204 protein-coding genes, 7 tRNA genes, 1 other RNA gene and 1 riboswitch (1 of these 213 cut by a window edge) are annotated in these 230,686 nt (G+C 35.2%); of the genes, 100 read left to right on the forward strand and 112 right to left on the reverse strand.

Annotation, left to right across the window (positions count from 1 at the left end; genetic code table 11):
* Positions 1–410: 410 nt before the first annotated feature.
* From GOQ17_RS01345 to GOQ17_RS01355, 3 genes are all read right to left on the reverse strand, one after another.
* The gene (locus GOQ17_RS01345; RefSeq protein WP_159633699.1) at positions 411–4,961 is read right to left on the reverse strand and encodes an efflux RND transporter permease subunit; all 4,551 of its coding nucleotides are present in this window, start codon (positions 4,959–4,961) and stop codon (positions 411–413) included.
* Complete coding sequence (locus GOQ17_RS01350) at positions 4,962–6,086, reverse strand: efflux RND transporter periplasmic adaptor subunit (RefSeq protein ID WP_159633702.1); 1,125 nt, start codon at positions 6,084–6,086, stop codon at positions 4,962–4,964.
* Between the two features lie 98 nt (positions 6,087–6,184).
* A complete protein-coding gene (locus GOQ17_RS01355) occupies positions 6,185–6,550 on the reverse strand; it encodes a hypothetical protein (protein WP_159633705.1) in 366 nt (121 codons plus the stop codon).
* A gap of 221 nt (positions 6,551–6,771) precedes the next feature.
* Between GOQ17_RS01355 and GOQ17_RS01360 the strand changes: the two genes are divergently transcribed.
* The 11 genes from GOQ17_RS01360 (at position 6,772) to GOQ17_RS01410 (ending at position 21,328) form a co-directional block, all read left to right on the forward strand.
* The gene (locus tag GOQ17_RS01360; RefSeq protein ID WP_159633708.1) at positions 6,772–8,250 is read left to right on the forward strand and encodes an ankyrin repeat domain-containing protein; all 1,479 of its coding nucleotides are present in this window, start codon (positions 6,772–6,774) and stop codon (positions 8,248–8,250) included.
* Positions 8,251–8,254: 4 nt separating this feature from the next.
* Positions 8,255–8,743, forward strand: coding sequence for a DUF2271 domain-containing protein (locus tag GOQ17_RS01365; RefSeq protein WP_159633711.1), 489 nt, complete (start codon positions 8,255–8,257; stop codon positions 8,741–8,743).
* A gap of 18 nt (positions 8,744–8,761) precedes the next feature.
* Positions 8,762–10,960 carry a PepSY domain-containing protein gene (locus tag GOQ17_RS01370; protein ID WP_159633714.1) on the forward strand — a complete coding sequence of 733 codons (2,199 nt, stop codon included), beginning with the start codon at positions 8,762–8,764 and terminating at the stop codon, positions 10,958–10,960.
* 17 nt (positions 10,961–10,977) lie between these two features.
* Positions 10,978–11,949, forward strand: coding sequence for an FAD:protein FMN transferase (locus GOQ17_RS01375; RefSeq protein WP_159633717.1), 972 nt, complete (start codon positions 10,978–10,980; stop codon positions 11,947–11,949).
* An 88-nt stretch (positions 11,950–12,037) separates the two neighbouring features.
* Positions 12,038–13,393 (forward strand): WG repeat-containing protein, encoded by a 1,356-nt coding sequence (locus tag GOQ17_RS01380; protein ID WP_159633720.1) that lies wholly within the window; start codon positions 12,038–12,040, stop codon positions 13,391–13,393.
* A 62-nt stretch (positions 13,394–13,455) separates the two neighbouring features.
* Entirely contained in the window at positions 13,456–15,693 is a 2,238-nt protein-coding gene (locus GOQ17_RS01385; RefSeq protein WP_159633723.1) for a tetratricopeptide repeat-containing sensor histidine kinase, read from the forward strand.
* On the forward strand, positions 15,686–16,315 hold the full coding sequence (locus GOQ17_RS01390) for a response regulator (RefSeq protein ID WP_159633726.1): 630 nt from the start codon (positions 15,686–15,688) through the stop codon (positions 16,313–16,315). The genes GOQ17_RS01385 and GOQ17_RS01390 overlap by 8 nt, the downstream gene beginning before the upstream one ends.
* A 116-nt stretch (positions 16,316–16,431) precedes the next feature.
* Entirely contained in the window at positions 16,432–16,980 is a 549-nt protein-coding gene (locus tag GOQ17_RS01395) for a hypothetical protein (protein WP_159633729.1), read from the forward strand.
* 25 nt (positions 16,981–17,005) lie between these two features.
* Positions 17,006–19,555, forward strand: coding sequence for a tetratricopeptide repeat protein (locus tag GOQ17_RS01400; protein ID WP_159633732.1), 2,550 nt, complete (start codon positions 17,006–17,008; stop codon positions 19,553–19,555).
* Between the two features lie 11 nt (positions 19,556–19,566).
* Positions 19,567–20,826 (forward strand): hypothetical protein, encoded by a 1,260-nt coding sequence (locus GOQ17_RS01405; protein ID WP_159633735.1) that lies wholly within the window; start codon positions 19,567–19,569, stop codon positions 20,824–20,826.
* A gap of 4 nt (positions 20,827–20,830) precedes the next feature.
* Positions 20,831–21,328: a hypothetical protein gene (locus GOQ17_RS01410; protein WP_236537014.1), complete on the forward strand. Its 498-nt coding sequence runs from the start codon at positions 20,831–20,833 to the stop codon at positions 21,326–21,328.
* Between the two features lie 44 nt (positions 21,329–21,372).
* On the opposite strand, the gene GOQ17_RS01415 is transcribed toward GOQ17_RS01410, so the two are convergent.
* The 8 genes from GOQ17_RS01415 to ettA form a co-directional block, all read right to left on the reverse strand.
* On the reverse strand, positions 21,373–21,606 hold the full coding sequence (locus tag GOQ17_RS01415; protein WP_159633740.1) for a hypothetical protein: 234 nt from the start codon (positions 21,604–21,606) through the stop codon (positions 21,373–21,375).
* A gap of 42 nt (positions 21,607–21,648) precedes the next feature.
* Positions 21,649–21,813, reverse strand: coding sequence for a cbb3-type cytochrome oxidase assembly protein CcoS (gene ccoS / locus GOQ17_RS01420; RefSeq protein ID WP_149914993.1), 165 nt, complete (start codon positions 21,811–21,813; stop codon positions 21,649–21,651).
* A gap of 129 nt (positions 21,814–21,942) precedes the next feature.
* Positions 21,943–24,336 carry a heavy metal translocating P-type ATPase gene (locus GOQ17_RS01425; RefSeq protein ID WP_159633743.1) on the reverse strand — a complete coding sequence of 798 codons (2,394 nt, stop codon included), beginning with the start codon at positions 24,334–24,336 and terminating at the stop codon, positions 21,943–21,945.
* 11 nt (positions 24,337–24,347) lie between these two features.
* Positions 24,348–25,703, reverse strand: coding sequence for an oxygen-independent coproporphyrinogen III oxidase (gene hemN, locus GOQ17_RS01430; protein ID WP_159633745.1), 1,356 nt, complete (start codon positions 25,701–25,703; stop codon positions 24,348–24,350).
* Positions 25,693–26,142, reverse strand: a complete 450-nt coding sequence (locus GOQ17_RS01435; protein ID WP_159633748.1) for a Rossmann-fold NAD(P)-binding domain-containing protein — start codon at positions 26,140–26,142, stop codon at positions 25,693–25,695. Before GOQ17_RS01435 ends, hemN begins: the two co-directional genes overlap by 11 nt.
* Before the next feature lie 132 nt (positions 26,143–26,274).
* A complete protein-coding gene (locus tag GOQ17_RS01440) occupies positions 26,275–27,336 on the reverse strand; it encodes a response regulator (protein WP_159633751.1) in 1,062 nt (353 codons plus the stop codon).
* 12 nt (positions 27,337–27,348) lie between these two features.
* Positions 27,349–28,539, reverse strand: coding sequence for a PAS domain-containing sensor histidine kinase (locus GOQ17_RS01445; RefSeq protein WP_159633754.1), 1,191 nt, complete (start codon positions 28,537–28,539; stop codon positions 27,349–27,351).
* Between the two features lie 11 nt (positions 28,540–28,550).
* Entirely contained in the window at positions 28,551–30,233 is a 1,683-nt protein-coding gene (ettA, locus tag GOQ17_RS01450) for an energy-dependent translational throttle protein EttA (protein ID WP_159633757.1), read from the reverse strand.
* Positions 30,234–30,483: 250 nt separating this feature from the next.
* On the opposite strand from ettA, the gene GOQ17_RS01455 reads away from it, so the two are divergent.
* Positions 30,484–33,030 (forward strand): ATP-dependent Clp protease ATP-binding subunit, encoded by a 2,547-nt coding sequence (locus tag GOQ17_RS01455; protein WP_159633760.1) that lies wholly within the window; start codon positions 30,484–30,486, stop codon positions 33,028–33,030.
* 321 nt (positions 33,031–33,351) lie between these two features.
* Here GOQ17_RS01455 and carA read toward each other — a convergent pair whose 3' ends face one another.
* The 4 genes from carA to holA all read right to left on the reverse strand — a co-directional run bounded on the left by carA (position 33,352) and on the right by holA (position 36,501).
* Positions 33,352–34,452: a glutamine-hydrolyzing carbamoyl-phosphate synthase small subunit gene (gene carA / locus GOQ17_RS01460; protein WP_159633763.1), complete on the reverse strand. Its 1,101-nt coding sequence runs from the start codon at positions 34,450–34,452 to the stop codon at positions 33,352–33,354.
* A 245-nt stretch (positions 34,453–34,697) separates the two neighbouring features.
* Positions 34,698–34,904, reverse strand: a complete 207-nt coding sequence (locus tag GOQ17_RS01465) for a YwbE family protein (RefSeq protein ID WP_159633766.1) — start codon at positions 34,902–34,904, stop codon at positions 34,698–34,700.
* Between the two features lie 3 nt (positions 34,905–34,907).
* Positions 34,908–35,477, reverse strand: coding sequence for a hypothetical protein (locus tag GOQ17_RS01470; protein WP_159633769.1), 570 nt, complete (start codon positions 35,475–35,477; stop codon positions 34,908–34,910).
* A gap of 13 nt (positions 35,478–35,490) precedes the next feature.
* A complete protein-coding gene (gene holA, locus GOQ17_RS01475) occupies positions 35,491–36,501 on the reverse strand; it encodes a DNA polymerase III subunit delta (protein WP_159633772.1) in 1,011 nt (336 codons plus the stop codon).
* A 101-nt stretch (positions 36,502–36,602) separates the two neighbouring features.
* Between holA and GOQ17_RS01480 the strand changes: the two genes are divergently transcribed.
* The 11 genes from GOQ17_RS01480 to GOQ17_RS01530 all read left to right on the forward strand — a co-directional run bounded on the left by GOQ17_RS01480 (position 36,603) and on the right by GOQ17_RS01530 (position 51,817).
* Positions 36,603–37,064, forward strand: a complete 462-nt coding sequence (locus GOQ17_RS01480; protein WP_159633775.1) for a type I restriction enzyme HsdR N-terminal domain-containing protein — start codon at positions 36,603–36,605, stop codon at positions 37,062–37,064.
* A gap of 73 nt (positions 37,065–37,137) precedes the next feature.
* Complete coding sequence (locus tag GOQ17_RS01485) at positions 37,138–37,839, forward strand: ATP-dependent Clp protease proteolytic subunit (protein WP_159633778.1); 702 nt, start codon at positions 37,138–37,140, stop codon at positions 37,837–37,839.
* Position 37,840: 1 nt separating this feature from the next.
* Entirely contained in the window at positions 37,841–39,088 is a 1,248-nt protein-coding gene (gene clpX, locus GOQ17_RS01490; RefSeq protein ID WP_159633781.1) for an ATP-dependent Clp protease ATP-binding subunit ClpX, read from the forward strand.
* Between the two features lie 65 nt (positions 39,089–39,153).
* The gene (locus tag GOQ17_RS01495; protein ID WP_159633784.1) at positions 39,154–39,972 is read left to right on the forward strand and encodes an AMP nucleosidase; all 819 of its coding nucleotides are present in this window, start codon (positions 39,154–39,156) and stop codon (positions 39,970–39,972) included.
* 171 nt (positions 39,973–40,143) lie between these two features.
* Positions 40,144–40,257, forward strand: a riboswitch (SAM riboswitch).
* 223 nt (positions 40,258–40,480) lie between these two features.
* A complete protein-coding gene (locus GOQ17_RS01500) occupies positions 40,481–41,788 on the forward strand; it encodes an O-acetylhomoserine aminocarboxypropyltransferase/cysteine synthase family protein (RefSeq protein WP_159633787.1) in 1,308 nt (435 codons plus the stop codon).
* Positions 41,789–41,857: 69 nt separating this feature from the next.
* On the forward strand, positions 41,858–43,039 hold the full coding sequence (locus tag GOQ17_RS01505) for a homoserine dehydrogenase (protein WP_159633791.1): 1,182 nt from the start codon (positions 41,858–41,860) through the stop codon (positions 43,037–43,039).
* 297 nt (positions 43,040–43,336) lie between these two features.
* Positions 43,337–46,459, forward strand: a complete 3,123-nt coding sequence (locus GOQ17_RS01510) for a SusC/RagA family TonB-linked outer membrane protein (RefSeq protein ID WP_159633794.1) — start codon at positions 43,337–43,339, stop codon at positions 46,457–46,459.
* 16 nt (positions 46,460–46,475) lie between these two features.
* Positions 46,476–48,431, forward strand: a complete 1,956-nt coding sequence (locus GOQ17_RS01515; protein WP_159633797.1) for a RagB/SusD family nutrient uptake outer membrane protein — start codon at positions 46,476–46,478, stop codon at positions 48,429–48,431.
* A 29-nt stretch (positions 48,432–48,460) separates the two neighbouring features.
* Positions 48,461–49,735, forward strand: a complete 1,275-nt coding sequence (locus GOQ17_RS01520; protein ID WP_159633800.1) for a DUF4959 domain-containing protein — start codon at positions 48,461–48,463, stop codon at positions 49,733–49,735.
* A 9-nt stretch (positions 49,736–49,744) separates the two neighbouring features.
* Positions 49,745–51,424 carry a DUF4998 domain-containing protein gene (locus GOQ17_RS01525; RefSeq protein ID WP_201288482.1) on the forward strand — a complete coding sequence of 560 codons (1,680 nt, stop codon included), beginning with the start codon at positions 49,745–49,747 and terminating at the stop codon, positions 51,422–51,424.
* Positions 51,425–51,640: 216 nt separating this feature from the next.
* On the forward strand, positions 51,641–51,817 hold the full coding sequence (locus GOQ17_RS01530; protein ID WP_159633803.1) for a hypothetical protein: 177 nt from the start codon (positions 51,641–51,643) through the stop codon (positions 51,815–51,817).
* A 35-nt stretch (positions 51,818–51,852) separates the two neighbouring features.
* On the opposite strand, the gene GOQ17_RS01535 is transcribed toward GOQ17_RS01530, so the two are convergent.
* Together GOQ17_RS01535 and rnpB are read right to left on the reverse strand one after the other, a co-directional pair.
* Complete coding sequence (locus tag GOQ17_RS01535; protein WP_159633806.1) at positions 51,853–53,214, reverse strand: sigma-54-dependent transcriptional regulator; 1,362 nt, start codon at positions 53,212–53,214, stop codon at positions 51,853–51,855.
* A 56-nt stretch (positions 53,215–53,270) separates the two neighbouring features.
* An RNA gene (gene rnpB / locus GOQ17_RS01540) (RNase P RNA component class A) lies at positions 53,271–53,644 on the reverse strand.
* A gap of 170 nt (positions 53,645–53,814) precedes the next feature.
* Between rnpB and GOQ17_RS01545 the strand changes: the two genes are divergently transcribed.
* The 4 genes from GOQ17_RS01545 to GOQ17_RS01560 are packed head-to-tail and all read left to right on the forward strand — an operon-like array spanning position 53,815 to position 55,735.
* Positions 53,815–54,189, forward strand: coding sequence for a DoxX family protein (locus GOQ17_RS01545; RefSeq protein WP_159633809.1), 375 nt, complete (start codon positions 53,815–53,817; stop codon positions 54,187–54,189).
* Positions 54,190–54,213: 24 nt separating this feature from the next.
* Positions 54,214–54,654, forward strand: a complete 441-nt coding sequence (locus GOQ17_RS01550) for a VOC family protein (protein WP_159633812.1) — start codon at positions 54,214–54,216, stop codon at positions 54,652–54,654.
* Positions 54,655–54,665: 11 nt separating this feature from the next.
* A complete protein-coding gene (locus tag GOQ17_RS01555) occupies positions 54,666–55,205 on the forward strand; it encodes a DUF1697 domain-containing protein (protein WP_159633815.1) in 540 nt (179 codons plus the stop codon).
* An 11-nt stretch (positions 55,206–55,216) separates the two neighbouring features.
* Positions 55,217–55,735 (forward strand): SRPBCC family protein, encoded by a 519-nt coding sequence (locus GOQ17_RS01560; RefSeq protein WP_159633818.1) that lies wholly within the window; start codon positions 55,217–55,219, stop codon positions 55,733–55,735.
* A 23-nt stretch (positions 55,736–55,758) separates the two neighbouring features.
* Here the strand turns inward: GOQ17_RS01560 and GOQ17_RS01565 are convergent, their stop codons facing one another.
* Positions 55,759–56,094 (reverse strand): HopJ type III effector protein, encoded by a 336-nt coding sequence (locus GOQ17_RS01565; RefSeq protein ID WP_159633820.1) that lies wholly within the window; start codon positions 56,092–56,094, stop codon positions 55,759–55,761.
* 26 nt (positions 56,095–56,120) lie between these two features.
* Here GOQ17_RS01565 and GOQ17_RS01570 point away from each other — a divergent pair, with 26 nt between their 5' ends.
* Complete coding sequence (locus tag GOQ17_RS01570; protein ID WP_159633823.1) at positions 56,121–56,588, forward strand: copper resistance protein NlpE; 468 nt, start codon at positions 56,121–56,123, stop codon at positions 56,586–56,588.
* 63 nt (positions 56,589–56,651) lie between these two features.
* Here the strand turns inward: GOQ17_RS01570 and GOQ17_RS01575 are convergent, their stop codons facing one another.
* Positions 56,652–56,870 carry a hypothetical protein gene (locus tag GOQ17_RS01575; protein WP_159633826.1) on the reverse strand — a complete coding sequence of 73 codons (219 nt, stop codon included), beginning with the start codon at positions 56,868–56,870 and terminating at the stop codon, positions 56,652–56,654.
* Between the two features lie 97 nt (positions 56,871–56,967).
* Between GOQ17_RS01575 and GOQ17_RS01580 the strand changes: the two genes are divergently transcribed.
* The 4 genes from GOQ17_RS01580 to GOQ17_RS01600 are packed head-to-tail and all read left to right on the forward strand — an operon-like array spanning position 56,968 to position 59,222.
* Complete coding sequence (locus GOQ17_RS01580; protein WP_159633829.1) at positions 56,968–57,420, forward strand: SRPBCC domain-containing protein; 453 nt, start codon at positions 56,968–56,970, stop codon at positions 57,418–57,420.
* A gap of 1 nt (position 57,421) precedes the next feature.
* Positions 57,422–58,357, forward strand: coding sequence for a DUF1801 domain-containing protein (locus GOQ17_RS16175; protein ID WP_201288483.1), 936 nt, complete (start codon positions 57,422–57,424; stop codon positions 58,355–58,357).
* A gap of 1 nt (position 58,358) precedes the next feature.
* Positions 58,359–58,778, forward strand: coding sequence for an SRPBCC domain-containing protein (locus tag GOQ17_RS01595; RefSeq protein WP_159633832.1), 420 nt, complete (start codon positions 58,359–58,361; stop codon positions 58,776–58,778).
* A gap of 18 nt (positions 58,779–58,796) precedes the next feature.
* Positions 58,797–59,222 (forward strand): DUF1801 domain-containing protein, encoded by a 426-nt coding sequence (locus tag GOQ17_RS01600; protein ID WP_159633835.1) that lies wholly within the window; start codon positions 58,797–58,799, stop codon positions 59,220–59,222.
* 58 nt (positions 59,223–59,280) lie between these two features.
* Here GOQ17_RS01600 and GOQ17_RS01605 read toward each other — a convergent pair whose 3' ends face one another.
* Positions 59,281–59,949: a tetratricopeptide repeat protein gene (locus GOQ17_RS01605; protein ID WP_159633838.1), complete on the reverse strand. Its 669-nt coding sequence runs from the start codon at positions 59,947–59,949 to the stop codon at positions 59,281–59,283.
* A gap of 299 nt (positions 59,950–60,248) precedes the next feature.
* Here GOQ17_RS01605 and lon point away from each other — a divergent pair, with 299 nt between their 5' ends.
* Positions 60,249–62,717 (forward strand): endopeptidase La, encoded by a 2,469-nt coding sequence (lon, locus tag GOQ17_RS01610; RefSeq protein WP_159633841.1) that lies wholly within the window; start codon positions 60,249–60,251, stop codon positions 62,715–62,717.
* Between the two features lie 93 nt (positions 62,718–62,810).
* Positions 62,811–64,310 carry a sodium/proline symporter PutP gene (gene putP, locus GOQ17_RS01615; RefSeq protein WP_159633844.1) on the forward strand — a complete coding sequence of 500 codons (1,500 nt, stop codon included), beginning with the start codon at positions 62,811–62,813 and terminating at the stop codon, positions 64,308–64,310.
* Between the two features lie 109 nt (positions 64,311–64,419).
* Here putP and GOQ17_RS01620 read toward each other — a convergent pair whose 3' ends face one another.
* A complete protein-coding gene (locus tag GOQ17_RS01620; protein WP_159633847.1) occupies positions 64,420–64,809 on the reverse strand; it encodes a T9SS type A sorting domain-containing protein in 390 nt (129 codons plus the stop codon).
* 237 nt (positions 64,810–65,046) lie between these two features.
* Here GOQ17_RS01620 and GOQ17_RS01625 point away from each other — a divergent pair, with 237 nt between their 5' ends.
* Positions 65,047–66,990, forward strand: coding sequence for a KUP/HAK/KT family potassium transporter (locus tag GOQ17_RS01625; RefSeq protein ID WP_159633850.1), 1,944 nt, complete (start codon positions 65,047–65,049; stop codon positions 66,988–66,990).
* Positions 66,991–67,039: 49 nt separating this feature from the next.
* Here the strand turns inward: GOQ17_RS01625 and GOQ17_RS01630 are convergent, their stop codons facing one another.
* Positions 67,040–68,725 (reverse strand): amino acid permease, encoded by a 1,686-nt coding sequence (locus GOQ17_RS01630; RefSeq protein ID WP_159633853.1) that lies wholly within the window; start codon positions 68,723–68,725, stop codon positions 67,040–67,042.
* 29 nt (positions 68,726–68,754) lie between these two features.
* A complete protein-coding gene (locus GOQ17_RS01635) occupies positions 68,755–69,429 on the reverse strand; it encodes a hypothetical protein (protein ID WP_159633856.1) in 675 nt (224 codons plus the stop codon).
* Positions 69,430–69,521: 92 nt separating this feature from the next.
* On the opposite strand from GOQ17_RS01635, the gene tyrS reads away from it, so the two are divergent.
* The gene (gene tyrS, locus GOQ17_RS01640) at positions 69,522–70,805 is read left to right on the forward strand and encodes a tyrosine--tRNA ligase (RefSeq protein WP_159633859.1); all 1,284 of its coding nucleotides are present in this window, start codon (positions 69,522–69,524) and stop codon (positions 70,803–70,805) included.
* 778 nt (positions 70,806–71,583) lie between these two features.
* Here the strand turns inward: tyrS and GOQ17_RS01645 are convergent.
* Positions 71,584–72,366 (reverse strand): hypothetical protein, encoded by a 783-nt coding sequence (locus tag GOQ17_RS01645; RefSeq protein WP_159633862.1) that lies wholly within the window; start codon positions 72,364–72,366, stop codon positions 71,584–71,586.
* A gap of 191 nt (positions 72,367–72,557) precedes the next feature.
* Between GOQ17_RS01645 and GOQ17_RS01650 the strand changes: the two genes are divergently transcribed.
* The 3 genes from GOQ17_RS01650 (at position 72,558) to GOQ17_RS01660 (ending at position 76,867) form a co-directional block, all read left to right on the forward strand.
* Positions 72,558–73,745: an aspartate aminotransferase family protein gene (locus GOQ17_RS01650; protein ID WP_159633865.1), complete on the forward strand. Its 1,188-nt coding sequence runs from the start codon at positions 72,558–72,560 to the stop codon at positions 73,743–73,745.
* A 32-nt stretch (positions 73,746–73,777) separates the two neighbouring features.
* Complete coding sequence (locus tag GOQ17_RS01655) at positions 73,778–74,527, forward strand: SGNH/GDSL hydrolase family protein (protein ID WP_159633868.1); 750 nt, start codon at positions 73,778–73,780, stop codon at positions 74,525–74,527.
* 75 nt (positions 74,528–74,602) lie between these two features.
* Positions 74,603–76,867, forward strand: a complete 2,265-nt coding sequence (locus tag GOQ17_RS01660) for an inorganic phosphate transporter (protein ID WP_159633871.1) — start codon at positions 74,603–74,605, stop codon at positions 76,865–76,867.
* A gap of 373 nt (positions 76,868–77,240) precedes the next feature.
* Here the strand turns inward: GOQ17_RS01660 and atpG are convergent, their stop codons facing one another.
* From atpG to GOQ17_RS01705, 9 genes are all read right to left on the reverse strand, one after another.
* Positions 77,241–78,119 carry an ATP synthase F1 subunit gamma gene (atpG, locus tag GOQ17_RS01665; protein WP_159633874.1) on the reverse strand — a complete coding sequence of 293 codons (879 nt, stop codon included), beginning with the start codon at positions 78,117–78,119 and terminating at the stop codon, positions 77,241–77,243.
* 71 nt (positions 78,120–78,190) lie between these two features.
* Complete coding sequence (atpA, locus tag GOQ17_RS01670; RefSeq protein ID WP_159633877.1) at positions 78,191–79,765, reverse strand: F0F1 ATP synthase subunit alpha; 1,575 nt, start codon at positions 79,763–79,765, stop codon at positions 78,191–78,193.
* Positions 79,766–79,819: 54 nt separating this feature from the next.
* Positions 79,820–80,365 carry an ATP synthase F1 subunit delta gene (gene atpH, locus GOQ17_RS01675; protein WP_159633880.1) on the reverse strand — a complete coding sequence of 182 codons (546 nt, stop codon included), beginning with the start codon at positions 80,363–80,365 and terminating at the stop codon, positions 79,820–79,822.
* A 57-nt stretch (positions 80,366–80,422) separates the two neighbouring features.
* On the reverse strand, positions 80,423–80,923 hold the full coding sequence (locus tag GOQ17_RS01680; RefSeq protein ID WP_159633883.1) for a F0F1 ATP synthase subunit B: 501 nt from the start codon (positions 80,921–80,923) through the stop codon (positions 80,423–80,425).
* Positions 80,924–81,032: 109 nt separating this feature from the next.
* A complete protein-coding gene (gene atpE / locus GOQ17_RS01685) occupies positions 81,033–81,221 on the reverse strand; it encodes an ATP synthase F0 subunit C (RefSeq protein ID WP_159633885.1) in 189 nt (62 codons plus the stop codon).
* Positions 81,222–81,256: 35 nt separating this feature from the next.
* Positions 81,257–82,339, reverse strand: a complete 1,083-nt coding sequence (atpB, locus tag GOQ17_RS01690; RefSeq protein ID WP_159633888.1) for a F0F1 ATP synthase subunit A — start codon at positions 82,337–82,339, stop codon at positions 81,257–81,259.
* A gap of 97 nt (positions 82,340–82,436) precedes the next feature.
* Entirely contained in the window at positions 82,437–82,832 is a 396-nt protein-coding gene (locus GOQ17_RS01695; protein WP_159633891.1) for a hypothetical protein, read from the reverse strand.
* The gene (locus tag GOQ17_RS01700; RefSeq protein ID WP_236537015.1) at positions 82,825–83,076 is read right to left on the reverse strand and encodes an AtpZ/AtpI family protein; all 252 of its coding nucleotides are present in this window, start codon (positions 83,074–83,076) and stop codon (positions 82,825–82,827) included. The genes GOQ17_RS01695 and GOQ17_RS01700 overlap by 8 nt, the downstream gene beginning before the upstream one ends.
* Before the next feature lie 66 nt (positions 83,077–83,142).
* On the reverse strand, positions 83,143–85,368 hold the full coding sequence (locus tag GOQ17_RS01705) for a helix-turn-helix domain-containing protein (RefSeq protein ID WP_159633897.1): 2,226 nt from the start codon (positions 85,366–85,368) through the stop codon (positions 83,143–83,145).
* A gap of 123 nt (positions 85,369–85,491) precedes the next feature.
* On the opposite strand from GOQ17_RS01705, the gene GOQ17_RS01710 reads away from it, so the two are divergent.
* Positions 85,492–85,998, forward strand: a complete 507-nt coding sequence (locus tag GOQ17_RS01710; protein ID WP_159633900.1) for a cupin domain-containing protein — start codon at positions 85,492–85,494, stop codon at positions 85,996–85,998.
* Positions 85,999–86,099: 101 nt separating this feature from the next.
* Here the strand turns inward: GOQ17_RS01710 and GOQ17_RS01715 are convergent, their stop codons facing one another.
* The 4 genes from GOQ17_RS01715 to GOQ17_RS01730 form a co-directional block, all read right to left on the reverse strand.
* Positions 86,100–87,323 (reverse strand): transglutaminase-like domain-containing protein, encoded by a 1,224-nt coding sequence (locus GOQ17_RS01715; protein ID WP_159633903.1) that lies wholly within the window; start codon positions 87,321–87,323, stop codon positions 86,100–86,102.
* A gap of 188 nt (positions 87,324–87,511) precedes the next feature.
* On the reverse strand, positions 87,512–87,868 hold the full coding sequence (locus tag GOQ17_RS16290; RefSeq protein WP_394350592.1) for a transposase: 357 nt from the start codon (positions 87,866–87,868) through the stop codon (positions 87,512–87,514).
* 79 nt (positions 87,869–87,947) lie between these two features.
* Positions 87,948–88,082, reverse strand: a complete 135-nt coding sequence (locus GOQ17_RS16525) for a DUF4372 domain-containing protein (protein ID WP_159633909.1) — start codon at positions 88,080–88,082, stop codon at positions 87,948–87,950.
* A 101-nt stretch (positions 88,083–88,183) separates the two neighbouring features.
* A complete protein-coding gene (locus GOQ17_RS01730; RefSeq protein WP_159633912.1) occupies positions 88,184–89,386 on the reverse strand; it encodes an exo-beta-N-acetylmuramidase NamZ family protein in 1,203 nt (400 codons plus the stop codon).
* 142 nt (positions 89,387–89,528) lie between these two features.
* On the opposite strand from GOQ17_RS01730, the gene GOQ17_RS01735 reads away from it, so the two are divergent.
* The gene (locus GOQ17_RS01735) at positions 89,529–91,382 is read left to right on the forward strand and encodes a DNA topoisomerase IV subunit B (RefSeq protein ID WP_159633915.1); all 1,854 of its coding nucleotides are present in this window, start codon (positions 89,529–89,531) and stop codon (positions 91,380–91,382) included.
* 68 nt (positions 91,383–91,450) lie between these two features.
* Positions 91,451–92,296 carry a formyltetrahydrofolate deformylase gene (gene purU / locus GOQ17_RS01740; RefSeq protein ID WP_159633918.1) on the forward strand — a complete coding sequence of 282 codons (846 nt, stop codon included), beginning with the start codon at positions 91,451–91,453 and terminating at the stop codon, positions 92,294–92,296.
* A 102-nt stretch (positions 92,297–92,398) separates the two neighbouring features.
* On the opposite strand, the gene GOQ17_RS01745 is transcribed toward purU, so the two are convergent.
* Genes GOQ17_RS01745 through GOQ17_RS01755 form a run of 3 tightly spaced genes read right to left on the reverse strand, consistent with a single transcriptional unit; the run spans position 92,399 to position 94,843 of the window.
* The gene (locus GOQ17_RS01745; RefSeq protein ID WP_394350593.1) at positions 92,399–93,301 is read right to left on the reverse strand and encodes a class I SAM-dependent methyltransferase; all 903 of its coding nucleotides are present in this window, start codon (positions 93,299–93,301) and stop codon (positions 92,399–92,401) included.
* Between the two features lie 48 nt (positions 93,302–93,349).
* Complete coding sequence (locus GOQ17_RS01750; RefSeq protein ID WP_159633920.1) at positions 93,350–94,105, reverse strand: ABC transporter ATP-binding protein; 756 nt, start codon at positions 94,103–94,105, stop codon at positions 93,350–93,352.
* A gap of 3 nt (positions 94,106–94,108) precedes the next feature.
* On the reverse strand, positions 94,109–94,843 hold the full coding sequence (locus GOQ17_RS01755) for an MlaE family ABC transporter permease (RefSeq protein ID WP_159633922.1): 735 nt from the start codon (positions 94,841–94,843) through the stop codon (positions 94,109–94,111).
* Between the two features lie 195 nt (positions 94,844–95,038).
* Here GOQ17_RS01755 and GOQ17_RS01760 point away from each other — a divergent pair, with 195 nt between their 5' ends.
* The 3 genes from GOQ17_RS01760 to GOQ17_RS01770 all read left to right on the forward strand — a co-directional run bounded on the left by GOQ17_RS01760 (position 95,039) and on the right by GOQ17_RS01770 (position 99,517).
* Positions 95,039–95,935 (forward strand): toast rack family protein, encoded by an 897-nt coding sequence (locus tag GOQ17_RS01760; protein ID WP_159633925.1) that lies wholly within the window; start codon positions 95,039–95,041, stop codon positions 95,933–95,935.
* A gap of 29 nt (positions 95,936–95,964) precedes the next feature.
* Positions 95,965–97,968, forward strand: a complete 2,004-nt coding sequence (gene ispG / locus GOQ17_RS01765; protein WP_159633927.1) for a (E)-4-hydroxy-3-methylbut-2-enyl-diphosphate synthase — start codon at positions 95,965–95,967, stop codon at positions 97,966–97,968.
* A gap of 100 nt (positions 97,969–98,068) precedes the next feature.
* Complete coding sequence (locus GOQ17_RS01770; RefSeq protein WP_159633930.1) at positions 98,069–99,517, forward strand: alpha-L-fucosidase; 1,449 nt, start codon at positions 98,069–98,071, stop codon at positions 99,515–99,517.
* Positions 99,518–99,581: 64 nt separating this feature from the next.
* On the opposite strand, the gene GOQ17_RS01775 is transcribed toward GOQ17_RS01770, so the two are convergent.
* Positions 99,582–100,826, reverse strand: a complete 1,245-nt coding sequence (locus tag GOQ17_RS01775; protein ID WP_159633933.1) for an MFS transporter — start codon at positions 100,824–100,826, stop codon at positions 99,582–99,584.
* 96 nt (positions 100,827–100,922) lie between these two features.
* Between GOQ17_RS01775 and fsa the strand changes: the two genes are divergently transcribed.
* From fsa to rnr, 3 genes are all read left to right on the forward strand, one after another.
* On the forward strand, positions 100,923–101,582 hold the full coding sequence (fsa, locus tag GOQ17_RS01780) for a fructose-6-phosphate aldolase (RefSeq protein WP_159633936.1): 660 nt from the start codon (positions 100,923–100,925) through the stop codon (positions 101,580–101,582).
* Between the two features lie 89 nt (positions 101,583–101,671).
* A complete protein-coding gene (locus GOQ17_RS01785) occupies positions 101,672–102,136 on the forward strand; it encodes a Fur family transcriptional regulator (protein ID WP_159633939.1) in 465 nt (154 codons plus the stop codon).
* Between the two features lie 504 nt (positions 102,137–102,640).
* Positions 102,641–104,770 carry a ribonuclease R gene (gene rnr / locus GOQ17_RS01790; RefSeq protein ID WP_159633942.1) on the forward strand — a complete coding sequence of 710 codons (2,130 nt, stop codon included), beginning with the start codon at positions 102,641–102,643 and terminating at the stop codon, positions 104,768–104,770.
* 42 nt (positions 104,771–104,812) lie between these two features.
* Here rnr and GOQ17_RS01795 read toward each other — a convergent pair whose 3' ends face one another.
* The 7 genes from GOQ17_RS01795 to GOQ17_RS01825 all read right to left on the reverse strand — a co-directional run bounded on the left by GOQ17_RS01795 (position 104,813) and on the right by GOQ17_RS01825 (position 115,728).
* The gene (locus tag GOQ17_RS01795) at positions 104,813–105,802 is read right to left on the reverse strand and encodes a metallophosphoesterase family protein (protein WP_159633945.1); all 990 of its coding nucleotides are present in this window, start codon (positions 105,800–105,802) and stop codon (positions 104,813–104,815) included.
* 83 nt (positions 105,803–105,885) lie between these two features.
* On the reverse strand, positions 105,886–107,325 hold the full coding sequence (locus GOQ17_RS01800; protein ID WP_159633948.1) for a thioredoxin family protein: 1,440 nt from the start codon (positions 107,323–107,325) through the stop codon (positions 105,886–105,888).
* Positions 107,326–107,335: 10 nt separating this feature from the next.
* Positions 107,336–108,895, reverse strand: a complete 1,560-nt coding sequence (locus GOQ17_RS01805) for a PKD-like family lipoprotein (RefSeq protein WP_159633950.1) — start codon at positions 108,893–108,895, stop codon at positions 107,336–107,338.
* 19 nt (positions 108,896–108,914) lie between these two features.
* Complete coding sequence (locus GOQ17_RS01810; protein ID WP_236537017.1) at positions 108,915–109,763, reverse strand: DUF4843 domain-containing protein; 849 nt, start codon at positions 109,761–109,763, stop codon at positions 108,915–108,917.
* Between the two features lie 16 nt (positions 109,764–109,779).
* Positions 109,780–111,258 (reverse strand): RagB/SusD family nutrient uptake outer membrane protein, encoded by a 1,479-nt coding sequence (locus GOQ17_RS01815; RefSeq protein ID WP_159633956.1) that lies wholly within the window; start codon positions 111,256–111,258, stop codon positions 109,780–109,782.
* Between the two features lie 10 nt (positions 111,259–111,268).
* Entirely contained in the window at positions 111,269–114,559 is a 3,291-nt protein-coding gene (locus GOQ17_RS01820; RefSeq protein WP_159633959.1) for a SusC/RagA family TonB-linked outer membrane protein, read from the reverse strand.
* A 59-nt stretch (positions 114,560–114,618) separates the two neighbouring features.
* On the reverse strand, positions 114,619–115,728 hold the full coding sequence (locus GOQ17_RS01825; RefSeq protein ID WP_159633962.1) for a FecR family protein: 1,110 nt from the start codon (positions 115,726–115,728) through the stop codon (positions 114,619–114,621).
* A gap of 90 nt (positions 115,729–115,818) precedes the next feature.
* On the opposite strand from GOQ17_RS01825, the gene GOQ17_RS01830 reads away from it, so the two are divergent.
* The 6 genes from GOQ17_RS01830 (at position 115,819) to rpsJ (ending at position 120,639) form a co-directional block, all read left to right on the forward strand.
* Positions 115,819–116,403 carry an RNA polymerase sigma-70 factor gene (locus GOQ17_RS01830; RefSeq protein WP_159633965.1) on the forward strand — a complete coding sequence of 195 codons (585 nt, stop codon included), beginning with the start codon at positions 115,819–115,821 and terminating at the stop codon, positions 116,401–116,403.
* An 88-nt stretch (positions 116,404–116,491) separates the two neighbouring features.
* Positions 116,492–116,986, forward strand: a complete 495-nt coding sequence (locus GOQ17_RS01835; protein WP_159633968.1) for a hypothetical protein — start codon at positions 116,492–116,494, stop codon at positions 116,984–116,986.
* 112 nt (positions 116,987–117,098) lie between these two features.
* The gene (gene rpsL / locus GOQ17_RS01840; protein WP_002993550.1) at positions 117,099–117,512 is read left to right on the forward strand and encodes a 30S ribosomal protein S12; all 414 of its coding nucleotides are present in this window, start codon (positions 117,099–117,101) and stop codon (positions 117,510–117,512) included.
* Between the two features lie 19 nt (positions 117,513–117,531).
* Positions 117,532–117,999, forward strand: coding sequence for a 30S ribosomal protein S7 (gene rpsG, locus GOQ17_RS01845; RefSeq protein ID WP_159633971.1), 468 nt, complete (start codon positions 117,532–117,534; stop codon positions 117,997–117,999).
* A gap of 128 nt (positions 118,000–118,127) precedes the next feature.
* Complete coding sequence (gene fusA / locus GOQ17_RS01850) at positions 118,128–120,251, forward strand: elongation factor G (RefSeq protein ID WP_159633974.1); 2,124 nt, start codon at positions 118,128–118,130, stop codon at positions 120,249–120,251.
* An 82-nt stretch (positions 120,252–120,333) separates the two neighbouring features.
* Positions 120,334–120,639, forward strand: coding sequence for a 30S ribosomal protein S10 (rpsJ, locus tag GOQ17_RS01855; RefSeq protein ID WP_039053489.1), 306 nt, complete (start codon positions 120,334–120,336; stop codon positions 120,637–120,639).
* 147 nt (positions 120,640–120,786) lie between these two features.
* Here rpsJ and GOQ17_RS01860 read toward each other — a convergent pair whose 3' ends face one another.
* The 8 genes from GOQ17_RS01860 to GOQ17_RS01895 form a co-directional block, all read right to left on the reverse strand.
* Positions 120,787–121,416, reverse strand: coding sequence for an outer membrane beta-barrel protein (locus GOQ17_RS01860; RefSeq protein WP_159633977.1), 630 nt, complete (start codon positions 121,414–121,416; stop codon positions 120,787–120,789).
* Positions 121,417–121,561: 145 nt separating this feature from the next.
* On the reverse strand, positions 121,562–122,278 hold the full coding sequence (locus GOQ17_RS01865; protein WP_236537018.1) for a DsbA family oxidoreductase: 717 nt from the start codon (positions 122,276–122,278) through the stop codon (positions 121,562–121,564).
* A gap of 119 nt (positions 122,279–122,397) precedes the next feature.
* Entirely contained in the window at positions 122,398–123,762 is a 1,365-nt protein-coding gene (locus tag GOQ17_RS01870; RefSeq protein WP_159633983.1) for a TlpA family protein disulfide reductase, read from the reverse strand.
* A gap of 5 nt (positions 123,763–123,767) precedes the next feature.
* Positions 123,768–125,171 (reverse strand): hypothetical protein, encoded by a 1,404-nt coding sequence (locus GOQ17_RS01875; RefSeq protein WP_159633986.1) that lies wholly within the window; start codon positions 125,169–125,171, stop codon positions 123,768–123,770.
* 21 nt (positions 125,172–125,192) lie between these two features.
* Positions 125,193–125,972, reverse strand: coding sequence for a DUF4843 domain-containing protein (locus GOQ17_RS01880; RefSeq protein WP_159633989.1), 780 nt, complete (start codon positions 125,970–125,972; stop codon positions 125,193–125,195).
* A 4-nt stretch (positions 125,973–125,976) separates the two neighbouring features.
* Positions 125,977–127,443, reverse strand: a complete 1,467-nt coding sequence (locus tag GOQ17_RS01885; protein ID WP_159633992.1) for a RagB/SusD family nutrient uptake outer membrane protein — start codon at positions 127,441–127,443, stop codon at positions 125,977–125,979.
* 12 nt (positions 127,444–127,455) lie between these two features.
* Positions 127,456–130,806, reverse strand: a complete 3,351-nt coding sequence (locus tag GOQ17_RS01890; protein ID WP_159633995.1) for a SusC/RagA family TonB-linked outer membrane protein — start codon at positions 130,804–130,806, stop codon at positions 127,456–127,458.
* 103 nt (positions 130,807–130,909) lie between these two features.
* Entirely contained in the window at positions 130,910–132,019 is a 1,110-nt protein-coding gene (locus tag GOQ17_RS01895) for a FecR family protein (protein ID WP_159633998.1), read from the reverse strand.
* A gap of 141 nt (positions 132,020–132,160) precedes the next feature.
* On the opposite strand from GOQ17_RS01895, the gene GOQ17_RS01900 reads away from it, so the two are divergent.
* Positions 132,161–132,748 (forward strand): RNA polymerase sigma-70 factor, encoded by a 588-nt coding sequence (locus GOQ17_RS01900; RefSeq protein ID WP_159634001.1) that lies wholly within the window; start codon positions 132,161–132,163, stop codon positions 132,746–132,748.
* A gap of 48 nt (positions 132,749–132,796) precedes the next feature.
* On the opposite strand, the gene GOQ17_RS01905 is transcribed toward GOQ17_RS01900, so the two are convergent.
* On the reverse strand, positions 132,797–133,417 hold the full coding sequence (locus GOQ17_RS01905) for a porin family protein (RefSeq protein ID WP_159634004.1): 621 nt from the start codon (positions 133,415–133,417) through the stop codon (positions 132,797–132,799).
* Between the two features lie 121 nt (positions 133,418–133,538).
* Between GOQ17_RS01905 and GOQ17_RS01910 the strand changes: the two genes are divergently transcribed.
* Entirely contained in the window at positions 133,539–134,255 is a 717-nt protein-coding gene (locus GOQ17_RS01910; RefSeq protein WP_159634006.1) for a 3-ketoacyl-ACP reductase, read from the forward strand.
* A gap of 50 nt (positions 134,256–134,305) precedes the next feature.
* Here GOQ17_RS01910 and GOQ17_RS01915 read toward each other — a convergent pair whose 3' ends face one another.
* From GOQ17_RS01915 to GOQ17_RS01925, 3 genes are all read right to left on the reverse strand, one after another.
* Entirely contained in the window at positions 134,306–135,919 is a 1,614-nt protein-coding gene (locus GOQ17_RS01915) for a hypothetical protein (protein ID WP_159634008.1), read from the reverse strand.
* A 12-nt stretch (positions 135,920–135,931) separates the two neighbouring features.
* Positions 135,932–136,099: a hypothetical protein gene (locus GOQ17_RS01920; protein ID WP_159634011.1), complete on the reverse strand. Its 168-nt coding sequence runs from the start codon at positions 136,097–136,099 to the stop codon at positions 135,932–135,934.
* A 204-nt stretch (positions 136,100–136,303) separates the two neighbouring features.
* On the reverse strand, positions 136,304–137,200 hold the full coding sequence (locus GOQ17_RS01925) for a helix-turn-helix domain-containing protein (protein WP_236537019.1): 897 nt from the start codon (positions 137,198–137,200) through the stop codon (positions 136,304–136,306).
* A gap of 504 nt (positions 137,201–137,704) precedes the next feature.
* Between GOQ17_RS01925 and GOQ17_RS01930 the strand changes: the two genes are divergently transcribed.
* Complete coding sequence (locus GOQ17_RS01930; RefSeq protein ID WP_317163262.1) at positions 137,705–138,295, forward strand: RNA polymerase sigma factor; 591 nt, start codon at positions 137,705–137,707, stop codon at positions 138,293–138,295.
* A gap of 8 nt (positions 138,296–138,303) precedes the next feature.
* A complete protein-coding gene (locus tag GOQ17_RS01935) occupies positions 138,304–139,398 on the forward strand; it encodes a S1C family serine protease (RefSeq protein ID WP_236537020.1) in 1,095 nt (364 codons plus the stop codon).
* 355 nt (positions 139,399–139,753) lie between these two features.
* On the opposite strand, the gene GOQ17_RS01940 is transcribed toward GOQ17_RS01935, so the two are convergent.
* The 3 genes from GOQ17_RS01940 to GOQ17_RS01950 form a co-directional block, all read right to left on the reverse strand.
* Complete coding sequence (locus GOQ17_RS01940) at positions 139,754–140,389, reverse strand: peroxiredoxin (protein ID WP_159634020.1); 636 nt, start codon at positions 140,387–140,389, stop codon at positions 139,754–139,756.
* 86 nt (positions 140,390–140,475) lie between these two features.
* Complete coding sequence (locus tag GOQ17_RS01945) at positions 140,476–141,993, reverse strand: PH domain-containing protein (RefSeq protein ID WP_159634023.1); 1,518 nt, start codon at positions 141,991–141,993, stop codon at positions 140,476–140,478.
* Between the two features lie 2 nt (positions 141,994–141,995).
* Positions 141,996–142,517, reverse strand: coding sequence for a PH domain-containing protein (locus tag GOQ17_RS01950; protein WP_159634026.1), 522 nt, complete (start codon positions 142,515–142,517; stop codon positions 141,996–141,998).
* 100 nt (positions 142,518–142,617) lie between these two features.
* On the opposite strand from GOQ17_RS01950, the gene GOQ17_RS01955 reads away from it, so the two are divergent.
* On the forward strand, positions 142,618–143,754 hold the full coding sequence (locus GOQ17_RS01955) for an acyl-CoA dehydrogenase (RefSeq protein ID WP_159634029.1): 1,137 nt from the start codon (positions 142,618–142,620) through the stop codon (positions 143,752–143,754).
* 22 nt (positions 143,755–143,776) lie between these two features.
* Here the strand turns inward: GOQ17_RS01955 and GOQ17_RS01960 are convergent, their stop codons facing one another.
* The 5 genes from GOQ17_RS01960 to proB are packed head-to-tail and all read right to left on the reverse strand — an operon-like array spanning position 143,777 to position 147,595.
* Positions 143,777–144,340 carry a DinB family protein gene (locus tag GOQ17_RS01960; RefSeq protein ID WP_159634032.1) on the reverse strand — a complete coding sequence of 188 codons (564 nt, stop codon included), beginning with the start codon at positions 144,338–144,340 and terminating at the stop codon, positions 143,777–143,779.
* Positions 144,341–144,384: 44 nt separating this feature from the next.
* Entirely contained in the window at positions 144,385–144,918 is a 534-nt protein-coding gene (locus GOQ17_RS01965) for a Crp/Fnr family transcriptional regulator (protein WP_159634035.1), read from the reverse strand.
* A complete protein-coding gene (locus GOQ17_RS01970; RefSeq protein ID WP_159634038.1) occupies positions 144,911–145,303 on the reverse strand; it encodes a hypothetical protein in 393 nt (130 codons plus the stop codon). Before GOQ17_RS01970 ends, GOQ17_RS01965 begins: the two co-directional genes overlap by 8 nt.
* Before the next feature lie 3 nt (positions 145,304–145,306).
* Positions 145,307–146,554 (reverse strand): glutamate-5-semialdehyde dehydrogenase, encoded by a 1,248-nt coding sequence (locus tag GOQ17_RS01975; RefSeq protein ID WP_159634041.1) that lies wholly within the window; start codon positions 146,552–146,554, stop codon positions 145,307–145,309.
* 9 nt (positions 146,555–146,563) lie between these two features.
* Complete coding sequence (gene proB / locus GOQ17_RS01980; RefSeq protein WP_159634044.1) at positions 146,564–147,595, reverse strand: glutamate 5-kinase; 1,032 nt, start codon at positions 147,593–147,595, stop codon at positions 146,564–146,566.
* 155 nt (positions 147,596–147,750) lie between these two features.
* On the opposite strand from proB, the gene GOQ17_RS01985 reads away from it, so the two are divergent.
* A complete protein-coding gene (locus tag GOQ17_RS01985; protein ID WP_159634047.1) occupies positions 147,751–148,182 on the forward strand; it encodes a hypothetical protein in 432 nt (143 codons plus the stop codon).
* A gap of 12 nt (positions 148,183–148,194) precedes the next feature.
* Here the strand turns inward: GOQ17_RS01985 and uvrB are convergent, their stop codons facing one another.
* The gene (gene uvrB, locus GOQ17_RS01990) at positions 148,195–150,225 is read right to left on the reverse strand and encodes an excinuclease ABC subunit UvrB (protein ID WP_159634050.1); all 2,031 of its coding nucleotides are present in this window, start codon (positions 150,223–150,225) and stop codon (positions 148,195–148,197) included.
* A 122-nt stretch (positions 150,226–150,347) separates the two neighbouring features.
* On the opposite strand from uvrB, the gene upp reads away from it, so the two are divergent.
* The 3 genes from upp to GOQ17_RS02005 all read left to right on the forward strand — a co-directional run bounded on the left by upp (position 150,348) and on the right by GOQ17_RS02005 (position 152,232).
* Positions 150,348–150,992: a uracil phosphoribosyltransferase gene (upp, locus tag GOQ17_RS01995; protein WP_159634053.1), complete on the forward strand. Its 645-nt coding sequence runs from the start codon at positions 150,348–150,350 to the stop codon at positions 150,990–150,992.
* Positions 150,993–151,067: 75 nt separating this feature from the next.
* Positions 151,068–151,541 carry a ribonuclease H-like YkuK family protein gene (locus GOQ17_RS02000; RefSeq protein ID WP_159634056.1) on the forward strand — a complete coding sequence of 158 codons (474 nt, stop codon included), beginning with the start codon at positions 151,068–151,070 and terminating at the stop codon, positions 151,539–151,541.
* A gap of 142 nt (positions 151,542–151,683) precedes the next feature.
* Positions 151,684–152,232: an AAA family ATPase gene (locus GOQ17_RS02005; RefSeq protein WP_201288484.1), complete on the forward strand. Its 549-nt coding sequence runs from the start codon at positions 151,684–151,686 to the stop codon at positions 152,230–152,232.
* A gap of 65 nt (positions 152,233–152,297) precedes the next feature.
* On the opposite strand, the gene GOQ17_RS02010 is transcribed toward GOQ17_RS02005, so the two are convergent.
* Complete coding sequence (locus GOQ17_RS02010; protein ID WP_159634059.1) at positions 152,298–152,912, reverse strand: S24 family peptidase; 615 nt, start codon at positions 152,910–152,912, stop codon at positions 152,298–152,300.
* A 719-nt stretch (positions 152,913–153,631) separates the two neighbouring features.
* Here GOQ17_RS02010 and GOQ17_RS02015 point away from each other — a divergent pair.
* Positions 153,632–154,042: a BrxA/BrxB family bacilliredoxin gene (locus tag GOQ17_RS02015; protein WP_159634062.1), complete on the forward strand. Its 411-nt coding sequence runs from the start codon at positions 153,632–153,634 to the stop codon at positions 154,040–154,042.
* A 72-nt stretch (positions 154,043–154,114) separates the two neighbouring features.
* Here the strand turns inward: GOQ17_RS02015 and GOQ17_RS02020 are convergent, their stop codons facing one another.
* The 3 genes from GOQ17_RS02020 to GOQ17_RS02030 all read right to left on the reverse strand — a co-directional run bounded on the left by GOQ17_RS02020 (position 154,115) and on the right by GOQ17_RS02030 (position 156,373).
* Positions 154,115–154,336 carry a hypothetical protein gene (locus GOQ17_RS02020; protein WP_159634065.1) on the reverse strand — a complete coding sequence of 74 codons (222 nt, stop codon included), beginning with the start codon at positions 154,334–154,336 and terminating at the stop codon, positions 154,115–154,117.
* Positions 154,337–154,990: 654 nt separating this feature from the next.
* Positions 154,991–155,494 (reverse strand): hypothetical protein, encoded by a 504-nt coding sequence (locus tag GOQ17_RS02025; protein WP_159634068.1) that lies wholly within the window; start codon positions 155,492–155,494, stop codon positions 154,991–154,993.
* Between the two features lie 805 nt (positions 155,495–156,299).
* Positions 156,300–156,373 (reverse strand) — tRNA-Met (locus GOQ17_RS02030).
* Positions 156,374–156,613: 240 nt separating this feature from the next.
* On the opposite strand from GOQ17_RS02030, the gene GOQ17_RS02035 reads away from it, so the two are divergent.
* From GOQ17_RS02035 to GOQ17_RS02050, 4 genes are all read left to right on the forward strand, one after another.
* A complete protein-coding gene (locus tag GOQ17_RS02035) occupies positions 156,614–156,991 on the forward strand; it encodes an START-like domain-containing protein (RefSeq protein ID WP_159634071.1) in 378 nt (125 codons plus the stop codon).
* Between the two features lie 63 nt (positions 156,992–157,054).
* Complete coding sequence (locus GOQ17_RS02040; protein ID WP_159634074.1) at positions 157,055–158,512, forward strand: LptF/LptG family permease; 1,458 nt, start codon at positions 157,055–157,057, stop codon at positions 158,510–158,512.
* Positions 158,513–158,585: 73 nt separating this feature from the next.
* Entirely contained in the window at positions 158,586–159,800 is a 1,215-nt protein-coding gene (locus tag GOQ17_RS02045; protein ID WP_159634077.1) for a bifunctional 3,4-dihydroxy-2-butanone-4-phosphate synthase/GTP cyclohydrolase II, read from the forward strand.
* Positions 159,801–159,871: 71 nt separating this feature from the next.
* Positions 159,872–161,302, forward strand: coding sequence for an NAD-dependent succinate-semialdehyde dehydrogenase (locus GOQ17_RS02050; protein ID WP_159634080.1), 1,431 nt, complete (start codon positions 159,872–159,874; stop codon positions 161,300–161,302).
* 58 nt (positions 161,303–161,360) lie between these two features.
* Here the strand turns inward: GOQ17_RS02050 and GOQ17_RS02055 are convergent, their stop codons facing one another.
* Positions 161,361–161,912, reverse strand: a complete 552-nt coding sequence (locus tag GOQ17_RS02055) for a CopD family protein (RefSeq protein WP_159634083.1) — start codon at positions 161,910–161,912, stop codon at positions 161,361–161,363.
* Between the two features lie 438 nt (positions 161,913–162,350).
* Between GOQ17_RS02055 and GOQ17_RS02060 the strand changes: the two genes are divergently transcribed.
* Both GOQ17_RS02060 and GOQ17_RS02065 read left to right on the forward strand, forming a co-directional pair.
* Complete coding sequence (locus GOQ17_RS02060; protein WP_159634086.1) at positions 162,351–162,512, forward strand: hypothetical protein; 162 nt, start codon at positions 162,351–162,353, stop codon at positions 162,510–162,512.
* Between the two features lie 11 nt (positions 162,513–162,523).
* Positions 162,524–164,110, forward strand: coding sequence for a hypothetical protein (locus GOQ17_RS02065; protein ID WP_159634089.1), 1,587 nt, complete (start codon positions 162,524–162,526; stop codon positions 164,108–164,110).
* Positions 164,111–164,192: 82 nt separating this feature from the next.
* On the opposite strand, the gene hemE is transcribed toward GOQ17_RS02065, so the two are convergent.
* Genes hemE through GOQ17_RS02085 form a run of 4 tightly spaced genes read right to left on the reverse strand, consistent with a single transcriptional unit; the run spans position 164,193 to position 167,347 of the window.
* Complete coding sequence (gene hemE, locus GOQ17_RS02070; RefSeq protein WP_262885562.1) at positions 164,193–165,230, reverse strand: uroporphyrinogen decarboxylase; 1,038 nt, start codon at positions 165,228–165,230, stop codon at positions 164,193–164,195.
* Between the two features lie 7 nt (positions 165,231–165,237).
* Positions 165,238–165,753: a hypothetical protein gene (locus GOQ17_RS02075; protein WP_159634094.1), complete on the reverse strand. Its 516-nt coding sequence runs from the start codon at positions 165,751–165,753 to the stop codon at positions 165,238–165,240.
* 15 nt (positions 165,754–165,768) lie between these two features.
* Positions 165,769–166,482 (reverse strand): response regulator transcription factor, encoded by a 714-nt coding sequence (locus GOQ17_RS02080; protein WP_149914197.1) that lies wholly within the window; start codon positions 166,480–166,482, stop codon positions 165,769–165,771.
* Entirely contained in the window at positions 166,472–167,347 is an 876-nt protein-coding gene (locus GOQ17_RS02085) for a sensor histidine kinase (protein WP_159634097.1), read from the reverse strand. The genes GOQ17_RS02080 and GOQ17_RS02085 overlap by 11 nt, the downstream gene beginning before the upstream one ends.
* A gap of 92 nt (positions 167,348–167,439) precedes the next feature.
* Here GOQ17_RS02085 and GOQ17_RS02090 point away from each other — a divergent pair, with 92 nt between their 5' ends.
* Entirely contained in the window at positions 167,440–168,168 is a 729-nt protein-coding gene (locus GOQ17_RS02090; protein WP_236537021.1) for a YjjG family noncanonical pyrimidine nucleotidase, read from the forward strand.
* Between the two features lie 141 nt (positions 168,169–168,309).
* Here GOQ17_RS02090 and GOQ17_RS02095 read toward each other — a convergent pair whose 3' ends face one another.
* The gene (locus tag GOQ17_RS02095) at positions 168,310–169,638 is read right to left on the reverse strand and encodes an acyl-CoA dehydrogenase family protein (protein ID WP_394350594.1); all 1,329 of its coding nucleotides are present in this window, start codon (positions 169,636–169,638) and stop codon (positions 168,310–168,312) included.
* 257 nt (positions 169,639–169,895) lie between these two features.
* On the opposite strand from GOQ17_RS02095, the gene GOQ17_RS02100 reads away from it, so the two are divergent.
* The 4 genes from GOQ17_RS02100 (at position 169,896) to GOQ17_RS02115 (ending at position 173,949) form a co-directional block, all read left to right on the forward strand.
* Positions 169,896–170,105: a hypothetical protein gene (locus GOQ17_RS02100; protein WP_159634103.1), complete on the forward strand. Its 210-nt coding sequence runs from the start codon at positions 169,896–169,898 to the stop codon at positions 170,103–170,105.
* A 145-nt stretch (positions 170,106–170,250) separates the two neighbouring features.
* Positions 170,251–171,600, forward strand: a complete 1,350-nt coding sequence (purB, locus tag GOQ17_RS02105) for an adenylosuccinate lyase (RefSeq protein ID WP_159634106.1) — start codon at positions 170,251–170,253, stop codon at positions 171,598–171,600.
* Between the two features lie 66 nt (positions 171,601–171,666).
* Positions 171,667–172,221, forward strand: a complete 555-nt coding sequence (locus GOQ17_RS02110) for a NifU family protein (protein ID WP_159634109.1) — start codon at positions 171,667–171,669, stop codon at positions 172,219–172,221.
* 99 nt (positions 172,222–172,320) lie between these two features.
* Positions 172,321–173,949 (forward strand): amidohydrolase, encoded by a 1,629-nt coding sequence (locus GOQ17_RS02115; RefSeq protein ID WP_236537022.1) that lies wholly within the window; start codon positions 172,321–172,323, stop codon positions 173,947–173,949.
* Positions 173,950–173,977: 28 nt separating this feature from the next.
* On the opposite strand, the gene lipA is transcribed toward GOQ17_RS02115, so the two are convergent.
* The 3 genes from lipA to GOQ17_RS02130 form a co-directional block, all read right to left on the reverse strand.
* The gene (lipA, locus tag GOQ17_RS02120) at positions 173,978–174,859 is read right to left on the reverse strand and encodes a lipoyl synthase (RefSeq protein ID WP_159634112.1); all 882 of its coding nucleotides are present in this window, start codon (positions 174,857–174,859) and stop codon (positions 173,978–173,980) included.
* A gap of 154 nt (positions 174,860–175,013) precedes the next feature.
* Positions 175,014–175,613, reverse strand: coding sequence for a porin family protein (locus tag GOQ17_RS02125; RefSeq protein WP_159634115.1), 600 nt, complete (start codon positions 175,611–175,613; stop codon positions 175,014–175,016).
* A 183-nt stretch (positions 175,614–175,796) separates the two neighbouring features.
* Entirely contained in the window at positions 175,797–176,441 is a 645-nt protein-coding gene (locus GOQ17_RS02130; protein WP_159634118.1) for an outer membrane beta-barrel protein, read from the reverse strand.
* Positions 176,442–176,623: 182 nt separating this feature from the next.
* On the opposite strand from GOQ17_RS02130, the gene GOQ17_RS02135 reads away from it, so the two are divergent.
* Both GOQ17_RS02135 and GOQ17_RS02140 read left to right on the forward strand, forming a co-directional pair.
* Positions 176,624–176,694, forward strand: a tRNA-Cys gene (locus tag GOQ17_RS02135).
* 32 nt (positions 176,695–176,726) lie between these two features.
* Complete coding sequence (locus GOQ17_RS02140; RefSeq protein ID WP_159634121.1) at positions 176,727–176,906, forward strand: spore protein; 180 nt, start codon at positions 176,727–176,729, stop codon at positions 176,904–176,906.
* Positions 176,907–177,046: 140 nt separating this feature from the next.
* Here the strand turns inward: GOQ17_RS02140 and GOQ17_RS02145 are convergent, their stop codons facing one another.
* Together GOQ17_RS02145 and sppA are read right to left on the reverse strand one after the other, a co-directional pair.
* The gene (locus tag GOQ17_RS02145) at positions 177,047–178,237 is read right to left on the reverse strand and encodes a phosphoglycerate kinase (protein WP_159634123.1); all 1,191 of its coding nucleotides are present in this window, start codon (positions 178,235–178,237) and stop codon (positions 177,047–177,049) included.
* Positions 178,238–178,375: 138 nt separating this feature from the next.
* On the reverse strand, positions 178,376–180,139 hold the full coding sequence (gene sppA / locus GOQ17_RS02150; RefSeq protein WP_159634126.1) for a signal peptide peptidase SppA: 1,764 nt from the start codon (positions 180,137–180,139) through the stop codon (positions 178,376–178,378).
* A gap of 78 nt (positions 180,140–180,217) precedes the next feature.
* Here sppA and folK point away from each other — a divergent pair, with 78 nt between their 5' ends.
* From folK to lolA1, 4 genes are all read left to right on the forward strand, one after another.
* Positions 180,218–180,703, forward strand: a complete 486-nt coding sequence (gene folK, locus GOQ17_RS02155) for a 2-amino-4-hydroxy-6-hydroxymethyldihydropteridine diphosphokinase (protein ID WP_159634129.1) — start codon at positions 180,218–180,220, stop codon at positions 180,701–180,703.
* Entirely contained in the window at positions 180,703–181,050 is a 348-nt protein-coding gene (locus GOQ17_RS02160; RefSeq protein WP_159634132.1) for a hypothetical protein, read from the forward strand. The genes folK and GOQ17_RS02160 overlap by 1 nt, the downstream gene beginning before the upstream one ends.
* A 152-nt stretch (positions 181,051–181,202) precedes the next feature.
* Positions 181,203–183,887 (forward strand): FtsK/SpoIIIE family DNA translocase, encoded by a 2,685-nt coding sequence (locus GOQ17_RS02165; protein WP_159634134.1) that lies wholly within the window; start codon positions 181,203–181,205, stop codon positions 183,885–183,887.
* Positions 183,888–183,889: 2 nt separating this feature from the next.
* Positions 183,890–184,543 (forward strand): outer membrane lipoprotein periplasmic chaperone LolA1, encoded by a 654-nt coding sequence (lolA1, locus tag GOQ17_RS02170; RefSeq protein ID WP_159634137.1) that lies wholly within the window; start codon positions 183,890–183,892, stop codon positions 184,541–184,543.
* A 55-nt stretch (positions 184,544–184,598) separates the two neighbouring features.
* Here lolA1 and GOQ17_RS02175 read toward each other — a convergent pair whose 3' ends face one another.
* Both GOQ17_RS02175 and uxuA read right to left on the reverse strand, forming a co-directional pair.
* The gene (locus GOQ17_RS02175) at positions 184,599–185,963 is read right to left on the reverse strand and encodes an MFS transporter (protein WP_201288485.1); all 1,365 of its coding nucleotides are present in this window, start codon (positions 185,961–185,963) and stop codon (positions 184,599–184,601) included.
* A gap of 39 nt (positions 185,964–186,002) precedes the next feature.
* Positions 186,003–187,169, reverse strand: coding sequence for a mannonate dehydratase (gene uxuA, locus GOQ17_RS02180; RefSeq protein ID WP_159634140.1), 1,167 nt, complete (start codon positions 187,167–187,169; stop codon positions 186,003–186,005).
* A gap of 233 nt (positions 187,170–187,402) precedes the next feature.
* Here uxuA and GOQ17_RS02185 point away from each other — a divergent pair, with 233 nt between their 5' ends.
* On the forward strand, positions 187,403–188,404 hold the full coding sequence (locus tag GOQ17_RS02185; protein WP_159634143.1) for a sugar kinase: 1,002 nt from the start codon (positions 187,403–187,405) through the stop codon (positions 188,402–188,404).
* A gap of 3 nt (positions 188,405–188,407) precedes the next feature.
* The gene (locus tag GOQ17_RS02190) at positions 188,408–189,043 is read left to right on the forward strand and encodes a bifunctional 4-hydroxy-2-oxoglutarate aldolase/2-dehydro-3-deoxy-phosphogluconate aldolase (protein WP_159634146.1); all 636 of its coding nucleotides are present in this window, start codon (positions 188,408–188,410) and stop codon (positions 189,041–189,043) included.
* A 74-nt stretch (positions 189,044–189,117) separates the two neighbouring features.
* Here GOQ17_RS02190 and rpoC read toward each other — a convergent pair whose 3' ends face one another.
* The 15 genes from rpoC to GOQ17_RS02265 all read right to left on the reverse strand — a co-directional run bounded on the left by rpoC (position 189,118) and on the right by GOQ17_RS02265 (position 203,798).
* Entirely contained in the window at positions 189,118–193,392 is a 4,275-nt protein-coding gene (gene rpoC / locus GOQ17_RS02195; protein ID WP_159634149.1) for a DNA-directed RNA polymerase subunit beta', read from the reverse strand.
* A 72-nt stretch (positions 193,393–193,464) separates the two neighbouring features.
* On the reverse strand, positions 193,465–197,274 hold the full coding sequence (gene rpoB / locus GOQ17_RS02200; protein WP_159634152.1) for a DNA-directed RNA polymerase subunit beta: 3,810 nt from the start codon (positions 197,272–197,274) through the stop codon (positions 193,465–193,467).
* A 158-nt stretch (positions 197,275–197,432) separates the two neighbouring features.
* Entirely contained in the window at positions 197,433–197,810 is a 378-nt protein-coding gene (rplL, locus tag GOQ17_RS02205; RefSeq protein WP_002992785.1) for a 50S ribosomal protein L7/L12, read from the reverse strand.
* Positions 197,811–197,887: 77 nt separating this feature from the next.
* A complete protein-coding gene (rplJ, locus tag GOQ17_RS02210) occupies positions 197,888–198,406 on the reverse strand; it encodes a 50S ribosomal protein L10 (RefSeq protein WP_159634155.1) in 519 nt (172 codons plus the stop codon).
* A gap of 2 nt (positions 198,407–198,408) precedes the next feature.
* Complete coding sequence (gene rplA, locus GOQ17_RS02215) at positions 198,409–199,107, reverse strand: 50S ribosomal protein L1 (RefSeq protein WP_159634158.1); 699 nt, start codon at positions 199,105–199,107, stop codon at positions 198,409–198,411.
* 22 nt (positions 199,108–199,129) lie between these two features.
* Complete coding sequence (rplK, locus tag GOQ17_RS02220) at positions 199,130–199,573, reverse strand: 50S ribosomal protein L11 (RefSeq protein ID WP_159634161.1); 444 nt, start codon at positions 199,571–199,573, stop codon at positions 199,130–199,132.
* A 179-nt stretch (positions 199,574–199,752) separates the two neighbouring features.
* Positions 199,753–200,943 carry a DUF5009 domain-containing protein gene (locus GOQ17_RS02225; protein WP_159634164.1) on the reverse strand — a complete coding sequence of 397 codons (1,191 nt, stop codon included), beginning with the start codon at positions 200,941–200,943 and terminating at the stop codon, positions 199,753–199,755.
* Positions 200,944–201,056: 113 nt separating this feature from the next.
* Positions 201,057–201,602 carry a transcription termination/antitermination protein NusG gene (gene nusG, locus GOQ17_RS02230; RefSeq protein ID WP_159634167.1) on the reverse strand — a complete coding sequence of 182 codons (546 nt, stop codon included), beginning with the start codon at positions 201,600–201,602 and terminating at the stop codon, positions 201,057–201,059.
* 21 nt (positions 201,603–201,623) lie between these two features.
* Positions 201,624–201,815 (reverse strand): preprotein translocase subunit SecE, encoded by a 192-nt coding sequence (secE, locus tag GOQ17_RS02235; protein ID WP_159634170.1) that lies wholly within the window; start codon positions 201,813–201,815, stop codon positions 201,624–201,626.
* 28 nt (positions 201,816–201,843) lie between these two features.
* Positions 201,844–201,914, reverse strand: a tRNA-Trp gene (locus GOQ17_RS02240).
* Between the two features lie 160 nt (positions 201,915–202,074).
* Entirely contained in the window at positions 202,075–203,259 is a 1,185-nt protein-coding gene (gene tuf, locus GOQ17_RS02245; RefSeq protein ID WP_159634172.1) for an elongation factor Tu, read from the reverse strand.
* 73 nt (positions 203,260–203,332) lie between these two features.
* Positions 203,333–203,404 (reverse strand) — tRNA-Thr (locus tag GOQ17_RS02250).
* An 89-nt stretch (positions 203,405–203,493) separates the two neighbouring features.
* Positions 203,494–203,566, reverse strand: a tRNA-Gly gene (locus GOQ17_RS02255).
* Between the two features lie 54 nt (positions 203,567–203,620).
* Positions 203,621–203,701 (reverse strand) — tRNA-Tyr (locus GOQ17_RS02260).
* 24 nt (positions 203,702–203,725) lie between these two features.
* A tRNA-Thr gene (locus GOQ17_RS02265) sits at positions 203,726–203,798 on the reverse strand.
* Between the two features lie 353 nt (positions 203,799–204,151).
* Between GOQ17_RS02265 and GOQ17_RS02270 the strand changes: the two genes are divergently transcribed.
* Positions 204,152–205,294: a BamA/TamA family outer membrane protein gene (locus tag GOQ17_RS02270; protein ID WP_159634175.1), complete on the forward strand. Its 1,143-nt coding sequence runs from the start codon at positions 204,152–204,154 to the stop codon at positions 205,292–205,294.
* Here the strand turns inward: GOQ17_RS02270 and GOQ17_RS02275 are convergent.
* Positions 205,291–205,713, reverse strand: a complete 423-nt coding sequence (locus GOQ17_RS02275; protein ID WP_159634178.1) for a hypothetical protein — start codon at positions 205,711–205,713, stop codon at positions 205,291–205,293. The two genes, GOQ17_RS02270 and GOQ17_RS02275, sit on opposite strands and share 4 nt — an antisense overlap.
* An 84-nt stretch (positions 205,714–205,797) precedes the next feature.
* Between GOQ17_RS02275 and GOQ17_RS02280 the strand changes: the two genes are divergently transcribed.
* On the forward strand, positions 205,798–206,640 hold the full coding sequence (locus tag GOQ17_RS02280) for a transglutaminase-like domain-containing protein (RefSeq protein WP_159634181.1): 843 nt from the start codon (positions 205,798–205,800) through the stop codon (positions 206,638–206,640).
* On the opposite strand, the gene GOQ17_RS02285 is transcribed toward GOQ17_RS02280, so the two are convergent.
* Positions 206,637–207,749: a YncE family protein gene (locus tag GOQ17_RS02285; RefSeq protein WP_159634184.1), complete on the reverse strand. Its 1,113-nt coding sequence runs from the start codon at positions 207,747–207,749 to the stop codon at positions 206,637–206,639. The two genes, GOQ17_RS02280 and GOQ17_RS02285, sit on opposite strands and share 4 nt — an antisense overlap.
* A 165-nt stretch (positions 207,750–207,914) precedes the next feature.
* On the opposite strand from GOQ17_RS02285, the gene GOQ17_RS02290 reads away from it, so the two are divergent.
* The 11 genes from GOQ17_RS02290 (at position 207,915) to GOQ17_RS02340 (ending at position 219,261) form a co-directional block, all read left to right on the forward strand.
* Complete coding sequence (locus tag GOQ17_RS02290; protein ID WP_159634187.1) at positions 207,915–208,577, forward strand: epoxyqueuosine reductase QueH; 663 nt, start codon at positions 207,915–207,917, stop codon at positions 208,575–208,577.
* Between the two features lie 66 nt (positions 208,578–208,643).
* Positions 208,644–209,177, forward strand: a complete 534-nt coding sequence (locus GOQ17_RS02295; RefSeq protein ID WP_159634190.1) for a YceD family protein — start codon at positions 208,644–208,646, stop codon at positions 209,175–209,177.
* Positions 209,178–209,194: 17 nt separating this feature from the next.
* A complete protein-coding gene (rpmF, locus tag GOQ17_RS02300; protein ID WP_159634192.1) occupies positions 209,195–209,386 on the forward strand; it encodes a 50S ribosomal protein L32 in 192 nt (63 codons plus the stop codon).
* Between the two features lie 102 nt (positions 209,387–209,488).
* Positions 209,489–210,427 (forward strand): phosphate acyltransferase PlsX, encoded by a 939-nt coding sequence (gene plsX, locus GOQ17_RS02305; protein ID WP_159634195.1) that lies wholly within the window; start codon positions 209,489–209,491, stop codon positions 210,425–210,427.
* A 9-nt stretch (positions 210,428–210,436) separates the two neighbouring features.
* The gene (locus GOQ17_RS02310; RefSeq protein ID WP_159634198.1) at positions 210,437–211,426 is read left to right on the forward strand and encodes a beta-ketoacyl-ACP synthase III; all 990 of its coding nucleotides are present in this window, start codon (positions 210,437–210,439) and stop codon (positions 211,424–211,426) included.
* 70 nt (positions 211,427–211,496) lie between these two features.
* Positions 211,497–211,979: an acetyl-CoA carboxylase biotin carboxyl carrier protein gene (accB, locus tag GOQ17_RS02315; RefSeq protein WP_159634201.1), complete on the forward strand. Its 483-nt coding sequence runs from the start codon at positions 211,497–211,499 to the stop codon at positions 211,977–211,979.
* An 82-nt stretch (positions 211,980–212,061) separates the two neighbouring features.
* Positions 212,062–213,423, forward strand: a complete 1,362-nt coding sequence (gene accC, locus GOQ17_RS02320; RefSeq protein ID WP_159634204.1) for an acetyl-CoA carboxylase biotin carboxylase subunit — start codon at positions 212,062–212,064, stop codon at positions 213,421–213,423.
* Positions 213,424–213,501: 78 nt separating this feature from the next.
* Positions 213,502–214,368, forward strand: coding sequence for a twin-arginine translocase subunit TatC (gene tatC / locus GOQ17_RS02325; RefSeq protein ID WP_159634207.1), 867 nt, complete (start codon positions 213,502–213,504; stop codon positions 214,366–214,368).
* 11 nt (positions 214,369–214,379) lie between these two features.
* Positions 214,380–214,811, forward strand: coding sequence for a ribose 5-phosphate isomerase B (rpiB, locus tag GOQ17_RS02330; RefSeq protein ID WP_159634210.1), 432 nt, complete (start codon positions 214,380–214,382; stop codon positions 214,809–214,811).
* A 17-nt stretch (positions 214,812–214,828) separates the two neighbouring features.
* The gene (locus GOQ17_RS02335; RefSeq protein ID WP_159634213.1) at positions 214,829–216,415 is read left to right on the forward strand and encodes a M28 family peptidase; all 1,587 of its coding nucleotides are present in this window, start codon (positions 214,829–214,831) and stop codon (positions 216,413–216,415) included.
* Between the two features lie 158 nt (positions 216,416–216,573).
* Complete coding sequence (locus GOQ17_RS02340) at positions 216,574–219,261, forward strand: peptidase associated/transthyretin-like domain-containing protein (protein WP_236537024.1); 2,688 nt, start codon at positions 216,574–216,576, stop codon at positions 219,259–219,261.
* Positions 219,262–219,288: 27 nt separating this feature from the next.
* Here GOQ17_RS02340 and GOQ17_RS02345 read toward each other — a convergent pair whose 3' ends face one another.
* The 4 genes from GOQ17_RS02345 to arfB all read right to left on the reverse strand — a co-directional run bounded on the left by GOQ17_RS02345 (position 219,289) and on the right by arfB (position 223,196).
* A complete protein-coding gene (locus GOQ17_RS02345) occupies positions 219,289–220,143 on the reverse strand; it encodes a hypothetical protein (protein ID WP_159634216.1) in 855 nt (284 codons plus the stop codon).
* A gap of 6 nt (positions 220,144–220,149) precedes the next feature.
* Complete coding sequence (locus GOQ17_RS02350) at positions 220,150–222,132, reverse strand: energy transducer TonB (RefSeq protein ID WP_159634218.1); 1,983 nt, start codon at positions 222,130–222,132, stop codon at positions 220,150–220,152.
* Between the two features lie 118 nt (positions 222,133–222,250).
* A complete protein-coding gene (locus tag GOQ17_RS02355) occupies positions 222,251–222,619 on the reverse strand; it encodes a BlaI/MecI/CopY family transcriptional regulator (protein ID WP_159634221.1) in 369 nt (122 codons plus the stop codon).
* Positions 222,620–222,788: 169 nt separating this feature from the next.
* Positions 222,789–223,196, reverse strand: coding sequence for an alternative ribosome rescue aminoacyl-tRNA hydrolase ArfB (gene arfB, locus GOQ17_RS02360; protein WP_159634223.1), 408 nt, complete (start codon positions 223,194–223,196; stop codon positions 222,789–222,791).
* Positions 223,197–223,280: 84 nt separating this feature from the next.
* Between arfB and bshA the strand changes: the two genes are divergently transcribed.
* The 4 genes from bshA (at position 223,281) to GOQ17_RS02380 (ending at position 226,968) form a co-directional block, all read left to right on the forward strand.
* The gene (gene bshA / locus GOQ17_RS02365) at positions 223,281–224,414 is read left to right on the forward strand and encodes an N-acetyl-alpha-D-glucosaminyl L-malate synthase BshA (protein ID WP_159634226.1); all 1,134 of its coding nucleotides are present in this window, start codon (positions 223,281–223,283) and stop codon (positions 224,412–224,414) included.
* A gap of 80 nt (positions 224,415–224,494) precedes the next feature.
* On the forward strand, positions 224,495–225,199 hold the full coding sequence (gene pyrH / locus GOQ17_RS02370) for a UMP kinase (RefSeq protein WP_159634229.1): 705 nt from the start codon (positions 224,495–224,497) through the stop codon (positions 225,197–225,199).
* Between the two features lie 19 nt (positions 225,200–225,218).
* Positions 225,219–225,782 (forward strand): ribosome recycling factor, encoded by a 564-nt coding sequence (gene frr / locus GOQ17_RS02375; protein WP_159634232.1) that lies wholly within the window; start codon positions 225,219–225,221, stop codon positions 225,780–225,782.
* Positions 225,783–225,981: 199 nt separating this feature from the next.
* Complete coding sequence (locus tag GOQ17_RS02380) at positions 225,982–226,968, forward strand: sugar phosphate isomerase/epimerase family protein (protein WP_159634235.1); 987 nt, start codon at positions 225,982–225,984, stop codon at positions 226,966–226,968.
* A gap of 29 nt (positions 226,969–226,997) precedes the next feature.
* Here the strand turns inward: GOQ17_RS02380 and purE are convergent, their stop codons facing one another.
* The 5 genes from purE to ffh form a co-directional block, all read right to left on the reverse strand.
* Positions 226,998–227,504: a 5-(carboxyamino)imidazole ribonucleotide mutase gene (purE, locus tag GOQ17_RS02385; protein ID WP_159634238.1), complete on the reverse strand. Its 507-nt coding sequence runs from the start codon at positions 227,502–227,504 to the stop codon at positions 226,998–227,000.
* 7 nt (positions 227,505–227,511) lie between these two features.
* Positions 227,512–228,654: a 5-(carboxyamino)imidazole ribonucleotide synthase gene (locus GOQ17_RS02390; protein WP_159634241.1), complete on the reverse strand. Its 1,143-nt coding sequence runs from the start codon at positions 228,652–228,654 to the stop codon at positions 227,512–227,514.
* A gap of 15 nt (positions 228,655–228,669) precedes the next feature.
* Complete coding sequence (locus GOQ17_RS02395; RefSeq protein WP_159634244.1) at positions 228,670–229,176, reverse strand: NADH-quinone oxidoreductase subunit B; 507 nt, start codon at positions 229,174–229,176, stop codon at positions 228,670–228,672.
* Positions 229,173–229,760: an NADH-quinone oxidoreductase subunit A gene (locus GOQ17_RS02400; RefSeq protein WP_159634247.1), complete on the reverse strand. Its 588-nt coding sequence runs from the start codon at positions 229,758–229,760 to the stop codon at positions 229,173–229,175. Before GOQ17_RS02400 ends, GOQ17_RS02395 begins: the two co-directional genes overlap by 4 nt.
* A gap of 120 nt (positions 229,761–229,880) precedes the next feature.
* Positions 229,881–230,686: the 3' portion of a signal recognition particle protein gene (gene ffh / locus GOQ17_RS02405; RefSeq protein WP_159634250.1), read on the reverse strand. It continues 538 nt past the right edge of the window; the window shows 806 of its 1,344 coding nt (coding positions 539–1,344); the start codon falls outside the window, past its right edge; the stop codon is at positions 229,881–229,883.

Genomic DNA, 230,686 nt, shown 5'->3' on the forward strand with positions numbered 1-230,686 from the left:
GTGAAAATTGACCTATGGAAATGGGCTAATGATCCATTCTTTTCAGGGAAACCTCCTGATAAAAGTGGACAGTTTAAACTATTCTAAAAGTTTGAGAGGGTATAATTTGAGTTTAAAACAGAAAACTCACCTATTTAATAGAAGAAGCCAGCTTTTTTATGCACTCAATTTTATTTAGGACAGTTGTGAATATAGATTTATCGCTATTAATCTAGATGCTTATATATATGTAGCCAACAGAAATAATATTTTAAAGCATTTGAAGAAGTACTCGAAATTACTTAAGCCAAGAAAATTTTAAAAACCTCCATAATATTGTGTATAAGAAATATATTTTTATACCCCACCCCTTTAATGAAAATACGTCCTTCGAATAACTGAAGGACGTATAACATAATGAAAAGTAACTTTTAATTCCAACCACCACCCAGCGCTTTATACAATACGATTTGATTTAATAAATCTTCACGCTGAATATCCACTTTTGTAATTTGTGCTTGGACAACTCCTTTTTGTGCGGAGATAATATCCAAATAGCTTACGCGTCCAGCGATGAACAATTCTTCTGCCGCTTCTGTAGATGCTACTAAAGCGTTAACTTGATCATCTACCAATTGTTCTCGATTGGCGAGAAGCTTTTGTGTCTGCACCGCAAGTGACACTTCATTTACAGCATTCAATACTTTTTTCTCATACTCCAAAAAAGCAATCCCGTACTGTGCTTTCATCACTTCATATTGTGATTTCAATTCACGTTGACGCAAAATCGGCATAGTAACACCACCAAAAAGACCATAAGCTACGGATTTATCTAAGTTGAATAATTTATCAAAACTGAACGATTGTAATCCCAAATAAGGACTAATCGCCACGGAAGGCAAGAATGATAATCTCGCTACATCCAGCTCGCGGTATTCACGTTTCAAATCAAATGCAGCTTGACGAATGTCCAAACGATTGGAAATGAGTTGATCGAAAGACCCCAACATCATCTCTGTAAACAAACTATTTTCTAACACAGCATCTTCCGACCTTTTGATGGGTTGATACACCCTACCCAACAATTGATTGATTTGGTGCTCATTCTTAATAATCTCTTGCAATGCTAAAGCTCTATTTGCGCGAGAATCTGCTAAAATTGATTTGAACTGTTGTACAGCCAATTCATCCGAGCGCCCAGCTTCCTTTTGTGCCTCGATGATTTCCAAAGCACGCTCGTGCAAGACAATATTACGGTCGTAAACTTTCACCTTTCTATCCCAAGCAATCAATTCAAAATAAGCGGATGAAATACTGGTTATAAGTTCAGTTTCAACGAGACGTGTAGCTTCATTTTCCGCCAAATAACCCAAATAAGCAGCTTCACGACGTTGACGAAGCTTACCCCAAATATCAATTTCCCATGAAGACCTCACACCAACGAAATAATCTGGAATAAAAGGCTCTGGCAATTTTTCATCAGCCGTCAGGTTTTCAGAAAAGTTAGAATCATAGTTACCTATACCGGACTCCGTATAATGCCCGTACTTGCGAATTCCACCTTCGACCGCCGCATCCAATGTCGGCAATAATGCCGATTTGCGTTGTCTGAAATTCGCTTGTGCGATTTCTATGCGGTGAATAGCTTGTCTTAAATCTTGATTATTTTCTAATCCTGTGTTGATTAAATCAACTAAGTGTTGATCTTTAAAAAAGGAATTCCATTTTATGTCAGCTAAACTAATAGAATCAATCAACATTTGAGTTGCATCAGTTTGAAGCTCTGCTTTCAGCTCTTGTTCATTCATTTTCTTCGGAACAGAACAAGCTGAAAATAATAAGCTGAATATCGCAATCACTGCAGCAGATTTAGTTATTTTAGCTTTCTTTCTTTTAGAAAATAAAACTACCAAACCCGGAATTACGATCACACCGATAATGGTACCGATCACCATTCCTCCTACTGAAGCCGTACCGATTGTTCGGTTTCCTAAAGCTCCAGCACCTGTAGCCAACATCAATGGAATCAAACCCGCAGCGAAAGCAAATGAAGTCATCAAAATTGGACGCAAACGCGCTACCGCACCTTCTATTGAAGCGGTCAATACATCCAATCCTTGCTTACGTTTTAGATTCGCATATTCCACAATCAAAATCGCATTCTTACCCAACAATCCAATTAGCATGACTAATGCCACCTGTGCATAGATGTTGTTTTCTAACCCCAAAACTTTCAAGAACAAGAACGCACCAAACAAACCTGCCGGAAGACACAAAATAACCGGCATCGGCAATAAGAAACTTTCGTATTGTGCAGCTAATAATAAATACACGAAAACAAGACATAATAAGAAAATATACGCAGCTTGATTACCCGAAATTTTCTGCTCGCGCGTCATACCCGACCATTCAATCTCAAAACCTTGCGGTAAAGATTCAGCAATTCTTTCAACGGCTTCAATCGCTTGACCCGAACTAAATCCTGCAGCTGCTTGTCCCGTAATCATCGCAGAGTTGAACATGTTGTACCGTGTGATTTGCTCTGGACCATACACGCGTTTCATCGTTAAGAATGAAGAGTAAGGAACCATTTCGCCATCAGCAGTTTTGACATATAGCGCTAGCACATCTTCTGGTTTTTGACGTGTAAATGCATCAGACTGCACCATTACTTTGTACATCTGTCCATAACGGATAAAGTTGGTTGCATACTGACTTCCCAATAAAGTTTGCAATGTATTCATTGCATTCTCTACCGAAATTCCCTTTTTGGCAGCCAAATCATAATCAATTTCCAACATATATTGCGGGAAACCCACGTCAAAAGTCGTACTTGCAGATTCGATAACTTCATCTTCTTCTAATGCTTTAATGAAATCATTCACCACAACAGCGGTTTGATTTAAATCTTCATTTCCGCTTCGATCCAAAAGACGCATTTCAAAACCTGAAGAGTTACCAAATCCCGGAACTGTTGGCGGAGGGAAAAATTCTATTGTAGCGTCCGCAATATGTGCTGTTTTTTCTCGCAATATCGCCATAACATCATCGACAGTTTCCTTACGATCATCCCAAGCTTTTAAGTTAATCATCCCCATACCATAGGATGCACCAGATACTTCCGTTACGATACTATATCCAGCTAACGTAGATACAGTTTCTACTACATCCATCTCACGTGCAATTCGGTCTACTTCATCCAATACAGCTTCTGTACGATCCACAGTAGCGCCTGGAGGAGTTGTCACCGCAACGTAAACCATACCTTGGTCTTCTGTTGGGATAAATCCAGAAGGAACAATAGACATCGTACCATAAGTCAACACAAACATTCCAACCAATGTGGCCAATGTAATTGTGCGACGTCCTGCGATTTTATTTAATAAACCTTTATATCCTCCAGCAATTTTCTCATAATAGTGATTAAATCCTTTAAAGAATCGAGCCATTAAACCATTGCTTTCTTTCGCGTCATGTGGTGATTTTAAAATCAAGGCACACAATGCTGGTGTCAATGTCAATGCATTAATACCTGAAATAACAATAGATGCAGCCAAAGTCAAGGAGAACTGACGATAGAAAACACCAACAGGTCCTGACAGGAATGCTACAGGAACAAATACCGCTGACATAACTAACGTAATCGCAATTACCGCTGTTCCCACTTCTTTCATTGCCGCTAATGTTGCTTCCATGGGTTGCATATGCTCTTCTTCCATTTTGGCATAAACCGCCTCTACCACGACAATCCCATTATCGACCACAATACCAATAGCCAATACCAGTGCAAATAATGTCAATAAGTTAATAGAGAAACCCATCATTTGCATGAAAAATAGCGCACCAATCAAACACACAGGAACTGCTAGAATTGGAATAACAGTAGCGCGGAAGTTTTGAAGAAACACAAATACCACAATGAATACCAAGATAAATGCTTCAATCAAAGTCCAAATAACTTTTGAAATAGATGCATCCAAGAAACGTGAAACATCATAGCCCATTGTATAGGTCATTCCAGGAGGAAAAGTTGAACCTTTCAATTCTTCCATACGATCTTTCACGCGTTGGATTACCTCCTGCGCATTTGATCCCGGCAATTGTTTCAACATGATAGATGCAGAAGGTTGCCCATCCGTTTTGGAAACCATCTCATAGTCCAAAGAACCAAACTCTACATCGGCAATATCTTTCACACGAATAATAGAACCATCCGCATTCGCACGAATTGGAATATTTTCATACTCTGCTACTTCTGTAAATTTACCTGGGTAACGCAACACATATTGCTGCATGTTACGCGCTTTATCTGACGAAATACCCGTTTGTCCTGGTGCAGCTTCAATATTCTGACGACGCAATGCTTCTACCAATTCTTCTGTAGAAATCGAGTATGACGACAAACGATCTGGTTTTACCCAAATACGCATCGCGTAATCTTTTGCACCCATAATCTGTGCAAAACCAACACCTTCAATACGTTTTAACTCTTTGAGGATATTAATATCCGTGAAATTATAGATGAATCGTTCATCAGCTGTCACATCATCCGTGAAGAGATTGAGGTACATCAACATGGAATTCACCTCTTTCTCGGTAGTCACCCCTGCTTTGATAACCTCTTCTGGAAGTTCATCCAAAACAGTTGTAACCCTATTTTGTACGTTTACCGCAGCAATATCCGGATCGACACCTACTTTAAAGAATACTTGTATTAATGTTGTTCCATTATTCGTCGACACCGTATTCATGGAGGTCATACCAGCCACACCATTGATCGCTCTTTCCAACGGAATAGCCACTGCATTGGTGCTCACCTCAGCATTAGCACCCGTGTAATTTGCTGTCACGACCACAGATGGTGGAACAATATCTGGGAATTGTGTAATAGGCAAAGTAAATAAGGCCAACAATCCCAATAATGTAATAAATATGGAGATAACCAAAGAAAGTATTGGTCTCCTAATATAAGTTTCGAACATCTATTTCATCCCTCCTTGCGAATTGTTAACTTCTTTTGGTTGAATAGACATGCCATCACGCAAAGCATGTACACCTTCAAATACAACTTTACTATTAGGTTCTAATCCGTTCTCAACGATGTAATAGTGACCAACACGTTGACCATTCTGGAATGGAGTCATTTTTATTTTATTATCCGCACCTAAAACATACACATATGCTTTGTCTTGAATTTCCAAGACAGATTTTTGATGTACAAAAGTCAGGTCTCCCGTACTTGTAGGCACAGCAATTCTTCCAGAAGCACCATGTTTCAATAATCCTGCTGGATTATCAAAACGTGCTCGCAAAGAAATAGAACCTGTGCTCGCTTCAAATTCACTCTCCACCAATTCGGCAATTCCTGGATAAGGATATATTTCGCCATTCGCTAGAATCAATTTTACTTCTTGTTTGAATGCATTTTTCTTGAAGCTAGAATCCGTTGCTAAAGCCAAATATTCCGACTCCGAAATATTGTAGTACACATTAACTCTGTCCAAATCAGAAATCGTCGTAATCAGGGCTCCCTCTGTCAATAAAGAACCTTCTTTCAATTGAATACGGTCAATGCGACCATCAAAAGGTGCACGGATGAGGGTATGACTTAATTTTGTACGCGCTTGATTGAGAATTGCTTCCCCCTCTTCTACTTTTGATAAAGCTGCACGTAGCTGCACCTCCAACAAATCAGCTTCTGTAAGGCTTACAATTTTCTTATCAACAAGCTTTTTTGTTCTTTCAATTTCCAGTTCTACTTTCTTCACTTCAGCTTTAGCATTATTCAATGCTGCCTGCGCTTGTGCTAAATCGGCTTTATATTCTTCATCGTTCAAAGAAAAAAGCACTTGCCCCTTACGAACATGAGCACCCTCATCGACGTATATTTTATTTAAAAAACCTGTTAATCTTGAACGCAATTCTACATTACGTTGCGATTGAATATCGGCAATATATTCTTTGTAAATAACAGTATCCATTTGCACTAAGTTTGCAACTGGAACTTCTTTAGCGACCTCTTTTGTGTCTTTTTCTTTTGCATTCGTGCACGCTGTAATAGCGAGTGCACAGCCCAAAATAGGGTACCAATGACGTTTGATTTTCATAGTTAATAAAATGATTTTCAATAAAAAATATATAGGAAAACCCAAACCATTTGATATAAATGGCTCGGTTTAGATGTATTTAAATAAGAATAGTGTAGTTAGAAAGGACGATACCGATATAGAAAGGTATAATATCCGGGAAGAATTAACCTCTTTAAATAATAAATGGTATGTTTTATCTGATCATTTGAAGCAAAAATGCGACGTAATATCCAAGAGAAATATAAAACTATTGGAAGAAGCCCTAATGATAAAGCAAAAATCCGATAATCGTCATACATGATGTCGGGAACTTTCTCCGCTTCTTCATTGTGGTGAAGATTTAGTACATCTTCAAGCACGACTTCAATAAAAGTTTCGCCTACTGCAATTGTCTCCGAATTCTGCGCATAACAATATTTAACCTCAAAACATAAAATGTTGAGGTAGCTCAATAAAGCTATTACATGTAGGAGACGCATCATCAGCGGCAAAGATAAGAACTACTGTATTTTATACGCCGTTCGTATGTAAAAATGCTGTTATTAACAAAATCATAATATCAAAAAGTGACGCAATCCGAAAAACTTTAATTCAAACTTTGATTTAGAAGCTTAAAAGTTTTTAAAGAATATAAAATTTCATACTTTTGTTATTTAGAATTAATTTAAATAAAATTAACACTATAAAACGTTAATATCAAAATATGAAGAAGTCACTTTTATCCATTTTACTATTAGCATCAGCACTGTTTGCTAAAGCACAGGACAACACCTTATTGACTGCAGATTTTTGGCGTGCAAAACCAACTTTAGAAACTTTGAAAGCCGAAATCGCTAAAGGTCACAATCCTGCTGAACAAAATGCGGGTTTTCATGACCCTGTATCTATGGCTATCAATAACCGCATATCCAATGATGTAATTAAATACATGATTGAGCAAGAAGGAAATGGAGTACATAAAAAAACACACCATTCGAGAACATATTTACAATGGGCTGCTGCAGCAGGTAATTTGGAATTAGTAGATTATCTTATAGCTAATGGTGCGGATGTACATTACAAAGACAGCCACGGTGATGCTGTCATTGCGTATGCTGCGGCTTCTGGCAATCAAAATACAGCAGTATATGATGTGCTTTTCAAAGCTGGAGTAGATCCAAAAACGACGTATGAGCACGGTGCTAACCTAATAATGTTTGGTATTGCGAATGACCAAGATTTAAAAATTACAGATTACTTTATTTCAAAAGGACTTTCTCTTGACCATAAAGATGCACATGGTCGTTCGGTAGCAGATTATGCAGCTAAGTTGGGTAATTTAGAAATTGTCGAAAAGTTAGTAGCTAAAGGTGTAAAACCAACGGATCAAGCGTTATTTTTTGCGACTCAAGGTTCTCGCCAAAAAACAAATGGTTTGGATGTATTTCAAACATTAGTAGAAAAATACAATTTAAATCCTAAAGCTATAAACCATGAAGGCGCTACAATATTGCATGCGTTAGCGCGCAGAGCAGACGCCGCAACGATCAACTATTTTTTAGCAAAAGGTGTTGATGTCGCAAAAGCAGATAACGATGGTAATACGGCATTAATGGTTGCAGCTGCAGGTAGAGATGCGCAATTGGTTCAAAACTTATTAGCAAAAGCAAAAAATGTGAATGCAGTAAACGAAGACGGCGAATCGGCATTAACGAAAGCGATAGCATCAAGTTCGGCAGAAATCGTTTCTATATTATTGCAAAACGGCGCTGATGTGAAAGTTTTGGATAAGGACAACAATAACTTAGCTGTTTATTGGTTCAATTCTTTCCGTCCTACGCCAAATAACGCTGCAGATGATTTCACTGAAAAATTGAACCTATTGACGAAAGCAGGAATTGATGTAAAAACACCTCAACAAAATGGTAGCACATTACTTCATCTTGCAGTAGACAAAGGTAACGTTGCATTGATTCAGAAAGCTATTGAATTGGGTGTAGATATTAATGCACAAGATGAGGAAGGAAACACAGCTTTACACAAAGCGGCTTTGACAGCGAAAGACGATAAAGTTTTAAAAACTTTGGTAGATGCAGGTGCTAAGAAAGATTTGAAAACAGAATTTGAAGAGACTGCTTACGAATTGGCTAGTCAAAATGATTTCCTGAAAAACAACAATGTTAACTTTGATTTTTTGAAATAAGATAATGAAGCATTCTTTTAAATATATTTTAGCCGCATTATTTGCCGTATTCTTTAGTTCAAGCGCATTCGCCCAAACAACCAAATACAAATGCATGATTCAAATGCAAAATTATTCGGGTAAAGAGGCTTATGTTATCATCTCATTGATTAATCCAAAAGGAGAATACGAGAAAACCTTGGGTGTATTGGGTCCAGACCAAGAATGGTACAATACCTTGCCAGAATGGGATAAATTCCGTGTGAAGAAAAAAGAAAAATTAAACGCTATCACTGGTGCTTCTATTGCAGGTGGTGCACGTGCTACACGCGTTATCGAATTTGATACCGCAAAATTAGGAAAAGGTTACAAGCTTCATTTTGAATCTTCCGTAGAAATTCAAAAATACTACGTCAAAGATGTAGAAGTACCTTTAACACCTGAAGCTTTGGACAATAAAGCTGGAGCCAAAGGAACAGGATATATCCGTCTCGTGCGATTTATAAAAGTCTAATAGTTATAAATATATAGAATGACGTTATCAATTTGGAGATATGCGCATTTAGCATTAGCGTTAATATCTTCTGTTTTTATGCTGATACTTGCGATCACAGGAGTCATCTTGGCCTTCGATGCTGTTCAAGAGAAAACTCCTCCCTATCGCGTAGACAATTTTGGTGATATTACCCTCGCGCAAAGCCTTCCAGCTTTGCGCGAGGCATATTTTGAAGTCCTGCAAGTCACTGTAGATCACAATGATTTCGTAGTGATCGAAGCTATGGATGAGGATGGGAACCCACTTAAAGCTTATATCAACCCATTAACGGGCGAAAAGCTTGGTGAAGTAATTCCAAAATCACAATTTATCCAATGGACTACGGCACTTCACCGTTCTCTTTTCTTAAAAGAAACTGGACGTACAATCGTTGGCATCGTTTCATTTTTGTTGTTATTGATTACCATTAGTGGTTTAATTTTGATAATCAAACGCCAACAAGGTTTCAGACATTTTTTCGACAAAATCAATAAAGACTTCTTTTCGCAATATTTCCACGTCGTAACAGGAAGATGGTTATTGATTCCAGTGCTGATGATAGCATTGACTGGAACTGTAATTTTTATGGTTCGTTTGGAATTTTTCAAAAAGGAAAATATAGAAATAAATCATAATCCCATTTCAGATGAAGCTATCAGCAAAGAATTAGCCGATATTGATTATTTCAAAAACACGAAATTGGCTGATGTGGAGAAAATTGAGTTTCCATTTATTCCTGACGATGCCGCTGAACCTTTTATCATTACACTAAAAGATAGAACAATTTCTATTAATCAAGTGAATGGCGACATCATGCAGGAAACCAAATTTCCATATACCGTCGCATTAGAAAAACTCAATATTGATTTACATACTGGACGGACCAATATAATTTGGGCAATAATTTTGGGTTTAGCTTCGCTGAATATTGTGTTCTTCATGTATACAGGTTTTGTGATTACCTTTAAGCGTACGCGTACCAAAATCAAGAACAAATATAAAGCGGAAAATGCCGAAATTATTATTCTAGTAGGTTCGGAAAATGGTTCTACCCTATTTTTTGCCAATAAAGTTCACAAACAATTACTTTCGGATGGTAAACGTTCATTCTTAACAGAAATGAACCATTATAAATCTTATCCCGAAGCAAAACATTTGTTGATTTTTACTTCAACATACGGTTTGGGAGATGCGCCGACAAACGCGACGAAATTTGAAGAGCTACTTACTAGGTTTCCGCAAAAACAAGATATACATTTTAGTGTCGTGGGATTTGGCTCTAAAGCTTATGTTGACTTCTGTGCCTATGCACAACACGTGGAACAGTTATTAGAAAAACAACTTTGGGCTAAAAAATTAGTGGATTTAAATACCGTAAACGACCGCTCGTCTGCTGATTTTGTAAATTGGGTTCAACAATGGTCGGAAAAATCCCTACACGCCCTCGCTACTGCTCCAACTGTATACAGCAACAAAGCTCCACGTCTTAAGAAATTTAAAGTTATCGCAAAGACCGCTGTTTCAGAAGACAATTCTACTTTCAAAATCATTCTGAAACCACTAAACAACCTGAAATTTGATTCAGGTGATTTGTTAGCCATTTATCCTGCTAAAGATAACAGAGAGCGTTTCTACTCGATTGGTCGAAATGGAAAAGATGTACAGCTCATTGTTAAGTTATTTCCCGATGGTTTGGGCTCGAGTTTTTTATATAATTTGGCTATAAATGAAATCACCGAAGCTCGACTAATGACAAATCCGAATTTTCACTTGCCAAAATTAGCACCTAAAGTGGCGATGATTTCGAACGGAACGGGTATTGCGCCTTTCTTGGGAATGGTTATCAACAATAAGGGGCTTACAGATATTCATCTCTATTCGGGATTCAGAATGAATAATTCACTTACCGAATCTTATAAAAATTTTGCAAAAGAATATCAATCAAAAGGGCAACTTAATCGTTTTGAACTCGCATTTTCGAGAGAAAACAATAAAATGTACGTTATGGACTTGATTCTTCGCGATTACTTTTTCTTCGCGAATTTGTTGCAAGAAGGGGGAGTTATTATGATTTGTGGCGCTTTGAAAATGCAAAAAGATGTAGAGAAAACATTGAATGAAATTACCACCAATCATCACGGAAAGCCGCTACAATTCTATATTGACAATAATCAAATTTTAACAGATTGTTATTAATACAAACATATTCATTTATGAAAGATGGCTTAGCTTTAGCTATTCTATCTTTTCTGTTTATTCCATTTTCAGCACTTGGACAATCGAAGATTGAAGTCGTTCGTAATGTCATTTTGATGGGATCTCAATTCCAAATTACGATTGTTTCTGCCGACAGTTCTTTCGCAAATACACAAATAGATTTAGCCATTGAAGAAATCGTACGCATCGAAAATCTTATTTCAGAATGGCGACCGCATACGCAAGTTTCGGAAGTCAATCGAAATGCGGGCATAAAGCCTGTTAAAGTCGACAAAGAACTTTTTGATTTGACCAAAAGGGCGTTGGACTATTCCAAAATGTCGAATGGTGCTTTTGATATCAGCACCGCAGCGATGGACAAAGTTTGGCAATTCGATGGCTCGATGATAGAAAAACCTTCGGAAGAGAGCATTAAGAAATCCATTGAGAAAGTCGGTTATCAGCATATAATTTTAGATTCTGTTCAATCCACTATTTACCTCGATAAAGAAGGGATGAAAATTGGATTTGGCTCAATTGGGAAAGGTTATGCAGCTGACAAAGGCCGTGAACTTTTAAAATCTCTTGGCGTCCAAAGCGGAATTGTAAATGCATCTGGCGATATTGCAACTTGGGGTTCTCAAGCCAACGGTAAACCCTGGAAAATAGGTATTAAAAATCCTTTTAAAAGACACGGAATTGCTAAAGTGTTAAAACTTAAAGAATCGGCACTCGCAACATCGGGTAGTTATGAAAAGTATGCCGAAATCGATGGCATTCGCTATGCTCACATTATCAACCCCAAAACAGGCTATCCTTCCACAGGATTAACCAGTGTAACCATATACGGTCCTTCCGCTGAATTTGCGAACGCCTTAAGCACTTCCATTATGGTATTAGGCGAAAGAGAAGGTAAGAAATTAACGAAGAAATATCCCAAGTATAAGTATTTGTTTATTACGGACAAGGGTAAAATTATTAAACAATAAAAGCTTTTTCTATTTCACAATTAGCTGGTATCAGGGATAAAATTACCCGATTATTATCCCAACATTTGTGCTATAAATAAAAACTATTATGAAAAAAATCACACTAGCTATTTTTATATTATTTGGCGTAACTTATAATTTGTTCGCACAGAATCTAAATGTATTTGACGTAAAATATTTAATAAATGTTCAGGAAGAAATTGCGGGAAACGATAAAGCTAATCCGTATATACACGTTTATACGAATAAAGATTATGCTTTAATCAAATCACAATTAATGTTGGATAATTATGATTATCTCATCAACAAAAGTGAAGATTCTCTTTATACTCTTATCAATCATGATAAAAAAAATTACTTGCATGCCACTAATAGCTACGGTATTTTAGACTTCTATGATATCGACCTATCTTCAACCAAAACAAAAACAATACAAGGATACTCATGTCGTCTAGCTACAGTAAAATACACTGAAGAGGAAGGTTTAGGTTTGGATATTTGGTATTGTCCTGAAATCCCATATTTTGATTTAACAAACTTTGCTTTTTTAAAGAAGATACCCGGAATAGCGTTAGAAATGTCTACAGAAAATTTTACAATTGAAGCTTTCGAAGTAAACAAAAATACGCTACCGCTAAGTACCTTCGAAATTCCAGAAGATTATACAGAAATGGAAGTTGATGCTGCTGTTGAAGTTGCGTATAATGATATTGGAGAAGATAGATTTTACTACGAAGACGAGACAGGCACATATTTTGGACTAAAAGATGCAGACGGAAATGTACTAACACAACCTATTTATTTCAGTATGTCACCATTCAATGGCGCAGTAAGTATAGTCACGAATGATGAAGGTAAATACGGTGCTATTGATATTGATGGAAAAGAGATTATGCCACTCCAATATGATTATCTGCTCTACGATGGCGTCAGTAATCAATATCAGTTTTCTATAAATGGAAAATTTGGTTTAATAGAAGATGGTAAAATATTAATACCAGCTGAATATGAATTGGTTAATTTTATGAAAAGTGATTTAGCCATTTTTACCAAAAATTTAAAAGACGGATTAATAAATAGAGAAAACAAAGTATTAATACCCGCTAAATACGATAATATTTTGGATAACTCTGCAGATGTATTTGTTGTGCAAGATTCCGATGCCTTGATGAGCTTATATAGCATTCCATCAGGTAAAAAATTAGCATCCAAATATGATTCGATAAGCCTTGGTACTGATGACGACCCTATATTAGTGGAGAAAAATGGTAAATACGGCTATATCAACAAACAAGGAAAAATTATTATTCCTATTCAATATGCCTACGCTACCACCTTTAATGAGGGGTATGCCGTGGTTGCTGTAAATGATGATTTAGAAGATGTACACTATATAGATTCTACTGCTAGAAAAATTGACCCAAGTGAGTTTGAAGACCAATAACTTTTCATTTTATAAACCTTATTTTAGTGCCTCATACTAATACGATGAGGCCTTTTAATAAAATGTACAAGATTGTTGCTTTCATATTTGTCTATTTGACTTGTATTCTTACGAATAGAATATGGGCACAGGAGAATGTCGTACCTCTCGAGCAACAATATAGAAACGCCAAAATTGGGACTGCCACAAGATTCGAAGCTGCTGCTGATTATATCAAATTCCTATTTTTCAATAATCAAAAAGAAAAGGCTTTTGAAATTTTAAAAGTAGAAACAAATCTGGCGACGAAACTACATGACGGGAAATTTGCTGCAACATTATACACCATTTCATCCATTCTTAATTTACTAGATGATAATCTACATACTTCGCAAGAAGCTTCCAGAACTGCCATTCATTATGCCAACAAAACCACTGACGCTGAAACAAAAGGCTATGTAGCTTATGGTCAAGGTTGGACCAATGCACGTACAGAAAAAGAGAACCAAGCTGTCAAAAGTTTTCTGGAAGCCCTCTCCTACTACGAAAAAGCCAAACCCAGCAAAAACCTATTTCAGAGAAAGTTGAGTGTATTCACTGAACTTTCTTCCATCTACGCCAATTGGCAGGAATACAATCTGCAAGAGAAATACACGTTAGCGGCATTGCAATTGGCCAATAAAGAAAATGACCCTAATTCTATTTTCAATGCGAATATGGCAATGGGATTTTTGCGTGAGCAACAATACAATCTCAGTATTCAGGATAAAAAAATCCTAAAAGAAGCCGAAAAATATTATCTGAAAGCTTTGGAAACCTTCGAAAGTAATCGTTCGAAAATGTCTATACCCTCAGATTTATCCTATGTAGCGAATAATCTGGCACACCTCTATCTAAATTATTTTCCCGAACAAAATGAAGCATTGGTACAGAAATATGCGGATTTGGCTATTCAACAAGGAAAATTAACGGAACAGCATCAGCATGTGGCTTCTGCCAATGGTATTCTCGCGGATTTGTATCTCAAGAAAGGTAATGCTGAAAAAGCCAAAAGTCATTTGCTGGCAGCCATAGCAGAATTGGAGCAAAACAATATAGAGGCGCCGCTGACGAAGATGAATGTATTGGAACGTCTCAGTGAGATACATGAACAAGAAGGAAATTATAGAGAAGCATTACGTTATCACAAAACCTATTTAAACCTTTTTCAATCCTTTTTTGACCAAGAAAAAAGTACACAGGCAAAAAAAATAGAAGCTCAATATCAGCAGGATAAACATAACCAGGAGTTGCTTTCCTTACAATTGGAAGGACAGAAAAAAGAAAAAAGAATTCTAGAAATGAACTTATTGAATCTGCAACAAGTTCAACAATTAGAAAAATTCAAATTATTGCAAGACAATCAGCAGAAAGAAATTGAATTAGCAGCTTTAGAGAAATTAAAGCAAGAACAAGAACTGAAATTATCCAAACTAGAATCGTTCAACAAACAACAGGAAATCGAGCTGTACAAATCCGAGATAAGCCACAAAGAACGTATCAACTTATTCTACATTGGCATCGCCGTGGTGGTAAGTTTACTATTACTAGCCTTTATATATGCTTATATACAACGTTCAAAAAGTTTGCGACAACAGCAAAGCATTTATGCGTTAGAGCTGGAGAAAGAAAGACAAAACTCAAAAATTTCGAACCTGACGACCATGCTTGATGCTCAAGAACGAGAAAGAGGACGGTTAGCGCGTGATTTGCACGATGGATTAGGAGGATTATTGTCTGGTGCCAAAATGAACTTATCCTTGCTCAAGGATTCACAAACAGCACTTTCAAATGATAATATCACACATTCTATCTCTAAACTCGACCTTGCTGTCGATGAATTGAGACGTGTAGCGCACAATCTTATGCCCGATTTATTAGAAAAATACGGTTTACAAGAAGCGTTAACAGATTATGCGAGCAGAATGTCCAACAGCTCATTGGATATTGATGTACAGTTTCTACATTATGAAGATAATCTTCCGAAATCCCAGCAACTACTCGTTTACAGGATTATTCAAGAATTGGTAAATAATGTGATTAAGCATGCCGAAGCATCACAAATCATTATACAACTCATCGAATATGATACGCATTATCAAGTTGTGGTCGAAGATGATGGCAAGGGATTTGACCTGCAAAATAAGCTTAGCAAATCGGCTGGATTGCATAATATTCAGTCCAGAATAGAATTTTTGAAAGGTAAAGTTTCGATTGATTCACAACCCGACCTTGGCACTTCAATAGATATACAGTTCCCAAAAACGAATACACATGATTAGAATAGTTATTACAGATGACCATCCTTTATTAATGGAAGGATTGAAAAATATACTTGCTCAACAAGACGATTTTGAGATTGTGAATTGCTATGCATCGTCATCGGATTTGTTTTTAGGACTGAAAAAAGACCAAGCCGATATCTTGTTGCTGGATATTAATTTATCAGATAGCAATAGCTTAGACATTATTGAGGAGCTTATCCATAAATATCCCGACATGCGCATTATTATGTTGAGTGTTCACAATGAATTCGCGGTAATCAATAGTGCTTTGCAAAAAGGGGCTTACGGCTATATTCAAAAAAATGCGAACATTGAGGAGATAATTTCAGGAATAGAATTTGTTTTGCAGGGCAAAAAATTTCTGTGCAAGCAAACAAAATCGGTTATGGACAAAAAAAGCCAGTCCGATTTGAAAGTCATTCCCAAACTAACGCGTCGAGAAAAAGAAATTTTGGTCGAAGCAGCTTCTGGACTGACGACACCACAGATAGCTGAAAAGCTATTTATAAGCCCACATACTGTAGAAAGTCATCGAAAAAATTTAATCGTCAAGTTCAAAACCAGCAACCTTACAACAGCGATTAAATTAGCCTTAGAATACGGAATTATTAGGGCTTAGCAATTGCAATTAACGGTTTTGAGAAGGATTATTCCGATTTTCTCCGAACCGAAAGTGGTTACAAATTAATCAGTGTTACACTAAGAAATGCCGCTTTAATCCTTTAATTACGATTTATGAAAAAATTTGCTGCTTATTTATTTTTATTCGTTTGGGTTTTGGTTGGATGTAATGAGTTAAAACAATCCAATACATTAACGATTGATGAAAGTTTTACCATAAAAGAATTGACATTAAAACAAACTACGCCTGAAGCATTTTTAAAAACGATAAAAAATTTCAACATTCATTTTAATGAAGAATTTATAGAACGATATGAAAACTATTCGCTTTCTGACACCCTTTATTTGTGTGGTAATGACGAGCGTTTGGATGGAACAAGACGTATTTACAGAAACGACTCTTTAGATGTAGCATTTATTTTTAAACTACACGAAAACAAATTTTTACTTAAAGAATATGCGATTGGCGATTTTTCATTCGTTTCTTTTAAAACCATCAATCCCAATCAGCTTTCAAAAGCATATTACCAAAAACAAGCCAACTATTTCTTTGATGATTCTTTTGAATTTTCTAACGATTCTATTTATCGCACCGTTTATTATCAAACAGTCGACAATCATTCATTAAAAACAAAAGCAATAAAAGTTCAAGCAAATTTTTAGAAAATTTAGAAATCAATAACCCACTATGGCGCATCGTCTTTATATATACAATACCGATTTACACCCAAACAATACCTTTCCTCATTATTTGGGAGAATGGAATTACGTTATTCCTCCACTCCTATTACCGTTGTTTAGTGCAAATCCGTATGCAAAAGGAAAAATTATATATGCCGACAAAATTCAAGGAATTTCAAATCTTAGACGCTTTTATGATTTGCTGGGTGAAGTGTATCAACTAACCTACAAAAAAGTTTTCAACGAACCTGTAGAAAAGATGTTCGCATTTTTGGAGAGTTTGCCTTATGACACGATTGAAATGGATGCAACTGACGTGTTTAATATGAATGAAGAAAAACACAGCCAACAAGCCAAAAATTGGGTTATCGAGATAAAAGAACAAGCGCTGTTGTTTGAAAAAGCGATAGAAACACGGTCTTTGCAACCACTTGATGACTATTTACAATCGTTTGGTTACAACACTTTTTTAGAGGCTTTACAAACCGATTGGGTAAATTATGGATTGGGGTATTGGAATGAAGACGCTTACAAAAATGATTTTGTAGAAATATTTGAAGAAAATGGATTAGCAGGCGTTCGTGATGTTCAAAACAATATCATCGTCCCTCCTATATATCAAGAAATTTTTGCTTTTGAACACAATATCGCCGTTTTAAAAAATCAAAATAAATTCGGGTATATCAACAGTAAAGGTGCAGAAATTGTACCACCAAAATATGATGATGCTTTTAATGCGTTTCAAATTTTTTATGGAGAAATCAAAAACAACGATTTCGAATTTCAAAATGTAGTCGGAATTGTTATTCAGAAAGATAAATTTGGTTTATTGAACGTAGAATCTAATACAGTTCTTATCCCAATTATCTATGAAGAAATCCAACATTTGTATGGAAATTATTTCAATGCTTTACAAGGCGGTTTATATTATCTAATCGACCACGAAAATAATGTGGTAATTCGTGAAGGAAGCGAAAATCCATTCGATTTTTACAATTACAGATTGTATTTCACAAAAGGAAACGGCACTTCTAAAAGAAAATATTACAGCAATAAAGGTAGTTTTTTGGGCGAATTTCTCGAAGATATGGTCGAAGATATTCCTTTTGAGCATTATTATATACGACCGAATAAATTTCAAAAGAGAATTCAAATCATCAAGCCAGATGGAAGTATTTTAGAAACCGATATTGATAAAATAATTCCTTTAGATACATACGAAACCCTAGCTTACAAAAAGAATGGCGAATGGTATATCTATAATCTAAAAGAACAACGTGATGTTTCGGTAGCTGATAAAATTAACAACGTTATTGTAGATTATTTTTCAGATGATTTCCCAAATTCGTACATCTTACAAACGGATAACGGAACTGGATTTTTTGATGCCAAACAACAAATTTGGCTTATTAATCTAGATATCGAAATCCAGAAAATAGCATTAGCATATCCCAAAATTTTCATCATACAACGAACTTCTGGCTATACATTTTGGAATGGAAACACAAATCAATCAAGTGAAAAATACGAATATATTTCGGAAGCAATTGATACAGATGAGCAAAAATTGTTGTTATATAAAAATGATACTATTTATGCACTATCGCTGAATGATGAAGTTGTTGAAATACCAAACAATGCCATCGGGAAATTATATCAAAACAGATACAATTTACGAGGTAAAGACGGTCAATATTTTACGGATTTCTATGAAAAATGGAAGTCGAAATTAGGCGAAGACTATTTTAAATTTTATGATAATGACAGTTTGTATGATTTAGCAAACGAATACATCAAACAAAATAAAATCGACCAAGCTATTCCAGTTTTAAAATTGGGTGTACAGCGAGGCGATGCACGAATGATGTACGATTTGGCGGGAATTTATTCGGATGAAAACAATAGCGAATTTTACAATATAGAGGAAGCCATCGAGCTTTATAAAAAATCGAGCGAATTAGGATATGCTTTAGCTACGAATGATTTGGGTTATCACCTGCAAAATGGTATCGGCTGCGAACAAGACATCAATAAGGCTATTGCATATTACGAAAAAGCTGCTGAATTAGGTAACGGACTTGCATTTGCGAATTTGGGCGATTTATATTTTTATGGTGAATGGGTGGAACAAGATTATGACAAGGCGTTGGATTATTATCTAAAAGCTCAAAAGAAATATTATTTTAACGACCAAAAAATCGCAGAAATATATTATCAAAAAGGTGCATTCAACAAGCTTTTGCCGATTTTGAAAAAAGACGTTAATGAAGAATTTTCGCCTATTTATTACGGAATTATGTATGAAAATGGGTTTGGTTTGAAAGAAAATGTGAACAAATCTATCAAATATTACGAAAAATCGTTAGAAATTGCTCATTACGAACACGCCATACAGCGTTTATTATTTCATTACAGAAAAGATTCGCCTTTGGCAAACGAAGTAAGATTTCAAGAATTGTTAGCGTTAGCTACTGAAAATGAAATCGAAATAAATCGAGAAGAATTAGGCTTAGAACCAGTCAAAAAAAGTTCATTTTTAAAGCGATTTTTTAAATAAATAGTAGTGATATGTTCCAATTTTTCAAAAAAAATAAAGATAGATTTCCAGTCGAAACCGATGATGGTAATGTTTACATCAACGGCGATAAACTTTATTATCAAGACCACGGTTATGAAGAATCGGTTGATTTATCGCAATTGAAATATGCTTATGTCGAAATTTTGGGCGATAGACCATTTCTTTTTCTTTTCGATTGGCATCAACATTATATCTGCTGTTTACAACAGGGTTTTTCGAAGGCTTATAAACAATTATCCAAACGATTTGGCTTTGATGATGCGGCTTTTTTCAAAATTGTGAATAGTAACAAAGAACAAAAGCAACGTATTTGGATTCAATCACAAGGCAAAAACTATCGCATTCTCGATAAAAATTTTGAAGATTATACCGAAGGATTTGAAATATTAAGCACACCTCCTCTATTTATATCTTGGGATACATTGTATATAGATATTAAGAAATTAAATGTGGGCACATTGTATAAATCTAATTTCGATATCGATTATTATAAATTCAATTTTCCCGTACGAATTGGTTCTCTCATCATCGATGAATTAGAATTTGTGGATGACAACGACAGAAAAGAAATTGCTGTACAATCGTTTTTTGCGACTTTGAATGATGGAAAAAATACCGATGCAAGTTATAATGAGCTGCGTAAACTTTGGATGGACGAAATCCCAACTGATGTAGATGACGCTGGCTACGAACGCAAAGACCAAAAGTATTTAAGTTTTGATTTAGACGGTATTGCATTAAGCATTTGTTATACGTATGACGAAGACCAATATGATGATGGTTGTACTTCATTGTCAATATCCAATTATCGAGATTATACGGCGATTATTCTACTAGAACGTTATGATTTAAAACCCGAATTTACTCAAGTAATTTCATTTCATTCGCATTTGCAGTTTGCTCCTGATTATCGCAGCAATTCTAAAGTAACTGCCAAACCCAAACACATAGAAACACTGGCTGGTCACAAACAAACGGTGTATTTTAATAAAGAAACCAATAGATTTGGATTCACTTCCGACCAATATGCCATAGAATTTGATAATAAAGAAGTCGAACAAATAATCATTCAAAACGTATTACCAGCTAAAGGCGGTGGTTATGCCGAATTGAGTGTTAAACTTTTGGGACAAGATTATAGCACAACTATTTTTTATACCAATCAAAATGAATTAGATGAATATGCAAAACCAATCGAAGATTTATTAGCTATACCAGTCATCTTGCCCGAACCTTATTATAACTGTTAATCTTATGTTTAGAATCGTAATTATGTTTTCAATATTGTCCATCTTTGGATGCAAAACAGCTGAAAGGAAATTGAAGATAGAAACTGTTATGGGCGAATATCAAAAAGCTTCTAGATATGCTGAAAATGGTGCTCATGTGCGTTACAATAAACTTTTGCCCAATATCCCATTATTGGAGCCAAAAATTGATAGTATTCAAAAAATCGATAACATATTATCTTACAATCTAAGCGGCCATATCAAGTCTGGTGGACGTACTATTTATCGAATAAAAAACATCCAAAAAGAAGAAATGGTACAAAACGATACACTTTTTATCAAACATTATGTCGAAATAAAAACCATACCTGGAAAAGAAGGAAGTCTTGTTGTAGGCTATAATTATTCACAAAAATGTAATCAAAAAGTACATACAGGAATTAAGAAGGTACATATTGAATTGTATCATAAGTACCAAAATAGAGATACAAATAAAGTGATGTTTGAGGAGATAGGGCTTTGAAAAGCCATAACGAAAAAGAGATTTAGGCAATCCCTAAATCTCTTTTAATCTTCGTTTCTTTTATCAGCAAGTGAAAATTTCACTCCTTTTTGCGGATATTTTTCAGCACTTTTAGCACTTGTATTACTCACGACTTTCTTCACACTGATGTAATCACCCAACTTGAAATAATATTTTGCAAGTTTATAATCCAATATTAACGGACCACAGAAATAATTCCCATCTGCATCCTGCTCAATAATTCCACGGTATAAACCTTCTTTTGTTTCTCTTGGCATTTTTATTATTAATTTGTTGCGAAGTTACGAAGAATTAAACCATTATTTTAAATTATCTACATCCTTGACTTCATCGTCAAAAAGAATACGAACCGAAGGCGTATATGTATCTTCATACTGTTTGGTCTTATTTGCCCAAAAGAAAGCTCCTAAAAATATTAAGGCTATAAAAACACTAAATCCAATTAATAAAAATATGATGTTCATTTTTTCAAAGTCAAAAGTTAAAATTAGACATTTTACATTTGAGATATTAGATTTGAGAAAACTGAGATACAATGCATATTGGACAATAACAAAATCTAACGTCTAATATCTAGCATCTGATATCTAAACCTAAATCAATCCCCTTTTCTTTCCATACCAACGTGTCATCAAACTTGTAAATGAAATAATTGTCACGGTGCTTATAGGCATCAATATTGCTGCAAAAAGTGGAGACATCGTCCCTTGTACCGCAAAGCTAATCCCAATAATATTGTACAAGATCGATATTACAAAGCTCATTTTTATCACTTTCACCGCATCTTTACTAAAGTTAAAGAACGCTGGAATTTTAGCAAATGACTCGCCATCCAAAATCGCATCACAACCGGGTGAAAAATTGTTTATATCGTCTGAAACCGCAATTCCCAAATCCGCTTTGCGTAAAGCGCCAGCATCATTCAAACCATCTCCCAACATACATACTTTGTGAGACGCAGATTGCCACTGCTCTATGCGTTGCAATTTATCCGTAGGATTTTGGTTAAAGAGTAAATTAGATTGTGATGGAAAAATAATTTTTAATGCTTCTGCGCGACGTTCATTGTCACCAGAAATTAAATGTAAGTTGTAATCGCCACTTTTCAAAGCTTGAACAACCTCATTTAGTCCCGAACGCCAAGATTGTTCTAATGTGAAAACTCCCTTGATTTCTTTGTTAATATTCACATACACCGAAGTACCTTCTGCTTTTTTGTTTTCTCCGACAAAAGCTGCACTTCCAAGTGATACAGAATAATCTAAATAATCAGCAGATTGCCCTTGACCAACAATTTCTTTGTAATTCGAGATTGGAAGCAATTGACATTCACCCAAACTTTTCAAAATCTCACGACTCAAAGGATGGTTAGAATTGCGACATATAGAATATAGTATATCTTTTTCATTTGGATTAAGTTCACCTTCAAAAACCATAGCAGAAGCTGTCGGAGATGTTATGGTTCCAGTTTTGTCAAAAACTAGCGTATCAATTGCAGCCATTTGTTCAATTGCCGAAGTATTTTTGATATAAAATTTATTTTTATCTAAAATACTCAACGCCGCAGAAAGTGTAAACGGCGAACTCAAAGCCAAGGCACAGGGACAAGCTATAATCAGCACCGCTGTAAATGCCGCCCAAGCTTTGTCGGCTTGACCATTAACAAACCAAAATCCTAATGCCAATAACGCAATACTCACTAACACAACCGTGAAATATTTACTGATATAACCTACAAAAGTGTCAAATTTCTTTTCGTAAGATTTGAACGATTCATTGTTCCACAAACGTGTCAAATAACTTTGCGAAACCGCTTTCACAACTTCCAATTCTATTGCACCTCCGATTTGTCGACCACCAGCATACACGACTTCGCCTAAGACTTTTTCTACAGGCTTGCTTTCTCCTGTCACAAAACTAAAATCCACTGAAGCATTTCCTTTCAAAAGGATTGCATCTGCCGGAATGATTTCATTGTTGCGAATTAAAATACGATTACCTATTTCCAAATCAGCAATTTGCTTTGGAAGTTCTTTTTCTTCTTCTATAACGGTTACAGCAACTGGAAAATACGAGCGGTAATCCCGTTCAAAAGAAATATGATAATACGTACGCTGTTGAACCCACTTTCCGATCAAAATGAAAAACACCAAACTGCACAACGTATCCATAAATCCTGGACCAGTTTGTGTAATTATTTCAATAGCCGAACGCAAAAACAGCACAAAAATCCCTAAAGCCAATGGCACGTCGAGATTTAGTTGCTTTTGCTTCAAACTATTCCAAGCAGATTTGAAATAATCGGATGCACTATATAACAAAACTGGAATTCCAAACGCCAAATTCATGTAGCCAAAGAAATTTGCGTACTCCTTCTCAAAACCTCCCATTCCAAAATAATCAGGAAAGCTTATCATCATTGAGTTACCAAAACAGAATCCCGCTACAGTAATTTTAGCTATTAACCCATTTTGATTGATTTTCTTCCCTTCTTTCACCACATCTTGTAAGGTGATTTTTGGTTCGTAACCAATATTTTGAAGTAACTCTACCAACCCACGCAAAGACATTTCTGCTTTATGGAATTTGATGCTGGCTTGCCTTTTCATAAAATCTACTTTCGAAGACTTTACAGCAGAAGTTAATTTGTAGAGGTTTTCCAACAGCCAAATACAAGAACTACAATGAATCGCAGGAATATAAAAAGTAATTATGGCCAAATTCTCATCCTGATAGTCAACCAATTTGCTGATGATAGTAGGCTCATCCAAATAACTTAAATCCTGTTTATCGGATTTTTGGGATTTCCCAGGATGCGTATTATATCGGTAGTAACTATCAAGATTATTCTCATTTAAAATTTGATAGACGGTCTGACAGCCGAGACAACAAAATGTATGATCATTTAATAGATAGGGTGTTTCCTCCACTTTATCCCCGCAATGATAACAATTTGTTGCCAATTTCAATTCCGCATTTACCGCCATAACTTTTTACGCTATATTGCTTGACTAAATAAATTCTCTCTTTCTTTTGTACGCTGTAAGCGCTCATCGAAAGCCATACACACATTCCGAAGGAATGATTTCCCCGATTCAGTAATGGAGATATTCAGACCATTTATAAACACCAAGCCATCGTTTTCTAAAGGATTTAATCTTTGTAAGATTCGTTCATTAAATTCACTATTTGGAATCAAATTCACCACACCTCTACACATCATATCGAGGATATATTGACGAATAATAATATCTTCATCGTCCAACAAATGGCCTTTGAAAACTGGTAGTTTACCCTCAATTATGCATTGATGGTATTCTTCAACCGTTTTGACATTTTGTCCAAAAGCAGTCCAAGCATCGGAAATGGACGAAACACCAAGACCTATCATTAGTGGTGTGTATTGATCAGCATACCCCATAAAATTGCGGTGCAAAGTTCCATTTAGGTTTGCGATAAATAAGGCATCTTCTTTTTTAGAAAAATGATCCATACCCACATCTTCATAGCCAGCATCTTGAATCATAGATTTTCCTAAATTATAAAGAGCTAGTTTTTCCTCCCCGACAGGCAAATCGAGTTCAGTAAAACGTCTTTGTCCTGGTTTGAGCCAAGGTACGTGTGCATAACTATAAAACGAAATGCGGTCTGGAGACATCTTTAACGATACATCAATCGTCATTTTTACAGATTCTTGAGTTTGCAAAGGCAAACCATAAATCAAATCAAAATTGATAGATTCATAACCTATCTCACGCGCTTCGGTCATGACACGTGAAACATCTTCTACCGTCTGCTGACGATTTATAACAAATTGAACACGCTCGTCAAAATCTTGAATTCCTAAACTTAAGCGTCTAAACCCAAGATTATACAACGTTTGTAAATGTTCTCTGCTCGTATTTGCTGGATGCGCTTCAAAAGAAAAACTTGCATTCGCAGTTTTCTGATTGCCCTCTAAAATTCCATAAATTAACTTTTCAAGATTTTCAGGCTGAAAAAAAGTGGGTGTACCGCCACCAAGATGTATTTCATGAATTGAAATACTGCCTTCCCCAAGGAGGCGACGATACATATTCCACTCTTTCAACAAAGAATCTATATACGGCTCTTCGACTTTGTGTTTTTTTGTTATTCGTGTATTACAACCACAGTAAGTACACAAGCTTTCGCAATATGGTAGATGAATATAGATACTAATTCCGTGCTCTTTGGATTGATTGTAGCGAGCTACTACATTTGATTTCCACTTCTCTTCTGTAAATAAATCATTTTCCCAAAATGGTACTGTAGGATATGAAGTGTATCGTGGTGCAGCGACATTGTATTTCTTTACTAATTCCTTATCGTTCATATTCTTTACGCTTAGTATGAAGTTTGCGTTTATCAACGCTGCTATCTATTTTACATTGACAAGTGCCTAGAAAACATTGTCCATCTAGCCAATTATTTAAATTATCAATAGTTTGAATAGCTATATTTTTAGGAGAATCATCCTCTGCAGGAGTATTTGCTACATGTAACCCCAGTTTATTTGCAAAAGAAACATCAATATGATTCAGTGAAACTGAACGGGTGATTATTTTCTTAACGCCAATCGCACTTAATGCTTGAAGCATTTCCTTGTCCAATTTGTCGTTAGCTGACACAATAACAACTTCCTTACCAACCGCATATCGTATAGTAGCCAGATTCAAAGGATTTGAGATTAAAGTCAAATCATGAACCTTGGCGTTAGCTTTGGCTAATGTTTGTTTCTCAAATTCTTGAATATTGTAAGCAACTACTCTCATCAACTATTGTACTATTTATTAGTTCAAAAGTACTATCATTCGCAGGGGACACGAATGCAGGTAGTCAACTTAATATATGATTTGTATCACAATATAAAAAAGAAGAGGCTCCTATTTAGAAGCCTCTTCTTTTTATTGCTTTATATTTTTAAGTTTTTCGATAGAATAAATCCGAATCGCATTACCTTCTTTTGTAATTAATTTTTCGTCCTTAAAGTCGGACAACATTCGGCTAATAGTCTCATTTGCAGTACCTGCCAATGCCGCAAGGTCGTCTCTTGATATTCTTATAACCACTTCATCTTGGTCATCATTACTTTTAGTCTTTAGAGCAATATGCACTAAAGTATTTGCCACACGTTTACGCACTGAATCATACGCAAAGCCAAGCATCTGCTCTTCCTTTTCTTTCACATTTCCTGAAAGTAATTTGATAAACTTCGTTGCTATTACAGGTTTATTAAACATTAATTCAAAAAATTTTTCCTTTGGAATTAATGCTACTTCGGTATCTTCCAACGCACTTGCACTCTCCGTATATCCCTCATTCAACAATATAGATTCATATCCAAAAAATTGTCCATCGGTATGAATATTTGTCGACAATTCTCTCCCATCCTGATAATATAAAAATGTACGAACTTTACCTTTCACGATATAGTACACATATACTGGAGAATCCCCCTCTTCATATATAAGTTGTTTCTTTTTATAAACTTTTACACGAGCCTCTTTAACCAGATCATTTAGCAATATATTCTGATCCTCTTCTGTAAGAATAAGAGTACTACTTTTTTCGATTACGGACTGAAGGCTATCGCGTTTGCGCAATCTACTTTCAATAGAATTGAGCAATTCAATGTCGTCAAAAGGCTTTACTAAATAATCATCAGCCCCCATTTCCATTGCTTTACGCATATCCACACGTTCAGACTTTGCCGTCAAGAAAATAAAGGGTATATGCATAGTGGACTCTTGTTTACTTAGCATATACAAAACACCATAACCATCCAATTCTGGCATCATGATATCACAAAGAATCAAATCTGGAACATGTTTCATTGCGAGTTCTACTCCGATTTTACCATTCTCAGCTGTAAGAATGTTATACCCACTTGTCAACTCTAAAATTTCGGCAGTCCCCTCCCTTATCTCAAGATTATCTTCGATAATCAAAATAGTACGTTTATTCATAGTGTAGATTTTTTACTTGCGAAAAGTCATTTTGAATGACGTTCCTTCATGTATAGCTGACCAATATTCCAATTCCCCTCCCATCAGTGCTACATAACGCTTTACAATATTCAGACCTAATCCAGTTCCTGGGATATTTCCTGTATTGTGCGCTCTAAAAAATGGTTCAAAAAGATTTTTTTGGTCTTCTTCAGGAATACCTATGCCATTATCTCTTATGATAATTGTGCAAGCATCCTCGGTAATCTCTGTTGCAAATTCAATAAAAGTATCCTCCCCAGAATATTTAATTGCATTCGAGATCAAATTTATAATACTACTTTTCAAAAGGTGCGCATCCAAATCAAATTCAGCATTAGCACCTGTATGTTGATAGACGATATGTTGATTTTTTTTGCAAATCATCTGCATTTCGCCCGTTATTTCTTCCCCAAGATGTACTACATTAATCGTTTGCTGATTCACAACCACGACACCTGCTTCCAATTTTTCAAGTGAAAGAAAATCATTCAAAATATTATTCAGAAGTTGAACAGCACTTTTGATACGGTTTGTATGCTTTGATATAGCATCTACCTTATCTTGTTCGACGTACTTGTCAATCAATGATGCTGAAAGTTGCACCGAACTCAATGGAGTACGAAATTCATGCGATGCCATTGAAACAAATCGTGATTTCAGCTGATTTAGCTCCTTTTCCTTTTCCAAGGAATTACTTACATCAGCTTTTGCTCTTTCGAGTTCTGACACCAATGCAATCAAATCCTTCGTCCTGTGGCGCACCGTTTCTTCTAGCTCAATGGTATGTTGCATTAGCCTATCTTCAGCGGCCTTTTCTTTTGACAAATCGTGAACAAATCCTGTAAAAATGCTTTTGTCTTTATAGAAAACCTCACTAACTGCTAAGCGAAAAGGAAAGGTCGTGCCATCTTTCCTTTTTCCTAAGACTTCACGACCTATCCCTATAATTTTGCGATTTCCAGTAGTTTTGTAATTATGGATATATGAATCATGCTGACTTTTATAAGGTTCAGGCATTAACATAGATATATTGTTGCCTATGATTTCGTCTGCCGAATAACCAAATAATTCTAACGCTGCTGGATTAATTGATTCTACAATACCTCGATTACTAATCGTAATAATTCCATCTATTGCAGTATCTATGATTGCTTCAAGTAACTTCGCTGATTCTAAACTCATCCGTTATTTAATTACTTAACCAATTTTTTGTATTTAATACGTTTTGGACCAACATCACCTAAACGCTTTTTACGGTTTTCCTCGTATTCCGTATAGTTACCTTCGAAGAAATACACTTGAGAATCGCCCTCAAAAGCTAATATGTGCGTACAAATTCTATCTAAAAACCATCTATCATGGGAAATAATAACCGCACAACCACCGAAATTCTCCAATCCTTCCTCCAATGCACGCAATGTATTCACATCAATATCATTGGTAGGCTCATCCAATAACAATACGTTGGAAGCTTTCTTCAACGTGATAGCTAAATGCACACGATTACGCTCACCTCCTGACAACACGCCTACTTTCTTTTGCTGATCTGCGCCATTAAAATTAAATTTTGACACATAAGCACGTGAATTAAGCGTCTTATTGCCTAACAAAATATTGTCATTACCGTCTGTGATATTCTCCCAAACTGATTTTTCAGGGTCCAAATCATCGTGCATTTGATCCACATATCCTAATACTACAGTTTCTCCTACTTTGAAATCACCAGTATCAGGTTTTTCTTGTCCCGTGATCAAGCGGAACAATGTTGTTTTACCAGCACCGTTTGGCCCAATAATACCCACAATACCCGCTGGTGGCAATGAAAAACTTAAGTTTTCGAAAAGAATTCTATCTCCGTATGCTTTAGAAATATTATTAGCTTCAATTACGACATTACCCAAACGTGGTCCTGGCGGAATGAATAATTCTAATTTTTCTTCACGCTCTTTAGTTTCTTCAGATGCTAATTTCTCGTAATTATGCAAACGTGCTTTTGATTTGGCGTGGCGTGCTTTAGGAGCCATCTTCACCCATTCCAACTCTCGCTCTAAAGTTTTTTGGCGTTTGGTTTCTTGTTTTTCCTCTTGCGCTAGACGTTTTGCTTTTTGGTCAAGCCATGAAGAATAATTTCCTTTCCAAGGAATACCTTCACCTCTATCCAATTCCAAAATCCATCCTGCTACATTATCCAAGAAATATCTATCGTGCGTCACCGCAATAACAGTTCCTTTGTAATGTTGTAAATACTGTTCTAACCAATCAATTGATTCTGCATCCAAGTGGTTGGTCGGCTCATCCAACAATAAGACATCTGGCTCTTGTAATAATAAACGACACATCGCTACTCGACGTCGCTCACCTCCTGACAGATTGGCAATCTTAGCTTCTGGCTCAGGACAACGCAAAGCGTCCATTGCACGCTCCAGCTTAGAATCTAATTCCCAAGCGTTTGTTGCGTCGATTTTATCTTGTAATTCGCCTTGACGTGCCAATAGTTTATCCATTGCATCCGCATCTTCATAAACTTCTGGCAAGCCGAATTTTTCGTTTATTTCTTCATATTCTTTTAAAATTGCTGTAATCTCTGCTACACCTTCCTCTACTATCTCACGAACTGTTTTTTCTGGATCTAAAACTGGCTCCTGAGCAAGATAACCAACTGAATAACCAGGAGAGAAAACGACTTCACCTTGGTAAGATTTATCTAATCCAGCTATAATCTTCAATAAAGAGGATTTACCCGAACCATTCAAACCTATTACACCAATTTTAGCTCCATAAAAAAAGGATAGGTATATATTTTTTAAAACTTGTTTTTGAGGTGGGTAAATCTTGTTTACACCAGCCATCGAAAAGATTATTTTTTCGTCAGACATTATAAATATTTAATACAGAATTTTCCTTATGTTTTTCGTTAGTCAAAGATAGCTAAATTAGCCCCAAATAAAAATACATAGATATCCTTAGAATAGAAAGAGATATCGACTATAAATAAATTACTGCCATTTTGACGAACTAATATTGTGGCTCAATTGTTGATAATTTCTAATAAATATAAGTGCGGTTTTCTTATTTATTTCATACTTTTATACAAACCCTCACTTACAAACAAAGAAAGGTAATTAAATGGAAGCAAAATTTTCACCAAGAGTAAAAGATGTTATATCCTATAGCCGTGAAGAAGCACTACGTCTTCGTCATGATTATATTGGAACTGAGCATCTTTTGCTAGGACTAATCCGAGAAGGTGATGGTATCGCTATCAAAATTCTTAAGAACTTAAATCTTGATACAGCTGCTATAAGACAATCTATTGAGGATGCTGTGAAAGGATCTTCTGTATCAAGAACACCAATAGGATCTGTTCCATTAACTAAACAAGCTGAAAAAGTCCTAAAAATAACATATTTAGAAGCTAAAATCTTCAAGAGCGACATTATTGGCACTGAGCATCTCCTTTTAGCGATTTTGCGTGATGAAGATAATATTGCGTCACAGATTTTACAACAATATGGTATATCATATGACCTATTTAAAAATGAAGTAGAGCAAAGCAAAACAAATATTACGGACGAAGCCACAGGTTCTTCATCACCGGATGATGATTATGAAGAGCAAGAAAACTTCTCAGCACCTAAAAAGGTTTCTGACATTAAATCGAAAACACCTGTTTTGGATAATTTTGGTCGTGATTTGACACGTGCTGCAGAAGAAGGTAAATTGGATCCAATTGTAGGTCGTGAAAAAGAAATTGAGCGTGTTTCCCAAATCTTATCACGTCGCAAGAAAAACAACCCTATCCTAATTGGAGAACCAGGGGTTGGTAAATCTGCTATTGCCGAAGGTTTGGCACTTCGTATAGTACAACGGAAAGTTTCACGCGTATTGTTCAACAAACGTGTCGTAACATTAGACCTAGCGTCTCTGGTTGCAGGTACAAAATACCGAGGTCAATTCGAAGAGCGTATGAAAGCTGTGATGAACGAATTGGAAAAATCACCAGATGTAATTTTATTCATCGATGAGATTCATACCATAGTTGGTGCTGGTGGTGCTTCAGGTTCATTGGACGCTTCGAATATGTTCAAACCAGCTTTGGCACGTGGAGAAATTCAATGTATTGGCGCGACAACGTTAGATGAGTATCGCCAGTTTATCGAAAAAGATGGTGCTTTGGATCGTCGTTTCCAAAAGGTAATGATCGAACCAGCTTCGCATGACGAGACATTGGAAATCTTAAATCGTATAAAAGATAAATACGAAGAACACCACAATGTAAACTATACGCCAGAAGCGTTAGAAGCGTGTGTGACTTTGACTACTCGTTATATCACCGATCGTTTCTTACCAGATAAAGCTATTGATGCTTTGGATGAAGCGGGTTCACGTGTTCACTTGACAAATATTCATGTTCCACAAACGATTATTGATATTGAGGAGAAAATTGAAGAAGTCAAAATAGAGAAAAACAAAGTTGTTCGTTCGCAGAAATATGAGGAAGCAGCTAAGTTACGTGATACGGAGAAAAAACTTTTAGAAGAATTAGAAAAAGAAAAAGCGTCTTGGGAAGCGGAAACGAAAACCAAACGTTATACCGTAACGGAAGATAATGTAGCTGAAGTTGTATCGATGATGACGGGTATTCCTGTTCAACGAGTTAGCCAAACGGATAGCCAAAAGCTATTGAATATGGGTGAATCGATGAAAGGACGTATCATTGGTCAAGACGATGCTGTACAGAAATTGGTTAAAGCTATTCAACGTACACGTGCAGGGCTAAAAGATCCGAAAAAACCAATTGGTTCGTTCATCTTTTTAGGCCCAACGGGTGTTGGTAAAACGGAATTAGCGAAAGAATTGGCTCGTTTCATGTTTGATTCAGAAGATTCGCTGATTCAAGTTGACATGAGTGAATACATGGAAAAATTTGCTGTTTCTCGTTTGGTTGGAGCGCCTCCAGGATATGTAGGTTACGAAGAAGGTGGTCAACTGACGGAGAAAGTTCGTCGTAAACCTTATTCAGTAGTCTTATTGGATGAGATTGAAAAAGCACATCCAGATGTATTCAACTTATTATTACAAGTTTTGGACGAAGGACAATTGACAGATTCTTTGGGTCGTCGTGTGGACTTCAGAAATACAATCATTATAATGACTTCGAATATTGGTGTTCGTCAATTGAAAGAATTTGGTCAAGGTGTTGGTTTTACCACTACTGCTAAAGAAACGCAAGCTGATGCGCATTCACGAGGTGTAATCGAAACAGCGCTTAAACGTGCCTTTGCTCCTGAGTTCTTGAATCGTGTAGATGATGTAATTGTATTTAACTCATTGACTAAAGAGAATATCTTCAAAATCATTGATATTGAATTAAAATCATTATTCGGACGTATAGAAGCATTAGGTCATAGTATTCAATTGACAGATAAGGCAAAAGAATACATAGCAGAAAAAGGTTACGATACCAATTTTGGTGCGCGTCCTTTGAAACGTGCTATTCAGAAATATTTGGAAGATCCTATCGCAGAAGAAATTCTTCGAGGTGAACTAAAATCAAATGCTTTATTGACTGTTGATTTGGATGAGGAGAAAAATGAAATCGTAGTGAAAGGTGAAAATCCGAATAGCGATGATTCAGTCTCAACAGACATCAACGAAGAAAAAGAAAAATAAGCCTTTTTCGAATACACAATATATACTAGAAATCCTCAAGCTAAGCTTGGGGATTTTTTGGTATAGTATACCATTTCGAGTATATAAACAGGTAAAAAATTACTTGTCACTTAGATATAAGAGAAGTCCATTAAAAAGTAAATGTTCGTAGTCTCTAGATATCTCTATACACATCATTCCGTTCGAAAGGCTGTTATAAATAGTAGCTTTTTAGAAATGAAAGCACTCTATTTTTTAACATCAATAACAAACTAAAATAAATCAAAAAAGCTCATCATCTTTCGATGTTGAGCTTCTAAAAATATATACAATAATGCTTTATTATGCTTTTACCATGCTAACGAAATCGTCAAATAAGTAACGAGAATCGTGTGGCCCTGGAGATGATTCTGGGTGGTATTGTACAGAGAAAGCTTTTTTACCTTTCACACGGATACCTTCGATTGAGTTATCATTCAAGTTGATATGTGTTATTTCAATATTATCTGACTTCTCGATATCTTCTCTTACTACACCGAAACCGTGGTTTTGTGAAGTAATCTCACAACGATTAGCAATGATATTTTTCACGGGGTGATTGATACCACGGTGACCATTAAACATTTTTTCAGTACGAATACCATTTGCTAATGCTAAGATTTGGTGACCTAAACAAATACCAAACATTGGCTTATCCGCTGCTAAAATTTCTTTTACAGTTTGAATCGCATAATCTGCAGCAGCTGGATCACCAGGACCATTTGAGATAAAATAACCATCAGCTCCCCAAGCTTCCATTTCCGCAAAAGAAGTTTTCGCTGGGAATACTTTAGCATAAACCTGACGTGCATCAAAGTTTCTCAAGATATTGCGTTTGATACCTAAATCCAATACAGCAATACGAACTGCTGCATCTTCATCACCGTAGAAATATGGTTCTTTAGTACTAACTGTTGAAGACAACTCCAGACCTGCCATTGAAGGAACTTTAGCCAATTCAGCTTTCAACGATTCTGCATCTAAATTCTCAGATGAAATGATAGCATTCATCGCTCCTTTGTCACGAATATGACGTACCAATGAACGTGTATCAATATCCGAAATACCAACCAAATTTTGCTCCTCAAAATAAGTCTGGATAGAACTATCCGCCATTTTACGGCTATAGTTAATGTTATAATTTTTACATACTAAACCAGCTATTTGAATTTTGTTAGATTCAGCATCATCTTCATCTATACCATAGTTACCAATATGAGCATTGGTAGTCACCATGATCTGTCCATAATAAGAAGGATCTGTAAAAATCTCTTGGTAACCTGTTGTACCTGTATTAAAACAAATTTCACCAGTAGTTGTTCCTATTTTTCCGGCTGCTTTACCATGAAAAACAGTACCATCTTCTAAAACTAAAATTGCGGGTAATTTACTGTAGCTGGTCATTTTTTATATTGTAGTAAAAAATAAATTATTCATTTTGTAGCGTTTGATCATTCAATATTTTTGGACACAAAAAAAGCCCTAATGGGCTAAACGTATCAAATATATGATATTTCAATGTTTACATTGATGTTGATTGTATCATTTACCGGGTCAAAAGTATCAAATTTCACGGGAGACAAAGGTAGAAATAAAAAGTAAAAATTCAAAAGCAAAATATAAAAATTAAGAGGGCATATTGAATATTTTTAAAAATCATCATCAATAATTTCTTGCACTCTACCTATTTGACCATCCGTCAATCTTACTTTAATTCCACGATGATGAAATGTTGCAGATGTCAACAAATCTTTAACTATCCCTTCAGTCAACTCGCCTGATCGCTGATCCTTCTTTAGCACGATATTAACCAACATTCCTGGCTTTATATCAGCTCTTGTTTTACCGTCTTTCATCAGTTATTTTATCATTAAACCAACAGAAATATTGAAATGTTGGTGTTGAAAATCTTTCAAATAAATATTTTTAGTTAATTGCTGATATCCATATACTGCAGATACAGTCCAACTTGTTTTTGCAGGGCGTTCATGCAAATAAAAGAACCCTGCTTTGAACAACACTCCTTTGTCATATTGCGCACTCAATTTTGGTGCATAACCAGCATTTGCTAAAATTCCAATCTTAGAACTCGCATTGAATTCTCCAAAAGGCAAGCGACCGTCTATAAATATTGGAAATAAATTTTGGTCATAAGAATACTTTTTGTCACCAAAATCATCATGATGCGGATCATTAGTCTCATAAGTTCCTTTAAATCTTTCATTTCCTAATCCTAAACCCAAATAAGCACGGTCATTATAGTTTTTACCAAAAATAAAGTGTGCAGAATATCCATTGAAAGCACCTTTATAACCTTCATTGGCAAATCCCAAATTTCCACCACCTTGTATAATGGTATAGTACGATGACTGCGCATTTGCTAACATCGTTCCGCTTATCAAAGCTATAGCAAATAAGAATTTTTTCATATGTATTCTATAATTAATTTAAAATTTTGAAAATCATTTCCCGCATCAAATCCCCATCCGTAGTATTCGGACCAGCGTCCAATCCTTTAAATTTCAAATCATAATCTTTCAATATGTTCATGATATGAAATAGCTTTAATTTATTAAAATTGCGAGCTGCATATTCATAGTCTTTCACGAAAAATGGATTTACACCTAGTTCTTTAGCAGCTGCTGATTTATCTGTAAGATAATGGTATTTCAACACCTTAGAAAAATAACTGTATAATGTCCCCATAACCAACACCACGGGATTGGATTTGGGATTAGCCGCAAAATAATCGACTATTTGAATAGCCTTCAAAGCATCGCGCTTACCTAAAGCATTATTCAACTCAAAAACATTGAAATCTTTACTAATGCCAATATTTTGTTCAATATCCTGTACAGTAATCTCTCTCTCTTTGGATACATTTAATATTAGCTTCTGAACTTCATTCGCAACTTTTGATAAATCCGTACCTATATACTCGGCCATTAAAGCTGCTGCTTGCGGATGAATTTTATGTCCTTGACTTTGTATCTCGTCTATAATCCAGGGCGCGACTTTATTGTCATAAAGCTTTTCTGACTCAAAAGCGATTCCAGCCTTTTCGATAGCTTTATATAACTTCGTACGCTTATCGAATTTACCGTGTTTATAGGCGAAGACTAAAATGGTAGTCGGTGTTAGATTTTCGACATATTTGGCCAACATTTCTACGCCATCCTCACCCTTCCACTTCAATCCTTGAGCTTCTTTTATAATGATGACTTGGTAATCACTCATCATCGGATAGCGTTTGGCAGCGCTGATGATAGTTGCAAAATCCACATCTTTACCATACAATATGGTCTGGTCAAAACCTTTTTGAGCGTCATTGAGTACAGAATGTTCTATCGCATCACAAATCACATCAATATAATGCGATTCTTCTCCATGCAACAAATACAATGGTTTGTATTTGCGTTGTTTTATTGCGCTAAGTATTTCTTGTACTTTCATAACATCGCGAAATTAACTATTTCTAATGAAACATTCGTCGAATGTATAAGAATGAAAAATTATCAATTTCTAATTACATATACATTTGCGTATATTTGTATATGTTTAGTCCTGTTCCATTGAACTTACCTCCTACTTCACTTAAACTTTCACGCGCTAACAATAAGATTTACATCTTTGATGTATTGCGTAAAAAGAATTTGGTATTGACACCAGAAGAATGGGTAAGGCAACATTGGGTACATTTCTTGCATAAATATAAGAATTACCCCAAATCGTTGATGAAAATAGAAGGTGGCCTTGTATTGAATGATTTACAAAAACGTTCTGACTTAATTATTTACAATAATAAAGGAGAGAAAATAATATTGGCGGAATTTAAAGCACCTGAGGTGAAGATAAATGCAAAAACATTTGAACAAATCAGCGCTTACAATAGCAAGCACAAAATTCCTTTGTTATTGGTAAGTAATGGATTAGAACATTACTTTTGCAAAATCAATTTTGAAGACAATAGCTATGAGTTTATAGCCGATCTTCCAAATTACATTTTAGAGACATAAATTATTATAGTTTTTAAACAAAAAGCATTTATATTTAGTCTTTAATTTTAGGTTTATTGAAAAATAGAAAAACATGAATATAGATAAAAACGAATTCAGAAAATATGCGATCAAACACCACAGAATTGGAAGTCAACATGTGGATGGTTTTATCTCACGAGTAGAAACTAAAATGCCTACTAACTTGACACCTTACATCGTAGAAGAGCGTCAATTGAATGTAGCACAAATGGATGTATTCTCCCGCTTGATGATGGATCGTATTATCTTCTTAGGTGACGGAATTAACGATCAAGTAGCAAACATTATTCAAGCTCAATTGTTATTCTTGCAGTCTACTGATGCGAAAAGAGATATTCAGATTTATATCAACTCTCCAGGCGGTAGCGTATATGCAGGGCTAGGTATCTATGATACGATGCAATATATTACACCGGATGTAGCAACTATCTGTACAGGTATTGCAGCATCAATGGGTGCTGTTTTATTAGTTGCTGGCGCAAAAGGTAAACGTGCTGCATTAAGACACTCGCGTGTGATGATTCACCAACCATCAGGTGGCGCTCAAGGGGTAGCTGCAGATATGGAAATCAACTTGCGTGAGATGATGAAATTGAAAGAAGAATTATACACTATCATTTCTGAGCATTCAGGTCAGTCATATGAGTGGGTTGAAAAATCTTCTGATCGTGATTATTGGATGAAAGCGGCAGAAGCCAAAGAATTTGGAATGATTGATGAGGTCTTAGCACCAAGAAAAGATATTATTAAATAAGATGAGTAAAAATCAAAAAGATATACAATGCTCTTTTTGTGGCATCAGCAAAAATGAAGCTTTAATGCTTATTGCTGGTGACGGAGCACATATCTGTGATCGTTGTGTGACTCAGGCGGGAGAAATCTTAGCAGAAGAACTAAATCAACGTAAAAACAAATCTTTACAGACGACATTAAAACTAATTCGTCCGCTAGAGATCAAGCAGCATTTAGATCAATATGTCATCGGTCAAGACGATGCAAAAAAGGTTATTTCAGTAGCAGTATACAATCACTACAAAAGATTGAACCAAAAATCTTCTGCTGATGAAACTGAGATTGAAAAATCCAACTTGATTATCGTTGGTGAAACTGGTACAGGTAAAACATTATTAGCAAAAACAGTTGCTAAAATATTGAATGTACCTTTCTCAATTGTAGATGCTACGGTATTGACAGAAGCTGGTTATGTGGGTGAAGACGTAGAAAGTATCTTGACAAGATTGTTGCAAGCAGCGGATTACGATGTAGCTGCTGCCGAACGAGGTATTATCTACATTGATGAGATTGACAAAATTGCTCGTAAGAGTGACAATCCATCTATCACACGTGATGTATCTGGCGAAGGTGTACAACAAGCGTTGTTAAAAATCTTGGAAGGCACAAATGTGAACGTACCACCTCAAGGTGGTCGTAAACACCCTGACCAAAAAATGATTTCTGTCAACACTAGTAACATCCTATTTATCTGTGGTGGTGCATTTGATGGTATTCAAAAGAAAATTGCTAACCGTTTAAGAACGCAGACTGTAGGTTTCAAAATGTTAGAAGAAGAGGAAGATGTTGATTTGAACAATCTGTACAAATATATCACACCTCAAGATTTGAAAAACTTTGGATTAATCCCAGAGTTGATTGGTCGTCTTCCAGTATTGACACATTTGAATCCTTTGGATAAAGAGACGTTGTTAAGCATCTTGACAGAACCTAAAAACGCTTTAATCAAACAATATATTAAGTTGTTTGAATACGAAGGCGTTGATTTAGTTTTTGACAAAGAAGTCTACAAATTCATTGTTGACAAAGCTTGGGAATTCAAATTGGGTGCACGTGGATTACGTAGCATTTGTGAAGCGATAATGCTGGATGCTATGTTTGAGATTCCATCTAGCAAAGAGTCGAGTGAGGACAAGACGCTACATATTACGCTTGATTATGCGAAAAAGAAATTTGCTAAATCAGATATTAAGAAGTTAAAAGTAGCCTAGAGATATGAATCCCTCACCTAAAAAAGTGAGGGATTTTTGTTATATTAAAACATAAAAACTGTATTATGACGAAAAAACAAAAATCAGTTGAAAGCCCTATTACGCCAGGGCTAAAATCAAAAGATGAAATAGTAGAAAATTGGTTACCACGCTACACAGGTAAACCGTTAGAGGAATTTGGGGAATATATTTTATTAACTAATTTCTCCAAATATGTCAAAATGTTTTCAGCCATGCATGATGATGCACCTATCTATGGTGAAGATAAAGCAATGCAGGCTTGTACTGCCAATGGAATTACTTTAATAAACTTCGGAATGGGAAGTCCGATGGCTGCCACAGTAATGGACTTATTAACAGCAATCGACCCAAAAGCTGTACTTTTCTTAGGGAAAACTGGTGGATTAAAAAAGAAAATTGCTGTAGGTGAACTCATTCTTCCTATTGCAGCTATTCGAGGAGAAGGTACATCCAACGATTATTTTCCGCCAGAAGTTCCCTCACTCCCATCCTTTGCTTTGCAAAAAGCCATTTCGACGACAATAAGAGACCATGAACGTGATTATTGGACTGGGACAGTTTATACAACTAACCGTCGCGTATGGGAGCACGATAAAGCATTTAAAAAGTATTTGAAATCCATCCGTGCTATGGCTGTCGATATGGAAACTGCAACTATCTTTAGCGTTGGATTTGCGAATAAAATTCCAACGGGGGCTTTATTATTAGTTTCAGACCAGCCAATGGTACCAGAAGGCGTTAAAACCGCAGCATCTGATTTGTCTGTAACTGAAAAATTTGTCGAAACGCATTTAAACATTGGTATAGATGCATTGAAACAATTAATTAACAATGGTCTTACTGTTAAGCATCTAAAATTTTAGAATGATGAAACAAATAGTCAACCCAACCTAGATAAAGTTCAATCCTACCGATTGAACTTTATTTTTTTGCTGTTACCTGCCAAATAATTTTAAATAATTAAAATTTCTATTATATTTGTCGAGTACTTTTATAGAGTACATCTAATCAATACCTTTCTAGTAATAGGTCTTGATTTATAAAGAAGTGGCGAGAGACTGGCTCAATGACCCACTGGCAACCTTCAATAAAGATTGAAAAGGTGCCAAGTCCTGTCTAAGACAATATTGTTTTGGAGCATATAAATGATAAAAGACTATGACAAATTTTACAAATTCTTCCAATTTTGATATTGCTGTATTGAATCAGCAAGGAAAATTCTTATTATCCAATAATTTATTATCTATCCGAATGCGGTAGTCGTCGGTATTTACCCTGTTTACACATTGGCATTACTAACATGACGACCACAATTCCGCTTTATTGATAGATTTAATATATATTTAATAACCTAAAAAAACAGAAAAGAAAATGGCTGAGAATAAAAATTTAAAATTCGAAACTTTACAAGTTCACGCAGGACAAGATGTAGACCCTACAACTGGCTCAAGAGCAGTTCCTATTTACCAAACATCATCATACGTATTCGAAAATGCAGAACATGGTGCAAATCTATTTGCATTAAAGCAATTTGGAAACATCTATACACGTATCATGAATCCTACGACAGATGTATTCGAAAAGAGAATTGCATCTTTAGAAGGTGGTGTAGCTGCTTTAGCAGTAGCATCAGGACAAGCAGCTCAATTTATTGCATTGAACAATATTTTAGAGAGTGGTGATAATTTTGTAGCTGGCTCAAACTTGTACGGTGGTACATACAATCAATTTAAGGTAGCTTTCAAAAGATTAGGTATTGATGTTCGCTTTGCTGCTGATTCGGATGCAGATAATATCGAAGCATTGATTGATGATAAAACCAAAGCTATTTACGTAGAAACTATTGGTAACCCAAGCTATAATATTCCTGATTTTGAGAAAATTGCTGCAGTTGCACGCAAACATGATTTGCCATTAATCGTAGATAACACGTTTGGTGCTGGTGGTTATTTATTCAAACCACTAGAGCATGGTGCAAATGTAGTGGTGGAATCGGCAACAAAATGGATTGGTGGTCACGGAACAAGTATTGGTGGTGTAATCATTGATGGTGGAAATTACAACTGGGGAAATGGTAAATTCAAGCAATTCTCAGAGCCATCAGAAGGTTACCATGGATTAGTTTTCTCAGATGTTTTTGGTGAAAATGGTCCTTTCGGAAATATTCAATTCGCAATTCGTGCTCGTGTAGAAGGTCTGAGAGATTTTGGTCCTGCCCTATCTCCTTTCAACTCATTCCTATTATTGCAAGGATTAGAAACATTATCTCTTCGCGTACAAAGACACGTCGATAACGCATTAGAAATCGCTCAATGGTTGGAGGCACATCCACAAGTGGAAAAAGTAAGCTATCCAGGATTGAAAAGTCATCCTCATCACCAAAACGCAAAAAAATATTTGAAAAATGGATACGGCGCAGTTCTTTCATTCTCTATCAAAGGTGGGGCAGAAAAAGCTGACCAATTCATCGACGCATTGGAATTAGTAAGCCATTTGGCAAATGTAGGTGACGCAAAATCATTAATCATTCACCCTTCAGCTACTACTCACCAACAGTTGAGTGCTGAGGAACAAGCTAAAGCAGGTGTTTATCCTGGTTCATTGCGTCTTTCAGTAGGTATCGAGCATATTGATGACATCAAAGCGGATTTAGAACAAGCTTTCGAAAAAATTAAGTAGTCAAATAGAATACTTAATTTTTTGAGGAATATATACATTACGAGAGGGAATAGAAATTTTAAAAAATATATGAGTAAGAAACTTACTATCGGAATGTTCGGGTTTGGCGTTGTCGGACAAGGACTTTACGATATTATTAAGACAAAAAACTTAAACTTAGAGATTAAAAAATTCGTGATTAAGAATGCGGACAAAAAGAGAAGTTTGCCTGCTGATTTATTCACAACGGATGCGAATGTAATCTTGGATGACCCTGAAATTAATACAGTAGTTGAATTGATTGATGATGCGGATGCCGCATTTGAAATCACTAAGAAAGCTCTTTCTTCTGGAAAAAATGTGGTATCTGCAAACAAAAAAATGATTGCAACACATTTGGAAGAATTGACTGAGATACAACAACAATATGGCACTTCTTTATTGTACGAAGGAGCAGTATGTGGTAGTATTCCTATCATTCGTAATTTGGAAGAATATTATGATAATGAACTTTTACATTCTGTAAGTGGTATTTTCAATGGTTCTTCAAATTATATTTTATCAAAAATTTTCAACGAAGGTCAAAGTTATGCCGATGCTTTGAAAAAAGCACAAGAATTAGGCTTTGCCGAAACTAATCCTATATTGGATGTAGGCGGATTTGACCCTAAATACAAATTGACTATCGTAGCCTCACATGCGTACGGTTTGTTTGTGAATCCAGAAACGATTTTGAATCTTGGTATTGATAGATTGAACGATAATGATATTCGCTATGCGAAAGAGAAAAACTTTAAAATCAAATTGATTCCTTTCGCCAAAGAAATCAGCAACAGTGAAGTGGTGTTATATGTATTGCCAAGATTTATCACGAAAGACAATATTCTTTATAATGTAGAGAATGAAAATAATGGCGTATTGGTAAAAGCAGCTTTCGCTGACGAGCAATTCTTTTATGGAAAAGGTGCTGGTGGTCACCCAACGGGTTCTGCTGTACTTTCAGACATTGCAGCATTGCGTTACGATTACCGCTATGAATACAAGAAACACTTGGATTCACAAGAACTGCAGTATTCGACCAACTATGATTTGAAAGTATATTTCCGCTACCAAGATGACGATTTGTTAGAAAATATTGAATTTAAATCTATCACAGAACGTTTTTATGGTGAAAATTCAAAATATGTAATCGGATATATCAATTTACAAGAGATAATTGATAAACGTGAACTTATCAATCAAGATGGAAATTTTTTAGCTGAGATTTCTTAAATAAACTTATCTTCAAAACGCAAAAATCCCGATCTATAGAGGTCGGGATTTTTGCGTTTTAACCATTTCCAATTATTAAAAATTATTAAACAATTAGCCTCGTTAGCTATGTATTTACTCTATAAAACACCCTTTATAAATAAAAAGAAAAAATATCTATACTTATTTCAGCTAAACCGATAAAGTTTAAAAATTATTTTAACAAAATTCCTAAACAAAATTATTTGTTTTAAAAGTTTTCTGTTGTATATTTATTTTAATTAACCATTTACTAATTACAGCTATCAATTCTATTTTATGAAAAAAGCTCAGCAAAAATTGTTGATTCTTTTATTCTTCTTGACAGTTCCTATTTACGTATTCTCCCAAAAACAAATCACAGGCGTTGTTAAAAATGGGTCAAACGGAGAGTTAATCGGAGGTGTTAGTGTATTGAAGAATAAAATTACCTCAACCCAAACCAATGCCAATGGTGAATTTCAAGTTACTGCTAATGTAGGTGACAGTTTAACATTCACGTACGTAGGAATGAAAACCCAGAGTATTGCCGTTGACCAACGGAATATACTCGAAATTTTATTGTATGAAGACGGCAGTGCGATTGATGAAGTTACCGTAGTGGCATTCGGTACGCAAAAGAAATCAAGCGTTGTAGGTGCGATAACTACCGTCAAAGCCTCAGATTTAAAAATACCTGCTTCCAATCTTACCGGCTCATTTGCTGGTCGAATTCCTGGGGTCATTTCCTACCAAACATCTGGTGAACCTGGAGCAGATAATGCACAATTTTTTATTCGTGGTGTAACAACATTTGGTTACCAAACATCGCCCTTGATCTTAATCGATGGATTTGAAGCTACTACCGACAATTTAGCGAGACTACAACCGGACGATATCGAGAGTTTCTCAATTCTAAAAGATGCATCGGCTACGGTACTCTACGGAGCAAGGGGTGCAAATGGTATTATCATGGTAACTACAAAATCAGGTCGAGAAGGCCCTGTATCCATGAATGCACGTGTTGATGTCAATACGGCTATGCCTACTAAAATGATCGATATGATTGATGGAGTTAGCTATATGCGTTTGTACAATCAAGCACAATTGACTCGTCAGCCTATACTTGGATCATACTATTCAGAACAAAAAATCCAGTCCACGCTTAATGGTGAAGATGGAATGATTTATCCAAATATTGACTGGTATAATACATTATTTAATAAATCAACCACCAACACCAAGGCAAATGTGAATTTATCAGGTGGTGGACAGGTAGCAACGTATTATGTTTCTACTGGTTTTGATAAAGAAACTGGACTTTTGAAAGTAGATAATAGAAATAACTTTAATAATAACATCGATATAAATCGATTATTCATTCGATCAAATGTTATTTTCAAACTAACAAAAACTACTACGTTAGACACTCGTATACAAGGAAGATTTGAGCGTTATACTGGCCCGTACCAGTCAGCTTCAAATATTTTCCGCATGACAATGAATAGTAATCCAGTGGATTTCCCTGCGGTATATAAGCCTGATGCAGCCAATGAATTTACAGAGCATGTTCTTTTTGGAAATTCATTTGTAACAGGTTCACTTAAATCGAACCCTTACGCCGAAATGGTACGAGGTTTTGAAGATCGTAATGAAAGTAGCATCATCGCACAAGCTACATTATCCCAAGATTTGGGATTCATAACAGAGGGATTAAAAATTCAAGGTAAAGCATCTGTCAGCACATGGAGTAAATATGCTAGTAGACGTACTTATAACCCGTTTTATTATGATTTAGAAAGTTACAATCAGATTACTGGAGAATTTAAGCTTTATCCTCTAAATCCAACAACAGGCCAATCTTACCTGGGAAATGTGATCCCTAATAGAGATGCAAATGGCCATTACTATTTTGAAGCTCGATTGAATTGGAATAGATCTTTTGGTTCACATAATATTGGAGCCATGACTGTAGGTATGATGGAAGAAAAGCTATTGACGGCAGGAAATAGTACATCCATCTACGAAACATTACCTGAAAAAAACATGGGTAATTCAGGCCGTCTGACGTATGATTATGACAATAAATACTTTGCCGAAGCAAGTTATGGTTTTAATGGGTCAGAAAAATTCACTGGAGAAAAGCGTTATGGATTTTTCCCTTCATTTGGTGTAAGTTGGTTAATGTCTAATGAAACATTTTTCGAACCACTAAAACCTGCAATCAGTTCATTAAAAGTCCGCGGTACTTGGGGGCTTGTGGGTAATGACGCTATTTCGGGTCGCGCAGGTCGCTTCTTCTACTTATCAGATATCTCTATGGGCGGTGGAGCCTATCGTTGGGGCACATCATTTATGAATGCTTATGATGGATATTCTGTAAATAGATATGCCAACCCAGATATCACTTGGGAACAATCCGAAAAATGGAATTTAGGAGCTGAAATTAATTTCATGAATGAATCACTTAAATTGACTGCTGATTTTTTCAAAGATGTACGTAGTAAAATTTATATGAACAGAGAAAACTTCCCTGCCTCAGCAGGTCTGGAAGCAAGTGTGAGTGGTAATGTGGGACAAGTTAGTTCTCAAGGTTTTGATGGCTCATTGGATTACATGAAGAATTTAAATGAAAATTTTTGGATTTCTGGACGCGCCAACTTTACATACGCTGTCAATAAGCTAGATGAATTGGATGAAAGAGATTATCCTGACGCTTATCTAAAACGTAGAGGTCAAAATATCAACCAACAATGGGGATTGCTTGCAGAACGTTTATTCGTGGATGAAGAAGAGATCAGAAACTCTCCAAAACAAGATTTTGGTGAATATATGGCTGGTGATATTAAATATAAAGATATTAATGGTGACGGTATTATTAACAGTAATGACCGTATCGCTATGGGTTTCCCTACAGTACCTGAGATACAATATGGTTTTGGCATGTCAATGGGATATAAATCTTTTGATTTCTCCTTTTTCTTACAAGGAAATGCCAATGTAAGCTTCTTTATAAATTCAACAGCTGAATCCAACCTTGCAACAGGTGCTTACGGAATAGCTCCTTTTGCAAATAGAAGAAATGCACTTTCTATAATAGCAGAGGATTACTGGAGCGAAACAAATCCTAATATCCATGCCTTCTGGCCAAGACTATCCACAAACCCTGTCAATAATAATATACAACAATCATCATGGTGGATGCGTGATGGCTCTTTCTTACGACTAAAATCTCTTGAAATAGGGTATAGCCCTAAAAACTTAAAGCGTTTTGGATTGAACAAAGGAAGTCGTATTTACTTCAGTGGAGAGAATTTGTTTGTGACAAGTCCATTCAAACTTTGGGATCCTGAAATGGGCAGAAACGGATTAGGATATCCTCCAAACAAGAGATTCAATGTAGGTATTCAATTAGTCTATTAATTAAAAGAACCGAAAAATGAAATCATTAAAATATTTATTATTAGCAACTGCCATAGGTTTAGGTTCTTGTACGAAGTATCTAGATGTAGTTCCTGATAACACGTTAAAATTAGAAGATATATTTACTTTAAAGGAAGATGCATATAATGCACTTGCCAAAGTCTACAGTTATCTGCCAAATGACGAACGCACCCACGTGACAACATGGACATTGGGGGATGAATATGTAGGAAGATTAGACTTGAATAATACTACAAGTGATTTGAGAGCGATTCGTATTATGCGAGGCTTACAATCTCAGACAGACCCTCAACTAGGTTTCTGGTCTGGCTCACAAGGTGGTAAACCCTTATATATAGCTATACGACAAGCCGATGTTTTTTTGGCAAATATTGACAAGGTAAAAGACATGTCTGAGGTGGAGATTGCCGATTGGAAAGCACAAGTGACGTTCTTAAAAGCATATTTCGCCTTCTTACTTGTACAGCAATATGGGCCTATCGTAATTCCTGAAACGACAGCTTCCCCAGAATCTAAAAAAGAAGAGTTATTCTTGCCAAGAAAAAAGGTAGAAGAATGCTTTACTTACATTCTTGATTTGATGAATCAAGCAATTCCAAATTTGACAGAAAGAGCAACATCAAATAACCTTGGTCAAATTGATCAAGTCGCAGCAAAAGCTATAAAAGCTCGTGTATTATTTTTCAGAGCCAGTCCATTCTTTAATGGAAATCGTGAATATTTTGGTGACTTCATGGATAAAGATGGACAACCATTCTTTCCAATGGAAGTTAAAAATGAAAAGTGGCAAGAAGCACTAGTTGCTATAAATGATGCGATTTCTACTGCAGAAGAAAACGGATTAGGCTTATATAAATTCGAAAAAGAACCATTTATATATGATAGACCAGCTTTTCTTGAGAATAATGAACGAATGAAAAAGCTATATGATTTGCGTATGCTAATTGTAGACCCTTGGAATAAAGAATTAGTATGGGGTAACTCAAATTTAGATTATTATAATCAAGGTGAGCTTGCGCACTCAACAAATATACGCCTACCTGAAGGATACGGTGATGGTGTAGTGAATACTGCAGCATATTCTTGGCAATGGATGGCTGCTACATATGCTATGGCTGAACGTTATTATACCGAGAATGGTTTACCTATAGAAGAAGATTTGACCTACGATTTCAACAATCGACATGAAATAATAAGAACGCCTGGCATGACTGATCCTGCTTATACACACTGGAACGGTTATATGCAACCTGGCGCAGAGACTATCAAATTATATATGAATAGGGAACCGAGATTTTATGCAAATCTTGGTATTACAGCAGGATACTGGAGGGCGCACGCAGTACGTATAAACACGATGATGTACGGTAACTCTCACGGCGGTTACAATTCATCGCAGCATACTACAGATTTCTTGGCGACAGGTATCGGAACGCAAAAAATGGTACATCCAGAATCTCAGTCAAACGCTTGGCAACGTACAATCAAATTTCCATATCCAATAGTACGTATGGCTGATCTCTATTTAATGAAAGCAGAAGCAATGAATGAGTTTTCAGGGCCATCACAAGCAGTTTACGACGAAATAAATAAAGTAAGAGAACGCGCAGGTGTTCCTAACATAGAAGATGTTTGGTCGGATCCAACTTTAGCAAGAACTGTAAATAAACATAGAACCAAAGAAGGACTACGAGATTTAATCTTAAAAGAAAGATCTATAGAATTTGCATTTGAAGGAATTCACTTTTGGGATATGTGGAGACACAAAAAAGCTACTTCAGCATTCTCATCACCAGTATGGGGTTGGACGCATACAGGAACAACAGGTTCAACTTTCTTTGTGTTAGAAGTAAAACAACAAAGAAGATTTACTATAACAGACTGTTTGTGGCCTATTAGCCTCAATGAGATGAATACGAATGGACAATTGATTCAAAACCCAGGATGGTAATTATTTGAAGATTTAAAATTGCAATTATTATGAAAACAATATATTTAGGATTCATTTACTGTCTTGTAAGTTTATGTATTCTATCTGCTTGTAAGGAGAAAGATAGATTCAAGCCTAACAGTGATGATAGCCAAGCCCCTGGCAAGATCACCTTGAAAAAATATGAACCTCTATACGGTGGCGCGAGATTTTTCTATTCATTACCTTCGGACGAAGATTTGATGAGTGTAGAAGCTATTTACACTAATAAAACTGGAAAAAAATTCACATTTGCTGCTTCTTATTTTGTTGACTCTTTAGACGTCTACGGTTTACCAGACACCGAAGAATATACGATACAATTATATGCAGTAGATAGGACAGGTAATAAATCAGAACCAGTAGATGTTAAAGTTAGACCTTTAGAACCTGCATTTAGTAGAGTAGCGAACTCAATGGTAGTAAAACCAGGGTTTAGTTCTTTCTTTATAGATTGGACGAATGAATTGAAGCAAAACATCAATGTTTATGTTGATTTTACATTTAATCAAAATGGAGAAACTAGATCATTAACTTCGGTATTTTCATCGAATCTTGAAAAAGACAGACGATTTATTAATGACTTAGTACTTCCTCCCTCCGAGAAAGTCGATGTAAAAATCAGAGTAGAAGACATCTATGGTAATATCACAGAGCCTATTTCCAAAGGACAAATCTCACTTTATGAAGACATTAAGATTCCAAAACAATCTTGGGTATTACCAAATCCGAACGATTCAGTAGGTGGTGTACCAATGGTATTTGGGAATGGTTTAGAGGGAAGAAATAGATATGTGATAGATGATATTATCGACAGAGGAGATAACTTGAATTTTATGCATACGAGTGGTCGTGGTAAAACCGGCAGAACTTCAGATGGTAATATGCCGTGGAACTTTATTATAGACTTAGGAGATTATTATGAATTGAGTCGAATTGTTACCGTGCAGAGGCACTCTGGTGGATTAGCTAATATATCGCGTGGCCAATACTACAGAAATGAAAATGTAGGTATTTATAATATGTACATTTGGGATGATGCAAGTGGATCTTGGGAATTTGTTTCGCAAAATAAAATAGAAGTTCCATTAGGATTGAGTGAATTGGAGTTTGTTAAAAAGGGTGAAGCAGGTGATATGGCATACATGTATCCAGATGAACCTGCTTACACAAAAAAAACTCGTTGGTTTCGATATGAAGCTGTCAAAAGTTTTAATGGAAACTACACTTTGGAAGATGCCAATTGTCTTTCCGAGATTACTCTTTATGGTAGAAAAAGTAATTAAACTTGAATTATGAAAGTTATTAAAAGAAACAGCAAATACCTATTTTTATTATGGGTGTTAGCAATGATATATTCTTGTAAAGGAATGTATGACAATGTGGAACCCTATTCAGATGAAGTAGTATACCCTGCCAAATATGATACAATTGTAAGTAAAGTAGGATTTGAGCGTGTGGAAATCGATTTGATGAAAGCTGGTCGCATTCCTTCGAGTCAAATATCAATGGGTAAATCACAAAAAACAATTATTGAATACGATAATGAAAAAATTATTATCGATTCTCTAGTGTCATGGGTCAATGTCACCAATCTCAAACAATCCAAACTTTACCGAATTCGCGTATATACAATTGACGAATACGACAACAAATCTGTACCTCAGGTTATAGCAGTTATTCCTTATACACAGAGTGATGTCGACAACTTAGTAGTATCATCACCCCGAGTATTAACCTCTCCTAATGCAGCTGTATTAGATTGGCCAACATCGTTAACCAATATTTTGTTAAATTATAGAAGTTTAGAATATGAGTACACCGATAAAAGTGGTTCAAAAATAACAGGTAAGCAAGTTAATAACCCTAGAATCTTCGCCGCTAATTTAAATGCCGGACAACCATTAAATATACTACTCAAATACAATGTTGTACCAAAAGTGAATGGAGTAGCAATACTAGATTCTGTTCAATTAAATACACCATTGACAATAAATATGCCTACAGGGTCTAGTACTTTTAATCCGGCCGAGCGAGAAATTTTAGAAGCGAATGGGATAACTAGCTTTACAGCTGATGCAGTAGCTAGTTATAAGAAATTGACTTTCCCTGTTCACACCAACACACTTCAAGATTTGTTTTATTTCGCAAACGTCGAAGAGCTTGATTTGACTGGAGGCACAATATTTCCGCTTAAAACATTAGATTATAATAGAAATGGAGTTGTAAAAACCATAGGTGGTGGCAATTACCTTCCATTCATACGTAAAGTGTCACCTATTACTGATGCCAATGCACAAACAATGGTAGATCTTTTGAATTTAGGGTTAATCAAAAAAATTAAGTATGTACCACATTCTTTGGGTATTGATCATTTATTACAACCATTCGAAAGCAAGGGTGTCATTGAATATGTCACTACACCTAATGAATCGCTTATACCAATGAATTTCTTCCTTGATGGCAAAATTCAAGACGCTTCTGCTTGGGCTTTAGATCTGCAAATCCCTGCTACATCTCCTCCTGCACCTCCTGCTGGAACAACCTTAGAAAATGTATTTAGAGTAACCATGAGAGGCAAAAATGGAACATTTGTATTTACTCTACCAAAAGAATATCGCTTTAATATACCTGAATATAGATATCTGAAATTCAAAGTATACATGCCTGCAAAATCCATTGTAAGTGGAACATACGACCCCTATCAACGATTGTGGCCTAGAATAATGAACTATCTTTGGGCATTTTCATCCGAAAGCACTTTTGGTCAAGAGGGTTCATCATTTAATGCTAATGATTTCAGAATTCCAGACAACCAATTAGAAAAGTGGACAGAAGTGACCGTAGATTTACAGTCTACCATTAATCGTCACAATAGAGTTATTGCTCTAAATATTGGTGGTGAACCAAGTTTAACATTTTCCCCACCAACTGATATGGTGTATTACTTTGCTAACTTTAGATTCTCGAAGTAATTCTTCTTATCAACATCAAAAATGAGCGGGTTTGAAATTTTTCAAACCCGCTTTTTCTGATAGGTAATACCATGGGCTTCTGAACCATTTATAAATAGTAGTTGTTTGAAATAAATAGACGCGAATGAACAGCTAAAAACAAAACGTTAAAAAGTCTTAAAACAATTGCTATTCAATCTTTAAATCATTAGATTTAGCTGTAAACATATTAAAATTATGAGGAAGTTAGGAGGCATATTTTTATTATCGATGTGGGCTAATTTGGGATCGGCGCAGACACATCAGCCAGAAGAACAAGGTTCTTCTGCCGGCTTTATTATTATTGGTGCCATACTACTTATTGTTGTTATCATTATACTTTACAATAGACAGAAGCGTAAGTTCAATCATTAACAAAAAAGAAGAGGTTGCAACCTCTTCTTTTTTAGTCAGACCCCAATTTTTTCAAGTTTATTTTTTAATTCTAACTCTGAAATTCCAATTTTTGCGGCAGTTTGACTCACATCCCCTCCATTTTTATTCAACTTGTGAGCTATAAACTTCTCTTGGGCAAAATCTAGGAAATCAGATAAGCTATCCATTCTATCCAAATCAATCATAGAAGTACCCGAACCTTTGGTATTGTGGGTAGAAACCGAAGGATTTGCAAAAATATTAACATCCGAGTCAGTGATTTCTTTTCCACTCAATATTATTAATCGCTCGACCATATTGCGGAGCTCACGAATATTCCCAGTCCACGGAAGTGCTTGCAATGCTTTCATAGCATCGGTAGTAATAGCCTTTGTTGGGATATTATAGTCTTCACAAATTTCTTCACAAAATGAAGAAGCTAAAGTCGGAATATCATCTCGACGCTCTGCCAAGGAAGGCACGTGAATCAAAATTACACTTAATCTGTGGTACAAGTCCATACGGAAATTACCTGCATCAATTTCCTTCAATAAATCCTTGTTGGTCGCTGCAATGACACGTACATCTACCGAGATTTCCTTTTCTCCTCCCACACGCGTGATTTTATTCTCTTGCAATGCACGTAACACCTTTGCTTGTGCGGACAAACTCATATCCCCTATTTCATCCAAAAATAATGTACCTCCACTTGCCTGCTCAAACTTACCAATACGTTGTTTCACCGCTGAAGTAAACGAGCCTTTTTCGTGACCAAATAATTCAGATTCAATTAATTCCGATGGAATTGCAGCACAGTTTACTTCAATCAAAGGTGCAGATGAACGATTAGACTTTTCATGAAGCCATCGTGCTACTAATTCCTTGCCCGAACCATTCGCACCCGTAATCAATACGCGAGCATCGGTTGGAGCTACTTTATCAATACTGTCTTTTATTAATGAAATACCTTGAGAATCCCCTAATATTTCTTTTGTCTTGGAAACTTTACGCTTTAAGACTTTCGTTTCCTTCACTAACGTACCCTTTTCTAAGGCATTACGTACTGTGATCAACAAACGATTCAAGTCTAATGGTTTCTCCAAAAAGTCAAAAGCACCTTTACGTGCTGCCTCTACAGCAGTTTCAATAGTTCCATGTCCAGAAATCATAATAAATGGCACATCCGAAAACTCTTTAGCTACGCTAAGAACCTCCATACCATCCATTTTATTCATTTTGATATCGCATAGCACAAGATCTATCTTATCCTTCTTCAATATCTCCAATCCATCGGCACCATTATCAACATCCAATACCTTATAATCTTCATATTCTAAGATATCTCGAAGAGAACTGCGTATTGGTCGTTCGTCATCTATAATTAAAACTGTCGCCATAGTGTGTCTGTATATTTAATTGCTGAACAAAATAAGAAAATATGCGAGAAAATCAAAAAGAAGCAAACCTTGTAAGCCGGGTTCTGTATCCTTGAGTAAGGACTTCTATCATTTATCTAGGCTTGCACTCACGCACAAGCTCCATCAACCTACCCATTGCGAGTTTTCCGAAGAAAAAAAGACGAGCAGCCTTTAATGCTCGCAACCTATTTGGTTTTTCAACACACGAGGTTTACCGTAATGCATGTCACCATACAATACCGTGAGCTCTTACCTCACATTTTCACCCTTACCAGTTGCCTGGCGGTATCTTTTCTGTGGCACTTTCTGTCTACCCGGAGGCATCCTTCCCGTTAGGAAGCGTGTCGCTCTATGTTGCCCGGACTTTCCTCTTTCCCATTTCTGAGACAGCGATAGAACCAGTTTGCTTCAGCTACAAAGTTACTGCATTATTTGAAATAAGGGTCATTTATTACACATTAATTGATTTGAGCATTAAGAAAACTTTTCCTATGTCAAGTATTTTACATAAATTTTATAATAGATTTGGGGAGTCTAAATTACTAACAATTAATCATCAACAGCTAAATATCCGAATTTATGAAAATAGTAAAGTTCATTATTTGCTTCCTATTTGGAGCAATGTTTATTAATGCTGGATTGAACAAGATATTTAATTATATCCCAACACCTGAATTGAGTGAAGAATTGACAAAAATTAATCAAGCACTTGAAACTGTAAAGTGGCTTTTGCCATTAGTTGGTATAGTACAGATAATTGGTGGAATATTATTTATAATCCCCAAAACCCGAGCATTAGGCGCAATAATGGTCTTTCCAATAATGGTGGGTATTATATGTCAACATATTTGCTATGAACCTATAGGCTTGCCATTTGCTTCAGTTTTTGCACTAATCAATCTTTGGATTATTATTGACAATAGAAATAAATATTTACCTTTAATAGAAAAGTAACCATCTTATAAACAAGAATATCCCATGGCAAAAATTCACGCTTACTTAAATTTCAACGGAAATTGCGAAGAAGCTTTCAATTTCTATAAAAACGTTTTCAATAAAGAATTCAACGGTATATATCGCTTTGGAGATATGCCTGCCGACCCTAATTATCCTCTAGCCGATGCTGACAAAAACAAAATTATGCATATCGGCATGGCTATTACGGAACATACCATGTTGATGGGATCAGACTGTTTAGAGAGTTTTGGTCAAATAGCTAAATCAGGAACTTCTGCCTATATCATGCTGGATGTTGATTCAACTGATGAAGCACAGCACATCTATAACAAACTATCAGTCAATGCACAAAACATGGAAATGGAGTTAGAAGAAACATTCTTTGCAGAACTCTTTTCCTCTTTTATAGACCAATTTGGTATTGCTTGGATGATACATTTCGAAGGCAATAAGAAGTTTTAAGCGATTAATTGATGCCAAAATACGTGATATTGCTTCGTGCGGTAAATGTCTCGGGTAAAAACATTCTCAAGATGAAAGATTTAAAACTTCATCTTGAGAAAGCTAATTTTCATCATGTGCAAACCTACATACAAAGTGGCAATATCATTCTACAATCTAAACTAGATAAATCCCAACTCAAGTCAACAATTCAACAATTGATTCAACAAAATTTTGGCTTATCCATTGATGTTTTTGTACTTAACACAGAAGATTTATTTGAAATCATACTTAAAAATCCGTTTCCTCACGATTTACCAGCAAATAAGGTTTATATAACTCTTTTGGATAATCTTCCAGAACAACAATATGTAGACAAACTTTCACAAATAGATTTTGGAAAGGAACAGTATTTCTTAGCAAATAAAACCTTTTATTTCTACACACCCGAAGGAATGGCGAATGCTAAACTATCAAATCCATTTATAGAAGCTAAACTAAAAGTAAAAGCTACTGGAAGAAATTTAAACACCATGACAAAGCTGAAAAACATGGCAGAAACATTAATCTAATTTAAATTACTATGAAAATATTGAAAGGCGTATTGGTAATATTACTTGTTTTGGTAGGGATTGTTTTGCTAATTGCAGCTATCTTACCTAAGAAATTTCACGCTGGCAGCGATATTATTGTAAATAAAAATGTAAGTGAAGTATTCAATTACCTGAAGCAAATCAAAAAACAGGGAGAATACGACAATTGGTCTCGTCAAGACCCTAATATTCAGAAAGAATATATAGGAGAAGATGGAACGATAGGATTTACGTATGTGTGGAAAAGCAAGAAAGTCGGCAACGGCAAACAAGTTATAACCTCTATTCAAAATGATAAACGCGTAGAAATGGATTTATTTTTTAACGATTCAGATAATGCGAATAAATCCTTTATTGCAGTAGATTCTATTGCGCCCAATCAAACAAAAGTCACATGGGAAATTGATGGAAAAATGCCGTATCCATTCAATATCTTGACGCTTTTTTATGACATGAGCAAAGACTTCGACCAAGGATTGGTAAATATGAAAGCCAATCTAGAAAAATAAATCAAAGAGATTAACTCTTCGATTTATTTTTCAAAAAGTACTGCATTATCAAATGAAACTGTGTCCCAACCATTAGCCATGAATTGACGAATATTTTGATGGTCATTGCCCTCCGGAGAATTTAAGACAGCATCATAATGCTCTGCAAACAAACTTAGTGTATCTTCTTTAGATAGGTTATTAATCTTAGCAAAGAATAGAACGCGAGCACTTCCTTGGTTTTCGGTTGCAGCATTTTGCTGATTACCATTTTTGAAAGCCGATGGCGTATAATTGTAATTCGCCTCGATAAACGCTAAAACATCTAGAAAGAATATTTGTTTAGCTGATAGTTGATGTAACAAATTATTTAATGACATATTACAAATATAAATCAAATATAGACATGAAAAATTTTATTCCCTTACTATTTGCTGGCTTAGCCATATTGACTATAAGTTGTCAAAATTCTCAAACAACTACCTCAAATAGCACTTCACAAGGAACGGACACTATTGCAGTGAATGATAGTACATTATTCCATGATGAGCACAGTTCACAAAATTCTTTGGATTGGGCGGGCACATATCAAGACACTATTCCTTGCGCAGATTGTCCGGGTATTTTGACGACCATCAAATTATACGATGATGGGACTTATTCTTATCGTGCTGAATATGTTGAAAGAAATACAACATTACAAGATACGGGTAGATTTATGTGGCATAACAATGGAAGTGTAGTCCATTTAAAGGGTAAGGATATTGATACAAAATATAAAGTCGGCGAAAATGTTCTATTACAATTAGATACCGAAGGTAAACCTATTGATGGCGAAATAGCAGAAAATTATTTCCTACATAAAGTGTTTTAATAAATTTAGGTTGCTCTCTGGAGCAACCTAATATTTTAATTTTTTGTTATATCTGCCAATTCACTATTTCCTACCTCCACGTAATATAGCAACTAAAAGCAGAATAAATACTGCCGCTCCTACAATCCAAACCCATGGCTTTGCAAATAAATTATCATCGCCTTTATTAATATCGACATCAATATCAAGTCCTTTATCTTGTGCAAAAGAGTGAATTGAAGTAAAAGCAAACATTATAAACATGAATGTACGCTCCCAAGAAACTGTTAAAATCTTTTTCATAGTTAAATAATAGTATGTAAATTATATATAGTATCAGTAAAACACAGAATATGCATTAATTGTTCTATATAAGCAGATAATTTTAAAAAGTACCACCATGAACGAAAAACTTACAGCCAAAGCATCCATACAGATATTAAAACCTATAGAGGTCGTATACGAAGCTATTGTCAATCCTGAGAAAATGAGCAATTACTTTATTGAGCGTGGTACTGCACGACTTGATAGTATAAGCACATTAGACTGGAAATTCCCTGAATTTGATGACATCTTTACTGTCGAAGGAAAATTTGTACAACCTTATGACTATATTTCTTTTGATTGGAGTGGTGGCGCAGAAGACATGTTGGTGGAGATATTTTTGGAAAAAACTTCGCCTATGGCAACCGTCGTAAGAATTAAAGAAAGTAAATTTAATACTGATGAAGAGGGCATTAAACAGGCTATGGGGCAGACAGAAGGATGGGCAAATTTCTTGGCATGCCTAAAAGCTTATTTAGAATATGGAATTAACCTTCGTGAGGGTGCTTTTGATTTTATGAAATCTTAAAATGAATACTAATTTTCAAAACATAGACGAATATATTGCTTTGCAAGATCCCGAACATCAAAAAAAATTGCAGGATCTTAGAAAAATAATTTTGGAGTTCGCACCTGCAGAAACCAAAGAAACCATTTCTTATGGTATGCCGACATTTCGTTATAATGGTAATCTAATTCATTTTGCCCAATTCAAAAATCATCTTGGTCTTTACCCTGGCCCAAATGCTATTGAAGCTTGCCAAAACTATATATCGGGCTTGAAAACATCTAAAGGAACAATACAAATACCAAACAACACACCAATAAATAATGAGCTTGTGAAGAATTTGGTACAATTCAATGTTACACTATTGAAAAACAAAATAAAACCAGATTGGACAAAGTACAGGGAACAATGGTCAGATATTTATGAAAAAATGAGCCAATTGATTTTAAAAACTAATCTTAAAAAAGAAATAAAATGGGGCATGGATATCTATACCCATGAAGGTAAAAATGTAATTGGCTGGGGAGGTTTCAAAAATTTCTTTTCGATATGGTTCTACAACGGCGTATTTCTTAGCGATCCATACAACGTTCTTGTAGCAGCCACTGAAGGTAAAACCAAATCGTTGCGTCAATGGCGACTTAAAAGTTGTGATGAGTTTGATGAAAGAAAAATCCTAGAATATATACAGGAGACAATACAAACTATTAAAGATGGAAAATTTATCCCATCAGAAAAATCGACCACACTACAGTCTGAGGGGATATTAAAAGATGTACTTTTAATAAACAAGGAATTGCAAACCGCTTTCAACAAACTAACACTGGGTAAACAAAAAGATTATATAAACTATATCAACGAGGCAAAGCAAGAAAAGACAAAGCTTTCTCGATTGGATAAAATTACACCCATGATCTTAGCAGGTATAGGATTAAATGATAAATATAAACGTAAATAGCATGGCAAAACAAGTTATTCATATAGAAACAGAAATAAACGCACCTATAAAGAAAGTCTGGGAAGATTACAATTCGCCCGAATCAATAAAGAAATGGAATCAGGCTAGCCCAGATTGGCACTGCCCTTCTTCTATGAATGACTTACGTGTAGGTGGAAGATTTAAAAATAGAATGGAAGCAAAAGATGGAAGTTTCGGTTTTGATTTTGCAGGCGAATATCTCGAGGTACTACCTTTCCAAAACATCATCTACAGAATGGATGATGAGCGAAAAGTATGGATGGAATTTTGTGAAAAAAATGATAAAACTACTATTCGTATAGACTTCGAAGCAGAAGAAATGAACCCGATAAATATGCAAGAAGCTGGATGGCAAGCGATATTAAATAGTTTTAAAAATTACACAGAAAGCACGATTTAAATGTTTTTTTTAAACTTCATGAGCAAAAACATAACAGTCTTTACAGATAATGTTATTGAAAATTTCTTATCTAAAATAGAGAATCATCAAAAAATTAAAGACAGTAAAGCACTCATTAAATTAATGGCAGAAGCTACTGGTGAACAAGCAAAGATGTTTGGTTCTTCGATAATTGGCTTTGGCAAATATCAGTACAGATATGAATCAGGTCATGAAGGGGAAGCTCCTCTTATTAGTTTTTCGCCGCGCAAAGCTGCAATATCCCTATACGTGTATTCTTCAACACCAATCCAAGATAAACTCCTCTCTAATTTAGGTAAATATAAGATGGGAAAATCATGTATTTACATCAACAAATTGAGCGATATCGATTTGAATATATTACAGAAAATAATGGAATCCACCATTGCTTTTTTATCCGAAAAATACAGAAGGATTAATTAATAAAAAAGGCGAAGTGCATTTGCCATTCGCCTGATTAAATTAATTGTTGTTTGTGGTGTTATTTCAAAAGATCTCTGTATACTTTAGCTTTTTTAAGCTCTGTCTGAATGTCTTTTCTATTCGCGTCATACGTCAATACTTTTTCGTAATCTGCGACTGCTTTAGTGTAAGCATCAGTTGCGATTTGCTTATTGTAGCCCGCTGAACCAGCTGTTCCTTTCAAAATGCCTAAATCTCTATAGGCTACTGCACGATTTTGATATAATTTCGCATCATTAACATTGATTGCAATAGCTTTTGAATAGTCAGAAACTACTGACTGTAATAATTGCTCTTTTTGTGCTACAGTCAATTTTGAATCTTTTTCTACTGCAAGTGTATTGTTTGCTTTAGCTTTGTAGTACAATGCATTCGCGTTTTTTGCATCCAATGCCACTACTTTGCCAAATGTTTCTGCCGCCTTTTTAAAATCAGCAGATTGAAATTGAGAATATCCTAGTAAATACAATACATTCGGGTCATTCGCTTCAGTCGGTAAAGCCTTTTCCAAATGCGTCACAGCCGATTTAAAATCACCATCCAACAATGCTTTTTGACCCATGCGTACATTTGGGTTTTTATGCTCCTCTTGTTGAGCTGAAGCAGTCAAAGCCAACATAGCCAAAGCTAAAGTCGACAAGCCTAATTTCACTGATTTAAGTCCGCTACTCAAATTATTAAAGTTCATATCGTGTATTTTAATTGTTTCTATCCTTATTAGAGTAAAAATGCTGTATTAAGTTTAAGCCGTCAACAAATACTTATAAACATTTCCACATTCTGTGGGTTCTAATATTTAACAAGTTATTCTTTTACTGCCAAACCAGTAAATCTTTGCTGACGAAATAGCAGTATTCTATACTATATAACATAAATGATACCAAATTTTGCATTTGGCATTCCACTTGCAATATAACATATCACATCATAAAGTTTAAATATATACACACAAGTCTGACATGTTGTCGGATATGGAACGAAATAAATATGAGTAAATTTAACACTTTCGACTTCAATCAAGCTATTCCTATAATAAGTGAGGACACTGAATTTTTTCCCTTGTTGAGTCAGCAAGATGAAGATGAAATGCGAAACGAAGATATACCAGATATTTTAGCTATTCTCCCTTTACGAAACACCGTTTTATTCCCTGGAGTTGTAATTCCGATCACGGTTGGACGAGACAAGTCCATCAAATTGGTCAAAGAAGCGTACAAAGGCGAAAAAACTATTGGTGTTGTATCACAGAAAGATATGAGCGTCGAAGACCCTGATTTCGACCAATTGAACAAAATAGGTACAGTAGCGAGCATTATCAAGGTATTACAAATGCCAGATGGCAACACAACTGTTATTATCCAAGGAAAGCAACGTTTTAAACTGAATGAACTCGTTCAATCAGAGCCTTATATCAAAGCCAAAGTCGAACGTTTTGCGGAAGAAAAGCCAAAAACAAGCAGCAAAGAATTTAAAGCACTCATTTCTTCTATCAAAGAGTTGGCTCTTCAGATTATTCAACTTTCACCTAATCTTCCATCGGAGGCAGGTATAGCTATCAAAAATATTGAAAGCCCTACCTTCTTGGTGAATTTCATTTCTTCAAATCTTGCTCTGGAACTTCCTGCGAAACAAGAGTTACTGGAAATGAAAGATTTTGTCAAAAGGGCAAAACTTTTGTTAGAGCATTTGACTACAGAAGTTCAAATGCTAGAGCTGAAAAATCAGATTCAGAATAAAGTTCGTATTGATTTAGACAAGCAACAACGTGATTATTACTTAAATCAACAGCTTAAAACTATTCAAGAAGAATTAGGTGGCAATACCCCTGATTTGGAAATTGAAAACTTAAGTGCACGAGGTAAGTCGAAAAAATGGCCTGAGGATGTTAGTAAACATTTCTACAAGGAATTGGAAAAATTAGCGCGCATCAATCCTGCAGCTGCTGATTATTCTGTGCAACTAAATTACCTTGAATTGCTTTTGGATTTACCATGGGGTGAATTTACCAAAGATAAATTTGACTTGAATCGTGCTGTAAAAGTCTTGGATAAAGACCATTACGGCTTAGAGAAAGTAAAACAACGTATCATCGAATATTTAGCTGTATTGAAGCTAAAGAACGATATGAAAGCGCCTATCTTGTGTCTTGTAGGCCCTCCAGGAGTGGGAAAAACCTCCTTAGGAAAGTCTATTGCCAAAGCTTTAGGTCGTAAATATACACGTATGGCTTTGGGTGGTGTACGTGATGAGGCGGAAATCAGAGGTCACCGTAAAACATACATCGGTGCTATGCCCGGTCGCATTATCCAATCGTTGAAAAAAGCTGGTACTTCAAACCCAGTATTTGTATTGGATGAGATTGATAAACTTGGTGCAGATTTCAAAGGAGACCCTTCATCGGCATTACTAGAAGTTTTAGACCCGGAGCAAAATACCAATTTCTACGACCATTATGTAGAAATGGAATATGATTTATCAAAAGTCATGTTTATTGCTACCGCAAACTCATTGAGTTCTATTCAACCAGCATTGTTGGACAGAATGGAAATTATCGAAGTTAATGGCTATACGATTGAAGAAAAAATAGAGATTGCTAAGAAACACTTATTGCCTAAGCAACGTGAAATGCATGGTCTTGGTGCCAAAGATGTTTCGTTAAATGGAAAAATTATCGAAAAGGTAATCGAAGAGTACACACGTGAATCTGGTGTACGTGGCTTAGAGAAAAAAATCGGCTCTATAGTACGAGGTGTCGCTACAAAAATCGTTATGGAAAAACCATATTCACCAAATATCAATGCTGATATGATGGAAGAAGTTTTAGGTGCACCGATTTTTGATAAAGACATCTACGAAAATAACGATGTAGCTGGTGTCGTAACAGGATTGGCATGGACCGCTGTAGGTGGTGATATTTTATTTATCGAATCAAGTTTGAGTCCTGGCAAAGGAAAGTTGAGTTTGACAGGTAACTTAGGTGAAGTAATGAAAGAGTCTGCTGCTATTGCTATGGCATACTTGCGCTCCCATGCTGATGAATTTGGGATTAACTATAAAGTATTCGATACTTGGGATGTGAACATTCACGTACCTGCGGGTGCTACTCCAAAAGATGGTCCTTCAGCTGGTATCACTATGTTAACTGCTTTGACTTCGTTATTTACGCAACGTAAAGTGAAGGAAAAATTAGCGATGACTGGGGAAATTACCTTACGTGGAAAAGTTCTCCCTGTCGGTGGTATTAAAGAAAAAATATTAGCAGCAAAGCGAGCTAATATCAAAGAAATTATTCTTTGTAAGTCAAACCAGAAAGATATTATGGAAATAAAAGAAGATTATGTCAAAGACATGAAATTCCATTATGTGACCGAAATGTCAGAGGTTATTAACATTGCTTTGACTAAAAACAAAGTCAAAAGTCCGAAAGACATCGAGAGATTCTTGGAAACAAAATAATAAGTTAAAACTTAGTTTAATATGCGCTATTTCAAAAGAATAGCGCTTTTTTGTTGCTTTTGATTATCTTCGAGTATAGAAAACCAGAAGTTTATGAATACATACGAATACATTTCCATCGGATTATATATGCTATTGATGATTCTTATAGGAGTCTATTCGTATGCAATGACTAAAAATAGTTCTGATGATTTTTTAATTGGTGGCAGAAAAATGGGACCTGTAGTCACTGCATTATCAGCAGGAGCTGCCGACATGAGTGGTTGGTTATTGATGGGTGTGCCAGGAGCAGTCTATTTGTCTGGTATTTCGGCTACTTGGATAGCTATCGGTTTGACTATAGGAGCCTATTTGAATTATGTACTTATTGCACCTAGACTTCGAGTGTACACCGAAATCTCAAATAATTCCATTACACTCCCCGTATTTTTTGAGAATAGATTTAAAGACAAATCACAATTATTAAAAATTACCGCAAGTATTCTTATTCTCGTCTTTTTCACACTTTATACTTCGGCAGGAATGGTATCAGGTGGAAGATTATTTGAATCCGCTTTCGGGATGGATTATAACACTGGACTTCTTGTAACTAGTTTTGTAGTCGTTCTATACACTTTTTTAGGAGGATTTTTAGCGGTTAGTCTGACAGATTTTGTACAGGGTACAATAATGCTTATTGCCTTGCTTTTAGTACCTGCGGTGATGCTAATTGATTTGGATGGTATCGGAAATACATTTTCAATTATTGATTCCAAGAATTCTTTTTATTTAGATATTCTAAAAGGTAGCTCTTTTGTCAGTATCATATCATTGTTGGCTTGGGGATTAGGCTATTTTGGTCAACCACATATTTTAGTACGTTTTATGGCTATTAGTGATGTAAAAGAATTGACTAAAGCGAGACGTGTTGGAATTGGATGGATGATATTGACCGTAGGAGGAGCGATTCTTGTTGGTTTATTTGGAATTGCTTACATCGCTTCTCAATTGCCTGATAAATTAGCTTTTTTTGATGGTTCGAAAGAAAATGCAGAGACTGTATTTATATTCTTCTCGCGCTATTTATTTCACCCCTTGATTGGAGGATTTTTACTTTCTGCGATATTAGCGGCTGTAATGAGTACGATTTCATCACAATTATTGGTGACTTCTAGTTCAATGACCGAAGATATTTATAAAGCCTTTATCAAGAAAGATGCAAGCTCAAAACATTTATTATTTATCAGTAGACTAGCGGTATTACTAGTTGCTATTGTTGCATTCCTATTATCCTTAACCCAAAAGGACAGCATTCTAAACTTAGTTGGTAACGCTTGGGCAGGATTCGCCGCTGCATTTGGTCCTTTAATAATTCTTTCCCTATTTTGGAAAAACACGACAATGCAAGGTGCATTGACAGGAATGATTTTAGGAGCAATAACTGTATTAGGCTGGGTTTACATTCCTCATGATTATAAAGAATTGTATGAAATAATTCCAGGATTCGCGATTAGTTTTGTGGCTACGATTACTGTGTCATTATTGACAAAAAAACAAAATACCGTAATTGAAAAAGAGTTTAAAGAAATGAAAGAGATACTTTCGAAGAAATAAAAATTCTATTTTGATATGGGAAATATCATTTTGAGGATATACGGAGTAAGAATCTTATAAATTTAGGTTTCTCCTATAGTCTAAATGACGAAATAGGCAAACGAAAAAACTACTTTATGGAAATACGTTTTACGATAGTCTCGGAACCTGAAGCAACACGCACGAAATAAAAACCAGGTGTTACTTTTTCGTTCGTATCAAATAGATGATTTTGATTGCCTTCATCCAAATTTCCATTGAACAACGGTAGAACCTCATTACCAAGCGCATCCATTAATTTAATTGTTACAGAAGATTGTTTTGCTAAATGAAATGAAACTACGATTTGTCCAACAACAGGGTTGTAGGAAGTCTTAACATTCGTAATTAATTTATCCGCAGATTCCTTTTCTCTTTCTATTGTAACAGAGATATTATCTGGTTTAGGACTAGCCAAAACAGAAGAATCGAACAACCCAAAAGACAATATGGTCAGAGCAATTACTCTAACTTTCAACATATTACTAACTTTTAAATTAATCCTATTCATTTTCTCTATTAAACAATTAATGCTGGTTGGGGTTTAAAGATTGATATCTTTTATATATCTAAATCGATATTACAAAGGTAACTCGATTTTGGTTATTTGAAGCTAAAAATAAATATTTTTTTTGAACAATTAACAATTTTTAACAAGATTATTCGTTATGTCGAATAATTGCTATAAATTGGCAGCCATAATTAATCAGAAATATAGATGGGTTCTCACCATAACCAACATTTAAACCGTCTCAGTGGAGCGGGTTTATTAATTGCCTTAGGCATAATTTTCGGAGACATTGGCACCTCTCCTCTTTACGTTTTCAAAGCAATATTTAATAAAACAACGATTGACAAAGCCCTAGTAATTGGTTGTGTATCGTGCGTGCTGTGGACGCTGACATTTCAAACGACTATTAAATATGTATTGATTACACTCAATGCGGATAACAAAGGTGAAGGTGGAATATTGTCTTTGTATTCTCTCGTACGTAGAAAAGCAAAATGGCTCATCATTCCTGCTATTGTGGGTGCTTCTACTTTGCTGGCGGATGGTATGATTACGCCAGCTATCACAATTTCTTCTGCCGTAGAGGGATTGGCGATACATAATCCAGATATTCCTACCGTTCCAATTGTCATTGTTATTATATCCATCTTATTTCTTATTCAGCGTTTTGGTACATCTATCGTAGGAAAAGTATTCGGCCCACTGATGTTGATATGGTTTAGTACCATTGGTATTTTGGGATTCAATTATATTGACGAAGCTCCCGAAATCTTAAAAGCTATCAATCCCTATTACGCTATTCAAACTATCATAAACTACCCCAATGCGTTATTTATTATCGGTGCGATATTTTTATGTACAACGGGTGCAGAAGCCCTATATTCCGATATGGGACACTGCGGAAAGTCTAATATACGCGTCAGCTGGATTTTTGTAAAAATCACCTTAATCTTAAATTATTTCGGTCAAGGTGCATACTTGCTAATGCATGAAGGACAATCTATTGGTGAATCCAATCCTTTTTTTGCCATAATGCCTGATTGGTTTGTATTCTATGGTGTTGGTATTGCCACTATTGCCGCCATCATTGCAAGTCAAGCAATGATTTCGGGTTCTTATACACTCATTTCAGAAGCGGTAAGACTGAATATTTGGCCAAAAGTAACTATTCGATATCCTAGCAATCAAAAAGGACAGTTGTACGTACCCTCCATCAATTTAATCCTTTTTATAGGCTGTATGCTAATTATTTTCATATTTGAAAAATCGAGCAATATGGAAGCGGCATATGGTCTTGCTATTAACCTTACCTTTTTGTCGACAACGATTTTGATGGTATTTTTCATGTTGCGTAGACGTATTCACAAAGCATGGATTATCTTATTTGCTGTAGTATATTTTACAATTGAATTTACTTTCTTATTGGGTAATGGAGTAAAAATTACGCATGGCGGTTGGGTGACGATTTTATTAGCTTCCTCGATTTTTATAGTCATGTATTCTTGGTATCGCGCGCGTAAAATCAAAAATGAATTTGTCCGATTTGTTGAAATTGACCAATATTTCCCGATTATCGACGAGTTGAGTAAAGACCGTTCAGTTCCAACATTTGCTTCTCAATTAGTCTATCTGACGAGTGCAAATAATAGACACGAGATAGAGGCGAAAGTCATATATTCAATTTTAAACAAAAAACCTAAACGTGCAGATGTGTATTGGTTTGTGCATGTGGATGTAACTGACGCGCCTCATGGAAGAGAATATACGGTAGAGCAGTTAATTCCTGGCAGACTGATTAGAATTGACTTTAAATTAGGCTTTCGTGAAGAACAACGCATTAGCTTACTGTTCCGTAAAGTCGTGGAAGATATGGTGCAAAAGGGAGAAGTCGACATTATTAGTCAATACGATACACTTAAGAAACATAATATACCTGGCGATTTTAATTTTGTAGTATTAGAGAAAGTCTTTTCGAAAACTTCTGCTTTATCTTTGCCAAACCGTATTGTGATGGAAATTTATAAAATTCTACGTCGATTCAGTTTAAGTGAAGAAAAAGGTTTTGGTTTGGACAGTAGTTTTGTGACCTTGGAAAGAGTTCCACTCAATATTCCAACCACTGAAAATATTAGATTACAAAGAATTGATTAACAATAAAGCCACTTCGATGAAGTGGCTTTATTGTTAATAATAAGTTTTATTATTCTTGTGTTCTCAACTTAGAATTTTTGTACCCGTACATAAAATAAATTACCAAACCAATAGCCAACCAGATTATAAAAATAAACCAGTTGCTAGCTCCTAATTCACTCATTAGGTAAAGATTAACTAATATACCAATGACTGGAAGCAAAGAAAAATTATGTTTATAAGAAAGGATACTCATTGTCAGCCACGTAAGCCAAAAAACTAGTACAAGTGACTTGTGCAGAATAACATCTGAAGCACCTAAAGTTTTCCATTCTGATAAACTGTCTTGACCGTACATATACATCAAAACCAATCCTACAATAAAGCTCAATCCTACGATGTACTTACCATTGACATAAGGAACTTTGAATTTTGACTTAGCTGAAAGACCTGATTTGTCCATATACAGAACACCTGCACAAACCAAGATGAAAGCGAAAAACGTACCTACAGAAGTCAAATCGACAAAGAAATCCATTTTAAAAAACAAGGCAGGAATAGCAACTACAAAACCTGTCACTATTGTAGCAAATGAAGGGGTTTTGTATTTAGGATGAATCGTAGCGAATTTCTTCCATAATAAGCCATCACGACTCATCGTCATCCAAATACGTGGTTGCGCCAATTGGAATACCAATAATGCACTTGTAATAGCAATAACTGATGTCACCGATATAATCCCCGCCATATGGTCAAAACCCACATATTGAAATACGTAAGCCAAAGGGTCTTTCACGTTTAATTCCGTATAATTCACCATTCCTGTCAGCACCAATGTAATCAAGACATATAATACCGCACAAATTACCAAACAATAAATCATCGCACGAGGAAGGTCACGTTGAGGGTTTTTACATTCCTCTGCTGTTGTCGAAATCGAGTCAAAACCAATAAAAGCAAAGAAAACGGCTGCTACCCCACTCATCACGCCACTCAATCCATTTGGTGCAAAAGGTGTCCAATTTTCAGGCTTTACAAAAAATAGTCCTCCAAAAATTACAGCCAAAATGATTCCTATTTTAACAACAACCATAATATTACTGGCACGCTGTGATTCTTTGATACCAATATAAACTAACCAAGTCACCAACACGGTAATCAATCCAGCTGGCATATCAAAAATAATAGGCATATCACCAATTCTTGGCGCTGTGTCATATGCTTGTAAAGCAATTTTATCTATACCAGTCAATTTATCAGCCCCCACATCAAGCATTTTAGCATGAGCTTCTATGGCATAGCCTGGAGCCATTGTCATCCACTTGGGGAGATGTATTCCGAATCCTTCGAGCATTGATACAAAATATTGTGACCATGAAATGGCAACAACCATATTGGAAACTGCATATTCTAAAACTAATGCCCAACCGATAATCCAAGCGAATAATTCACCAAAAGCCACATAAGCATAGGTATAAGCAGAACCTGAAACAGGAACAGTACTTGCAAATTGTGCGTATGAAAGCGCTGTAAAAACACAGGCAAAGGCAACAAAAACAAATAACATAGAAACAGCAGGCCCACCATTGTACGATGCCAAACCTATCGTACTAAAAATTCCTGCTCCAACGATAGCCGCTATTCCTAACGAAACTAAATCGCGAACACCTAGTATTTTAGCTAGTCCACTTCCTTTCGTTTCAGCGTCTAATAGTATCTGGTCAACACTTTTCTTTTTGAAAAGTTGATTTTTCATATAATTAATATTTTGGTCAATTAAAACACTTAGTCCAACTGTTGAGTGATATATGTATAGATTTCGTAATAATCTTTCAACTCTTCTCGTTGATAATCATCCAATTGCTGAGCAAGCACCTCAAAATGATGATTTTCTGGAGTAAAACTCCATACTCGCTTACAAATATTGAATAGAGCATGCGGAAGATTTTCCACTTTTGCATACTCAAAGATATATTTTGAGGCAACAAATCTATCATAAAAGTTGTAAAATCTTTTTACATCAACGATTTCAAATGTATCTAAGTATTTAGTCAGCGTATTTTTATCAATATGTTCCAAATGCTCATACAATCGAGCTACAGACAATAAATTATTAGCTATTAACTTGTGATCAAGCAATAATTCTAAACTAATATGTGCTAAAAAAGAAGCGCGTATCGGAAGGTCGGCTATATTATGCTCGATGATTTTACGGATTACGTGTGTATGATGATAGAAAAAGTCCGAACTGTGAAACAATTTGTCAACCTCCACATGCTTTTTCCATCCTTCGGTAATTGAATTACTTTTAATACCTAAAGGAAATGAACTTTCAAATTTGTGTAATTGAAAAGAATAATTTTTGTCGGCATTCTTTAATAAATCAGGCAAAAGCCCACCTAATACTTGCTCAGAATAAGCAGCATACCGCTCGAAATAGTAATGGGACAAAAAATTCAAAATACAGTAATTACATAATTATTAATCGTAATATACGTCATAATCTGTTATCTTTGCAATCTTAAATCAAAAAAATATATAATCATATCGTTATGAATTTTGTAGAAGAATTACGTTGGAGAGGCATGCTTCAAGATATCATGCCGGGTACTGAAGATTTACTGAACAAAGAAAAAGTTTCAGGTTATATCGGTTTTGACCCAACTGGCGATTCTTTACATGTGGGGCATTTGACTCAAATCATGACATTAATCCATTTTCAAAATGCAGGACACAAGCCTGTTGCCCTTGTCGGAGGAGCTACGGGTATGATTGGTGATCCATCATTCAAGTCTGCAGAAAGAAATCTATTGGACGAAGCTACATTGAATCACAATGTAAACTGTCTAAAAAAACAACTAGCAAAGTTTTTAAATTTTGGTGATGGTGAAAACGACGCCAAAATGGTAAACAACTACGATTGGTTCAAAGATTTCAGCTTTTTGGATTTTATTCGTGATGTGGGTAAGTTGATTACGGTCAACTACATGATGTCCAAGGATTCGGTAAAGAAACGCTTAGAAGGTGATAACGGTCTTTCGTTCACTGAGTTTACTTATCAATTGATTCAAGGATATGATTTTTATTATTTGTGGAAGCACCACAACTGTAAAATCCAAATGGGTGGTTCGGATCAATGGGGTAATATCGTAACAGGTTCGGAGATGATTCGTCGTCAAGACCAAGGTACGGCTTACGCATTGACTACGCAATTAATCAAAAAAGCTGACGGACAGAAATTCGGTAAAACTGAATCTGGTGCTGTTTGGTTGGATGCTAAGAAAACTTCGCCTTTCAAATATTACCAATTCTGGTTGAACACATCCGATGATGATGCGAAAAACTGGATTAAAATCTTTACATTAAAATCGAAAGAAGAAATCGATGCTATCATCGCTGAACATGATGCTGCTCCTCATTTGAGAGCAGTTCAAAAAGCTTTAGCAAAAGATATCACTATCCGTACACACTCTGAAGACGCGTACGAAACAGCGGTTAAAACTTCTGAATTCTTATTCGGTAACGGTTCATTGGAATTCTTAGCAAGCCTAGACCATGATGCTGTATTGGATGTATTTGATGGTGTACCTCAATTTACAGTGAACAAAGCTGAATTAGAATCTGGAGTAAATATTTTAGATTTATTAGCCGTACAAACACAAGTTTTTGCTTCCAAAGGCGAAGCGAAGAAAATGTTGACTGGTGGTGGTGTATCGTTGAATAAAGTAAAATTAAGCGATATCGAACAAACAGTTACTTCTGCTGATTTAATTAACAACAAATATTTAGTTGCTCAAAAAGGTAAAAAGAATTATTTCTTGATTATCGCAGAGTAATTTGGTTTTTTAGATATTTTGTAAAGCCTCAATCTTTGATTGAGGCTTTTTTATGTACGTAACTGTCATTCTGACGACAGGAAGAATCTAAAAATTCACTTTTCTGACTTATAACTCTACTACCTCGCTCTAGCCGCCAGTAGCTTATACTTTATTACCTCAAAAAGGTATACAATAAACTTGTCGCTAAAATCCTTTAGCTGTCTAACCTATGCTTCCACCTGCAGATGCCAAAATATTTCAAGGCGACAGGCTTAGAATTTGTAAGGTCTGTGCTTTGATATTTTATAAATTCCCTTCAAGCCTTCATATCGACCGTAAGGAGATACCCTAAAAGAATTCTCTAATCTTTAGATTTCTCCTTCCGTCGGAATGACAAAGTGATAATACTCATTGCGAGGAAGCACGAAGAAGCAATCTATTGTATACTATCTTTTTTAGATTGCTGCGTACCTCGCAATGACGACAAATTAAAAGCGTCATATCGACCGTAGGGAGAATATCTAGAAGCAGACTTTAATGAATTCTCTAATCTTTAGATTCCTCCTTACGTCGGAATGACGAAATAGAAAAAACGTCATTGCGAGGAGGTACGAAGAAGCAATCTACTTTAAACTATCATTTCTTTTAGATTGCTTCGTACCTCGCAATGACGACAATTTAAAAGCGTCATATCGACAGTAGGGAGATATCTAAAAATGCTTCTTCTTATGTAGTGTCTTTTGATTTCTAAATTTGCTCAAATGATTCTATAAATTTAAGATTTTACATGTAACACTTACAAAACTGTAGTGTTTAACAATACAACCTTATTCTCTAACATCAAATACACCTTATCGTATCTTGTTTTATACATTTTATTATAATCGAAATAATCTAATGAGAATGAAGAAGAGTTTCTACCCTCATGAGCATATATCAACAACCAAATTTCATCATATTCTACATTATAATTGAAAGGTTTATCTATCTTTTTATTTATTAATTTTTCTATTAAGTCTTCAGAAATGCTATTATTATTTATTACATTTTGCGAACTATGCCCCCCAGCTTCACCTGTTAAATACCATTCATTTATTGGATTATTAGCATTTCGAACATTTACCCAATTCACAAATTTGGAATTATGAAATTGAAACACTTTGTACATCGTGAATGATTGCCTATTACTCTTGATAATCTCAATATGTTTTACAACCTTAATCAAATCATCTACAATTGTTTGTTTTTCTTTTTTCAAAAAAATAAAATCTTTGTACCAGACATTATCAAATGAAAAACTAATAGATAAATTATACTTTAGGAGTGGATGTTGAGCACCAAACTCTGACATTGCGTCATTTAAAATAAACTCTATTTCTTTCTCACTTCGTTTTAAATGCTCTTGATTTAAACTGGTTAGCTCAATCCCTATAGGTTTTTTATTATTTCCTGACAATAATAAAAAATCAGACTCTGGTTCTTTTAAAAATGATTCAAATTTTAAGTCAACTCTTTTTAATAATCCTAAAAACCTATCAAGATTAATTTTCTCCTCTTTAGCTTTAGATAGTTCACTCAATAATTTCTTATGTTCTTTTGAATTTGATTTATCAATTTCTTTTTAAAGTTTATAATAGATTCAGTTAAATCCTCAATCTTATTAATCGTAAAATTATTCCAATGCATAAGTTAATAATTCGGATATACTGAAATTAATAAAAATTATATCGAATTAACAACACAAATCACTTTCCTTTGTACCTTTGCACTATGATTAGTAACAGAGAGCTATTCTTAAAAAATACAGCTCAAACCTCGGAAAGTCCACGACTTATCGAAATCGAAAAAGCCGAAGGTTCTTATCTTTACGGACCTCAAGGACAAAAATATTTAGACTTAGTATCAGGTTTTAATGTCAGTAATATTGGTCATCGCCACCCAAAAGTTATTGCGGCAATTCAACACCAATTAGAAAAATATTTGCACGTAACAGTATATGGCGAATTTGTGCAAGCGCCACAAGTACAATTTGCAACCAAATTATTAGAAAACCTGCCTTCATCTTTTGGTTCAGTTTATTTGACTAATTCTGGTGCGGAGGCAGTAGAAGGTTCGATGAAGATTGCTAAACGTTTCACGAGTCGTCGTCAAATCATCGCGGCTAAAAATGCATATCACGGAAGTACGCAAGGTGCATTGAGCTTGATTGGTGGTACACAATACCAAGAAGCTTATGCTCCTCTCCTACCAGAAATTGATTTTATCGAGTTTAATTCTCTTTTTGATTTAGAATCAATCACGGAGAAAACAGCCGCAGTCATTGTAGAAGCTATACAAGGTGAGGCGGGCGTTCGTGTTCCTTCAGCCGAATATATGCAGTCGCTTCGGGCAAAATGTTCGGAAGTTGGCGCTTTATTAATATTTGATGAGATACAAACAGGTTTTGGACGTACGGGTAAATTGTTTGCGTTTGAACATTTTGATATTGTTCCAGATATTTTGATGTTGGCAAAAGGTATTGGAGGCGGTATGCCTTTAGGTGCGTTTGTAGCACCTAAAAAAATTATGGATGTTATCAAAGCCAATCCCATGTTGGGACATATCACGACATTTGGTGGTCATCCTGTATCTTGTACTGCAGCATTAGCTTCGCTAAATGTTATTCTAGAAGAGCAGCTAGTGGAAGGTGTAGCACATAAAGTCAAAATTTTCCGTCAGGAACTAGCGCATCCAAAAATCAAAGAAATTCGTGGTTTGGGCTTAATGATGTGTTTGCAATTGGAGAATTTTGACCAAGTGTATAATGTAAGCAAATATTGTGCGGACAATGGGGTCATGATAGACTGGTATTTACATTGCGAAACGGCTTTACGAGTAGCACCTCCTCTAACTATTTCTGAAGAAGAAATCAAAGAAGCTTGTCATATCATCAAAGAAGGAATTGATAAATTCTGTTAATATGCATATTTTAGAGGGATAAACCTTAAACTATGAAAGACAGAAGAAGTTTTCTGAAACAAAGCTTAGCCGCAATAGGCACAACAGTAATTGGTAGCAATTTGGCTCATGCGGAATCATTTGCTGTCAAAGAAAATAAAATTGAATTACGAAAAAACGACATCATTCTTTTTCAAGGAGATTCGATAACTGACCATGGGAGAAATAGAGAAAAGTTAGGTGCGAATGATGTAGATGGTATGGGCAAAGGGTATGCAGCACATACGGCAAGAACACTTTTGCACAAGCATGCTTCCAAAAATTTGCAAATCTATAACCGTGGAATCGGTGGGCACAAAGTACCTCAACTGATAGAGCGTTGGCAAAAGGATTGTCTTGATATTAAGCCCAATGTATTGAGTATTTTGATTGGTGTCAATGATTATTGGCACAAAAGAAATGGGAATTACAGTGGTTCAGCAGCAGAATACAGAGCACAGTATGAAAAGATGTTGGATTTAACGCTAAAACATCTTCCTAATGTAAAATTAATCATTGGAGAGCCTTTTGGTGTGAAGGATGTACAACATGTTGATGACAGTTGGTATCCCGAATTTGCGGATTACCAACGTGTGAGCAAAGAAATAGCGAAAGAATATAAAGCTGTATTTATTCCATACCAAAGTATTTTTGACAAAGCAGAAAAAGAAGCAGAAGGCAAATACTGGGCTTACGATGGCGTACATACGAGTATGGCTGGTATTAGTCTAATGGCCGAGTCTGTATTAAAATGTTTTAAATAATTCTAAAACAAAGCCAATGTTAACAGTAAGTTAACATTGGCTTCATACTTTTGTAGAGTTAACTTTATAATAAGTATGGAACACTACCTTTATTTAGTCATCATTACGATTGTAATATTAGCAGCCATCGACTTGATGGTAGGTGTAAGTAATGATGCAGTAAACTTTCTAAATTCCGGATTAGGTTCAAAAGCCTTATCATTCAGACTCATTATGATACTTGCATCTGCTGGTATCCTTTGTGGTGCAGTATTCTCCAGTGGAATGATGGAAATCGCACGGAGCGGTATTTATGTACCGAGTATGTTTAGTTTTAATGATGTCATGGTCATATTTCTAGCCGTCATGATTACAGACATTATTTTGCTCGATGTATTTAACTATTTTGGACTACCTACTTCTACCACTGTATCCATTGTATTCGAATTATTAGGAGCAGCAGTATGTCTAGCTCTTTATAAAATAATGACTACCTCAGGTGACTATAGTACGCTTCCACAATATATTAACACAAAAAAAGCATCTGAAATAGTTGTCAGTATTTTATTATCTGTAGCAATATCATTTTCGTTAGGTATGCTAGTGCAATACATTTCTCGCGTATTGTTTACTTTCCAATTTCAAAATCGTATAAAAACTTTTGGTGTTTTCTTTGGTGGTCTTGCCCTTGCATTAATTTCTTATTTCATCTTAATCAAAGGACTTAAATCAGTAACATTTATTAGTAAAGATGTACAAACTTGGATAAGCACACACGAACTAACCTTATTAGGAGGAAGTTTTGTCGTATTTACAATTTTGAGTTTTATTCTTACCCGCCTTAATATCAATATCCTTAAGGTAATCATCGGTGTAGGAACTTTTGGATTGGCACTTTCTTTCGCTGGTAATGATTTGGTGAACTTTATCGGTGTTCCTGTAGCGGCGATTCAGTCTATAGGATTCTTTAAAGCTGCCGGTGAAGGAATTGATCCCAATACCTATATGATGTCTGAATTGGCTTCATCTGAAATTGTTGCGCCGATTTGGATTCTAACGATTAGTGGGTTAATCATGATATTCACGTTATGGACATCCAAGAAAGCTCGTACAGTTATCGAAACGGAAATGAGTTTGAGTAGTCAAGATTCCTCAACTGAAAAATTCCAACCCAATACATTGTCTAGATTAATCGTACGAGGGTTTGTAAACTTGGGTAATGCACTTTCTTATGTAATGCCAAGAACATTACAATCCAAATTAGACAAGCGTTTTGAACAATCAGTGACTTCCACGAAGCAAAAATCCAAAGATGAGCCCATGTTTGATATGGTACGTGCTTCGGTAAACTTAATGGTAGCAAGTAGTTTGATTGCTTTGGGTACATCTATGAAATTGCCTTTATCAACTACTTACGTGACTTTCATGGTCGCTATGGGTACCGCATTTGCAGATAGAGCTTGGGACCGTGAGTCTGCTGTATACCGCGTATCTGGAGTATTCCATGTAATCGGAGGTTGGTTTTTCACTGCTGCTTGTGCATTTAGTGGAGCTTTTATAATCGCCTATTTCTTAAAAATTGGTGGAATAGTAAGTTTTGTAGTAGCCCTAATCGTTTTGGCTTTATTATTATTCCAAAATGCGCGTAGTCACAAGAAAAAAGTTGCTGAACAAGCCGAACGTAAACTTCAATTAGAAAAAACCGATATTCGTTCTGTACAGCAAGTAACTGAGGCTAGTGCAAATCAAATCAGTGAAGTCGTAGCTAAAGCTAACTTATTTTATAGTGAGGTAATTGAGAATTTAATCAAAACTGATTTGACATCATTGTCTATCAACAAAAAGTTGATTAAAAAACTAAATAAGGATTTAGATTCAACAAATGACAATTTGTACAACTTCATACGTAATCTTGATGATAACTCTGCTAAATCAAGCCGTTACTATATTATTTCGTTAGGTTATCTACAAGATATAATCGAAAATTTGTACATTATCACTAATAATGCGCACAATCATGTGGATAATAACCACAAGCCACTTAGAACTAGTCGTGGAGAAGACCTTCGTTTAGTCACAAAGCAATTGAGTGATTGGTATGCTGAAATTTACAATATGTACAAACGTCTTGAATTCACGAATATTGATTCGGTAATGAATCAACGTAACAAGATTCAAAGCACTATAAATGAATTAATGGACTTGCAAATAGACGATATTCGTACTACTGACACTAGCCCAAGAAATACGAGATTATACTTCTCTATTTTGCTAGAAACTAACGAAATGGTAAGTTCGACATTCAAATTGTTAAGACTGCACAAAGAGTTTTTAGAATTCAAACAGGCGAATAAGAAATAATACTAATTCAAATAAATAGAATGGGGCTTCGTAAGTAAGCCCCATCTTTTTATATCATATCTAAAAGACTATAGAAGCTATAACCAAAATATAAATTGAAATTGTAGCCAATTCTGACCTTCTATTACGTGAATTTTAAACGGCCTATTTAAGCCTGTTTAATTAGCAAATAACAGTTAATGACATTAGATAGAATATTGTCAATACGAATTAATGCAATTTTTATTAGAGCAATACAGCAATTGTAACTATACATAGGTACTGATAACATCACTCATTGAGTTACGAAATATTTTGGTTAAAGTATGAAGCAAAAAAAAGAGCGATGAAATAAATTTCATCGCTCTTTCTATTGAGAATCCTAAAAGGAATTTTAGCCGTTTGACAGGGCTGCTGCACCCGAAACAATCTCTGTAAGCTCTGTAGTAATAGCTGCTTGACGAGCTTGGTTGTATGAAAGTTTTAATTGCTTTAATAAGTCACCAGCATTTTCTGTTGCCTTATCCATCGCAGTCATACGCGCACCGTGCTCAGAAGCATTAGAATCTAATACCGCTTTGTACAATTGAATCTTAATCGCTTTAGGAATTAATTCTTCAATGATTTTTTCTTTTGAAGGCTCGATTATGTAATCCAATTCTACTGCATCTTCGTTTTTCTCTTCAGGCAATAGAGGTAACAATTGTTCTGAAGTTAAAACTTGTACAGCAGCATTACGGAATTGGTTGTAAACAACCTCTACACGGTCAATATTTCCTTCTTTGAATTCATTCATGATGTATTCAGTCACTTTAGATACGTTTTCGAAATCTAAGTTGTTGAATAATTCATTATGATTGCCAATAACATTGAAATTACGCTTAGAGAAGAAGTCATGACCACGCTTACCAATAGCAATCATACTTACATCACCTCTCGCAAATTGATCTGCATATTTAGTAGCGATCAAGTTATTCGCCGTTTTAATAGCATTAGCATTGAATGCTCCAGCTAAACCTCTATTAGAAGTCACTACTACGATCAAAACCTTAGTAGGAACTCTATCTTGAGTATATGGAGAATCATTTCCTTCTACAGAAGCTGAAACTTGAGCAAGAATATCTCTTAATTTATTGGCATAAGGGCGCAATTGAATGATAGCATTCGTAGCACGCTTTAACTTTGCTGCAGAAACCATTTTCATGGCTTTGGTAATCTGCTGCGTGGATGTCACCGAGGTGATACGGTTTCTTACTTCTTTTAAATTTGCCATATTTCAGATAAAAGATGTGAGACTTATAGATTTGAGACAACTAAATCTCATATCTATAATCTCATATCTAATTAATATTTTGAAGCTAATTCTTTAGCTACTTTTTCTAAAACGTCTGTTAACTCATCTGTGAATTTACCAGCTTTTAACGCTGACAATACTTCTGGATGACGTTGCTCTAATTGCGTCAAGTATTCTTCTTCGAATTGACGTACTTTGTTCACAGGAACTGAACGTAACAATCCTTTAGTACCTGCATAAATGATAGCTGTTTGCTTTTCAACTGATACTGGTGAGAATTGACCTTGTTTTAAGATTTCAACGTTACGAATACCTTTATCTAATACCGATTTAGTAGCAGCATCTAAATCCGAACCGAATTTAGCGAAAGCTTCTAATTCACGGAATTGTGCTTGATCTAACTTCAATGTACCAGATACTTTCTTCATTGACTTAATCTGCGCGTTACCACCCACACGTGATACCGAGATACCTACGTTGATAGCTGGACGGATACCTGCGTTGAATAAGTTAGACTCTAAGAAAATCTGACCATCTGTGATTGAGATTACGTTAGTAGGGATATATGCGGATACGTCACCTGCTTGTGTCTCAATAATAGGAAGTGCAGTTAATGAACCACCACCTTTTACTAAGTGCTTGATAGAGTCAGGAAGGTCATTCATACTACGAGCGATATCATCAGAAGAGTTGATTTTCGCTGCACGCTCTAATAAACGAGAGTGAAGATAGAAAACGTCACCTGGATAAGCCTCACGGCCTGGAGGACGTTTCAACAATAATGAAACCTCACGATAAGCTACCGCTTGTTTTGATAAATCATCATATACGATTAATGCTGGACGACCTGTATCACGGAAGAATTCACCGATAGCAGCACCCGACATTGGCGCGTAGAATTGAAGTGGAGCAGGGTCAGCAGCAGAAGCAGCAACTACAACTGTGTATGCCATTGCGCCTTTTTCTTCAAGAACACGTACGATGTTTGCTACTGTAGAGTTCTTTTGACCTACAGCAACATATATACAGAATACTGGTTGACCAGCATCATAAAACTCTTTTTGGTTGATGATAGTATCGATACATACCGCTGTTTTACCAGTTTGACGGTCACCGATTACTAACTCACGTTGACCACGACCTACAGGAATCATTGCGTCGATAGCTTTGATACCAGTTTGTAATGGCTCAGTTACTGGCTGACGGTAGATAACACCTGGCGCTTTACGCTCGATAGGCATTTCATAAGTTTCGCCAACGATAGGTCCTTTACCATCAATTGGTTGACCTAATGTGTTAACCACACGACCAAGCATACCTTCACCTACTTTAATAGATGCGATACGATTAGTACGTTTGATTGTATCTCCTTCTTTGATTTCGTCTGAAGGACCTAAAAGTACAACACCTGCGTTGTCTTCTTCTAAGTTCAATACAATACCTTGTAATCCGTTTGAAAATTCAACCAACTCACCTGATTGAACTTTTGTTAAGCCGTAAACGCGAGCAATACCGTCACCAACTGTAAGCACGGTACCTACTTCCTCTAATTCGGCCTCTGACTTAAAGCCTGACAATTGCTCTCTAAGAATTGCCGAAACTTCATCTGGTCTTACCTCTATCATTTTACTTCGTATAAGGGGTTTTAGATTCTATTAACTTTTACTACATCAATGTGTTTATACACCTTGATTAATGAAATGTCTTTCTAATTTGTTTAATTTTCCAGCAATACTTTCGTCTAATTGCTTGTCTCCTACCTTGATGATAAATCCACCGATTAGCGATGTATCTACTTTGTTTGTAAGGATAACATTAGCATTGATTTGCTCCGCAATAGTATTACCTAAAGACTGGATATTAGCTGCAGACAATGGTTGAGCTGAAACAACTTCAGCTTTCACGATACCTTTTAATTCGTTGTATTCACGAACAAACTCTAAAGCTGTAGCGTAAACTAATTCACCACGACCTTTGCGTACCATGATATCGAAGAATGTAGACACTTCTGTGCTTACTTTGCCTTCGAATAATGCTTTTAAAATATTTTGCTTCTTATCCGTTTTTACGATTGGGTTAGCTAGAACAGCTTTCAATTCCGAATTTGATTTGATTACTTTCGCAACCTCTTCCATCTCGACTTTCACCTGCTCTAACGTACCTTTCTCTTGTGCCAAATCCAAAATAGATTTAGCATATCTCGAAGCAACTTTGAATACTGACATTTTATAAAATTAAAAATTAAAAACTAGTAATATTAAAAAGCTTTGCGCTGATTAATATTAGTTTAATTTCACGTCTTTCAACAAGTCAGACACTAATGCTTCTTGTTTACCTTGGTCTTCAAATTCTTTTGTCAAAACTTTGCGTGCGATGTCTAATGACAATGCTGAAACTTGGTTTTTAACTTCTGCTAATGCTTTTAATTTTTGGTCTTCAATCTCGCGTTTAGCGTTCTCAATTAATTTTGCACCTTCAGTTTGAGCAGATTCTTTCGCCTCAGCAACGATTTTATCTTTCAATTCTTTTGCTTCTTTCAAGATAGCATCTCGTTCTTCACGAGCTTCTTTCAGCAATTGCTCGTTTTCGTTAGTCAAACGCGCCATTTCTAATTTAGCTTTCTCAGCTGAAGCCAATGCGTCAGAAATACCTTTTTCGCGTTCTTCTAATGCATTAATAATAGGTCTCCATGCATACTTACCCATTATCACTACTACGACTACTAAAATGATTAGTAACCAGAAGAATAAACCGAAAGAAAAATCATTAATTAATGCTTCCATTATAGTATATTGTCTATTTTTTTAAAGTGTCAATTATTTTTTGTTAAGATTAACAACATTTGCAACCAACCGTTACAAATGTTGTTAAAAACTTTTTAATCCTTTGGGCTTATTTACCTAAGATTAAAGCAGCAAGTGCTAAACCTTCAACTAATGCACCAATGATGATCATTGCAGTTTGAATTTTACCAGCAGCTTCTGGTTGACGAGCGATAGCTTCCATTGCAGAACCACCGATTTTACCTAAACCTAAACCACCACCGATTACGATTAAACCTGCTCCAATTAAGTTGTACATAATAATTATTTTATAAAATTTAACAAAAAATTCGATTAATGTGCTTCATGCTCAGGATGTTCTTCTACTGCCATACCGATAAATAAAGATGACAACATTGTGAAGATAAACGCCTGAAGAAATGAAACTAATAATTTCAGCATGAAGATAATTAATGTCAACAACATTGACACACCAATACTACCTCCTACTGTTAATTGTGATTGGAATGTATAAATAACCGCGATGAATCCCATGATAACAAAGTGACCAGCCGTCATGTTAGCAAATAAACGCAACATCAATGAAAAAGGCTTAGTAATAGTACCCAACAATTCGATAGGTGCTAAAATCAATTTGAATGGAACAGGAACACCTGGCATCCAGAATATATGTTTCCAATAATCTTTATTCGCTTTCAAGTTGGTAATCAAGAAAGTAACAATTGCTAAACCGAATGTTACAGAGATATTACCCGTTACGTTAAATCCAATTGGCGTAAGACCCATTAAATTTAACAAGAAAATCAAGAAGAAAACACCCAATAAATAAGGCATAAATTCTTTGTAACGATGACCAATATTTGGTTTTGCAATATCATCACGTACATAAAGCACTAAAGGCTCCAATACACGACCGATACCCGTAGGAATAGTATTTGCTCCTTTTTTGTAAGTCTTCGCTAAACCTAGAAAAGCCCACAATAACAAAATAGTAGCTATAAACAAACCTGCAACATTTTTAGTAATCGAGAAATCCCATGGTTTTGCGTTTGTTGGATGATGATGCTCATCATAAGTGATAGTACCAGCAGCATCAGTTTTGTAGATTTTACCGTGATACAATTTGTAGTATTGTCCATCTTTTTCTACTACAGATTCTCCATGATGAAATTCACCCGAAGAGAACACTTTCAATCCATTATCAATCAAAATAACAGGTAATGAAAAACCATAGTGCTTACCAGAAGCTTTGCTACTGAATAAGGAAAAATAATAATCATCCTTAACGTGATGCTCTGAATAAGCTTTAATTTCTTCAGGCGTAGATACCTCTGAAGACTGTGAAAATCCTGCAAAAGGATTGACTGTAAGGAAGATTACTGCAAAAAATAAAAGAGCTCTCTTAAGATTCACCATTTTGGATTATTGTCTAATAATGTAAAATTTTGGGCAAAAATACGATTTTATTTGGCATATTTAACTATTGTGGAAACTTTTTAGAAAAAATATTATCCTAACTTTTTTCTTCCATATTCAACACTTTAAATGCTATAAAAACATCAAAGAACAAATACAGAAAAAACACACCCAAAAAATTGTATTCTATGAATTTATTATCAAATGTACCTAGACCATCTTGAATATAAATAAAGCCTGCAATCACTTTTATGGTCATTATCCCCAAAAATACAAAACCTAAGTTTTTGGGCATCGCATATTGCGTCAGTAATATAAATACAACCGCTAATATTGATGATATAGTAGCAAATGTATATAAACCCAACATGCTATAATCCGTTTGTCCCCAAAAATGCTGTACTTCTAATCCTGACAACACTAAGTAATGCGCTGCATATGCTGTTATTGTCAAAATAACTAGCATCAAAATATATTTCAAATAATCATTCATTTCTATTGATTTTGTTTGCTTGGCGTATAAATTGAAACAATGAGCCCAGCACGCCTGCTATAGTCATTCCTTTGGTCCAAGCACCTGATTCTATAGCATATTTTTCGTCTATCCAACTCCCTAGCCAGTAAAACAAATATATAGTAACAGCCATTTGAAATGGCATGGACATAAATACTATCCACTTATTAACTTTATTATCTGGCTTTTTCTTTTGCAAAGGACATGAAAATAATGACCACAAAAGTATAAAATATAACACAATTTAAAAAGCTGCCACAAAAAAGGAAACAAGACAGACAATTCTATGTTAATCCACAATTTTACTAGGATTCTCTAACACTTTTTGTCCAATCTTTATTTCAGGATAGGAATAATCATCGCCTAGAATTATCTTGATTTGCGAAGAAGACTTTCCTTCATTTGCACGCAATACTTCTAGTATTTTATTTAACTTTTTAGTATCAATCAGCTCTTCCGCCTCGATTTCTGAACCTACATAATGAATCAAGTGACCATATACTGTACCTTCCACCATACCTCTTTTGACAGCTATCTGTGTGATATCCACCCCATTCTGATACATATCTAGTGTAATTTGCTTCGTGTCCTTCTCCACTTGCGGGTCGTCATCTGTAACTTGAACCGAATCATCTTTGACCGTATTAATCTGTAAAGGCAAATCGTCTAGAACTTGTTCTTTAGTCAATGCTTCAGCAATAGTCAAACAATGCTTCAATACCTCATACTTACGTTTGAAATCTAGCAACAATGCTTTCACTTCTTGTATATACTTTTTCGTGCGCTTACGAATAGACCAATCTTCAATATGCTGTTCAGTCGCTTTCAACAACTCCTCCTCCATTTTTGGCAAAAACCAATTAACAGCCGAAGTCGTCCTTCCACAGATTTTTTGATAATCCAAGGTTTCTTTGTCCGAAAGCATCACATGCAATTGCTGCATAAACTTGTGTGCTACTTTTTCTTGGGTTTTGATGGATTGTTCTAACAAATAAAAGAATGACACCACACCTTCTTTGTTATCAATATTTCGGTCCTTCAGACTTTCTTGCAATTCATCAACAGCTTCTGTCAAGCTCGTCCAACGAAAACTTTGCAATAAAATCTGACCGAGATAAGCGCGCTGACTATTTTTCAAAATATCGTCAACCTCATCTTCCTTCACCAATTGCTTCATAAAATCCACAACCTGAAAATCTGTTCTAATGGCGTGAGGCGCAATTTTGGAACGAAGGACTAAGCCTTCCAAACCTGTCAGCCTACTCAGCGCGACATACACTTGACCTGCAGCAAAGGAAGTTCCGGCATCAATTATCGCCTTATCAAAAGTCAAACCCTGACTTTTGTGAATGGTTATCGCCCAAGCCAACCGCAGTGGATATTGTGAAAAAGTACCCAACACTTCTTCCTCTATCTTGTCTTCTCCTTTATTATACTTGTACTTAATATTTTCCCACGTCTCGCGACGTACAACCACATCTTCCGAACCATCCTTAAACCCTACCAAAACCTGATGTTTGTCCAAATTTAATTCTTTGATGACACCGATTTTACCGTTAAAATACTTACGGTCTTCACCCGTATCATTCTTAATGAACATCACTTGGGCGCCAAGTTTAAGAGTTAATGTTTCTTCAGTCGGATACGCTCCTTGTTGAAAGTCATCTTTCACAACAGCTTTCACATTATGCATCTTTCCAGGAAGTTTAGCAAGTTCTTCTTGATTTATCTGGTCTGCCAACCGATTGTGTGAGGTTAACGTAATGAATTGCTCATTCTTCTCGGGAACAAAATCTTCTTTATAATGTGCATTCAGCTCTTCCAAATCTTGCTGTTCACATTGATTATTCCGAATATTATTTAAGATAGAAATAAACTTATCGTCGCTTTGTCTGTAGATATGTTGGAGCTCCAATTTAATCATTGGCGTAGCACGCAGCACCTTAGCATTGAAAAAAAATGGACTGGTATAATGATTGCGCAAAATCTGCCATTCTTGGTCACGAACTACTGGCGGCAACTGGTACAAATCTCCAATAAACAGTACCTGAACCCCACCAAAAGGACGCATATCGCGGCGTACAGATTTCAAAATCACATCGATAGCATCCAATGTATCTGCACGAACCATGGACACCTCATCGATAACCATCATTTCCAACTCCTGCAAGATGGCACGGCGTTGTTTCGTTAGTTTAATCGTAGAGAATAACCGATTTTTATTGTAAATATTGTTATCCTGCTCGTCCCATTTCAACTCATAATCTTCTACAAAAACACCAAATGGCAACCAAAATAAAGCATGCAATGTGGTACCTCCAGCATTCATCGCCGCTACACCGGTAGGCGCTGTTATAGCCATTTTCTTATAACAGTTTTCACGGATATATTTCAGAAAAGTAGTCTTTCCTGTTCCTGCCTTACCTGTCAAGAAAAGGTTTTGATTAGTTTGATTGACAAAGGCTACTGCCTTTTTGAAAATAAGATTATTTGCGTCGATTTTCTGTTCACTCATATCTACTACAAAGGTACACTAATGTGTAAGAATAAGTATTTCTATATTAATTTTAAATTTTTGAAAAAATTTTTGGATATTAGATATTAATAAAATTTTAATAAACTTAAATAAATACATATTATGGCATATGTTGATAAGAGTGAGTTGTTCAGTCAAATTCAAGAAAAATTAGAAGGCTTAGGGTTTTCTATTGAAAACATTGACCAAACCAGGCCTTGGGGTGGTTTTTTTGTTATTGATGAGAGTCAAGCGCAAAAATTTGCTAATGTGTTTTTTGATGGATTAGACACACAAGAACTTAAAATTTCAGGAAAATTAAGCCCTAAAATTTTAATCGTTGGTCCTAACAAGCGCTTATCATGGCAATACCACCACCGTCGTGCCGAAATATGGCGTGTCATCCGTGGCGAAGTAGGTGTCGTAACGAGTCCTGATGATGATGAACACGAATTAAAAATTTTAAAAGAAGGAGAATTTATTCGCTTATCGCAAGGGCAACGTCATAGATTAGTTGGTCTAGCAGAATATGGTGTAGTAGCTGAAATATGGCAACATACTGATGCAACAAATCCTTCTGACGAAGATGATATCGTGCGTGTCCAAGATGATTTTGGAAGATCGATATAACATAAATCTTTATTGAAATTTACAACAAATGCCGAGACAAAATCTCGGCATTTGTTGTAAATTATATGTATTGCAACCACTAAGAATCATATTTAAATTTTTTACTTAAATAAAGACTTAAATATTTCAAAAATCCCAGGTTTAGCAATAAGCACTCCTAAACCAAAATGACTTTTTGTAATTGAATCATAATTTTGCCGTAGACTTTCTATATTATCGAAAGGTATTTCAATATTAGTAACTGGCTCAAAAGTAATTAATGCTGTGGCTTGAAACCGTTGAATATCCTTTTTATTCTTGAACTTAAAATATTTTGTATCAAGAGTTAATTCTTGGTTTGTGGTAGCATCCGTATGCACAATTGGCTTATCAGAAAGAATAGTAATTTTGTAATGTTCGGGATCGTAAGCTTGTAAAAAAACAATGTCCTTTTGCATATGATCACGAACTCCAAGCTTCACAATACCTCCATCATAATATTTTAAAACCTTTTCTGACGGCGAATCATAAGGCGTATTGATCGTTGATTTGTATTCTACTACAAATTCGTTCAATTCCTCATCATCCTTGATAACGTTAAGCTGCGTATCTATAAAAATTTTTCTTTTATCATTCTCATTACTTTGGTCTCTTAGGCTCAAACAATCATAGATATAACTGTTGGTATTATCTATGATTACCTTTCTATTGGTATTTTTAAAATACCTACGCATTTGATTTGCTCGACCAAATTTATATTTGGTAAGAATTCGAATTTGCCCCACACCATCCCTCACATCATAGAGCACATCATCTTGAAACCCAAAATCTGGATATACAAATTCCTTTCGTCTAGTCAATTCGCCATTTGCACGTATAGGCAAATAATTGACAAAGCAATAATAACTTCGATGTCCTAACTGACCATATTCATCTTTAATAGTAGCATCTTCAAAATATTCATTTCCTTTATAATTGATTTTGAGAATAACGTGATTGAAATTGAATAAGCATTGCAAGTAATGAGTAACAAAAAAGTCTGCACTATAATGCACTAAAACAACCTCGGAATCTACCTTTAGATAATCTAATATACATTTCAAAAGAACTGTCTTAGCTTTACAGTCACCTTGCTTTGACGAGTAAGTATCCCAAGGCATCTGCGGCCTATGTCCATGCATCTCTTCCTCATTGTAAATATAGCGAATATTGTTTTGGACATATTCAATAGCATATTGGACTTTTTTATCCAAATCTTCACCAAGGTTATTTAATTTTTCAATCAAGTCCGAAGCATACTCTTCTAATGGTTTGCCTTCATACGCATGTTGATAATATGGATACACCAAATTCAATAATTCTTGATAACTATATTCAGTAGTAAAATCAATATAAGGATATACTTCACGACTAACATCTACAGGATTTAAATAATTCTCTAATTCTAAAGAATACTTAGCATTAGGCTCAATAGTTCCTAATTCTTCTGGTATTAACTCACCATTTCTATCTTTAAAAAAAGATTTCTTGAAAGCTATTTTTTTAGCCCTATTGTTGATAAGTTCAAATCAATACTGTCCAAAACATTCATCCAAGCATAATCAACGTAGCCTCTATCCACAACAACCACACATCCCTTAGGAAATGAGATGGTCTTGGCTATCTTGGATTTATGTTGTTTGCCATCGGTGATATGTACAAAGCTCGGAATACAGCCATCATAATCAAGTATAGTATGGAGTTTAACAGCTCCCTTAGCACTGCGGAATTTAGCCCAGTCGAATACACTTAAGCATAAAGGAATAATAGTTGCATCCATGAGAAATACTTTCCGCTTAAGTCTATTAAGCTCAGCTCGTCTAGGAGAATTTCTATTCCACAAATGTTCCAAAAGTTTGTAATAAAGGTCTCGGAATAGGCGGTGATCGCGATGTTTGTTGATGTAGGATAAATTGGACTTGCTGGGTGTCCTAGAGATGCNAAAAGTGTGACCAACTGTTGATTCCTTTATGATGCTTGTCAGATTGGTACTTTTGAACCAATTTATTAAAAATGTCACGGTCAACTAGACCTAATATCTGAGAAAATACGTTTATATTTACCATGGCGGTAGTTGAATTTTAGCGAATTAAATATAGCAATCCCTGCTATATAAATACACCGCCATTTTTTCCCTTATTTAGGACGCTTCTGATAAAAAGTACAATTACGGATAAAGCAAATATTGTTTACGCATCTTCTTATATTTAGCAATTCCAGGTTCCCAAGTTTTTCTTATCTGCGACTCTGACCAACCCTTCGCTAACTGCTTCTTAAATTCACCATCACCAATGAGAAAATCTATATTACCCACTTGTCTACTGATATTTCTATCAAAGAACTTATCTTTGTTTGGGTGATTTTTATACAATTCTATCATCCAAGAAAGATTTATCTTTTTGCTTTTGACCAACTTGTGTAAATCATAATTTCTTAAATCCAAACCATAACATACTTGATCTTGAAATATAGGATCCTCAGCCATACCAGGTTTACTTATAGGTGTAAAACTGAATGAATACTTATTTTTAAGCATTGGACCACCTATAATTGTAAATGGAAAGTCAGTTCCACGTCCATGATTCAATGCTACTCCTTCAAACAAACATGTTGAAGGGTAAAGTAAAATACTTTGTGCTGTATTCAAATTCGGAGAAGGATTAACAGGTAATTCATATAGCGAACTATGTTTGTAACCTTCCATTTTAATGACTTCCAAATCACACTTTATCTTATTAGCCATCCAACCTTCACCATTTACCATCTGTGCAAATTCTCCTAATGTCAATCCATGCACAATAGGAATAGGAAATTGACCAATACCAGATTTATATTTCATATCCAAAATAGGACCATCAATAAAATAGCCGTTTGGATTTGGACGATCCAATATCATGACAGGCTTACCATTTTCAGCACAACCTTCCATCACATCCCGCATTGTATTCATAATAGTATAAAAACGGCAGCCTACATCTTGAATATCAAAAAGCATAATATCCACATCCTTAAGATCTTCTTTGCTTGGCTTTTTCTTATTGCCATACAGCGAAACAATCTTTAAGCCTGTCTGTACATCTACTTCATCATTTACATTGGTACCATTACTTGCATTTCCACGAAATCCATGCTCGGGGCCGAAAACTTTTACGATATTAATTCCAAGTTTTTGCAAACTATCGACCAAATGTGAATTCCCAATTATGGAAGTTTGATTTGCAACAATTGCTACACGTTTCCCCTGTAACTTAGGCAAATAAAAGGAAGTGCGTTCTGCAGCTGTTTTAATCTTTGTATTGTTGTACTTTATTTGAGCAATTGAAGATTCTATGAAGACAAACAACGCACAAAATATTAATAATCTTTTCATTAGGTATATTTTAAACTGATTAATATTTAAATATAGTAACTTTATTGTTGTTTTGGGCTACAACTTTTACATCATCTTATTTGCTACCTTTATCAGTATTTTTTTTATATTTTTGCTTCGCATTATTTATTAGCACAACAACATGACAGCATATAACGAAGACAGTATACGATCACTCGACTGGAAAGAACATATTCGACTACGTCCAGGTATGTATATCGGTAAGCTCGGCGATGGTTCGGCTTATGACGATGGTATATATGTATTGCTCAAAGAGGTCGTGGATAACTCTATCGACGAATTCGTTATGGGTGCTGGCAAAACTATTGACATCACAGTTACAGAGAATAAAGTTTCTGTACGTGACTATGGTCGTGGTATTCCTATTGGTTCGGTGGTAGACGTAGTTTCTAAAATTAATACCGGAGGTAAATATGACAGTAAAGCCTTCCAAAAATCAGTAGGTCTAAATGGTGTCGGTACCAAAGCAGTAAATGCTTTATCAACGAGTTTTACAGTACAATCTTACCGTGATGGTAAAACACGTATTGCAACTTTTAGCAAAGGAGAATTGCAGACTGATGAACAGAAAGACACGACACAACGCAATGGTACTTCTGTAACGTTTTATCCTGACGAGAATATCTTCAAACATTATAAATACCGCATCGAATTTGTCGAAAACATGATTTGGAATTATGTATTCCTAAATTCGGGTTTGACTATCAATTTCAATGGACAAAAGTTCATTTCCGAAAATGGATTGAAAGATTTGTTGGAGCGAAATGTCGCTACCGAGGGTATGCGTTATCCGATTATTCATTTAAGAGGTGAAGATATTGAGATTGCAATGACGCACGGTCAACAATACGGAGAAGATTATTATTCGTTTGTAAATGGTCAGCATACGACTCAGGGTGGTACGCACCAAGCTGCATTCCGTGAAGCGGTAGTGAAGACGATTCGCGAATTTTATAAAAAAGATTTTGATGCTTCGGATGTACGTGCCTCTATTATTGGCGCTATCGCAATTAAAGTACAAGAACCTGTTTTTGAATCTCAAACGAAGACAAAACTAGGTTCGCAAAGTATAGGCCCTGAAGGACCAACTGTCCGTACTTTCATCAATGACTTCGTTAAAAAAGCCTTAGATGATTATTTGCATAAAGATTCTGCAACTGCGGATGCTTTACTAAAGCGTATTATGCAATCTGAGCGTGAGCGCAAGGATATCGCAGGTATTAAAAAATTAGCAAATGAACGTGCTAAAAAAGCTTCATTGCACAACCGTAAGTTACGTGACTGCAAAGTTCATTATGGTGACAAGAGCGAAAGAAATTTAGAAACTACGTTATTCATCACGGAGGGGGATTCGGCGTCAGGTTCGATTACCAAATCGCGTGATGTACAGACACAAGCTGTATTTAGTTTACGTGGTAAACCACTAAATTGCTATGGCTTGACCAAAAAAATCGTTTACGAAAACGAAGAATTCAACTTGTTGCAACATGCTTTGAATATTGAAGACGGCATGGATGGCTTGCGTTATAATAATATCGTTATCGCTACCGATGCCGATGTCGATGGTATGCACATCCGTCTTTTGATGATGACTTTTTTCTTGCAATTTTTCCCGGATTTAGTAAAAGCCGGTCACGTTTATATCCTTCAAACACCATTATTCCGTGTCCGCAATAAGAAAGAAACCATTTATTGTTATTCGGATCAAGAACGTGTAGAGGCTATAAACAAATTGGGTGGAAAACCAGAGATTACACGATTCAAAGGTTTGGGTGAGATTTCGCCTTCAGAATTTGGTCAATTCATTGGAGAAGACATTAAATTAGAACCCGTTATCTTGAATAAAGACAATAAACTTCCACAAATTTTGGAATATTATATGGGTAAAAATACGCCAGACCGTCAACGTCATATCGTGGATAATCTGCGTGTAGAAATTGATTTAGAAGAAGAATTGGTTCAAGCAGCCATTTAATCTAATAATACTACTCAGCCTCTTCTTTTGTAAGAGGCTGAAAACTATTATAAACAATCTAACCAAACATGACTAAACAGACTTTAATACTTATCCAATGTCAAGACGCTGTTGGATTAGTATCCAATATATCCAATGTATTAGCGAAGCATAAGCTTAATATCATTACCATGCGCGAATATGTGGATGAGGAAAACAATAAATTCTTTGTTCGCGTGGTATGTACAGGCAATGTTGAAGAAAGTAATGGCTTATACAGCCACCTTAAAGCTGTCTTGCCTGAAAAAGCTAGTATAGCTATTAACCCTTCTAAAAGAAAACGAATTGCTGTTTTAGTAACAAAGGAACACCACTGTTTAGCAGATATCTTGGTACGTCATTATTTTGACACACTGAATGCTGAGGTTTGTGCTGTAATTGGAAATTATGACAATTTACGTGACTTTACGGAAAGATTCGACATTCCATACCATTATATCACACACGAGAATAAAACAAAGGAAGATTTTGAAAATGAATTAGCCACTCAAATCAAAGATTTGAAACCAGATTTTATCGTATTGGCTAAGTTTATGCGAATCCTTTCTCCAACATTTGTAAAAGAATTTGAGCATAAAATCATTAATATCCACCACTCCTTCTTACCCGCTTTTATAGGAGCAAATCCATATAAACAAGCACACGAACGTGGTGTTAAAATCATTGGTGCAACAGCTCACTATGTCACAAATGATTTGGATGAAGGACCTATCATTGTACAAAACACAAAGTCAATCGACCACAGTTACGACCTTCAAAAAATGCGAACAGCAGGTCAAGAAATTGAGAAAGCGGTACTCACACGAGCTATTCAACTGATTGTCGAAGATCGTGTCATGCTCAATGGTAATAAAACTATTGTGTTTAAAGCGTAACCGTTAATTGAAAATGGATAATTTTCAATTCTTATTTGAAAAAACAAAGAAGCTATTCTCTATTAGGAATAGCTTCTTTGTTTTGATTTATTTTATTTAAAATTACTTTGCTAACTTTCTAAATTTCCCAAATACACCGAGAGGCAATTTTGGTCCAGCAGTAGCTTGCAGATATAATTCTCCGATTTCTAAGTTTTCTACTTGCGGAAAGGAAGTTCTGATTAGATTTTCAACGATTACCGATGAGAAACCTAATGAATACGTATTTAAAATCAAGAAATGTTCTTTTGGATCTAACAATTGTACTACATCTTGCATCATTTCCATGATATGATCTTCCAATTTCCACTTTTCTCCTTTTGGACCGTGACCATAAGCAGGAGGATCTAAGATAATACCATTGTATTTATTACCACGTTTCAATTCACGCTTCACAAATTTCAAAGCATCCTCTACCATCCAACGCACATTCGACAATCCCGAAAGTTCTTGATTCTCGTTAGCCCAAGTAACCACCTGTTTAATAGAATCAACGTGTGTGGTATCAGCTCCAGCAGCACGTGCAATCATAGAAGCACCCCCTGTATATGCGAATAGATTTAAAACTTTGGGATTTGGTGTTTTGAACGACTTAATCGACTCTGAAATATAATCCCAATTGACTGCTTGCTCTGGAAATATGCCGACATGTTTGAATGAGGTCAACCCTAAACGAAATTTAATAGCGACATCGTTATTTTTGTATTCAATATGCCAACGATCAGCCGTTTTAGGATTCTTTTTTAACCATTCGCCACTTGTTGCCGAACGACCTTTGAACTTAATATGATAACGTTTGTTCCATTCAGCATCGCCTAAAGCTTTTGGCCAAACAGCCTGTGGTTCTGGACGAATTAAGATTAAATCACCAAAACGTTCTAATTTTTCGAAATCACCACAATCGATTAATTCGTAATCTTTCCAGTGTTGTGGTGTAAGTAGTTGGATATTTGTTGAAGTAGACAATATGCTATTCTTTTATTTTTTTTTGCAAAGGTACGGAAAATAGGGAAATTATTTCATTGTATCCTTAGCTGCTTTCATCAATGGGCTTGCAAAGACGAAATCATTAAGCTCTTGTACATCCGAGTGAAGCATATCTTGATTCGAACCCTCCCAAAACTTTTGTCCCTTATATAAAAACATAATATACTCTCCAATACCCATCACGGAATTCATATCATGCGTCACCACGACAGTTGTACATTCATATTCTTGTGTTAACTCCAAAATCAACTCATCAATTAGAATGGATGTCGCTGGATCTAATCCCGAATTAGGCTCATCACAAAAAAGATATTTGGGGCTCATAGCGATAGCACGTGCAATACCGACCCTTTTCTTCATACCTCCCGAAAGTTCAGCAGGAAAAAGTTTATTGGTATTCATTAGATTCACACGTTCGAGGCAAAAATTTGCTCGATCTCGCTTCTCGGATTTGCTCATATCCGAAAACATATCCAGTGTGAAAATGATATTTTGCTCTACTGTCATGGAATCGAACAAAGCTGAATTCTGAAAGAGCATACCTATTTCTTTACGAATAGGCACTTTTTCTTCAAAATCCATAGCTGTGAATTCTTGCTTATCAAAGAAAACTCGACCTTCGTTTGGTTTATGCAATCCTACAATACATTTTAACAAGGTACTTTTTCCAGAGCCCGAACCACCAATTATCAACGAAACTTTCCCTGGTTCAAAGATGGCATCAATACCCTTTAATACTTCCTTATCGCCAAAAGACTTATGTATATTTTGAATTTCAATCATTTATTATAACATTAAAGCAGTAATAATATAATCACAAGCTAAAATCGTGATACAACCTATCACCACTGAACGTGTACCAGCTTCCCCCACTTCCAATGCACCACCTCGAACATGAAAACCTTTATAGGCTGGAATGGTGGTAATGATAAAACCATAAACAAAAGCTTTGACCATTGCTACCGCCACCGTCAATCCATTAAAACCACCTTGAATACCTTGAATATACTCGTTTGTTGTTACAGCACCAGTCAATACACCACCTAACAAACCACCCACAAGCGCACAAACTATGGCAATAATTACCAACACCGGAACCATGATAACACCCGCTATAAGTTTGGGTAATATTAAATATCCTGCGGCGTTAATTCCCATGATTTCCAATGCATCTATCTGCTCCGTCACACGCATTGACCCAATTTGTGAAGAAATTGAAGACCCAACTTTTCCCATCAATACCAATGCGGATATAGTCGGCCCTAACTCAAGTATATTGGAGTCACGGTTGATTTGCCCAATTACAGAACGTGGAATAAAATCAGAATTCAATTGAAAAGCAATTTGCATGGTCATAACTGCACCAATAAATGTTGAAATGATCATGATCAAGCCCAAAGATCCAACGCCTATATCATTCATTTCGTGCAACATTTCTTTCCAATACACCCGCCATTTCTCAGGTCTTTTAAAAACCTTTTTCAATAAGAGGATATACTCACCAAAATAATAAAATATCATATGTGTACTATACGGTTTGTGCTAAATTACATATTATATAAATATAACCCATAAAAATAACTTTTGTTTAAATTTCAATAAACATCTACATATTCACCGAAAGTTTTCCTTTCTTTACCGAATATAGTTACCAAACATTAAACGACCTTCATACATTCGTACCATATATAGAAGAATGTATATATTTACGTTAATATGAAAAGTAAAATTTCAACAGGTATTTGGCTTGTATTTTTTGGAATAGTTGCGCTCTTGGACAATTTCAATATCATTGATTTCAACTTTTATGCAATCATAAAGTATTGGCCTTTGCTAATAATTTCAATAGGTATTAATTTGATATTTCAATATAAGAATTATGGTACCACAATAATTATCATCACAAATCTAGCTTTGTGCTTTTATTTGGGCTACATCGGCTACACCTCAAATGATTCCTTTAATTGGTCAAATAAAGTTGTATTAAACAATATGGCTTCCGACACTACAGGTAGCTCACAATCTGTCCATGTACCTTTATCCAATGAAATAATTGATCCAAAATTCACATTAAATATTGGGGCAGCCATTGTAAATATAGACAGCCACACAAATCAACTTATTGAAGCGCATTCTGAAAGCAAAAGTCTAGGGTTTAATCTGAGTGGAAATAATAACAATTTTGAGCTAAATGCAGCAATAAGTGATAAAAAAGCAAAAAGTCATAAGATAAAACTAGCATTAAGTAATGTTCCATTATGGGAATTAACATTCAATATTGGAGCAGCCAAATTCAATGCTGATTTTTCAGCTCACAAGTTTTCAGACATGGTCATCAATTCAGGCGCTGCTAACGTAAATCTTAAATTAGGACAACCTTGTACTGAAGAAGTTAACATTGAGATTAACACTGCAGCATCCTCTTCGCGGATTTCTATACCAAAAGATGTAGCCTGCGCTATTGAAATGACAACTATACTATCGAATAATAAGTTAGAAGGTTTTACAAAGAAAGATGGTATTTGGCAAACCGAAAATTACGAAACTGCTACCAAAAAATATAACATCGAACTAAACGGCGCTGCGAATTCTCTAAAGATAGATAGATATTAAATCTATAAATAACTACCTTTGTTATCGAAATGGACACACAACAACGTTTGATTTTACCTGGTGGTTATTGCAACTCCAAACTAACATATTCACGATTCAAAACACGTGAAATTCAAATTGGTCATCTTGGTATGGGTGGAGACAATCCTATCCGTATACAAAGTATGACTACGATCGACACAATGGATACCATGGGTTCTGTCGAGCAAACTATTCGCATGGTAGATGCAGGTTGCGAAATCGTCAGAATCACTGCTCCTAGTATCAAAGAAGCTGAAAACTTAGGTAATATCAAGAAAGAACTTCGTGCTAGAGGTTATGATGTACCCTTAGTGGCAGACATTCATTTCACGCCAAATGCAGCGGAAGTAGCCGCAAAATTGATTGAAAAAGTTCGTGTCAACCCAGGAAATTACGCTGATAAAAAGAAATTTGACCAAATAGATTATACCGACTCGGCCTATCAAGCCGAATTAGAGCGTATATATAAAAAATTCGCTCCACTTGTAGGTATTTGTAAAGAGCACGGCACAGCCATGCGTATTGGCACAAATCACGGTTCTCTTTCGGATCGCATCATGAGTCGTTATGGCGATACCCCCGAAGGCATGGTCGAATCCGCAATGGAATTTATCCGTATCTGTGAAGACTTGCAATTCTACAACCTTTGCGTTTCGATGAAATCTTCGAATCCACTAGTGATGGTACAAGCTTATCGACTTTTGGTTGAGAAAATGATAGCTGAAAACATGAACTATCCGTTACACCTTGGTGTAACAGAAGCTGGTGATGGAGAAGATGGCCGTATCAAATCGGCGGTCGGCATCGGTACACTCTTAGAAGATGGATTAGGTGATACAGTACGTGTTTCGTTGACCGAAGAACCCGAAAAAGAAGCTCCCGTTGCTATTGCATTAGTCAATCGTTATAGTAAAAGAAAAATTGAATTAGAGCAAGAGCCTCAACGAGAAATCATAACGTTGACGGAAGCTAAAACCACGACTCCTTATATTTCACGCGAGGTGAATACTTTTGTTGGCGGTTCGCTTGTTCCACGTGTCATCATTGATATTTCTGCTAAGAACTTAAAAGACCCTTTTATTCTTTCAGAAGTTGGATATAAATACGATGCTATCAATGATAAATACCATATGGGTGACCAATCGGTAGATTTCGTTTATTTAGCAGATCAATTGCCTTCATTCACCATGCCAGGCAACTTGAAACAGCTCTACAATTACAATACTTGGTTGTCGCTGACAAATAAAGCCAATATTCATCCTGTATTGACGTTAGCAGAATTTAATCACGCTGCTACCAAAGATGCTGTTTTGAATCTCGTTCGTATTTCAAATGATGATTTGGGTAACGAAGAATTTAATAACCTGCAAATCGATAAGACAGTAGTCTTTTTATTAGAAACTACGCACAGTCATGGAATGGCAGATCAACGTCAATTCTTTGCAAATCTCCAAGAAATCGGAATAGAAAATCCAGTTATCATTCGTCGTACATATAATCCGACAGAATTTTCTGGTCCTGTTGGAGATATTATGAATCCTGAAGAACCAATTTCTAAAATTCAATTGTACGCAGCTACAGACTTGGGAGCTTTATTAATTGATGGACTAGGTTCAGGAATTTGGATTGATTCTCCTGCCACACCAACAGACAAGCTTGCTTCAATTTCATTCGGAATACTACAAGCTACACGTTCACGTATTTCAAAAACCGAATATATATCTTGTCCTAGTTGTGGACGTACTTTGTTTGATTTACAAGAAACAACTCAGATGATTCGTGCGCGTACAAATCATTTGAAAGGTTTGAAAATTGGAATCATGGGCTGTATCGTGAATGGGCCAGGCGAAATGGCGGATGCAGATTATGGATATGTTGGAGCTGGGCCAGATAAAATTACCTTATACCGAGGACAAGAAGTCGTAAAGAAAAACGTTTCATCTGCCCATGCATTGGATGAATTAATAAACATTATAAAGTCTGACGGACTTTGGGTAGAAGAAGAATCATAGATTTTGACCAACAAAGATATTACAGGCCTTTAGTTTTACTACTAAAGGCTTTTGTATTTTTTACCTATCTTTAATTTTAAAGAAACCAAAAATAAACTTTATGAAAAAATTACTCCTAGCATGTGCTATCCTATTTAGTGGTGTCTTATATGCTCAAAAATTCGAAGCCAATTGGGAATCGTTAAATAAAAGAGGAATTCCTGAATGGTTTAATCAAGACAAATTTGGAATTTTTATTCATTGGGGTGTTTATGCTGTTCCTGCCTATGCGCCAGTCATTCCAAATAACGGTTTAAGTTATTCCGAATGGTATTGGCAACGAATCGCATCCAAAGAACCAAGATATTGGGATTTCCACACAAAGAATTTTGGTGAGAATTTCACCTATTTTGATTTTGAGCCACGTTTCAAAGCTGAACTATATAATCCTTCTCAATGGGCAGAAATATTTAAAAATTCGGGAGCCAAATATGTGGTATTGACTTCGAAGCATCATGATGGATATGCGCTTTGGGATAGCCCTGAAGCTGATAAAACATGGGGAAGAGCTTGGAATGCTGTCTCAGGAACACCTAAGCGTAACTTATTGGGTGAATTGACAAATGCTGTACGTGAGTCAGGATTAAAAATGGGGTATTATTATTCGCTCTATGAATGGTACAATCCATTGTGGAAATCAGACAAAACGAAATATATCAATGACCATATGCTGCCACAACTGAAAGATTTGGTCAATAAATACAAGCCATCCATTATATTCTCAGATGGAGAATGGGACTTATCAGATACTACATGGCGTAGTACCGAATTTTTAGCTTGGCTCTTTAATGATTCACCAGTAGCGAAAGATGTGGTTGTAAATGACCGCTGGGGAAAAGATACTAGAGAAAAAAATACAGGAGCTACTTACACGACTTCTGAATACGGTAGTGGAATGAATGCCGATGTAGTATGGGAAGAAAGCCAAGGTATTGGTCATTCTTATGGGTATAATAGAAATGAAAATATCAATGACTACAAGTCCTCTAAAGAATTACTTTTATTGCTGATTGACATTGTTTCACGTGGCGGAAATCTTTTATTAGATATCGGGCCTACGAGTGATGGACGTATTCCAGTAATTATGCAGGAACGTTTAACCGAAATGGGCGATTGGCTTAAAATAAATGGTGAGGCTATTTATGGCACAAAAGCAACCAAAAATCCTTACCAATGGAGCTCAGCTAACATTCCTAAAAAAGATGACAAAAGCTACATGGCAGGGTACAGTGCTGCAAAACTAGTAGAACCAAAAGCAGATGTAGCTCATGTGGAGTTGCTTTTCACCAAAAAAGAAAAAGACCTTTATGCTTTCTTACCAAAGTATCAACCAAAAGTTGTACTTAAAGAGTATAATGTCAAATCCAACACAAAAGTCTCTGTCTTAGGTTCATCAAAAGTTTTAAAAGCTAAAAATGTTGGAAAGAATTGTGAAGTGGATTTATCGGGATTCAAACCAGGAGAAATACCAGGTGAATTATTGGTTTTGAAGTTTGAAAATATGCTGTAATACTTGGAATTTTCTCGCTTGAAAAGGACTTGTAAACTGTTTATAAGTCCTTTAAGTTTTAATCCTAATTTCTCCACCTAGAATAATCAATTTTAAAAAGTCTTCGGTGCAAATGAAGGCGCAAATAAATATAAAATCCAATTGAAATTGCTACCCCAACACCTCCCATGATGTATAAAGCATTTTTGAGTCCCACGGCTTCGGCAATTGCTCCCGTTATCAGACTACCTATTGGGAATATACCCTGAAAAGACATCACGTAGTACGACATGATACGCGCTCTATACGATGACATCGAGTGTGTTTGTATGTAGGTATTAATACTGGAATTTTGCATCATCATAGCAAAGGAAACTGCTATTGTGAAGAAAATCGCTGATGGCAGGTAATGTGCATACGCTAATAGCAATAACGAAATTCCCATCATCAGTGCAGAAAACAAGACACGATAGCGTAAATTCTCTCCCGTTTTCAGGCTTGCCATACGTATAGCTCCTATCATTGCCCCTAGCCCTGCCGCAGATTCGAACCAGGAGAAGGTCGTTTCATCTCCATTAAATAAATCTCGAGCGACAGCTGGCAAGAGAGAAGTGTATGGAATCACAAACAAACTCGAAAAGGTCATTATTATAATTAAAGAAGCGATATGAGGAGACCTTTTGAGGTAATCAAAACCATCTCGAAGACCTTGCCACGTGGAACTACCTATTTGTTTCACAATAGCTTTCTCGGTGACTTTCATCAACGACAAAGTTGTTAATACAGGAATATAACTCAGAAAATTCATCAGAAAACAAACAAATTCACCATAATTACTTAGCAATATACCTCCAATAGCCGGACCAACCATCCTAGCGGCGTTGAAGACAGAAGAATTGAGCGCTATAGCATTCGGCAAATCTTTCCTATTATCAATCAAAGAAGAGAGTAATGCCTGCCTTCCTAAGACATCAAATGCATTGACAACACCTTGAACAAACCCCAATACACATAGCCAAGCGACAGTTTCCCAACCGAAATAAACGACTAAAGCCAACATTCCCGCTTGAATCATTAGTAATATTTGTGTCCATACCACTAGCTTGTACTTTGACCGTCCATCCACAAAAGAACCTATAAATGGCGAAAGAAATAGAGAAGGAGACAAGGAGACGAATGAAACAAATCCAAGCCAAAAAACAGAGTTTGTCAATTCATAAACAAGCCAACTGATGGCTATACGTTGCATCCATGTACCCAATAGCGACAATGACTGTCCTATCGTGTGCAATCTGAAATTTGGATAGCGCAACGATCTGAAAATTTCCATCTTAGCAAACTAGCTTTTAATCTGAATAAATACCTACCTTTGTAACAGCTAAAATTATAGATAGTTTTAAATTTATTAAAATACAACAAACCACAAATGAAGTTTTTTATCGACACAGCCAACTTGGCTCAAATCAAAGAAGCACAAGACTTAGGCGTATTAGACGGAGTAACTACTAATCCTAGCTTAATGGCTAAAGAAGGAATCTCTGGTGACGAAAACGTAATCAATCATTACAAAGCAATCTGCGAAATCGTAGATGGTGATGTAAGTGCTGAAGTGATTTCTACAGACTATGAAAACATGATCAAAGAAGGGGAAGCATTAGCTGCATTAGATTCAAAAATTGTAGTAAAAATCCCGATGATCAAAGACGGTGTTAAAGCAATCAAATATTTTAGCCAAAAAGGTATTAAGACAAACTGTACTTTAGTATTTTCTGCTGGACAAGCGTTGTTAGCAGCAAAAGCTGGAGCGACTTACGTGTCTCCTTTCGTAGGTCGTTTGGATGATATTTCAGTAGACGGTTTAGGTCTTATTGAAGAGATTCGTTTGATCTATGACAACTACGGTTTCTCTACTCAAATCTTAGCAGCATCTGTACGTCACAGCGCGCATTTATTAGGTTGTGCAAAGATTGGTGCAGACGTAATGACTGGTCCTTTATCAGTGATTACAGCATTGTTAAAACACCCATTAACAGATAGCGGACTTGCTCAATTTTTAGCGGATCACGCTAAAGCTGCAGGCAAATAATTAAGCTCAAAACACAGCATAAATAAGCCTCTCAGACAGCACGTTTGAGAGGCTTTATTATACCAGTATAAATTCGTAAATTTACTGCTATGAAAACAACAGAACACGAGGTACATAGTCACAATCATTCTACAGATTTTACGCTACTTTTAAAGTCAAATGGACTTAAAGTGACCAAGCCTCGCCTACGTGTTTTGGAAGTGATTTCTGACAAAAAGACAGCTATCACACAACCCGACTTAGAAAAGGTTTTCGGCTCAGAAATCGATCGAGTTACGCTTTATAGAATTCTTGCCTCTTTCGAAGAGAAAGGAATATTGCATAAGATATTCGACCTACAAGGCACCGCAACTTATGCAATCTGCTCGACCAAATGTTCTGCACATCATCACCACGATCAACATGTTCACTTCATCTGTTCAGTTTGCAACAGCGTATATTGTTTGGATGAAATTTCCGTTCCCAAAATAAATATCCCATCCAATTTCTCCTTACATGCTATTGCTATTAATGCAGTAGGAATTTGTGATTCTTGTCAAAATAGCTACGACTAATTAACAACACCTTCTAATTTCACTCATTTATTTTCCGCTATATTTTCCATGGCGGACAAACCGTTATTAATATATATTTTTACGATTCTACAACCTATATTACGTCAAAATTATTTTAGCAAATAATATTATAATAAACTTTTTTACAACACATTAAATAAGCTAAACAACATATATTATTAATATAATAAAATACTAAAATAGGAGAACAAAAAACAACATTAACGTAAAACACTCGAAAACAAACAACTACAATAATTAATTTTAGCAATTACAAAACATAACAAACTAATATTCTATATATTAAATAAGCTAAAATAAATTAAAAAATTATAATTGTATATTTTACAGTTTAACCAGACGTTTAAAAACATCTACAACTCTAAATCTGGCAATATTATTGTATATTAGTAATAGTATACGAACATGGAAAAGTTGTAGAACACTCCCTTCTACCCTACCCAGTACAATAGAATTAAATAAAGCAAATTACAAGACACTCATATGAAGAGTAAAAAAGAAAATCCATATAAAGAAGTATTGACACAACTGGTTATCGATGTATTTGAAAAGAATGACAACCAGCTCATGAACTATAAACAAGTTGCTGCAAAACTTAACATCACAGATACAGATTCGAAAATAACAATTGCAGATATATTGAGTGACGCATCAAAAAATGGTTACTTCCAACAACCCGAACGTGGTAAGTTCAAACTTCGTCAATTGAAAGTTTACATCACTGGAACTGTCGATATGACAGCCGACGGTTCTGCTTATATTGTACCCGAAGATGAGCTCGAAAATGACATCTTCGTTGCGCCCCGCAAACTTCGCCAAGCACTACATGGAGACACCGTAAAGGTGCACGTCTATGAACGCAAAAAAGGCAAAAAAAGAGAGGGTGAAATCATTGAGATTTTGAAGCGTGCGAAGACAGATTTCACAGGAACTATAGACATCTCGAAGAGCTACGCTTTCTTCCTTCCGGACGACAGAAAAATGCTACATGACATCTTCATTCCATTAGATAATTTGAATGGAGCGAAGGACGGAGAAAAGGTAGTAGTATCGATTGTTGAATGGCCAGAGAAAGCTAAAAATCCAATTGGAAAAGTTAAGAATGTACTCGGTAAAAAAGGTGAAAATAATACCGAGATGAACGCAATTCTTGCGGACTTTGGTTTTCCCCTTTCATTCCCAAAAGAAGTTGAAGAGGCTGCAGAAAATATATCAGATGAAATCAGTCAGGAAGAGATTTCACTACGTCGAGATTTTAGAAATGTGTTAACCTTTACGATTGATCCATTTGATGCAAAAGACTTCGATGATGCTATTTCATATAAAGTATTAGATAATGGAAATTACGAGATTGGCGTCCACATTGCTGATGTCTCTCACTACGTCACACCAGATTCTATTTTAGATAAAGAAGCGTTCCAACGAGCGACATCTGTATACTTGGTAGATCGTGTTATTCCAATGTTACCAGAGCGTCTTTCGAACAATTTATGTTCTCTAAGACCTAACGAGGATAAGCTTACGTTTTCTGCGGTTTTCGAGATGGATGATAAAGCTAACGTTATTGATCAATGGTTTGGTCGAACAGTTATTCACTCCGACCGTAGATTTACTTATGAGGAAGCACAGGAAATTATTGAGAACAAAGAAGGTGACCATGCTGACGCTATCTTGAAATTAAATGAACTTGCATACATCTTGCGAGAACGTAAATTTAAGAATGGTGCTATTAGCTTCGAAAGTGAAGAGGTAAAATTTCATTTGGATGAAAATGGAAAACCTCTAGGTGTATATACAAAAGTACGCAAAGATGCTCACAAGCTTATCGAAGATTTTATGCTCTTGGCTAATCGCAAAGTGGCTGAATATATCGGTAAACAAGGTAAAGGAAAAAATAAACTCGGCTTCATTTACAGATTCCATGATGTACCTAACACTGAAACTTTAACGACATTTTCGAACTTTGCTGCACGTTTTGGTTATAAATTAAATACTAAAACAGATAAAGAAGCTGCTAAATCTTTAAATGCTCTAATGACGAAAATTGAAGGTAGTAAGGAACAAAATCTTCTGACTTCATTAGCGATTCGCTCTATGGCGAAAGCTATCTATACTACGAAAGGGACATCGCACTACGGCTTAGCCTTTGATTATTACACACACTTTACCTCTCCTATCCGTCGATATCCGGATGTCATGGTGCATAGGTTGTTACAATTTTATCTAGATGGTGGCACTAAAATAAATATAGAGCACTATGAAAAGCTCGCTGAACATTCCTCACAAATGGAAAAGCGTGCAGCAGAAGCAGAACGCGCCTCTATAAAATACAAACAAGCTGAATTTTTACAAGACCAAGTGGGTGTAGAATATACAGGTATCGTGTCAGGTGTAACCGAATGGGGGATGTACGTAGAGATCCAAGAAAACAAATGTGAAGGTATGGTTCGTCTTCGTGATATTACAGATGACTTCTACACCTTAGATGAGAAAAATTACGCTATCATTGGTCAACGCAAGAAGAAAACTTATCAATTGGGTGATGAAGTACAAATAAAAGTGAAGAAAGTCGATTTGGAAAAAAGACAGATAGATTTTACGTTATTATCATAAAATATGAGAGACCGCCAATTTGTATTAGCGGTCTCTCATATTTTAGTTCCCTTGCCATTTAAATACCCGACCATTAAATCCAGATACTGAATCTGGTAGTGATTCTAATAATATATGACGATGCGAAGCAGGTTCAAAACCAATAATCTGAATATCTACTATTTTTTTCTGCCTTGGTAACTCCAATATAGCATAAGCTTTTGTAGCCTTAACTGGATGACCTAAGATTTCGCGAGGACCACCACCCAAACATCCGGCATGCAGAAGTGTCACTTGTTCTTTTGTAGCTGGATAATATGCGTGTTGATGGCCTGAAATATACATATCTACATTATTATCTTGCAAAAACGCCAAAGTTTCATCTGCATCATTTAACACTTCACCATTTTTATTTTTTGCAGCAACAATGGCATACAAAGGTAAATGCCCCAATACTATGCGCGCCCGTGATTTATTCGCAATAGAACTTGCCAATTGATTTTGCATCCACACTTTTACTTCTACAGGAATAGCAGATGATGAAGCATCCCAACTTATAAAAAACACATTATTCTTGATATATGAAAAATAGTAAGGAAAATGTGTATCATCAACATAGGTCAAATTAGCCTTTTCTTTATTGAGTTTCCAAAAAGAAGATGCTGCCGCTCTGTCCAAATGATAACTCGGCGAAGCGTCATGATTACCCATGGTAAACCCAAAAGGAACACCCAATATATTAATCGGTGTAAGTACTGACTGATCAAATGCTGACCACATAGAATCCAAACGCGATGCAGTCAATGAAGCTTTCTGCCCAGCTACCATATCTCCCCCACACAAGATAATATCTGGGTTGATATCTTTAACGCGTCTCACAACCTCATGCACCTCCTTGCTATAGGTCACCGACCCATAGCTGTCATTCAAATCCGAAATTAGAAGGATTTTAAGGTTTTTATTTTTAGATTCTGTCGGAGTACGATGTGTGATACAAGAAGTAAACAGCACACATAGTGTAAGAGAAGTAATTAAAGAAAGTGATAGATACATATTTCAAAGTTAGGAATAGAATCTCAGTAATAAAAAAGCTGGGTGCATGATATCTCATGTAGCCAGCTTTTTTTACTAAAAATCTATAACTTATTTAATGCCACTTCTCTCATCATTGCAGAAGCATCCATTGCTCCTGTCAATTTGTGAATTACCTCTCCTTTACCATTAATAAAAAACATCGAAGGATAAGCACGAACTTCTAGTTTTTTAGCCAATTCAATACCTTCACCTTTTTCCATGTCAATTTTTATATTTATAAAGTTTTCATCAAAATATGCTTTTAACACAGGATCTGTAAAGGTATTTTCATCCAACCATTTACATGGACCACACCATACGGTATAGCAGTCTAGGAAGACTAATTTGTTTTGCTTAGCAGCTAAGTCCAATGCTTCTTGATATGATACATTCAAAAAGTTTATAATTTCACCTTTTGGAGTTAATTCATTTTGTATACGTCCTACAGTATTTTGAAGAGTTGGAGATATCTCATGCAAATACTTGTCTATTAATCCAAGTGCTCTATCCGCTAAAACTCTATTTTCTTTAAAGTCTGTAAACATCATAATCATCAGAAACCTATCATTTTTAGCCAAATTTGGAAATTCATGTTCCATAACATTAAAAATTTTCTCCAAATCACGTGTGGCCTGAACTTCTGCAATATTAATCAAATGTTTTAGGCTCAAACTATCCGGTAAATTTGTTTTCTGAATTATTTTCAATAACTCTTGATAATCTTCAGCTACAAAGGTTCCTTTTTTGAAGTGAAATCCATTCGAATATGTTAAAAGTTCAAGTCTTAAAAATCTGCGTGTGATCGTATTATACTTATCAGCACCCATTGTATTCACAAAAGCATCTCTATTTCTTACTAGATATTGTGTTTTTATATCACGAAAGTTTGTAGCATATCGCTCAAATAAAAACAAATTTTCTACTGCTGACTTTTGCTCTTCAGGTAATGAGTTAAAATAATCATCTACGATTTTCATTCCTTTCTCTTCATCTCCAGATGATAAGACAGCAAATGCATAGTCGTGAATTAATTTTGCTGAACGTTCTCCATTTGCATAGCGCTCTGCTAAAGCTTCAGTACGGTACTGAGGATCAATACCCGTTACTATCTTTTCGACAAATAAAGGGGCTTTCATAGCGCCAGCAAATTTGTAAATCTCTTCATCCTTATCGTTTGTGATGACGAATGTAGGATATGCACTTACTTTGAATTTGCGTGCAAGAGCTATACCATCCTCTTTCTCAGCATCAACCTTTAAGTTAATGAAATTTGCGTTCATATACTTTCCAACATTTGGATCAGAAAAAACCTCCTTATCCATTGTTTTACAGGGTACACACCAAGTTGTATAGAAATCAATAAATACCTTCTTCTTTTCTTTCTTAGCTAATTCTAGAGCCTGTTGGTAATTCAATTCAGTTCTAAACTGCACACCACTTTGCGCAAAAACTGCTGTAGTGTAACTCATTAGGACTGCAATTGTAAAAATTAATAATCTCATATTTTATTTTCTAATGTGTACTATTTTTATAATCAATACTTTTCACTTTCACTAGACCTGTCCAATTCACATTAGCGTCTTCAGTCATTACTAAAGTGTTACGATCAGCTCCTATTGCATACTTTTTAATAGTACCCTTCTTAACATTATCATATGTTGCTACAAACAAATTATGACCAATTCCATTTTGGATATCGGTACAAATCATTGTAATTTCTTCTCCGAAATCGTTAACAAGATAATTTTTCTCTAGACCTGGATTGAAATCATACGCATACAATTTAGAACCTACAGAATAGAATAATAGAGGTCTATTCGATGCAAATGTATAATTAGATGCTTTATCAAAATCAACTGCTGATGATTGCACTCTATAATTTCCTCTTTTGGAAGGAGAAAATATTGAGCCATCCCCTACATAAAACATATATATGTTATATTGGTTATTCAAATCCTTCATGATAGCATAAGAATTACCATACGGCGCAGACAATTCCGTATTGTTTGTATTCTCCCCATATACAAAATCTCTACCTGTTGCACCTTGAATCCACGGAAATATATCTGTCTGAGCATCAGACATTGCTGTTAATGCTGGATCTGTTGGTACAGCTCTTAAAAATCGCTTACCCACTTTGTCATACACCACATAACGGGCTAAACTATATGCCTTTGGTGAATAAAAAAAGAATGGTTCAACTTCGAAAAGATTTGTTGACGCACTTCCAACTCTATTAATTGGATTAGCATAAAAGTCGCCATTAAAAAGATCAGCTGAAAATATATGCCCTGTATTTGTTATTACTAATCTTCTTGCAAAATTTTGATTACCGCCAGCGGCAAATACTCTTGGAGCCAATTCAACAGGATATATATCTAAAGGCATTTCAAAGGATGTAAAAAGAAGATTTTTGAATGTATTACCAGGGCTAGCTTCAAAAGTTTTGGTATTTACATAATACGAACCTTCTCCATTCATAATCCACATTTTTGCACGTTTTGGATCCGAGGTAGTCCCCGTATGAATAGCACGTAGTGGTTTTTTATACCTAGGCATTCCATTATCCTTTAACAAGTTTTTCATTATTACGGTGTCTGAAACTAGGAATGCTATCATATCCACCTCGGCATATCCATCTTCGTCTTCACCAGACACAAAGAATCCTCTTGTATTAGGTGTAGAAACGGTTAACGTTGTGTAGCTACTCCATTTTAAATCTGTTTCCTTATCATGAACCGTGTAATACACCGAATAAGTATCAGGTGTTAAATCAATAGGTAACTCTAAGTCACGATCTGTACTTACCAATGGACGCTTATTTCCTTCTGTAGCCTGCCCGATACGCCACTCATATGCATAACGATTTGGGTCATTAGTATCCATCGTAAACGTCAAGTGAGGCTTGATTCGCAATGTATCTACTTTGAAATACAAATTATAAGGACCACCCAAACTATCTATAGCAATCTCATTAACATCCATATAATCATAATTGCCCTGATCTTTAAAACATGAGCTTAATGAAAAAAAGCACAGTATAAAAACGAAAGTATATTTAATATTTTTCATTACAATTCTTAGTTAATTATTATCTGTATGGTACACCTTCTTTAGACGACCAAGAAACTCCAGAAAACCACATTAATCTTCCATCCTCTTCCAATATTGGTGTGCCTTGATCATACAAGTTGCGTAATAATCTGGCCATATATTCTCTAATTACTTCCCTCTTTGCGTTTGGCATCCGTGCTTCACTTGTAAAATCTTCATAAACAAGGTCAAAATGCTCACAAATTAATCTATATTTCTTCTCAGTAAACACACCCCACAAACCACCTTCTATTCCAGTAGTAGGGTTAGCTTGACCAATCCATCTCGATGGTCGAGATACAAAATCAGAGATTACTAGCTTATGAAAGTCCGCCTTAAAATCACCTTTGACAACTGTACTTTCCCATTGACCAGGCAATCTTTTCCATATAGGCAATCCAATTGTAAAATGCGAATTAGGAATAATTTGCAACATCATTTCCTTCTTTTCTTTTTGAATATTCTCGGTACGATAAAGCACTACGGGAACGAAGCCGTGATTTTCATTTGCTTTCACTACCAATTCGTCAGTCAGAATTTTATAATTTACATTTTCAATTGCTGATGTAGAATCAGACACAACATTCACTAAGAATGGGCGATCATAGTCTTTTAACTCCCCTGTAATCATCACTTTCAATCGTACAGTATCAACATTGCCTGCAATATTGATAAATTCAACAGGTGTAACAGGTTGATTTGCCCAAACTTTTTCATCTCCCCAATCTGGACCAAACTGAACTGAAAAATACAAACCTTCTTCACCCTCAAAAAGCATTGGATCATGCTTACAGTTTGTGAATAATAATATTACTAAACAACTAATAAGCTGTAATAAACTTTTCATTTTCATAGTTATTCAATTAATTTCTTTGACTTGTTTCACTTTCAGGTAATGGAAAAATATAATTATTTAGATCCATTGGCAAGGTACCTCCACGTTTAGGATCAGGAAGCTCCGTAAAAGCATTACGCTTAAAAAAGTAAAATAGTTGTCCCTCACCCATAAACTCCTTCATGTATTCCGATTCAATCGAGCGTTTGATATCATCTTCATTTTGATATTCTAACTCATGAATCCCCCTGTGTAATCTTAATTTATTTATGTAAGCAGATGCTTCACTAACATTTTGAGTACATTCGGCTGCGACAAGATACATTTCACTAATTCGAATCAAAGGAATCATGTAACGAAATGCATTAGAATTCCCCTGTTCATCGAATAAATCTTCAAATTTATTAAAATATAAAATTTCTGCTTGACTTACCGTCGTAGAAGACCACCAACCACGTCTATAATCATTCTGATTATCATACATATCTACAGACCTTCCCTCTGTTATACCTCCGGCGAAAGTCAAAATACCATTGACACTGAGTGAAGGGCTAAATGATGAATTAAATGAATTAACCCTTCCTTGGCTATAACATGCGAACAAAACTTCTTTAGAGAAAATTCTATCAGAAACAAAATTCGCAGCACTTGGTCTATATTCTTCTAGTGTCACAAAAGGAAAAAATTCATTTCCTGGTTTCTGACCTTCATCAATAACTGCTTTAGCACTTTCATAGGCTTTAACTTTATTGCCACCCCATAAATGTACTCTCGCTAATAATGCTTTAACTGCAAAATAATTTAGGCGGTATTGGCGATAATGAAAATCATTATGTTCAAATCCAGAAAAATTCCTTGGACCTTCTTTCACTACCGCGTCTGCATCACGAAGAAGTCCTTCAGCTTCCTTTAAATCTTTTACAATAAGTTCAATTATTGCTTCAGAACTTAGTAAAGGCTGGACAGAGCGATCTGAACTTGCAACATATGGTATACAAGGTAAATCTTTATTCACACTATAGATTGGACCATACATACGTAGTAAGTCAAAGTGTAACATTGCACGTATTGCAAGTGCTTCACCTCTTACCATTCCATAATATTCACCAACTAACACACCTTTGTGATCTTCAGTTCTATCCAAAATAGCATTTGCATTTGCAATCAATCTGTAGAAATTTGTCCAAATTGTATTCAAACGAGATTTGAAATTATCACTACTGTAATCGTAGCTGGAAAATGGAAGCATATTATGCTGGTCATCGCCCATATTATAATATTGTGCCATTACATCTAAAGTTCCCATTGTTAACTCTTTACCATACAATGAGGATGTCGCCAAATCGGAATAGATGCCATTTAAAGCTTTTAAATATCCTTCTTTGGATGAGAACAATACATTCTGTGTCAATCTATCCTTAGGTGGGACATCCACCCACTTATTACATGCCGCAAGTGATACTATCGCTGTAACTATTATAATATAATTTTTTACTATTTTCTTCATAACTAACATTTTAAAATCTAGCACCTAGAGAAAATGACACAGATCTTGCGAATGGGAAATTTATTCCACGCTCTTCTTTTACTGAAGATATTCTAAAGATTTGATTCATATAACCTCTCACATTCAATCCTGAAATTCCTAATTTGCTTAATCTAGCACTACGGAAATCATAACCAGCTGAAATTGATTCTGCGCTGAAAGTATTTTCATTCGCTACAAAACGACTTGAGATTGGTGTTTGATCTGTCAATGAAATACCTCTAAATTTCGCTATGTCTCCTGGTTTTTGCCAGCGGTCATATAATGCTCTGCGGTCTTGATTAGATTTAAGTGAATAAATAGAAATATTCTCAACTTTATTATACAATGCACTTTGCATGATTTGTCCACCGACTCTGTATCTGAAATTCATTGATAAATTAAACCCTTTGTAGAAAATAGTGGTACCTATTATCCCTTCTAGATCTGGTGTAGTATTACCAACTTTAACTTCATCCTTATAATCATGAACAAATGTCTGTGTTCCATCTTTTTTAATAAAGATTTCTCGTCCAGTAGCTGGGTCAATACCAGCTGATCTAACTGCCCACATATCTGAGGGACTACCGCCATCATAAAATCGTTGCAGAGAACGAGATCTACTTTCAGTATTGAATCTATCTAAAGCATTTCCAAAGTTTGCGAATTGCACTCTTGTGTTTCGGGCATTCGCATTAACTGTCCACATCAAATCATTTGACTTAATAATTTGATAATTTGATGATATTGTCAATCCACGAGTTTTTTGTGTACCAATATTCATTGGTACTGTAGCAGTACCTGTTGATGTAGGTACATCAACCTGGACTAACAATGGATCAGTCAATTTATTAAAGTAATCGAAATTAAGACGTAATCGGCGATCTAATATTTCTACATCAAGTCCTATATTTTTATCAATTGTTTTTTGCCAATCTAGATTTTGATTACCCCACGTACTAATCAATGCACTCAAGCCAAAAGGGTTAGGATTTTCTAGATTATACGTATAGATATTCATTGTCATACGTGCATCGAAATTCTGATTACCCGGGTTACCCATTGACGCACGAAGTTTCAAGTACGAAATGAATGGAACGCTTTTCATGAAATCTTCGTTATGAATGTTCCATCCAAGACCTGTAGCCCATGTCGAAGTAAATTGGTTTTCGACGCCAAATAAAGATGACCCGTCAGATCTAAAACTTGCATCAACTAAATATTTATTGTTAAAAACGTATCCTGAATTGAAATAATAACTTGCGGATCTTCTCTCATTTTCCGTATAACGCGGTTTTGTATTATTACCATAACCATTAGAAAATGCAGGATTTGGATACAAATCCTCCATAAACCCTTGAACACTAAAACCATTCGTAATCTGATTCGAATGATCCAAACGTATACCTGCAACTAAATTCACCAGATGCTTCTGACTAAATAATTTACCAAAAGTAGCAGTGACGTCACCATTATAACGTATACCATCTGTTAATGAAGAAGTATAAGAACCTCTATCAACAACTGGAGTGTTCTCATATTGACTATGTCTAGGACTTATAAATCGCTCTGCTTTACTTGACGTTTTACTCAATCCTAATCTTCCTCTTAGACGGAATGAAGGAATTAAACGCCAATCTAAATCGAGGTTATTTCCAAAATTGAAACTTGGACTTTTATCAAGATAATTTACAGTAGCGTCATACATTGGGTTGAAAACGTTGACTGTTCTATTGAAGTTCGAATTTTCCCATCTACCTTCTACAAAACTTTCTACAACTCGCAATACATCACCATATTCGTCATACTTTCTGAAGTAAGGGTTGGCAGAAGAATAATTAGAAAAACTTACTGGCTCCCTATTAGCAGTTACGTTATCAACTGTTAGATTATTTGAAAATGAGAAATTACCAGTTCTATATATCAATCTAAAATTACCATTAACTGCATCTCGCTCTGAACCCTTCATCACTCCAGGTGTTTTACCATAAGTCAATCCAATACCATAGCGCATCTTTTGATCACCACCATCGGCATATATATTATGACTCTGCGATAAAGCAACACGTAATGGTTCATTCATCCAATACGTATCAACTCCGCGGCGAGCCTCTGCCAATCTAGAGTAATATTTATCTCTATTATCAGATTCTAACAATATCTCACCATTTGCGTCTACAGCACCATAGTATCCTGAAAGCCTTTCAAACCTAAGCTTCTCTTCCGAGTTCATTAAATTATAATCAGATAAATCCGCAAAGTTTACAGAAGTATTTACATTATAGCTTACTTTAAAAGTCCCTGCTTCTGGACGTTTGGTTTCTACAACGATAACTCCATTTGCTGACTTCGAACCATAAATTGCTGTAGCTGCAGCATCCTTCAAAACAGTGATTGATTCTACACGATCCATATTCAAATCGCTAATTACTTGCAATGAAGTTTCATAACCATCTAAAATGAATAAAGGTTGATTTGGATCATTTTCAAATTCTTGATTCAATCCAATTACAGAAGTTTTACCACGAATACTTACATCAGCTAATGTATTAGGATCAGAACCAAACTCAATGTTATCTTCCAAAGCGAAAGCTGGATCTAATGTCCTTAAAGCTTGTAAGATATTTTGGTTATTAACCATTTTTAGTTCTTTAGCGGTATATGTTGCCGAAGAGCCAGTAAAACTTTCCCTTGTTCTATTGTATATACCTGTAATGACAGTTTCCTCTATTTCCGTTCCTTTCTCTTTCAAAAAAACTTGAATAGCCTTCTCGTCATTTACGATGACCTCTTGCTCCTGATAGCTAACATGCTTAAATAAGAGCGTAACTTTTCCTGTAGGAATATTCGCTGTAAATAATCCTGTAGCAGAGGTCTGACCGATTGCTGTAGAACTATTTTTAATGAATATGGTTACACCAGATGCAGGCAAACCATCTATTGTTAATGCCTTAATCTGTAAACTACGTTGTTGCTGTTCCGATACATTATTTTTTTTGGACAACACAATTGTCTTATCCTTTATGGCATAACTAATTCCATTAGGTGTAAAAACTTTGTCTAATGCATCCTGTAGATTTGTATTCTTTAAATTTTGATCAATGATTTTATTTTTATCAAAGATGTTATCTAGATGAACTATTGAGTAATTAGTTTGTTTTTTAATTTCATCAAGATATTGTTGAATAGTTATTCTATTCTTTTCAATATGGATTTTTTGCATTGGCATAGCCCATGAATTGCACGCTATTAATGCAGAGCAAATCCCCAATTTGTACTTCATTATGTAATTAATTGATTAGGTTATAAAAATTAATTTGATTTTAGGCTTAAGTAGATATTTTACCTCACTATTATCCTCCTTTCTTGTACTTCAAAAGTGTTACCCTCCGCTAAGGATAGGATGTCAAGTATAGTTTCTATGTCACTAAACTTCGATATACTACCTTTATATTTGACATTAGTATCTATATCGTCGAAAATAACATCCACATCATACCAATTTCCAATTTCAGTCATTATCTCTTTAATATTCTTATTTTCTAATGAGAAGAATCCCCTTTGCCAAGCTCCCACCTGTTCAGAATTGAAATTCTTAATTTTGAACTCTCCTTTTGAATTTACATCCAGCTCATCTCCTGGCTTAAGTTTCACTGAGAATTTTTCATTAGAAATCTGCACAGCCCCTTCGAATAAAGAAGTTTTTATGCCTCCATCTTTGATCTGGCGAACGTTAAATTTAGTACCTAAAACTTCTATTATAGTTTCACCCACTTTTACTTTAAATGGACGATTATAAACATCCTTTTGAACATCGAAATACACTTCTCCATCGACTGTCACAAATCGTTCAGTAGTCGAAAAATTGGAAGGAAAAGAGATATTTGAGTTTGCATTTAGGGTAACTCGTGTTTTATCCTCAAATTGAATAGTGAAATTTCCACCTTTTGGAGCAGATATAGTTTGGATTTCAAAAGAGTTTTTAGCAATTGGTTTAACAAAAATCTCATCCTCAGCGATACGCTCTACAACAATATCTCCAAAGCGCTGAACTGAATCATAATGCAAATCACTCAATACAACCAATTCACCTTTGGTTGTACGAAGTATACCTGTTGATTTACCAGGTACAATTCTATTTTCAACAACCACTTCATCAGTTGATATCTCTGTATTCGCATTATGATAGATATAAAATCCTATTGCTATGAATACAAGTAAAACACTAGCAACTCTTAAGATATATTGCAATCTTTTCCAAATAGATTTTATTGGAAAAACAGCATTTAAAACATTCTTCTCTAATCTCCTACGACTAATCTCATTCCATGATGAGGAGTCAATTTTATGGTGTATACTATCGAGCCAATTCTCCAATATCTCATGTTCCTCAGCGGACAATTTATTTTGGTTATATCGCTTTAATAGGTCGTCAAAATGGTCACTTTTCATATTTTAGTTGGCAGATCAATGCAATCTTTACTACCTTAGTAACGCAACTATCAATCAACACACATAACTAAAAACATTTTTTTCATTTATATGCCAAACAGTATCGTAGATATCAAAGATTCTGAAAAGACACAAATTCTGCATATAGATACAGAAGAAAAGTTCAAAGTAGTGTATAATAAATATACAGATATACTATACTCTTATATACACTCCAAAGTTGGAAATGAAAAAATTGCAGAAGATATACTGCAGGAGGTGTTTATTGATTTTTGGGAGAAAAGAACTGAAATAAAAAGTTCTTTATATGGTTTTCTGTTGCAAATGTGCAAATACAAAATATTCAATTATTATAGATCCGAAAGAGTGCGTGGTGAATATATCCTACATCTGAGTAATTTCTTAACCGAAATCAACGAACGTACACCATATAAATATGTAGAAGCAAAAGATATTTTGCACCAAATAGAGTTGCTGATTAAAAATTTACCTCCGAAATGCAGAAAAGTATTCTACATGAATCGTTTTGAACAAAAAAGTATTGCGGAAATAGCAGACGAACTCAATATATCGAAAAGAACCGTAGAGAATTATATAACCACTTCATTAACATATATAAAAAAACATAATTCATCGCTGTACTTTATTATAGTGTTTTATTTGAACATTTATTAGATTTCCTAACAATACCTTATTACAATAACTAGAATAAATGCAGCATAAGTTATTTTTATTTCGTTAATTGATATAAAACAACTATATCATGCGACTAATCAAACTATTTACATTATTGCTAATTGTTATTACATTGTCAGCTTGCAAAAAATCGAAGGATATGCAAGAACAAAATCAGATTACCATTGATAACAAATTCTTAACCCAATCGTCATGGCAAATTGAGCTTTCTGATCGCAATCCAGAACTCAATCCCGAAGGGGCAATCTTTAATAGTTTTGGAAGATATGGTGGTAGTAGTTGTATCTTATTCCATAAGTTTACTTTTACTAAAAAAGGCAAATTAATAGAAATTCAAAACGCTCCGAACTGCTTTTATACAAAGTCACAAGAAGTATATTATTATATCTTGGATGAGAAGAATAATAAACTGATCATAAAAAAGTTCTTAGACAACTCTACAACACAAAAAATGGAAGATGTAGAATACAGTATTATAGTATTGAATTCGAATCAACTGAAATTATCCTATATTGATAAAGGTCAGTTACATGTACGTTCTTTCAAACCATATGAAAAATAACCGATTAAAGTTCAAACTTTTTCCACTCAACACTTTACAGTTACAGATATAATATTTATCTTTGCGGACTTAAAAAGATTTTTTAACAAAAATTAAAAACAAAAACAGGTAAATGCCTACTATTCAACAATTAGTTAGAAAAGGTAGAGTAGCTCTGGTTGATAAGAGTAAGTCACCAGCGTTGGACTCATGTCCACAGCGAAGAGGTGTATGTACACGTGTATATACTACTACCCCTAAAAAACCAAACTCAGCAATGCGTAAAGTAGCTCGTGTACGTTTAACAAACGGTAAAGAGGTTAACGCTTACATCCCTGGAGAAGGTCACAACTTACAAGAGCACTCGATCGTATTGATCCGTGGTGGTCGTGTGAAAGATTTACCAGGTGTACGTTACCACATCATCCGTGGTGCATTAGATACTTCAGGTGTAGCAGGTCGTAACCAACGTCGTTCTAAATACGGAACTAAGCGTCCTAAACCAGGACAAGCAGCTGCAGCTCCAGCAAAAGGTAAAAAGAAATAATTAAACGGAGGAAAGAAAAATGAGAAAATCAAAACCGAAAAAGAGAATCATTTTACCTGATCCAAAGTTTAATGACGTTCAGGTAACACGTTTTGTAAACAATATGATGTTAGACGGTAAAAAATCTATCGCTTACTCTATTTTTTACAATGCAGTAGAATTAGTAGAATCAAAAACACAAGAAAACGGTTTAGAGACTTGGAAAAAAGCTTTAAACAATGTTATGCCTGCTGTTGAGGTTAAATCACGTCGTGTAGGTGGTGCTAACTTCCAAGTTCCAATGGAAGTTCGTCCAGAGCGTAAAATCGCTTTAGGTATGAAATGGTTAATTTCATACGCTCGTAAACGTGGCGAAAAAACTATGTTCGAAAAATTAGCAGGAGAAATCATTTCAGCTTCTAAAGGTGAAGGTGCTGCTGTTAAGAAGAAAGAAGATACGCACAAAATGGCGGAAGCTAACAAAGCGTTCTCACACTTCAGATTCTAATTTTGAAAAATACGAATCAAATATGATTACACCGACTTTAGATAAACGATTATTTCTTTATCAAAGTCGGTGTACTTATTTAATTGCATTAAAAGAAATCGTCGAAAGACAAATTGCATAAAAACACAATGGCAAAAGATTTAAAATTAGTTAGAAATATCGGTATCGCTGCTCACATCGATGCTGGTAAAACTACAACTACAGAGCGTATTTTATTCTACTCTGGAGTAAACCATAAGTTGGGAGAAACTCACGAAGGTTCTGCAACTACTGACTGGATGGCGCAAGAGCAAGAGCGTGGTATCACGATCACTTCTGCTGCTGTAACAGTATTCTGGAACTACCGTGGTAACAAATACCAAGTAAACGTAATCGATACTCCTGGACACGTGGATTTCACGGTTGAGGTAAACCGTTCATTACGTGTATTAGACGGATTAGTATTCTTATTTTCAGCAGTTGACGGTGTTGAGCCTCAATCAGAGACTAACTGGAGATTAGCTGATGGATACAAAGTTCCTCGTATTGGTTTCGTAAACAAAATGGACCGTTCAGGTGCTGACTTCTTAAAAGTTGTTGGTCAAGTAAAATCAATGTTAGGTTCTAACGCTGTAGCTTTACAATTACCTATCGGTGCAGAAGATGGTTTCGAAGGTGTAGTTGACTTAATCAACAACCGTGGTATGGTTTGGAATGAAGCTGATAAAGGTATGACTTTTACAGAAGTTCCTATCCCTGCTGATATGGTTGACGAGGTAGCTGAATACCGTGAGAAATTATTAGAAGCTGTTGCTTCATATGATGAGTCTTTGATGGAGAAATTCTTCGAAGATCCTAACTCATTAACAGAGCGTGAAATCTTAAATGCATTACGTGCAGCTGTATTAGATAACGCTATCGTTCCTATGGTTTGTGGTTCATCTTTCAAAAACAAAGGTGTACAAACTATGCTTGACTTAGTAATGGAATTATTACCTTCTCCATTAGATATCGAAGCTGTAAAAGGTACTAACCCTAATACAGGTGAAGAAATCGAGCGTAAACCATCTGAGTCTGAGCCTTTCGCGGCATTAGGTTTCAAAATCGCAACTGACCCATTCGTAGGTCGTTTATGTTTCGTACGTGCTTATTCAGGTGTATTAGAGGCAGGTTCTTATGTATTGAACACTCGTTCAGGAAACAAAGAGCGTATCTCTCGTATCTTCCAAATGCACGCTAACAAACAAAACCCTATCGAAAGAATTGGTGCTGGTGATATCGGTGCAGTAGTTGGTTTCAAAGACATCAAAACTGGTGATACTTTGTGTGACGAAAAACACCCTATCGTTCTAGAATCAATGGTATTCCCTGAGCCAGTTATCGGTTTAGCTATCGAGCCTAAAACTCAAGCTGACGTTGATAAATTAGGTATTGGTTTAGGTAAATTAGCTGAAGAGGATCCTACATTCGTAGTTAAAACTGATGAAGATACTGGTCAAACAGTTATCTCTGGTATGGGCGAGCTTCATTTAGATATCTTGATCGACCGTTTGAAACGCGAATTCAAAGTTGAGGTAAACCAAGGTGCTCCTCAAGTAGCATACAAAGAGTCTATCACAGGTACTACAGAGCACCGTGAAGTATACAAAAAACAATCAGGTGGTCGTGGTAAATTCGCGGATATCAAAGTTGTTATCTCTCCTGCTGATGAGGATTGGGATGTTGCTAAAAACCCTCTTCAATTCGTTAATGAAATCGTTGGTGGTGCTATTCCAAGAGAATACATTCCTTCAGTTCAAAAAGGTTTTGAAACTTCAATGAAGAATGGTGTATTAGCTGGTTATCCATTGACTGGTATGAAAGTTCGTTTGATTGATGGTTCATTCCACGCAGTCGATTCAGATTCATTATCATTCGAATTAGCTGGTCGTATGGCTTACCGTGAAGCATTACCTAAATGTTCTCCAGTGTTATTAGAGCCTATCATGAAAGTGGAGGTATTGACACCAGAAGAAAACATGGGTGATGTAATGGGTGACTTAAACCGTCGTCGTGGTCAGATGCAAGGTCTAGATACACGTAATGGTGCGCAAGTAATCAAAGCTATCGTTCCTTTATCAGAAATGTTTGGTTATGTAACTCAATTACGTACTATCACTTCAGGTCGTGCAACTTCTACAATGGAGTTTGATCACTTTGCTGAAGCGCCGCGTAACGTAGCTGACGAAGTAATCGCTAAATCAAAAGGTAAAATCAAAGCTATCGAAGATTAATTTTAATCTCGATAATTAAAAATAAACCGATCTCCTATTGTGAATAGCTCTAATAGGAGGTCATTTTAAAAATAAATATAAAATGAGCCAAAGAATCAGAATCAAATTGAAATCTTACGATTACAATTTAGTTGACAAATCAGCTGAGAAAATCGTAAAAACAGTAAAACCTACAGGTGCAGTAGTTTCAGGTCCTATTCCTCTTCCTACTGAGAAAAAAATCTATACAGTTTTACGTTCACCACACGTTAACAAAAAAGCTCGTGAGCAATTCCAATTATGTTCTTACAAAAGACTTTTGGATATCTACTCATCAAATGCTAAAACTGTTGATGCATTGATGAAACTTGAATTACCTTCAGGTGTTGAAGTTGAAATCAAAGTGTGATAGATTTCAGTACTGAAAAAGAAAATCCTTCTCCCATAAAAGGAGAAGGATTTTTTGTTTGTCGCATAAATACCCTTTAATATAATCACATAAAAACTCCTTATAACTTTTAGGCTATAAGGAGTTATACTAACTGATATTTTTCAATTAGAATTTGAAAGTTAATCCAAATTGAGCTGCATCAAAGAAATTGTTAAATCTGTTGACATTAACACCGAATTCATTTACTGATTTAGCGCCATCAACATCTACTTTAGAAGTATTGTAACCAATTACATTACCGAAAGCAAAATTCAAAGCAACTTTATCTGTCAAGAAATAATTTGCTCCGATACCTGCATTTACACCAAATCTATTAGTTTTAGGGCTGTCAGTGGTGTTTCCTGCAACAGTTAATTCTGATTTTGAGTTATTATAATCAGCATTCAATTCTGCGTATGTTTTGAAACGAGAACCTAACTCTAAGAAATAATATCTACCAAATACACCAACACCAATATTGCTATTCGTAGATTTTCTGTCTGCACCATACTCGTCTTCTGTGCTTGTACCTACATTGAAATTGATACCAGCAGCAAACTTATCTGTAAAGAAGTAACCTACTTTTGGTGAAAAATTGAAATTTGAATTTTTAACTTCTGAATTCTCGTTATCTCTTGAATTGAAACCTAAATTTCCCTCCACAATAACATTTCCTTTGCCAAAACCCATTTCTTGTGCTTGTGAAGCTAATGCTAATCCTGCAACAGCAGTAAGTGTAAGTAATACTTTTTTCATATCTATCTTTATTAAATTACCTCACAAATATACAACTGACTTTTAAAAGAAAAAAGTCAATAAGTCAGATTATTGTCAATAAAATTAAAGAACGACATAAATAGTTAACCATGAGAAACATATATTACTTCAAACAATCTACTCACTAATCACATCCTTCTAATCCGCACGAAGGAGCATCTGTACCATTCTCAATTTGAATAGAAGTATTGCCAGTCTGCCATTCCGAATAGGCCTTTTGTAATGTTTGGAAGAATAATTCAACAGGCTGAGCTCCAGACACAGCATATTTGCGATCATAAACAAAGAAAGGTACGCCTTGCATACCTATTTGACGCGCTTCATGCATGTCCATTTTGACTTCATCATCCAATGAGCCTTCTGCAACAGCTTTTTCATAAACTTCAGCGTTCACTCCTACTTGCTTAGCAATATCTTTCAGCACTTCGATATCATCAATATTTTTACCTTCTGTAAAATAACTTTGAAACAACAGCTCTTCTACCGCATCCTGCTTACCAAACTGTTTAGCAAAATGTGTCAATACGTGTGCTCTAAAAGAATTAGCTACCACAGACTTATCAAAATTGAAAACCAAACCCTCTTCAGCAGCCATCTGTGTGACCTGTGCGTTTAAAGCTTTTGCCTGCTCCACCGGCATACCCTTATGTTGTGCTAAATAATCATTGATACTAATTGAAGTATCAGTCTGCATAGTTGGATTCAGCAGAAAACTCTTCCATTCTATTTCAATCTTATCTTTCAAGGGTGAATTTTCTAAAGACTTTTCAAATCTACGCTTTCCGATATAACAGAATGGGCACATTACATCGCTCCATATTTCTATTTTCATTTTTTTCATGTCAACATTTTATATTTAAAATTACTAAGCTATACAGAATCTATCGTCACAATAAAGTATAAATAAAAATCCCAATAACTTTGACAGTTATTGGGATTGGTAAACCTACTTTTGAAAGCTTATAACAACTTTTGAAAAAGTGATTTTAATTCTGGAGAACTTGGCCTAGCTGCTTTATACTGCATCAACTTCCCGTCAGGACCATATAATAGAAAGTGTGGAATTCCCGTAACATTCATCAATTTATCATAATTAGAATTTCCTAATTCCCATTGATGACCATGTAGATTAAGTTCGTTGACTTTATTTTTCCAAGCTGTTTTATTATCATCCAAAGAGATACTCAGGAAAACGATATTCTTGTCCGCAAATTCTTTTTCTAAAGCCTGCAAATAAGGTATCTCCTTGATACAAGGCACACACCACGAAGCCCATAAATCAATGTAAATGTACTTTCCTTTGAACTGAGAAATAGAAACTTCATTACCCGTTAAATCTTTAAACTTCACATCAGGAAAATCGCTACCTATTGTAGTATTTCGAATATTCTTGAGATCATTTAATATTCGATTACCCAAATGTGGATTATTAAGATCTTCTAACAGAGATTCTAATCTTTCCACATCTTTATCAAATACACTCAAATCGGTAATCCTATAGGAAGTAATAAAACGATTCAAATCACTATCCAAAACACGCGCAATCAATTGCTCATTACTAAACAGCTCTTTCAACTTATCCGATTTTATTTTTAATCTATTGAGAGGATCTCGTTCATTAATTATTAATCCATTGACATAATTATTCACATTCATAGCCCCATTATAAAAGGATAGAACAAATGGTGAATTGAAAACCGAAGGTATTGATTCCTCTACTTCCTTCGGTAATTTGCCATTTCGATTACTAGCATAAAATAAAGTCAAATAACTATTAAACGCCCAAATCTTGAGGTATTCCTTTATATCTGCATTTTTGACTGCATATTTTTTAATTAACTTGTCAGTCTCTGCAATATAAACATCTAGATTGGCGTCTGCAGCTGTGGAATTCATAAATGAATTTCTAATAGTGCTGTTTACAAATCCTGAAAAATCAATGAAAGCATTATTATCCGTTTTTTTATAGCCTGGAGCAACTTTTAAGTATTCTTCTTTTGAATAATTAATTTTGAAGTTCAACTTTTCTCCTGGCTTAACAAAAATCGGGAATGTAGCTCCCAATTGTTGATTTTTAGCGATTGGTGAAAATGTCACTTCATACCATGTAGGTTCACTCAATTCAAATTGGACATTAAACTCTCCATTTGAAGTAAGGGGATATTCATCCCCTTGTGTCCTATTGAACAGTTCAGTAATATGTATTAAATACTTATCATCTAAATTTATTATTCCTGAGATCTGTGTTTTTTTTGCAAATGAGATCGATGGAATTATCAATAAATTGAATAAAAGTATGCTTATATAGGCGTATGTAACTTTCATAAGGATTAATTAACTCGCTTTTTATAATATAGTTTTACAGGTTTATCGGAAATCCCTAAAAATGATGCTTTTAGGGTTCCTGTTTGAATATCATAAACCAATACTGAACCACTGTTTGATTGAGATGTAGAGTCATATACCGCTACAAACAGTTCATTCTCTTCTGGATCCTTTTCGATTGCAGTTATCACACCAGGTATATTAATAGTTACGAAAGGTGAAGTCGGCAAATTATCTGTTGTAAAAAACCATTGATATACACTTCTTCCGTCTGCATACAAGTATTTTACATACTTATCAACCACTAAGGGTTGATGATCCTTATGAATATTTGTTGATGTAGCAGACAATAGAGTTGTAGTCGCGTCAGCATATCTTCCATAGAAAGTAAACTCACTAGACAATACAGATCTATGTATATTTGATGGATTCTGTTTATCCTTTGTCAACACGTAGATATTGTTATTGGTTACTGCAAAAGTCAGCAAATCCTTTCCTACAAAATAATTCCCAGAATTGTATAGATAATATGAATTGTAGAAATTTAGTAACTGTGAAGCCTTCTTATTCCATAAAAAATAATTAGTCTGATAGCTTGCGATTATTACTTGACTTCTATTTTCAACAACAGTATCTAAAAGCAAATTAGGAGCTTTTAAAATTACATTTTCAAATGTTGAGATTTCGTATAAGTTGCCATCCTCAGAAATAACTAACCCAGTACGACCTGCATCATTTGGCACTAACAAATGCATAGGTTTAAGAGAATTATAGTTCGCATCTTGAATTGTCCTTTCTACGATAAATGTGCTATAATCCAATCCATAGATTTTACCTTCTTTATTTGATATATATACCATATTACCTCTTTGTATAATATCGGTAGGCATTTTACCAAAAGATAAGTCTGGGTTATTGAATGCTATCACATTCTTATGAACCGATGATGTTGACATTTCAGACAATTGCTGATTGGGCAATCTTCTGATAAAATTAAAATCACCCTCTCTTGATGAGTTTTCAGTCAAGATCATCAATCCCTCTTCATAAGGGGAGTTAATCTTCAATTTGAATCTATAGTAAGTACTACCATCTTCATTAGACACTTTCAGCCTAGACTCAAATAATCCTAGAGTATTCGGAGTATATTTTAATATACGTTCATTCGAAACTATCTCATTCTCAATATACCACTCGTACGTTAGGTTTAAATTTGGATTGGTTTGCGTCACTATTGGCTCTATTGTGAATTCTAAAAAATTATCATATTGAATAGTTTCATTTTCATCGAATGGTAATTCAACACTAATTTCTGATATTTGACGTGTGTCAACACTTGTTTCATCTTTATAACAAGAAGATAAACTTGCTATGATGAATAAAGCACATAATATAATATAGTTTTTCATACAGATTTCTTTAGTTAAATTCTAATAGCCCTTTGGTCTTGGTATGACTTCACCCAACTGTGGATTTTCTTCCATAAAGTATTTATACAATGGAATCAATACAAACTTTGTCAAAGTGTTATCAAAATCATAAGGCCATGATTCATTGATAACGGCTAAATCTTCCCCATGCACCGCTACAATAGCATTATATCTTGCTGGTTCAATGTTTTCTAGTTCTCTAAAAAATTCAATAAACTTAGCATACACTACTGGATTCCATCCTAATGTTCCTTTTGGTTGGCCTAATTTATCGGATGGCCAGCTAAATTCACCTCTCCAGTTCTTCCAATTAGGGCGATCGATGATATTATTAAAGTATACTACTACATCTTTAAAATTCTCGTTTACTGGTTCAAAATTTTCATTAGAGACTAATTTAATAGCAATTCGATACTCTTGATCACCAAGCTCATCTCTAATAATTTTGATAGGAACTAAGCCATTCAATGAATCCGCCATAATCACTAATGATTCAGGTATTGAGAAATGTTTTCCATGAACCGCAATTCCAGGCTCTGTAATTTGAATTTTAAATTCTCGATCTACATTGGACTTCATCCCCATCACCTTGACTGGTACTTCAATAGTATATTCTTTAATCTCTGCTTTAGTAACGCCAAAAGAGTATTTTATACTATCATTACTAAAGTATATACCAGGTTTTATATTATTATCTACTACGAATGTGTTCTCCTTACAAGAGTTCACCCCTATAATTAAAAATAGTAGAGATATGTGCATTAAAATATAATTCTTCATAATTCTAGTTATTAAATTCCTTTTCATCATTAGGAATAGGCCATACGTAAACTGTATTACTTGATGGTACAACGGTGTTGTCTGTCTTTACTATATCCTGGCTTAATCTTTTCATATTGAAGAATGTTTGTCCTTCACCAATGAATTCCTTATATCTTTCATTAGTAATTCTATCTAACGTTAAGTCAATTACAGGATTCTGACTCGCTAAACCCTGAAGACCTCGTGAATTCAAAACCATATCAAAATAACGAGTTGCTTCAGCTTTATCAGTAGTCAGTAAAGCCTCCGCCATGATGTAGTACATTTCTACTATACGTATTAGATTTATTCCGGTGATATAATTTGGATTTCTAGAATACGTATTTCCATCTACCTGATATTGATCAACTAACTTGATTAATCTGTCTTTGGCACCACTACCAGTAGTTCTTCTAAAAAATGCTGTAGTACGATAATCTACTCCAACTTGGCCTGTAGAGTATCCCGCTACTAATCCAGAACGCATATCATAGGAATAAAAAGATTCTGTATTAAGAAATCTTCTTCTGACGGTCTCGAAATATTCAGCATTAAATAAACCAAAAATTGCTTCTTTAGGGAACAAGACACCTCGGAATATTCCTGCATTAAATTCAGCCTGTTCTAGTAATGAAAATTTGTTCGCATCGATTACCTCTTTTGCATATTTAGCAGCATTTGTCATATCTCCTTTATAGTGATATACCCTTGCCAATGTTGCCTTCACCGCATATAGATTGAAATGAATTTCGCGATCTTTTATAAAATTATAATTTGGATTTACTTTTGGACTTGTAAATAAACTTTGATCATCAGATAACAATTGTTCTGCTTCTTTCAAATCAGTAATTATAAAATCATATACTTCCGAGGCTTTGCTAAATGGCGTAGCCTTCATAGAGAATGTTTTCGAGTATGGAATTCCATCAGCATTGGGATTATTTTGAATATTCTCCGCAAATAAACGCAATAAGTCAAAATGCATGAATGCACGTAAACCTAAAGCCTCACCCTTATATAAATTATAATATCTAAAAGATCCATCGTTATAATTTTCTAAATTTATTAGGATATTATTAACATTTGCAATATTAGTGTACATACTGCTCCAGACACTATTTATTACACTCTCGACATTAGAATTAGTATAATTATATGCGAGAGCATTAGTGACAAAATCATTACCCGAACTAACAAAATATTGAGCAGATAAGTCAATGAAATTATGTGATAATTGCGCTCCGTAGAGTGAGGCAGATGCTAGACTAGCATATACTCCATACATTGCGTTCTCAAAACCTGTTGCATTTACTAGTAATTTTTCTGCTGGCAACTCACCTTTGGGTCTGATATCCAAAAAGTCATCACATGATGATACTAGCCCTAATGAGCACAATGCCAACATAGACATTGATTTAGTGATATATTTCTTAATTGTATACTTTTTCATGTTATTAGCGTATTAAAATAGAATGTTAATATTAAAATCAACTCCACGGCTATATAAATATGAAGTTCCGCGCTCCATTCTTACTGTCGATAATCTGAATACATCATTCATACTCATACCAAAAGCTATCTTATTTGCTCCTATTTTCTTAGCCAAATTACTATCGAAATCATAAGCAAAATTCAGTCGATCTAGCGAAAGTGTGTTATCTTTTTCTACAAAACGAGTGGTGTGTCTAGGTGCTGTTTGATCTTTAATATCACGATAATCGGCTATATCCCCTGGCGTTTTCCAACGATCAAAAAACACTCGTTCATCAGCATTATACATTGGATTTACTCCTTCTACTTTTGTCGAACGTGTAACATTGTATACATAGCCCCCGTTACGTACCCCAAAATAAGCTGCCATAGAGAAATTATTATATCTCACAGTTGTAAATACATTTCCAGAAATTTTTGGCAACTGATCTCCTACAACTATTTTATCTGCAGGATCATACACAAATGTTCTATCACCATTTCGCTTAATAAAAATTTCTTGACCAGTAGCTGGATCAATTCCTCCTGATTGAACAACTTTTAAAGCAGTAGTGGATTGCCCCTCTTCAAATTGAGGTAATGGTGAAGTTGATGAAACACTATTATTGATATCATTTTGACGCTGTAGAGCTGATGAAATTTTGACAATCTTATTTGCATTATGAGAAAGAATAGTTCCTATTTGCCAAGACCATTTTTGATTTTTAATGGCAAAAGCATCCATACGTACTTCTACCCCTTTGTTTTCCATCTCACCTAAGTTATCTTTACCTGTAGACATACCTGTAGACGGAGCCAATGAACGATCAACTAACAAATCTGTTGTTTTGCGCAAATAGAAATCAGCTACAACATTAAATCTTCTGTTGAATAAACTAACATCAGTTCCAATATTGTAATTCATAGTTCTTTCCCATTTCAAATCAGAATTTCCGATTGCAATTGGTACAGCACCTATACCGTTTAGATAAAACAAATTTTGACCATAACGGTATGTAGTTAAAGCTTGATATGAATTGAAACTTACTTTGCCCGTGAATCCCATACTTCCACGAAGTTTTAACAAATCAAAAACTTCTTTATTAACAAAAGATTCATTGTGTAAATTCCAGCCAATACCGGATGACCAAAAATGACCATAGCGGTTATTAGCTCCAAATTTTGATGAACCAGAAATTTGATAAACTCCATCTAAATAATATCTATTATCATAGCTATAATTTAAATTTAAGAATCCTCCGACATCAGCATTCAAGTCTTGAGATCCTGTAGGTCTTTCGCCTGTTGGATACGTCGCAGCAAAGTTAATGAAGTCCATATCCTCCGCGTAAAAACCAATTCCTCGAAATGCTGCAGTCCTTAGATCCATTCTGGTGACAGTACCACCGACGTTAGACATTAGCAGATGTTTATCTTTCAATGTCTTGTTGTAAGACAAAACAACATTACCTGAATAGGTCAAACCTTCGAGATTACTTTTTGAATATGAACCTCTTCTTGTTAAATCTGTCTCAAATCTATAGGCACCTGATAGTGGCGATGTGTAATTGTCCGCATTATCTTGATTCAATGAAATATTCCAATGCGTAGTCAATCTAAAATTGTTATTAATATTCCATCTGGCATCAAAATCATTACTGATTAGCTGTGATTTATTTGTATTAAATGAGCCTAAAGTAGCTTCATAAAGTGGATTATTCATATTCCACGACAATACGGTTCTTAATTCTCCAAATTCATCATATAAACGATCATATGGATTTAATTGTGTGTATTGTGAAAAAGCACCATATGGGCTTGCCTTACTCTCCGTTCTATTTAATGTTGTACGATTATTAAATGAGAACCCTTGCGGTGTATAATATTCTAGAACAAAACCTAATCCAAATCTACGACGATAATCACCTTTCATCACCCCTTTAACATCAGCGTATCTTCCATTTATCTCATATCTAGTATTATTTGAACCACCGAATAATCTGACTGAATGATCATGGGTAGATCCTATTCTTGAAGGAATAGACATCCAATCAGTGTTTACTCCACGTTGAATCTCTTTGTACTTTTCATTGTAAAGTGAATCCAATGAATATTGCTCACTAATGTTAGATGACTCATATAATCCCCCCAGTCGTTCAAATTCTAGTTTTTGAGTAGGATTCAAAAGATTGTAATCTCTAAAATCTGGGAATTGAAGACTTGAAATTAGATTATATGCAACACGCATTTTGCCTTCTTGGATTTTCTTTCTTTCAATTACTATAACGCCATTCGCAGCTTTAGCTCCGTATAATGCAGCTGCTGAGGCATCTTTAAGTATCGTAATTGATTGAATTTCGTTAATATCCATATCGTATAAATCTTGGATTGTAACGATAGTACCGTCTCTAACTATTAAAGGAAGATTCACAGACTGATCGGCATTTGAAAAAGAAGTGACACCACGAATCAAAATATCTGGAACTCTATTTGGATTTGAACCAGCAGAATTATTCTCTAGTTGAACAAGACCTGGAGTAAGCATAGTTAATGCTTCAATTACACTTGTCGGAGCAATTGCTTTCAACTGTTCTCCTGTAAATGATTGAGAGGCTCCAGTAAAAGATTCTTTACTTTTATTAAATAACCCCGTAACAACTACATCCTCAATATTTGTTTCAACAGCTTTTAGTTTGATATCAATAAAATTATAATTTGGCAAATTAACCGTTCTAGGTTCCATACCTATATATGAAACCAAAAGTTTGTTATCACCTTCTTTGATATCTAACTGGAATACACCTTTTTCGTCAGTCATTACGGTGGCACCACTAGGCAATATTTGTACAGTTGCGCCAACTATATATTTCCCAGTTGCGTCATCAGTTACTCTTCCGCCAATAATAGATTGTTGAACTGAGTTCGAAAAATTATTCTGATGAACTATATTAAACTTTGATTGTACAACAATTGATTTCCCTTCAATTTTGTAATCCAAAGGTAACTGTCCGAAAACCTCATCTAAAACATTTCGAATAGGTTGATTCTTCGTGTTGATAGTGATACTTTTTGATTTTTTTAAAAGATCAGCATTTAAAAAAAAGTTATAGCCGCTTTGCTTTCTAATTTCCTTTAGGATTTGTTCTAATGATCCCTCCTTCACAGACAAAGTAATCTGTTGAGCTGCGCTCAGATTAGGCGTCATCAAACAAGTCATAGAAAGAATAAGAGCCGCTAATTTGCTCTTTCTCTTTAGTTTGTGTTTCATACCCTCCCCTAAGATTCGGCTATCAGAAACAATACAACTCCCCTTTAGAAATTCTTTTGGATTGTTTTTACTCATGTTAACTGGTTAGATTTTATTTACGTTTTACTTTTTTAATACTCCATGCTTAGTGACAAACATTTATTTTTTCCACTTATTCGTTTATTTTTTACTTTCCATATTAATCTATTATTAGTCTATTCACATTTCCATTTGAAACCAATTTAAATTTGATATCGCTTGTTAACTGTATTAGAGCCAAAACATCTGAAAGTGGTACATTACGATTCAATTCTCCATAAAACTTTGTATCAGGATATTTGTCAATATCAATCTTAATATCATACCATCGCTCCAGTTCCTGCATGATTTCTTTAAATGACGCATTTCGAAATATAAACAAGTCATTCTTCCATGCTGTAACCAATTCTACATCTGCATTTCTCAGCATTATATTCTGATTCGTAGAACTTATAACACCTTGCTGCCCTGGCTTCAACACCTTAGATTGCCCTACATTGTTAATTAACTGAACAGACCCCTCAACTAATGTGGTACGTTCATCTACAACATTGCCATAAGAAGACACATTAAAGTGAGTGCCTAATACCTTTATAACCTGATTGGAGGTCTTTACCTCAAAAGGAACACGTATTTGCACACCATTTTCTTGTACGAATAGCGGAGCAACCTCAAAAAAAGCTTCTCCTTCTAATTCAAGTTCTCTTTTATCCTTCGCAAAACGTGAAGGATACTTTAAGGTAGTAGCAGCATTCAACCACACTTTAGTTCCATCGCTTAATTCTACCTTATATTTTTTCCCTCTTGGGATTTGAATAGTTAGTGTGATGATTTCAGTTTGGCTCTCATGAACATTCGTTCCATCATCATATTGTATACCATTATCACCAATTGTAAGCCCATCCTTTTGATCATCTAGATAAATAACCTCTCCATTCTCTAATATTATTTTTGGAGCTTCATTATTTGGCAATACATTCTCTAATGCAATTTCATAAGATAGCGTAACGCTTTCCTTTCCATAATAATATAAGCCTACTGAAGCTATAAGTATAGCAACAGCTGCAGACAACCAATAACGTAACCGTCGAATCTGCGATTTAGGTCTTATAGAATTATATAATTTATTAATTTCTGTATCACTCCAATTATTAGAAGATTCAGAACTCGATAAATTCTCAAACCAATCATCAATCACTTTGCGCTCAGCTTCTGTAGCCGTATTATTCTTGTATTTTTCTAATAGTTTATTAAATAATTCTGATTTCAAAATTCAATCATTTAAGTACCACTTTACCCATATATCGCACAAGTGATACCACACACATAGTCCTTTTACATTTTTATTTAAAAAAATTCATTAAGTTTGCCAGCATTTAAGGAATAACATTCAAACTTTGTGAAATTCCCAATGAAAAAGGAAGATTTTGACTTATTAGAAGAGATTGGCCAAGGGAGTGAACAGGCGTTTGAAATATTATATAAAACGTATGCAAATATATTGTTGCACTATGTTTCTCATATTATTAAGGACAAGGAAATAACAGAGAATATTGTGCAGGATATTTTCATTTCTCTCTGGAGCAGACGTGAAAATTTAGAAATCAAAGGCGATTTGATCGCTTATCTGAAATCTGCAGCTAAAAATAAAATTATAAGTTATATTCGATCAGAAAACCTTCGAAAAAAATATATTGAGCATTTCAACATATTCATCTCGCAATATCAATTCGATTCGATAGACAATAGTATTAATGTACAGGATTTGCAGTCTTTAATTAAAGATGGAATTAAGACACTTCCACCAAAATGTGCTGAAGTATTTTATAAAAGTCGATTTGAGCACAAATCATTAGACGAAATTGCCGAGGAAATGAATATTTCAAAACGAACTGTAGAAAATTATATTACTCAAGCGTTGAAAAATTTAAGACTAATTCTTAAAGAATATAAATGGCTAATACCATTGATTTTTTCCGGAGGAAAGAACATCATATAAGAAAAAAGCCTTCTCTCTAGAGAAGGCTCCATATTCCAAATAATCTAATTAAAATTGAAAACCAATACCAACAGATAATACTCTATTTTTCACACTAAAACCCTCAACTTCTTTAGCCATATTTGCAAGTCCTAATCCATATCCAGCATTAATCAAAAATCCATTTGCTAATTTATACCCACCTAGAAAATTTAGACCAGCATCAAAAGCATTTAAACCCGAATCATCAAAACTACCACTTTCGCTTGCTCCATCTTCACTAAACTTTGCAGATAATCCATAAGCAGCATAAGGTCCTGCTCCCAAAAACACATTGCCTGAACCAGCAGGTATATAATACACAAAATTAACAGGCACTTCCAAATACATTAATGACATTTTACTATCATCTTGTACTTCTTCTTCACCCGAGCCAAATGTGGCTCCCTTGGAGCCTTTTCCTTGTAATGACAAACCTGGTTGAATGGATAAATTATGTGCAATATTTACATCAGCATAACCTGTAATATAAAAATTTGTCGATGCTTTACCATTTATAGATCCTCCATTATCTCCCGTTATACTAATCTTGGGAAAGTTAACACCCGCTTTAAGACCATAAGAAGTCTGTGCATACGAAGCTGAAGCAAATCCTAATGCCGCAGCCAATAAAAGTAAATTTCTTTTCATGTTTTATTTAAATAAGTTTCACTAAAATAAAATTAATATAATTAAAATAAAAATAATTACAAGTATTATTTCTTTGACATGGGGTTTACATTGATTTATATACATTTTAATAATTTTGAATATGGAAAATTTACAAGGAAAATATGCGCTAATTACTGGCGGTGGACGTGGTTTAGGAAAAGCAACTGCCATTGCCTTTGCTCAAGAAGGAATACATGTAGCCATTACTGGAAGGAACGAGTCTAATCTAATTGAGACCGTCAATGAATTGAAATCTTTAGGTGTAAAAGCCACTTATAAAGTTTTCGATATTACGGATTACAATGCTGTAGAAGAAGCTATTCAAGAATTAAATAATAATTTCGGAATCTTTGATATTCTGGTCAATAATGCTGGTATAGCCTCATTTGGCTCGTTGATAGATATGGATGTAAAAACTTGGACAGACATTATCAACACTAATTTATTGGGAACATATTATGTTACTAAAGCAATTTTACCTCAGTTGATTGAAAAAAATCAAGGTGACATCATCAATGTTTCGTCTACCGCTGGATTGAATGGAGTGGCAACAACATCTGCGTATAGCGCCTCTAAGTTTGGGGTTATTGGGCTTTCGGACTCATTAATGCGTGAAGTTCGTAAGAATAATATCCGTGTATGTACGTTAATGCCATCGACTATTGCATCAGATATGTCAAAAGATTTGAAATTAACTGACGGAAATCCAGATAAAGTATTACAGCCGGAAGATTTCGCTGAATTAATCGTTGCTAATTTGAAATTGCCACGCAGAGCAATGTTAAAATCAGCTTCACTTTGGTCCACAAATCCATAAACAAAAAAGGGCTTCAACATTCTGAAGCCCCTTACACACACACTATTAAATTATATTTTACTTTTTACGCAACGAATAGGATTAGATCTTTTGGCATGACTTGATCCTGACTCATTTTCTTTAAAATAACCACTTTCAAACTGATAAGTATAACCCAATTTGTTATCTCTTCCTGTATGCCAATATGAACCAATACTAGTTAGACCTTGGTCTCTACCTGAATTATACATTCCTGCATAAGGCAGAAACAAATACTTATCCTGATCACTTACTGAGGGTTGATCTTTTGTTCCAAAGTACATCCCATTTATTTTACTGCCATTTGGCGTCGTGTACTTGCCATCTTTATATTTGTGGGTATTATTCCATTTCATATCGAAAACAGCATAGTCTCTTAAGCTTTTAATCTCTGCGGGAGTAGGAACTCTCCATCCATCACCTATTTGACTGCATATATCAGTAACAGTTTCACCTAAAAGGACATCTACATCATTATGGCCTGGCTGATCTTTCATTGGGACTTTATAATAGCCCGTTTTAGATGCATTCTTATACCAATAATCACCATACTCGCCCTGATTATCAGCATGCGTATACTTATATCCATCATTTTGCTTGAGCGCAATAAGGTTGCCTCTTCCCCAAATTAGATTTCCAATAATAAATTCCTCATCTTCTGGCTTTCCTTTTTTTACTTTAATCTCTATATCATAGTATATCCCTGGCTGAAAATTAAAGTGTATTAAGGTGAGATTAGTTTTTTCAACGTTGTTTATTTTCAGAACATCAACACTCAAAGTCTGTACATCAGTACCATTGGTATATATTAATTGTTCCGGTGAGGAGACAATATTTCTATTGTAAGGCGGCTGAAATCCTATCAAATCTACTGTCACTAAACTTGACCTAAAGATTCGCTCCAACGAATTATCAGCAGTTTGGTTAAATTTAAAATTCACTGAATTATAGACATTTGAAATTTTAAATTTTCCAACATGTGCAATACTTCCGGCGTCAGTACTATTAATTGTAGTTGCTATCTTAGTAAATACATGTTTAAGAACGAACTCTAAATTATTTGTTCCACCACTAAGTTTGACATTTAGTTTAGTAGAATACATAAGATCTTTAATCCCATTTAGTTGAATCACTACATTTTCTAATGATGTACCAACCGCTAAATTTAATGCTGACAGCTGTTGAGTTTCTCCATAAGAATAAGTAATAAAACTATAATGCTGTCCCAAAGGTAGCTTAATATCGGTAGCACCAGCATGACCACTTAAAAAATCCCTACTCAAAATGAACTTATTTGAGGAATCGAAAATTAAAAGCCTTACTTGTACACCCTCGGATAATCGTTCTTTTTTATTTGGCTTCGGATTTATTGTTGTTCCAATTTTTTCTATATTTTTTTGGTTTGCCTTGATATTTACCGATAATATTAAATCATCTTCCCAAGGAATTTGAAATTCACGATTATCCTTCGTAGTTTGAAAATTGAAAGATGACGTTGCAAGAGTATTAGGAATTGTATTATATTCTACATCTAAAACTTTGACATTTAACGTAGCAATATTAGCAAAGCTATTTACCTCCTTTGTACAAGAGATCAAAATTATAGCAACAACGGAAAGCAATATATAATTAAGTAATCTATTCATCACAATTATAAATTACCACTCCAATTCTTTGGTTAAATCAGTTCTCTCCCACTCAGATTCGAAGAAACCAGATTCTGTTTCATAACGAATTTCTGCCACTGAACCAGCGGCAATCGAATATTCAATCGCAACATCATATACTGTAATAATAGGTCGAATATATTTTTTCTTTTCAATCATTTGAATGAATAGTTTAGGTCTTGCATATTAGATCGACATATGATAGCATGAATCGATCAATAGATTTTATGATTTAGGTAGATAATGTCATCATCACGACGACAATCAAATTTTATTAATTAATATTTCAAATTAGTATTATAAGTATATTGAAGCTCGCAAAATTATAAGTTTAGACTTCATCTCAAAGGTCAAAACGAATAATTAAATGGTAGATTCTGATAAATTAGCTTTTAACTGTTTTTTTCTAAAGGCATCAGGTGTCGTTCCAGCACTTTTTTTGAAAAACTTCGTGAAATTTGTAGGATCAGTGAATCCCAATGTATAGGCTATTTCCTGCACCCTATTTCTTGAAACAAATAATAAACGTTGCGCCTCTAACATTAACACTTCTTGTATTATATCTTTAGGTGATTTTTGGAACGCGACTCTTGTTGCCTTTTGCAAAGTGCTTTTCGATACATTTAATTCTTTGCAGAAATATTCAACATTATTTTTTACAGAAATATTCTTCTGAACCAAATTCTTATATTTGATAGCCAATTTACGATCACCGCTTAACAATTCACCCGATTCTAACGTATTTTTTTCGAATTTCAATGTCTGCAACAATACAGAAATTAGATGTTGGCGAATAATAGTAAAGCGTTCACCAGAGATATCTTCCGCATCCATCTTTAATAGTCCTATCAAATTCTTAACAATTTTTTGCTTTTTATCTGAAAGTGACATATGCATCGTTTGAGATAATCTATTCAAAAGATTCATATTGAATTTAAAACATTCCGCATTGGAATAACTATTAAAAAAAGTATCCGAAAACGAAATCAAATATCCCTCTACAGTATCCGGAGAAGCACATTGAAAGATTTGGCCAGGACTTATGAACATCACATCCCCAACATGTACATCCATACTTTTGAAATCAATATCAAATTTTGATTGCCCTGATGTAATGATCAAAATTGAGTAACAATTAACCTTGTAAGTAATACCAAAGTAATAATCTACCTCTTCTCTAAACTTACTGAAAGTCATGATCTTAAAATTTTGCCTTAAATCTCCCAGCAAAGTTCGCGACTTAAAAATAACCTCACTCATAAGTTGTACTAATTTTTTAAAAAAATTACAAGAGACATTTGGCTTTAGGTTTTCCAAAAAATCGACTTGTTTTTCATAGACAACGCAATAATATTGTTATAAAGAAAATGAACAAAGGCTTTAACTGAACAAACTTTATCTTGTAGCAATCCAGCTACAAACTAATATCAAACTTAACGTTAAACTAAAAAAACACAAGAAAGGGTTAAGTCCAAATTATTATCTATCAATACAAATCTGTTGAATTTTAGAAAATAGTTTATGTTTTTCAATATATGATTTTAAAACCTAAGAGTATAAGGTTCCAATAAGTATTAAGTCAATTAAGTTTATAAATTGAAAAAATAAATAACTTGTATTACAACAAGTTATTCCACGACTTTATCAATTTTATTAAGTTTCTTGGGTTTTCTTTAAAAATTCAACTACGTTTGGATGATTTATTTTTCATATCTTAAATTTATTTTTTAGCGGGTTACTATTTGGATTTTAGGGTATTAATAAGTGAGTAAGATAAAGCACATATTATCAACTGATATTTCAGACACTGAAATCATCCAAGGCATTGCTCAAGGAGACAATCGGTATATCAATAAGATATACAAAGTATTTTATCCTTCAATAGCCCACATGATCATCAGTAATAACGGAACAGATGATGAAGCCAAAGATATCTTTCAGGAGGCTGTAATGGTATTGTATGATAAAATTACTCAACAAAAATTTGAGTTAAACAGTAAGCTCAGTACATTTTTGTATGCGGTATCTCGCCGATTGTGGTTAAAGCAATTAGCGCGAAAAGGTCACTCTCGCAATACATCTGATATATCGGATTTTGAAGATATATTGCATGTTGAAGAGGATATTCAACAACATCAAGAGATCGAAAACAAATTTGATCAAATGAATGAAGCAATGAATCAATTAGGAGAACCTTGCCAAACACTTTTGAAAGACTTCTATATCAAAAATTTATCAATGCGAGATATCACTGATAAATTTGGATATACGAATAGTGATAACGCAAAGACACAAAAATATAAATGCTTACAACGTCTCAAAAAGATATTTTTCACGATTAAAATTAAGGAGTAACCATGCAAATGCAGCGGCATAATTTCATAGAATGGGCAGACCAATATTTAAGAGGTGAACTTAAGCCAGTAGATGCTGAAGAATTTGAAGATTTTTGTCAATCTAATGCTGAATATGCGCAAACTTTCGAAGAACACAAAAGTTTCTTACATACATTTAAAATCACTGAAGAAAGAAACCTCTTTAAAGCTGCTTTGATGGAAGAATCTAATAAGGTTGGTTCAATAAACAATCAAAAAGATTTTGGCACTAAAGTGGTTTCATTTTGGAGCAAATTACAAATCAACACAGGTGTAGCTGCTGCCGTAGCATTTATTTCTGTTTTTAGTACGCTTTGGTTGACAGGTTATTTCACAGATGTGAAAAAAGCTACTTCTGATTATAGCGCATTACGTCGTGAAATGAATTCTGTAAAACGAAATGTAAGTGCACAAAATAAGGTTATTCAAAATATTAATAAGAACGACAATTCTCCAAAAGAAACACCTACACATTTTGGTGCTACTGGTTTCTTATTGACTAAGGATGGTTACGTTGTAACGAACTACCATGTTGTGAATGGTGCCGACTCTATTCAGTTGCAAAATCAGAAAGGTGAAGCCTTTCGTGCAGAAATTATCCATTCAGATTCGGAGAAAGATCTTGCAATCTTACGCATCACGGATTCCACTTTTAAAACTGCAAAATCAGTTCCTTATACATTCAAGAAACAACTAGCTGATGTCGGTGAAGATATTTATACTATTGGTTTCCCTCGCGACGAGGCTGTATACGGTCAAGGATATTTGAGTTCTAACACGGGATATTCAGGAGACACAATTGCTTATCAAATTTCTATTCCAGTAAACCCTGGTAATAGTGGAGGACCAGTTTTGGATGCTCAAGGTAATATTGTAGGTATCATCTCTGGTAAACAAAAAGGTATCGATGGAGCCGCTTTTGCAATCAAATCAAAAGAATTGATTGAAACTCTAAATCGAATTCCGAATGAATCTCTAAAAGGAAATATTGTTCTTAACAACAAAAACTCTTTAAACAAATTAAGTCGTACGGAACAAATCAAAAAGTTACAAGACTACATTTACATTGTTAAAGTTTATTAGAAAATTAGTCTAAAATACCATATATAGTAGAGGACACTGTAAGGTGTCCTTTTTTATTGAAGAATTATTTGGTTGAATATTAGATATTTAATACCTTAGGAATAACATGAAAACTTTTTGGATATATTTATTCATATTCCTGTCTTTATTATTAGCGACACAATCCTTCTTGTATTTCTCAAGTGACAAAAATTACACCATTGATTACAAGCAGTTTGCGGTACATCTGCTCATTATTGTAATTAGTGCGATAATAGTCTCTTTTATGTTGAGAAAACGGAAAAACTCATACAATGAAAAAGCCAACTAATGTAGTTGGCTTTCTAGTTATATATGTTTGTTTGTGCTAGTTGATTTATAGATTAGGCTGAGGTGTTACACGCAGATAAGGTTTAATTTCTTTAAATCCTTTGGGAAATTTTGCCGGAATATCTTCAGTCTTGATTGCCGGAACCACTATCACATCTTCACCGTGCTGCCAATCTGCTGGTGTAGCCACTGAATAATCTGCTGTTAACTGCAGTGAATCTATTACACGTAAGATTTCATTAAAATTACGTCCTGTAGATGCAGGATAAGTCAAGGTCAATTTTATCTTACGATCTGGACCAATAACAAATACCGAACGCACAGTAGCAGTTGCAGAAGCATTTGGATGAATCATATCATAAAGCTCCGCAACTTTGCGATCCTTATCAGCAATAATTGGAAAATCGACATTCGTATGCTGCGTTTCATTGATATCCTTTACCCACTCCAAATGCTCTTCCACAGGATCAACGCTTAAAGCCAATACTTTGACATTACGCTTCTCGAACTCTGATTTCAATTGTGCCGTACGCCCAAGCTCAGTAGTACACACTGGTGTGAAATCTGAAGGATGCGAATATAATACTACCCAACTACCAGCTGTATAGTCATAAAAATCGATATCTCCTATTGTTGTTTGCGCTGTGAAATTTGGCGCATAATCTCCTAATCTTAAACTCATAATACAATTGTTTAAACTATAAAAACCCATTAACTCTACAAAGATAGTAGACTTTATTGATTACTCCAATTATTTGAAATATTTTTTTATTTTTCTACAATAAACAACAAATAATTTGATAATTGGTTTACTTGTTCTTGCGCAAAAAATATAAATTGAATCTGTTCGGATGCAGCAGTTGATAAATGAAGATTTGCTGTTCCTGAGGTCTTTTGAAATATAGTTTGCGAGACTTCAACACTTTGCAATCTTGTCATTGGAATGACTATTTCTTTCTCGTTCCATACACCATCTCGCTTTATGAGGAAGTTATCATTATACAAAAGTCTATAACTTGCATAATACAAGTAATTGTATAGTGTTATAACCATAATTCCAATCCCCAAAAATGGATATAATAAACTATTATCAACCTCGAAAAATATTATTATAAGATATATTGCCACAAAAACACCAATCATTTTAAGTAGACGATTTATTAACAAACCAATTTTTGGCTTTAGAATCTGATATTCCTGAAAAACAGCATCATTGAAAGCCATTTCATACACTTGATCTCTATCTGAAAAAGCAATTCCAGGCATTTCAACAGTACTTTTATCCTCTTTTGAGTCGTTACGTACCAGTTGCTTCAGAGACAAAATACCCAAGCCAAGTCTTTTTACTATTTGATTTCGTTTAAAAGTAATTACTTGAATCTTTTCGCTATTAAATATTGTATTTACCTTATTGGCCAATCCGTATTGCATACTGAAATTCCCCGAAGCATTTTTCACTATCGTGAAATTATAGTACTTAATGTAATAACGAAATATATTGATTATAAAAGGAATAGATATAAGCCCACAAGCCATTAAAAAAATAAATACGACCATTGAACCAACTGCAAATTCTTCCACCGCTGCCGTATTAATATCCTCATCCGAAAGATCAAAAGTTTCTATAGCATCTTTCAGATGCTGAAACATAGTTCCCAAAAAAGCTACAAATAGTGCCAATCCTTGCCGATAATTGCTAAATAAACTTACCAACAAAATGTTTTTTGATGGCAAGGATAAAACTGTTATTTCAGAACTAGCTTTAGGAGTTAGAATTTCCTTATCTTCATAAGGTCTACCTTGGCTTTCCCCATGAATTTTTGATAATAAAAGCTTCTTTAGCTCGGTGGCATGAAAACCATCTAAGGCATATAAATCCACTTCAACCTTATCACTCCCTGCAGTATCCAACGTGAGTCCATACAGCGATAAAACCTTTTGCACTACATTTTGTGTGATATTTACCTGAAGAATATTGGCAAACTTGATGACAACTTTTGATTTACTTATTAACCCTTTTTGGACAACGAATTCCTCCGCTTCCTGATCTACATAATATTTGAATGTTCTAAAATTAATAAAAGCAATAATCGCTACCAGCAACAATAATCCCACAATAATAAGCCATACATACTTTGAATAAAGTATATCCCTATACTTATAAATCATATAAGCTATTAAAAAGAAAAATTGCTTAATGATTTTTACAGACGTCTTTGCAATATTTATAAGGTAACCTAATGAATTTAAACGCTGAGGTGTATTAAATGATTGGTCTTCAAGCATATTCAGTTTAAAGTCTTGTGACTGATTTTTTGTGATATATACTCTTGCATACTTGCAATTTTATCTACGGCAATACCAGGAATATTTAGCCCTTCGCCTGCACCAGCAGTGTGCAGTTCGATGCTAGAAAGATTAAATAAACGGGAAACAGCACCTTCTTTAATATCTACATGTTGAATCTGTTTGAAAGGAATAATTTTTACCGATTTTGAAAATATACCAGACCTATACAATACATCTTGCTCCCGAAGAGCATAACCCCAAAAGCGAATGGAAAATAAGCTGAGTATTAATAAAAAGCTTAAAAATCCCAATCCAACCAATAGTATAATTTGATAAGTTATATTCCAAGGATCATCATTAAGCCAAAATACTCCAAATAGTATAATTAAGAATATCAAAATGATAAACACATATTGGATCAAAACAACAGTTTTATATTTTGAGGATATTTTCTCAAATTGAACATCTTGCCAATTTGGCAAAGCTGAAATCAATATTTGATTGTTAGTAAATTCTGTCATAATTGTATTTTCTAATATAAATAATTTTCTTCAAAAAATTATTATGCCTGCATAGCAAAAAACATTATATTTGATACACAACCTTATAAACTTTGAGAAAATGAACTTTGAATTATCTGAAGAGCATAAAATGATTCGTGATGCAGCGCGAGATTTTGCTCTGGAACTCCAAGCAGAAGTAATTGAACGTGATGAGGAAGCTAAATTTCCCTTTGAATTTATCAAGCAAATGGGTGAGTTAGGTTTTATGGGCATTATGACACCCGAAGAATATGGTGGAGCGGGCTTAGACACGTTAGCCTATGTATTGGTATTAGAAGAGGTTGCCAAAATTGATGCTTCAGCGGCAGTTATAGTTTCGGCGCATAATTCTTTAGTACTTTGGGGGCTGAATGAATATGGATCGGAAGAGCAGAAACAAAAATATTTAGTTCCATTAGCCAAAGGAGAAAAATTAGGTGCCTTTGCACTTTCAGAGCCTGAAGCTGGTTCTGATGCTTCATCACAGCATACAATAGCCGAAGATAAAGAAGATTATTACCTATTAAACGGCACTAAAAATTGGATTACCAATGGTGGAAATGCGGATATATATCTTGTCATCGCACAAACAAATCCTGAATTAGGACATAAAGGCATTAATGTCCTAATTGTAGAAAAAGATACTCCAGGTTTTACGATTGGACCAAAAGAAAATAAATTAGGAATCCGCAGTTCGGACACACATTCCCTCATGTTCTCGGATGTCAAAGTGCCAAAAGAAAACAGAATTGGTGAGGATGGATTTGGTTTCAAGTTTGCGATGAAAACTCTTGATGGTGGTCGAATTGGTATCGCAGCACAAGCCTTAGGAATCGCAGCAGGAGCTTATGATTTAGCTTTGGCTTATTCCAAAGAAAGAAAAACATTTGGCAAGCCAATTTCAAATCATCAAGCCATACAATTCAAATTAGCCGATATGGAAGTGGAGATCGAAGCCGCACGCTTATTAACCTACAAAGCAGCTTGGACGAAAGACCAAGGTTTACCTTATATAAAAGAAGCTGCAATGGCCAAATTACACGCTTCGGAAGTCGCAATGAAACATACAGTCGAAGCTGTACAAATTCACGGAGGATATGGTTATGTTAAAGAATATCATGTAGAAAGATTGATGCGCGATGCAAAAATCACCCAAATCTATGAAGGCACTTCCGAAATCCAACGTCTGGTAATCGCAAGAGAGGTATTGAAGTAAAAACCAATAATAATAGCCCTTTCTAAAAAATTGGGCTTTGAATTTTATACTGCTCCAAAATATTATTCATCTGTTTAAAATGTCTTTCATTATGATGCACGACAAAACTTAATGTATCCCCTAACTTCAGTTTAATAAACTTGGATATACTAATATGGGTTTTAACTCTATTCAAATCATAATCCTGAGCTTTCTGCAATAAAGTTTGAAACGCTAAAAGATTAGATTGCAATTTATTCAATACCGTTCGATTCAACACCCTACCGTTTGGATTCATATCAGCTACTGTTTTCATTTTATTTGACCGAACAGATGGTTTAATTAGTTTAATAAAATAGGAACCAATAATTCCACTTTTGAAATCTGAATAACTATTCTCTTTGCTTATAGCGAGGCAACGTTCTATTTCAGGAATATAGAAATCAAAATAAAGGTTTAAATGCTCCGCACATTCAAGGATGCTCCAACTGTTAGACACTGATTTCCATACTAATAAATCATCATCAAGTTCATTCAACACAGTAACCTGAATTAATTGCTTATGTAATAAATGATTTAAGTTGTTTATCAATATTTGCCTTTTCATGGCACAAAATTCGTCGAAAAAACATCAAATAAAATTGATTCAAATCAAGATTTTAACATTCTGGATAATGTTTCTGGGCTCATTCGCAGGTATTGTGCTATATATTTACTGGGTATATGCTGTAATGCATCCGGCGAACGCCTTGAGAATCTTTCATATCGCTCTTTGGGAGATAACAATAATAAATCCTTCTCTCTAATGAGCATTTCTAAGATTAATTGCTCTAAGATCCGATTATACAAATCTAGATTTTTTGGAGATCCTTGGATTACAGCAAAAAAATCAGATTTCTTAACTCTTTGCAAGGAGGTTGATTTAATTGTTTGAATAAATAAATTTGAGGATTGTTCCGTCAAAAAGGATTCTAAATCTAAGATAACATCTCCATCATATCCTAACCGAACCAATTCTTCTCCTGCAGTGCTATAATAACCAATCTTAACACTACCGCTTTTTATAAAATAAATATAGGTATCTGTGGAATCTGCTGTCTTTATAAAAGCATGACGTTCAAAATGTAGAACCTCACTCAAAAGATTATACTTATGAAGGATATCAAGCAGTTCTGATTTAGCCATTGGTCAAATACTTATCAAATTGACCTAATAAGTCATAATCTTCAAAGGAAAAACTACCCGAGGATTTCATATGATATTCAAAAAGAGCTTTAGCTTTTTTTAAAATATCTTTATCCGAATTTAGCAAACCATCATACATTAGCAATTGAGCTAAGGGACGGATTTGCTCAGGTTCTAATGAAGAAGCAAAAATAATAAGTTCATTTTCGCTTAAACTGAGCACCTCATCTCTATCTTTTTTAAAGAACTCACGATAACCATTTGGAATAGCTTCCGGTTCTAAATCCTCCAATTGTCCCTCCCATTTGCTTATCAGCAGACGAAGGAATTTGCCCATCTCATTAATCCAATTTAGGATTGTATCTTTTTCAAATCGTATACCCATCGCTTAGCGAATTTGTCCGTCACCACGAATATACCATTTTTCGGTGACTAACTTTTCTAGCGCAAAAGGACCACGTGCATGCAATTTCTGTGTTGAAATACCAATTTCAGCGCCTAAACCAAATTCTCCACCATCAGTAAAACGTGTAGAAGCATTAGCATAAACCGCAGCGGCATCTACTGTACTGAGAAATATCTCAATAGCTTGTTCATCTTGCGAAACGATACATTCCGAATGTTTCGAAGAATAATGTTCAATATGATCTAAAGCCGCTGAAAGCCCATCAACCGCTTTGATAGAACATTTAAAATCCAAAAACTCACGACCGAAATCTTCTGGCTGTGCTTTGGTTAAATGCGGATAGTTCACTCTTTCAAAATCTCCATATACTTCTTCCGAAGCAAAAATCTCGACATGATGTGGAATCAAAGGAGCGGCTAACTTTTGAATGAATGCTCCTGCAATTTCTCTATCTACTAGAACCGTGTCTAAAGCATTACATACCGACGGTCTAGACGTTTTTGCATTCAAAACAATAGCTACAGCTTTGTCCAAATCCGCAGTTTTATCGATATACGTGTGGCATACACCAGCCCCCGTTTCAATTACTGGAACTTTGGCATTCTCACGAACAAAATCAATCAAAGATTGTGATCCACGTGGGATGATGATATCCACGTATTGTGTCGCCGTCAATAAATCATGAACTAGCTCCCTATCTGTTGGTAACAATTGTATAAGATTAATATCTATATTTTGGGCAGCTAATACACTTTGAATTAATTTCACCAAACAAGTATTCGTATAGATAGCATCCGAACCTCCTCTTAACAAGCAAACATTGCCAGATTGTATGCACAAAGCTGCCACATCAATAGTCACATTTGGACGAGCTTCATAGATAACCCCAACAACTCCTAGTGCTACAGATTTTTTCTCAATTTGGAGACCATTCGGCAATGTCTTGGAAGCCAACTTTACACCTGTAGGATCAGGAAGATTTGCAACATCTAGCACACTATTGGATAGTCCAATAATGCGATCTTTGGTCAATAATAATCTATCATATTTTGAATCTGTAGGCTCCATACGCTCCAGATCCTTCTGATTCTCGACTATAATCTCCTCAATATGCTCCAATAAGGATTCGGAAATCCCAATCAGAATAGCTTGCTTTTCTGCTACTGACAGTCTAGCAATTGCTTTTTTAGCTTTTTGTGCAGCTACTAATTGTGCTTGAATACTTCCCATAATACATTCTTATATCAGCACGATATCATCGGCATGTGCTATTTCCAAATTCTTAGTTTTACTATTTGTTTTCATGTTCAACGAATCCACTTTTGACTTCGCTACTGCATGAATTGTTCCTTCTTCATCTGCAATATGAAAGACCTCTCCTACTTCAAAATGTTCGATTATATCCACCACTCCAACAGCTAGAAGACTTTTACGTTTCTTCAAAGCTTCCAAAGCACCTTTATCAATTGTAACCAATCCTTTGATCAAGCTACCGCTTGCCATCCATTTTTGCTTAGAAGATACTTTTTTTCCTTGCGCCCGACAAATTGTTCCTGTCTGTCCATTGACAGCTTTGATAATATTATCTACTCCCTGCATACTGAAGATAACCACTTCAATCCCCATTTGGGTAGCAAGACGAGCAAAATTCAATTTGGAAGTCATTCCACCTAGTCCTACTGAGGATTTGTCCTTACGGGCTAATGACAGTACACTTTTATCTATATTTTTAATTTCAGGAATAACATTTCCCTCGGTATCCAACACGCCAGGAACAGAGGTACACAACAATAATTTTTCAGCACCAAAACCCGCCGCAATAAGCGTTGCTAATTCATCATTATCCGAAAACTTCAATTCTTTGTTGCTCACCACATCATTTTCATTGGCAATAGGAATGATATTATTTTTCCAAAGCGTTTCATACGTACTTTTCAACTGTAAGAATTGCTCTCTGTTGGAGAAATGATGACGTTCACAAAGACTTTGTGCCAATGCAATTTTGAAGGGTTTAAAATAAGTCGAATACTTACGTACTAATAAGGGATTTCCAATAGCAGCTGCAGCTTTACGTTGCTCTAATGTTCCCTTGTATTTGGGTATAAATTTCTTTCCTGCCGCTACTGCGCCAGATGACACGATTACAATATTGTACTGACTTTGTAAAACCGAAATTTGCCTTGCAATTTCTAAAATAATTCGCTCATCAATCTCTCCATCTGAAGTGACCGATGCAGAACCAAATTTGACTACTAAAACAGCCTTACCCATTAACACTTTTTCAATTAGAGTACCAAAAAATTATAAATCGCATAAACTTAACAATTGTTTGTTACAAATAATAACAAAAAACTTTTTTATGTACTCAACTGTTATACATGTATAAGATTTTATCCATACACCGTAGTAAAATTGATTAAAATCACATGAATAAAAACTTACTAATTGGCACGTTGGCAGCTGCATTTTTTATTGCGTGTCAATCGAATCGAACAGTGACTAATGCTGTGCAAAATGACAGCCTAACTAATATTGGAGGTGATGCCGATAAAAAAGGTTGTTTAACTTCCGCAGGATATACGTGGTCACAATTGAAAAATGATTGCATTAGACCTTTTGAAGATGGGATATCACTTGACATTTTGAACGCAGCTAATTCGCATCAAACAGTAGCCTATATTTTTATAGATTCACTACAAAAGAAAGCAGAGATTTTTGTTTCAGAAGAAGATGAAAGTATTATTTTGGAACAGCGTAACGAATCCTTATTTACAAATGGAAAATTTCATCTGGCAAAAGAAAACTTTTGCTGGACTTTAAGTCTCAACAAAATAAAGCTTTACCAAGAAAGAAAATAAGAAAGATTTGGCTTATCCAAATCTTTCTTTAAACTGTGCTTCCATTGCAAACATTTCATCACGCAACTTGGCCGCTTCTAAGAAATCCATATCCTTCGCAGCTTTTTCCATTCTTTTACGCACTGTCTCTATCGCCTTTTTGAAATCTTTCTCACTCATGTACTCCATCAATGGATCTGCTGCCACAATAGAAGAAGCATCTGGCTCAACATAAGCTTTCACCTCTCCTGGCTTGTAATCAGCTACTGAAGTTTGTTCTAAAATTTCTTCTCTAGATTTACCTACTGTTCGTGGAGTTATGCCATGCTCTACGTTGTAAGCAATTTGCTTTTCTCGGCGACGATTTGTTTCATCAATAGTAATACGCATACTATCTGTCATTTTATCAGCATACATTATGACACGACCTTTATCGTTACGTGCTGCGCGACCTATTGTTTGTATTAAAGAACGCTCAGAACGCAAGAACCCTTCTTTGTCTGCATCAAGGATAGCGACAAGTGTTACTTCTGGCAAGTCTAATCCTTCACGCAATAAATTCACACCGACTAAGACATCAAACTCACCTAAACGTAACCCGCGCAGAATCTCTACACGTTCCAATGTTTTCACTTCAGAGTGGATATACCGAACTTTGATATTGAGTCTTGACATATATTTTGTCAACTCCTCTGCCATTCTTTTGGTCAGCGTAGTAGCTAACACACGTCCTCCGTCCTTTATTGCTTTATCCACTTCCTCCAAGAAATCATCAACTTGATTAATCGCTGGACGTACCTCAATAATTGGGTCTAATAAACCAGTTGGACGAATGACTTGCTCAACAAATACACCTTCCGTTTTTTGCAATTCATAATCACCCGGCGTAGCCGATACATATATTGTTTGATTTGTTAAAGATTCAAACTCAGGGAAATTCAGCGGTCTATTATCTAATGCCGCTGGCAATCTAAATCCGTGTTCTACCAACGAAATCTTACGTGATCGGTCACCACCGTACATCGCTCTTAATTGTGGTAATGTAACATGACTTTCGTCAATGACCAATAAATAATCCTCTGGAAAATAATCCAACAAACAGAATGGACGCATACCTGGCTGACGACCATCAAAAAAACGTGAATAATTCTCTATCCCTGAGCAATAGCCCAGTTCACGCATCATTTCCAAATCGTAATTCACTCTTTCTTCCAAACGTTTCGCTTCCAACATCCTCCCCTCCTCTTCCAATTGTGCCTTTCTAGCTACTAATTCTTCTTGAATAGACCAAATAGATGATGTAAACTTGTCCTTTGGCGTAACAAAGAGATTCGCCGGGAACAAAGACAAAGTTTCATGCTTTATAATAGTTTTTCCAGTTACCGGATCAATTTCAGATAATTCATCGATTTCGTCACCAAAGAATGAAACTCTATATGCATTATCTAAATAGGCTGGGTAAATATCAACAGTATCTCCTTTTACACGGAAAGTTCCCCGTTTGAAATCTGCTGTAGTACGAGAGTATAAAATTTCTACCAAACGATGTAAGAATGCATTTCTTGAAATCGTCGTACCTACACCGAATCGAAAAATCGAACGCGAAAAATCCTCGGGATTACCCATACCATAAATACACGACACTGACGAAACCACAATTACATCACGCCGACCTGACATCAAAGCTGAAGTCGTTGCTAATCGCAACTTTTCAATCTCTTCATTGATAGCCAAATCCTTTTCTATATACGTATTTGTGGTCGCAATAAATGCTTCTGGTTGGTAATAATCATAATAGGACACAAAATAATTCACCGAATTATTTGGAAAGAATTGCTTGAATTCCCCATACAATTGCGCAGCCAAAGTTTTATTATGACTTAGAATTAAAGTTGGTTTTTGCGTTTGTTGAATAACATTCGCAACTGTAAATGTTTTACCAGAGCCTGTAACCCCAAGTAATGTCTGATAAGTATCCCCTTCTTGAACACCCGCAACCAATTCTTTGATGGCCGCAGGCTGATCTCCCGTAGGTTGATATTCTGATGTAAGCTCAAATTTCATATAATGCCTCTATTGTAAAATTACCAATTCTTTGAACCAACTCCTAACATTCATGATTTATTGTGACTTATTGTAAACATAATTGCATATTTTTTGTTAAATTGGTTTTAAACTAGGAAGCTATGATTACGATTCTGACAAAAACAAATAGTATAGCTAATCATTTCATTGGCGAACTTCGTCATATCACTATCCAACAAGACCGAATGCGCTTTCGCAGGAACCTAGAGCGACTAGGTGAAATCATGGCTTATGAGATTAGCAAAACATTGCAATACAGAAAAGAAGAAATTGAAACACCATTAGGGATTGCAGAAATGAGCACTTTAATGGAGCAACCTGTTTTGATAACGATAATACGCGCTGGTCTTCCTTTCCACCAAGGGCTTTTGAATATTTTTGATTACGCTGATTCTGGATTTATTGCAGCGTTTAGACACACCAAAAAAAGTGGTGAATTCGAAATTCATAAAAAGTACGAAAACACACCTGATTTAGATGATAAGGTGGTGATTATAGCGGACGCAATGTTAGCTACTGGCAGAAGTCTCGTTTTGTGTTGTAAAGAGTTATTAAGTCAATACAACATAAAACAATTACATATAGCTTCGGTCATCGCTTCCGAAGAAGGCGTACAACATGTACGTGCTTTCATTCCTGAAGCACACCTATGGATAGGCGATGTTGACAATGAACTTACGAGCAAGTCTTATATAGTCCCTGGATTAGGAGACGCAGGAGATTTAGCTTTTGGAAATAAAGATTAACACTATTAAAGATCATAATAACTTAACATATAATGCATAATAGAATTTTAACTTTCAATAAAAATAGACTTAGCTATGGGATGGCAAAAATACAATGGCGAATACCTTCGCTCTTCTATCAACGAAGCTGTTGAAACAGCAATTATTAGAGAAAGACAAATCGGCAACAAACTAAAAGTATACATCGGAACAGACTCCCAAGTCAAACGAAACACGATAGAAATGGCCACCGTTATAGTTTTTCTTCGTGAACATAAAGGAGGATTTATGTTTACACAAAAAGAACGCATTACCTACCGCATGAGCATTAAAGAAAGAATGCTCCTTGAAGTCCAAAAATCGATTGAAGCTGCATATCAACTTTGTCCTTTACTCGACAAATATGAAGTAGATCTCGAGGTGCACGCTGATATAAACACCAACCCAAATTTTGAATCAAATGTAGCACTCAAAGAAGCAATGGGTTATATATTGGGAATGGGCTTTGTTTTTAAAGCCAAACCAGAATCATTTGCTAGTACAAATTGTGCAAATAGAATAGTACAATAAGATTATTTTGGTTTATTTTCTTTTGAATTATTAATTCAATTAGTTTCTATTTGAATAAGTATATCTTTCGCTCTCTTTGCATCTACCCAAACCTCAATTTACGCATTTTAGTTGCCTAACTATTTTATGTAATATTGCATTAATGGATATTATATCAAAGTCACTATTAAAAATTGCTGTTGTCGGGCCTGAATCCACAGGAAAATCTACCATGGCAAATTATCTAGCTAAAGAATTCAATACGTTCTGCGTTCCAGAATATGCACGATTTTATTGTCAAGACTTAGGTAATCAATATACTTTGGCGGATGAAGTGAATATGTATTATGGACAAATTGCGCTCGAAGAAGCTATAGCAAGCCAAGTCAAGAATAATATACTCATCTGCGACACGACGATTTTAACGGTAAAAATATGGTGTGATCACTTGTTCCAAACCACTCCTGCTGTCGTTACCAATGAAATCAAAAAAAGAAAGTATGATTTATACTTGTTAATGGATATTGATTTACCGTGGCAAGATGATCCTTTACGAGATTTTCCAAATGAAAGAGAACATTTCATGAATATCTGGAAAAAAGAACTTGATGCACTCCACGCAAATTATCAAATCGTAAGTGGCACAGATCAATTAAGGTTAACAAATGGATTGGATATTTGTAAAAGTTTTATTCAGGCAATAAAACGTTGATAGGTAATTATAATTAAAAAAACTCACCCAGTTAGATAAGCCTAAATAGAAATCCTATATTAATATTAAATAGCAACCATCGACAATACACCTTTAACTTTGTATACTAATTTCACATCCTTTTTAGAAAGGATAATATCATCATAATGGACTGAATTTTTAGCAACGAGCCTCCAATTTTCTTTATCAGCATCACGAACAAAACGGATTAAACTTAGATGTTCAGTTATAATTAGATAAATATCCCCGTAAATAATGGCTGACTTATCTACTTCTTTAAAAAACACTATACTCGCATGTTCAATCTCTGGCGACATAGCATCCCCCTCATTCACTAATGCAAAATCACTTCCTGATAGTATAGGTATATCCAATTCATGAGCTGGAGTCATTTGTTTTAAATCAGTATTAAAATTATCCAAACTAACATTAAACAATGGAATTTTTTGGTAATTATCTACATCTTTTAACATACTACCTTCTCCAGTAATCAACCAAGCTTCATTAATTTTTGGAAAATAACGAGAAATAATGCTTGCTAAATTTTTACTGATTTCATAATTACCTCGCTTTATTTGATATAACCTCTCTGCACGATTCAATCCGATTTCTCTTGCAAATGAATTTACATTAAAACCTAAATGATGAATCACCTTCTGTAAACGTTCCCAGCTAGTCATTATTATTAGATATTGAAATATAATACGATTGTTTATTTCTATTCAACAAATATAAGACCAAAAACAAAATTACTAAGGGTATACACAGAATAGCAACTATGCCGATGGACCAAAATCTGAACTAATTGACACAATTTATATTTGCTGAGCACAATTTAAAATTTACTCACAATTAGGTATTTATCGCATGAACCGTTATGAGTAAATTTGTGTTCTGTTACTGAATACCAAACCATTAGATATAATTCAATAGGTATGTCAAACATTGCAAAAAGCACACAGGAAATTTTGAATAAAGTTGCTGCAGCTAAAAATTGTATTAAATTCAATACACAAATTGATTGCTTTAAAAACACTAATCCGACAACTCTGACATTTCAAACTAAGGAAAATATTAGGATTGAAATAAAGCTTTATAAATAATACATCTACCTAAATAATGAAGGGGCGCTCTAATATAAGATCGCCCTTTGTCATAAATATACTTAATATTGCCTTTTCCGATTCATTCTTACTTCCAATTCTTTATAAATGATAATTCCGAATCTAGTTTATGTTTTTAAATTCATTAGTTAGTTGATTTGTTCGGAAGCTAGTAATTCTGACATTTGATTGAGGATTGTATCTTGCATAAACTTTTAAATACAAGTATATTTGTACGTATCAAATATTGGGTTCAAGATTTGATATATTAATTTTAACTTTTTAATTTAAAAACAATGTATCCAGAATATTTAGTAGCACCAATGCGTCAAGAGTTAGTAGACGCTGGTTTCCAAGAATTAAAAACAGTTGAAGAGGTTGATGCAACAATTCCTTCTGATGGAACTGTATTTGTAGTGGTAAATTCAGTATGTGGATGTGCAGCTGCTAATGCTCGTCCTGCAGCGCGTTTTGCAGTAGAGAATGGTAAAAAGCCTAGCAAACTAGTTACTGTTTTCGCTGGGATGGAGAAAGAAGCTGTGGACAAAGCGCGTCAATACATGTTGCCATATCCTCCATCTTCGCCAGCAATGGCCTTATTCAAAGATGGCAAATTGGTTCACATCATTGAAAGGCACATGATCGAAGGTCGCCCAGCACAAATGATTGCGGATAATCTAATTGCAGCTTTTGATGAATATTGTTAGTCTATAATTTAAAATTCATATATAAGCAAAAAAATCCATTCTGATCAGAATGGATTTTTTTGCTTATTACACCTAGTAATTCGGACTGTAATATACATCATGTTTGTGATGTTTAATCTTTTTGTGTGCTTTTTTCTTTTGCCCTGGAGCATGCTTTTTAGCAGACTTATCTCCATATACTTTTTTCGCCTTACCTGGTGGCAAATGTCCATGAGGATGTCGGCCATGTGTATAGCAAGATGAAACAAAAAATGTCATTAATGCAACTAATACGATTGTAATATATCTCTTCATAAATTTCCTTTCTTATATCTTTCATATCCTAACACAAGAAATAGACCAAAATTTAGAATACCGATTACTAAAACAGAAATTGTGACAAACGATTTCATTTATTGCTTGGTTTGGCGTAAATTTATGTAAGGAATCCTATAAAGGAATGCCTTATTTACTTTTTAAAACTGTTCCTCACTTCCATCGAATATTTTATCAAACTAATTCTAATATTTGTTGCTCCTATTGGAGGCAATTTAATACGAAAGGTATTATAATAGTTTGGCTTCAATTGAAGATTTGGGAATATGATTGATTGAGCATATTTATGTCTATTCGCAAAACAATCTAATTTCGAATACTTTGGCATATCGACTCTGTACCATGAGAAACTCAAGCGATGAGATAGTTTTTGATGACTTATTGCTTACTTATGACTAATAAAGTCTCGTTCTTGTAGTCATCATACTGAGAGATTAAGTCCGAGATTTCACCCCCCTAGATCCTTGAACTTGATTAAATGCGTCGAAAAACCCAATTTCGTTTAATGAATTCATTCTTAATGGGTTTGCTTTTTTGATTTAATCATTTAAAATGTGTAATAACATAGTTTGTAAATATATGTTATTATAGTATCGGATAAACAAAAATTATATATCTGTTACTATATAGCAATTACTTGTCTAAAAAGTCGTAATCATCTTGATAATTCGGTAAACTATAGGATATAATATTACTTCTCAATCTAGCAATCCTTCTTGATATCCTTTTTGATAAAGTATTATTATTAAGAATGTATTCTCGAATTTTAACTCCATTAATAACCTCAATAATGAGATTCTTCTCGTAAATGGAATCATAACCACTGTGTCTATACTCAATAAGCTTACCCAGGTTTATTTTTATTTCTCCTGTAAACCACTCTGCCAAGACTTCTTTATGGTCTGGGTATAAATAGTCTAAGTCCACAACTGAATCATAGTCAAGATAAGCTTTTAGACCAACTAGATATAATTTGTTTTCTATCAATTTCCAAGATGCTGTATAACCTCTCCAAAGTGCTGTATGAGGTGTGTGAAATTTAATCGAACGTTCTTTTAATAATTTAGATAATGGCTCATTACATATGGAATGAGCCCCATCCTGATAAATTAAAATGTCGGTATATTGTGCTGTCATAATATGATTTTATAATTCATCTCAACCTAGTGCGAGCTCAACTATTATAATACATATGACATTTATAATCCACAATATCCATGTATTTAATTCATCGAAATCGAAAATATTAACTTCAAACGCATTAGAAAATTCCTCAGAAAGACCGAGTTGCTTCATTGATTTTTCATTCCTAAATTTTATAATACTTTATAATAAATATAAATTTTAAATAACTCATTTACAACACAAAGTGGAAACCATCCAAGATTTCAGGCAGTAATGTTGGAAATATTTAGCTTATCAACTATTGTTTTTCCTAGCTGTTTTAATGACTATTAGGATGAAGCCAAATACAAACACGAAAACTAGAAGGATAAATATGAATACCATTACGGCAGGAAGTATCTCTATTACAATTCCCAAATAAAGATAAATGCGACTATGCAGGCACCCTTTTCACATAGAGAATAGGATGCAATCCAATTTGATAAAATGTTTATAAATGAATTTTTAGATGGTTTGAAATATCCGTTACCTTTAGGATAATAAGTATGTCTAATTAGCATAATATGCTCTCAAATTCGATATCCAATAGTTTACCAGGTTCAGAAGCTTTTTTAGTAATTGCTAAATGTGATGAACTTGGTTGAAACCTACTATATACATAATGAAAAATTCTGTCTCGCTCGTGTCTCGCTTAGAATTTTCGTACAATAAAGAAGAGTTTCTCAAGTTTTAGATATACCTCACAGAACATCCAAAAACAGCCTTAAGAAGGCTATAAACGCAAAAAAGCTTCAAGTTTCCTTGAAGCTTTTTGTAGTAGCGGGGAGCAGGATCGAACTGCCGACCTCAGGGTTATGAATCCTGCGCTCTAACCATCTGAGCTACCCCGCCGTTTCAGTGATGCAAATATAGTAACATCATTTCACATTGCAAGTTTTTTTTTCATTTTTATAAATTAAAAAACATGCTTTACAGCTTATAAAACGTACAAAACATTAAAAATGAATACTGTACAATAATTAAAATTAACTGATTAACTAAATTTTCTTTCATGCACTATACAATTAAAAGAAAATTATGTATACTTACAGAAATCAATGTTTAAATAAACTTAAAAACTGAAGCAGAGATATGTCAGAAAAAACAAAAATTCAACTTGAATATATGATTAATTCTTCTCCGCGAATATTGTATCCTTTTCTCGTAGAGCCTAATGAATTAGCACAATGGTTTGCTGATGATGTGAATTATCATGATGGTGTTTATGAATTCATTTGGGATAATGAATCCAATCGGGCACGAATCGCTGCTGTAAAGGAAAACAAATCTGTAAAGTTTAAATGGTTAGATGATGAACCTAACTATTTTGAAATGGAAATTATTCAAGACGAGTTGACAAATGATGTTTCTTTGGCTATAGTAGATTTTGTGAAAGACGAAGATTTGGAAGAAAGAAAAAAAATATGGGACAACTCAATTAGCTATTTGCAGAGTGTAATTGGTGCATAAAAATTACGTATCTTTGTATCCAATCTTATTCTTATTTATAATATTTGGATAAGGGGAGTTTACATGAAAAAGATACACGTCTTAATATTACAGGCATTCATTAGACCATTCATTGTCACATTTTTTATTGTGATGTTTGTTCTACTGATGCTTTTTTTGTTTAAATACATTGACGACCTCATAGGAAAAGGGTTAGAATGGTATGTTATCCTTGAGTTAATTGGGTACCAGTGTGCCGTGCAGCTCTCTATGGCTCTACCACTATCCATGTTACTTTCCTCGATTATGACTTTCGGAAATTTGGGTGAAAGTTATGAATTGGTTGCTATTAAAGCTGCTGGAGTATCACTACGTAAGGCTATGACTCCACTATTTGTTTTAGTCGCCATATTTGCCGGATCCTCTTTTGTGTTTTCGGATTACACACTACCGGTAGTGAATTTAAAAATGGGATCGTTACTATGGGATGTAACAAAGAAAAAAGCTGACTTTTTGATTAAGCCAGGAATTTTCAATAATTCTATTCCTAACTATTCTATACGTGCTAAAAATAAATCAAAAGACGGCACCGAACTTTATGATCTAACCATCTATAATAGTAATAGCGGATCTACTGGAAGCAATGTACTAATGGCTGACACAGGCTATATGTACAATTCTCGTGACCAGAACTACCTAATTTTGAAGTTGATTAATGGCGTTCAGTACCAAGATTCACGAAAACAAAACTCTACGAATTACGATCCAAGACAACAATTTACACGTTTCTATTTTAGAGAGACGGAGACAAAATTTGACATGTCTGCATTTGACATGAAACGTACAGATGAAAATTTGTTTAAAGGACACCATCAGATGATGAATTTACGTCAACTCAAATTAAAATCTGATACTACACAAATGCAAATTGATAGTATATCGACATTAAATGCTTCCGAATTAAAAGCTCATGTATTATTTACGTCACCCTATTACAACAAAGATATTGGTCCGAGAGCTAAAATTAAAGATACTACTGACATCCTCAGCTATATTCCCAAAGAAAGTCGCAGAGCTGCAATAAGCTCTGCAATGAGTAATATGCAATATTTTCGTGATGCAACATTCATTCGAGGAAGCATGTACAAGGAATTAGTCGATAAAGACATTAAGTATGATGTAGAATGGCATCGTAAATTTACATTAGCTGTTTCATGTCTTCTTCTTTTCGCCATTGGCGCACCATTAGGTGCTATTGTGCGAAAAGGTGGCCTTGGAGCCCCAGTAGTTATGTCAATTATATTTTTCTTAATATACCATATCATTTCTACTGTAGCAGAGAAATCTGCGAAAGATGGTGCTTTAACACCTTTTTGGGGTATGTGGATGGCGATTATTGTTTTAGCTCCGCTAGCAGCGTTTCTAACCTACAAATCTACGACCGACTCTACTCTATTCGATTCTGCCCAATACAAACTGAAAGCCGAACGTGCTTGGGAGTGGATAAAGACTAAAATGGGAGGCAAGAAATTGAAAGTCTAATTTTAAATTTGACGCAGTCCTTATACTTAATTCATAAAATCTTATTTACTTAGCGTAAAATTATAATATATCGATGGATATAAAATTAAACACCATAGAAGAAGCTATTGAAGACATTAAAGCAGGGAAAGTAATCATTGTGGTGGATGATGAAGACCGTGAAAATGAAGGTGATTTCGTAACAGCAGCACGCAATGCTACGCCTGAAGTAATTAATTTTATGGCTACGCATGGTAGAGGTCTTGTATGTGCTCCATTGACTAGAGAACGTTGTGAAGAATTAAACTTGCATCCAATGGTCGGTCAAAATACAGCAGTCTACGAAACAAACTTTACTGTTTCTGTGGATTTGCAAGGTTATGGATGTACTACTGGTATATCTGCTTCTGACCGTTCTAAAACTATTAAAGCTCTTATCGACCCAAATATTGATCCAGCAGAATTGGGTCGTCCAGGACATATTTTTCCATTAATCGCAATGGATGGTGGTGTTCTTAGACGTACAGGACATACAGAAGCTTCTGTGGATTTGGCACGTTTAGCAGGTTTCGAACCAGCGGGAGTATTAGTCGAGATATTAAAAGATGATGGCGAGATGGCAAGACTTCCTGATTTGATGGAAGTTGCTAAACGTTTTGATCTCAAAATTATTAGTATCGAGGATCTAATTGAATACCGGCTGAAACATGACACGCTTATTCAAGAAGAAGTATCTGTGCATATGCCGACTGAATATGGCGATTTCAAAATGAAAGCTTTTACGCAAAAGAATTCAGGCGAACAACATTTGGCAATATACAAAGGTGAATGGGAAGAAGATGAACCAGTTTTGGTACGTGTACATAGTTCATGTGTTACTGGGGATATTTTTGGATCATGTCGCTGTGATTGTGGCCCTCAGCTACACAAAGCTATGGAGATGATCGAAAAAGAAGGTAAAGGTGTCATTGTGTACATGAACCAAGAAGGTCGTGGTATCGGTCTAATCAACAAACTTCACGCTTATAAATTGCAAGAAGATGGTGTTGATACTGTAGATGCGAACATACAATTAGGCTTTAAGGCAGATTTAAGGGATTATGGAGTCGGCGCTCAAATTTTACGCTATATGGGCGTAACAAAAATGCGTTTAATGTCCAATAATCCTACTAAACGTGCGGGCCTAGTTGGTTATGGTTTAGAAATCGTAGACAATGTTCCTATTGAAATTATTCCAAATCCATACAACGAAGAGTACTTAAAAACAAAAAGAGATAGAATGGGTCATACCATTTTGAAAAACCTATAAGCGTTAAAAGAGGATAATATCCTCTTTTTCTTTTTAAAAACTTTCTATTCTTACAGAACGTTTAATAGCATATGGAAAATAAACTATTTATAGAACAAGCATATATTGATGGAGAATTTATTTCGAGTAAGCACACTTTTGAAATTATAAATCCATCTACCAATAAAAGTATTGGCTCAATGCCAGACTTGACAATTGATGATTGTAAAAGTGCAATTGATGCAGCTTATCTAGCTTGGGAGTCATGGAAAAATACTCCAATTGGTGAACGTTGCGCTATTGTGCGTAGGATTTACGAACTTACTAATCAATATAAAAGTCAGTTATCTGAAATAATCACTTTAGAATCTGGAAAACCTTTAACTGAATCTCTAAGTGAAGTAGATTATGGAAATGCTTTTGTAGAATGGTATGCAGAAGAAGGAAAAAGAGCATATGGTGAAACTATTCCTTCTATGAATGGAAATTCAAACATTTCTACGATTAAACAAAGTATTGGTGTTGTTGCAGCTATTACCCCTTGGAACTTTCCTTTAGCGATGATATCACGCAAGATGGCTCCGGCTCTAGTAGCTGGATGTACTTTGGTACTAAAACCAGCTTCTCAAACACCTTTTACAGCGATTGCACTTGCTAAAATTTGCGAGATGGCAGGTTTGCCAAAAAGTATTTTTTCTGTAGTAACATCAAAGGATAGCAAAGGAATAGGCGAAGAATTAGCAACGAATCCTTTGATACGTAAATTGACATTTACAGGTTCTACAGAAGTTGGCAGAACTCTAATGTCGCAAGCTGCAACAACAATTAAACGTGTATCTTTTGAGCTCGGAGGCAATGCTCCATTTATCGTTTTTGATGATGCTAATATTAATGCAGCAGTACAAGGTGCCGTAGCAGGAAAATTCAGAAATGCTGGACAAACATGCGTCTCTATTAACCGATTCTTTGTACATGAAGCTGTTTACGATGAATTTGCTAGTAAATTAACCGAAGCAGTCAAAAAATTAAAAGTAGCGGATGGACTGGAAAAAGGGAGTCAAATTGGCCCCTTAATAAATGCTTCTGCCGTCGAAAAAGTAACAAAACATATTCATGATGCTGTAGAAAATGGAGCATCTATACTTGTTGGAGGTAATAAATTGAAGGGAAATTTCTTTGAGCCAACAGTCCTTTCCAATGTTTCTTATGATTCGTTAATACAATCCGAAGAGACTTTCGGTCCTATATGTGCTTTATTAAAATTTTCAACTGAGGAAGAAGTAATTCATAAAGCTAATGACACTCCTTTCGGACTAGCTGCATATTTTTATAGTGAAAATGTTAGAAGATGCCAACGTGTAAGTGAAGCTTTAGAAGCTGGAATGGTTGGTATCAACACTGGATTAATTTCCAATGCTGCTGCACCATTCGGAGGAATAAAACAATCTGGAATTGGACGGGAAGGTTCGAAATATGGATTGGATGAGTATTTGGAATTAAAATATTTATGTAGTAGTATATAAACTTATTTTAAAAATCCACTTAATGTCTTAAGTGGATTTTTAAAATAAGTTTATAACGTTAATCTACCTTCTCGCCTTTAGATTTTCTATAACTTTTATATAGTTTAATTAGAATCATTAATAAAATTGCTAATCCTAACAGCCCCACAACTCCGTAAATCCAATTTAAAGTAGATTTGAGTATAACAAGAAATACTATTGCAAATAATATAATTGTGGAAACTTCATTCCACAACCTCAATTGACCCGAAGTCCAGGAAGACTTCTCATCACGTAGGCGATACATAATTTGCTGAGATTTGAAATGATATAATACTAACCCAAAAACAAAAGCTAATTTAAGTTGCATCCAACCCATAGATAATAGAGCGGGATTCATATGCAACATTACTAAAGCTGAAGCAATTGTGATATACATTGCTGGCGTAGTGATTACCCACCAAAGCCTATTTTCCATTATAATGAATTGCTTGTGTAAAATTGAATACACATCATTGCCCTTATCCTTTGCTTCTGTATGATAAATAAATAAACGTGGCATATAAAACAAGCCCGCCATCCAACAAACCACAAAAATTATATGAATAGCTTTAGTGTAGAGATAAATCATAAAACAAAATTAGCAAAACATACTTATAAAATTGCAATCATGTAATTACATGACATTACACGTACTGATTAATGTCATAGAAATTCGAAAAATTCTAAATTCTACCAAGTTATCATCAACAACAACAATTAACTTTTAGTAAACCTTTATATTTTAATTACAATTATTAGGACAATGGATTGATTAAATAATATACTACACCAATTAGGTTAGTCTTTAAATGCATTAATTAATAAATAAATTTAAAAAAGAAAATTATATAATATTACTTATAATAAATTAACCTAAAATAATATTTCATCCACATTTTATTATCCCCGTTATCTACAACATCCATAATTTTATTACAAATCCATTAACCTTTACTAATTAATATTATCAATTTTGCTTGTGAATTCAACTCTTAATTGAATTCACACTAACAAAAAACACACACAAATGAAAAGAATTTACACATCACCTACTATTACAGTATCTATAGTAGATATTGAAAGTAGCCTCTGCAGCACTTCCAGTACTATCCAAGTTGGCAGCAATGACTTGGATTACCAACAGGAATGGGAAGAATTAGATGATGACAAACGATTTATTGAATGGTAATATTGATGTATATGAAAAAAATTAAAACAAATAGTAATCTACTAATTCTTTTCTTTATTGCCCTTCTTAATATTACTCAATCATGTAGCAAAAAAGAAGATGCTGATTTTAATAAAGAAATCAATATTCCTGAAGGTTATGCCGCTATAAACTTTGATATTATTGATATTAGCTTCGAAGAGGAAAGCCTTGGTGATGCTAAGAGCGCTACTGTAAAGATTAACAATCCTACTAACCAAGTATCAGTAAGTGCCAATATACAAACTGGCATGACGTGCCAAGTTTCATTAGAACCACAATCGACTAGTAATTTCAAAGATCTACTCAAAGAAGATTCAAAAATGGCGATAACTAGGAGTAAATCGATTGATCTAAATACTCATTATAGAGTTTATGTATACGACAAATCAACTGGTGAATTAGCTACATCGAAAAATTATATACGTGGTAAGGAAAAAGACGCCGGACCATTATTGGTGTATGGAGGAAAAGAATATACTATTGTCGCATATTCTATTAATTCAAAATCAGAATTTCCAGCGGAAATAGAAAATGCGACAAACATCAATACCGCTACCATATCCAATCCGCAAGTTGAGTTTATGTTTCAAAAACAGGATATTAAAATCCAGCACAATAGCAACAATACTATTAAATTGAAATTTAAACATCAGTTTAGCCAAATTACTACCATTATTAAGCTAGATAATACTACACAAGCTTACGCTTCAATTAGAGGAGCAAATGGAGCTTCATACATAAAACCAAGTTACTCAAAAACAAAATTCAAAGTAAGTAACGGTACAATAAGCGCAAATAATGATGATCTTAATACCCTCGGATCTTCAGTCAACTTTCCGTTCATACCATTTGATAATTTGAAAACATATAGCATAACGAGTCTTACTCCTACAATATTAAATACCCCTACTTCAGAAACAAAAGGAACATTTACAATTGAGACACTAACAATAGGCGATGTGTCTAGGCGAGTAGATATAAACGACCTTAACTTAAAACCTGGCGTGAAATATAATTTAGTATTAACTTTCCATGTACCAGAAACAACCATAATAGGTGCAAACCCAACGTTCCATTTTTATGACACAACTACTAAAGACACTCCATTTTATCATGCTGTGAATTTAGAAAATCCAACTTTCGGAGCTCAAATCGACATATGGTATCTTGACAATTCATTTAATTTAAATATAAACGGACAAAACCTATTTACTAAAGAACTTAATTTTGAAGGCTTCCCATTGCACGATGTATATTTTAGTGACGATACGTATTATGGAAGTTTGGACAAACCAAGTGGAAATATAAGCGTAATTTATAGAATAAATGAGACTGCTCCACGCCAACAAATCCCTGTCGTACGCCTTACAATCGATGAAAATGGAAATGTAAAGTTATTTGGAAGAAAACGAATGTCTGAGGGATTAAGAGAACTAAATATTAGAAACACTGTAAGAATTAATCCGTTAGCTAAATTGAATCCAAATGGTATAAATAAATTAACTTTTTCTTCAACAAGATGGACTACTACAGATGTACAAGGAAGAATTTATGGTATTAGGGTAAAAACACCATAAGAACTTATTCTACTACTTATGAAAATACTAAGGCTAACAATTGTTAGCCTTTAGTATTTTTAATATTTTGTGAGATTCAGAATTAGTATCTGAACTCTTTAATTGTATCAATCGCAAATTTTACGTGATCAAATTTCATATCAGGAGAAATTCCGTGGCCAAGATTACAAATAAACCCTTTCTCACCCCGCATTCTTTCGAATAATTGGTGAATCTTAGCTTTGATTACAGACTTATCCGCATACATAATAAATGGATCCAAGTTACCCTGAACAGCGATACCTTCTGGCAATGATTTTTTCATATTCAATAAATCTGCATTCCAATCCACAGAAATCACATCAGGTTTTGTTTCAACCATCAACGGAGCAAACACCGATGCGCCTTTTGCGAAAGAAATAACTGGAACTGTACGTTTCAAATTCTCGATGATGTATTTGTTGTATTTGTGTGAGAACTCACTGTAATCATTCCACGACAAAGCAGAAGCCCAGCTATCAAACAACTGAACCGCATTTACGCCCGCGTCGATTTGCATATTCAAATAAGCAATGGTTAAATCAGCAATTTTCTGTAAAATATGATGCGCTAATTCCGGGTCATTATTTAACATCAACTTCGTTAACTTAAAATCTCTTGTTGAACCTCCTTCTACCAAATAACTCAAAATAGTAAACGGCGCTCCCGCAAAACCAATCAATGGAATCGAACCATTCAAACGTTGCTGAATTACTTTGATCGCATCAGCTACATATTGTAATTTATCTACACTTTCTGCGCCAGCTAATTTTTGCGCATCCGCTAATGAACGTACAGGATTAGAAAAACGAGGCCCTACGCCTTGTTCAAAAGAAAGATCACCCCCCATTGCCTCAGCTGTAACTAATATATCTGAGAATAAGATTGCAGCGTCTATACCAAGCAAATCTACAGGCAACATCGTTACGTCTGCTGCTATTTCAGGAGTTTTACACATTTCTAAGAAAGTGTGTTTATTTTTAATCTCCCAATATTCAGGCATAAAACGTCCCGCTTGACGCATAAACCATACTGGAGGTCTTTCAGTAAGCTGCGAATTTGCAGCTCTCATAAACAAATCGTTTTGTAAAATCGTACTCACTATACTTTTATTTATATTTTTCTATTTCTTTTTTTATTTTTTGAACAATATCTTTTTGTCTTTCTGTCAAGGCCAATTTGTCGGCAACAGATAGATAAGCCTCTGTTCTTTCGTATTCCTTCTTACGCAAATTAATATTAGCCAAATTGATTAATACCATTGCCTTTTCATAATCCTTACGCCAAGGCAATCTTGAAGCTAACTGAAAATGATATTCGGCTTCATCAATTCTATCTTCCTTCAAAGCGATATTTCCCATCATAAATTCGTAGAAGTTTCTTCTCCCCTTGCGCAGATGATCAGGATTTTTTATCTCTGATAGTAAATTCTTAGTTTTATCGTAATCTTGCTTATGAAAAGCCTGCGTAGCCAAAAAAACTGTACCATCTCGGTATTGACTCCACACCATATACCCAATAAGCCCAAGCACATATACACAAGCGTAAAAATACCCCGACACCAGGCAGTAAGCTAGTAAAATTACAGCTAAAGCTATAATGATTAAACGGATTTTCGTGTTCATTATATTATATAAGCGCTATTGTGCTTCGCCGTTATCAGTAAATTTGTAGCCTACACCACGAATGGAATGAAAATAAATAGGATGTTTCTGATCAGGCTCAAAATATTTACGGAATGTTAATATGAAATTATCAATAGTTCTGGTTGATGGATATACATCATAATTCCAAACTGTCTCCAATATTTGTTCACGTGAAACAGCCTCATTACGTCTTTCAATTAATAATTTAAGCAACATTGTTTCTTTCTTAGTCAAAGAAGTAATAGAGCCGTCCGCATGATGTAATTCAAACGAATTGAAATAAATCGTCTTATCACCAATAGTATATGAATTCAATTCTTTCAAATCTTCTGGTTTCAATCCCCGACGTATCAAATTACCTACACGAAGAATCAACTCTTCTAGATTAAAAGGTTTTACCAAATAATCATCAGCTCCCTTTTTCAGTCCTGTAATACGATCTTCACTGCTATTTTTAGCAGTCAAAAACATAATAGGCACTTCTGTATTTTGCAATCGAATTGTTTCTGCTACTTGGAAACCATCAATCTCTGGAATCATCACATCCAAAATAATCAAGTTAAAACGCTCTTCTTTAAAAATCTTTAGCGCTTTCTTTCCATCGGTAGCTGTAGTTACGCGATAACCTTCTAATTCCAAATTTAGTTTTATAGCTTCCAACAAATGTTCTTCGTCTTCGACTAATAGTATTCTTTGTTTAGCTTGCATAATTTTCAAATATTACTTCAAAAATACTACCAGACGGCGTATTATCCTTCACTTTAATGGTAGCATTATGTTTTTGTAAAACTGTTTTTACTATATATAACCCCAAACCAGTTCCCTTGGTTTTGCGAGTAGATTCATTACCAACACGATAAAACTTATTAAAAATAAGCTTTTTTTCTTCATCAGCTATCCCTTGACCATGATCAGCAACTGTTAAAACTAAATCCTCACCTTTCTTTTGCAAATTAACTTCTACTGTAGCGCATGCTGGAGAATATTTTATAGCATTCTCTATCAGGTTATTAACCACATTGGTTATTGCAAATTTATCTGCATTCAAGGTAATATTCGGTTCTATATCTGTACGAATCATTTCGGTGGTACAAGAGTTTTTTTGCAACCTTTCAGATACATCTTCTACCAAAGCTGAAAAATCAAAATTCTCTTTCGGCAGATTAAAACTACGATTCTCTAATTTAGTGGCTAACAATACATTCTCAACCAAATAATCCAATCGCTCAATATCTTTGAGAGAATTGGACAAAAATGATTTTTGTTGCTCGCGATCCAAATCTCTTTTCAAAATCGTTTGCAAATAAAGTTTGACAGATGCCAAAGGAGATTTTAATTCATGCGTAACAGATAAAAGGAAATTATTTTGCTGCTGGGAATAATAGCGCTCTTTTTCTAAGTGTCTTTTTAAGCGAATGATACCTAAAATGAATATCAAAATAAAGATCATCCCCTCGCCAATCACCATTCCCTTGCGATCAGGCACATATTTGATAAACATATATCCCCACGCAAACAATTGGCAGATGGCATAAAATGCTAAAACATAAAACCAAAATAGAGCTCTTCTCATATCCTTTATTTCAACAAAAATACTCAAATCGCACAGCAATAGAAAATACGTCAAGTTTTATGACACTAATAAGAAAAACGGTGACAATAGGTATGAAAATACATTTTATATATTTGCATATGTTTCAGCAAAAAAAAGATATATTCTTCGATTTAGATCATACGATTTGGGATTTTGACCGCAATGCACAAGAGACTTTGCATGAGTTGTATTACCTTTATAAATTTGACGAGTTGTTCAACAGACCTAATTCAGATGAATTTATTGAAACATACACTATTAACAACCATCGTGTATGGGAACTTTATCACCATGGTAAAATAGACAAACCTACACTGCGCAAGCTAAGATTTGCAGACACTTTTACCCAATTGGGTGTTGATCCAGCTTTATTTCCTATAGGCTTTGAAGAAGAATATCTAAAAATTTGTCCTACAAAGACTAATCTTTTTCCAAATGCGATTGAGACATTAGAATATCTACAAAAAAGGTATAATTTACACCTAATTTCTAATGGCTTCAAAGAAGCTTGTGAAACGAAATTGACACACAGCAATCTACGCAAATATTTTAAAACGATTGTGATTTCTGAAGTTTTTGGTGTGAACAAACCCGATCCACGTATTTTTGAGTATGCTGTAAATCATGGCGAAGCAGCAAAAGAAAAGTCAGTAATGATAGGTGATAATATTGATGCAGATGTCCGTGGAGCGTTAAATGCAGGACTAGATGCTATTTATTTTAATGTGATTGGAGCAGAGAAACCTAAGGATATTCCCCATATGATTGTCGATTTGAAAGAATTGCAACATATATTTTAGTTAACAAGCTGAAATAAGGTATTATAAATTAAAATATGGAAAATATTTCCGTATTAAAATAGGCTGCCGCAAATATGCGACAGCCTATTTATTTGTTAAACTTTAAACATATGATAATCAAGATGAATAATACTTTTGCTATTATACAAAAGCACTAAATCCTGTAATACTTCTACCTACAATTAAGGAATTAATTTCTTTGGTGCCTTCGTAAGAATAAATCGCTTCTGCATCGGCTAAAAATCTAGCCACATTATATTCTAGTAAAATCCCATTTCCTCCCATCACTTCGCGCGCACGCGACACAATATCTCGAGTTCGCAACGTACAGAATACTTTAGCTAAAGAGGCGTGTTCGTCCTTCAACTTTCCTTCATCTTGTAATTCCGATAATCTATACGTAAGAGTTTGCATTGCTGTCAGATTCGAAAGCATTTCGACCAAATGATTCTGGATTAATTGGAAAGACGCGATTGGTTTTCCAAACTGTTCACGCTTCAAAGTATATTCAAGCGCATTCTCATAAGCCCCTCGTGCACAACCAACAGCCATCCACGCTACTCCAGCACGTGTCATTTGTAAGACTTTTGCCGTGTCTTTGAACGAATTTGCATTCGGTAATCTATCTGATTCTGGGATAATACAATTTGTTAAAGTAATCAAACCATTCTGTACAATACGCAAAGCCATTTTTCCTTTGATCTTTTCTACGGAAAAACCAGGATTTTCCTTTCGTACAATAAATCCTTTCACTTGATTATCATCAACATCTCTAGCCCAAATTATGGTTATATCCGAAAATGTTGAATTCCCAATCCATTTTTTTTGTCCATTCAAGACCCAACCGTCAACCGTTTTTTTGCAAGTAGTCGTCAAACCACCAGCCGTTGCTGATCCCACTTCTGGCTCCGTCAAACCAAATGCACCTATTTTTTTCAATTGCTGCATTTGTGGTAACCATTCTTGCTTTTGCTCTTCTGAACCGCACATATAAATGGATCCCATAGCCAAACCACTTTGCACACCCAAGAAGGTTGCGATAGAAGGATCAATACGTCCAAATTCAGCAGCAATAATACCGTCCATCAATGAAGTACCTCCCGCACAGCCATAGCCTTCATAAACATATCCGCAGACATTCAGCTCCGCTAATTTTGGAATTATTTCAAAAGGAAATTCATCATGTAACCAATATTTATTTACCAAAGGCTTAATTTCTGCTTCCAAAAAAGCCCTAACTTTCAATTGCAACTCTTTATCTTCAGGTGATAATTTAGCTTCAACAGCATAAAAATCAGCATCTATTGGAGGAGGATCTTTTTTCTTTTTTTGAGACGTAAGCATTTTCATTGCCATCTGCAACTGTCGCTCATCCATTTTGGATACAGAGTTTATCACCGCAGGTAAATCAACTTTTTGGGATAATTTTTCAAGTTGTGCCAAATCCACTGATTTAAACAACTTTATCATCTTTTGAATCTTATCAAACATAATATCTCCTTTAGTTCTACAAATCTTTTTATTAAAATAACTTTTTATTGTTGCATTTCAAGAAATCTATACTATATTTGCATCCGAAATGAAACAAAATATATTTTTTATTACTGACTATCAGTTGGTTATAATAGAAATAAAAAAAGTTTTATTTTTTGGGTTACCTTTTAGAGTTGCCCGTATTAATGAGTATAGTAAACGAAATTGTTTCAATTAAAATAGAAAATTAAAAGATGAAAAATTTATTCGCATTCGGATTTTTAGCATTAGGTTTAACTGTAGCTTCTTGTAACAACACTACAAAAACTGAAGAAACTGCTGATTCTTTAACTAACGTTATCGATTCTACAGCTACAGCTTTAACTGATTCTATCAACGCTACAGCTGATTCAGCTACTGCAGTTGTTGATTCTATCGCTGATTCAGTAGCTAACGCTCAATAATTCCGATAAGAGTTAAAATACTCCAAAAAGCTCGTGTTCTGATGACACGAGCTTTTTTGTTTATTATAAATCCGCGAATAAGCGTATTATTTCTTATTTTTGGTCCTAACTTAATTAGTCCTTCTGACTTATATTATTTTAATTTATGACATTATCATCGCTTACAGCCGTTACTCCAGTAGACGGAAGATATTACAATGCTACGAAAGAACTATCTGACTACTTTTCAGAATTTGCACTTATCAAATACCGTGTTTTAGTCGAAGTAGAATATTTCATTGCCTTAGCAGAATCAGGAATACCTCAATTAGCACATTTTGATGGTTCATTGAACGATAAATTGAGAGATATTTACAAAAATTTCTCAATCGAAGATGCGCAGTGGATCAAAGACACAGAAAAAGTAACCAACCATGATGTGAAAGCCGTAGAATATTTTTTGAAAAATGAATTTGAGAAATTAGGCTTACACGATTCTTTAGAATTCATTCACTTCGGTTTGACTTCTCAAGATATTAACAATACAGCTATTCCCTATTCTTGGAAAGAAGCGATCAACAATGTTTACGTTCCTACAGTCACTGAATTAGTCAACGAATTGAAGGGATTGTCTGACGAATGGAAGGACATTCCAATGTTAGCTCGCACACACGGACAACCCGCTTCTCCTACTCGCTTGGGTAAAGAGATCAAGGTGTTCATTGAGCGTATAGAAAAACAAGTTAACACGTTGAAAAATGTTCCATATTCTGCAAAATTCGGTGGTGCTACTGGTAACTTCAATGCGCATCATGTAGCCTATCCGCAATTGGATTGGGTTGCTTTTGGTAATAAATTCGTGAACGAGCAATTAGGACTGGATCGTTCGCAAACGACTACACAAATCGAACATTACGACAATTTTGCAGCAAGTTGTGATGCATTAAAGCGTATAAATAATATCGTAATTGATCTTTGCCGTGATATTTGGACGTACATCTCTATGGATTACTTCAAACAAAAAATTACAGCAGGACAAATCGGCTCTTCTGCGATGCCACACAAAGTAAATCCTATCGATTTCGAAAATGCGGAAGGTAATTTAGGAATTGCAAATGCAATTTTAGAACATTTAGCAGCTAAATTACCAATATCTAGATTGCAACGTGATTTGACGGATTCTACAGTGCTTCGTAATGTTGGCGTTCCTTTCGCACATACATTGATTGCCTTCAAATCGACTTTACGTGGTTTGCGTAAATTAATCTTGAATGCGGATGCTTTTCAAAAGGATTTAGAAAACAACTGGGCTGTAGTTGCCGAAGCAATTCAAACGATTCTACGTCGCGAAGGTTATCCAAAACCTTATGAAGCGTTGAAGGATTTGACACGTACGAATGCACATGTGACGCAAGAAACAATCGCATTGTTCGTTGAAGGTCTAAATGTAAGGGAAGAAGTTAAAGCTGAAATCAAAAACATCACGCCTTCAAATTACACAGGTGTAGCTTTGTAAGCTTTTACGATTCAATGACGTGGATCATTTTTGTATCTACTATATTTGAATAATTTTTTAATAATTATGGCAACAATTAACGTATATACAGAATCCACACCAAATCCTTCTACGATGAAGTTTTTGGTAAATAAGCTTTTAATAAATGGAAGTGTAGATTTTCCAGACAGAGAAAAAGCACAAGAGTCACCTTTCGCGCGTGAATTATTCAAATTCAATTTTGTTAATGGTGTTTTCTTTGCTTCCAATTTTGTAACAGTTACCAAAACAGATGATGCTGATTGGAGTGATATCGAAGCATTATTGAAAGAATTTGTAAAAGGTGCTGTAGAATCAGAGTTAAAAATCCAAGAAATCGCAAAAGATGAGGACATCACTTTTGAGGGTTCTGATGTAGAAATAAAAATTCAACAAGTTTTACATGATTACGTAAGACCAGCTGTAGAACAAGATGGTGGCGCTATTGCTTTCAAATCATTTGATAATGGTACTGTAACTGTAGAGTTGAGAGGCTCATGCAGTGGTTGTCCATCATCTACAATTACTTTGAAAGCAGGAATTGAAGGCCTATTAAAGCGTATGGTTCCAGAGGTTGAAGAAGTTGTAGCAGAGGCTATGTAACAATTTTTTTTTCAAACATTGAGGCTTAGTAGATTTACTAAGCCTTTTTTGTGAAGATTCCCATTCCTTTAATTAACTTTAATAATTAATCTTATCTACATGAAATATATAGGAATACTTATCACTTTATTTCTTTTTATACGATGTACAACTAATATCGAAGTAGATTTAATTGTACATAATGCTAAAATATATACGGTTGATTCTTCTTTTACAATTCAAGAGGCGTTTGCTGTAAAGAATGGAGTTTTTATTGATATTGGTACAAGCAAACAGATATTACAACGTTATAAGGCAAAGGAAATAATTGACGCACAGCAGAAGCCAATTTATCCAGGTTTTTATGATGGTCATGGGCATTCTTTTATGTTGGCGGATTATCTACATCAGGTAGATCTGGTAGGTACAAAATCAATTCAAGAGCTTGTTCAAAGAATTCAAAATTACCGCAAGAAACATCCAGAATCAAAATGGATTTTAGGTGGTGGATGGGATCAATCAATCTGGCCGGATAAAACTTATCCGCATCGTGACACATTAGACAAGTATTTTCCAGACATACCCGTATTTTTGCACCGTATTGATTACCACGCAGCTATAGTGAATTCTGAAGCATTACGTTTGGCACAGATTGATTCTGCGATATATGTCGAAGGGGGCAAAATAGATATAGACTCTACTCAACGTATTACCGGTATATTGATTGACAATGCCATGGCACTTGTATCTAAGTACATTCCTACTGGTAATGAAATTAATATTTTGCAAAAACTTAGACAAGCACAAGACTCGCTACTCTCAGTGGGTTTAACAAGTATAGTCGATGCGGGTTTAGACACAGAACAGTTGGAATTATTAAAAAAATTCTATGAGCAAGATTCTTTAAAAATCCGCAATTATGCAATGCTTTTTGCAGAACCGCACAACATTTCAAAATACATAAACGAGGGTATTTACGAATCTGATCGACTTACTATTAAATCCATTAAGCTCATGGCTGATGGAGCGTTGGGATCTCGTGGAGCTTGTCTTTTAGAGAACTATAGCGATGATAGTACTAAGGGCTTCTTATTGCATTCAAGAACTGAATTCGAAGAATCTTTAGCACAACTTGCCGACTCTCCTTTTCAAGTAGCGATTCACGCGATTGGTGACTCTACAAATAGATTGCTGTTAGATCTTTATGGTGCACTGAATGTGAAAAGCAAAAGATGGCGCATAGAGCATGCACAAGTGGTGCACGAATCAGATTTTATAAAATTTAAAACGTTTAATATTATTCCTTCTATACAACCTACTCATGCAACTTCTGATATGGGTTGGATAAATGACAGACTCGGTGCTGAAAGAGCTCAAGGAACATATGCATATAAAAAACTTTTAGACGCTTATGGAAAAGTTGTCATTGGTACAGATTTTCCAATTGAGCATTTCAATCCATTATACAGTTTTCATGCTGCTGTAACCCGCCAAAACGCGAATGGATTACCTAAAGAAGGCTTTCAAATGGAAAATGCTTTAACAAGAGAAGAAGCGTTGCGTGGAATGACTATATGGGCTGCTTTCGGTTCGTTTCAAGAGAAAAAACGTGGCTCGATTGAAAAGGGTAAAGATGCTGATTTTGTAATATTAGAGGATGATATTATGATTGCAGCAAATGATAAATTAAGAAATATCAAAACGCTTCGGACAGTAATCGCAGGCGAATCTGTGTATATAAAACCATAGAAAAAGGAGCTATACAGCTCCTTTTCTATTATTGCATATCAAATAAATGTTTTTCAGCATGGTAAGAAGAACGAACCAAAGGTCCTGATTCCACATATTTAAAGCCCATTTCCAAACCAATTTGTTTATATTTCTCAAATTGTGCAGGAGTTATCCAATCAATCACTGGATGATGTGCTTTAGAAGGTTGCAAATATTGACCTAAAGTCAAAATATGAACACCAACATTATACAAATCTTGCATAGCTTCCACAACATCTTCTTCTGTCTCCCCTAAGCCCAGCATAATACCTGATTTTGTACGCAAACCAGCTTCTGAAATACGACGTAAACATTCTAATGAACGGTCATATTTGGCCTGAATACGAACTTCTCTAGTAAGACGACGAACTGTTTCCAAGTTGTGTGAAACAACTTCTGGACGTACTGCTAATACACGCTCCAAATTTTCCCATTGACCTTTAAAGTCAGGAATCAACGTTTCTAAAGTTGTTTCAGGACTTTCACGACGAATAGCATTAATCGTTTCTGCCCAAATAGTAGAACCGCCATCTTTCAAATCATCTCGATCCACTGAAGTGATCACACAATGTTTCACTTGCATCAGTTTCACTGAATTTGCTACACGATTTGGCTCATCCGTATCTACCGCCAATGGTCTTCCCGTAGCTACAGCACAAAAAGAACACGAACGCGTACAAATATTACCCAAAATCATAAATGTAGCCGTACCAGCTCCCCAACACTCACCCATGTTAGGACAATTACCACTCTCACAAATCGTATGTAATTTATGTTCGTCTACCAAATTACGAACATGACGATATTCTTTCCCAACAGGAAGTTTAACACGTAACCAATCAGGTTTCCGTTGTGTTTGTTGAACAGGTATAACAGGTAGTTCTATCATGACACAAATGTAAACAAACTTTATAAAATCTATTAACGATAATTACTATAAGGAATCACCAAATTGTAATATTGCAACTTATTAAGTAACAAAAAAGCTTTCCAAAATCGGAAAGCTTTCAATAAATAGAGTAATTTACCTTACTCCGTGAGATTTAAAATTCAAATCCTACACCAAACGATACTACTCTGTTATTAGCTTTTAAAACATCTACATTCGACAAGTCAGCTAATCCTAAACCATAACCAGCATTAATTAGGAAACCATTCGCTAATTTATAACCAACTTGAAAATTCGCTCCATAATCAACTACTTTAGTTTCATCAGCATTTGAACCAAATTTAATATCTGTTTTAACATCTCCGGTTTTATCTTGTCCTGCAATATTAAATCCTACATATGGCCCAGCACCTAAAAACAATGCCCCTGTTCCGGCAGGAATATAATAAACTGCATTAACAGGAATTTCAATTGACATCAAATTGGTTGTAGATTCACCCCCCGCTAAACTTCTTTTTCCACCTTTACCTTGTAAAGATAATCCTGGTTGAATTGCAAAGTTAGGTGCTGCAAAAATATTTGCATATCCAGAAATATAAAAATTAGTTGATGAACTTGTCGAAACATCTCCTAAAGAAGTTTCAATTTTAGGCTTAGGTAAATTAATTCCTGCCTTGATACCGTATCCTGTTTGTGCATTTGCTCCCACAGCTAATAATAATGCTGTGCTTAATGATAGCAAAACTTTTTTCATCACTTAGTATTTTTTAATTTAATAATGTTGTCACTCTGAATCCTAAATGAGTAACATATCATATCGGAATTGGCAAATATGATACCAAAGACAAAACTAATATTTCAACTTATTGTGTAACAAAAAAGCTTTCCAAAAATGGAAAGCTTTCAATAATAAAATAATTTACCTTACTCCTAAGATTTAAAATTCAAATCCTACACCGAATGATAATACTCTGTTCTTAATATCGTTTGTAAGACTTTTGTCTCCAGCAATATTGGTAAGCCCTAATCCATAATTAGCATTGATTAAGAAGCCACCTGGCAATTTTACACCAGCCATGATATTTGCTCCAAAATCTACAGCTTTCAAATGTTCATCTTTACCAAATTTAAACTCATTCAATGTAGTAGATGATCCATCTCCATTACCAATTGTATTGAATTTATTTTTACCGCTTACACCAAAACCAACATACGGACCAGCGCCCAATTGTAATTCAGCAGCACCCACAGGCAATTTTCCTACAAAATTTACTGGAACTTCAATCCACATTGTGTTTTGTGTAAGCTCGTAAGTAGTACCGCCTACTCTTGCTTCTGCAAATTTAGCACCTTTACCTTGCAATGAAACTCCTGGTTGAATTGCGAAGTTTTGGTTAATATTTGCATTCAAATAACCTGTAATATAAAAGTTCAAAGCAGACTTGGTATCTGATAAATCATCTGAACTACCATAACTGTAAGACGGTAGCGTAACACCTGCTTTAATACCATAACCTGTTTGTGCATTTGCTCCCACAGCTAATAATAATGCTGATCCTAGAGATAGTAAAACTTTTTTCATAGCCTAATATATTTTAGTTTAAAATCTGCTGTTACTCTGAATCCCAATTGAGTAACATATCGCATGGTGATTTACAAATTTGATACCAAAAATTAAGGACGAATAATTTTATGTTTTATTTGAATTTATTTTTGGCATTTACAAAATTAAGAGTTACTTTTGCACACCCAGTAAGGGGAAAGGGTCGGATGGCCGAGTGGCTAGGCAGAGGTCTGCAAAACCTCCTACAGCGGTTCGAATCCGCTTCCGACCTCGTTAAAAACGTAAAATAAAATATTAAATACAATGGGAGTTACACGTTTAAAAAGAAAAGATAGAAGAAACAAAACTGTTTCACGTGTTGAAGTTCAGTTTTTGAAATTAGGTCGTAACATTGAACTAGGTTCTCGTTCAGAAATGCCTAAAAAAAGTCAAATCGTTAAAAACGATGAAATCTTAAACAAATTAGCTGCTGACGCTAAATAGTTTTCTATTTCATCTTCATGATATAAGAAAGGTTTACATGAATTTGTAAACCTTTTTTATTGGTCCAGATTTTTATAAAAAGGTAAACCCCGCATCAACTGATACGGGGTTTTCCTTTTTATTATATTCGAAATAATAACTTAGTCTTGAATTGCTGCAATTCCTGGTAACACTTTACCCTCCATATATTCCAATAAAGCACCACCACCAGTACTTACGTAACTCACATGCTCGGTCATATCAAATTTCGCAACAGCTGCTGCAGAATCGCCGCCACCAATCAAAGAGAATGCACCTTGTTCAGTTGCAAGTACTACCGCATCAGCAACAGCTTTAGTACCCTTAGCAAATGTATCAAATTCAAAAACTCCCATAGGACCATTCCATAATAATGTTTTTGAAGCTGAAATTACTTCCGCAAAATGTTTTCCTGAATCTGAACCAATATCCAAACCTTCTAATCCATCAGGAATTTGGTCATTAGGACCATTATATACATTAGCATCATTAGAGAATGCATCTGCGATCTGCGCATCATTAGGCAATACTAGATTAACACCCTTCTCTTCTGCTTTTTTCACTAACTCATTGGCCAAATCCAATTTATCGTTTTCACATAGCGAATTTCCTATATTACCACCACGAGCCTTAACAAAAGTATATGCCATACCACCGCCAATGATTAAATTATCAACTTTGTCCAATAGAGCTTCGATCAGTTGGATCTTGTCAGATACTTTAGCTCCACCCATGATAGCTGTAAATGGACGCTCTGGATTATTTAATACTTTCTCCGCATTCTTTAATTCCGCTTCAATTAAATAACCAAAATATTTAGCATCGCCAAAAAACTGAGCAATAACCGCTGTAGAAGCATGAGCACGGTGAGCCGTACCGAATGCATCATTTACATAAACATCTCCTAGTTTAGATAATTTCTCAGCGAAATCTTTATCTCCTTTTTCCTCTTCTTTATAAAAACGTAAGTTTTCTAGTAAAAGAACCTCACCTGCTTTCAAATTTGCTGACTTATCAACAGCCTCTTGACCGATACAATCATTTGCGAATTGCACATCAACACCTAAAACTTCTGATAAATGAGCTACGATATGACGTAATGAATATTTGTCTGTTGGACCATCTTTTGGTCTTCCTAAATGAGACATTAAAATTACTGAACCACCATCGTTTAAAATTTTCTTAATTGTAGGTGTTGCACCTTGAATACGGTTATCGTCCGTAATTGTAAAGTTTTCATCCAAAGGCACATTAAAATCCACACGAATTAATGCTTTTTTACCCGAAAAATTAAAGTTGTCAATTGTTTTCATATTCTGTTTTAGTATTCGAAGGCTATATAAGTTATATAAACAATATTTATCCTTGAAAAATTTTTATTAGTTAAGTTGATTAAAGCTGTAAATATATAAAAAGCAAAGAAATATTTATATCTCTTTGCTTTTAAGTAGTTAATAAATTTCTATAGAATAAGGCAATCGAGCTTGAATCCCAGTATTTTGTATGATTTTCTGAAGCTCGCCAATATATTTCTGGTACTCGCCAAGTTCTTCTCCTATCATGTAAGTCTTGATTTTGTCTTTAGAGTTGGAAAGAATAGAAGCAAATGGTTCAGTTTTTACTGGATACTCTTTCGTAAAATATGAAGTTATTTTACCTTTCGTAGCAGCTGCTTGTATAGCAGCATTCAAATTTCCAATTTTATCAACCAAACCAATTTTCAAAGCCTGATCGCCTGTCCACACTCGTCCTTGACCAATACTGTCAACTTGTGCCACCGTCATATTACGACCTTTAGCCACTCGATCTATAAATGTACTATAAACATTATTTACCTCTACTTGAATAATAGCTTTTTCTTCTTCCGTAAGTGGCTTATCCATACTTCCCATTAGACTAGCATATTTACCGGTTTTAACCTCTTCAAATTTTATTCCTAGCTTATTGTTTAATAAATTTTTTGCATTTGGAATCAACCCAAACACACCTATAGAGCCTGTCAATGTAGTTTTTTCAGCAAATATTGAATCTGCGGCTGCCGCAATATAATAACCACCAGATGCAGCATAGTCTCCCATAGAAACAACAATTGGCTTTACTTTTTTAGTTAATTCAACTTCTCTCCATATAATATCTGAAGCTAAAGCAGAACCACCTCCCGAATTAACGCGCAACACAACAGCTTTAACTTTATCATCTTGACGTAGTTTTCGTAATTCACGAGATATCTTGTCACCTCCAATCTCACCTACATCTCCTGCGCCATCCACAATATCACCATAAGCATATAATACCGCAATTTCGTCAGTCCCCTTAGATTCTGTCTTTTTTCCTCCATATTTCGTCACCGAAACAATAGAAATATCATCTTTCTCCTTAATATCTAATCTCTTTTTAATTTCTGCTATTAGCTCATCCTTATACAATTTACCATCTATAAATTTGTATTTTAAAGCATCATCAGCATTGCGAACTGCATATGTATCTGCATAATAAATCAAAGAATCTTTATTTATTTTTCTTCCCGCAGACAAATCATCCAAGAAAGCGTCGTAAATGCTATTTAAGTAAGATGTAACTTGAAGTCTATTTGCTTCACTCATAGAATTTAACATAAAAGGTTCTACAGCAGATTTGTATGTCCCTACTTTGATGACCTGCATATCTACACCCAATTTGTCCAAAGCATCTTTCATAAACATCGTACTCGAACTTAATCCTCTAAAGTCCAAAGTTCCCTGAGGATTTAAATATACTTTGTCCGCAACAGAAGCTAGATAATAGGCTTTTTGAGAATATCCATCACTGTATGCTACAATAAATTTATCAGATGATTTGAAATCTACTAATGCATCGCGAATTGCCTTTAGTGTAGCAAACCCAACACCTACTGTAGTAGGATTAATGAAGATACCTTTAATATTATTATCTGTCTTAGCAGCCTCAATACGCGCCAAAATATCATTTAATCCTATTTCATTGGAAGATATTCCCAATGGTAAATCTAAATCACTAAATGGATTTGATTCAGATTTTTCAGTAATATTGTAGTCCATTGAAAGAACCAAAACAGAATTAGCTGGAGCGGGCATACTGGATTCTTTTGATGCGGTAGAAACCATCACCGCAATAAAAAATATAAATGCAAAGAACAAAAGCACACCTGTAATTAAGACTCCCGTAATAGTAGCAAGTACTTGTTTGAAAAAATTCATATATTATAATTTATTTAAGTAATAAATTTACTGCATTAAAACGGAAAACAAAGAAAAATTATCATATACACGAATTAAATGAATACCATCTATATTTTGCTTGGAGCAAATCTTGGCAATCCAGAAGAACAATTGTTGAAAGCCATAGATCTGCTCAATAAAAGACTTGGCAGTGTCACAAAAACATCTTCATTATATGAATCTGAAGCTTGGGGAGTAGAAGATCAACCAGCATTTCTAAATCAAGTTATAATTTTGACCACAAATAAGAATGCCCAAGAGTGCTTGGATATATGCCAAGAAATCGAACAGGAGTTGGGTAGAATTAGAAAAGAAAAGTGGGGAGCAAGAAAAATAGACATTGATATACTTTATTTTAATTCAGAAATCATGGATACACCAGGTCTAATTATACCTCATCCATATATTCAAGATAGAAAATTCACTTTAGAGCCACTTTTTGAGATTGCTCCAAGCTACAAACACCCAAAATTAAATATTACTAATGAACAATTATTATTAAATTGCACAGATAACCTGAATGTTAAAAAAATTAATAAATAATGAGCTTTCAAATTATTAATCTGGATGCTATCAACCAATCCATGCTTGGAAATCCAGATTTGATTAAGGAATTAGTTAATCTATACATCGTACAATCACCAATTGATTTTAATGCATTAGAAGAATCTTTAGCGACGGGTGATAAATCGTTGATTCGCGAAAGAACCCATCATATAAAGCCAACAATGCAATATATTGGTGCATTAGGTTTACTTCAAGATTTTCAAGCCTTAGAGAATTTAGCTCGAGAAGATGCTCCTTTGTCTGAGATAGAAACTTTATTTCAAGCAATCAAACCTAAATTCCAATTAATGTTAACAGAACTTACCCTTCTTTCGACTAGTTAATTTTTCAATATATAACGCCATATAAAGGCTATTCAAATTTAAGTATAAGTGTAGTTCTTGAAGTAAAATCTACAAGGATGAAGTAATACTAAAAATCAACAAATCTTATGCGATATTTTTAATAAGTTTGTATTGGAATAGAATACATTTACATGGCATATAAGGGCAATTCATTTAAAAATAATACGCAAAATAAGAGTTCTAGAGAATCTAAAAATGCTGCTAAGCCATCGAGCGCACGAAGAGAGCCGATCCTGAAGCCATTTAACACTATAGATTTTTCGGAAGGACAACGCAAAGCATTAAAAATAGCTGGATTATTCTTAATCTTATGTGCTTTTTTATTAGCAGTAGCCTTTACCTCCTATTTATTCACTTGGAAAGAAGATCAAAGCTACATTAGCGCAACAAATGGTTCTTGGGGCACCTTATTTAGTACGAGTGAAGAGTTAGCTGATGAAGGCTTAGAGGCGCCCGTAGTTCAAAACAAATTAGGGAAACTAGGCGCATTACTTGCAAATCAATTCATATTCGAATGGTTTGGTGTTGCATCCTTTCTATTTGTACTATTAGCTTTTGTATTAGGCTACAAATTTTTATACCAAAAATCTCTACTTCCTATTTGGAAAACTGTATTATATTCTATACTTGGTATTATATTTCTTTCCATTACATTGGGCTTTATTCAAGATTATATATTAGATACTCCACATATCCTTGAAGGAAAATTTGGGTATTGGACGAATCAATTGCTAAATGCACAAATAGGTAAATTTGGTGTTGGCGGTATCATTATTTTCGCCTATTTGACAGCATTGGTTCTCATATACAACTTAGATCTCAAATTTGCTTTAAGTAATTTAGCTCCATCGAAAGATGATGCGGAAGATTTTGATTTAGTTGAAGACAAACCAATAAGTAAATCAAACACAATTACAACTCCAGTTGCTAAAGTAGAAACTGAACAAGAAGAAAACATAGATGGTGCAGTCATTGAAGTTTCCAATACTTTGAGAAATGTAACTTCAGATAGCAATCATACATCTGTCAATGACAGGTATGCAAATCTTCGCACTACACCTATTGAGGAAGAGGAATTAGATTTAGATGAGGATGAAAATACTTCAAGTATAGGTTTTGAAACAAAAAATAAAACAAATACAGTAGAAGCTGAAAATTCCATTAATCTTTCGGTAGATGCACCTTTACAAATAGAAACTCCAGCTGAGGAAACTATCACAGAAGAAGTGTCTCTAGCTGTAGAGGAAGTTAGAGAAGAAAAACAAATTACCGCTAATGATCTAGTTGCACAATTTGGTGAATACGACCCTAAATTAGATCTCTCTGGCTATCAATATCCAACTTTAGACTTGTTAAAAGAATATGGTACGGGTAAGATTACAATTAATCAACAAGAACTCGAAGCAAACAAAAACCGTATTGTAGAAACCTTGCGCAATTACAATATCGAAATTGAGCATATAAAAGCTACTATCGGTCCTACGGTAACCTTGTATGAAATTATCCCGAAACCTGGTGTTCGTATTTCCAAAATCAAAAACTTAGAAGATGATATTGCATTGAGTTTAGCCGCGTTGGGTATTCGTATTATTGCTCCGATGCCTGGCAAAGGTACTATTGGTATAGAAGTTCCTAACAGTTCTCCAGAAATGGTATCGATGCGTTCGGTATTAGCAACAGAGAAATTCCAAAAAACGGATATGGATTTGCCTATAGCGTTGGGAAAAACCATTTCCAATGAAGTCTATATTGCCGACTTAGCAAAAATGCCTCACCTTTTAGTGGCGGGTGCCACAGGTCAAGGTAAATCCGTAGGTATTAATGCAATTTTGACTTCTTTGCTTTATAAAAAGCATCCAGCAGAATTAAAATTTGTCTTAGTTGACCCTAAAAAAGTAGAACTTTCTCTATTCAAGAAAGTAGAAAGGCATTTCTTGGCAAAACTTCCAAACGAAGAAGAAGCCATTATTACAGATACAAAAAAAGCAATCAATACATTGAATTCACTTTGTATCGAGATGGATCAACGTTATGACTTATTAAAAAACGCGCAAGTTCGTAATCTAAAAGAATATAATTCAAAATTTATCAATCGCAGATTAAACCCTGAGGAGGGTCATCGATTCTTACCATTTATAGTTCTTATTGTTGATGAGTTTGCGGATTTGATGATGACTGCTGGTAAAGAAGTCGAAGCACCTATTGCACGCCTAGCACAATTGGCACGTGCAATTGGTATTCACCTAGTCATTGCGACACAACGTCCTTCGGTAAATATTATTACGGGTACCATCAAAGCTAATTTCCCTGCACGTCTAGCATTTAGGGTGTTATCTAAAATAGATTCACGTACGATATTAGATTCAGGAGGTGCAGACCAATTAATTGGTCGTGGTGATATGTTGTTGTCCTCGGGCTCTGATTTGATTCGTATCCAATGTGCATTTGTAGATACACCCGAAGTGGAAGATATTTCTGATTTCATCGGCGGCCAACGTGGCTATCCTTCTGCATTTATGTTGCCAGAATATGTAGATGAGTCTGGTGAAGGATCGGGTTCCATGGATTTTGATATGTCCGATAGAGATGCTTTATTCGAAGAAGCTGCTCGTCTTATCGTCATGCATCAACAAGGCTCTACGTCGCTTATTCAACGCAAGCTGAAATTAGGCTATAATAGAGCGGGAAGAATCATCGACCAACTGGAAGCTGCGGGTATCGTAGGTCCATTTGAAGGAAGTAAAGCAAGGGAAGTTTTATATCCTGATGAGTATTCTTTAGAACAGTTTTTAGAAACGTTGAGAAAAGATAATTAAAAATGAAAAAACTGTTATTATCATGCGCATTATTAGGTAGCACATTGTTGTCATTTGGACAAACAGATGCTGCCGCAAAAAAGATTTTAAATGAGGTATCTAAAAAATACAGCTCATACAAAACTATTCAATCGGATTTTAGCTTGAGTATTCAAGACGCTAATAAGAAAACACATACAACAAATGGTGTAATGTATTTTAATAAGCCAAAAAATCAGTATGCAATTTCTTTACCTGATCAAGAAATTATTTCTGATGGCAAGTCTGTTTGGAATATTTCAAAAGACATTAAAGAGGTTCAAATTTCAGAGAATGAGAATAATGATAAAACGATTGGCCCCAACAATTTATTCAACTTTTATCAAAAAGGTTATAAGTATGTGTTGATGCCTGACGAAAAAATCATTAGACAAGGTAAGTCAGAAATGGCTAAAGTAATTGAACTATCTCCAGAAGATACAAAGACAAATTATTTTAAAATCAAATTACGTATCAACAAAAACAACCATATTCAAGATGTGACGATTTTTGATAAATCAAGCAATAAATATATCTATACTATCAATACTTTGTATTTAGGGAAAAACTTTGGACCTCAAATGTTTTCCTTTTCAAAAGATAAATATAAAGACTACGAAATCGTAGATTTAAGATAAAACAACAAATGCTAGTACTGAACTAGCATTTGTTGTTTATAATATTATGTGATTACTAATATACATCAACAACTTTCATCTTAGGAACTAGAGCTTTCATAATAAACCAAGCCAGAATATAGGATACAGCACATATACTGAACATAATTGTATACCCAGTGTCAATGTTACCTAAGGCTTCATATTTATCAAATAAATATCCTCCTAACTTCGACATAACCACACCTCCCATTCCTCCAGCCATTCCTCCTATTCCGGTGACTGACGCAACTGTCGTTTTTGGGAACATGTCGGACACAGTGGTAAAAATATTGGCGGACCAAGCTTGGTGTGCAGACGCTCCAATGCCAATTAAGAGGACTGGTACCCAGAACGAAACCTCTCCAAAAGGCTGTGCTAATAATACTACCAAAGGAAATAAAGCGATAATCATCATAGCTTTCATTCTACCATCATAGGCATTATAACCCTTATTGATATAATACATTGGAAACCACCCTCCTCCAATACTTCCAAACATAGTCATACTATACAATACAGTTAAAGGAAGCATAATTTGGGTTCCTGTCATAGCATATTGATCTTTTAGGAATGATGGAAGCCAAAATAGAAAAAACCACCATACGCCATCTGTCATAAACTTCCCGATGGCAAATGCCCAAGTTTGTCTAAAACTTAATAATTTGTACCATGAAATTGTAGGTTTTATCTCTTTCCCACAATCATCTTCAGTTTGAATAACTGTATCACTATTAATGTATTCCAACTCTGCTAGGGACATTCTCCTTTGCTTGGAAGGTTTGTCATAGAATATAAACCAAAAAATTAGCCAAAGAAAACCTACTACACCTACAAGCCAAAAAGTTGACTGCCATCCCCATTTCATTGCCATCCAAGGAACAGTCAAAGGAGCTAAAATAGCTCCTACATTAGTACCTGAATTAAAGATACCAGTTGCTAAGGCTCGCTCTTTTTTCGGAAAGTATTCAGCTGTAGTTTTGATAGCTGCAGGAAAATTTCCAGACTCTCCAAATCCCAAAAGAATTCGCGATACCATAAAACCAACAACTGACACAGAAAGTCCTGTGATGCCCAAAACACCTAATACTGTTACAGAAAATTCACCAATTTGAACAGCGTACGCATGTAATATAGCTGCAATAGACCAAATAATAATTGCCCATGCAAATCCCTTTTTTGTTCCTAGTCTATCTATAAAACGACCAGCAAATAACATTGCAATTGCATATGAGAATTGAAAAGCTGCAGTAATATTGGCGTAATCCGATTTGCTCCATCCAAATTCCTCTTCAAGAGTAGGGTGCAATAGACTTAATACTTGTCTGTCCAAATAGTTTATTGTTGTTGCAAAAAATAGCAAGACACATATTGTCCACCTGTACTTTCCAATATTCCCCATAATTCAAAATTTATAATTTGGTTGTTGTATAATATTAGTTTATCTACCCAAGATTCCCAATTCTAATCCTCTCAATTCAGCGAGTCCCCTTAATCTCCCAATGGCTGAATATCCCGGATTGGTTACTTTTTTTAAATCATCTAACATTTGATGGCCATGATCTGGTCGAAATGGAATAGCTATATCTCTTTTTTGGTTTTCTTCCAAAATTACACGCATCACACTATACATATCTACATCCCCATTCAAATGATCAGATTCGTAAAAATTACCTACGTCATCTTTCCTTACATTTCGCAAGTGAGTAAAATAAACCCGCTCTTTAATTAATTCAAAAATGGATAGTAAATCATTATTAGAATTTGCACCTAAAGATCCTGTGCAAAAGCAAAAACCGTTAAATGACTTATCAACAGCTTCTAAAATAGTTCTGTAATTCTCCTGATGAGAAACAATTCTTGGTAATCCAAGTATTGGAAATGGAGGATCATCTGGATGTATAGCCATTCTGACCCCAACTTCTTCACAAGTATTTGCTATTTCATTCAAAAACCAGATTAAGTTATTTTTCAAACCTTCAGCGCCTATATCTTTATAGATATCAATACTATTGATTAAGTCTTGTATTGAAATATCCTTTTCCGAAGGGATTCCCATTAAAATATTCTTGATTAAGACATCTTTATCAGCTTCTGAAAGATTTACAATTTTATTCTCCACTTCCCTAAGCACAATATCAGAATAATCATTATGCGCATCCATTCTCTTCAGAATATGGATATCAAATAATGCTAAGTCAGCCCAATTAAAATACAATGCCTTAGATCCATCTTGCATTTGATATTCAAGATTAGTACGTGTCCAATCAAGCACAGGCATGAAATTATAGCAAACAGTAAAAATTCCACATTCAGCCAAATTTCGAAGTGTTTGTTTGTAATTCTCAATATAGTTTATAGCATTATTGGATTTCGTTTTTATAGCTTCGTGTACTGGGACTGATTCTACGACAGACCATACCAAGCCTGCGGATTCAATTTGGTTCTTTCTTTTCAAAATATCTGCTATCGGCCAGATTTCACCATGAGGTATATAGTGTAGTGCTGAAACGATACCTGTAGCTCCAGCTTGCTTTACATCCGACAGACTTACTGGATCATCTGGGCCATACCACCGCCAGCATTGTTCTAATCTTTTTTGTGTCATTAAATTTTAATCTACTAATACTATCCTCAATACTTTTTGTTTAAAAAGTTGTGATCGTGAACGAAAGATGTGAGGTAATGTGGTTTATAATTATCATAAAGGTGCTAATATCCATGTATAATAAAAAACAATTAAAAGCATTTTTTTACGATAACGATTTCGCAGAATTAGACTTACCCGATTTAGATTATTTTACAAAGTATTCGTATTTTGGATAATTATGAGAGCATATTATGAATAAACCTAATAATAGAGTGCTATGTTTTGGGGAGTTATTAATCCGTTTACAATCGTCCGCTAATTCACTTTTTACTGCTAACGATAATAAGGTAAAAATTTATCCTGGAGGTTCTGAAGCAAATGTAGCTGTTACTCTTGCTAAGCTAGGTGTACCCACATCATATTTTACTGTATTACCAAAAAATCAACTTACCGAAGAAATAGAAAATATTATAGTAGAAAATCAAGTTAATATTTCTAAAATATTACATGCGGGTGATCGCATAGGAACATATTATTTACTATCAGCGAATGGGTTGACAAATGGAGAAGTTATTTATGATCGAAAATATTCTTCTTTTAGTCATTTAACTGTGAAAAGTACAGATTGGGATAGTATCTATGATGGAATTGAGTGGTTACATTTTAGTGCGATAACACCAGCATTAAGTGAAAATTTAGCAGAATTGACAGAACTCGCTTTAGATGAAGCGTTGAAAAGAAATATTACAATTTCTGTAGATTTAAATTACAGAAGTAAATTATGGCAATATGGAAAAAAACCTATTGAAATCATGCCCAAATTAGTTCGATATGCTGATATAATAATGGGTAATATTTGGGCAGCTCATAAAATGTTAGGCACTAGTATTGAACTTTCTTTAGACCGAAATACTGCGAAAGAAGAATATGTACAGTATGCAAATAAAGTTGCCATTGAGCTTATGGCTAAATTTCCAAAAGCAAAGCATATTGCAAACACATTCCGATTCATGGATACCTCTCACCATAATCTATTTTATGGAACATATCATACTCCTAATTTGAATGTGTTTTCAGAAACAAAAGAAACTTTTAAAGTCGTAGACCGTATTGGAAGTGGAGATGCTTTTATGGGAGGCTTAATTTATGCAATAATAAGAAACTTATCTCCACAAGAAATTATTGAGACAGCGACTTCGGCAGGTTTTGAAAAACTATTTGTAGAAGGTGATTTTGGAAATGGTAAGATATAAAATATGAATGTAATTGAAACTATAAAAGAATTTCCCATCATACCAGTATATTATAAGGACGATGTAGACGAATGTATAGATACATTAACACATTGTTACCAAGGTGGAATTCGAGTATTTGAATTTGTGAATCGCGGAGATAAAGCTTTAGAAAATTTTAAAGCTTTATTGACATACAAGAATGAACATTTTATCGATCTTAAACTAGGTATCGGAACAATTAAAACAATTCAACAAGCAAAAGAATTTGTAGATGCAGGAGCAGAATTCCTTGTAAGTCCAATTATAAAATCAGAAATTGCGTCTTTAGCGAAAGAATATGGTTTAGAATGGATACCCGGATGTATGACACCTACAGAAATCGCTTTAGCAGAAGAACTGGGAGTGAAATTAGTAAAGCTATTTCCTGGCGAAACATTAGGTACCAGTTTTTTAAAATCAATAAAACCCTTATTTCCCAATTTAAAATTTATGCCGACAGGAGGAGTAGATATTACAGAAGAAAGCATTAAATCTTGGAAAAATGCTGGTGTCTATTCCGTTGGTTTGGGGTCTAAATTATTTTTGGAACCAACAAATTCTTATAATGATAATTGGTTGGTAGAACGATGCAGCAAATTACTTGAATGGGCTAAATAATTGCGATTTAGATATAAAATACGTAAGGCTTTCCAAAATTTGGAAAGCCTTACGTATTTATCATGAGAAGAAGATTAATCTTCTTCTTTCGAAGCTAATAATTGATCATACTCTTCACGAGAACCAACAATAATATTGCTGTACGAACGTAAACCAGTACCTGATGGAATCAAGTGACCAACAATTACGTTTTCTTTCAATCCTAATAAGTTATCACGTTTACCTGCGATAGCTGCCTCATTCAATACTTTAGTAGTTTCTTGGAAAGAAGCAGCTGAGATGAATGATTTAGTACCTAACGAAGCTCTTGTAATACCTTGTAGCATTGGACTTGATGTAGCAGGAACAGCATCACGAACTTGAACCAATTTCAAATCTTGACGTTTCAAGTTAGAATTTTCTTCACGCAAAGCACGTAAAGTAACAATCTGACCTGGACGTAATTTGTTTGAATCACCAGCATCTACAACTACTTTCTTATCAAATAATGAATCATTTTCCTCCATAAAATCCCATTTGTTTACTGCTTCTTTTTCTAAGAAACGAGTATCTCCTGGATCTTCGATGTGAACTTTTTGCATCATTTGGTGAACGATAGTTTCGAAGTGCTTGTCGTTAATTTTTACACCTTGAAGACGGTATACCTCTTGAATACCATTAACGATATATTCTTGTACTGCAGCAGGACCTTTGATATTCAAGATATCACCAGGAGCTATCTGACCATCTGACAATGGCATACCCGCTTTGATAAAGTCATTATCCTGTACTAAGATGTGTTTCGAAAGTGGAACTAAGTATTTTTTAATTTGACCATCACGAGATTCGATAGAAACCTCACGATTACCACGTTTTACACCACCTAAAGTTACTACACCATCAATCTCTGTTACAACAGCTGGATTTGAAGGGTTACGTGCTTCGAATAATTCCGTTACACGAGGAAGACCACCTGTAATATCTCGTGTCTTACCTGTAGAACGAGGAATCTTAACTAAGATAGCACCTTCTTTTACTTTCTGACCATCTGATACTGAAACGTGAGCTCCAACAGGAATGTTGTATGAACGAATTACTTCACCTTTGTTATCAAGAACTTTGATAGTAGGGTTTTTCGTTTTATCACGAGTTTCGATAATTACTTTCTCCTTGTGACCAGTTTGCTCATCTGACTCCTCACGGAAAGTAACACCTTCGATGATCGCATCAAATTCAACCTTACCAGCAAATTCAGAAATAATTACCGCGTTATATGGATCCCAATCAACAAGTTTTGCACCTTTTTCAACCTTCTCTCCTTCTTTCACGAATAAATTCGATCCATAAGGGATAATTTGTTGGTAAAGAACTTTACCATTGTTAACGATTTTGATCTCACCCGAACGACCTAATACAATTTGGTATGGTCCTTCTTCACCTTCCTTTTCTACTGTACGTACGTTTTCGAATTCGATTGTACCTTCGTATTTAGCAATAATCGCTGAATCAGAAGCAATGTTAGAAGCTGTACCACCCACGTGGAACGTACGAAGTGTTAACTGAGTACCTGGCTCACCAATTGATTGAGCTGCAATTACACCGACAGCTTCACCTAATTGAACACGTTTACCAGAAGCTAAGTTACGGCCGTAACAACATGCACATACACCGCGTTTAGACTCACACGTCAATACAGAGCGAATTTCTAAACCTTCGATACCTGCTGCATCGATAGCCTCAGCCACTTCTTCAGTGATATCATCGTTTGCTGCTACGATTAATTCGTTAGTCTCTGGATGGTACACATCATTCAATGGTGTACGACCTAAGATACGATCGTATAATGGCTCAACGATATCATCATTGTCTTTTAATGCCGTTGTATAAATACCTCTTAAACCTCCACAGTCAAAATCAACTACGATCATGTCTTGTGCTACGTCATGTAAACGACGAGTCAAGTAACCAGCATCTGCCGTTTTCAAGGCTGTATCGGCAAGACCCTTACGCGCACCGTGAGTAGAGATAAAGTATTCTAATACCGAAAGACCTTCTTTGAAGTTTGACAAAATCGGGTTTTCGATAATTTCACCACCAGAAGAACCTGATTTTTGAGGCTTAGCCATCAAACCACGCATACCTGCCAACTGACGAATCTGCTCTTTCGAACCACGCGCTCCTGAATCCAACATCATATATACAGAGTTGAAACCTTGATTATCATTCGAAAGAATATCCATCACGTGTGCAGTCAACTTATTGTTGATACGTGTCCAAATATCGATAATTTGATTGTAACGCTCGTTGTTTGTAATGAAACCCATATTATAGTTATTCATTACATCTTCTACCTCAGCAGTAGCTTGAGCAATTAATTCAGTTTTAGCCGCAGGAATTTGAACGTCTTGTAAGTTGAACGATAGACCTCCTTTGAATGCTGTTTGGAAACCTAATTCCTTCATATCATCCAAGAATTGAGCTGCACGAGCCATACCTGTATTCTTCACGATATCACCGATTACATTACGTAATGATTTTTTCGTCAAGATTTCGTTGATAAAACCAACTTCTTCAGGAACAATTTGGTTGAAAATTACACGACCTACAGTAGTTTCGATAATTTTTTGAACCAACTCGCCATTTTCGTTCAAATCTTTTGCTCTTACCTTAATCCAAGAGTGAAGATCTACTTGCTTTTCATTTAAGGCAATAATTACCTCTTCTGGAGAATAGAAAGTACTTCCCTCCCCTTTCATCTTACGATTTTCATCAGATTTACGGCCTTTAGTAATATAATAAAGACCTAATACCATATCTTGAGATGGTACTGTAACTGGAGAACCGTTTGCAGGGTTAAGGATATTGTGTGCTGCCAACATTAAGATTTGGGCTTCCAAAATTGCAGCATTACCTAATGGTAAGTGAACCGCCATCTGGTCACCATCAAAATCGGCGTTGAACGCTGTACACACTAATGGGTGTAATTGAATCGCTTTACCTTCTACTAATGTAGGTTGGAAAGCTTGAATACCCAAACGGTGAAGCGTAGGCGCACGGTTAAGTAACACTGGGTGTCCTTTTAATACATTCTCCAGGATATCCCATACGATAGGATCTTTACGATCCACGATTTTCTTAGCCGATTTTACAGTTTTTACAACACCACGTTCGATCATCTTACGAATGATGAATGGTTTGTAAAGCTCTGCAGCCATATCTTTTGGAAGACCACACTCGTGCAATTTCAAGTGAGGACCTACGACAATTACCGAACGAGCAGAGTAATCCACACGTTTACCTAATAAGTTTTGACGGAAACGACCTTGTTTACCCTTCAAAATATCAGATAAAGATTTCAACGCACGGTTACCTTCTGTTTTCACAGCGTTAACTTTACGTGAGTTATCAAATAACGAATCAACAGCCTCTTGAAGCATACGTTTTTCGTTACGTAAGATTACCTCTGGTGCTTTGATCTCGATCAAACGTTTCAAACGGTTGTTACGGATAATCACACGACGGTATAAGTCATTCAAATCCGAAGTAGCAAAACGACCACCATCTAAAGGAACTAATGGACGTAACTCTGGTGGAATAATAGGAACGATTTTTACGATCATCCATTCTGGACGATTTTCGATACGGTCTCTAGAACCACGGAAAGCTTCCACAACGTGAAGACGCTTTAAAGCCTCATTTTTACGTTGTTGAGAAGTCTCATTAGCAGCTTGGTGACGCAAATCGTATGACAATTGATCTAAATCAATACGTTTTAACAATTCTTCTAACGCCTCAGCACCCATTTTTGCAACGAATTTTTGAGGATCGTTATCGTCTAAGTATTGGTTTTCTTTTGGTAAAGTATCTAAGATATCTAAATACTCTTCTTCTGTCAAGAAATCCATGTAAGAAATACCATCATCTTCTTTAATACCCGCTTGGATAACTACGTATCTCTCGTAGTAGATGATCATATCTAATTTCTTAGTAGGAAGACCTAATAAGTAACCAATTTTATTAGGAAGAGAACGGAAGTACCAAATGTGCGCAACAGGAACTACTAATGCGATGTGTCCCATACGCTCACGACGTACTTTTTTCTCCGTAACTTCAACACCACAACGATCACATACGATACCTTTGTAACGGATACGTTTGTATTTACCACAGTGACATTCGTAATCCTTTACAGGACCGAAAATACGCTCACAGAATAAACCGTCACGCTCTGGTTTGTAAGTACGATAGTTAATCGTTTCTGGTTTAGTAACCTCACCACTTGAACGCTCCAAAATAGTTTCTGGAGAAGCTAAGCTAATCGTGATTGAAGTAAAGTTACTTTTAATTTTATTATCTTTTTTGTAAGACATACGTTGTATAACTTAAAGATGTATGTTAGAGCATAAGAGGCTCAACACCTCTTATGCTTGAATTTTACTTGATTAATCTAATGTGATATCTAAACCTAAACCACGCAACTCGTGTACTAATACATTGAATGATTCAGGGACAGATGGAGTTGGTAAGTTGTTACCTTTTACGATAGCTTCGTAAGTTTTAGCACGACCTACAACATCATCCGATTTCACAGTTAAGATCTCTTGTAAGATGTTAGATGCACCGAATGCCTCAAGCGCCCAAACCTCCATCTCACCAAAACGTTGTCCACCGAATTGAGCTTTACCACCCAATGGTTGTTGTGTAATCAACGAGTAAGGTCCGATAGAACGAGCGTGCATTTTGTCATCAACCATGTGACCTAATTTCAACATGTAGATAACACCCACAGTAGTTGGTTGATCGAAACGATCACCAGTCAAACCGTTGTACAAATATGTACGACCTGATTTAGGTAATCCTGCTTTCTCTACCCACTCTTCTACTTGATCCATTTCAGCACCATCGAAGATTGGAGTAGCGAACTTCACGCCTAATTTTTGACCAGCCCATCCAAGAACTGTCTCATAAATCTGACCTAAGTTCATACGAGAAGGTACACCTAGAGGGTTCAATACAATATCTACTGGAGTACCGTCTTCTAAGAAAGGCATATCTTCATCACGAACAATACGTGCTACGATACCCTTGTTACCGTGACGACCAGCCATCTTATCACCCACTTTCAACTTACGCTTCTTAGCAACATAAACTTTAGCCATCTGAACAATTCCAGAAGGAAGCTCATCACCTACAGAAACTGCAAATTTATCACGTTTGAAAGCACCTAACTCTTCATTCAATTTGATATTGTAGTGGTGAAGTGTCAACTTAATCAACTCATTTTTATCTTCGTCAGTAGTCCATCCAAACGGATTAATGTTCGCATAGTCTAAATCTGTTAAGATTTTTTGAGTGAATTTAGCACCTTTAGCCACTAACAACTCTTTGTATACATTATAAACGCCTTGGCTTGTTTTACCATTCACGATAGTGAATAATTTTTCTACCAAACGCTCCTTTAATACTCTTAAGTTTTTCTCATGAGCTACTTCTAATTTCTCTAAAGCTTTTCTTTCAACTTCTTTAGACATTTTCTTCGCACGAGAGAATAATTTAGTATCAATCACTACACCTTTGATTGAAGGAGGAGTTTTTAAAGAAGCATCTTTTACGTCACCAGCTTTGTCACCAAAGATCGCGCGTAATAATTTCTCTTCTGGTGAAGGATCTGATTCTCCTTTTGGCGTAATTTTACCAATCAAGATATCACCTTCGCCAACCTCTGCACCTACACGGATAATACCGTTTTCATCTAAGTCTTTAGTAGCCTCTTCAGAAACGTTAGGGATATCAGCCGTTAATTCCTCTTCTCCACGTTTTGTATCACGTACTTCCAATTCAAACTCTTCGATATGAAGTGAAGTGAAAATATCTTGAGATACTACCCTCTCAGAAATTACAATCGCATCCTCAAAGTTATATCCTTGCCAAGGCATGAAGGCTACTTTTAAGTTACGACCTAATGCTAACTCACCATTTTCAGTTGCATAACCTTCACACAACACTTGACCTTTAGTCACTTTTTGACCCTTCTTAACGATTGGCTTTAAGTTGATACAAGTATTTTGGTTGGTTTTCTTGAACTTGATTAATTTATATGTTTTGATATCATCGTCAAAATTAACTAAACGATCATCATCAGTACGCTCGTAACGAATTTTGATTTCTTCCGCATCAACGTATTCAACAACACCATTTCCTTCAGCATTGATCAATGTTCGAGAATCTGAGGCCACACGACCCTCTAATCCTGTACCTACAATAGGAGCTTGAGGACGCAACAATGGTACAGCTTGACGCTGCATGTTCGATCCCATCAACGCACGGTTAGCATCATCATGCTCTAAGAATGGAATCAATGAAGCCGCGATTGATGTAATTTGGTTAGGAGCAACGTCCATGTAATCCAATTTCTCAGGTTCGATAATTGGGAAGTCACCTTCGTATCTTGCTTTTACTTTTGGATCCTCAAAGTTACCTTTATCGTCATAATAAGCATTCGCTTGTGCTATTGTTTTACCATCCTCATCTTCAGCTGATAAATATACCACAGGCTCATCCACTACTACTTTACCGTCTCTTACTTTACGATAAGGAGTTTCGATAAAACCTAAGTTGTTAATCTTAGCATGAACAGATAATGATGAAATCAAACCAATATTTGGTCCCTCTGGAGTCTCGATAGTACACAAACGACCGTAGTGCGTATAGTGAACGTCACGAACCTCGAAACCAGCACGCTCACGTGAAAGACCACCAGGACCTAATGCTGATAGACGACGTTTGTGCGTAATCTCAGCTAATGGGTTTGTTTGGTCCATGAACTGAGAAAGCTGATTCGTACCGAAGAACGAATTAATTACCGAAGACAATGTACGAGCATTGATCAAATCAGTAGGTGTAAATACTTCGTTGTCACGAATGTTCATACGCTCACGTATAGTACGTGCCATACGAGCCAAACCAACACCGAACTGTGCGTACAATTGCTCACCAACAGTACGTACACGACGATTTGACAAGTGGTCAATATCATCCACTTCAGCTTTAGAATTGATCAAGTTGATCAAATACTTCACAATAGCGATGATATCTTGACGAGTCAAGACTTTAGTTTCAGGATCAGTATCTAACTTCAACTTACGATTGATACGGTAACGACCAACATCACCTAAATCATAACGTTTGTCTGAGAAGAATAAACGATCGATGATACCACGTGCAGTTTCCTCATCAGGTGGTTCAGCATTACGTAATTGACGATAGATATGTTCTACCGCTTCCTTCTCTGAGTTAGAAGTATCCTTTTGTAAAGTGTTATATATAATTGAATAATCTGCATTGTTTGCCTCATCTTCTTTTGCTAAGATAATAGACTTAACACCAGCCTCGATGATCAAATCAATGTGATCTTCTTCTAGTACAGTTTCACGTTCAAAGATGATTTCGTTACGATCGATAGATACAACTTCACCAGTATCCTCATCTACGAAATCTTCTGTCCATTTATTTAATACCCTTGCCGCTAAACGACGGCCAACGTATTTTTTAAGACCCGTTTTACTAACTTTTACTTCGTCAGCTAAATCGAACAATTCTAAGATATCCTTATCCGAATCGTAACCGATAGCACGCAATAAAGTAGTAACTGGGAATTTCTTCTTACGATCGATATACGCATACATAACGTTATTCACGTCAGTAGCGAATTCAATCCAAGATCCTTTAAAAGGAATTACCCTTGCTGAATAAAGTTTTGTACCATTTGTGTGTCTACTCTGACCAAAGAAAACACCAGGAGAACGGTGTAGCTGAGATACGATTACACGCTCTGCACCATTGATAACGAAAGTACCTTTTGGTGTCATGTATGGAATTGTACCTAAGTAAACATCTTGTACGATAGTTTCGAAATCTTCGTGTTCTTCGTCATTACAAGACAACTTCAATTTTGCTTTCAAAGGCACGCTATACGTTAAGCCACGCTCAATACATTCTTGAATATCATAGCGAGGAGGATCAATAAAGTAATCCAAAAACTCTAGCACGAATATGTTTCTTGAATCAGAAATAGGGAAGTTTTCCGCGAAAACCTTGTACAACCCTTCCTGATGGCGATTATCAGAAGTAGTTTCTAATTGAAAAAACTCCCTGAAAGACTCCAATTGCACGTCCAAGAAATCCGGATAATCAATTACCTTCTTACTTGTAGCAAAGTTTACTCTTTCGTTTTGAATATTATTGTTTGCCAAGGGAATAAGATTTTAGTTTAAAAAAACTGAACTTAATTTTGCTGTTTGTGTGATTATTCATACGCCAGCACACGTATGAAAAGACTAATATTATATTAAAACGGGAATAGACTCTGATAAATTATCAGAGTCTAATCTCGTTTTGGTGGTATTTGAAATTATTTAATTTCAACTACAGCACCAGCTTCTTCTAATTGTTTTTTCAAAGCTTCAGCTTCGTCTTTAGAAACACCAGCTTTTAATTCTTTAGGAGCACCGTCAACTAAATCTTTAGCTTCTTTCAATCCTAAACCAGCTAAGTCTTTTACTAATTTAACTACAGCTAATTTTTGACCACCAGCTTCTTTCAAGATAACGTCAAATGATGTTTTCTCTTCAGCAGCAGCAGCGCCACCTTCAGCTGGAGCAGCAGCAACTGCAACAGCAGCAGCAGCAGGCTCGATACCGTACTCGTCTTTTAAGATATCAGCTAATTCTTTAACTTCTTTTACCGTTAAGTTAACTAACTGTTCAGCAAGTTGTTTTAAATCTGCCATTTTATTTTGATTTTTGAATGTTCTTTAAAAATATTGTTAATAAAACTACGAACTTTTCTTTATGTATAAGGAGTTCGTTAACCTCTTTGTTCTAAAGTCTTTAACACACCTGAAATTGTATTTCCGCCCGATGAAAGAGCAGAGATAACGTTTTTCGCTGGTGATTGAAGAGCCGCAATAATATCTGCAACAAGTTCCTCTTTCGATTTAAGAGTTACTAAAGCATTTAATTGATCGTCACCCACAAAAGCAGTTTCTTGAATATATGCTGCTTTTAATACGGGCTTGTCACCTGCTTTACGTAATTCTTTGATTAATTTCGCTGGAGCATTACCTGTCTCAGAGAATAATAATGTAGAAGCACCTTTCAATACGCCTACTAATTCTTCTGATTCGATACCCGCTTCGATTAAAGCTTTCTCAATTAAAGTGTTTTTAGCCACTTGCATGATAATACCTGCATCGAAACATTTACGACGGATTCCATTGATTTTTTCAACAGTTAAATCAGCAGTGTCAGTAATATAGAAGTTACCGTAAGATTTAATCTGCTCTGCTAAAGCTTGAACAATTTCTTGTTTTTCTTCTTTTCTCATGATTAAATACCTGCTACTGATTTAGTTTCTACATGAATACCCGGGCTCATCGTAGATGAGATATGGATACTCTTGAAGTATGTTCCCTTAGCTGCTGAAGGTTTTAATTTAGCGATTACTTGCAATACTTCTAATGCATTCTCGTAAATCTTCTCTGCTGGGAAAGACACTTTTCCTACCGAAGTATGGATGATACCTGTTTTGTCAACTTTAAAATCGATCTTACCGCCTTTTACATCTGTTACAGCTTTACCTACTTCTGTAGTTACTGTACCAGTCTTAGGGTTTGGCATTAAGTTTCTTGGACCTAAAATACGCCCCAATTTACCTACTTTAGCCATTACCGAAGGCATAGTGATGATAATGTCAACGTCAGTCCAACCACCTTCAATTTTGCTGATGTACTCATCAAGACCTACATAATCTGCACCTGCAGCTTTAGCTTCTTCTTCCTTATCAGGAGTAACTAATGCTAAAACGCGAACAGTCTTACCAGTCCCGTGAGGTAACGTCGCAATACCACGAACCATTTGATTCGCTTTACGTGGATCTACGCCCAAACGTACGTCGATATCCACTGAAGCATCAAATTTTGTTGTAGTAATTTCTTTCACTAAAGCAGAAGCTTCAGCCAAAGTATACGCTTTACCAGCTTCAATTTTGGATAGTGCCGCTTTTTGATTTTTTGTTAATCTAGCCACTTTCTTAAACTGATTTCGTTAATTAATTTTTCCAAGGAGCGTCACCTGTAACAGTGATACCCATACTACGCGCTGTACCAGCTACCATGCTCATTGCAGATTCTACAGTAAAAGCATTTAAGTCAGTCATTTTGTCTTTTGCAATCGTCTCCACTTGCTCCCAAGTAATAGCAGCAACTTTTTTACGATTTGGCTCACCTGACCCACTTTTTAATTTAGCAGCGTCTTTCAACTGAACTGCCACCGGTGGAGTTTTGATGATAAAATCAAATGACTTGTCAGCATAAACAGTAATCACTACTGGTAATACTTGACCTGGTTTGTCTTGCGTACGAGCATTGAACTGCTTACAGAAATCCATGATATTCACACCCTTAGCACCCAAAGCAGGTCCTACTGGAGGTGATGGATTTGCTGCACCGCCCTTTACTTGTAATTTTACTAACGCACTGACTTCTTTTGCCATTTTGTTTTGAATTTAATTTGTTAAATGTTTGTTAGTAAGTTGGAAGCAATACTTGTAACATTTATATCGAATAGCGTTAAAACATTAGTTTTCACAACTAAACGAGGTGCAAAGATAATAAGAATATTTGAATCCCAAAATAGTATGAAAGAAATATTTTTATAAAAGCATTTACGATTTTACAATTTCAACTGAACATAAATTCTTTTCAAGAGGATTGCTAACCAAAGCATAGCATACGCCCATACTAAAGAACCTACAATGCACCAAATAGGGTTACCAACATACTTATAAAAGAAAACTGGAGAACTATATGTCCATATTATTAAGTAAACCACATCAGGAATAATATAGGTAGTTAGGGAATTTTGACCTGCTTGCAAAAAGATACCAAGACCATTACTTAATTTTCGAATATCTACTATATAATAAATTAAAGCAAATAAAAGAAGGCTAATACCATTACATATCAAACCCCAACTGGGGGTGGCGTATATTTTTGAAATTATAAACCAATTACGTAGAAAAAAACCTAACACTAAGCTAACAACAGCCAATAACAATACATTTCTAATCAATATGGAAGGAACATTTTTATACTGCCGAATAAGCATACCAATCAATACGCCAGTCAATACTATAAATGGGATATTACCTTCTAATACGACATTGAATACTGGATTAAGAAACATCAGAAAATCCAACATATTGGAACTATAAAAGATATTTAAACCCAAAAAGAATAAACATAAAATTCCACATTTGAGTATATTATCTTTACACCATAAAGCACTCAACGCTCCTACTAAATACCCCCAACCTATTAAGCCTAGAATTCCCCACCAGCCTCTCACTAACCAACCTATCTCTCCTTCCACACCTGATCGAAAAGTAATGGTCAAAAATAGCAGCAATAACACTCCTATAACCTGCAGAGCTTTAAACAATATATCCCTTTCAACTTTTTTAGGGTAATTATTCCACACCATAAATATAGCAGAATATAGTATTATTGCCCATACAAATTTACTTATACCTACATATTCCTCATATAATTTTCCTTTATTAAAAATCAACAAACTTATAACAATAAGACTGGCCGACCGGAATAATATATGCCCAATAATGGCATACAAACTATCTCCTATCCTTTGACGATTAGCAATTGCAAATGGTATTGAAACACCCACCATAAATAGAAAACCTGGAAAAACCCAATCAGACAAACCCATGCCATCTTCATGCGCTTCCGTATGCAAAAGCCACTTTGGAACCCCTTTAATATATAGGTCATTGACAAATAGCATTAGAAATAAGGTAATTCCTCGCATGATATCTATAGACAACAGTCTAGTATTTAAATTGGACATGGTAGATAATTCAGGTTTTATAAATATAGACAATAGCTATTAAAGCTACAAAAAAACAAAAAAAGGCTTCTTATCCTAATAAGAAGCCTTAAGCATATTTTAAAAAATAATATTTACTCTTTTTCTACTTGCATGTAATTTAATTCAAGTGGAGTCTTACGTCCAAAAACTTTAACCATTACAGTTAATTTTTTCTTATCCTCGTGAACTTCCTCAATCTCACCAGTAAACCCGTTGAAAGGACCGTCAGTAACTTTTACAGACTCGCCAACATAGTAAGTAACATTGATAGATTCGCCTTGTTCAGCCATTTCATCTACTTTACCTAAGATTCTATTTACTTCAGAAGGACGCAAAGGAATTGCTACACCAGCTTTATCGCCTAAGAAACCTATTACACTGTTCAAATTTTTGATAGCGTGTTCAATCTCCCCATCTAGAGCAGCTTCAATCAATACATATCCAGGATAGTAATTACGCTCTTTTGCGACTTTCTTACCGTCACGCATTTGATAATACTTTTCCATTGGAATTAATACTTGAGGCACTAAATGTTGAATACCCAATCTATTAACTTCCGCCTCTACGTATTGTTTTACTTTCTTCTCTTTACCACTTACAGCACGTACTACGTACCACTTTAAACTTTGATCAGCCATAATATCTTTCTAGATAAAACCTTATTTAGTACCGTACAACAACTCCAAAATGTTGCTTGAAGCTTTGTCCATTAATAATACTAATAAAGCTATGATCAACGAAGCTACAAGTACTACAACTGCATGATTTTGCAATTGAGACCAAGTAGGCCAAGTAACCTTCTCTGTTACCTCTTGATACGACTCTTTAAAAAAATCAAGTACTTTAGCCATTGTTTGATTATTTATTTAAGTTACTTAGCACGGGCACCAGGACTCGAACCCAGACCAAAGGTTTTGGAGACCTTCGTTCTACCTTTAAACTATGCCCGTGTATTTCTTATTTTGTGATGCAAATATAGTGTTCTAATAGCATTAGACCAAATATTTTTTCGATTTTTTTATGCTTTAAAGAACTATTTTCTATTTGAAAAAAATAAGCTAATCAGCATCAGCCAATTAGCTTATTTCTTATTTTAATAATCTACAAAGATTAAATGATTTCAGTTACCTGACCAGCACCTACTGTACGTCCACCCTCACGGATAGCGAAACGTAGACCTTTTTCCATAGCGATAGGAGCGATCAATTTAACAGTGATCGTAACATTATCACCTGGCATAACCATCTCAGTACCTTCTGGTAACATGATTTCACCTGTTACGTCAGTTGTACGGAAATAGAATTGAGGACGGTATTTGTTAAAGAATGGAGTGTGACGTCCTCCTTCAGCTTTTGATAATACGTAAACCTCAGCTTTGAAGTGATCGTGTGGAGTTACTGAACCTGGTTTAACGATAACCATACCACGTTTGATATCAGTTTTCTCGATACCACGTAATAATAAACCAACGTTATCACCTGCTTCACCGTAATCTAAGATTTTACGGAACATCTCAACACCAGTTACTGTTGATTTCAAATCTTCAGCACCCATACCTAAGATCTCAACTGGATCACCAGAGTTGATTACACCTCTTTCGATACGACCTGTAGCTACTGTACCACGACCTGTGATTGAGAATACGTCCTCGATAGGCATCAAGAAAGGTAAGTCAGTCAAACGTGGAGGAATTGGAATGTAGTTATCTACAGCATCCATTAATTCCATTACTTTAGCAACCCACTCAGGCTCACCATTCAATGCACCTAAAGCAGAACCTTTGATTACTGGAATATCATCACCTGGGAATTCGTAGAATGATAATAACTCACGTACTTCCATTTCTACAAGCTCTAATAACTCAGGATCATCTACTAAGTCAACTTTGTTTAAGAATACTACTAACGCTGGTACACCTACTTGACGAGCCAATAGGATGTGCTCACGAGTTTGAGGCATAGGACCATCAGTTGCAGCAACAACGATGATAGCACCGTCCATTTGAGCAGCACCAGTTACCATGTTCTTAACGTAATCGGCGTGACCTGGACAGTCAACGTGTGCATAGTGACGATTAGCTGTTGAGTACTCAACGTGCGCTGTATTAATCGTGATACCACGCTCTTTTTCTTCAGGAGCAGAGTCAATTGAATCAAATGAACGAGCTTCTGATAAACCTGCATCCGCTAATACTTTAGTGATAGCTGCAGTTGTAGTTGTTTTACCGTGGTCAACGTGACCGATAGTACCAATGTTTAAGTGCGGTTTACTACGGTCAAATTTCTCTTTTGCCATGTTTATGCGAATTAGTAATTATTAAATATTTCTTTATTAAATTCTTTACAAAAATAATAAACTTATTTTATCGAGCCAAAGATGGGATTTGAACCCACGACCTCTTCCTTACCAAGGAAGTGCTCTACCCCTGAGCTACTTCGGCTTTATTCAAAAAGCTTATTTACGGAATTATGCCTCCACCTTACACATTTGAACCATGAAAGATAGAGACTGAAAAACCTTGAAAATTTGAGCGGAAGACGAGGTTCGAACTCGCGACCTATAGCTTGGAAGGCTATCGCTCTACCAACTGAGCTACTTCCGCTTTTGTTTACAATCTCTAATATTGAACCTCAATTGTAAACTTACAATATTAGTGTGGAGGGAGAAGGATTCGAACCTTCGAAGCCGAAGCAACGGATTTACAGTCCGTCCCATTTGACCGCTCTGGAACCCCTCCAGACCTGTGATGTCTCACATTTAGAGCCTCCTATCGGAATCGAACCAATGACCTACTGATTACAAGTCAGTTGCTCTACCAGCTGAGCTAAGGAGGCTTTTTATTTTTATTGTTTTATCAAACTCTCGAAGAACATCTACTCTTCCGAGTAGCTGTGCAAAGATAGAAAAATTCATTTCAAACTTGCAAGAGAATTTTTAAAAACTTTTTCTTATTTATTTCTTAAAAGAACACAACCTAAAAACGCACTCAAATCAACATTTGTTTTCGTTTTTGATGATGCAAAGATATACACAGGATTCACATTTCAAAAATTTTCAAACGAAAAAACTTAAGTCAAAAAGTCATTATCCTGATATGCAGTGTAATAATTTTTAGTTCAAAAATTATTCTAGGCTATTCTAATTGATTTGATTTATATTTGAAACATCAATTTTCAGCATATTCTATATGAAGAAACAACTATTTTTTTTTCTATTTTCACTTTATACTTGCTCCACTCAAGCTCAAGATTCTACAAATTTTATCAAGAGGATAATCCAGAAAACACTCTCATCTCAACATGATAGTACTCGCAAAGGAAGTTTTTTTTTATTACCTGCGTTTGCTTATGCTCAAGAAACTGGTGCAGAATTTGGAATAGCAGGAACTTATAATTTTTATTTAGACAAAGAAAATATCAAAAGTAGAACATCAAACATAGCATTAATAAGCACCATAACCACAAAAAAACAAAAAAAAATAAATCTAAACGCTGATCTGTGGACAAAAGACAATGATTACCACATTTTAGTAGAGTTGCGCGCGCGCGATTGGCCTTTCAATTTTTATGGTATTGGAAATGACACGTGGGAAGTAGATGAGGATCCTATAGACCAAACTCTGTATCGAATCAAGGTAGATATCGAAAAGCGAATTGCCTCTCAATTCTATGTGGGTTTTAATACAAGTTATGACAATTTCAAATTTAAAGACAAGGAAGCGGGGGGGGTATTCGAATTAGATGATAATATATTTGGTAAATCTGGAGGACAGTATGCAAGTGTGGGCGCTTCAGCTCTCTACGACACACGAGACGTCACTACATACACTAACAAAGGCATATACAGTCGTATAAAATATGCAGTAGTACCAAGACTATTTAAAGAAACAGATTTTTCAGGCTCATTATTTGAAGCTGATATTAGAGGCTTCTATCCTATCCATAAGAAAGTCAATCTAACGGCGCAATTAGTTTATCGTGGGACATACGGTAATAATACACCTTTTTATAGCCTTCGCGATTTGGGAGGTGACATGACCATGCGCGGATATTATTTAGGACGCTATAAAGACAATAATTATCTCGCTTCTCAAGCTGAACTACGTTACCGTTTTCATCCCCGCTTCGGCATTGTAGGTTTTGGCGGCACGGGAACAACTTTTTCAAAAGAAAATAAGGCACGGTTCGTCCCAACCTATGGAGGAGGTTTTCGTTATTTCTTCAGTATAGAACACAGCAGCAGTATTCGTTTGGATTATGCTTTTGGAGAAAAGAGACCTGGAGAACAGAGACAATCGGGATTTTACCTCAGTCTAAGCGAAACTTTTTAGTATAAAAAATACGGATAGCGCAACTTAAAATATTCTTTAGGCTGTTCTTTTCTTTTACATACGATTCCGAATTCAAATAAATCTATTAGTACAACGAACCTTTCGTCTTTTTGCATCTGCTCCCACTTGTGCTCTGTGTCAGTATGATGAATATTTTTCACAAATAGCATAAAGTATTCTTCTTGCAATTTGGCTAAATCAACTATGTCTTGAGAATTAAAATCTGTTATAATGAATTTGTCTTGAGAAATACCCCTAGATACATAATATTGAACCACATCTTCTATCAACGATTTGCTACGCCTTATGTTCTTATTGTAAATCAGCTCATCAGCAAGGGCGTACACAAATGGCGAATGTGTACCATGCCTGCTATTTGCCGTTATATAATGTGTTAATTTCTTTAGAAAATAAACCATAATGCAAAAATACACTTATAGATAGATTTACATAACTATAACAGTTTACTTTTAGAATTCAAATAGATTTTACTAAATTTATGTATGAATGAGAGAGAGATAAAAGCGATAATATCCTTATTAGATGACCCTGATACAGAGGTCTTCAATCAAATAGAACAACATCTTATAACTTCAGGACCAGAGATAATTCCATTATTAGAAGAGAATTGGGAGTCTTCATTTGATCCGCTATCGCAATCTCGCATCGAAAATATAATTCATAAAATACAATTCGATCAGATTAAACATGAATTACAACTTTGGAATCTTAAAAACAGTGAAGATCTATTAGAAGGATTACTCATTGTAAACAGATATCAGTATCCCAATCTTGATGAAAACAATGTAATCCTTACCATTTCAGAATTGAAACGAAACGCATGGTTTCTATTAATGTATGACATGAGTCCGATAGAAAAAGTTAAATTACTTAATAATGTCCTTTTTCGTGAATTTGGACTTTCAGGCAATACGAGTAACTATCATGATCCTCAAAATTCATTTATTCATAAAGTTTTAGAGACCAAAAAAGGGAATCCCATTTCTTTATCATGTATATACAGTATCGTTGCACAACAGCTAGATATTCCTATATATGGCATCAATCTACCCAAGCATTTTGTGGTAGCTTATATGGAAGATTTAGAACACCCTCCACTATTTTACATTAACGCATTCAATAGGGGGCAAATGATGCAACAAAATGACATCAACTCATTTTTAAAGCAATTGAATCTACCCCCGACTGATGAATATACAATGCCCTGTACAAATAAAGCCATTATCAAACGTGTACTACGCAATTTGATAACGGCTTATGAAAATATTGGAAACCCTCAAAAAAGAGAGGAAATTGACTCCTTATTAAAAATTATTGAAGATTAACGTGAATCTAAAGATATACTTTCAGGTGTACGATTCTTAAGATTCAACTCTCCATTGGGAGCAACATTTCCTGAATCTTCGATCATATAACGAAACACTCGCTTTGCTCCAGAATCTGCAACGTAAATATATTTCCCATCTGGACGCTCATCCATAGCCACATCCATTGGCTGCACTAATTTGGTAGCAGCACCAGTTATTACGCGAGAGGGTGAAATAGACTTATCAGTATTATTAGCTGAAAAATTATCAAAAATAAGTATTCTACCGTTACTAACTGTATTGCCTGACACATTATAATCAGTGATCACCATAATATCTTTCTCTTTGGAATATGCTATGCCCCTCAAATTATGTGCGCCAGCAATAGATAAAGTATACGAAGGCTTAATATTAGTCAAGGTACTATCTACTCTTTCAATTAACTTTTGTGTAAAATCTTTATACGCTACTACAGCTCCCATATTATCAGCATCACCAGTACGAACAATATACATATCCTTATCCTGAATTTTCAATCCCCAAGGAATGAAATCTAAGGGCATTTGAAAACGAGGTTTCGCTAAAAAACCTGAATTCACTGGTCTGTAAAACGCAAACAAATAAGGCGTTGCAACAGTATCAGATTTTTGTAAGGCTAATAAAAAATCTTGGTTCAATGTCCCCTCATTATTATTCACCACTACATAGTTCATCCCCCTCACATTATCCAATCTCCTATTCGATAATTTTGCACGATAGGTAGGCAAACCCTGAAGATTTATTGACAATACTTGAACACTTGTATCATTTGTTCCAAATGAATTTATACTAGACTGAAACACCATTCCTTGGTTAAGAGGAGAATAGTGAATAGTCTTGCCTCCTTTAGCACCTGAAACTATCCCTTTAATATTATTCGCATCCCCAAAAGAATCATCATCCGCTGGGTCAATCACCCAAAGATTCTCTAAATTCGAAGACGCTCCTGCTTGATAATCAGAAGTAGAAACATATAATCTGGATATAGGTTTTTCAGGTCTTGCTGGTGGCTCATCATCATCACGTTGACAGGAAACAGCAGCTAACAATAAGGTAGGTATCAAGTATAAAAACAATATTTTGCGCATATATTTTAAATCGATTTCTTAATTACAAATGTATAAATTTTTGTTAGTAAGTATTTAAACGAAAATAGCAATCCTAACGTTACAAATTTCAAATAACTTTTAAAAGCCAATAGATTTGTGTAAAATTGTAGGCGAATACGATTGAGACTATCTTAGTAAAAAGCTATGGAGACTAAAAAAGAATTAGTAAGAGAAAAGCTCGAATTACCTAATCAAGGAAAAAAATTACTTTTACACTCATGCTGTGCTCCGTGTTCAGGCGAGGTGATGGAGGCGCTTATTGCCTCTGATATTGAATTTACTATATACTTTTACAATCCTAACATTCATCCCCGTAAAGAATATGACATTCGTAAAGAAGAGAATATTCGCTTTGCAGAAAAGCACAACATTCCTTTTATTGATGCAGACTATGATGTTGATCATTGGTTTGAGTTAGCAAAAGGAATGGAAAATGAACCTGAGAAAGGGATAAGATGCACCATGTGTTTTGACATGCGTTTTGAAAAGACTGCAGAGTATGCTGCAGCTAATGGTTTTGACGTGATATCTAGCTCATTAGGAATTTCTAGATGGAAAAACATGGATCAGATAAATGATTGTGGTGTTCGCGCAGCTTCTCGTCACCCAAATATAGATTATTGGACATTTAATTGGCGCAAAAAAGGTGGTGGCGTACGTATGCTGGAAATTAGTAAACGTGAAAAATTTTATATGCAAGAGTACTGTGGTTGTGCATATTCGCTTCGCGACACTAACAAATGGCGCATGGCCAACGGTCGCGATAAAATAGAATTGGGTGTTAAATTTTATGGTGAAGACGAATAAATATTTCACAAAATAATTGCATCCTTAAATATAAAACATTAATTTTGCAGGCTCAAATACAAGATTGTGAAGTATCTAAAACAATATAAAATTCCATTTTCGGGATTAGCAGCAGGAAAGCACGATTTTGACTTTGAGATAAACGATAAGTTCTTTGACTGCTACGAGCATTCATTAGTTAAAAAAGGTAATCTTATAGCCAATGTGTCTCTTCAAAAACAAGAGACGATGTTAATTGTCAATTTTGATATTAATGGCACGATTAAACTTACTTGCGACGTATGCTTAACTGAATTTGATGCTCCTGTTTCTTTTCAAGAGAAACTTATTGTTAAGTTTGTAAACGAAGAATGGGACAACGAAACTGATGAAGTTATCATTCTGAACAAAACAGATCACGAACTTGACATTGCGAACTTATTGTACGAATATATCAATGTTCAAGTACCTTATTACGCAAAATGCACTGAGCAAGGTGTAAACATCTCTTGTGATCCAGAAATGTTAGCTAAGATCAGTACAGAAGAAGAGGAATCGGATATAGAAGTAGAAAACATTGACCCGCGTTGGGCCGCATTAAAGAATATTAAAAACAATTAAAAAAAACATAATACGAGATGGCACATCCAAAACGTAAAACTTCAAAATCAAGAAGAGACAAAAGAAGAACGCACTATAAGGCTGAAAAACCTACATTGACAGTATGTAAAGAAACTGGTGCTGTACACGTACCACACAAAGCGTACGAAGTTGATGGCAACTTATATTACAACGGTAAATTAATCGTTGAAAGAACAGCAGCTGTCTAAAAATATCTTTAGATAAAACATCCCAAAATAAGCGAAAAATAGTTTTTTTTGCTTTACTTTGGGATGTTTTTGCGTATTATTGAAGTAGAAAAATAATAACGGATGAAGATAGGATTAGACGTTCTTGGAGGGGATTACGCCCCAAAATCAAATATTTTAGGTGCTATTGAAGCACAAAAAAATCTTTCATCAGACCAGCGCATTGTGTTGATTGGTCACGAAGAAGACACCAGAAAAGCAATAGAAGAAGCAGGTGCAGACCCATCATTATTTGATTATGTACACGCACCCGAGGCTATCTCTATGCATGAGCATCCTACAAAAGCTATTACACAAAAGCCAAATTCAAGCATCGCTAAAGGATTTGAATTATTGAAAAATGGTGAGATAGATTCTTTTTCTTCCGCAGGTAATACAGGAGCTATGTTAGTAGGCGCAATGTTTAGTGTAAAAACTATTCCTGGCGTAATACGTCCAGCCATAGCGACCAATGTTCCCAAACTAAAAGAAGGCTTTGGTATTTTATTGGATGTAGGCGCAAATGCAGACTGTAAACCTGAAATGCTAAATCAATTTGCCATCTTAGGTAGTTTGTATGCGGAACATGTTTACAATATTCAAAACCCTAAAGTTGGTTTGCTTAATATTGGCGAAGAAGAAGAAAAAGGTAATGCACTAACAATATCGACCTATCCTTTACTTAAATCAAACCCTAAAATTAATTTCATTGGTAATGCCGAAGGCCGCGACTTATTTTCGGATCACGCAGATGTATACGTATGTGACGGTTATACAGGTAATGTGGTACTTAAATTAGCCGAATCATTTTATGTTGTTACATTGAAAAAAGGTTTTAAAGATGATTTCTTTGATAGGTTTAACTATGAGCGATATGGAGGTAGTCCAATATTAGGAGTCAATGCACCAGTTCTTATTGGGCATGGCATCTCTACCCCTACTGCTATTAAAAATATGGTATTACTATCTAAAGATATGATCGAATCGAAATTTATCGATAAGATGAAATCTGCTTTTAACTAACATTATTATATGTCTAAAATTCACGCAGCTATAACGGCGGTACATGGATATGTTCCTGACTACGTGTTAACGAATAAGGAACTCGAAACAATGGTAGACACGAATGACGAATGGATTGTCACTCGTACTGGAATTAAAGAACGTCGCATATTAAAAGGAGAAGGTTTAGCAACCTCTGATCTAGCTGTACCCGCAGTAAAAGGATTGTTAGAGAAAAGAGGTATATCTGCTGAAGAAATCGACTTAATTATTTTTTGTACGAGTACACCAGACATGTTGTTTCCAGCTACTGCAAATATCTTAGCAGATAAAATTGGTGCTAAAAACGCTTGGGGTTACGATCTTCAAGCTGCATGCTCAGGTTTTTTGTTTGGCTTAACCACAGGAACACAATTTATAGAATCAGGTAAACATAAAAAAGTGTTAGTAGTTGGCGGAGACAAAATGTCTTCTGTGGTAAACTATACTGATCGCAATACATGTATTCTATTCGGTGATGGATGTGGTGCAGTGTTATTAGAACCTAATGAAGAAGGGAATGGTATCCAAGACACAATTTTGAAAACTGATGGTTCTGGTGGTCAATTCCTAAATATTAAAGGAGGCGGATCATTAAACCCAGCTTCACATGAAACAGTAGAAGCAGGCCTACACTATGCATACCAAGAAGGACGTACAGTGTTCAAATTTGCTGTTACAAATATGGCTGATGTTGCACACGAAATCATGGATCGCAACAACCTAACAGCTGATGACGTAGCATGGTTAGTTCCTCATCAGGCTAATAGAAGAATTATTGATGCGACTGCAGAGCGAGCAGGATTGCCAGAAGAAAAAGTGATGATAAACATCCATAAATACGGTAATACCACTAGTGGTACTATCCCATTATGTTTATGGGAATGGGAAAATAAACTAAAAAAAGGAGATAATTTAATATTGGCTGCTTTTGGAGGTGGATTTACCTGGGGATCCGTTTATTTAAAATGGGCTTATTAAGCTAAATCATTTTTTTGCTATATTTATCGACTAATTTTTAATAATTAACATTTTGACAAAACCTACTATCATGAGTATGGACATTAAACAAATTCAAGACTTGATTAAATTCGTATCTAAATCAGGTGTGAATGAAGTATCGATTGAAGAGAAAGATTTCAAAATCACGATAAAAACGAATCAAGAACCAACTTATGTTACAGCAACTGTTCCTGCAGCTATCCCTGCAGCAGCACCTGTACAAGCAGTTCCAACTGCACCTGCAACTACTGCACCAGTAACGTCAGCAGCTCCTGCATCAGATGATTCTAAATACATCACTATCAAATCACCTATGATTGGTACATTCTACCGCTCGCCAGGTCCTGATAAGCCATCTTTTGTAAATGTAGGTGACGAAATTTCAACAGGCAAAGCCTTGTGTATTATTGAAGCAATGAAATTGTTCAATGAAATTGAATCAGAAGTTTCTGGTAAAATCGTTAAAATATTAGTAAACGACGCACAACCAGTTGAATACGATCAACCTTTATTCTTAGTTGATCCAAACTAATCTCTAGCTGCCATTGTGCAGCTTTTTGAGTTTAATTAGATACTATTTTATATAGTACAATTGGTGTATTAAGTCATTACATATGTTCAAAAAAATATTAATAGCAAATAGAGGGGAAATCGCTCTACGAATCATCCGCACATGTCGTGAGATGGGTATCAAGAGTGTAGCTGTATATTCTACAGCAGACAAAGATAGTTTGCATGTTCGTTTTGCAGATGAAGCGGTATGTATCGGCCCTCCAGCAAGTAAAGATTCTTATTTAAATATTCCTAATATCATCTCGGCCGCAGAACTGACAAATGCAGATGCAATACATCCCGGATACGGATTTTTGTCTGAGAATGCTAAATTCTCTGCTATATGTGCGGAGTACGGTATCAAATTCATTGGTGCTACTGCAGATCAAATCGAGAAAATGGGTGATAAAGCTTCAGCTAAGGAAACAATGAAAAAAGCTGGAGTACCTACAGTACCTGGATCAGATGGTCTTGTGCCAGATGTAAAAACAGGTATCAAATTGGCTAACGAAATTGGTTATCCTGTGATCATCAAAGCTACTGCAGGCGGTGGTGGTCGCGGAATGCGCATCATTTGGAAAGATGAAGATTTTGAATCCAACTGGGATTCGGCACGCCAAGAATCAGCTGCAGCATTTGGTAATGATGGTATTTATTTAGAAAAATACGTTGAAGAACCTCGCCACATTGAAATCCAAGTAATAGGAGATCAATATGGCAAAGTATGTCACCTTTCAGAGCGTGATTGTTCCATCCAACGTCGTCATCAAAAATTAGTTGAAGAAGCTCCTTCTCCATTCATAACACCAGAATTGCGTGAGAAAATGGGTGAAGCTGCTATAAAAGGTGCTACAGCCGTAAATTACGAAGGAGCTGGAACAATTGAGTTCTTGGTGGACAAACACCGCAACTTCTACTTTATGGAAATGAATACACGTATTCAAGTTGAGCATCCAGTGACGGAAGAGGTTATTAACTTCGACTTGATCAAAGAACAAATAAAAGTTGCTGCAGGTATTCCTATTTCAGGAAAAAGCTACGAGCCTACTATGCATTCTATAGAATGTCGTATTAATGCGGAGGATCCATTTAATAATTTCCGTCCTTCTCCAGGTAAAATCACTAATTTTCACTCACCAGGAGGCCATGGTGTTCGTGTAGATACACACGTGTATGCTGGATATACTATTCCACCAAACTACGACTCCATGATAGCTAAATTAATCTGTACTGCACAGACTCGTGAAGAAGCTATTGCGACAATGGAAAGAGCATTAAGCGAATTTGTAATAGAAGGTATTAAAACTACTATTCCATTGCATTTGAGATTGATGCGTGATCCAAACTTCAGAGCAGGTAATTTTACGACAAAATTTATGGAAACTTTTGACCTTTCGGAATACCCGGAAGAAGACGAAGCGTAAAAATTTTGTTTTGATATTAAATAATACCATTCTTATCCCAAAGAATGGTATTTTTGTTTACGTTACTTATAAATGCATATGTCAAATAAAAAACTCATAGAGGCTATAAAGAATAAAGGGAAAACTTTAGAAGCAGAAATGTCATTTTTCGAACATCTCGAGGTATTGAGGTGGCACATTATTAGATCCGTAATCGCAATTTTTGTATTTGCAATACTTTCTTTTACATTCTATGATTTTGTTTTCAACCAAATCATTATGGGGCCCAAGAATTTAGATTTTTGGACATACCGTATGATGTGCAAGGTTGGTGATTTGATGAATTTAGATGGTTTTTGTGTTGAGAAAATTCCCTTCAATATTATTAATACCGAAATAGCAGGACAATTTATGCTGCAAATCAATTCTTGTCTATTGATGGCTGTAGCAATGGGATTTCCATATTTACTGTTTGAGATTTGGCTTTTTATTAAGCCTGCGCTGACAGAGGTAGAACGTAAATCGGCTAGTGGTTTTGTATTTTACGCTACTATATTATTCGCTATTGGTGCCCTATTTGGTTACTACATAGTTGTGCCTTTATCGATTAACTTCTTAGCCAATGTATCTTTAAGTGCAGAGATCACTAATCAGATTAAAATTGATTCGTATCTTTCTACGATAGCAACTTTAACATTAGGGTGTGGAATTATTTTCTTACTCCCAATTTTGATCTTTATTTTATCAAAATTAGGATTAATGACTCCACAATTTATGCGCGCTAGTAGACGTTATGCTGTTGTCATTATATTAATTATTGCAGCAATTATAACACCAACTGCTGATATTATTACATTGTTAACAGTAAGTGCGCCAATGTTTATCTTGTATGAATTAAGCATCTCGGTATCGGCAAACGTACAGCGCAAAAGAGAATTAAAAGAAAAACAATTTTATAATAACTAATATATAATACTATGAAAATTGCAATAGGTAGCGATCACGCAGGTGTAGAATACAAAGCGGCTTTAGTGGACATGTTGAAAAAACAAGGACATGAAGTAAAAGATTTTGGTCCATCTACAGCTGATTCTGTTGATTATCCCGACTACGCACACCCAGTAGCTTCTTCTGTTGAAAATCAAGAAAACGAATTAGGCATTTTGATTTGTGGTAGTGCAAATGGTGTAGCTATTACAGCTAACAAACATCAAGGAATCCGTGCAGCTATCGCATGGCAGAATGAAATTGCTGCGTTAGCACGTCAACACAATAATGCAAATGTATTATGTATTCCAGCACGCTTTATTGATTTAGACTTAGCTAAAAAAATTACGAATACATTTATTACTACTGAATTCGAAGGTGGTAGACACGCAAATCGTGTGAACAAAATTTCATGTGCATAACTATAATAAACCATACTATGAGAAAAATCTTATCCTTACTTTTTATTTTGCCCTACGCTTACAGTTGTTCAGTAGCGCAAAATCCCACCAAGTATGCGAACTTAATCACTGAAGAATCATCAAAAGAATATTTGACAACACTAGCAAGCAAAGAATTTGCTGGTAGAGGAACTGGTCAAGAGGGTGGCAAAAAAACCGTAAAATATATTGAGGAGCAATTCAAATCTTTTGGTCTTCAGCCCATAGTAAATGGTTCCTATTACCAAAATGTACCCTTATTACAAACATTGTACAAAGTTGATTCATTTTCGTTAGGAAATCAAAATTTGGTATATGGTCAAAATTTTTATGTGCAAGGAGATAATAGCATCTCTACTTTCGATGCGAATGAGATAGTATTTGTAGGTTATGGTATTCAAGATGATAAATTCAACGAATTAAAGAATACGGATATTTCTGGCAAAGTAGTTTTAGTTATCAACGAAGGTGAACCGGTAAATGCGCAAGGTAATTCAATAATTACGGGAACTGCTACCAAATCTACGTGGTCTACAAGTCGTTTCAAAAGACTCCAAGAGCTGATGAAGTTAAATCCAAAATTAATTCTGGCAGCAGGATCACAAAATGAGGAAATGATAAAACGCATGAATAATCGTGGAATGATGGGTCGTGTATCCTTGGATAAAGGCATCGCAAATCAAAATCAACGCGTTTCGATTCCTGTCGTTCATATCAAAAATTCATTGGCGGATCAACTGTTGGCACAGTCAAACACAACAGTAGCAAAATTCAAAGCGAATACTATATCTAACCCAGGTCAACCACAAGTTATCAAAAGCACAGTAAATGCCTCTATGGGCGTTACCAGTGTCAAAATTAGCGATCCTAACGTTATTGGTTATATCGAAGGTACTGATCTTAAAGATGAGGTAGTGGTCGTATGTGGACACTGGGATCACGATGGAATTTTACCTGATGGAACATATTTCCCTGGCGCAGATGACAACGGCTCGGGTACAGTAGGTGTTGTAGAAATTGCTAAAGCTTTTGCTAAGGCCAAAAAAGAAGGTAAAGGTCCTCGTCGTAGCATATTATTCATTGCATTGGCCGCAGAAGAAAAAGGCTTATTAGGATCACAATATTATGTTGAGAATCCAATTATTCCTTTGACACAAACTGTTGCTTGTATAAATATTGATATGATTGGTCGTATTGATGATAAGCATTTGAACGGTGACCATAACTATATCCACGTAATTGGTGTGAATAAATTAAGTACAGATTTAAAACCAATCGTAGAAAAAGCAAACACGGATACGAAAATGAAATTGGATTACGATTATGATCATCCAGAAGAACCAATGCGTTTGTATTACCGTTCGGATCATTATAATTTCGCGAAGAATGGGATTCCATCCTTATTCTTTTTCTCTGGATTGCACCCACACTACCATACGCCAGAAGATACAATTGACAAGATTGACTTCCCAATGATGGTAAAACGTGAAAAATTGATTTTCTATACAACTTGGGAAATAGCGAATAGAGATAAAAAACCTATAGTTGATATGTCTCTTGAAGAAGCACAAGGTACAGGAAGATAGTATTAAATATAAATAGTAAAAAGTCCATTTGAAATTATTTCAAATGGACTTTTCCGTTTTCACACAAAGCCTTATTATGTTAATTAAAAGTTAAAAAACATTTATTGACATATTTTAACGTTTAATAAAAATATTTTAGTGTTATTAACCGATTAATTATGAGGCATTTTCTCTTAACACTAATCTCCTTTTTGATGATTGGGCAACTAGTTGCACAAAATAAAGGTAAAATTACAGGGCATGTTTTAGACGCTGAAAATAAGCCCTTATCCAAAGCAACTATCTCTATTATTAATACTAAAGATTCCACTGTGTTGTCTTATTCACTTTCGGACGACAAAGGAAAATTTGAATTTATAAAGCTACCAATTCAAACAAAACTAAATTTATTCATTACACATATCAATGCCGAAACGTTTCAAAAAGATTTTGAAATTGACAACGGTCTGGAAATAGATTTTGGTAATATTCTATTGGGTGGAAAATCTATTGATGAGGTGGTTATCATAGCTGCTCCTCCTGTAAGAATGAATAACGATACTTTGGAATATAATGCAGACTATTTTAAAACAAGACCAAACGCCAATGTAGAAGAATTATTAAAAGAATTGCCTGGATTGCAAGTCAACATGGATGGAACAATATATTACCAAGGGAAAGAGGTAAGTCAAGTGAAAGTAAATGGTAAAGATTTTTTCGCAAGTGATTTGCGTATAGCGACGCGTAATCTAGACGCAAGCTTAGTGAAAACAGTGCAAGTATACCGTGATCGTGGTGAATCGAAAAAAACCGTTGAAAATGAAGATAATCTACCAATTACTATTAATTTGAAATTCAAAAAGGAATTATTGAAAACAGATTTTGGAAAAGCGTACGCAAGCGGAGGAACTCGCGATAGGTATGAAGCTGGCGCGTTATTTAATACTTTCAGAGATACCTTACAATTAAGCTTTATAGGTTATGGAAACAACATTAATCGACAAAGTTTCGACTATAATGAACTGAATCAACATGCTGGGTTAGGTAGATCTGAGAATTATGGATTTAATGAGTTTGGAGGACAAAATTATTTTGGACTGGGGAATAATACTGGCTTAGGTTTTAATTTAAACTACGATTGGGGGAAGAAAACCAAGCTCAATGTGATGTATATGTTCAAAAGGAACAACACATATACTGATTATAATTCATTAAGCAATATGCTGCTTAATAATTATGAAGAAACATCATCATATAGTAGTAACGATACTAAAAAAGAGAATCAACACGATATTAACTCCTTATTTAGGCATCGATTTGATACGACGATGTTTGTAGAATTCAAACCAGGGATTACTTTTAGCAATTATTCATCCCATAATACCGGAAATAGTTACACTTTAAATGCTATTGATTCACTAAATCGCAATTCGTCCAATAACAATGTGAATACAAAAAGAATTTCCTATGGACATAATCTATACTTTGAAAAACAACTCAATCCTCAACATCTTTTTACATTTACAAATTCTATAGATTATAATTCGAATACGAATAATAATACCGATGAAAGCCTCACTAGATTATTCAAAGAAAGTGACGAGAATACAAGTATTTGGAACAATTTAATTGAAAATCGATTAGAAAATAATATTTATTTCACTACTAGCTATCAAAATAAAATGATTAAAAAACTGAATTTTGACACCTATTTTACTGCGAGAGGAATTACAAGAAGACCTTTAGAAATACTATATTATAATAGAAACAATGTTGGCGTAATACATGGTAAAGATTTAGAGAATAGCTATAAACTTAGTACACGTGATTATATATCAGGCATAAAATTTTATTATAAACCAATAAAAGATTTAGACATAAATTTTGGTACAGCGTATCAAATCAAATACAATGATTTTGATTTTATCTCAATCAATAGCCAAAGAAATATAAAGAATAGCTATTGGCTTCCAAACATTAATATTAGATACAAAAATATAAACGCTAGCTGGTCCAAAGATGTAAGAGATCCAAATGATAATATTCGTACACAAACGTATAATCTTCATCCTACTTCAACACACTTGCCATCACTTGATTTTGATCCAGAAGTGACCCAAAACATTTCATTAAACTTTAACAAATACAATCAAAAAATTCAATTTGGGTCCCATTGGAATGTGAACTATGTAGATAAATCTGTGGGATATCGCTCTTGGATGGTTCCAAATACAGGACATTATACCACTCAGGCATATCAAAGTGGTTCGACCTATAATTTTAATGGTAGTTTTTATTTTAGATATAATCTCAAAGGTTCTAAGAATTGGCAATATTACATTTCTTCTTCACCTCATGCATATACCTATCAAAATTATAACTCAATAAATAATATAGATAACAAAATAACTCAACTTGGTGCATATTATAATCAAGAAGTTTCTATTACTTGGAAAAACACAATAGCTATTGCTCCCAAATATAAGCTCGATATTCGCAAAAACACGAATACTGTGAGGGACAATCCTGACTTTAGAAATTCTACTTATGTAACACATGAAATTGGCGCTGGGTTAAATATTACTGGAGTAAAACGTTTCAACCTAGAAACAAGTTATTCTTTACAAAATAGAGCAAGTGGGATGAATGAGCGTAATAACTTCCATATTATAAATACTTCATTGTATTACAATCTTAAAAATAATTCACAATTGAAACTTACAGGCTTCGATATCTTAAATCAAAATAATGCAACATATTGGGGAACATTTGGAAATAGAACGCATTTTACTAACAGTATTGTATTAAGACAATATTTTCTGTTAGGCTATATCCACAAATTCAATATTTCTAAAACAAAAGAATAAAGCTAAATTAATTCTAGCTTTATTCTTTTAGATCTTTACTTGTAATGTATCTCGGTGAATTGTCTTAAACATTTCATCTTGGTAATCCAAAAAATATCGATTAGGAAGTAGTTTGACTTTTATTTTTTCTTCCTTCTGTTTTGCGTCCAGAAGATGGAAATAATTGATTCCAGTTTCAGTCTCATATTCGGCAAAAAGTTTTAAATAAACTTTCCTTTTGGTATTTTGAATGGCTGATGGAATAACAATTTCTGTATGTACCGCATCATCTGTATTGTTCTCTGCTATCACCCAATTTCTTCGAAATTGCTGTTGTATACTGTCTTGTAGATTTATTGTATTAATCTTGGCGAGGTAATCGAATTTGCAAAATTTACAATCGAGATGCTCTTCACTACTGATATAATAAACCAAACTTAACATCTTAGTATTATTATCAAAGAGAATCGATACTTGACGAATATCTAATCTTCCTAATTCAAAATCCTTCTGATAATAAAATTGATTTTTATCCACTTCTTTCTTTTCAAAACCATCAATTTTTGGCAAATTCTTTTGATGCAATATTGCCATAAGGTGATAATTCGGCTTATTGTTTGGCACAGCGGAAAATAGCATATTCGCACCATTCCTTTTCAAACCAATTTTCTTTAACACTTCCTTATCCATGGGATAAAAATCATCAAGTCGAACCCCAGTTTCACCTCCTCGATACGGATAAAAGTTCATATATGTCCACACATTCATCTTCAATGCAGGATTAAAATATTCATCTACATCATCCACGAATACACTATCCTTTGCAAACTTGTAAGAAGAGCACGATAATAATATGGCTAATATTAAATAAGCTGAAGTAAAACATAAAGCCTGTTTTATCATTATTTGTTATGATTTAATAAACCCTAATGGTTTTAAATTTTTAACTTCAATCGTACCTACTCCTTCTGCATATTTTAGATTTATTGTCATACTAAATGCAAATTTTGTTTTTTTTCCATTGAGAATTGCAGGATGCCAAGTACCATTCTTTTTTATCAAAGATTCTAATTGTTGACCAATATTTTTATGGGTTTCTTTGCGAATTGTAATGTTAATAGGATTACCTTCTGTATCGATTTCAAATTCTACCTCAACATTACCAGAAGTCTTTTTTGCAAATAATTCTTTAGGATACTCATAATGCGTTGCTAAAAATTCCCTAAATTTAGGCACGCCTCCACTAGGTTCAGCAATAATTTCTACTCTAGTATTTTCTTGACTACCTTTTCCACCTTTTGATAAATCAATACGTATAGGTAAAACATATGCTACACGTACTGGTTTACCATTTTGAATACCAGGAGACCATTTCGGTGATGTTTTCAACACATTAACTGCCGATTCTCCAGTTCCATGACCTAAATCCCTTACTGCTTTGATATCGCTGAGCAAACCGTCCTTTTCAACAACAAAGGTAATTTGGACTGTACCTTTTACTTCGGCATCAATTGCAGCTTTGGGATATTGATAATTATCTCCAATCCATTTGCGATAAGCATTCATTCCCCCTGGCGGCTCTGGCTGAATTTCTACTTGAGAAAAGATTTCATTACCTTCATTTATTTTTGTAATTTTTCCTCCCCTTTTACCTTCAAGTGTATCTTGTGAACTTCCTGAATTATCATTCATACCCGTCAAATCTAACCTTATCGGCAAGTTGAATTCGTAGCGCACTTTACGTCCATTTTGGATTGCAGGAGACCATTTGGGTGATCTTTTCAACACATCAATAGCACGCCGTCCAGTATTGTATGAAAGATCTCTCGTTACTTTTAGATTGGATAAACTACCATCTTTTTCAACAATAAACGATGTAAGAATACTTCCTTTCACACCAGCATCAATTGCTTCTTGTGGGAATTCATAATTATTCCCAATCCATTTAAGAAATTCTTTCATACCACCTGGAGGTTCTGGTAATATTTCCGTAACTGTAAAAAGTTCATCCCCCCCTTCCTTTATCGTATCATTAGTCACATTGTTAGTAACTACTCTAATCGATTCTAATTGTGTCGGCTGTATTAAAGTAGGATTTTCATTATTATAATCTAATGGTATCTGTGTATTTTCCATTCTTGACTCCACCTTCGCTATTACACTCTTTGCTCTTGACGTGTTAAATACTACAGTTGACAATCCAACAACCAATACGGCTGGAATTATCCCCAAATACAAAAATCGTTTATTCTTTGATGATTTATTTTTAAATAACATCATGATTCTTTTCTTTAAAAATGATTGATTGGAAAACTCATTCACCAGTACATTTTTTGGTACTTGGAGCGCATGAGCTACTAATAACTCGGCATAAGCTACTTTATCGTCCGAACTCAATTCATCCGCTATACATTCATGTTGGAATTTGATTTCCTTACTCATATGGTACACCAGAGGATTGAACCAATTCAATACCTTGAACACCTCCATAAATAGTACATCATAGCTGTGCCCTTGTTCAATATGAATTTGCTCATGGCGCTCGATGCTTTGATAGGATTTGACTTCTCTTCCTAAATACATTTTGTTGAAAAAGGAGAAACCTAAAAATGGAGCATCGCTTATAAACATTTTTTGCACATGCCACAATCGCCAAAGCATTATGGAAATACTTCCAAGCAAACCAACGATATAAATCCATTTTAACACATCCATCAGATACAATGAAGAACGTTGCTGCGCATAGAACACAATAGGAATATCTATATAATCGTGTACATTGACCATAGGAATAATAATATCATCCTCAAAAAATGAAGACAAGTCAATAAATAATCCTATCGGAATGAGTAAAGCAAAAAAGGTCGTAATAAGAAGATAAACTCTGTTCAAATGGAAAAAAGTTAATTTCCGAAAGCTGAAATAGTATAAGCTATAACTTATGATGACAGCTATATTGACCAATAGCAGATAAATTATCATAACGAAAGTTTATAAGTAGTTTATAATTTTATTTATGCTTATTGATAAGGCTCAAAATATCGTCCAAATCTTTGACATCCAATTTGTTTTCTTCCAAAAAGAAAGAAAGCATCTGTTTGGGTGAATTTTCAAAGTATCCGCTTAGCAATTTATCAGCAACCACCTTTTTGTAGTCTTCTTTACTAATCGTTGGAATATATTTATGACTCTTACCGTAAGCCTCGTGATTCACAAAACCCTTGGTTTCAAGAATACGAATTATCGTAGAAACAGTATTGTATGCAGGCTTTGGCTCGGGCAAACGGTCGATAACTTCTTTTACGAAGCCCTCGCCCATCTCCCACAATTCATGCATGATTTGCTCTTCCGCCTTTGTCAATTCTTTGATTTCGTCCATTACTCTGTTTATTAAAAATAAAATGGCACGTCTGCCTATAATCGATTACTAAAACAAACGTATAACTAATTTTTTAGTTATACAACTATTTTTTTAGTTTTCGAAAAAATAAGGATTTATTAGCCCTCTGAATAATAAAACCTTAAGCGTATTTGTAACAAAGAATACGTCAATCCAAACGCCATCGACGATTGGATTTCTTCTCCGCGTGTTTAGTTTTGCGGTCAAGGCGCGCTAATATTTTCGAACGAGGAATTTTTGTAGGAATACGCTTTTTATCAGTTTTTAATGATTGTTCAATGAGCTGCACCAACTTTTCTAAAGCAATCTCTTTATTAGCTAATTGACTTCGGCTTTCTGATGAATCAATTTGAATCAAGCCTTCGGCTTGCACTCTATTAGACAGTTTAATTCTAATAATAGATTTTTGATTTTCATTTATTAACGTTGAATTTTCAAAATCCCAAAGCAAAGAAACTTTCGTCTCTACTTTGTTTACATTTTGCCCGCCAGCTCCAGAAGAACGGGAAGTTTTATATTTTATTTCTCTTTTAAGTTCTTCAGGGTTAACTATCATCACATAAAGATTACGTTTTTATTGCAAAACGTATGTAAAACCTTACTTACATTTGTTTTGTTATAAAATTATAAATATTTCTTCATGAAAATAGGTATTGTTTGTTATCCCACATTTGGCGGATCTGGCGTCGTGGCGACAGAATTAGGTAAAGGTCTAGCTTCAAAAGGACATGAAGTGCATTTTATCACGTACAACAAGCCTGCACGGTTAGATTTCTTTTTAGAAAATCTATATTACCATGAAGTTTCTATATCGCAATATCCCTTATTTGATTTTCCACCTTACGAGTCTGCTTTAGCTAGCAAATTAGTAGATGTCGTTCGTTTTGAAAAATTGGATGTTTTACACGTGCATTATGCGATACCGCATGCTTCAGCAGCTTATCTAGCTAAGCAAATCCTAAAAACCTACGGAATTAATATCCCTGTCGTAACTACATTGCACGGAACAGATATTACATTAGTCGGAAAAGATAAAACATTCAAACCAGTCGTTACATTCTCTATCAATGAATCAGACGGTGTAACGACAGTATCGGAAAACCTAAAAAGTCAAACACTTGAATCTTTTGAAATTACAAGAGACATACAAGTAATACCCAACTTTATCGATCTTACCCGATTCGTTAACAAAAATCGTGAACATTTTAAGAAGGCTATTGCGCCAGGAAATGAACGTATATTAGTACATACATCCAACTTTCGTAAGGTAAAGAACACACAAGATGTAGTTCGAATTTTCCATAAAGTATCGCAAGTCATCCCGAGTAAACTATTAATGGTTGGCGATGGTCCCGAACGTAGTAATGCTGAAGAACTATCCCGCCAATTGGGTATTTCCAATTCTGTTCGTTTCTTAGGAAAGCAAGACGCAGTTGAAGAGATTTTATCAGTTTCTGATTTATTCTTGATGCCTTCTTCATCCGAAAGTTTTGGATTAGCAGCTTTGGAGGCTATGGCATGTCGTGTTCCCGTGATTTCTTCTAATATTGGTGGTTTGCCGGAGTTGAATGTACAAGGCATTACAGGTTTTCTAAGTGACGTAGGTGATATCGAAGATATGTCCAATAATGCTATATATATACTAGAAGATTGTGACAGACTTGAAGTGTTTAAGCAGGCAGCTTATGAGCATGCTACAAAATTTGAAATAAGTCAAATTTTGCCGCTTTATGAAGAATATTATCAGAAGGCAATATCGAATTCAAAAAAATAAAACAAAAACATTGTCTATCTTAGATAGCAGGAAAAAAGTTATATCTTTGTCTTTTGGAAATCTTCCAAAGAAAAAACTATATGAAATATAAACGTATCCTACTAAAACTTAGCGGCGAAGCCCTTATGGGTGAGCAAAATTATGGTATCGACATCAATCGCGTAGCTCAATATGCAAACGATATCAAAGAAATTCATTCACAAGGCTTAGAAATTGCAATTGTCATCGGAGGTGGAAATATCTACCGCGGCTTGAGTGCAGAAAAAGCTGGAATGGACAGAGTACAAGCAGATTATATGGGCATGTTGGCCACAGTAATCAACAGCATGGCTTTGCAAGATGCTTTAGAAAAAGTAGGATTGAAAACTAGATTGCTTACGGCAATCAAAATGGAACAGATTTGCGAACCATTTATCCGTCGTAGAGCAGTAAGACATTTAGAAAAAGGAAGAATTGTAATTTTCGGTGCTGGAACAGGTAACCCATATTTCACGACAGATACAGCAGCATCATTACGTGCTATTGAAATTAATGCAGATGCTGTATTGAAAGGAACTCGTGTGGATGGAATCTATACTGCTGATCCTGAGAAAGATCCTACAGCAACAAAATTTGAGCACATTTCATTCAACGAAGTGTATCAAAAAGGTCTTAATGTAATGGATATGACGGCATTCACTTTATGTCAAGAAAACAATCTTCCAATCATTGTATTCGATATGAACAAACCAGGTAATTTGAAAAAATTAGCTGATGGCGAACATATTGGTACAGTAGTAAGTTAAGTATAAAATATTAAAACATATGAACGAACTGATTTCTATTGAATTGGACGACTGCAAAGAAAAAATGAATAAAGCAGTTGCTCATACCGAGTCAGAACTAACAAAAATCCGTGCTGGTAAAGCTTCTCCAAGTATGTTGGATGGCATCCATGTAGATTATTATGGTTCTGCAACGCCACTTTCTCAAGTAGCTAACGTGAATACAACAGATGCACGTACTATCGTTATTCAACCATGGGAAAAAAATATGTTAGGTACAATTGAAAAAGCAATTATAGATTCTAACATTGGTTTGAACCCACAAAATGATGGTGTAGTTATTCGTTTGGTAGTTCCTCCTCTTACAGAAGAAAGAAGACGTGATTTAGTTAAAAAAGCGAAAGAAGAAACTGAAAAAGGTCGTGTGGCTGTACGTAATATTCGTAAAGATGCAAACGAGTCTATCAAGAAATTGAAAAATGACGGTGCTTCTGAAGATGAGATTAAAGTAGGTGAAGCAGAAGTTCAGAAATTAACGGACACGTATATCGCTAAAGTTGACCAATTAGCTGAATTGAAAGAAAAAGATATTATGACTGTTTAAGTAATAATATTTTCTAGAAACAAAGGGTTTCCATATATCATGGAAACCCTTTGTTTTACAATGATATTTATTATATTTATGATTCTGAAATACATTTAATTGAGTAGACAAAATTGTATTTCACAGCGTACTTTATACCAAAAACCTTATTCTAAACAATTTGTTATTAAGTAGAACTCATCAATACAACCATATAAACATGGAAAATTCAAGAAGAAATTTTTTAAAACAAGTAAGCATTGGAGCTTTTAGCGCCTACTTTGGCTCTTCTCTACTCTCTGCATGTACCACTATCAATCAGTCAGCAGCTGTTAAAGGCCCAATACATAATATTGGTTTACAAATCTATTCGTTAAGAGATTTACTAACTCAAGATCCGAAGCTTACACTAGAAACTGTTGCAAAAATAGGGTATACACATATCGAAACTTTTGGAGTTGATGTGGTTAATAATTCTTTTTGGGGATTAAAAGTTCCAGATTTGAAGAAAATATTGAGTGATAATGGCATGTCAACTTTTAGTGGTCATTATGACTTAAGCAAATATTTGGATCGCAATAATAATGATAAAGAAAGTGTTGAAAAATACATTGAAATCGCTGCAGAGTTAGGTCAGAAATACGTGATTGCGCCAGTTAATCCGATGCACGATTTGAATAATTTGAAAGTAGAAGATTATCAATATGCTGCTGAACAATTGAACAAGGCAGGCGAAATAGCAAAAAAAGCCGGCCTCAAAATTGGCTATCATAACCATTTTTGGGAGTTCCGTGAGTTTGCAAATAACACTAGAGGTTTGGATATCATGTTAGCTTTTACAGAAAAAGATTTAGTTGCTTTTGAGTTGGATCTTTATTGGATTGAAAAGGCCGGTTTAAACCCATTAACATACTTTGATAAATATCCTGGAAGATTTGAGATGTGGCATGTCAAAGATATGGATAAGCAGTTTACAAAAACTGTCGTGGGCGAAGATTATGATCAAGCGCCTTTAGATTCTATATTCAAAGAAGTAAAATATACTGAAGTTGGATCTGGTAACATTGCTTTTGCAAATATCGTAAAAGCCGCTGACAAATCAGGATTAGTGCATGCTTATATTGAACAAGATGATATTTATCTTCCGAATAAATTCGAAAGTGTTAAGAAAAGCTACGACTACGTTCAGAAGTTTCTAGCTAAATAAAAAATGGGACTTCGGTCCCATTTTTTTATTTAAAATTTCATACTTTCGACATCCGAGGCCGTCACTTCGACTGCTTCTTTTAATCCTTTTTTGAAAGCTAATAGATTGTCAGCAACTTGAGTATCATTTGTTCCGATAATTTGTGCGGCTAATATGCCTGCATTTTTTGCAGCATTCAGCGCTACAGTCGCAACAGGAATACCATTTGGCATTTGTAAGATTGACAAAACTGAATCCCAGCCATCGATAGAATTCGATGATTTCACAGGAACACCAATTACTGGTAAGTGTGTAATCGAAGCTACCATACCAGGTAAATGTGCAGCACCTCCTGCCCCAGCGATAATCACTTTCAATCCACGTTCAGCAGCATTTTCAGCATACTCAAACATGCGGTGAGGTGTACGGTGAGCGGATACGATAGTTACTTCAAAACCAACACCTAATTCTTTTAAAACATTGACAGCATCTTGCATCACAGGAAGATCTGATTTACTTCCCATAATAATGCCTACCTGAACTGCTTGTGAACTCATAAATTTATTATGCAATAACTTTTAATATTTCTTGTACTTTACGTGCATTGCTAATCGCCAACTCTCTATCATCATTTACAATACACACATGTCCCATTTTGCGGAATGGCTTAGTATATTTTTTACCATAAAGATGTATATATACTCCATCCATAGCCAATACTTCTTCTACACCTTCGTATTTTGCTAATCCTTCGTAGCCTGCTTCACCCAATAGATTAATCATCACCGCATTGGTACGTGCAGCTGTATCACCTAATGGTAGGTTAAAAATAGCGCGCATATGTTGCGCAAATTGTGATGTGAAATTACCTTCGATAGTTTGGTGCCCAGAGTTATGTGGACGAGGTGCCAATTCATTCACTAATATCTGACCATCTTTAGTCAAGAACATTTCGACTGCCAAAAGACCTACTATCTGCAAATCATTAGCAATCTTCTTCGCTAATTCTTCTGCCTTTTGCTGGATTTCGAAGCTATATGTCGATGGCGAAATCAAGAATTCTACCAAATTAGCCTCTGGATTGAATTCCATTTCGACCATAGGGAATGTCTTGACCTCTCCTTTATGATTACGCGCTACGATAACTGCGATTTCTTTTTCAAAATCAACAATCTCTTCGATTATTGATGGTTCTGTAAAAGCATTCGATAAATCATCCTCAGTTCGAATAATTTTTACCCCCTTACCATCGTAACCATCTTTACGTAATTTTTGGACATACGGAATAGATAAATTTGCTGTCTTCAAGGAATCAATATTGGAGATAAATTGAAACGCTGAAGTAGGGATATCATTTTGCTTGAAGAATTGCTTTTGCAAACCTTTATCTTGAATCAATCGAATCACACGAGACTGCGGATATACGATAACACCTTCTTCTTCCAAAGCTTCAAGTGCATCCACATTTACTTTCTCGATTTCGATCGTGATCATGTCTAGATTTTTACCAAAATTGTACACTGTATCATAATCACCTAATGAGCCACATTCGAAATGATTACATAGTTTACGACACGGCGCGTTTTTGTCCGGATCCAACACATGTACATTCACGTTGTAATTGATAGCTTCTTGGATTAACATACGGCCTAACTGACCACCACCAAGAATACCTAACTGCAACTCACCATAAAAATCTTTTGCCATATTATATTTTAAGTATTAAACTGTCTCTTCAAAATATTTATCTTGAAAGATCTGTTCGCTTTCTATTTTCTTTTGTAATTCTAAAAATGCACCTATCAAAGCTTCTGGACGCGGTGGACAACCTTGCACATATACATCCACCGGAATAATTTTGTCCACTCCTTTTACCACATGGTAACCATGTTGCCAATATGGGCCACCACAGTTCGAACAAGACCCCATCGAAATCACATAGCGTGGTTCGGGCATCTGTTCGTATAATCTTTTGATACGATCGGCCATTTTAAAGGTCACTGTACCTGCGATAATCATCACATCAGATTGTCTAGGCGAAGGACGTGGAAATACCCCAAAACGATCCAAATCATAAGTCGATGCCATAGCGCCCATCATCTCGATAGCACAGCAGGCAATACCAAAACTCATAGGCCACATCGATGATAATCGAGCCCAATTCAACAAGTCATCTATCTTAGCGACGACGACACCATCTGATTTAAGTTGTTGCTCAAGATTTGTCATACGTTTGGTTTTTTAAATCTAGGTTTGAAGCCCATAGATGCTTTAGGTTGACCGACTTCTTCCTTCTTTCCCTCGATTACTTCGACAGCTTTGTAATCCTTTACAGCATATTGCTTTGCATTCAATGCTTCATAAGCACTAGCCGGAATACCCGTATCAATGCTAGGAATAATATGCTTAGGTTTTATCCAATTCAAATCACCGCGTACCCAAACATACACTAATCCCAGAATCAATATTCCTAAAAAGATGGCCATTTCTACCATGGTAAACCATCCCCAACGTGCATCTGCAGCAATTAATTCAGATTGACCAAAGACCGTAGCCCATGGAAACACGAAAATCAATTCCACATCGAAAAGAAGGAAAACTAAAGCGATAACGTAAAATCGAGGATTGAACTGTACCCAAGAACTGCCTGTGGTTTCTTCACCACATTCGTAGGTACTTAACTTGATAGGATTAGGTTTATTTGGTGCCAATAACTTAGCCATAAACATCGTCACACAAACCAAAATAATCCCAACTACTCCTATAAGTAGAATAGAACCGTATTCAGATAACTGTGTGGGGTGATCATCCATAGCGCAAAATTAACAATTAATTCTATACCCTTAAAATTAAGCAACAAAAATCATTTATAAAAACAAAACCAAGTCATAAATAGACTTGGTTTTGCTAATATTTTGGATTAGAGATCTGAATTAAAAAGGTTTTCCAGGCATTTTAGGCATATTGCGCATCATCTTGGCAGCCATAGCTGGATTTGACATTTGCTTCATCACCTTACGCATATCCATGAATTGTTTAATCAATTTATTCACTTCATCAATATTTGTACCTGAACCCTTAGCGATACGATTTCTTCTACGTTGGTCGATTGCATCTGGATTTTCACGCTCAAATGGCGTCATAGAATCGATAATCGCCTCGATTGGTTTGAAAGCATCGTCCTCGATTTCTACATCTTTCAACGCTTTACCAGCTCCTGGAATCATACCAATCAAATCTTTCATGTTACCCATTTTCTTGATTTGTTGGATTTGAGAACGGAAGTCGTTGAAGTCAAATTTATTTTTACGAATTTTCTTTTGAAGTTCTGCCGCTTGTTTCTCATCAAATTGTTGCTGAGCACGCTCCACTAAGGAAACCACGTCACCCATACCCAAGATACGAGAAGCCATACGATCTGGATAGAACACATCCAATGCTTCCATTTTCTCACCTGTACCAATAAACTTGATAGGTTTATTCACGACAGATTTGATAGATAAGGCAGCACCACCACGTGTATCACCATCCAATTTCGTCAACACCACACCCGTGAAATCCAAACGGTCGTTGAATGCCTTAGCCGTATTCACAGCATCTTGACCAGTCATTGAATCCACTACGAAAAGAATTTCGTTAGGTTGTGTAGCCTCTTTAACAGCTGTTATTTCATTCATCAACGCTTCGTCAATCGCTAGACGACCTGCAGTATCGATGATGATTACATTATTACCATTTT

Source organism: Sphingobacterium composti (genome assembly GCF_009829075.1).
Lineage (GTDB): Bacteria > Bacteroidota > Bacteroidia > Sphingobacteriales > Sphingobacteriaceae > Sphingobacterium > Sphingobacterium composti.

Coding starts and splice junctions, on each gene's coding strand:
- GOQ17_RS01345 (WP_159633699.1), bottom strand. CDS start 4,961: ATGTTCGAAACTTATATTAGGAGACCAATACTTTCTTTGGTTATCTCC.
- GOQ17_RS01350 (WP_159633702.1), bottom strand. CDS start 6,086: ATGAAAATCAAACGTCATTGGTACCCTATTTTGGGCTGTGCACTCGCT.
- GOQ17_RS01355 (WP_159633705.1), bottom strand. CDS start 6,550: ATGATGCGTCTCCTACATGTAATAGCTTTATTGAGCTACCTCAACATT.
- GOQ17_RS01360 (WP_159633708.1), top strand. CDS start 6,772: ATGAAGAAGTCACTTTTATCCATTTTACTATTAGCATCAGCACTGTTT.
- GOQ17_RS01365 (WP_159633711.1), top strand. CDS start 8,255: ATGAAGCATTCTTTTAAATATATTTTAGCCGCATTATTTGCCGTATTC.
- GOQ17_RS01370 (WP_159633714.1), top strand. CDS start 8,762: ATGACGTTATCAATTTGGAGATATGCGCATTTAGCATTAGCGTTAATA.
- GOQ17_RS01375 (WP_159633717.1), top strand. CDS start 10,978: ATGAAAGATGGCTTAGCTTTAGCTATTCTATCTTTTCTGTTTATTCCA.
- GOQ17_RS01380 (WP_159633720.1), top strand. CDS start 12,038: ATGAAAAAAATCACACTAGCTATTTTTATATTATTTGGCGTAACTTAT.
- GOQ17_RS01385 (WP_159633723.1), top strand. CDS start 13,456: ATGTACAAGATTGTTGCTTTCATATTTGTCTATTTGACTTGTATTCTT.
- GOQ17_RS01390 (WP_159633726.1), top strand. CDS start 15,686: ATGATTAGAATAGTTATTACAGATGACCATCCTTTATTAATGGAAGGA.
- GOQ17_RS01395 (WP_159633729.1), top strand. CDS start 16,432: ATGAAAAAATTTGCTGCTTATTTATTTTTATTCGTTTGGGTTTTGGTT.
- GOQ17_RS01400 (WP_159633732.1), top strand. CDS start 17,006: ATGGCGCATCGTCTTTATATATACAATACCGATTTACACCCAAACAAT.
- GOQ17_RS01405 (WP_159633735.1), top strand. CDS start 19,567: ATGTTCCAATTTTTCAAAAAAAATAAAGATAGATTTCCAGTCGAAACC.
- GOQ17_RS01410 (WP_236537014.1), top strand. CDS start 20,831: ATGTTTAGAATCGTAATTATGTTTTCAATATTGTCCATCTTTGGATGC.
- GOQ17_RS01415 (WP_159633740.1), bottom strand. CDS start 21,606: ATGCCAAGAGAAACAAAAGAAGGTTTATACCGTGGAATTATTGAGCAG.
- ccoS (WP_149914993.1), bottom strand. CDS start 21,813: ATGAACATCATATTTTTATTAATTGGATTTAGTGTTTTTATAGCCTTA.
- GOQ17_RS01425 (WP_159633743.1), bottom strand. CDS start 24,336: ATGGCGGTAAATGCGGAATTGAAATTGGCAACAAATTGTTATCATTGC.
- hemN (WP_159633745.1), bottom strand. CDS start 25,703: ATGAACGATAAGGAATTAGTAAAGAAATACAATGTCGCTGCACCACGA.
- GOQ17_RS01435 (WP_159633748.1), bottom strand. CDS start 26,142: ATGAGAGTAGTTGCTTACAATATTCAAGAATTTGAGAAACAAACATTA.
- GOQ17_RS01440 (WP_159633751.1), bottom strand. CDS start 27,336: ATGAATAAACGTACTATTTTGATTATCGAAGATAATCTTGAGATAAGG.
- GOQ17_RS01445 (WP_159633754.1), bottom strand. CDS start 28,539: ATGAGTTTAGAATCAGCGAAGTTACTTGAAGCAATCATAGATACTGCA.
- ettA (WP_159633757.1), bottom strand. CDS start 30,233: ATGTCTGACGAAAAAATAATCTTTTCGATGGCTGGTGTAAACAAGATT.
- GOQ17_RS01455 (WP_159633760.1), top strand. CDS start 30,484: ATGGAAGCAAAATTTTCACCAAGAGTAAAAGATGTTATATCCTATAGC.
- carA (WP_159633763.1), bottom strand. CDS start 34,452: ATGACCAGCTACAGTAAATTACCCGCAATTTTAGTTTTAGAAGATGGT.
- GOQ17_RS01465 (WP_159633766.1), bottom strand. CDS start 34,904: ATGAAAGACGGTAAAACAAGAGCTGATATAAAGCCAGGAATGTTGGTT.
- GOQ17_RS01470 (WP_159633769.1), bottom strand. CDS start 35,477: ATGAAAAAATTCTTATTTGCTATAGCTTTGATAAGCGGAACGATGTTA.
- holA (WP_159633772.1), bottom strand. CDS start 36,501: ATGAAAGTACAAGAAATACTTAGCGCAATAAAACAACGCAAATACAAA.
- GOQ17_RS01480 (WP_159633775.1), top strand. CDS start 36,603: ATGTTTAGTCCTGTTCCATTGAACTTACCTCCTACTTCACTTAAACTT.
- GOQ17_RS01485 (WP_159633778.1), top strand. CDS start 37,138: ATGAATATAGATAAAAACGAATTCAGAAAATATGCGATCAAACACCAC.
- clpX (WP_159633781.1), top strand. CDS start 37,841: ATGAGTAAAAATCAAAAAGATATACAATGCTCTTTTTGTGGCATCAGC.
- GOQ17_RS01495 (WP_159633784.1), top strand. CDS start 39,154: ATGACGAAAAAACAAAAATCAGTTGAAAGCCCTATTACGCCAGGGCTA.
- GOQ17_RS01500 (WP_159633787.1), top strand. CDS start 40,481: ATGGCTGAGAATAAAAATTTAAAATTCGAAACTTTACAAGTTCACGCA.
- GOQ17_RS01505 (WP_159633791.1), top strand. CDS start 41,858: ATGAGTAAGAAACTTACTATCGGAATGTTCGGGTTTGGCGTTGTCGGA.
- GOQ17_RS01510 (WP_159633794.1), top strand. CDS start 43,337: ATGAAAAAAGCTCAGCAAAAATTGTTGATTCTTTTATTCTTCTTGACA.
- GOQ17_RS01515 (WP_159633797.1), top strand. CDS start 46,476: ATGAAATCATTAAAATATTTATTATTAGCAACTGCCATAGGTTTAGGT.
- GOQ17_RS01520 (WP_159633800.1), top strand. CDS start 48,461: ATGAAAACAATATATTTAGGATTCATTTACTGTCTTGTAAGTTTATGT.
- GOQ17_RS01525 (WP_201288482.1), top strand. CDS start 49,745: ATGAAAGTTATTAAAAGAAACAGCAAATACCTATTTTTATTATGGGTG.
- GOQ17_RS01530 (WP_159633803.1), top strand. CDS start 51,641: ATGAGGAAGTTAGGAGGCATATTTTTATTATCGATGTGGGCTAATTTG.
- GOQ17_RS01535 (WP_159633806.1), bottom strand. CDS start 53,214: ATGGCGACAGTTTTAATTATAGATGACGAACGACCAATACGCAGTTCT.
- GOQ17_RS01545 (WP_159633809.1), top strand. CDS start 53,815: ATGAAAATAGTAAAGTTCATTATTTGCTTCCTATTTGGAGCAATGTTT.
- GOQ17_RS01550 (WP_159633812.1), top strand. CDS start 54,214: ATGGCAAAAATTCACGCTTACTTAAATTTCAACGGAAATTGCGAAGAA.
- GOQ17_RS01555 (WP_159633815.1), top strand. CDS start 54,666: ATGCCAAAATACGTGATATTGCTTCGTGCGGTAAATGTCTCGGGTAAA.
- GOQ17_RS01560 (WP_159633818.1), top strand. CDS start 55,217: ATGAAAATATTGAAAGGCGTATTGGTAATATTACTTGTTTTGGTAGGG.
- GOQ17_RS01565 (WP_159633820.1), bottom strand. CDS start 56,094: ATGTCATTAAATAATTTGTTACATCAACTATCAGCTAAACAAATATTC.
- GOQ17_RS01570 (WP_159633823.1), top strand. CDS start 56,121: ATGAAAAATTTTATTCCCTTACTATTTGCTGGCTTAGCCATATTGACT.
- GOQ17_RS01575 (WP_159633826.1), bottom strand. CDS start 56,870: ATGAAAAAGATTTTAACAGTTTCTTGGGAGCGTACATTCATGTTTATA.
- GOQ17_RS01580 (WP_159633829.1), top strand. CDS start 56,968: ATGAACGAAAAACTTACAGCCAAAGCATCCATACAGATATTAAAACCT.
- GOQ17_RS16175 (WP_201288483.1), top strand. CDS start 57,422: ATGAATACTAATTTTCAAAACATAGACGAATATATTGCTTTGCAAGAT.
- GOQ17_RS01595 (WP_159633832.1), top strand. CDS start 58,359: ATGGCAAAACAAGTTATTCATATAGAAACAGAAATAAACGCACCTATA.
- GOQ17_RS01600 (WP_159633835.1), top strand. CDS start 58,797: ATGAGCAAAAACATAACAGTCTTTACAGATAATGTTATTGAAAATTTC.
- GOQ17_RS01605 (WP_159633838.1), bottom strand. CDS start 59,949: ATGAACTTTAATAATTTGAGTAGCGGACTTAAATCAGTGAAATTAGGC.
- lon (WP_159633841.1), top strand. CDS start 60,249: ATGAGTAAATTTAACACTTTCGACTTCAATCAAGCTATTCCTATAATA.
- putP (WP_159633844.1), top strand. CDS start 62,811: ATGAATACATACGAATACATTTCCATCGGATTATATATGCTATTGATG.
- GOQ17_RS01620 (WP_159633847.1), bottom strand. CDS start 64,809: ATGTTGAAAGTTAGAGTAATTGCTCTGACCATATTGTCTTTTGGGTTG.
- GOQ17_RS01625 (WP_159633850.1), top strand. CDS start 65,047: ATGGGTTCTCACCATAACCAACATTTAAACCGTCTCAGTGGAGCGGGT.
- GOQ17_RS01630 (WP_159633853.1), bottom strand. CDS start 68,725: ATGAAAAATCAACTTTTCAAAAAGAAAAGTGTTGACCAGATACTATTA.
- tyrS (WP_159633859.1), top strand. CDS start 69,522: ATGAATTTTGTAGAAGAATTACGTTGGAGAGGCATGCTTCAAGATATC.
- GOQ17_RS01650 (WP_159633865.1), top strand. CDS start 72,558: ATGATTAGTAACAGAGAGCTATTCTTAAAAAATACAGCTCAAACCTCG.
- GOQ17_RS01655 (WP_159633868.1), top strand. CDS start 73,778: ATGAAAGACAGAAGAAGTTTTCTGAAACAAAGCTTAGCCGCAATAGGC.
- GOQ17_RS01660 (WP_159633871.1), top strand. CDS start 74,603: ATGGAACACTACCTTTATTTAGTCATCATTACGATTGTAATATTAGCA.
- atpG (WP_159633874.1), bottom strand. CDS start 78,119: ATGGCAAATTTAAAAGAAGTAAGAAACCGTATCACCTCGGTGACATCC.
- atpA (WP_159633877.1), bottom strand. CDS start 79,765: ATGATAGAGGTAAGACCAGATGAAGTTTCGGCAATTCTTAGAGAGCAA.
- atpH (WP_159633880.1), bottom strand. CDS start 80,365: ATGTCAGTATTCAAAGTTGCTTCGAGATATGCTAAATCTATTTTGGAT.
- GOQ17_RS01680 (WP_159633883.1), bottom strand. CDS start 80,923: ATGGAAGCATTAATTAATGATTTTTCTTTCGGTTTATTCTTCTGGTTA.
- atpE (WP_159633885.1), bottom strand. CDS start 81,221: ATGTACAACTTAATTGGAGCAGGTTTAATCGTAATCGGTGGTGGTTTA.
- atpB (WP_159633888.1), bottom strand. CDS start 82,339: ATGGTGAATCTTAAGAGAGCTCTTTTATTTTTTGCAGTAATCTTCCTT.
- GOQ17_RS01695 (WP_159633891.1), bottom strand. CDS start 82,832: ATGAATGATTATTTGAAATATATTTTGATGCTAGTTATTTTGACAATA.
- GOQ17_RS01705 (WP_159633897.1), bottom strand. CDS start 85,368: ATGAGTGAACAGAAAATCGACGCAAATAATCTTATTTTCAAAAAGGCA.
- GOQ17_RS01710 (WP_159633900.1), top strand. CDS start 85,492: ATGGCATATGTTGATAAGAGTGAGTTGTTCAGTCAAATTCAAGAAAAA.
- GOQ17_RS01730 (WP_159633912.1), bottom strand. CDS start 89,386: ATGAAAAGATTATTAATATTTTGTGCGTTGTTTGTCTTCATAGAATCT.
- GOQ17_RS01735 (WP_159633915.1), top strand. CDS start 89,529: ATGACAGCATATAACGAAGACAGTATACGATCACTCGACTGGAAAGAA.
- purU (WP_159633918.1), top strand. CDS start 91,451: ATGACTAAACAGACTTTAATACTTATCCAATGTCAAGACGCTGTTGGA.
- GOQ17_RS01750 (WP_159633920.1), bottom strand. CDS start 94,105: ATGATTGAAATTCAAAATATACATAAGTCTTTTGGCGATAAGGAAGTA.
- GOQ17_RS01755 (WP_159633922.1), bottom strand. CDS start 94,843: ATGATATTTTATTATTTTGGTGAGTATATCCTCTTATTGAAAAAGGTT.
- GOQ17_RS01760 (WP_159633925.1), top strand. CDS start 95,039: ATGAAAAGTAAAATTTCAACAGGTATTTGGCTTGTATTTTTTGGAATA.
- ispG (WP_159633927.1), top strand. CDS start 95,965: ATGGACACACAACAACGTTTGATTTTACCTGGTGGTTATTGCAACTCC.
- GOQ17_RS01770 (WP_159633930.1), top strand. CDS start 98,069: ATGAAAAAATTACTCCTAGCATGTGCTATCCTATTTAGTGGTGTCTTA.
- GOQ17_RS01775 (WP_159633933.1), bottom strand. CDS start 100,826: ATGGAAATTTTCAGATCGTTGCGCTATCCAAATTTCAGATTGCACACG.
- fsa (WP_159633936.1), top strand. CDS start 100,923: ATGAAGTTTTTTATCGACACAGCCAACTTGGCTCAAATCAAAGAAGCA.
- GOQ17_RS01785 (WP_159633939.1), top strand. CDS start 101,672: ATGAAAACAACAGAACACGAGGTACATAGTCACAATCATTCTACAGAT.
- rnr (WP_159633942.1), top strand. CDS start 102,641: ATGAAGAGTAAAAAAGAAAATCCATATAAAGAAGTATTGACACAACTG.
- GOQ17_RS01795 (WP_159633945.1), bottom strand. CDS start 105,802: ATGTATCTATCACTTTCTTTAATTACTTCTCTTACACTATGTGTGCTG.
- GOQ17_RS01800 (WP_159633948.1), bottom strand. CDS start 107,325: ATGAGATTATTAATTTTTACAATTGCAGTCCTAATGAGTTACACTACA.
- GOQ17_RS01805 (WP_159633950.1), bottom strand. CDS start 108,895: ATGAAAAATATTAAATATACTTTCGTTTTTATACTGTGCTTTTTTTCA.
- GOQ17_RS01810 (WP_236537017.1), bottom strand. CDS start 109,763: ATGAAAAGTTTATTACAGCTTATTAGTTGTTTAGTAATATTATTATTC.
- GOQ17_RS01815 (WP_159633956.1), bottom strand. CDS start 111,258: ATGAAGAAAATAGTAAAAAATTATATTATAATAGTTACAGCGATAGTA.
- GOQ17_RS01820 (WP_159633959.1), bottom strand. CDS start 114,559: ATGAAGTACAAATTGGGGATTTGCTCTGCATTAATAGCGTGCAATTCA.
- GOQ17_RS01825 (WP_159633962.1), bottom strand. CDS start 115,728: ATGAAAAGTGACCATTTTGACGACCTATTAAAGCGATATAACCAAAAT.
- GOQ17_RS01830 (WP_159633965.1), top strand. CDS start 115,819: ATGCCAAACAGTATCGTAGATATCAAAGATTCTGAAAAGACACAAATT.
- GOQ17_RS01835 (WP_159633968.1), top strand. CDS start 116,492: ATGCGACTAATCAAACTATTTACATTATTGCTAATTGTTATTACATTG.
- rpsL (WP_002993550.1), top strand. CDS start 117,099: ATGCCTACTATTCAACAATTAGTTAGAAAAGGTAGAGTAGCTCTGGTT.
- rpsG (WP_159633971.1), top strand. CDS start 117,532: ATGAGAAAATCAAAACCGAAAAAGAGAATCATTTTACCTGATCCAAAG.
- fusA (WP_159633974.1), top strand. CDS start 118,128: ATGGCAAAAGATTTAAAATTAGTTAGAAATATCGGTATCGCTGCTCAC.
- rpsJ (WP_039053489.1), top strand. CDS start 120,334: ATGAGCCAAAGAATCAGAATCAAATTGAAATCTTACGATTACAATTTA.
- GOQ17_RS01860 (WP_159633977.1), bottom strand. CDS start 121,416: ATGAAAAAAGTATTACTTACACTTACTGCTGTTGCAGGATTAGCATTA.
- GOQ17_RS01865 (WP_236537018.1), bottom strand. CDS start 122,278: ATGAAAAAAATGAAAATAGAAATATGGAGCGATGTAATGTGCCCATTC.
- GOQ17_RS01870 (WP_159633983.1), bottom strand. CDS start 123,762: ATGAAAGTTACATACGCCTATATAAGCATACTTTTATTCAATTTATTG.
- GOQ17_RS01875 (WP_159633986.1), bottom strand. CDS start 125,171: ATGAAAAACTATATTATATTATGTGCTTTATTCATCATAGCAAGTTTA.
- GOQ17_RS01880 (WP_159633989.1), bottom strand. CDS start 125,972: ATGAAGAATTATATTTTAATGCACATATCTCTACTATTTTTAATTATA.
- GOQ17_RS01885 (WP_159633992.1), bottom strand. CDS start 127,443: ATGAAAAAGTATACAATTAAGAAATATATCACTAAATCAATGTCTATG.
- GOQ17_RS01890 (WP_159633995.1), bottom strand. CDS start 130,806: ATGAGTAAAAACAATCCAAAAGAATTTCTAAAGGGGAGTTGTATTGTT.
- GOQ17_RS01900 (WP_159634001.1), top strand. CDS start 132,161: ATGAAAAAGGAAGATTTTGACTTATTAGAAGAGATTGGCCAAGGGAGT.
- GOQ17_RS01905 (WP_159634004.1), bottom strand. CDS start 133,417: ATGAAAAGAAATTTACTTTTATTGGCTGCGGCATTAGGATTTGCTTCA.
- GOQ17_RS01910 (WP_159634006.1), top strand. CDS start 133,539: ATGGAAAATTTACAAGGAAAATATGCGCTAATTACTGGCGGTGGACGT.
- GOQ17_RS01915 (WP_159634008.1), bottom strand. CDS start 135,919: ATGAATAGATTACTTAATTATATATTGCTTTCCGTTGTTGCTATAATT.
- GOQ17_RS01920 (WP_159634011.1), bottom strand. CDS start 136,099: ATGATTGAAAAGAAAAAATATATTCGACCTATTATTACAGTATATGAT.
- GOQ17_RS01925 (WP_236537019.1), bottom strand. CDS start 137,200: ATGAGTGAGGTTATTTTTAAGTCGCGAACTTTGCTGGGAGATTTAAGG.
- GOQ17_RS01935 (WP_236537020.1), top strand. CDS start 138,304: ATGCAGCGGCATAATTTCATAGAATGGGCAGACCAATATTTAAGAGGT.
- GOQ17_RS01940 (WP_159634020.1), bottom strand. CDS start 140,389: ATGAGTTTAAGATTAGGAGATTATGCGCCAAATTTCACAGCGCAAACA.
- GOQ17_RS01945 (WP_159634023.1), bottom strand. CDS start 141,993: ATGCTTGAAGACCAATCATTTAATACACCTCAGCGTTTAAATTCATTA.
- GOQ17_RS01950 (WP_159634026.1), bottom strand. CDS start 142,517: ATGACAGAATTTACTAACAATCAAATATTGATTTCAGCTTTGCCAAAT.
- GOQ17_RS01955 (WP_159634029.1), top strand. CDS start 142,618: ATGAACTTTGAATTATCTGAAGAGCATAAAATGATTCGTGATGCAGCG.
- GOQ17_RS01960 (WP_159634032.1), bottom strand. CDS start 144,340: ATGAAAAGGCAAATATTGATAAACAACTTAAATCATTTATTACATAAG.
- GOQ17_RS01965 (WP_159634035.1), bottom strand. CDS start 144,918: ATGGCTAAATCAGAACTGCTTGATATCCTTCATAAGTATAATCTTTTG.
- GOQ17_RS01970 (WP_159634038.1), bottom strand. CDS start 145,303: ATGGGTATACGATTTGAAAAAGATACAATCCTAAATTGGATTAATGAG.
- GOQ17_RS01975 (WP_159634041.1), bottom strand. CDS start 146,554: ATGGGAAGTATTCAAGCACAATTAGTAGCTGCACAAAAAGCTAAAAAA.
- proB (WP_159634044.1), bottom strand. CDS start 147,595: ATGGGTAAGGCTGTTTTAGTAGTCAAATTTGGTTCTGCATCGGTCACT.
- GOQ17_RS01985 (WP_159634047.1), top strand. CDS start 147,751: ATGAATAAAAACTTACTAATTGGCACGTTGGCAGCTGCATTTTTTATT.
- uvrB (WP_159634050.1), bottom strand. CDS start 150,225: ATGAAATTTGAGCTTACATCAGAATATCAACCTACGGGAGATCAGCCT.
- upp (WP_159634053.1), top strand. CDS start 150,348: ATGATTACGATTCTGACAAAAACAAATAGTATAGCTAATCATTTCATT.
- GOQ17_RS02000 (WP_159634056.1), top strand. CDS start 151,068: ATGGGATGGCAAAAATACAATGGCGAATACCTTCGCTCTTCTATCAAC.
- GOQ17_RS02005 (WP_201288484.1), top strand. CDS start 151,684: ATGGATATTATATCAAAGTCACTATTAAAAATTGCTGTTGTCGGGCCT.
- GOQ17_RS02010 (WP_159634059.1), bottom strand. CDS start 152,912: ATGACTAGCTGGGAACGTTTACAGAAGGTGATTCATCATTTAGGTTTT.
- GOQ17_RS02015 (WP_159634062.1), top strand. CDS start 153,632: ATGTATCCAGAATATTTAGTAGCACCAATGCGTCAAGAGTTAGTAGAC.
- GOQ17_RS02020 (WP_159634065.1), bottom strand. CDS start 154,336: ATGAAGAGATATATTACAATCGTATTAGTTGCATTAATGACATTTTTT.
- GOQ17_RS02025 (WP_159634068.1), bottom strand. CDS start 155,494: ATGACAGCACAATATACCGACATTTTAATTTATCAGGATGGGGCTCAT.
- GOQ17_RS02035 (WP_159634071.1), top strand. CDS start 156,614: ATGTCAGAAAAAACAAAAATTCAACTTGAATATATGATTAATTCTTCT.
- GOQ17_RS02040 (WP_159634074.1), top strand. CDS start 157,055: ATGAAAAAGATACACGTCTTAATATTACAGGCATTCATTAGACCATTC.
- GOQ17_RS02045 (WP_159634077.1), top strand. CDS start 158,586: ATGGATATAAAATTAAACACCATAGAAGAAGCTATTGAAGACATTAAA.
- GOQ17_RS02050 (WP_159634080.1), top strand. CDS start 159,872: ATGGAAAATAAACTATTTATAGAACAAGCATATATTGATGGAGAATTT.
- GOQ17_RS02055 (WP_159634083.1), bottom strand. CDS start 161,912: ATGATTTATCTCTACACTAAAGCTATTCATATAATTTTTGTGGTTTGT.
- GOQ17_RS02060 (WP_159634086.1), top strand. CDS start 162,351: ATGAAAAGAATTTACACATCACCTACTATTACAGTATCTATAGTAGAT.
- GOQ17_RS02065 (WP_159634089.1), top strand. CDS start 162,524: ATGAAAAAAATTAAAACAAATAGTAATCTACTAATTCTTTTCTTTATT.
- GOQ17_RS02075 (WP_159634094.1), bottom strand. CDS start 165,753: ATGAACACGAAAATCCGTTTAATCATTATAGCTTTAGCTGTAATTTTA.
- GOQ17_RS02080 (WP_149914197.1), bottom strand. CDS start 166,482: ATGCAAGCTAAACAAAGAATACTATTAGTCGAAGACGAAGAACATTTG.
- GOQ17_RS02085 (WP_159634097.1), bottom strand. CDS start 167,347: ATGAGAAGAGCTCTATTTTGGTTTTATGTTTTAGCATTTTATGCCATC.
- GOQ17_RS02090 (WP_236537021.1), top strand. CDS start 167,440: ATGAAAATACATTTTATATATTTGCATATGTTTCAGCAAAAAAAAGAT.
- GOQ17_RS02095 (WP_394350594.1), bottom strand. CDS start 169,638: ATGATAAAGTTGTTTAAATCAGTGGATTTGGCACAACTTGAAAAATTA.
- GOQ17_RS02100 (WP_159634103.1), top strand. CDS start 169,896: ATGAAAAATTTATTCGCATTCGGATTTTTAGCATTAGGTTTAACTGTA.
- purB (WP_159634106.1), top strand. CDS start 170,251: ATGACATTATCATCGCTTACAGCCGTTACTCCAGTAGACGGAAGATAT.
- GOQ17_RS02110 (WP_159634109.1), top strand. CDS start 171,667: ATGGCAACAATTAACGTATATACAGAATCCACACCAAATCCTTCTACG.
- GOQ17_RS02115 (WP_236537022.1), top strand. CDS start 172,321: ATGAAATATATAGGAATACTTATCACTTTATTTCTTTTTATACGATGT.
- lipA (WP_159634112.1), bottom strand. CDS start 174,859: ATGATAGAACTACCTGTTATACCTGTTCAACAAACACAACGGAAACCT.
- GOQ17_RS02125 (WP_159634115.1), bottom strand. CDS start 175,613: ATGAAAAAAGTTTTGCTATCATTAAGCACAGCATTATTATTAGCTGTG.
- GOQ17_RS02130 (WP_159634118.1), bottom strand. CDS start 176,441: ATGAAAAAAGTTTTACTATCTCTAGGATCAGCATTATTATTAGCTGTG.
- GOQ17_RS02140 (WP_159634121.1), top strand. CDS start 176,727: ATGGGAGTTACACGTTTAAAAAGAAAAGATAGAAGAAACAAAACTGTT.
- GOQ17_RS02145 (WP_159634123.1), bottom strand. CDS start 178,237: ATGAAAACAATTGACAACTTTAATTTTTCGGGTAAAAAAGCATTAATT.
- sppA (WP_159634126.1), bottom strand. CDS start 180,139: ATGAATTTTTTCAAACAAGTACTTGCTACTATTACGGGAGTCTTAATT.
- folK (WP_159634129.1), top strand. CDS start 180,218: ATGAATACCATCTATATTTTGCTTGGAGCAAATCTTGGCAATCCAGAA.
- GOQ17_RS02160 (WP_159634132.1), top strand. CDS start 180,703: ATGAGCTTTCAAATTATTAATCTGGATGCTATCAACCAATCCATGCTT.
- GOQ17_RS02165 (WP_159634134.1), top strand. CDS start 181,203: ATGGCATATAAGGGCAATTCATTTAAAAATAATACGCAAAATAAGAGT.
- lolA1 (WP_159634137.1), top strand. CDS start 183,890: ATGAAAAAACTGTTATTATCATGCGCATTATTAGGTAGCACATTGTTG.
- GOQ17_RS02175 (WP_201288485.1), bottom strand. CDS start 185,963: ATGGGGAATATTGGAAAGTACAGGTGGACAATATGTGTCTTGCTATTT.
- uxuA (WP_159634140.1), bottom strand. CDS start 187,169: ATGACACAAAAAAGATTAGAACAATGCTGGCGGTGGTATGGCCCAGAT.
- GOQ17_RS02185 (WP_159634143.1), top strand. CDS start 187,403: ATGAATAAACCTAATAATAGAGTGCTATGTTTTGGGGAGTTATTAATC.
- GOQ17_RS02190 (WP_159634146.1), top strand. CDS start 188,408: ATGAATGTAATTGAAACTATAAAAGAATTTCCCATCATACCAGTATAT.
- rpoC (WP_159634149.1), bottom strand. CDS start 193,392: ATGTCTTACAAAAAAGATAATAAAATTAAAAGTAACTTTACTTCAATC.
- rplL (WP_002992785.1), bottom strand. CDS start 197,810: ATGGCAGATTTAAAACAACTTGCTGAACAGTTAGTTAACTTAACGGTA.
- rplJ (WP_159634155.1), bottom strand. CDS start 198,406: ATGAGAAAAGAAGAAAAACAAGAAATTGTTCAAGCTTTAGCAGAGCAG.
- rplK (WP_159634161.1), bottom strand. CDS start 199,573: ATGGCAAAAGAAGTCAGTGCGTTAGTAAAATTACAAGTAAAGGGCGGT.
- GOQ17_RS02225 (WP_159634164.1), bottom strand. CDS start 200,943: ATGTCCAATTTAAATACTAGACTGTTGTCTATAGATATCATGCGAGGA.
- nusG (WP_159634167.1), bottom strand. CDS start 201,602: ATGGCTGATCAAAGTTTAAAGTGGTACGTAGTACGTGCTGTAAGTGGT.
- secE (WP_159634170.1), bottom strand. CDS start 201,815: ATGGCTAAAGTACTTGATTTTTTTAAAGAGTCGTATCAAGAGGTAACA.
- tuf (WP_159634172.1), bottom strand. CDS start 203,259: ATGGCAAAAGAGAAATTTGACCGTAGTAAACCGCACTTAAACATTGGT.
- GOQ17_RS02270 (WP_159634175.1), top strand. CDS start 204,152: ATGAAGAAACAACTATTTTTTTTTCTATTTTCACTTTATACTTGCTCC.
- GOQ17_RS02275 (WP_159634178.1), bottom strand. CDS start 205,713: ATGGTTTATTTTCTAAAGAAATTAACACATTATATAACGGCAAATAGC.
- GOQ17_RS02280 (WP_159634181.1), top strand. CDS start 205,798: ATGAATGAGAGAGAGATAAAAGCGATAATATCCTTATTAGATGACCCT.
- GOQ17_RS02285 (WP_159634184.1), bottom strand. CDS start 207,749: ATGCGCAAAATATTGTTTTTATACTTGATACCTACCTTATTGTTAGCT.
- GOQ17_RS02290 (WP_159634187.1), top strand. CDS start 207,915: ATGGAGACTAAAAAAGAATTAGTAAGAGAAAAGCTCGAATTACCTAAT.
- rpmF (WP_159634192.1), top strand. CDS start 209,195: ATGGCACATCCAAAACGTAAAACTTCAAAATCAAGAAGAGACAAAAGA.
- plsX (WP_159634195.1), top strand. CDS start 209,489: ATGAAGATAGGATTAGACGTTCTTGGAGGGGATTACGCCCCAAAATCA.
- GOQ17_RS02310 (WP_159634198.1), top strand. CDS start 210,437: ATGTCTAAAATTCACGCAGCTATAACGGCGGTACATGGATATGTTCCT.
- accB (WP_159634201.1), top strand. CDS start 211,497: ATGAGTATGGACATTAAACAAATTCAAGACTTGATTAAATTCGTATCT.
- accC (WP_159634204.1), top strand. CDS start 212,062: ATGTTCAAAAAAATATTAATAGCAAATAGAGGGGAAATCGCTCTACGA.
- tatC (WP_159634207.1), top strand. CDS start 213,502: ATGTCAAATAAAAAACTCATAGAGGCTATAAAGAATAAAGGGAAAACT.
- rpiB (WP_159634210.1), top strand. CDS start 214,380: ATGAAAATTGCAATAGGTAGCGATCACGCAGGTGTAGAATACAAAGCG.
- GOQ17_RS02335 (WP_159634213.1), top strand. CDS start 214,829: ATGAGAAAAATCTTATCCTTACTTTTTATTTTGCCCTACGCTTACAGT.
- GOQ17_RS02340 (WP_236537024.1), top strand. CDS start 216,574: ATGAGGCATTTTCTCTTAACACTAATCTCCTTTTTGATGATTGGGCAA.
- GOQ17_RS02345 (WP_159634216.1), bottom strand. CDS start 220,143: ATGATAAAACAGGCTTTATGTTTTACTTCAGCTTATTTAATATTAGCC.
- GOQ17_RS02355 (WP_159634221.1), bottom strand. CDS start 222,619: ATGGACGAAATCAAAGAATTGACAAAGGCGGAAGAGCAAATCATGCAT.
- arfB (WP_159634223.1), bottom strand. CDS start 223,196: ATGATAGTTAACCCTGAAGAACTTAAAAGAGAAATAAAATATAAAACT.
- bshA (WP_159634226.1), top strand. CDS start 223,281: ATGAAAATAGGTATTGTTTGTTATCCCACATTTGGCGGATCTGGCGTC.
- pyrH (WP_159634229.1), top strand. CDS start 224,495: ATGAAATATAAACGTATCCTACTAAAACTTAGCGGCGAAGCCCTTATG.
- frr (WP_159634232.1), top strand. CDS start 225,219: ATGAACGAACTGATTTCTATTGAATTGGACGACTGCAAAGAAAAAATG.
- GOQ17_RS02380 (WP_159634235.1), top strand. CDS start 225,982: ATGGAAAATTCAAGAAGAAATTTTTTAAAACAAGTAAGCATTGGAGCT.
- purE (WP_159634238.1), bottom strand. CDS start 227,504: ATGAGTTCACAAGCAGTTCAGGTAGGCATTATTATGGGAAGTAAATCA.
- GOQ17_RS02390 (WP_159634241.1), bottom strand. CDS start 228,654: ATGGCAAAAGATTTTTATGGTGAGTTGCAGTTAGGTATTCTTGGTGGT.
- GOQ17_RS02395 (WP_159634244.1), bottom strand. CDS start 229,176: ATGACAAATCTTGAGCAACAACTTAAATCAGATGGTGTCGTCGTCGCT.
- GOQ17_RS02400 (WP_159634247.1), bottom strand. CDS start 229,760: ATGGATGATCACCCCACACAGTTATCTGAATACGGTTCTATTCTACTT.